194 protein-coding genes and 1 pseudogene (2 of these 195 cut by a window edge) are annotated in these 230686 nt (G+C 73.6%); 88 read left to right on the top strand and 107 right to left on the bottom strand.

Translation table 11 applies throughout. The features are described from left to right. From IE180_RS08595 to IE180_RS08585, 3 genes are all read right to left on the bottom strand, one after another. A protein-coding gene (locus tag IE180_RS08595; protein ID WP_190156175.1) for a nucleotide triphosphate diphosphatase NUDT15 crosses the window boundary here: on the bottom strand, positions 1-512 show its 5' portion. 40 nt of this gene lie to the left of the window's left edge; 512 of the gene's 552 nt are visible here — the first part of the coding sequence; the start codon lies at positions 510-512; its stop codon lies off the left edge, out of view. A gap of 267 nt (positions 513-779) precedes the next feature. After that, positions 780-1736: a universal stress protein gene (locus IE180_RS08590; RefSeq protein WP_190156174.1), complete on the bottom strand. Its 957-nt coding sequence runs from the start codon at positions 1734-1736 to the stop codon at positions 780-782. A gap of 92 nt (positions 1737-1828) precedes the next feature. Continuing rightward, positions 1829-2227: a DUF5997 family protein gene (locus IE180_RS08585; protein ID WP_190156173.1), complete on the bottom strand. Its 399-nt coding sequence runs from the start codon at positions 2225-2227 to the stop codon at positions 1829-1831. A gap of 64 nt (positions 2228-2291) precedes the next feature. Here IE180_RS08585 and IE180_RS08580 point away from each other — a divergent pair, with 64 nt between their 5' ends. Then, positions 2292-3098 carry a LysR family substrate-binding domain-containing protein gene (locus IE180_RS08580; RefSeq protein ID WP_190156172.1) on the top strand — a complete coding sequence of 269 codons (807 nt, stop codon included), beginning with the start codon at positions 2292-2294 and terminating at the stop codon, positions 3096-3098. A gap of 173 nt (positions 3099-3271) precedes the next feature. Next, positions 3272-3856 carry a Type-2Aa cytolytic delta-endotoxin gene (locus IE180_RS08575; RefSeq protein ID WP_190156171.1) on the top strand — a complete coding sequence of 195 codons (585 nt, stop codon included), beginning with the start codon at positions 3272-3274 and terminating at the stop codon, positions 3854-3856. 60 nt (positions 3857-3916) lie between these two features. Here the strand turns inward: IE180_RS08575 and IE180_RS08570 are convergent, their stop codons facing one another. The 5 genes from IE180_RS08570 to IE180_RS08550 form a co-directional block, all read right to left on the bottom strand. Beyond that, on the bottom strand, positions 3917-5578 hold the full coding sequence (locus tag IE180_RS08570; RefSeq protein WP_190156170.1) for an FAD-dependent oxidoreductase: 1662 nt from the start codon (positions 5576-5578) through the stop codon (positions 3917-3919). A 34-nt stretch (positions 5579-5612) separates the two neighbouring features. Next, a complete protein-coding gene (locus IE180_RS08565; protein ID WP_190156169.1) occupies positions 5613-6515 on the bottom strand; it encodes an AurF N-oxygenase family protein in 903 nt (300 codons plus the stop codon). Positions 6516-6716: 201 nt separating this feature from the next. Beyond that, positions 6717-8495, bottom strand: a complete 1779-nt coding sequence (locus IE180_RS08560; RefSeq protein WP_190156168.1) for a S8 family serine peptidase — start codon at positions 8493-8495, stop codon at positions 6717-6719. Positions 8496-8709: 214 nt separating this feature from the next. Further along, positions 8710-9474 (bottom strand): alpha/beta hydrolase, encoded by a 765-nt coding sequence (locus IE180_RS08555; protein WP_229860378.1) that lies wholly within the window; start codon positions 9472-9474, stop codon positions 8710-8712. Between the two features lie 194 nt (positions 9475-9668). Continuing rightward, entirely contained in the window at positions 9669-12647 is a 2979-nt protein-coding gene (locus tag IE180_RS08550; protein ID WP_190156167.1) for a carbohydrate binding domain-containing protein, read from the bottom strand. 204 nt (positions 12648-12851) lie between these two features. On the opposite strand from IE180_RS08550, the gene IE180_RS08545 reads away from it, so the two are divergent. Further along, entirely contained in the window at positions 12852-13220 is a 369-nt protein-coding gene (locus IE180_RS08545) for a YrdB family protein (RefSeq protein WP_190156166.1), read from the top strand. Positions 13221-13238: 18 nt separating this feature from the next. Here IE180_RS08545 and IE180_RS08540 read toward each other — a convergent pair whose 3' ends face one another. Continuing rightward, positions 13239-13694 carry a MarR family winged helix-turn-helix transcriptional regulator gene (locus tag IE180_RS08540; RefSeq protein WP_190156165.1) on the bottom strand — a complete coding sequence of 152 codons (456 nt, stop codon included), beginning with the start codon at positions 13692-13694 and terminating at the stop codon, positions 13239-13241. Positions 13695-13813: 119 nt separating this feature from the next. On the opposite strand from IE180_RS08540, the gene IE180_RS08535 reads away from it, so the two are divergent. After that, positions 13814-15283: an MFS transporter gene (locus tag IE180_RS08535; RefSeq protein WP_190156164.1), complete on the top strand. Its 1470-nt coding sequence runs from the start codon at positions 13814-13816 to the stop codon at positions 15281-15283. Between the two features lie 47 nt (positions 15284-15330). Here IE180_RS08535 and IE180_RS08530 read toward each other — a convergent pair whose 3' ends face one another. The 9 genes from IE180_RS08530 to IE180_RS08490 form a co-directional block, all read right to left on the bottom strand. Continuing rightward, positions 15331-16287: an SMP-30/gluconolactonase/LRE family protein gene (locus IE180_RS08530; RefSeq protein ID WP_190156163.1), complete on the bottom strand. Its 957-nt coding sequence runs from the start codon at positions 16285-16287 to the stop codon at positions 15331-15333. 113 nt (positions 16288-16400) lie between these two features. Then, positions 16401-17219, bottom strand: a complete 819-nt coding sequence (locus IE180_RS08525; RefSeq protein ID WP_190156162.1) for a VOC family protein — start codon at positions 17217-17219, stop codon at positions 16401-16403. 141 nt (positions 17220-17360) lie between these two features. Then, positions 17361-20087, bottom strand: coding sequence for a fumarate reductase/succinate dehydrogenase flavoprotein subunit (locus IE180_RS08520; RefSeq protein ID WP_190156161.1), 2727 nt, complete (start codon positions 20085-20087; stop codon positions 17361-17363). A 24-nt stretch (positions 20088-20111) separates the two neighbouring features. Further along, complete coding sequence (locus IE180_RS08515) at positions 20112-20870, bottom strand: ABC transporter ATP-binding protein (protein ID WP_190156160.1); 759 nt, start codon at positions 20868-20870, stop codon at positions 20112-20114. Further along, a complete protein-coding gene (locus IE180_RS08510; RefSeq protein WP_229860377.1) occupies positions 20867-21823 on the bottom strand; it encodes an ABC transporter permease in 957 nt (318 codons plus the stop codon). Before IE180_RS08510 ends, IE180_RS08515 begins: the two co-directional genes overlap by 4 nt. Next, positions 21820-23154 (bottom strand): ABC transporter substrate-binding protein, encoded by a 1335-nt coding sequence (locus IE180_RS08505; protein WP_373302706.1) that lies wholly within the window; start codon positions 23152-23154, stop codon positions 21820-21822. The genes IE180_RS08510 and IE180_RS08505 overlap by 4 nt, the downstream gene beginning before the upstream one ends. Before the next feature lie 20 nt (positions 23155-23174). After that, positions 23175-23402, bottom strand: coding sequence for a 4Fe-4S dicluster domain-containing protein (locus IE180_RS08500; protein ID WP_190156158.1), 228 nt, complete (start codon positions 23400-23402; stop codon positions 23175-23177). A gap of 40 nt (positions 23403-23442) precedes the next feature. Then, positions 23443-24210, bottom strand: a complete 768-nt coding sequence (locus IE180_RS08495; RefSeq protein WP_190156157.1) for a GntR family transcriptional regulator — start codon at positions 24208-24210, stop codon at positions 23443-23445. 167 nt (positions 24211-24377) lie between these two features. Continuing rightward, entirely contained in the window at positions 24378-25310 is a 933-nt protein-coding gene (locus tag IE180_RS08490) for a MerR family transcriptional regulator (RefSeq protein ID WP_229860376.1), read from the bottom strand. A gap of 139 nt (positions 25311-25449) precedes the next feature. Here IE180_RS08490 and IE180_RS08485 point away from each other — a divergent pair, with 139 nt between their 5' ends. After that, positions 25450-26949, top strand: a complete 1500-nt coding sequence (locus IE180_RS08485) for a dienelactone hydrolase family protein (protein WP_190156155.1) — start codon at positions 25450-25452, stop codon at positions 26947-26949. Positions 26950-27073: 124 nt separating this feature from the next. On the opposite strand, the gene IE180_RS08480 is transcribed toward IE180_RS08485, so the two are convergent. The 5 genes from IE180_RS08480 to IE180_RS08460 are packed head-to-tail and all read right to left on the bottom strand — an operon-like array spanning position 27074 to position 32307. Next, complete coding sequence (locus IE180_RS08480; RefSeq protein WP_373302705.1) at positions 27074-27856, bottom strand: ABC transporter ATP-binding protein; 783 nt, start codon at positions 27854-27856, stop codon at positions 27074-27076. A gap of 5 nt (positions 27857-27861) precedes the next feature. Continuing rightward, positions 27862-28848, bottom strand: coding sequence for an ABC transporter ATP-binding protein (locus IE180_RS08475; protein WP_190156154.1), 987 nt, complete (start codon positions 28846-28848; stop codon positions 27862-27864). 5 nt (positions 28849-28853) lie between these two features. Then, entirely contained in the window at positions 28854-29723 is an 870-nt protein-coding gene (locus IE180_RS08470) for an ABC transporter permease (protein ID WP_190156153.1), read from the bottom strand. After that, complete coding sequence (locus tag IE180_RS08465; protein ID WP_190156152.1) at positions 29720-30673, bottom strand: ABC transporter permease; 954 nt, start codon at positions 30671-30673, stop codon at positions 29720-29722. The genes IE180_RS08470 and IE180_RS08465 overlap by 4 nt, the downstream gene beginning before the upstream one ends. Next, the gene (locus IE180_RS08460) at positions 30670-32307 is read right to left on the bottom strand and encodes an ABC transporter substrate-binding protein (protein WP_190156151.1); all 1638 of its coding nucleotides are present in this window, start codon (positions 32305-32307) and stop codon (positions 30670-30672) included. The genes IE180_RS08465 and IE180_RS08460 overlap by 4 nt, the downstream gene beginning before the upstream one ends. Positions 32308-32449: 142 nt before the next feature. On the opposite strand from IE180_RS08460, the gene IE180_RS08455 reads away from it, so the two are divergent. Continuing rightward, positions 32450-33505, top strand: coding sequence for a LacI family DNA-binding transcriptional regulator (locus tag IE180_RS08455; protein ID WP_190156150.1), 1056 nt, complete (start codon positions 32450-32452; stop codon positions 33503-33505). A gap of 9 nt (positions 33506-33514) precedes the next feature. On the opposite strand, the gene IE180_RS08450 is transcribed toward IE180_RS08455, so the two are convergent. Continuing rightward, a complete protein-coding gene (locus IE180_RS08450) occupies positions 33515-35149 on the bottom strand; it encodes an amidohydrolase (protein WP_190156149.1) in 1635 nt (544 codons plus the stop codon). 92 nt (positions 35150-35241) lie between these two features. Here IE180_RS08450 and IE180_RS08445 point away from each other — a divergent pair, with 92 nt between their 5' ends. The 4 genes from IE180_RS08445 to surE all read left to right on the top strand — a co-directional run bounded on the left by IE180_RS08445 (position 35242) and on the right by surE (position 39121). Then, positions 35242-35955: a TetR/AcrR family transcriptional regulator gene (locus IE180_RS08445; protein WP_190156148.1), complete on the top strand. Its 714-nt coding sequence runs from the start codon at positions 35242-35244 to the stop codon at positions 35953-35955. Positions 35956-36066: 111 nt separating this feature from the next. Further along, positions 36067-37458: an NAD(P)/FAD-dependent oxidoreductase gene (locus IE180_RS08440; protein WP_190156147.1), complete on the top strand. Its 1392-nt coding sequence runs from the start codon at positions 36067-36069 to the stop codon at positions 37456-37458. A gap of 70 nt (positions 37459-37528) precedes the next feature. Next, on the top strand, positions 37529-37930 hold the full coding sequence (locus IE180_RS08435; protein WP_190156146.1) for an MFS transporter: 402 nt from the start codon (positions 37529-37531) through the stop codon (positions 37928-37930). Positions 37931-38047: 117 nt separating this feature from the next. Beyond that, the gene (gene surE, locus IE180_RS08430; protein ID WP_190156145.1) at positions 38048-39121 is read left to right on the top strand and encodes a 5'/3'-nucleotidase SurE; all 1074 of its coding nucleotides are present in this window, start codon (positions 38048-38050) and stop codon (positions 39119-39121) included. Between the two features lie 9 nt (positions 39122-39130). Here surE and IE180_RS08425 read toward each other — a convergent pair whose 3' ends face one another. Next, positions 39131-39544: a MarR family winged helix-turn-helix transcriptional regulator gene (locus tag IE180_RS08425; RefSeq protein WP_229860374.1), complete on the bottom strand. Its 414-nt coding sequence runs from the start codon at positions 39542-39544 to the stop codon at positions 39131-39133. Positions 39545-39750: 206 nt separating this feature from the next. On the opposite strand from IE180_RS08425, the gene IE180_RS08420 reads away from it, so the two are divergent. From IE180_RS08420 to IE180_RS08405, 4 genes are all read left to right on the top strand, one after another. After that, a complete protein-coding gene (locus IE180_RS08420) occupies positions 39751-40662 on the top strand; it encodes an SDR family oxidoreductase (protein ID WP_190156144.1) in 912 nt (303 codons plus the stop codon). 1 nt (position 40663) lies between these two features. Further along, entirely contained in the window at positions 40664-41569 is a 906-nt protein-coding gene (locus IE180_RS08415; protein ID WP_190156143.1) for an amidohydrolase family protein, read from the top strand. Beyond that, a complete protein-coding gene (locus tag IE180_RS08410) occupies positions 41563-43110 on the top strand; it encodes an acyl-CoA synthetase (RefSeq protein WP_190156142.1) in 1548 nt (515 codons plus the stop codon). The genes IE180_RS08415 and IE180_RS08410 overlap by 7 nt, the downstream gene beginning before the upstream one ends. 69 nt (positions 43111-43179) lie before the next feature. Beyond that, positions 43180-43638 (top strand): MaoC family dehydratase, encoded by a 459-nt coding sequence (locus IE180_RS08405; RefSeq protein WP_190156141.1) that lies wholly within the window; start codon positions 43180-43182, stop codon positions 43636-43638. Between the two features lie 167 nt (positions 43639-43805). Here the strand turns inward: IE180_RS08405 and IE180_RS08400 are convergent, their stop codons facing one another. The 8 genes from IE180_RS08400 to IE180_RS08365 all read right to left on the bottom strand — a co-directional run bounded on the left by IE180_RS08400 (position 43806) and on the right by IE180_RS08365 (position 51909). After that, on the bottom strand, positions 43806-44834 hold the full coding sequence (locus tag IE180_RS08400) for an aldo/keto reductase (RefSeq protein ID WP_229860373.1): 1029 nt from the start codon (positions 44832-44834) through the stop codon (positions 43806-43808). Continuing rightward, positions 44831-45805, bottom strand: a complete 975-nt coding sequence (locus IE180_RS08395; protein WP_190156140.1) for a Gfo/Idh/MocA family oxidoreductase — start codon at positions 45803-45805, stop codon at positions 44831-44833. The genes IE180_RS08400 and IE180_RS08395 overlap by 4 nt, the downstream gene beginning before the upstream one ends. Before the next feature lies 1 nt (position 45806). After that, the gene (gene ligA, locus IE180_RS08390) at positions 45807-47111 is read right to left on the bottom strand and encodes a protocatechuate 4,5-dioxygenase subunit alpha (protein WP_190156139.1); all 1305 of its coding nucleotides are present in this window, start codon (positions 47109-47111) and stop codon (positions 45807-45809) included. 24 nt (positions 47112-47135) lie between these two features. Further along, a complete protein-coding gene (locus IE180_RS08385; protein ID WP_190156138.1) occupies positions 47136-48053 on the bottom strand; it encodes an amidohydrolase family protein in 918 nt (305 codons plus the stop codon). Between the two features lie 2 nt (positions 48054-48055). Further along, positions 48056-48745 carry a 4-carboxy-4-hydroxy-2-oxoadipate aldolase/oxaloacetate decarboxylase gene (gene ligK / locus IE180_RS08380; RefSeq protein ID WP_190156137.1) on the bottom strand — a complete coding sequence of 230 codons (690 nt, stop codon included), beginning with the start codon at positions 48743-48745 and terminating at the stop codon, positions 48056-48058. A gap of 17 nt (positions 48746-48762) precedes the next feature. Next, the gene (locus IE180_RS08375) at positions 48763-49788 is read right to left on the bottom strand and encodes an amidohydrolase family protein (RefSeq protein ID WP_190156136.1); all 1026 of its coding nucleotides are present in this window, start codon (positions 49786-49788) and stop codon (positions 48763-48765) included. A gap of 27 nt (positions 49789-49815) precedes the next feature. Continuing rightward, positions 49816-51027, bottom strand: coding sequence for a 4-hydroxybenzoate 3-monooxygenase (locus tag IE180_RS08370; protein WP_190156135.1), 1212 nt, complete (start codon positions 51025-51027; stop codon positions 49816-49818). Positions 51028-51141: 114 nt separating this feature from the next. After that, entirely contained in the window at positions 51142-51909 is a 768-nt protein-coding gene (locus IE180_RS08365) for an IclR family transcriptional regulator (RefSeq protein WP_190156134.1), read from the bottom strand. Positions 51910-51984: 75 nt separating this feature from the next. On the opposite strand from IE180_RS08365, the gene IE180_RS08360 reads away from it, so the two are divergent. Continuing rightward, on the top strand, positions 51985-52704 hold the full coding sequence (locus IE180_RS08360; protein WP_190156133.1) for a substrate-binding domain-containing protein: 720 nt from the start codon (positions 51985-51987) through the stop codon (positions 52702-52704). Here the strand turns inward: IE180_RS08360 and IE180_RS08355 are convergent. Beyond that, positions 52691-54028: a hypothetical protein gene (locus IE180_RS08355; RefSeq protein WP_190156132.1), complete on the bottom strand. Its 1338-nt coding sequence runs from the start codon at positions 54026-54028 to the stop codon at positions 52691-52693. The genes IE180_RS08360 and IE180_RS08355 overlap by 14 nt on opposite strands. A gap of 662 nt (positions 54029-54690) precedes the next feature. Here IE180_RS08355 and IE180_RS08350 point away from each other — a divergent pair. The 3 genes from IE180_RS08350 to IE180_RS08340 all read left to right on the top strand — a co-directional run bounded on the left by IE180_RS08350 (position 54691) and on the right by IE180_RS08340 (position 57441). Next, the gene (locus tag IE180_RS08350) at positions 54691-56109 is read left to right on the top strand and encodes a polysaccharide lyase 6 family protein (protein WP_190156131.1); all 1419 of its coding nucleotides are present in this window, start codon (positions 54691-54693) and stop codon (positions 56107-56109) included. A 58-nt stretch (positions 56110-56167) separates the two neighbouring features. Next, on the top strand, positions 56168-56563 hold the full coding sequence (locus tag IE180_RS08345; RefSeq protein WP_190156130.1) for a hypothetical protein: 396 nt from the start codon (positions 56168-56170) through the stop codon (positions 56561-56563). 167 nt (positions 56564-56730) lie between these two features. Beyond that, positions 56731-57441: a hypothetical protein gene (locus tag IE180_RS08340; RefSeq protein ID WP_190156129.1), complete on the top strand. Its 711-nt coding sequence runs from the start codon at positions 56731-56733 to the stop codon at positions 57439-57441. An 18-nt stretch (positions 57442-57459) separates the two neighbouring features. Here the strand turns inward: IE180_RS08340 and IE180_RS08335 are convergent, their stop codons facing one another. The 4 genes from IE180_RS08335 to IE180_RS08320 all read right to left on the bottom strand — a co-directional run bounded on the left by IE180_RS08335 (position 57460) and on the right by IE180_RS08320 (position 62256). Further along, positions 57460-58866, bottom strand: coding sequence for a GH1 family beta-glucosidase (locus tag IE180_RS08335; protein ID WP_190156128.1), 1407 nt, complete (start codon positions 58864-58866; stop codon positions 57460-57462). Between the two features lie 58 nt (positions 58867-58924). After that, positions 58925-59791, bottom strand: coding sequence for a carbohydrate ABC transporter permease (locus IE180_RS08330; protein ID WP_190156127.1), 867 nt, complete (start codon positions 59789-59791; stop codon positions 58925-58927). Continuing rightward, positions 59788-60750, bottom strand: a complete 963-nt coding sequence (locus IE180_RS08325; protein ID WP_190156126.1) for a carbohydrate ABC transporter permease — start codon at positions 60748-60750, stop codon at positions 59788-59790. Before IE180_RS08325 ends, IE180_RS08330 begins: the two co-directional genes overlap by 4 nt. A gap of 201 nt (positions 60751-60951) precedes the next feature. Beyond that, positions 60952-62256 (bottom strand): ABC transporter substrate-binding protein, encoded by a 1305-nt coding sequence (locus IE180_RS08320; protein ID WP_190156125.1) that lies wholly within the window; start codon positions 62254-62256, stop codon positions 60952-60954. Positions 62257-62513: 257 nt separating this feature from the next. Between IE180_RS08320 and IE180_RS08315 the strand changes: the two genes are divergently transcribed. Next, complete coding sequence (locus tag IE180_RS08315) at positions 62514-65282, top strand: glycosyl hydrolase (protein WP_190156124.1); 2769 nt, start codon at positions 62514-62516, stop codon at positions 65280-65282. A gap of 291 nt (positions 65283-65573) precedes the next feature. Beyond that, positions 65574-66386: a dienelactone hydrolase family protein gene (locus tag IE180_RS08310; RefSeq protein WP_190156123.1), complete on the top strand. Its 813-nt coding sequence runs from the start codon at positions 65574-65576 to the stop codon at positions 66384-66386. A gap of 89 nt (positions 66387-66475) precedes the next feature. Here IE180_RS08310 and IE180_RS08305 read toward each other — a convergent pair whose 3' ends face one another. After that, complete coding sequence (locus IE180_RS08305) at positions 66476-67501, bottom strand: LacI family DNA-binding transcriptional regulator (protein ID WP_190156122.1); 1026 nt, start codon at positions 67499-67501, stop codon at positions 66476-66478. Between the two features lie 204 nt (positions 67502-67705). Here IE180_RS08305 and IE180_RS08300 point away from each other — a divergent pair, with 204 nt between their 5' ends. After that, on the top strand, positions 67706-72463 hold the full coding sequence (locus tag IE180_RS08300) for an HAD family hydrolase (protein WP_190156121.1): 4758 nt from the start codon (positions 67706-67708) through the stop codon (positions 72461-72463). 58 nt (positions 72464-72521) lie between these two features. Here IE180_RS08300 and IE180_RS08295 read toward each other — a convergent pair whose 3' ends face one another. The 4 genes from IE180_RS08295 to IE180_RS08280 form a co-directional block, all read right to left on the bottom strand. After that, positions 72522-72914, bottom strand: coding sequence for a VOC family protein (locus IE180_RS08295; protein ID WP_229860372.1), 393 nt, complete (start codon positions 72912-72914; stop codon positions 72522-72524). Continuing rightward, entirely contained in the window at positions 72911-73312 is a 402-nt protein-coding gene (locus tag IE180_RS08290; RefSeq protein WP_190156120.1) for a VOC family protein, read from the bottom strand. The genes IE180_RS08295 and IE180_RS08290 overlap by 4 nt, the downstream gene beginning before the upstream one ends. Positions 73313-73492: 180 nt before the next feature. Continuing rightward, entirely contained in the window at positions 73493-74320 is an 828-nt protein-coding gene (locus IE180_RS08285) for a CbtA family protein (protein WP_190156119.1), read from the bottom strand. Positions 74321-74334: 14 nt separating this feature from the next. Then, the gene (locus tag IE180_RS08280) at positions 74335-74562 is read right to left on the bottom strand and encodes a CbtB domain-containing protein (protein ID WP_190156118.1); all 228 of its coding nucleotides are present in this window, start codon (positions 74560-74562) and stop codon (positions 74335-74337) included. Between the two features lie 306 nt (positions 74563-74868). On the opposite strand from IE180_RS08280, the gene IE180_RS08275 reads away from it, so the two are divergent. Further along, positions 74869-75444 (top strand): histidine phosphatase family protein, encoded by a 576-nt coding sequence (locus tag IE180_RS08275; protein ID WP_190156117.1) that lies wholly within the window; start codon positions 74869-74871, stop codon positions 75442-75444. Positions 75445-75501: 57 nt separating this feature from the next. Here the strand turns inward: IE180_RS08275 and IE180_RS08270 are convergent, their stop codons facing one another. From IE180_RS08270 to IE180_RS08245, 6 genes are all read right to left on the bottom strand, one after another. Further along, on the bottom strand, positions 75502-76590 hold the full coding sequence (locus IE180_RS08270) for a FecCD family ABC transporter permease (protein ID WP_190156116.1): 1089 nt from the start codon (positions 76588-76590) through the stop codon (positions 75502-75504). Next, on the bottom strand, positions 76587-77624 hold the full coding sequence (locus IE180_RS08265) for a FecCD family ABC transporter permease (protein ID WP_190156115.1): 1038 nt from the start codon (positions 77622-77624) through the stop codon (positions 76587-76589). Before IE180_RS08265 ends, IE180_RS08270 begins: the two co-directional genes overlap by 4 nt. A gap of 15 nt (positions 77625-77639) precedes the next feature. Further along, positions 77640-78692 (bottom strand): iron-siderophore ABC transporter substrate-binding protein, encoded by a 1053-nt coding sequence (locus IE180_RS08260; protein ID WP_190156114.1) that lies wholly within the window; start codon positions 78690-78692, stop codon positions 77640-77642. Positions 78693-78908: 216 nt separating this feature from the next. Next, complete coding sequence (locus tag IE180_RS08255) at positions 78909-79640, bottom strand: hypothetical protein (protein ID WP_190156113.1); 732 nt, start codon at positions 79638-79640, stop codon at positions 78909-78911. A 145-nt stretch (positions 79641-79785) separates the two neighbouring features. After that, positions 79786-80388, bottom strand: coding sequence for a LamG domain-containing protein (locus tag IE180_RS08250; protein ID WP_190156361.1), 603 nt, complete (start codon positions 80386-80388; stop codon positions 79786-79788). Positions 80389-80665: 277 nt separating this feature from the next. Continuing rightward, positions 80666-81967: a hypothetical protein gene (locus tag IE180_RS08245; RefSeq protein WP_190156112.1), complete on the bottom strand. Its 1302-nt coding sequence runs from the start codon at positions 81965-81967 to the stop codon at positions 80666-80668. Between the two features lie 192 nt (positions 81968-82159). Here IE180_RS08245 and IE180_RS08240 point away from each other — a divergent pair, with 192 nt between their 5' ends. Beyond that, positions 82160-82720, top strand: a complete 561-nt coding sequence (locus IE180_RS08240; RefSeq protein ID WP_190156111.1) for a L,D-transpeptidase — start codon at positions 82160-82162, stop codon at positions 82718-82720. Here the strand turns inward: IE180_RS08240 and coaD are convergent. Then, positions 82710-83189, bottom strand: coding sequence for a pantetheine-phosphate adenylyltransferase (gene coaD, locus IE180_RS08235; protein ID WP_190156110.1), 480 nt, complete (start codon positions 83187-83189; stop codon positions 82710-82712). The two genes, IE180_RS08240 and coaD, sit on opposite strands and share 11 nt — an antisense overlap. A 287-nt stretch (positions 83190-83476) precedes the next feature. Between coaD and IE180_RS08230 the strand changes: the two genes are divergently transcribed. Both IE180_RS08230 and IE180_RS08225 read left to right on the top strand, forming a co-directional pair. After that, positions 83477-83851, top strand: coding sequence for a VOC family protein (locus IE180_RS08230; RefSeq protein WP_190156109.1), 375 nt, complete (start codon positions 83477-83479; stop codon positions 83849-83851). Between the two features lie 96 nt (positions 83852-83947). After that, positions 83948-84955 (top strand): aminoglycoside phosphotransferase family protein, encoded by a 1008-nt coding sequence (locus tag IE180_RS08225; protein ID WP_190156108.1) that lies wholly within the window; start codon positions 83948-83950, stop codon positions 84953-84955. 27 nt (positions 84956-84982) lie between these two features. Here IE180_RS08225 and IE180_RS08220 read toward each other — a convergent pair whose 3' ends face one another. From IE180_RS08220 to IE180_RS08205, 4 genes are all read right to left on the bottom strand, one after another. Continuing rightward, positions 84983-85486: a DUF6328 family protein gene (locus IE180_RS08220; RefSeq protein ID WP_190156107.1), complete on the bottom strand. Its 504-nt coding sequence runs from the start codon at positions 85484-85486 to the stop codon at positions 84983-84985. 37 nt (positions 85487-85523) lie between these two features. Then, positions 85524-86801, bottom strand: coding sequence for a sugar ABC transporter permease (locus tag IE180_RS08215; RefSeq protein WP_190156106.1), 1278 nt, complete (start codon positions 86799-86801; stop codon positions 85524-85526). After that, positions 86798-87577: an ATP-binding cassette domain-containing protein gene (locus tag IE180_RS08210; RefSeq protein WP_229860371.1), complete on the bottom strand. Its 780-nt coding sequence runs from the start codon at positions 87575-87577 to the stop codon at positions 86798-86800. The genes IE180_RS08215 and IE180_RS08210 overlap by 4 nt, the downstream gene beginning before the upstream one ends. A 70-nt stretch (positions 87578-87647) precedes the next feature. Further along, entirely contained in the window at positions 87648-88733 is a 1086-nt protein-coding gene (locus IE180_RS08205; RefSeq protein ID WP_190156105.1) for a substrate-binding domain-containing protein, read from the bottom strand. Positions 88734-89176: 443 nt separating this feature from the next. Between IE180_RS08205 and IE180_RS08200 the strand changes: the two genes are divergently transcribed. After that, on the top strand, positions 89177-89629 hold the full coding sequence (locus IE180_RS08200; RefSeq protein WP_190156104.1) for an SRPBCC family protein: 453 nt from the start codon (positions 89177-89179) through the stop codon (positions 89627-89629). Here IE180_RS08200 and IE180_RS08195 read toward each other — a convergent pair. The 10 genes from IE180_RS08195 to IE180_RS08150 all read right to left on the bottom strand — a co-directional run bounded on the left by IE180_RS08195 (position 89595) and on the right by IE180_RS08150 (position 100139). Beyond that, positions 89595-90077: an Lrp/AsnC family transcriptional regulator gene (locus tag IE180_RS08195; protein WP_190156359.1), complete on the bottom strand. Its 483-nt coding sequence runs from the start codon at positions 90075-90077 to the stop codon at positions 89595-89597. The two genes, IE180_RS08200 and IE180_RS08195, sit on opposite strands and share 35 nt — an antisense overlap. A gap of 55 nt (positions 90078-90132) precedes the next feature. Next, positions 90133-91215: a tryptophan--tRNA ligase gene (gene trpS / locus IE180_RS08190; protein WP_190156103.1), complete on the bottom strand. Its 1083-nt coding sequence runs from the start codon at positions 91213-91215 to the stop codon at positions 90133-90135. Between the two features lie 221 nt (positions 91216-91436). Further along, entirely contained in the window at positions 91437-92681 is a 1245-nt protein-coding gene (locus IE180_RS08185; RefSeq protein WP_190156102.1) for a cytochrome P450 family protein, read from the bottom strand. Continuing rightward, positions 92678-93907: a cytochrome P450 gene (locus IE180_RS08180; RefSeq protein ID WP_190156101.1), complete on the bottom strand. Its 1230-nt coding sequence runs from the start codon at positions 93905-93907 to the stop codon at positions 92678-92680. The genes IE180_RS08185 and IE180_RS08180 overlap by 4 nt, the downstream gene beginning before the upstream one ends. Next, positions 93904-94530, bottom strand: coding sequence for a GTP-binding protein (locus IE180_RS08175; protein ID WP_093872476.1), 627 nt, complete (start codon positions 94528-94530; stop codon positions 93904-93906). Before IE180_RS08175 ends, IE180_RS08180 begins: the two co-directional genes overlap by 4 nt. Further along, positions 94511-94864, bottom strand: a complete 354-nt coding sequence (locus IE180_RS08170; RefSeq protein ID WP_030690507.1) for a DUF742 domain-containing protein — start codon at positions 94862-94864, stop codon at positions 94511-94513. The genes IE180_RS08175 and IE180_RS08170 overlap by 20 nt, the downstream gene beginning before the upstream one ends. Further along, complete coding sequence (locus tag IE180_RS08165) at positions 94861-95262, bottom strand: roadblock/LC7 domain-containing protein (protein ID WP_190156100.1); 402 nt, start codon at positions 95260-95262, stop codon at positions 94861-94863. Before IE180_RS08165 ends, IE180_RS08170 begins: the two co-directional genes overlap by 4 nt. Continuing rightward, positions 95259-97022 (bottom strand): sensor histidine kinase, encoded by a 1764-nt coding sequence (locus tag IE180_RS08160; RefSeq protein WP_190156099.1) that lies wholly within the window; start codon positions 97020-97022, stop codon positions 95259-95261. Before IE180_RS08160 ends, IE180_RS08165 begins: the two co-directional genes overlap by 4 nt. A 135-nt stretch (positions 97023-97157) precedes the next feature. Then, positions 97158-99047 carry a serine/threonine-protein kinase gene (locus IE180_RS08155; RefSeq protein ID WP_190156098.1) on the bottom strand — a complete coding sequence of 630 codons (1890 nt, stop codon included), beginning with the start codon at positions 99045-99047 and terminating at the stop codon, positions 97158-97160. Between the two features lie 45 nt (positions 99048-99092). Beyond that, a complete protein-coding gene (locus IE180_RS08150; RefSeq protein ID WP_190156097.1) occupies positions 99093-100139 on the bottom strand; it encodes a hypothetical protein in 1047 nt (348 codons plus the stop codon). Positions 100140-100367: 228 nt separating this feature from the next. On the opposite strand from IE180_RS08150, the gene IE180_RS08145 reads away from it, so the two are divergent. The 4 genes from IE180_RS08145 to IE180_RS08135 all read left to right on the top strand — a co-directional run bounded on the left by IE180_RS08145 (position 100368) and on the right by IE180_RS08135 (position 104045). Continuing rightward, on the top strand, positions 100368-100529 hold the full coding sequence (locus IE180_RS08145; RefSeq protein ID WP_190156096.1) for a hypothetical protein: 162 nt from the start codon (positions 100368-100370) through the stop codon (positions 100527-100529). Between the two features lie 53 nt (positions 100530-100582). Further along, positions 100583-103432, top strand: a complete 2850-nt coding sequence (gene lanL / locus IE180_RS08140; protein WP_190156095.1) for a class IV lanthionine synthetase LanL — start codon at positions 100583-100585, stop codon at positions 103430-103432. Positions 103433-103496: 64 nt separating this feature from the next. Next, positions 103497-103622 carry a hypothetical protein gene (locus IE180_RS37115; protein WP_255325155.1) on the top strand — a complete coding sequence of 42 codons (126 nt, stop codon included), beginning with the start codon at positions 103497-103499 and terminating at the stop codon, positions 103620-103622. 75 nt (positions 103623-103697) lie between these two features. Next, a complete protein-coding gene (locus tag IE180_RS08135) occupies positions 103698-104045 on the top strand; it encodes a DUF190 domain-containing protein (RefSeq protein WP_190156094.1) in 348 nt (115 codons plus the stop codon). A 135-nt stretch (positions 104046-104180) separates the two neighbouring features. Here the strand turns inward: IE180_RS08135 and IE180_RS08130 are convergent, their stop codons facing one another. The 4 genes from IE180_RS08130 to IE180_RS08115 all read right to left on the bottom strand — a co-directional run bounded on the left by IE180_RS08130 (position 104181) and on the right by IE180_RS08115 (position 109697). Beyond that, the gene (locus IE180_RS08130) at positions 104181-104477 is read right to left on the bottom strand and encodes a DUF3303 family protein (RefSeq protein WP_190156093.1); all 297 of its coding nucleotides are present in this window, start codon (positions 104475-104477) and stop codon (positions 104181-104183) included. Positions 104478-104711: 234 nt separating this feature from the next. Further along, on the bottom strand, positions 104712-105905 hold the full coding sequence (locus tag IE180_RS08125; RefSeq protein WP_229860370.1) for a nitric oxide synthase oxygenase: 1194 nt from the start codon (positions 105903-105905) through the stop codon (positions 104712-104714). Positions 105906-106059: 154 nt separating this feature from the next. Beyond that, a complete protein-coding gene (locus IE180_RS08120) occupies positions 106060-107622 on the bottom strand; it encodes a mucoidy inhibitor MuiA family protein (RefSeq protein WP_190156091.1) in 1563 nt (520 codons plus the stop codon). 8 nt (positions 107623-107630) lie between these two features. Then, on the bottom strand, positions 107631-109697 hold the full coding sequence (locus tag IE180_RS08115) for a DUF4139 domain-containing protein (RefSeq protein ID WP_190156090.1): 2067 nt from the start codon (positions 109695-109697) through the stop codon (positions 107631-107633). A gap of 191 nt (positions 109698-109888) precedes the next feature. Here IE180_RS08115 and IE180_RS08110 point away from each other — a divergent pair, with 191 nt between their 5' ends. Then, positions 109889-111418, top strand: a complete 1530-nt coding sequence (locus IE180_RS08110) for a TerD family protein (protein ID WP_229860369.1) — start codon at positions 109889-109891, stop codon at positions 111416-111418. 56 nt (positions 111419-111474) lie between these two features. On the opposite strand, the gene IE180_RS08105 is transcribed toward IE180_RS08110, so the two are convergent. After that, a complete protein-coding gene (locus IE180_RS08105) occupies positions 111475-113715 on the bottom strand; it encodes an alpha-N-acetylglucosaminidase (protein ID WP_190156088.1) in 2241 nt (746 codons plus the stop codon). 467 nt (positions 113716-114182) lie between these two features. Here IE180_RS08105 and IE180_RS08100 point away from each other — a divergent pair, with 467 nt between their 5' ends. Beyond that, entirely contained in the window at positions 114183-114830 is a 648-nt protein-coding gene (locus tag IE180_RS08100; protein ID WP_190156087.1) for an alpha/beta fold hydrolase, read from the top strand. A 37-nt stretch (positions 114831-114867) separates the two neighbouring features. On the opposite strand, the gene IE180_RS08095 is transcribed toward IE180_RS08100, so the two are convergent. Both IE180_RS08095 and IE180_RS08090 read right to left on the bottom strand, forming a co-directional pair. Continuing rightward, the gene (locus tag IE180_RS08095) at positions 114868-115572 is read right to left on the bottom strand and encodes an adenosylcobinamide amidohydrolase (protein WP_190156086.1); all 705 of its coding nucleotides are present in this window, start codon (positions 115570-115572) and stop codon (positions 114868-114870) included. Positions 115573-115907: 335 nt separating this feature from the next. Beyond that, entirely contained in the window at positions 115908-117566 is a 1659-nt protein-coding gene (locus tag IE180_RS08090; RefSeq protein WP_190156085.1) for an FAD-dependent oxidoreductase, read from the bottom strand. Positions 117567-117798: 232 nt separating this feature from the next. Between IE180_RS08090 and IE180_RS08085 the strand changes: the two genes are divergently transcribed. The 7 genes from IE180_RS08085 (at position 117799) to IE180_RS08055 (ending at position 123137) form a co-directional block, all read left to right on the top strand. Continuing rightward, positions 117799-118920 (top strand): SchA/CurD-like domain-containing protein, encoded by a 1122-nt coding sequence (locus IE180_RS08085; protein WP_190156084.1) that lies wholly within the window; start codon positions 117799-117801, stop codon positions 118918-118920. Positions 118921-119035: 115 nt separating this feature from the next. Further along, positions 119036-119491: a cupin domain-containing protein gene (locus IE180_RS08080; RefSeq protein WP_190156083.1), complete on the top strand. Its 456-nt coding sequence runs from the start codon at positions 119036-119038 to the stop codon at positions 119489-119491. Then, the gene (locus IE180_RS08075; RefSeq protein ID WP_190156082.1) at positions 119488-120756 is read left to right on the top strand and encodes a beta-ketoacyl-[acyl-carrier-protein] synthase family protein; all 1269 of its coding nucleotides are present in this window, start codon (positions 119488-119490) and stop codon (positions 120754-120756) included. The genes IE180_RS08080 and IE180_RS08075 overlap by 4 nt, the downstream gene beginning before the upstream one ends. Beyond that, positions 120753-122003 (top strand): ketosynthase chain-length factor, encoded by a 1251-nt coding sequence (locus tag IE180_RS08070; protein WP_190156081.1) that lies wholly within the window; start codon positions 120753-120755, stop codon positions 122001-122003. Before IE180_RS08075 ends, IE180_RS08070 begins: the two co-directional genes overlap by 4 nt. A gap of 26 nt (positions 122004-122029) precedes the next feature. Continuing rightward, positions 122030-122287 carry an acyl carrier protein gene (locus tag IE180_RS08065; protein WP_190156080.1) on the top strand — a complete coding sequence of 86 codons (258 nt, stop codon included), beginning with the start codon at positions 122030-122032 and terminating at the stop codon, positions 122285-122287. 1 nt (position 122288) lies between these two features. Continuing rightward, complete coding sequence (locus IE180_RS08060) at positions 122289-122768, top strand: SRPBCC family protein (RefSeq protein WP_190156079.1); 480 nt, start codon at positions 122289-122291, stop codon at positions 122766-122768. Positions 122769-122804: 36 nt separating this feature from the next. Next, the gene (locus tag IE180_RS08055) at positions 122805-123137 is read left to right on the top strand and encodes a TcmI family type II polyketide cyclase (protein WP_030690533.1); all 333 of its coding nucleotides are present in this window, start codon (positions 122805-122807) and stop codon (positions 123135-123137) included. Positions 123138-123216: 79 nt separating this feature from the next. Here the strand turns inward: IE180_RS08055 and IE180_RS08050 are convergent, their stop codons facing one another. Both IE180_RS08050 and IE180_RS08045 read right to left on the bottom strand, forming a co-directional pair. After that, on the bottom strand, positions 123217-124245 hold the full coding sequence (locus tag IE180_RS08050; RefSeq protein WP_190156078.1) for a methyltransferase: 1029 nt from the start codon (positions 124243-124245) through the stop codon (positions 123217-123219). A 52-nt stretch (positions 124246-124297) separates the two neighbouring features. Beyond that, the gene (locus IE180_RS08045; RefSeq protein ID WP_190156077.1) at positions 124298-125362 is read right to left on the bottom strand and encodes a right-handed parallel beta-helix repeat-containing protein; all 1065 of its coding nucleotides are present in this window, start codon (positions 125360-125362) and stop codon (positions 124298-124300) included. Positions 125363-125684: 322 nt separating this feature from the next. On the opposite strand from IE180_RS08045, the gene IE180_RS08040 reads away from it, so the two are divergent. From IE180_RS08040 to IE180_RS08015, 6 genes are all read left to right on the top strand, one after another. Next, complete coding sequence (locus tag IE180_RS08040) at positions 125685-126263, top strand: sortase (protein WP_190156076.1); 579 nt, start codon at positions 125685-125687, stop codon at positions 126261-126263. 363 nt (positions 126264-126626) lie between these two features. Then, entirely contained in the window at positions 126627-128165 is a 1539-nt protein-coding gene (locus tag IE180_RS08035) for a sensor histidine kinase (protein WP_190156075.1), read from the top strand. A 1-nt stretch (position 128166) separates the two neighbouring features. After that, on the top strand, positions 128167-128574 hold the full coding sequence (locus IE180_RS08030) for a roadblock/LC7 domain-containing protein (RefSeq protein ID WP_229860368.1): 408 nt from the start codon (positions 128167-128169) through the stop codon (positions 128572-128574). Further along, positions 128571-128927: a DUF742 domain-containing protein gene (locus tag IE180_RS08025; RefSeq protein ID WP_190156074.1), complete on the top strand. Its 357-nt coding sequence runs from the start codon at positions 128571-128573 to the stop codon at positions 128925-128927. Before IE180_RS08030 ends, IE180_RS08025 begins: the two co-directional genes overlap by 4 nt. Next, a complete protein-coding gene (locus IE180_RS08020; protein ID WP_190156073.1) occupies positions 128908-129531 on the top strand; it encodes a GTP-binding protein in 624 nt (207 codons plus the stop codon). Before IE180_RS08025 ends, IE180_RS08020 begins: the two co-directional genes overlap by 20 nt. After that, positions 129528-130973 (top strand): cytochrome P450, encoded by a 1446-nt coding sequence (locus IE180_RS08015; RefSeq protein ID WP_190156072.1) that lies wholly within the window; start codon positions 129528-129530, stop codon positions 130971-130973. The genes IE180_RS08020 and IE180_RS08015 overlap by 4 nt, the downstream gene beginning before the upstream one ends. A gap of 22 nt (positions 130974-130995) precedes the next feature. Here IE180_RS08015 and IE180_RS08010 read toward each other — a convergent pair whose 3' ends face one another. Next, a complete protein-coding gene (locus IE180_RS08010; RefSeq protein WP_190156071.1) occupies positions 130996-132030 on the bottom strand; it encodes a terpene synthase family protein in 1035 nt (344 codons plus the stop codon). Positions 132031-132216: 186 nt separating this feature from the next. Further along, positions 132217-133278: a PucR family transcriptional regulator gene (locus tag IE180_RS08005; RefSeq protein ID WP_190156070.1), complete on the bottom strand. Its 1062-nt coding sequence runs from the start codon at positions 133276-133278 to the stop codon at positions 132217-132219. Positions 133279-133494: 216 nt separating this feature from the next. Here IE180_RS08005 and IE180_RS08000 point away from each other — a divergent pair, with 216 nt between their 5' ends. From IE180_RS08000 to IE180_RS07990, 3 genes are all read left to right on the top strand, one after another. Further along, on the top strand, positions 133495-135531 hold the full coding sequence (locus tag IE180_RS08000; protein WP_190156069.1) for a flotillin family protein: 2037 nt from the start codon (positions 133495-133497) through the stop codon (positions 135529-135531). 99 nt (positions 135532-135630) lie between these two features. After that, positions 135631-140454, top strand: a complete 4824-nt coding sequence (locus IE180_RS07995) for a DNA repair ATPase (RefSeq protein ID WP_190156068.1) — start codon at positions 135631-135633, stop codon at positions 140452-140454. A gap of 10 nt (positions 140455-140464) precedes the next feature. After that, the gene (locus tag IE180_RS07990; RefSeq protein WP_190156067.1) at positions 140465-140689 is read left to right on the top strand and encodes a hypothetical protein; all 225 of its coding nucleotides are present in this window, start codon (positions 140465-140467) and stop codon (positions 140687-140689) included. 46 nt (positions 140690-140735) lie between these two features. Here IE180_RS07990 and IE180_RS07985 read toward each other — a convergent pair whose 3' ends face one another. Together IE180_RS07985 and IE180_RS07980 are read right to left on the bottom strand one after the other, a co-directional pair. Further along, on the bottom strand, positions 140736-141536 hold the full coding sequence (locus IE180_RS07985; RefSeq protein ID WP_190156066.1) for a crotonase/enoyl-CoA hydratase family protein: 801 nt from the start codon (positions 141534-141536) through the stop codon (positions 140736-140738). A 59-nt stretch (positions 141537-141595) separates the two neighbouring features. After that, entirely contained in the window at positions 141596-142522 is a 927-nt protein-coding gene (locus tag IE180_RS07980) for a LysR family transcriptional regulator (protein WP_190156065.1), read from the bottom strand. A 92-nt stretch (positions 142523-142614) separates the two neighbouring features. On the opposite strand from IE180_RS07980, the gene IE180_RS07975 reads away from it, so the two are divergent. Next, a complete protein-coding gene (locus IE180_RS07975; RefSeq protein WP_190156064.1) occupies positions 142615-144066 on the top strand; it encodes an MFS transporter in 1452 nt (483 codons plus the stop codon). A 206-nt stretch (positions 144067-144272) separates the two neighbouring features. Beyond that, positions 144273-145541, top strand: a complete 1269-nt coding sequence (locus IE180_RS07970; protein ID WP_190156063.1) for a serine hydrolase domain-containing protein — start codon at positions 144273-144275, stop codon at positions 145539-145541. A 381-nt stretch (positions 145542-145922) separates the two neighbouring features. On the opposite strand, the gene IE180_RS07965 is transcribed toward IE180_RS07970, so the two are convergent. Continuing rightward, positions 145923-146477 carry a helix-turn-helix domain-containing protein gene (locus tag IE180_RS07965; protein ID WP_190156062.1) on the bottom strand — a complete coding sequence of 185 codons (555 nt, stop codon included), beginning with the start codon at positions 146475-146477 and terminating at the stop codon, positions 145923-145925. 173 nt (positions 146478-146650) lie between these two features. Between IE180_RS07965 and IE180_RS07960 the strand changes: the two genes are divergently transcribed. Next, positions 146651-147775: an arylsulfotransferase family protein gene (locus IE180_RS07960; RefSeq protein ID WP_190156061.1), complete on the top strand. Its 1125-nt coding sequence runs from the start codon at positions 146651-146653 to the stop codon at positions 147773-147775. Then, positions 147772-149175 (top strand): uracil-xanthine permease family protein, encoded by a 1404-nt coding sequence (locus IE180_RS07955; protein WP_190156060.1) that lies wholly within the window; start codon positions 147772-147774, stop codon positions 149173-149175. Before IE180_RS07960 ends, IE180_RS07955 begins: the two co-directional genes overlap by 4 nt. 17 nt (positions 149176-149192) lie before the next feature. On the opposite strand, the gene IE180_RS07950 is transcribed toward IE180_RS07955, so the two are convergent. Both IE180_RS07950 and IE180_RS07945 read right to left on the bottom strand, forming a co-directional pair. Then, a complete protein-coding gene (locus IE180_RS07950) occupies positions 149193-149477 on the bottom strand; it encodes a transposase (protein WP_190156059.1) in 285 nt (94 codons plus the stop codon). Positions 149478-149586: 109 nt separating this feature from the next. Then, positions 149587-150153, bottom strand: coding sequence for a hypothetical protein (locus IE180_RS07945; protein WP_190156058.1), 567 nt, complete (start codon positions 150151-150153; stop codon positions 149587-149589). A gap of 183 nt (positions 150154-150336) precedes the next feature. On the opposite strand from IE180_RS07945, the gene ppnP reads away from it, so the two are divergent. After that, complete coding sequence (ppnP, locus tag IE180_RS07940) at positions 150337-150618, top strand: pyrimidine/purine nucleoside phosphorylase (RefSeq protein ID WP_190156057.1); 282 nt, start codon at positions 150337-150339, stop codon at positions 150616-150618. A gap of 37 nt (positions 150619-150655) precedes the next feature. On the opposite strand, the gene IE180_RS07935 is transcribed toward ppnP, so the two are convergent. Together IE180_RS07935 and IE180_RS07930 are read right to left on the bottom strand one after the other, a co-directional pair. Further along, positions 150656-151624 (bottom strand): hypothetical protein, encoded by a 969-nt coding sequence (locus IE180_RS07935; RefSeq protein ID WP_190156056.1) that lies wholly within the window; start codon positions 151622-151624, stop codon positions 150656-150658. Positions 151625-151745: 121 nt separating this feature from the next. Next, positions 151746-160325 carry a golvesin C-terminal-like domain-containing protein gene (locus IE180_RS07930; RefSeq protein WP_190156055.1) on the bottom strand — a complete coding sequence of 2860 codons (8580 nt, stop codon included), beginning with the start codon at positions 160323-160325 and terminating at the stop codon, positions 151746-151748. A 167-nt stretch (positions 160326-160492) separates the two neighbouring features. On the opposite strand from IE180_RS07930, the gene IE180_RS07925 reads away from it, so the two are divergent. Next, on the top strand, positions 160493-160636 hold the full coding sequence (locus IE180_RS07925) for a hypothetical protein (protein ID WP_190156054.1): 144 nt from the start codon (positions 160493-160495) through the stop codon (positions 160634-160636). A gap of 392 nt (positions 160637-161028) precedes the next feature. Continuing rightward, positions 161029-161300 (top strand): annotated as a pseudogene (locus tag IE180_RS36260) (IS701 family transposase); the annotation flags it as partial. A 62-nt stretch (positions 161301-161362) separates the two neighbouring features. Here the strand turns inward: IE180_RS36260 and IE180_RS07915 are convergent. Together IE180_RS07915 and IE180_RS07910 are read right to left on the bottom strand one after the other, a co-directional pair. Further along, on the bottom strand, positions 161363-162217 hold the full coding sequence (locus IE180_RS07915) for a DUF1684 domain-containing protein (RefSeq protein ID WP_190156052.1): 855 nt from the start codon (positions 162215-162217) through the stop codon (positions 161363-161365). A 404-nt stretch (positions 162218-162621) separates the two neighbouring features. Further along, a complete protein-coding gene (locus tag IE180_RS07910; RefSeq protein ID WP_190156051.1) occupies positions 162622-163062 on the bottom strand; it encodes a VOC family protein in 441 nt (146 codons plus the stop codon). A 276-nt stretch (positions 163063-163338) separates the two neighbouring features. On the opposite strand from IE180_RS07910, the gene IE180_RS07905 reads away from it, so the two are divergent. Further along, entirely contained in the window at positions 163339-166173 is a 2835-nt protein-coding gene (locus IE180_RS07905) for an AfsR/SARP family transcriptional regulator (RefSeq protein WP_190156050.1), read from the top strand. A gap of 196 nt (positions 166174-166369) precedes the next feature. Here IE180_RS07905 and xdhC read toward each other — a convergent pair whose 3' ends face one another. Genes xdhC through IE180_RS07890 form a run of 3 tightly spaced genes read right to left on the bottom strand, consistent with a single transcriptional unit; the run spans position 166370 to position 171016 of the window. After that, positions 166370-167179: a xanthine dehydrogenase accessory protein XdhC gene (gene xdhC, locus IE180_RS07900; protein WP_190156049.1), complete on the bottom strand. Its 810-nt coding sequence runs from the start codon at positions 167177-167179 to the stop codon at positions 166370-166372. Between the two features lies 1 nt (position 167180). Then, on the bottom strand, positions 167181-169556 hold the full coding sequence (gene xdhB, locus IE180_RS07895; protein ID WP_190156048.1) for a xanthine dehydrogenase molybdopterin binding subunit: 2376 nt from the start codon (positions 169554-169556) through the stop codon (positions 167181-167183). After that, the gene (locus IE180_RS07890; protein WP_190156047.1) at positions 169553-171016 is read right to left on the bottom strand and encodes a xanthine dehydrogenase small subunit; all 1464 of its coding nucleotides are present in this window, start codon (positions 171014-171016) and stop codon (positions 169553-169555) included. The genes xdhB and IE180_RS07890 overlap by 4 nt, the downstream gene beginning before the upstream one ends. 744 nt (positions 171017-171760) lie before the next feature. Here IE180_RS07890 and IE180_RS07885 point away from each other — a divergent pair. Together IE180_RS07885 and IE180_RS07880 are read left to right on the top strand one after the other, a co-directional pair. Further along, positions 171761-172951 (top strand): cytochrome P450, encoded by a 1191-nt coding sequence (locus tag IE180_RS07885; protein WP_190156046.1) that lies wholly within the window; start codon positions 171761-171763, stop codon positions 172949-172951. A gap of 360 nt (positions 172952-173311) precedes the next feature. Then, complete coding sequence (locus IE180_RS07880; RefSeq protein ID WP_190156045.1) at positions 173312-174259, top strand: nucleoside hydrolase; 948 nt, start codon at positions 173312-173314, stop codon at positions 174257-174259. Between the two features lie 50 nt (positions 174260-174309). Here the strand turns inward: IE180_RS07880 and IE180_RS07875 are convergent, their stop codons facing one another. After that, entirely contained in the window at positions 174310-177675 is a 3366-nt protein-coding gene (locus IE180_RS07875; protein ID WP_373302693.1) for a S8 family peptidase, read from the bottom strand. A gap of 787 nt (positions 177676-178462) precedes the next feature. Here IE180_RS07875 and IE180_RS07870 point away from each other — a divergent pair. After that, entirely contained in the window at positions 178463-179674 is a 1212-nt protein-coding gene (locus IE180_RS07870; RefSeq protein WP_190156044.1) for a glycosyltransferase, read from the top strand. Between the two features lie 107 nt (positions 179675-179781). On the opposite strand, the gene IE180_RS07865 is transcribed toward IE180_RS07870, so the two are convergent. The 5 genes from IE180_RS07865 to IE180_RS07845 form a co-directional block, all read right to left on the bottom strand. After that, a complete protein-coding gene (locus IE180_RS07865) occupies positions 179782-180855 on the bottom strand; it encodes an acyl-CoA dehydrogenase family protein (protein WP_190156043.1) in 1074 nt (357 codons plus the stop codon). Next, positions 180852-181445, bottom strand: a complete 594-nt coding sequence (locus IE180_RS07860; protein ID WP_190156042.1) for an MFS transporter — start codon at positions 181443-181445, stop codon at positions 180852-180854. Before IE180_RS07860 ends, IE180_RS07865 begins: the two co-directional genes overlap by 4 nt. A 217-nt stretch (positions 181446-181662) precedes the next feature. Then, entirely contained in the window at positions 181663-182697 is a 1035-nt protein-coding gene (locus IE180_RS07855; RefSeq protein ID WP_190156357.1) for an acyl-CoA dehydrogenase family protein, read from the bottom strand. Beyond that, positions 182697-183866 (bottom strand): acyl-CoA dehydrogenase family protein, encoded by a 1170-nt coding sequence (locus IE180_RS07850; RefSeq protein WP_190156041.1) that lies wholly within the window; start codon positions 183864-183866, stop codon positions 182697-182699. The genes IE180_RS07855 and IE180_RS07850 overlap by 1 nt, the downstream gene beginning before the upstream one ends. Beyond that, positions 183866-184726, bottom strand: coding sequence for an enoyl-CoA hydratase (locus IE180_RS07845; RefSeq protein WP_190156040.1), 861 nt, complete (start codon positions 184724-184726; stop codon positions 183866-183868). The genes IE180_RS07850 and IE180_RS07845 overlap by 1 nt, the downstream gene beginning before the upstream one ends. A 45-nt stretch (positions 184727-184771) precedes the next feature. Here IE180_RS07845 and IE180_RS07840 point away from each other — a divergent pair, with 45 nt between their 5' ends. From IE180_RS07840 to IE180_RS07825, 4 genes are read left to right on the top strand one after another with little or no spacing between them, the layout of a single operon-like run. Further along, positions 184772-185938: an acyl-CoA dehydrogenase family protein gene (locus IE180_RS07840; RefSeq protein WP_190156039.1), complete on the top strand. Its 1167-nt coding sequence runs from the start codon at positions 184772-184774 to the stop codon at positions 185936-185938. Continuing rightward, on the top strand, positions 185935-186723 hold the full coding sequence (locus IE180_RS07835) for an SDR family oxidoreductase (protein ID WP_190156038.1): 789 nt from the start codon (positions 185935-185937) through the stop codon (positions 186721-186723). Before IE180_RS07840 ends, IE180_RS07835 begins: the two co-directional genes overlap by 4 nt. Beyond that, complete coding sequence (locus tag IE180_RS07830; protein WP_190156037.1) at positions 186720-187325, top strand: TetR/AcrR family transcriptional regulator; 606 nt, start codon at positions 186720-186722, stop codon at positions 187323-187325. The genes IE180_RS07835 and IE180_RS07830 overlap by 4 nt, the downstream gene beginning before the upstream one ends. A 20-nt stretch (positions 187326-187345) precedes the next feature. Beyond that, a complete protein-coding gene (locus tag IE180_RS07825) occupies positions 187346-188503 on the top strand; it encodes an acetyl-CoA C-acetyltransferase (protein WP_190156036.1) in 1158 nt (385 codons plus the stop codon). Between the two features lie 69 nt (positions 188504-188572). Here the strand turns inward: IE180_RS07825 and IE180_RS07820 are convergent, their stop codons facing one another. From IE180_RS07820 to IE180_RS07800, 5 genes are all read right to left on the bottom strand, one after another. After that, the gene (locus IE180_RS07820; protein ID WP_190156035.1) at positions 188573-188791 is read right to left on the bottom strand and encodes a hypothetical protein; all 219 of its coding nucleotides are present in this window, start codon (positions 188789-188791) and stop codon (positions 188573-188575) included. Positions 188792-188883: 92 nt separating this feature from the next. Beyond that, on the bottom strand, positions 188884-189948 hold the full coding sequence (locus IE180_RS07815) for an NAD(P)H-dependent flavin oxidoreductase (RefSeq protein WP_190156034.1): 1065 nt from the start codon (positions 189946-189948) through the stop codon (positions 188884-188886). Further along, on the bottom strand, positions 189945-190718 hold the full coding sequence (locus IE180_RS07810; RefSeq protein ID WP_190156033.1) for a CoA-transferase subunit beta: 774 nt from the start codon (positions 190716-190718) through the stop codon (positions 189945-189947). The genes IE180_RS07815 and IE180_RS07810 overlap by 4 nt, the downstream gene beginning before the upstream one ends. Next, complete coding sequence (locus IE180_RS07805; protein ID WP_190156356.1) at positions 190715-191563, bottom strand: CoA transferase subunit A; 849 nt, start codon at positions 191561-191563, stop codon at positions 190715-190717. The genes IE180_RS07810 and IE180_RS07805 overlap by 4 nt, the downstream gene beginning before the upstream one ends. Before the next feature lie 14 nt (positions 191564-191577). Further along, positions 191578-192351 carry an enoyl-CoA hydratase family protein gene (locus IE180_RS07800; protein WP_190156032.1) on the bottom strand — a complete coding sequence of 258 codons (774 nt, stop codon included), beginning with the start codon at positions 192349-192351 and terminating at the stop codon, positions 191578-191580. A gap of 78 nt (positions 192352-192429) precedes the next feature. On the opposite strand from IE180_RS07800, the gene IE180_RS07795 reads away from it, so the two are divergent. The 10 genes from IE180_RS07795 (at position 192430) to IE180_RS07750 (ending at position 201825) form a co-directional block, all read left to right on the top strand. Further along, the gene (locus tag IE180_RS07795; protein ID WP_190156031.1) at positions 192430-193206 is read left to right on the top strand and encodes an SDR family oxidoreductase; all 777 of its coding nucleotides are present in this window, start codon (positions 192430-192432) and stop codon (positions 193204-193206) included. A gap of 32 nt (positions 193207-193238) precedes the next feature. After that, complete coding sequence (locus IE180_RS07790) at positions 193239-194150, top strand: SDR family oxidoreductase (RefSeq protein WP_190156030.1); 912 nt, start codon at positions 193239-193241, stop codon at positions 194148-194150. Positions 194151-195090: 940 nt separating this feature from the next. Further along, positions 195091-195873 carry a 2-keto-4-pentenoate hydratase gene (locus IE180_RS07785; RefSeq protein ID WP_190156029.1) on the top strand — a complete coding sequence of 261 codons (783 nt, stop codon included), beginning with the start codon at positions 195091-195093 and terminating at the stop codon, positions 195871-195873. Between the two features lie 7 nt (positions 195874-195880). Then, the gene (locus IE180_RS07780) at positions 195881-196792 is read left to right on the top strand and encodes an acetaldehyde dehydrogenase (acetylating) (protein WP_229860366.1); all 912 of its coding nucleotides are present in this window, start codon (positions 195881-195883) and stop codon (positions 196790-196792) included. A gap of 11 nt (positions 196793-196803) precedes the next feature. Then, on the top strand, positions 196804-197826 hold the full coding sequence (gene dmpG / locus IE180_RS07775; RefSeq protein WP_190156028.1) for a 4-hydroxy-2-oxovalerate aldolase: 1023 nt from the start codon (positions 196804-196806) through the stop codon (positions 197824-197826). A 31-nt stretch (positions 197827-197857) separates the two neighbouring features. After that, entirely contained in the window at positions 197858-199012 is a 1155-nt protein-coding gene (locus IE180_RS07770) for a 3-ketosteroid-9-alpha-monooxygenase, oxygenase component (RefSeq protein WP_190156027.1), read from the top strand. Position 199013: 1 nt separating this feature from the next. Beyond that, positions 199014-199421 carry a hypothetical protein gene (locus tag IE180_RS36255; protein WP_229860365.1) on the top strand — a complete coding sequence of 136 codons (408 nt, stop codon included), beginning with the start codon at positions 199014-199016 and terminating at the stop codon, positions 199419-199421. Further along, positions 199414-200460, top strand: a complete 1047-nt coding sequence (locus IE180_RS07760; protein ID WP_190156026.1) for a ferredoxin--NADP reductase — start codon at positions 199414-199416, stop codon at positions 200458-200460. Before IE180_RS36255 ends, IE180_RS07760 begins: the two co-directional genes overlap by 8 nt. 13 nt (positions 200461-200473) lie before the next feature. Next, on the top strand, positions 200474-201250 hold the full coding sequence (locus IE180_RS07755) for an SDR family oxidoreductase (protein ID WP_190156025.1): 777 nt from the start codon (positions 200474-200476) through the stop codon (positions 201248-201250). 128 nt (positions 201251-201378) lie between these two features. Further along, positions 201379-201825 (top strand): SRPBCC family protein, encoded by a 447-nt coding sequence (locus tag IE180_RS07750; RefSeq protein ID WP_190156024.1) that lies wholly within the window; start codon positions 201379-201381, stop codon positions 201823-201825. Here the strand turns inward: IE180_RS07750 and IE180_RS07745 are convergent. After that, positions 201809-202687, bottom strand: coding sequence for an IclR family transcriptional regulator (locus IE180_RS07745; RefSeq protein WP_229860364.1), 879 nt, complete (start codon positions 202685-202687; stop codon positions 201809-201811). The genes IE180_RS07750 and IE180_RS07745 overlap by 17 nt on opposite strands. Before the next feature lie 181 nt (positions 202688-202868). On the opposite strand from IE180_RS07745, the gene hsaA (IE180_RS07740) reads away from it, so the two are divergent. From hsaA (IE180_RS07740) to lipP1, 10 genes are all read left to right on the top strand, one after another. Continuing rightward, a complete protein-coding gene (gene hsaA, locus IE180_RS07740; protein ID WP_190156022.1) occupies positions 202869-204038 on the top strand; it encodes a 3-hydroxy-9,10-secoandrosta-1,3,5(10)-triene-9,17-dione monooxygenase oxygenase subunit in 1170 nt (389 codons plus the stop codon). A 117-nt stretch (positions 204039-204155) separates the two neighbouring features. After that, positions 204156-205322 (top strand): 3-hydroxy-9,10-secoandrosta-1,3,5(10)-triene-9,17-dione monooxygenase oxygenase subunit, encoded by a 1167-nt coding sequence (hsaA, locus tag IE180_RS07735; RefSeq protein WP_190156021.1) that lies wholly within the window; start codon positions 204156-204158, stop codon positions 205320-205322. Positions 205323-205334: 12 nt separating this feature from the next. After that, on the top strand, positions 205335-206207 hold the full coding sequence (hsaD, locus tag IE180_RS07730) for a 4,5:9,10-diseco-3-hydroxy-5,9,17-trioxoandrosta-1(10),2-diene-4-oate hydrolase (protein WP_190156020.1): 873 nt from the start codon (positions 205335-205337) through the stop codon (positions 206205-206207). 97 nt (positions 206208-206304) lie between these two features. After that, complete coding sequence (locus IE180_RS07725) at positions 206305-207198, top strand: VOC family protein (protein ID WP_190156019.1); 894 nt, start codon at positions 206305-206307, stop codon at positions 207196-207198. Continuing rightward, on the top strand, positions 207186-207674 hold the full coding sequence (locus IE180_RS07720) for a flavin reductase family protein (RefSeq protein ID WP_190156018.1): 489 nt from the start codon (positions 207186-207188) through the stop codon (positions 207672-207674). Before IE180_RS07725 ends, IE180_RS07720 begins: the two co-directional genes overlap by 13 nt. Continuing rightward, on the top strand, positions 207674-208543 hold the full coding sequence (locus tag IE180_RS07715; protein WP_190156017.1) for a MaoC/PaaZ C-terminal domain-containing protein: 870 nt from the start codon (positions 207674-207676) through the stop codon (positions 208541-208543). Before IE180_RS07720 ends, IE180_RS07715 begins: the two co-directional genes overlap by 1 nt. Positions 208544-208623: 80 nt before the next feature. Further along, positions 208624-210303 carry an FAD-dependent oxidoreductase gene (locus IE180_RS07710; protein ID WP_190156016.1) on the top strand — a complete coding sequence of 560 codons (1680 nt, stop codon included), beginning with the start codon at positions 208624-208626 and terminating at the stop codon, positions 210301-210303. 8 nt (positions 210304-210311) lie between these two features. After that, complete coding sequence (locus tag IE180_RS07705; RefSeq protein ID WP_190156015.1) at positions 210312-211082, top strand: glucose 1-dehydrogenase; 771 nt, start codon at positions 210312-210314, stop codon at positions 211080-211082. Next, positions 211082-211846 (top strand): glucose 1-dehydrogenase, encoded by a 765-nt coding sequence (locus IE180_RS07700; RefSeq protein ID WP_190156014.1) that lies wholly within the window; start codon positions 211082-211084, stop codon positions 211844-211846. The genes IE180_RS07705 and IE180_RS07700 overlap by 1 nt, the downstream gene beginning before the upstream one ends. A 28-nt stretch (positions 211847-211874) precedes the next feature. Next, positions 211875-212789 carry a LipP1 family hormone-sensitive lipase gene (lipP1, locus tag IE180_RS07695; RefSeq protein ID WP_229860363.1) on the top strand — a complete coding sequence of 305 codons (915 nt, stop codon included), beginning with the start codon at positions 211875-211877 and terminating at the stop codon, positions 212787-212789. Between the two features lie 90 nt (positions 212790-212879). Here lipP1 and IE180_RS37110 read toward each other — a convergent pair whose 3' ends face one another. The 4 genes from IE180_RS37110 to IE180_RS07675 form a co-directional block, all read right to left on the bottom strand. Beyond that, a complete protein-coding gene (locus IE180_RS37110) occupies positions 212880-214493 on the bottom strand; it encodes a flavin-containing monooxygenase (protein WP_190156013.1) in 1614 nt (537 codons plus the stop codon). Between the two features lie 13 nt (positions 214494-214506). After that, the gene (locus tag IE180_RS07685; RefSeq protein ID WP_190156012.1) at positions 214507-216057 is read right to left on the bottom strand and encodes a FadD3 family acyl-CoA ligase; all 1551 of its coding nucleotides are present in this window, start codon (positions 216055-216057) and stop codon (positions 214507-214509) included. A gap of 230 nt (positions 216058-216287) precedes the next feature. Beyond that, the gene (locus tag IE180_RS07680; RefSeq protein WP_190156011.1) at positions 216288-216932 is read right to left on the bottom strand and encodes an L-threonylcarbamoyladenylate synthase; all 645 of its coding nucleotides are present in this window, start codon (positions 216930-216932) and stop codon (positions 216288-216290) included. An 8-nt stretch (positions 216933-216940) separates the two neighbouring features. Beyond that, complete coding sequence (locus IE180_RS07675; RefSeq protein WP_190156010.1) at positions 216941-217561, bottom strand: carbonic anhydrase; 621 nt, start codon at positions 217559-217561, stop codon at positions 216941-216943. Positions 217562-217828: 267 nt separating this feature from the next. On the opposite strand from IE180_RS07675, the gene IE180_RS07670 reads away from it, so the two are divergent. The 3 genes from IE180_RS07670 (at position 217829) to IE180_RS07660 (ending at position 221864) form a co-directional block, all read left to right on the top strand. Next, positions 217829-218809 carry a LysR family transcriptional regulator gene (locus tag IE180_RS07670; RefSeq protein WP_190156009.1) on the top strand — a complete coding sequence of 327 codons (981 nt, stop codon included), beginning with the start codon at positions 217829-217831 and terminating at the stop codon, positions 218807-218809. 145 nt (positions 218810-218954) lie between these two features. Beyond that, positions 218955-220556, top strand: a complete 1602-nt coding sequence (locus tag IE180_RS07665) for a M4 family metallopeptidase (protein WP_190156008.1) — start codon at positions 218955-218957, stop codon at positions 220554-220556. Positions 220557-220694: 138 nt separating this feature from the next. Next, positions 220695-221864, top strand: a complete 1170-nt coding sequence (locus IE180_RS07660) for an esterase-like activity of phytase family protein (RefSeq protein WP_190156007.1) — start codon at positions 220695-220697, stop codon at positions 221862-221864. Positions 221865-221898: 34 nt separating this feature from the next. On the opposite strand, the gene IE180_RS07655 is transcribed toward IE180_RS07660, so the two are convergent. The 3 genes from IE180_RS07655 to IE180_RS07645 form a co-directional block, all read right to left on the bottom strand. Beyond that, the gene (locus IE180_RS07655; protein ID WP_190156006.1) at positions 221899-223698 is read right to left on the bottom strand and encodes an ATP-binding SpoIIE family protein phosphatase; all 1800 of its coding nucleotides are present in this window, start codon (positions 223696-223698) and stop codon (positions 221899-221901) included. A gap of 205 nt (positions 223699-223903) precedes the next feature. Beyond that, the gene (locus IE180_RS07650; protein WP_190156005.1) at positions 223904-227278 is read right to left on the bottom strand and encodes a pyruvate carboxylase; all 3375 of its coding nucleotides are present in this window, start codon (positions 227276-227278) and stop codon (positions 223904-223906) included. Positions 227279-227364: 86 nt separating this feature from the next. Further along, on the bottom strand, positions 227365-227853 hold the full coding sequence (locus IE180_RS07645; RefSeq protein ID WP_190156004.1) for an Lrp/AsnC family transcriptional regulator: 489 nt from the start codon (positions 227851-227853) through the stop codon (positions 227365-227367). Positions 227854-228011: 158 nt separating this feature from the next. On the opposite strand from IE180_RS07645, the gene IE180_RS07640 reads away from it, so the two are divergent. After that, positions 228012-229085 (top strand): DMT family transporter, encoded by a 1074-nt coding sequence (locus tag IE180_RS07640; protein WP_229860361.1) that lies wholly within the window; start codon positions 228012-228014, stop codon positions 229083-229085. Further along, the gene (locus IE180_RS07635; protein ID WP_190156003.1) at positions 229078-230265 is read left to right on the top strand and encodes an amino acid aminotransferase; all 1188 of its coding nucleotides are present in this window, start codon (positions 229078-229080) and stop codon (positions 230263-230265) included. The genes IE180_RS07640 and IE180_RS07635 overlap by 8 nt, the downstream gene beginning before the upstream one ends. 31 nt (positions 230266-230296) lie before the next feature. On the opposite strand, the gene IE180_RS07630 is transcribed toward IE180_RS07635, so the two are convergent. Further along, positions 230297-230686: the end of a sensor histidine kinase gene (locus IE180_RS07630; protein ID WP_190156002.1), read on the bottom strand. 699 nt of this gene lie beyond the right edge of the window; the window shows 390 of its 1089 coding nt (coding positions 700-1089); its start codon lies beyond the right edge, outside the window; its stop codon occupies positions 230297-230299.

Below are 230686 nucleotides of genomic sequence, written 5' to 3'. Positions count from 1 at the left end.
CCGGTGCGGCTCCGGTCGGGCAACCGGCCCAGGGCGTAGCGGTGGAACGGACCGTCGGGGATCGGGAGTCCCGGCCGCCACGTCCGCAGCACCTGCGCCGACGGCAGGAACAGGGCCTCCGGCAGGTCGTCCGGGTCCGTCCACTCCCAGCGTTCGATCTTGTCCGGCTCCGCCACCGCCGGTACGCCCCGGAAGCCGCGCACGGCCGTCGCCGCGGTCAACCGCGTCAGCTGGGCCGAGGTGACGGAGTCCAGGATCAGGCCGAGGACCTCCACGTCGGCGGCGTCCGCCACCAGCGTCGTCTCCTCGGCCAGCTCGCGGACGGCGGCGGCCTCGATCGACTCGCCCGGCTCGACCATGCCGCCCGGCAGCTCCCACACCCCGGAGCGGTGCAGGCCGAGCAGGACGCGGCCGGAATCGTCGGTCACCACGACCCCCGCCCCGAGCGAGGCCCGGGCGGGCGGCGGCTGGACGTTGCGGGCGGCGGTGGCGGCGTGGTCTGCGGTCGTCATGGGTCCTGTCTATCAGCCGCCTCCGACACCCCTCAGCCGCCTCCGGAGCGTAATAAAAACCGCGAAACCCTTGAAACGGGCGAAAAAGGGAGGAGACTCGTCCTTACACCGGACAACGGGAGAGAGCCGCACCCGCCGACGGAGACGTCCGAAGGCCCGCGTGACTCCCCACCAGTATCTGGCCAGGCCCCCGGCGGGGCCCATCGGGCACGGAGTGGCCGGCGACGGCCGACGCCCACGCGCACCGATCAGGACCGCCGGGGACTGTCACGCCCGGGCCCCCGCGGGCTCCGGCGGCACCACCGCCACCGGACAGTGCGCGTGGTGCAGCACGGCATGGGCCACGGAACCGAGGAGCAGCGAGCCGAAGCGGTGCCGGTGGTGCCGCCCCACCACCACGAGACCCGCGTCCCGCGACCCGTCCACGAGCCGGCCCGCCGCGTCCCCCGGCACCACCACCGGGACCACCTCCACCCCCGGCCACCGCGCCGCGAACGGCCGCAGCCGCTCCTCCTGCTCCCGCTCCACCTCCCGCACCAGCCCCTCCGCCTCCGCGACCTCGTCCGCGACGGGCAGCGGCGGCACCTGGAGCGCGGGAGAAGGCGCCGGAAGGACCGCGCCCCGCGGCAGGGGCAGCCGGAACGCCGTCACCGCCTCCAGCGGCACGCCCCGGTGGTGAGCCGCCTCGAAGGCGAAGCCCACCGCCCCGTCCGGAGTCTCCTCCGCGTGCAGTCCCAGCAGCACCCGCCCCGCCTCCGCCCCGTCCGTGAGCGCGGCGGCGCGCGCCTCGTGCGGGACGACCACCAGCGGGCAGGGCGCCGTCATGGCCAGCGTCCGGCTGGTCGAGCCCAGGAGCAGGCTCGCGAAGCCGCCGTGCCCCCGGGAGCCGGTCACGAGCAGCCGCGCCCCCCGGGCGGCCGCCGGCAGGGCGTCCGTCACGGACCCGTCCAGCGAGTCGTACCGCACCGGTACGCGGTGCCCCCGCTCCTCGACCACCGTCCGTACGGCCCGTGCGACGGTGTCGGGCAGCTCCGGCGCCGTCCCCAGGGAGGCGATGCGGGCCGCGCCGAGCTGGAGCGCGTCGGAGCGCACGTGGGCCACCACCAGCGGCACGCCCAGGCCCTCCGCGGCGCTCAGCGCCCACTCCAGGGCCCGGAGGCTGTGTTCGGACCCGTCCACGCCGACGACGACCGGCGGCTCGTGCGCGGTGCTGGTGTCAGTCATGGGGGAATGCCTCCCTCACCCGGGAAAACGCCACGCCGGTCCGTGCCGAAGGGCTTCGGCACGGACCGGCGTGGCGACCGTGGGGAGGAGGGTCAGGCGCCCTGCTGCCGGCGCGCCCGCTCCTCGTTGCGCTCCTTGATGCGGACGGTCTCCTTGCGGACCTCCGCCTGGACGGCCCGCTCCTTCTGGAGCCACTCCGGGGACTCCTGCTTGAGCGCGTCGATCTGCTCGGTGGTCAGCGGCTCGGTGATGCCGCCGCGCGCGAGACCGGCGATGGAGACGCCCAGCTTCGACGCGACCACCGGGCGGGGGTGCGGACCGTTCTTGCGCAGCTCCTGGAGCCAGGCCGGCGGGTTGGCCTGGAGCTCGTTCAGCTCGGTGCGCGAGACGACACCCTCCTGGAACTCTGCGGGGGTGGCCTCGAGGTACACACCCAGCTTCTTCGCCGCGGTCGCGGGCTTCATCGTCTGGGTGTTCTGGTGCGACGTCATGGTGTCAAGGGTATCGAGCATGCGGGCGAGCTCCGACCACAGCGGCTACCGGTAACCTGGCGGGGTGACAGGCACGGACGCTTCCTCCCCTTCCTCCGCTCCTCCTTCCTCCTCCTTCCGGCTCGCCTACGTGCCGGGAGCGACACCCGCGAAGTGGGTGCGGATCTGGAACGAGCGCCTGCCCGACGTACCCCTGGCGCTCCTCTCCGTGACCCCGGCCGAGGCCTTCGACGCGCTCCGGGAGGGCACGGCGGACGCGGGCCTCGTCCGGCTGCCCGTCGACCGGGACGACCTCAGCGCGATCCCGCTCTACACGGAGACGACGGTCGTCGTCGTCCCCAAGGACCACCTGTTCGCGGCCGTGGAGGAGGTGTCGGCCGAGGACCTCGCCGACGAGCTCGTCCTGCACCCCCTCGACGACACCCTCGGCTGGGAGCGGCCGCCCGGCCGTCCCGCCGTGGAGCGCCCGGCGACGACGGCCGACGCGATCGAACTGGTCGCCGCGGGCGTCGGCGTGCTCGCCGTCCCGCAGTCGCTGGCCCGGCTGCACCACCGCAAGGACCTCACCTACCGGACCCTCGTCGGCGTCCCCCAGTCGCGGGTGGCCCTGTCGTGGCCGACGGCGGACGAGGCGCCCGACCTGGTGGAGGAGTTCATCGGCATCGTGCGCGGCCGCACGGTGAACAGCACCCGGGGCCGCCGTGCCGAGGAGAAGAAGGGCCAGAAGCAGCCCAGGCAGCAGAAGGCCGCCAAGCCGGCGAAGGGCGGGAAGCCGGGCGGCGGTTCCCGCACCGCCGGTCGCCCCCCGGCCTCCCGCAAGGGCGGCGGAGGCACCGGCCGGAGCGGGAAGCCGCGCCGCGGCCGCGGCTGAACGGCCCGCCGCGCCCGCACTGCCGGTGCGGTGGACGTCCGCCGCACCCGAACGGTCCGTACGCCGGACCCCCGTCGCGCCCGGACCGTCCGCACGGCGGACACCCGGCGCCCGGTCTCCGGCACCTCGGCATACTGACCCCTCCTGATCACCGAGATCATCCAGGAGGAGCTTTGGCCGCCAGTTTCAGGACCGTCGTCGAGGTGGCACCGGACCACCTCGCGCAGGCCCGGTCCATCGACCGGGTGTTCCAGGAGGCGATCGCCCCGGCGACCGTCAACTTCGACTTCGAGGCGATCCACCGAGCGGCTTCGGCCGTCCCGGGCAGCGACGTGGTGAAGATGGTCCGGGGCTGGGGGCTCCAGGAGCACGCCCCCGTCCTCGTCATGGTCCTCTCCCTCAAGGAGGCCGTCCGCCAGGCGCTGCCCCCGGAGTGCGCGGAGGCCGGCTTCTGGGCCACGGTCGAGCGGGAGCTCGTCCGGGCCTTCACCGGGCTCGCCGCACAGGAGGGGCGGCCCGGACTCTCCTTCTACGAGGAGTCCGGGGAACGCACCCGCTTCTACCGGGACCTGTTCTTCGCCCTCCAGGACGAGGAGACCGGGGAGCACATGTACGCCCTGGCCTTCTGCGTCGACGTGACCGTCGAGCTGTCGAAGGCCGAGACCCTCGCGCTCGACCTGACCGACGTCGTGCCCTTCGCGGTGCGGCTCAACGCGATCGTGCTCCGCCAGGCGCTGGGCGCCCCGGTCTCCGTCTGACCCGGAGGCCCCGCTCCGCACCGGCCCGCCGTCCCGGGCCGGCTCTCGTGGAGGGACCGTTCAGCCCGGCAGGCGCACGCGCCTGCCCCGCGCCGCCGCGACGAGCTCCGGCACCGTGGCGAGCTTGACCCGTGGCCGTCCCGCGTCCCGGCCCCGCGCCCGCTCGGCCCGGTCGATGGAGGCGAGCCCGCGCGCGTCGACGAGTCCCCGTCCGCTGCGGCTCCGCGCGAGAAGGCGGAACTCCCGGGAGGTGCCGGTCGGCTTCGGCAGCGCCCCGGCGACCGCGTCCGCGAGCAGCGTCCCCACCGTCTCCTCCGCGCAGGCCCGGTTGGCCCCGATGCCCCCGGAGGGCCCGCGCTTGATCCAGCCGACGACGTAGCCGCCGGGCAGCCCCACGATCCGGCCGCCCTCGTGCGGCACGGTGCCGGTCGTCTCGTCGAAGGGCAGTCCCGCGAGCGGCACGCCCCGGTAGCCGATGGCCCGGACGAGGAGCCCCGCCCCGATCTCCGTGCCGGACGGGTCCCCGTCCTCCGTCACCCGGACCGCCCGCACGCCGTCGGTGCCGAGGGCCTCGACCGGGGCGGAGTGGAAACGCAGCACGATCCGGCGCCGGTCCCGCGCCGGGGCCCGCGTCCAGTCCACCGCCGTCCGGTCGACGCCCTTCAGGAGCGCGGCCTTCGTGCCGGGCGCGGCCGCGTCGATCGCCGCGCCGGTGCGCGGGTCGTGGTCGTCGACGACCAGGTCGACTCCGGGCAGGTGCTTCAGGGCGAGCAGTTCGGAGGTGGTGTACGCGGCGTGCTCGGGGCCCCGGCGGCCCAGGAGCACCACTTCGCGGACCCGGCCGTCCCGCAGGGCGGCCAGCGCGTGGTCGGCGATGTCCGTACGGGCGAGGGCGTCGGGGTCCGTGACGAGGACCCGGGCGACGTCGAGCGCCACGTTTCCGTTGCCCACCACGACGACCCGCTCGGTGGAGGGCCGGACGGCGTCCGCGCCGGTCTCCGGGTGCGCGTTGTACCAGGAGACGACGGAGGTCGCCGAGACGCTGCCCGGCAGGTCCTCGCCGGGGATGCCGAGCCGCCGGTCGGAGGGCGCGCCCACCGCGTAGATCACCGCGTCGTGGTGCGCGGCGAGTTCCTCGGGGGTGACGTCCGTGCCGATCCGGACGCCCAGCCGCATGCGGACCCGGGGGTGGGAGTGGAAGCGGGCGAAGGTCTCCCCGGCTCCCTTGGTCGCCGGGTGGTCCGGTGCCACGCCGTACCGGACGAGACCGCCGGCGACCGGCAGCCGGTCGATCAGCGTCACCTCGGCGTTGGTGTGCAGGAGGAGGTCCTCGGCGGCGTACATGCCGGCCGGTCCCGTGCCGACGATCGCGACGCGGATCGGGGCGAAGTCGGCGGGGATCGAGCGGTCGAAGACCGGCTCGCCCCAGCGGTGGAAGGTCGGGGAGGCGAGGACCGGAGCGGGCTCGCGCTCCGCGTAGTAGGCGGCGTTGATCCCCTCGTACTCCCGCAGCCGCTCGGTGAGCCGGTCGGCCGGGAAGATCGCGTCGACGGGGCAGGCGTCGGCGCAGGCGCCGCAGTCGATGCAGCTCTTCGGGTCGATGTAGAGCATCTCCGTGGTGCCGAAGTCCGGCTCGTCCGGCGTCGGATGGATGCAGTTGACCGGGCAGACGGCGACGCAGGTGGCGTCGTTGCAGCAGGTCTGGGTGATGGCGTAGGTCATGTCGTCGGCTCAGCTCGGATCCGGGGGAGAGGGGTCAGATGAGGTTCGCGCGCTTGTAGAAGAAGAGCGCGGGCCGGGTCAGCAGGCGGGCCGAGGCCAGGAACTCCATGAGGCCCGCGCAGCTGGCGCGCATCTGCGCCTTGTAGTGCTCGTTGGCGGCGGCCTCGCGCCGGGCGCGGACCGGGTCGAGGCCGGCCTTCGCGTAGACGTCGGGGCTGACCAGGCTGGTGACGATGTAGTACGCGGCGACGGCGACGACCAGGGCGTGGAAGTTCCGGCGGGCCCGGCCGGCGCGGGCCAGGCGGCGCCGCGTCTCGTCCCGGGCGAACTTCATGTGCCGGGACTCCTCGACGACGTGGATGTTGTTGATCGTGCGGACGAAGGGGACGACCCGTTCGTCGCGCATCCAGTCGCGCTGCATGACGTCGAGGACCTCCTCGGCGACGAGGATGCCGGCGTAGGCGGCCTCGCCGAAGCCGACGGTCTTGAAGGCCCTGCCGAGTTCGAGCACCGCCCGACGGGGCCGGTAGGCGGGGGCGCCGAGCTTCTGGGCGCCCCGGGCGAACATGATGGAGTGGCGGCATTCGTCGGCGATCTCGGTGAGGGCCCACTGGAACCGGGGGTCGGTGGGGTCCTTGGCGTACATGTCGCGCAGCACCATCTGCTGGAGGATCATCTCGAACCAGATGCCGGTGCTGGCCACCGAGGCGGACTCCTGGCGGGTCAGCTCCTTGCGCTGGTCCTCCGTCATCTCGTTCCAGTAGGCGGTCCCGTAGAGGCTGTTCCACTCCGGGCTCTGGCCGTGGAAGTCCTTGTCGAGGGGGGTGTCCCAGTCGACCTCGGTGGCGGGGTCGTAGGAGAGCTTCGCGGCCGACAGGAGCAGCCGCGCGGCGACGTCGTGGTCTTCGTTGTCGGGACGGACGGTGCTGCTGGCCATGGTGCGGCTCCTCGGGGTCGCTCGGCGGCTCGGGCTCTTGTTAGACGTCGCGTCTAGCAAGCTTGTTAGACGGAACGTATAGCAAGGGGCCGGGGGAGGCCTACCCCCCGGTGCGGACTTTCTTCCCGCGGGAGTTACCGCGGGTACGCAAAAGGGGCCGGAGCCCTCGTGGCTCCGGCCCCGTTCCCGGGTCGGCAGGGACTAGAAGGTCAGGTTCCAGGCGTCGATCCGGCCCGTGTCCGCGCTCGCGTTGTCACTGACGCGGAGCTTCCAGACGCCGTTCGCCACCTCGGAGGAGGCGTCGACGGTGTACGTCTGGGCGATGTTGTCGGTGCCGCTGCCGGTCCGGTTGTGCAGGTTGTAGACCGAGCCGTCGGGAGCGACCAGGTCGACCTTGAGGTCACCGATGTAGGTGTGCTTGATGTCCACGCCCACCTTGAGGGTCGCCGGCGCGTTGCCGGTGACGCCGCTGACCGTGAGGGGGCTCTCGACCGTGGAGTTGTCCGCGATCGCGTAGTCCGTGAGGTTCTCGAAGTACTTCCCGGCCGGCGGCGGGGTCGAGGCGCCGACGGCCTTCAGGGCGTCCACCCGGCCCTCGCCGAAGAAGCTGTTCTTCGCCGTGGTGCCGGTGCAGCGGGCGTCCGCCGGGCAGGCCAGGTCGGTGGCCTGCTCGCCGAGCTTCGCCCGGATGTCCGCCGGGGTGTACGCCGGATTGGCACTGGCCAGCAGCGCGGCCACGCCCGCCACGTGCGGGGAGGCCATCGAGGTGCCGCTCAGCGAGGCGTACTTGCCGCCGGGGACGGTGCTGTAGACGGACTCGCCGGGGGCCGAGACCTCGATGACGTCACGGCCGTAGTTGGAGAACGAGGCCTTGGAGGTGCCGCTGGTGCCGTTCGCCGCGACGGTGACCACGCCCGGCAGCTCGGCCGGGATGTCGAGGCAGTCGTTGGTGAGGGTCCGGTTCACCGGCGTCGAGTCGTTCGGGCTCGACGAGTCGGTGGTCTTGTTGGCCAGGTCGACGTTGGAGTTGCCGGCCGCCGCGACCTGGAGGGACCCCTTGCTCTCGGCGTACGCCTGGGCGCGGCCCACGCCCTCCAGGATGGCCGCCTGGTCGAGGTCGTTCGGGCAGTTGAACTGCCACGGGTCCGTGTAATAGCTGTTGTTGGTGACCTTGAAGCCGTGGTCACCGGCCCACATGAGGCCGCAGACGGTGTTCTCCGCGAAGAACAGCGTGGTGCCGGGCTCGGCGATGCGCACCGAGGAGATCTTCACGCCCGGCGCGACGCCGATGGCGCCCTTGCCGTTCTTGGCGGCCGCGACCGTGCCGGCCACGTGGGTGCCGTGCTGGTCGACGTCGCGCCAGGCGCCGACGCGGGTGTCCGGCTTGCCGTACGCGCAGGAGACCGAGTCGGCGGCGTTGAAGTTCGGCGCCAGGTCCTGGTGCTGGTCGTCCACGCCGGTGTCCAGGATGCCGACCTTGACCGTGGCGGAGCCCGGGTTGACGGCCCAGGCCTGGTCGGCCTTGATCTGGGTCATGTCCGAGCGGACCGGCTCCGTCGTGGGCGCCGCGGCCTGCGCCGGGTTGGCCGGCAGCGCCGGGTTGTAGGCGTCGGCGGGGACGTCGGAGGTACGGGTCGCGCCGACCTTCTGGACGCCGGAGACGCCGCGCATCGTGGCGGCGAAGGAGGCGGAGGCCGAGTGCGCGACGATCACGCCGATCGCGTCGTACGAGGCGAAGACCGAGCCGCCGTTGCTCGCGACGGCGGCGCGGACGGCGGTGGTGTCGCCCGGGGTCGTGATGACCAGGTAGGCGCGGGTGCCGGCGACCCAGGCGGCGGGCGCCGCGGCGATCGCGGGGGCGGCGGCGGGGCCGGCCGCACGGGCCTCGAGGGGCTCGTTGTCCAGCGGGGCGGCCTGCGCGAGGCCGGCGGTCGTGCCGAGCGCCAGGGACGTGCCGAGCACGAGGGCCGAGAGTCTCATGCGGCCGGATATGTGGGAAAACAATGCGTCCTCCGATGACCCGATGGCGCGGGTGGCACCGACCGGGCCCTGTGATGTGTGGGGTGGACGCAAGATCGCAGACGAACGGGGCGGAAGGAAGTCTTCTGTCCGACAAGCCCGTTCGCGTAACAAAATCTTGACCTGAACATGGCGGCGAGGGGCGGTTTTCCGTCGTGCCGCCCCTCACCGCGCCTTATCGCGGTCGGCGGCCGGAGTGCTGCTCGGTGATTCCGGCGGCGCGGGCCAGTGCGCGGGCGGTCCGCGACCCCGCCTCGACGGCATGGGCGGCGGTGCTGGGCAGACAGCGGCGGTGCTCGGGGACGAACTCGGTCATGATGACGCCGGCGTGATCGGTCGCGACCTCGTCGAGCGACACGGGCCACCCCCGTTCCTCGAGGGCCGTGCGCAACTCGCGCGAACGCTCCACGTCCACCACCGGATCGGCGGTGCCGTGCACCAGCCACACCGGTACGGGCGGCACCGGGCTCCCGCTCCGGCGGAGGTCGTCGATCGGGACGGTGCCGGTGGTCGGCGCGGCCGATCCGTACGCACCGGCGATCCCCACGACGGCCTGCGGCCTCCAGTCGCCGAACGCGCCGGGATTCAGGGCGACGCCCATCGCGGCCTTGCCGCCCAGCGACCAGCCGGCGAGCGCGATCCGCCGGGGGTCCCCTCCGAGGTCGGCCACCTTCCGCCGTGCGAAGTCGGCCGACTCCCTCAGGTGCGTTCGTCCTCCGTCCGGAGCGTCGGGACGCCAGTCCGGCACCAGGACGATGACGCCCAGCTCCGCCGCGGCACGGGCGACCGGCGCGAGGACGTCCCGTTCGTCGGGGCCCCGGCCGTGCCAGAGCAGCACCGCGGGCGCGGGCTCCGGCGCGCCCGCGGGCAGATGGACGTCCATGAGCCTGCCGCCGGCCCCGTACCTGAGCCCCGTCCTGACGACGACCCCTGCGGTCACCGCGCCCCCCGACCTGTCGCACCACGAACGACGTCACGCTATCAACGCGCGGAACCGCGGGCGGCGGCCCGGGCCTCGACCGCCCCCGCTCGCCGTGGCCGCCGACCGGTCCCGCCCCGCGACCGCGACGGCCGCGGGGCGGGGGAGCCGTCCGGAGCGGCGCCCGCACGGTGCGGACGCGCTTCCGCACGGGGTCACTTCAGGTACGGGCCGGCCGTGCCGATCCTGCCGGGGCCGTTCAGGACGTACACCCGGAGGTTGCCCTTGCCGGGCGCGGCGACCGAGAGGCTGCCGTTCGTGACGGTGCGGACGTCACCGGTCACGGCGTCGGTGTAGGTGCCGTTCGGGACTCCGGAGAAGGCGGCGGCGCCCGAGACCGTGACGAGCGCGAAGCTGTCCGTCGAGCCGCTCGTGTAGCGGCGCTTGAACGCCATGCCGCCCGAGACGCCCTCGGTGGAGTACTGGCCCGTCTGCAGCGCGGGGATCGCCCGCCGGATCTGGTTGAGCCGCTGCACGTGCCGGACCAGGGGCTGCTGGAGCGTGGTCGCGACGGGGCCGGAGGCCGAGGAGACCTGGGAGAAGTCGGAGGCCGTGACGGAGCCGGCGACGTGGTCGCCGTAGTAGGCGCGGCCGGTGGTCGCCAGCGGGCAGGTCGGCCCGCAGTCGATCTTCTTCCCCTTCTGGAACTCGATCTCCGAGCCGTAGTAGAGCGTGGGGATGCCGCGGAAGGTCCACATCAGGGACATGTTCTCGGCCCAGGCGTCGGTGCCGCCCGCGTACCGCTCGGAGGACTTGTTCGGCCCGTAGTCGTGGCTGTCGACGTAGACGACGTTGTAGGTGGCGTCGTTGTAGCTGTCGTCCGAGTCCTTGCCGTTGGAGAAGGCGTTCTGCGCGTCGCCGAAGTTCATGTGCATGCGCATGTCGATGACGTTCATGCCGGAGAAGCGGCTGTGGTCGGGCGTGTGGTAGCTGTTCCCGTCCAGGAAGGCGTTGGTGGAGGTGGGCTGGTTGCCGGTGCCCTGCTGCTGCTCGTAGTCGTACATCTCGAGCGCCGCCCTGGCGTCGTCCGCGTCGTACTCCTTGCGCTCCTTCCAGGTGTAGAACTGCGCGGAGTGGTTCACCGAGCCGCGGTTCCACTTGTCGTTGACGAAGGCCGCGACCTCGCCGAAGACGAAGAAGTTCTGTGCTGCCCGGGCGCCGTGCTGCTGGGCCACCCGCTCCTGGATGGCGGGGAGGAAGCGACGGTTCCAGGTCGTGCGCGGGATGTGCACGGCCGTGTCGACGCGGAAGCCGTCGACGCCCATGTCGATGTACTTGTCGTACGCGCCGATCAGGTAGTCCTGGACGGCCGGGTTCTCGGTGTTGAAGTCGGCCAGGTCCTCGTGCAGCCAGCAGGAACGCGAGTCCTCGCCCTCCCAGTTGCCGATCCAGCACTGGTGGTAGAGCTCCTTCGGGAACATGCCCGAGGTCGGGCTCGGCCACTGGCAGTTGTAGACCGTGTAGCCCTCGGCGCTCCTGCCGCCGGTCGGCCTGCCCCAGTTGACGCAGGTGTTGCCGGTGGGTTCGGCCGTCGACCACAGGTCGCCGTTGTAGTACGACTTGCCGCTCTTCGCGTCGACGGTCAGGCCGTCGTACTCGAAGCCGGGCTGCTTCTCGTCGTAGTACCAGCTCCACTGGCTGTCCCGCACGCCGTAGACGGTCGGGACGAAGAGGCCCTTGGCGCCCCAGCGGGAGGAGTGGTTGTAGACCACGTCCTGGTAGATCTTCATGCCCTTGGCGTGGGCCGCGTCGATCAGGTCCTGGTAGGAGGCGCCGGCGGACTCCAGGCGCGGGTCGACCTTGTAGAAGTCCCAGCCGTGGTAGCCGTGGTAGTCGTAGTCCGAGCGGTTGAGGACCACGGGCGTGATCCACACCGCCGAGAACCCGAGGCCCTTGACGTAGTCCAGCTTCTGGATGAGGCCCTTGAAGTCGCCGCGGAACATGGGGTCGTCGTTGGCCGCGTTGCCCGACTTGACGTGCTGGCTGCCGCCCCGGTCGTTCGACGGGTCGCCGTCGTTGAAGCGGGCGGTGAGGACGAAGTAGATCGGGTCCTTGCGCGGATCGGTGCCGAGCGGTTCGCCGGTCGCGGGCGTGGCCGGCCTGTCGCCGGTGGTGGCGGTCGCGGGGGCCGAGGCGGCGGAGACGTTCCCGGCGGCGTCCACGGCCCTCACCGTGTAGGCGTACGCGGTCCGTTCGGCGAGGCCGGTGTCGGAGTACACGGTGGAACCGACGTCGGTCACGACCGTGCCGCCGGTGCCGCCGGTGCGGGTCACCTGGTACGTGGTGACGCCCCGGTCGTCGGTGGCCGGGTCCCAGGTGAGCAGTACGGAGACGCCGTCGGCGGTGGCGGTCACCCGGGCCGGGGCCGTCGGGGCCCGGGTGTCGGGCGGGACGGCGGCACAGGGGTCGGCCGCGTTCGGCGTCACCACCCGGTTCCGCACGGTGGAGACCCCCGTGCCGAGGGCGTAGTCGGAGCCGCCGTTGTTGTCCCAGGTGCCGTTGCCGTTGTTGAAGGCGGCCTTGAAGGAGGCGGCCGTGCCGAGGTCGATCTCCCGCTTCCACCAGCCGGTGCACGCGGCCTGCATGCCGACGCCGGGGACGGCGGTCCAGGCGCCGCCCGCGGGCTGGTAGTGGATGTTGGCGGTGGACCAGCCGAGCGACTCGGTGGAGTAGTAGACCGTCGCCTTCGCGGCGGGGGCGGGAGCGGTGTCCGCGCAGGGGTCGGAGTGGGCGACGACCCCGTCCTTGACGGTGATGTTCCCCGTCCCCAGGGCGTAGTTCGCGCCGCCGTTGTTGTCCCAGGTGCCGTTGCCGTCGTTGAAGGCGGCCCTGAATCCGGAGGCGTCGCCGAGACTGACGGTCTTCTTCGCCCAGTCCGTGCAGGCGGGCTCCATGGCGACGCCGGGGACCGTGGTCCAGGAGCCGCCGTCGGGGGCGTAGTGCAGGTTGTAGGCGGCCCAGTTCTTCGTCCTGGTCCAGTAGAAGACCGTCGCGGTGTTCTCCGCGACGGCCGAGGCGGGGGCGGTGCGGGGCGAGGGGGCGTCGGGCGGGGCGGCGAGCAGGCCGAGCAGGCCGGCGGCCACGGCCAGGACGGCCACCGGGCGCGCCGGCAGCGGAAGGCGGATGCGGCTCATCGATTCTCCAGACGGAGGCGTGGTCCGTACGGGCCGGTGGGAGGAGTGGGGATCGGCACCGCTGGAAACACGGTCGGAAAGTTTCTGAAACTCCTTGCGTCGGCGGGAAGTTACCGCCGCCGGGCCCCCTGGGTAAAGACTTCTGACCGAAGCGGCGCCCACGCTCGGCGCGGTCGCCCCCGTGAACGACGTCGAAAGGCCCCGATGAAACTGCCCGCGCCCCTGCACGTGCTGAACGAAGGGCTGGCGTTCCTGCTCGAACTCGCCGCCCTGGCCGTACTGGCCCTGTGGGGATGGGAGGGTGCGGAGGGCGTGGCGCTCCGGCTGCTGCTCGCGGTCGCCGCGCCCGCCGTCGCGGCCGTGGTCTGGGGGCTGTTCGCCGCGCCCAGGGCGCGGATACCGGTGCCGCTCCCGGGCGTCCTGCTCGTGAAGGCCCTGGTGTTCGGCGCGGCGGCGGTCGCGCTCCAGGCCCTCGACCGGCCGGTGTGGGCCCTCTCCTTCGCCGCGGTGGCGCTCGTCAACACCGCCCTGGCGACGGCGGACCGGCGGGCCGCGATGCGGCGGGGCGCCTGAGGAGCCCCGGGGAGGGCGTCACGGACGCGGCCAGGGGCGTCCTTCGAGCCGCTCGATGTCCCGGTTGAAGCGTTCGAGGTAGGCGGCGAAGCGGGCCACGTCCTCGGGGGGCCACTCCTCCATCACCCGCTCCAGGCCCTCCACGTTCGAGGCCCTGTCGGCGTCCAGGCGGCGCTCGCCCTCCTCCGTGATGCGGAACTTGCGGGCGATGCCGCCCTCCGGGTCCGGGATGCGTTCCACGACCCCGGCGCGCAGCATCGCGGCGGTCTGCCGGTTGAGGGTGGAGGCGTCGAGGCCGAAGGCCTCGCTGAGCTGTCCGATGGACATCGGCCCGTGCATCCGGATGCGGGTGAGGAGGACGTACGCGCTGCGGTCGAGATGGCCGCCGGCCGCCCGTGAGCGGGGCCCGTACAGGTGGGCGTGCCGTCCCAGCAGCATGCTCTCGAACTCGACCAGGTGGGTGGGCTTGTCCATGGGGACATTCTCTCTCGTCCCGCAGGCATGTGCAGCATACATAACTTGTGTATGCAGCAATTGATGTGCATCATGCATACACCTGATCCCGAAAACCGAAGAAAGCACGAGGGAGAACCGTGGACGGCTCCAAGCCCGAGGCCCGCCCCGGCGGCGTCGTCGGCGTCCTCGCCCTGGCCGGCATCGTCGCCGCGCTCATGCAGACCCTGGTGGTGCCCCTCATCGGCGACCTCCCCGGGCTGCTCGGCACCACGGCCTCCGACGCCTCCTGGGTGATCACCGCCACCCTCCTCGCCGGAGCCGTCGCCACCCCCGTGGCCGGCCGGCTCGGCGACACCCTCGGCAAGCGGCGCGTCCTGCTCGCCTCCGTGGTCCCGCTCGTCGCCGGCTCGGTCGTCTGCGCGCTCGCCTCCTCCGTCGTCCCGATGATCGTCGGACGCGGACTCCAGGGCCTCGGCATGGGCGTCGTCCCCCTCGGCATCAGCCTGCTCCGCGACATCCTGCCGCCCGAGAGGCTCGGCGGCTCCATCGCCCTGATGAGCGCCTCCATGGGCGTCGGCGGCGCCCTCGGCCTGCCCTTCTCCGCCGCCGTCGCCGAGAACGCCAGCTGGCGCGTGCTCTTCTGGGTCGCCGCCGGACTGAGCGTCCTGGTCGGCGCCCTGATCTGGCGCGTCGCCCCCGCCGGACGGCGCGCCGCGGCCCCCGGTCGCTTCGACCTCCCGGGCGCCCTCGGCCTCGGCGTCGGCCTCGTCGCCCTGCTGCTCGCCGTCTCCAAGGGCGCGACCTGGGGCTGGGGCAGCGGCACCACCCTCGGCCTGTTCGCCGTCGCGGCCGTCGTCCTGCTCGCCTGGGGCGCCTGGGAGCTGCGCACCTCCGACCCGCTCGTCGACCTGCGCGTCACCGCCCGCCCGGTCGTCCTGATGACCAACGCCGCGTCGGTCCTGGTCGGCTTCGCCATGTACGCGCAGTCGCTGGTCGTCCCCCAGCTGTTCCAACTGCCGGAGGCGACCGGGTACGGCCTCGGGCAGTCGATGATGGCCATGGGGCTCTGGATGGCCCCGGCGGGCCTCATGATGATGATCCTGGCACCCCTCGGCGCCAAGCTCTCCGCCGCCCGCGGCCCCAAGGTCACGCTCTCGGCCGGCGCGCTCGTCATCTCCGCCGGATACGGCTCCTCCCTCGCCCTGATGGGCTCCACCTGGGGCCTGCTCGCCGTGACCCTCATCTGCAACACCGGCGTCGGACTCGCCTACGGGGCCATGCCGGCGCTCATCATGGGCGCGGTGCCGCAGGAGGAGACCGCCTCGGCCAACAGCTTCAACACGCTGATGCGTTCCCTCGGCACCTCCGCCTCGGCCGCCGTCATCGGCGTCGTCCTCGCCCAGCTGACCACCACCCTCGGCGGCCGCGTGCTGCCCTCCGAGGACGGCTTCCGGGTCGCGATGCTGATCGGCTGCGGCGTCGGCCTCGCGGCGGCGGTCGTCGCCGCGCTGATCCCCGCCGGGCTCGCCGCGCCGGCCGCCGAAGACGCCCCCGGCGCCGGGTCGGGCGCCGGCCCGCGCGCGGCCTCACGTGCCGGCACCGCCTGAGGCCCTGTCGCCCGCACGGGGCGAACCGGCGTTCGACAGGCCGTGCGTCAGGCCGCCGGCCCCGCCCAGGGCCGGTGGCCGGGGCCGGTCGGGTGGGTGCCGGTGTTGCTCATGACGACCGAGTACAGGCTGGTCTGGGCGGCGATGAAGAGGCGGTTGCGCTTGGCGCCGCCCCAGGAGATGTTGGCGACGGGCTCCGGGACGTTCAGCCGTCCGATCAGGGTGCCGTCCGGGTCGTAGCAGTGCACGCCGTCGCTCATCGCGGCGGCCCAGAGGCGGCCGTCCGCGTCGAAGCGGAGGTTGTCGAAGCGGGCCTTCCCGCGGGCCGAGGCGTCGGCGAAGACCTTGCCGTCGGAGAGCGTGCCGTCCTCGCGCACGTCGAAGACCCGGATGAGGCCCGCCCGTGTGTCGGAGACGAACAGCCGCTTCTCGTCGTGGGAGAAGACCAGCCCGTTGGGCGCGGCGAACTCGTCGGAGACGAGCCGGACTTCGCCGCTGTCCGGATCGATGCGGTAGACGTTGTTGGAGCCGATCTCGCTCTCCGCGCGGTGGCCCTCGTAGTCACTGGTGATGCCGAAGTCCGGGTCGGAGAACCAGATCGAGCCGTCGGACCTCACCGCCGCGTCGTTCGGACTGTTCAGACGCCTGCCCTGCCACCGGTCCGCGAGCACGGTGACCGTGCCGTCGTGCTCGGTGCGCGTCACGCGGCGGTTGCCCTGCTCGCAGGAGATCAGCCGGCCCTGACGGTCCAGGGTGTTGCCGTTGGTGTGCCCGGCCGCGCGGCGGAAGACGGCGACGGCGCCCGTCTCCTCGTCCCAGCGCAGCATCCGGTCGTTCGGGATGTCGCTCCAGACCAGCTGCCGCCAGGCGGGCAGGTAGATCGGCCCCTCGGCCCAGCGGCAGCCCGTGTGGAGGACCTCCAGCGCGTCGTCCCCGTACATGCACCGTCCCGTGAGGAACCGCTCGTCGAACATCTCGTACAACTCGGGGCGCTCGCCGCTCATGGGCCCTTCCCTTCCTGCATCCCTCGTGCATGCCGAATCTGATCCTGCGTGAAACGAAGACTGCAGGATCATCTACGGTGTTCACAAGGAACTTTCGAACGGAGAGCTGTGGATCACACGGCTCCGACTTCTGCCTCCTCCTCTTCGTCCGTCTCCTCCGCCTCCAGCGTGAACAAGGCCCCGTCCGGGTCCCGGACCGTCACCCGACGCTCCTCGTCGCCGTCCGACGACCGCGCGTCGGCCCACTCGCTCCCCGGCACCAGCTCCCCGCCGTGCGCCACGACCGCCTCGCGGGCCGCCGCCAGATCGCGCACCCGGAACCGGACCAGCCAGCGAGGCCTCGACTGCGGCCGGGGCGAGGCGGATTCGACCGGGCCGCTGTCGAGCCGGGCGACGGCCTCGCCGTCCCGACGCAGCACCACCCGGTCGTGCTCGTACGACACCTCGCAGCAACCGGGGCTTCCGTCCGCCCAGCGGAGCACCCCGCCGTAGAACACGGCGGCGTCGAACGCGTCACGGGTGTGCAGCTCCACCCAGGCCGGGGCCCGCCGCTCGCCGATGTGCCAGCGCGAGACCAGCCGCCCCTCCCAGACGCCGAACACGGCGCCCTCCAGGTCCGACGCGATCGCCGCGCGGCCCCGCGGCGGATACGCCATCGGCCCCACGCCGACCGTGCCGCCGCGCTCCCGGATCCGAGCCACCGCCGCGTCGGCGTCGTCGACGGAGAAGAACACCGTCCAGGCCACCGGCACCCCCGGCTCCGCGGCCACCGCCGCGATCCCGGCCACCGGCACCCCGTCCCGCTCGCCCACCACGTGCACGTCGTCGCCGAGCGCGCCCCGACGGAACGTCCACCCGAGCACCGCCCCGTAGAAGCGCTTCGACGCCTCCAGATCGCGTGCGGACAGATGCAGCCAGCACGGTGCTCCCATCCCCACCCCGGTCGTCGGCCCCGACACCGGCACCACCTCCTCGTCGTCCTGAGTCCGTGCGCCCCTTCCCCGCCCGACTGCCCCGCAAGCGCGCACTCACCCGCGTGCCGCCGATGACCGCGCCCGGGTACCCCGAACGGGTCAGCGGGCCGCGCGGGAGGCGTACGCGCGGACGTCGGCGTCCGCGTCGTCGGCCGCCCCGGCGAGCGCGGCACGCGCCGCCGGTTCGGCCCGGTGGGCGAGGAGCGACAGGACGGCGGCCTTGCGCACGTCCGCGTTCGGATCGGCGAGCGCCCCCGCGAGCGCCGGGACGGCGAGACCGGGCGCCGCCGCCCGGAGCGCGGTCGCCGCCCCGGACCGCACCTGCCAGGCCCGGTCGCCGAGCGCCGCCCCCGCCCCCGCCGCGTACGCCGACGGGCAGCCGGTGCCCGCCAGGGCGGCCAGGGCGGCGCCCCTGACCAGCGGATCGGAGTCGTCGAGCAGCGGCGCCAGCGGCTCCGGCGCCGGGTTCCGCACGGCCGCGAGCCCACGGGCCACCGCGACCCGGACCTCGCGCGCCGGGTCGCCCGCCGCCCGCGCGAGCTCCCCGGCCGCGTCCACCGACACCAGCGCCCGCACGGCCTGGACGCGCACCTCCACGGAGGAGTCGGCGAGCGCGCCCGCGTACAGCCCGGCGTCCCCGAGCCGCAGCGCCCGCAGGACATCGAGCGCGGCGGCCCGCACCGCCGGATCGGGCACGCCCAGGGCCTCCCGGAGGCCCGCCGCGAGGGCCGGCCCGGCGGGCAGCACCTCGACCAGCTCCCGCAGCGCCGCCGCGGCCGCGGCCCGGACCGGTGCCGCCCCGTCCCGGAGCCGGGCGGCGAGCACCGGACCGGCCCCGGCCGGCGCGGTCTCCCCGAGCGCGGTGACCGCGGCGGCCCGCACCGCCGGATCGGCGTCGGCCAGGTAGGGCCCGAGCGCGTCCAGGTCGGGGGAGTCCTCGACGAGCGAGAGCAGCGCCAGCAGCCGGGGGTGGGGCGGCGCGGGCGCGGGAACCCCGGCCGGCGGCGCGTCGACAGCGGCCGGACGGGCAGCCGGGGCCGCGTCCCGCGCCCCGGCCGTGGCCACCGGCACGAGCGCCACCTCGCCGAGGAGCCGCTCGGGACCACCGGGCGGCGAGAACTCCGGCACCGGCACGACGTACGGCTCGACCGGCCGTGCCGTGAACTCCATCGCCCCGGAAGGCGACCTGCGCAGGTCCAGGTGGTGCAGCCAGCCCGTGTCGTCGCGCTCGGGATGGTCGAGCCGCTCGTGGTAGAGGCCCCACCGCGACTCCGTCCGGGCGAGCGAGGCCCGCGCCGCCATCTCGGCGCAGTCCCGGATGAACGACACCTCCGCGCAGCGCATGAGCTCGTGCGCCGTGCGCGCGCCCATCCCGGCGATCTCCGTCGCCATCCGGTCGAAGGCCTCCACGGCCAGGGAGAGCTTCGCCCCCGTCTTCGGCGGCGCCACGTAGTCGTTGACGAGCCGGCGCAGCTTGTACTCGACCTGGGGCTGCGGCGGACCGTCCGGGTTCCGCAGCGGCCGGTAGACGAGCTCATGGGCGGCCGCGAGCTGCTCCCGGTCCAGCTCGCCCTCGTACGCCCGGTACCGGGAGGCGTCCTCGCCCGCCAGGTCGCCGAAGACGAACGCGCCGATCATGTAGTTGTGCGGTACGGAGGCCAGGTCCCCGGCGGCGTACAGCCGGGGCACGGTCGTGCGGGCGTGAGCGTCCACCCGCACCCCGGAGGCCGAGTGCCCGCCGCACAGACCGATCTCCGAGATGTGCATCTCGATGTCGTGGGTCCGGTAGTCGTGCCCCCGGTTCTCGTGGAAGGTGCCCCGGGTGGGCCGCTCCGTGGTGTGCAGGATCGACTCCACGGCGCCGATGGTCTCCTCGGGGAGATGGCTCAGCTTCAGGTACACCGGCCCCCGGTCCGAGGCCAGTTCGGCCGCGAACTCGGCCATCATCTGCCCCGACCAGTAGTCCGACTCGACGAACCGCTCGCCGTGCCGGTTCACCTGGTACCCGCCGAAGGGGTTGGCGACGTAGGCGCAGGCCGGCCCGTTGTAGTCCTTGATCAACGGGTTGATCTGGAAGCACTCGATCCCGGTGAGCGCCGCGCCCGCGTGGTACGCCATGGCGTAGCCGTCACCGGCGTTCGTCGGGTTCTCGTACGTCCCGTACAGATACCCCGAGGCGGGCAGGCCGAGCCGCCCGCAGGGGCCGGTGGCCAGGATCACCGCCCCCGCGCGGACGATCACGAACTCCCCGGTGCGGGTGTGGAACCCGGCCGCGCCGACGGCCCGGCCGTCGTCCGGGTGGGTGAGCACCCGGACCGGCATGACCCGGTTCTCGATCCGGATCCGCTCCCGCATCTCGCGCCGCCGCAGCTGCCGGTAGAGGACCTTCTTCACGTCCTTGCCCTCGGGCATCGGCAGCACGTACGAGCCGGACCGGTGCACCTGGCGGACCGCGTACTCCCCGTGCTCGTCCTTCTCGAACTTCACCCCGTACGACTCCAGGCGCCGGACCATCGCGAAGCCGCGGGTCGCCGTCTGGCGGACGGTGGACTGGTCGACGAGGCCGTCGTTCGCCCGGGTGATCTCGGCGACGTAGTCGTCGGGCTCGGCCCGGCCGGGCACGACGGCGTTGTTGACGCCGTCCATGCCCATGGCCAGGGCACCGGAGTGACGGACGTGCGCCTTCTCCAGGAGCAGGACGTCCGCCCCGCGCTCGGCGGCGGTCAGCGCCGCCATCGTGCCGGCGGTGCCGCCGCCGATCACGAGGACGTCGCAGGAGAGTTCGGTCGCGTCGGCGAGATCGGGGACGGTCAGGGGGGTGTCCATGGGAGTGGCCTTTCGGAGGGGCTTTCAGAGCGAGTCGAGGACGCGGCGGCGCAGCGCCGCCGTGGCGGGCGCCTCCCGGGCGTCCCGGGCGCGCGGATGCGGCACGTCCAGGACCTCGCCGGACCCGAACAGGAGGACCCGGTCGCCGAGATGGAGCGCCTCGTCCACGTCATGGGTGACGAAGACGACGGTCGCGCCGGTGCCGCGCAGGATCTCCACGAGCAGGTCCTGCATCCCGGCACGGGTCGTCGCGTCGAGCGCGCCGAACGGCTCGTCCATCAGGACGGCGCGGGGCCGCCCGGCGAGCGCCCGGGCCAGCTGGACGCGCTGCCGCTGCCCGCCGGACAGCCGGCCCGGCAGCCCGTGCGCGTGCCCGGCGAGCCCGACCCGCTCCAGCCACTCCTCCGCCGACCGGCGACGCTCGGCGCGCGGGACGCGGCGGATCGCGAGCGGCAGCTCCACGTTGGCCCGGACCGACCGCCAGGGCAGCAGGGCGTCGTGCTGGAAGACGAAGGCCCGGTCGACGCCGGGCCGCCGGACCGGTTCCCCGTCCTGGGTGACCCGCCCCTCCAGCGGGGGCAGCAGCCCGGCGAGCGTCCGCAGCAGGGTCGTCTTCCCGCAGCCGGAGGGGCCGACCACGGTGAGGAGCTCACCGGGCGCGATCCGCACCCCGACGGGACCGGACACGGCGGCACCGCCCGGGTGGCCGAGCCGGACGCCGTGCAGGGCGAGTTCCGCACCGGTCGGCACGGCGGTGAGGGCGTGCGTGCTCGGGGTGGTCATGTGACCGGCTCCTTGTCGGGTACGGGCGGGGCGACGGAGGAACGGGCGGCGGAGGCCGCCGGGGCGTCCGGGACGGGGCCCGTGAGGGGCCCGGGACCCGTGGGGCCCTCCGGGGCCGCCGTGTCCGTGCGGGGCGCGGGCGCCGGCGCGGAGCCCGACGGACGGGCCGGACCGGCCGCGCCGCCCTCCCCGGCACCCGGCAGCCAGGCGGTGACCCGGCGGCCGAGCGCCTCGACCGCCGTGGAGGTGAGCCGGCCCAGGACGCCGATGGTGGCCATGCCGACGAAGACCCCCGGATAGTCGACGACCGTGTAGTCCTGCCAGGTGCGGTAGCCCACCCCGTACTCGCCGGAGATCATCTCCGCCGAGATCACACAGATCCACGCGACGCCGATGCCCACCGAGAGACCGCCGAAGACGCCCGGCAGGGCACCCGGCAGCACCACCGAGAACAACACCCGGAACCTGCCCCCGCCCAGGGTGAGCACGGCCTCCTCCCATGCCGGGTCCAGGGCCCGCACCGCGTGCCGCGTCGACACCAGGACGGGGAAGAACGCGGCGGCGCAGGTGATGAACACGATGCCCTGCTCGTTGGTGGGCAGCAGCAGGATCGCGACCGGCACCAGGGCGATGGCCGGCACCGGCCGCACCACCTCCACCAGCGGACCCAGGACGTCCGCGGCCCACCGCGACCGGGCGACGGCCGTCCCGGCGGCCACCCCGAGGACGGCCGCGAGCAGGAAGCCCAGCGCGATCCGGCGCAGGCTGTGGCCGAGGTCCTGCCAGTACGTCTCCGTCCCGATCCGGTCGGCGAGCGCGGAGGCCACCTCGACGACCGTGGGGAACTGCTCGAACCGCAGCCACAGGTCGACGTCCAGGGAGGTCAGCAGCTGCCAGACGCCGAGCGCCACGAGCGGCGAGGCCACCCGGACCAGACGGCGGCCCCAGCTCATGACGCGAGCCTCACGGCGTCCGCGTACCCGACGGCCCGGGAGCCGGCGTGCCCCGTGACGTACCGCTCCGCGCCCTCCCGGGTCACGAAGGCGCGCCACTGCCCGCCGTCCCGGACCCACACCGCGCGGTCCGCGAACCAGAGCGTCCCGGTCACCGCGTCCGGCACGTACGCGGCCCGGACCGCCGCGCCCTTGACGGCCTTGAGGAGCGCCCCCGGACTGTCGAAGGTACGGGTCGACCCCTGCCCCTTCAGCCAGAGTTCGGACCGGGCGGCGCCCGCCTTCGGGTACGGGGCGCCCGGCACCGCCCGCCGCAGCGGGGCCGCGTCGACGAAGGCGTCCACGTCGACGTCCTTCACCAGGCCGGCCTCCGCCAGGACCGGCACGTCCTCCTTGAGCGCGGCGACCAGCTCCGGGCGGAGCGCCGGGTCGAAGGTGGCGATGCCCTGGGCGCCGTTGTAGAGGTAGACCACCTCGGCGGGCAGCCCGGTCTCCTTCGCGACCGACTCGGCGGACGCCACCGGACGGCGGCGCAACTCGTCCGTGGCCCGCCGCTGCGCGCGCAGGAACGCGTCGAGGACCCCCGGCCGCTCCTTGGCGAACCGCTCGCGGACGGTGACCCCGTGGAAGGTCGGCAGGTTCAGCTCGGCCCCGTCGTACAGCGCCGTCGCCCGCCCCTGGAAGGCGAGCAGACCGGGCCAGGCGACGAACTGGGAGAGCGCGTCGGCGGTGCCCGCCGCCAGGGCCGAAGCACCCACGCTCGGCTGCTGGTTGACCTTGTCGACGTCCTTCGCCGGGTCGAGCCCGGCCCGCCGCAGGGCCCGGACGAGCGTGCCGTCGGCAGCCGAACCGACGCTCGTGGACACCTTGCGGCCCTTGAGGTCCTTCAACGTCCGCAACGGCGAACCGGGGGCCGTGACCACGGTGTTGAGTCCGCCGCGCAGGTTGTACCCGGTCACCGCGACGAGCCGCGTCGGCTCCTTGAGCTGCTTGCCGCGCGCCGCGTTGATCAGCAGCGGGAAGTCGCCCATCGAACCGATGTCGATCTTCCCCGCCGTCATCTGGGCGGTGATCGGGGCACCGGTCGCGTAGTCCTGCCAGACGACCCGGTAGGTGACGCCGTCCTTCCCGCCGCGCGCCGCGAGCTCCTCCTCGAAGTAGCCCAGGGAGCGCAGCAGCGTGCCGGCGGTGACGGTGTTGATGGTCTTCGACTGGTAGCCGACGGTCACCGTGACCGTCTTCCCGTCCGCCGCGGCGCCGGCCCCGCCGCCGCAGGCGGTGGCGAGCGGAAGGAGCAGGGCGAGCGGGAGGGCCGGGGCGAGTCTTCTCACGGGCATGGGAGTTCGGCCTTTCACCGGAGCAGGTAGGGCATGTCGACGGTCACCGCGCCGGTGGGACAGCGGGCCGCGCACGGGCCGCAGTACCAGCACTCGTCCACGTGCATGTAGGCCTTGCCGTCCTCCTCGCGGATCGCGAGCGAGTCGAGCGGACACATGTCGACGCACAGCGTGCAGCCGTCGATGCACTTCGACTCGTCGATGGTGACGGGCACGTCACCGCGCTGGGGGACCACAGGCATGGCTGTCTCCGGGAAAGGGGCGTACGGGGAAGCGGGGAGGTCAGAGGGAGCGGCGGAGCACGCCGCTCATGGTGATGCGGTCGCCGCGGAACCGGATGAACTCCAGGTCCACCGGCCGCCCGTCGGGCAGACGGGTCAGCCGCTCCAGCATCAGGACGGCGGCGCCGCGCGGCGCCTGGAGGACGGCGGCGGAGTGCGCGTCGGCGTTGACGGCCTCCAGGGTGATCTCGGCGTGCCCGAGCGGCCCGCCGGTCGACTGCTCCAGGAGCCGGAACACGTCCGTGTTCTCCAGGTCGCAGCCGAGGAGCTCGCCCCCGATGTCCATCGGGAGGTACGACAGGTCGAGCGAGAGCGGCAGTCCGTTCAGACGGCGCAGCCGCTCGACGCAGAGCACGTCCGCGTGCTCGGGCAGGCCCAGCCGGTGCGCCACCGGCCCCGGGGCCCCGACCGGGCCCACGGTCCGGACCTCGTTGGTGACCGTGCCGTGCTCGTGCAGGGTCTCGGCGAGGCCCTGGAGCCGGTCGAGGCCGTGCGGGTACTTCTCGCAGACCACCACCGTCCCGACCCCCGGCTGCCGGTCGACCAACTGCTCGCCGCGTAGCAGGTCGAGCGCCTGCCGGACGGTGTTGCGGCTGGCCCGGTAGTCGGCCGCGAGGGCGTCCTCCAGGGGGAGGACGCCGCCGGGGAAGCCGCCCGCCAGGATCTGGTGGCGCAGCAGGTCGGCGAGCTGCCGTGCCCGGTCCGCGCGCAGTCGCCGACGGCGGGCGGCTGCGACGGGGCGGGCGGCGGGAGCGGGTTCGGCGGGCATGGCACGGAACGTAGCGGCGGATCGGCCCCGATGGTGTTGCCGCAGTATTGCGCCACCTGACAGCCCCTCCGCACCTCTCTGACCTGCGGCGAAGCAGGGGAGTCGGCGAGATCCGCCACCCCGGTGCCCAGCCCGTGGACAGCGGACCGCCCACCATGTGGGAGGGGTCAGGCGGCCGGCCCGTGGACCTCGCCGCGCAGGGCCGTCGAGAGGTGGTGGTGCAGCATGCCGAGGACCGGCTCGTCCGGGGCGAACAGACCGGCGGCCAGCTTCCAGTACCGGGGGAGCACGGGGCCGTCGTCCAGGGCGAGCAGCCCGACGAGCCGGCGCCGGAAGTCCGGCGTGTCCCGCTCCCCGCGCGCCCGGGCGTAGGCGGAGACGAAACAGTCCAGGGCCCCGCCGTCCTGCGGCGCCCGCCCGGCCCGCACCTCGGCCGCGGCGAGCCCGTACGCCTCGGCGAGGCCCTCGTAGAGCACCACCGGACGGTACTCGCCGTCCGGGAGCGGCGGCGCGGGCCGGAACTCCGGCCGTTCGAGGCGCGGGTCGGTGACGAGCGCGTGCAGCCGCGCGAACGCCCACACCTGATCGGGACCCGGATCCTCCGGCGGCCGCGGCACCACCGCGTCGAGGACCGTGGCCACCAGCCGCCCCGGCAGCCGCACCGGCAGGGCCCGCCGCCAGAACCGGACCAGGGCGTCCGTGTCAGGTGGGGCGGGCAGCGCGCCGAGCAGCCGCAGCCGCTCCGCGCGCTCCCCGGCGGCGCACTCCTGGAGCAGCCGCAGCGACGCCTCCTTCCACCGCAGCGCCACCAGTTGGGAGCCCACGTCCCGCAACCGCCCCGCGACGGCCTCCTCGAGGGCCGCGTCGGCTCCGTCCCCGTCGAGCACCCGTTCCACCTCGGGCACCGGCAGGTCGAGGGCGCGCAGCGACCGGATGAACCGCAGCCGGTCGAGCGCCTCGGCCCCGTACCTGCGATGACCCCCGGAGCTGCGGCCCGCCTCGGGCAGCAGACCGCGATCGGAGTAGAACCGCACGGTCTTGACGGTGACGTCCGCCCGCGCGGCCAGCTCACCGATGCTCCACAGGCCGTCGGACGACACGGGGCGAACCTCCTCCAGCGGGATCCGGTGATCTCCGGGCCCGTCCATTCTGCCGCGCGACCGGCGGACTTGAATCTCCCGCAGGGGGAGTTCCTAGCGTGACCGCGAGACACCCCCGAGAAACGACGAGGAGACGGTCATGACGGCGTTCGTGCTGGTGTCGGACACCTTCACCGGCGGCTGGGTGTGGGAGGAGACCGCCGCCCGGCTGCGGGAGGCGGGAGCGGAGGCGTACCCGGTGACCCTGACCGGGACGGGGGACCGGCGCGCCGAGGCCGGCCCCGGGACCGGCCTGGAGACGCACGTCGAGGAGCTCGTCCAACTGCTCGACGGGATCACGGCGCCCGAGGTGGTCCTCGTCGGACACGGCTACGGCCTGCGTCCGGTGTTCGGCGCCGCCGACCGGCGGGCCGGGCGGGTCGCCCGGATCGTCTCCGTGGACACGGAACCCCCGCGTGCCGGCGAGCCCGCCGTGCGTTCCGTACCCGACCCCGGGGTCCGGGAACTGCTCGCCGGGCACCCCGAAGCGGCGGTCCCGCCGCCCGCCCCGGGCACCTGGTCGCGGTGGGGCAGCGTCGAGGGGATCCCCGCCGACGCCCTCGCCCGGCTGGAGCGCGAGGCCGCGCCCCAGCCGGGCCGCACGCTCACCGAGCCGCTCCGCCTGACCGGCGCCACGGACACCCTGCCGTCCACCGGCGTCCTGTGCACCGCGAACGGGCAGAGCATCGCCCTGGTCGAGATGGCGGTGGCCTCAGGGCCGCCCCAGTTCCGGGTGCTGACCGAGGACCGGTTCCGCTTCCTCGAACTCGCCACCGGCCACTGGCCGATGCTCTCCGCGCCCGGGGAACTGGCCGGGGCGCTGCTCCGCGCGGCCGCCGGCGAGGGCCACCGGGTGACGGCGCCCGAGAACGGCCACGAACAGCCGTCCCACCTCCGGCCCTTCCTCGTCGACGTGCCCGAGCGGCCGCGCGAGCGACTGGGACGGGCCGACCTCCACCTCCCGGACGCCGAAGGACCCCGCCCGGCGGTCGTCTTCGTCCACGGCGGCCCCATCGAGCCCGACCGGCGGCCCACCCCGCGGGACACGCCGTTCTTCCTGGGGTACGGCCGCTACGCGGCGGGCGCGGGCGTCGTCGGCGTCACCGTGGACCTCCGGCTCCACGGCCTCGTCGACTACCCGCGGGCCGCCCGGGACCTCGCCGACGCCGTCGAGGGGGTCCGTGCCGATCCGCGCGTCGACGCGGACCGGATCGCGCTCTGGTTCTTCTCCACCGGCGGCCTTCTCGCGGCGGACTGGCTGGCCGCGCCCCCGCCGTGGCTGCGGTGCGTGGCGGCGAACTACCCCGCCCTGGCGCCGCTGCCCGGCTGGGAGGCGGTGGAGTCCCGCTTCCGTCCCGTGGACACCGTGGGCACGGCGGACGGGCCGCCGGTCGTCCTGGCCCGCGCCGGCCTGGAGCACGAGGTCTTCGCGGCGACCGTCGAGGAGTTCCTCGCCGCCGCCGGGAAGCGCGGGGCCGACGTCGAGGTCATCGACGCGCCGCACGCGCACCACGGCTTCGAGATCGTCGATCCCACCGACGAGTCCCGGGCGGTCCTGGAGCGCTCGATGCGCGCCGTCCTCGCCCGGCTGGAGGCCTGACCGGCGCGCGCCCGGCCGGCGGCTCGGCCGCGACCGGCCCCGGGGTGCCCGATGTCGGTCCGGGGGAGGGGACGGTCGTGCCGGCGGGCCCGCACGGGGGACGGTCCCGCCGGCACGCCCCCCGTCACCGCCCCGCCGCCCGCCACCCGCGCCGGGGGACGGAGTCCAGCAGGAGCCGGGTGTACGGGTCTTCCGGTGCGTCGAGGACGCGCGCCGTCGGGCCCGTCTCCACGACCCGCCCGGACCTCAGCACCAGGACCTCGTCCGCGACGTGCCGGACCACGGCCAGGTCGTGGGTGACGAACAGATAGCCGATGCCCGACTCGCGGCGGATCGCGCCGAGGAGTTCGAGGATCTGCGCCTGGATCGACACGTCGAGCGCGGCGACCGCCTCGTCGAGGACGAGGACCCCGGGCTCCACGGCGAGGGCGCGCGCGATCGCCACGCGCTGGCGCTGGCCGCCGGAGAGGCCCCGGGGGAGGGCCGCGGCCTCGCGCGCGCCGAGGCCCACCTGGTCGAGGAGCTCGGCGACCCGGGCCCGGCGCCCGTCCCGGTCGAGGCCCGTGTGGAGGCGCAGGACCTCGTCCAGGCAGTCCGAGACGGTCACCCGGGGATCGAGCGAGAGGTACGGGTCCTGGAAGACCATCTGGATCTCCCGGGCCCTGGCGAGCCGCTCCGCCCTGCCCCGGGGCAGGGCGGAGCGGTCCCGGCCGCCGAGGCGGACCGTGCCGCCGTCCGGGCGTTCCAGACCCACGAGCATCCGGACCGTGGTCGTCTTGCCGCTGCCGGACTCCCCGACGAGGGCGAGGCAGGACCCGGGTGCGAGCGCGAAGGACACGCCGTCGACGGCCGTGTGGTCCCCGTACCGCTTGCGCAGTCCGTCGACGACCAGGCCCTCCTGGGGCAGGACGGTCACAGCGTGATCCCTTCTTCGGCACGGTGGCAGGCGGCGAGCCCGTCCCCGTGGCGTACGAGCGCGGGCGTCTCCCCGGCGCAGCGCGCCAGCGCGTGGGCGCAGCGCGCGGCGAAGGAGCAGCCGGGCGGCGCCTCCGCGAGGGAGACGGGCCGCCCCGGGACGGGCCGGGGAGCCGGCGCGCCCGGTTCGATGCGCGGGGTGCAGGCGAGCAGGCCCGCCGTGTACGGGTGGCGCGGCGCGTCGAACAGCTCGTCCGTCGACCGGGTCTCCACGATCCGGCCCGCGTACATGACGTACACCCGGTCGCAGACGGCGGCGGCCAGTTCGAGGTCGTGCGTGACGAACAGCATGCCCGTGCCCCGCTCGGCCCGCAGCCGGGCCAGGATCGAGATGACCTCGGCCTGGGTGGTGACGTCGAGCGCGGTCGTCGGCTCGTCGGCGACGAGGAGGGCCGGCTCGCTCGCCAGGGCCGCCGCGATGACGACCCGCTGGAGCATGCCGCCGGAGAACTGGTGCGGGCGGCGGCGCAGGGCGCCGCGCGGGTCGCGGATGCCGACCGCGTCGAGGAGTTCCTCGGCGCGGGCGGTCGCCTCGGCGGCCGGCGTCCCGGCCGCGCGCAGTCCCTCGGTGAGGAAGTCGCCCACCCGCCGCAGCGGGTTGACGGAGGCGCGCGGGTCCTGGAAGACCATGGAGACCCGCCGGGCGCGCAGCGCGGTCAGTTCCGCGCGGTTCATCGCGAGGACGTTCCGCCCGGCGACCCGGACCTCCCCGTCGGTGCGGGCGCCCGCGGGCAGCAGCCCCAGGACGCTGCGGCAGGCCACGGACTTGCCGGAGCCGGACTCGCCGACCAGTCCGACCGTCTCCCCGGGCCGCACCGTCAGGCTCACCCCGTCCAGGATGGGCCGGGCGGCCCGGTCGCCGGCCAGGCGGACGCCGAGGCCCTCGATCTCCAGGACCGGCGCGGTCCCGCCGTGTTCGCGCATGCCGTTCACCGTTCCCGCTTCGCGATCCGGTCGGCGAGCCCCTCGCCGACGATGCCGAACGCCACCACGGCGAGCACGATGCACGCGGAGGGCGCGAGGGCCGGCAGCATGGCCCCCTGCAGGACGGCCGCCTGCCCCTCGTTGATCATGGCGCCCCAGTCGGCGGCCGGCGGCTGCACCCCGAAGCCGAGGAACGACAGGGCCGCCAGGTCCATCAGGGCGTACCCGAAGTTCATCGCGGACTGGGCGAAGACCGTCGGCGCGACGTTGGGCAGCAGGTGGCGCACGCAGACGGTCCAGCCGGACCAGCCCTGCACCCGGTACGCCTCGATGTACGGCCGGGCCTTCTCCTGCCGCGCGATGCCCCGGACCAGCCGGCCCACGTACGGGGTGTAGGCGACGGACATGGCGATCACGGGCGCGGTGAGTCCCTCGCCGACGACCGACACGAGCAGGATCGCGAGCAGCAGGCCGGGGATCGAGAAGACGAGGTCCATGGACCGGGAGAGCAGCGTGTCCACCCAGCCGCCGCGCCAGGCCGCCACCACGCCGAGGAGGGTGCCGAGCAGGGTGGAGACGCCGACGACGAGCAGCGGCCCGAGCAGCCCGGTGCGGGCGCCGGTGAGCAGCCGGGACAGGACGTCCCGCCCCGACTGGTCCGTGCCGAGCAGATGGTCGCCGGTGGTGCCGACGAGACTCGCCGACAGGTCGAGCGACTCGGGGTCGTACGGGGTGAGGACGGGCGCGAGGAGGGCGACCAGGACGAGCGCGGCGAGCACCGCGACCGAGACCGCGAAGAGCGGCCCCTGGCCGAAGGGGCGCAGGGCGCGCAGCCCGGGCCTGCGGTACGGCACCGCGGAGGTGGTGGAGGTCATGAGGAGCCTTCCCCGAGGGAGAGACGGGGGTCGATGAGCGGGGCGAGCAGGTCGACGACGAGGTTGACGAGGACGAAGGCCGCGACGCTGAGCAGCGTGATCGCCTGCACGACCGCGAAGTCCTTCGCGGTGACGGACTGCACGAGCAGCGAGCCGAGCCCGGGGACGTCGAAGGCGGTCTCGACGATCGAGGTGCTGATGAGGAGGCCGGCGAGCATCGTGCCGCCGACGGTGACGACGGGCCCGAGCGCGTTGCGCAGCACGTGCCGGCGGACCACGGACCGGCCCGCGACGCCCCGGGCCCGCGCCACCTCGACGTGCTCGCGCCCCAGTTCGTCGAGCATCGCCGAGCGGGTCACCCGGGCGAGGAGCCCCGCGAAGGACAGCGCCAGGGCGACGGACGGCAGCGTCAGCTGGTACAGCCGCTCGGAGAGGCCCGCCGGGGTGCCGCCGCCCGGCCCCGGGAACCAGCCGAGCCGGACGGAGAAGAGCGAGACGAGCGCGATGGCCGTCACGAACGAGGGCGTGGCGGTGGCGACGCCGGTGCCGATGAGCACCACCCGGTCCGGGAGGCCGGGGCGCAGGGCGGCGAGGATGCCGGCGGCCACCCCGAGCACCGCGACGAGCACGGCGGCGCAGCCGACGAGCAGGGCGGTGCCGGTGAGGCGCGAACCGATCAGAGAGGCCACGTCCTGGTGGTACTGGGTCGAGCGGCCGAAGTCGCCGCTCAGCACGGACCCGAGCCACTTCGCGTACTGGGCGACCAGCGGGTCGTCGAGGTGGTGCTCCGCCCGCAGGGCCGCCACGGCCGAGGGGGTCGCGGGGCGGCCGTGCAGCAGGAACGACACCGGGTCGCCGGGGGCCAGGTGGACGGAGCCGAAGACCACGAGGGAGGTCACGAACAGCACCGCCACCAGGCCGAGGAGCCGTCCGACGAGGTAGCGCGTCATCGCTTGGAGGCCCCGATCGTCGCGGCCCACGGGAAGTAGAGCTGGGCGATGCCGGTCGGCGCGCCGGTGATCCGCTTGCCGAGGAAGACCGAGTAGGGCGCCTCGTAGACGGGGATGACCGGCAGCTCGTCGAGCGCGATCTTCTGGAGCCTGGCGGTGAGTCCGGCGCGCTTGACCGGGTCCGGCTCGGAGTTCGCCCGGTCGAAGGCGACGTCGAACTCGGCGTTCGACCAGCGGCCGTAGTTCCCGAAGTCGCCGGTGCGCAGGTACTGGTAGAACTCCAGCGGGTCGGGCGTGTTGTCGTAGCCGTTGGTGATGACGAGGTCGAGGCCCTCGCGCGCGTCCGGGTCGACGAAGATGCTGCTGTACGCGTCGGGCGAGACCGGCTTCAGCACGACGTCGAGCCCGATCTGTCGGCCCGCGGCCTGGACGGCGTTGGCGACGACGCTGATCTCGGGCGCCATGCTGCTGGTGGCGACGGTGACCCTGCGGCCCTTCGCGTGGGCCTCCTCGACGAGCTTCTTCGCGCCCTCGACGTCGTACGCGGGTTCGGGCAGCGTGTCGAAGAGCTCCGCCGTCCTGTCCGGGGCCAGCGCCCAGGCGCCGCGCGCGGCGGGGGCCTTGGCGGGGACGCCGACGCCGCCGGCCGCGGCCTTGACGATGTTCTTCCGGTCGAGGGCCATCGACAGGGCCTTGCGGACCTTGAGGTTGGAGAGCGTGCCGTGGAAGTCGAGGACCGCGAGGTTCGCGGCGGCGGTGTTGGGGCCGAAGAGGAGCGTGCCCCTGCTGCTCGCGCCGAGCTGGGCGAAGGAGGAGGACGGGACCATGTAGCCGCCGTCGGCGGTGCCGGACAGGAAGGCGTTGGAGCGGGCCGCGGCGTCCTCGACGAAGGTGAACTTCACCTTGTCGGACTTGGGGGAGAGCGTCTTGTCCCAGTAGGCCGCGTTCTTCCTGAGGGTGATGCTGTCGCCCTGGACCCAGCTGTCGAGGGCGTACGGACCGGTGCAGTTCAGCTTCCCCCTGGGGGTGCCGTAGTCCTTGCCCTGCTTCGCCAGTGAGGCGGCGCTGACGACGGTGCCGGGGGAGGCGGCCATCATCTCGTGGAAGAGGACGTCGGCCTTGCCGAGGCGGATGGTCACCTCCAGGGGGCCGGTCTTCTCGATGGAGTCGACGGTCTTGAAGGAGGAGCCCCACGGGGATCCGGTCTTCGGATCCATCTGGCGCTTGAGGGAGGCGACGACGTCGTCGGCGGTCAGGGTGGTGCCGTCGTGGAACTTCACCCCCGGGCGCAGGGTGTAGACGAGGGTGCGCGGGTCCGGCTGGGACCACTTCACGGCGAGGCCGGGGACGATCTTCATGTCGGGCGTGACCCGCAGCAGCTGCTCGCAGACGTTGGCGAGGACGGTGTTCGGCGGGTAGTCGTACGCGAGGGCGTAGTCGAGGGTGTACGGCTCGGCGTACAGGGACCAGGTGAAGGAGTTCAGCGGGCCCTGCGCGGGCGGGGAGGTCGGGGTGACCTTGAAGTGAGTGCCGCCGCCGGCCACGGGCGGCTTCGTGGCGCCGGAGCAGCCGGCGGTGGTGGCCGCTATCGCGGCGGTACAGACGAGAAGCGCGATGGCTCTGGGCATGCGCATGGGGACCCACCCCTTTACGGGTGTAGTGACGGGCTCGGGGGGATGGAGCGAGTATTGGTGCGGGAACGTTCCCGCACAAGACCTGCAGACGACTTTGCGGGAACGGTTTTGCAGAGGTCGCGAGGGTGGCAGCATCACCCCCATGACCGAAGCTTCACGGCACGGCGGGCAGCCCTCGCCGCCCACCCCGCGCGTTCGCCTCGTCGACGTGGCCCGCGAGGCGGGCCTGTCCAAGACGACCGTCTCCGCGGCGCTCAACGGCACCGGCAGACTCTCCCCCGAGGTACGGGAGAGGGCCCGCGAGACCGCGCGCAGAATGGGCTACCGGCCCAACGCCACCGCGCGCCATCTGCGCGCGGGGCGGGCCAGGCTGATCGGATACGTGGTCGGCGAGTTCGCCGCCACCCCCTGGACCTTCCTCGAGTCGCCGTACTTCGCCCGGCTGACCGGCGCCACCGCGGCCACCGCGCTGCGCCGCGGCTACGCCGTGGTGCTGCTGCCCGCCGGCTCGCTGCAGAGCGAGTGGGCCGACCTGTCCCTCGACGCGGTGGTCGTCGCCGACCCCGTCGCCGACGACCCGGTCGTCGAGGGCCTGCTCGCCGCCGGCGTCCCCGTCTTCACGGACCGTTCCGTCGAGGGGACGCCGGGGGCCTACTGGGTGGACGTCGACGCGGGCGGCGCCGTCCGCGAGGCCCTCGACCACCTCCGGGAGCAGGGGGCCCGGCGGCCCGTCCTCGTCGTGCCGGACAGCACCACCCGCTTCCACACGGAGGTGTCCGCCGCCCACCGGGAGTGGTGCGCCGCCCACGGCCTGCCGGAACGGACGGTGCGCGTCGGGGAGGCCGGCAACGGACCGGTGGTGCGCGGCGTCGAGACCGCCCTGACCGCCGACGGGCCGGAGCGCCCCGACGCCCTCCTGGTCGTGGCCGAGGCGAGCCCGCCCCTCGTCCTGGAGGCGGCGCGCCGTCACGGCTACGGGGTCCCGGACGACCTGCTGGTCGTCCTGGTCAGCGAGGACGCCACGGCCCTCCACACCGACCCTCCGGTCAGCACGCTGAGCCTGCGGCCCGAGGCGGTCGCGGAGGCAGGCGTCGAACACCTCGTCGCGGTGCTGGAACACGGCCGACGGGAACCCGCCGGGACGCTCGTGCCGACGCGGCTGGACGTCCGGGCGTCCTCGGTGAGGCCCCGGAGGTAGAGCCGCCGGTCAGACCGAGTGGACCAGCCGTCCGCCGACGTACGTCCGCTCCACCCGGGCCTCGGCGATCTCCTCCGGCGGCCCGGTGAGGACGTCCCGGTCCAGGACGACCAGGTCGGCGAGGTGGCCGGGGCGCAGGCTGCCGGTGTCGTCGAGGCCGTTCACGTGCGCGGTGCCCGCCGTGTAGGCGGCGAGCGCCGTGGGGAGGTCGAGGCGCTGCTCGGCGTAGAAGACCCGGTCGTCGGCGGCCCCGGGCTCGCGGCGGTTGACGGCGACGTGGATGCCCGCGATCGGGTCCGGGCTGCTGACCGGCCAGTCGCTGCCGGCCGCGAGGGTGGCCCCGGCCCGCACCAGATCGCCGAACGGGTACTGCCAGGCGGCGCGTTCGGGGCCCAGGAACGGGATGGTCAGCTCGTCCATCTGCGGCTCGTGCGCCGCCCACAGCGGCTGGATGTTGGCGATGGCGCCGAGCGCCGCGAACCGGGCCAGGTCGTCGGGGTGGACGACCTGGAGGTGCGCGAGGTGGTGCCGGTTGCCGCGCCGCCCGTTCGCGGCGATCGCGGCCTCCAGCGCGTCCAGGGCCTCGCGCACGGCCCGGTCGCCCAGGGCGTGGAAGTGGACCTGGAAGTCGAGGGCGTCGAGCTCGGTCACGTACCCGCGCAGCGCCTCCGGATCCACGAAGCTCAGTCCGCTGTTGGCGGTGGCGCAGCCGCAGCCGTCCAGGTACGGGGCGGTCATGGCGGCGGTGAAGTTCTCCGCGATGCCGTCCTGCATGATCTTCACCGAGCCGGCCCGGAACCGTCCGAGGCTGAACTTCTCGCGGCGGGCGACCAGTTCGGGGATCTGCTCGGAGCCCCGCTCCCGGTCCCACCAGAGCGCCCCGGTCACCCGGGCGGTCAGCGAACCGTCGCCGGCGGCCGTCAGATACGCCTCCGAGGGGTCGGTCATCCCGCCGAAGGAGCCGAGCAGCGCGTCCTGCCAGGCCGTGATGCCCAGCGAGTGCAGCAGCTTCTGGGCGCGCAGCAGACCGGCGAGGCGGTCCTCGGCGGTGGCCGCCGGCACCAGTCCGGCGACGAGCCCGATCGCGCCCTCCTGGAGCATGCCGCTGGGGGAGCCGTCCGCCTCCCGCTCGATCCGCCCGTCGGCGGGATCGGGGGTGGCGGCGGTGAGCCCCGCGAGTTCGAGGGCGCGGGAGTTGGCCCAGGCGCCGTGGTGGTCCCGGTTCGACAGCAGGACCGGCCGGTCGGGAACGACGGAGTCGAGCAGCTGCCGGGTGGGCAGTCCGCCCTCGAAGCTCTCCATCGACCAGCCGCCGCCGGTGATCCAGGGGCGCTCCGGATGGGCGTCGGCGTACTCCCTGACCCGCGTCAGGTAGTCGGCGACGCCGACCGTGCCGGTGAGGTCGCACTCGGCCAGCTCCTTGCCGCCGGAGACGGCGTGGACGTGGGCGTCCTGGAAGCCGGGGAGCAGCAGCTTCCCCGTCAGGTCGACGACCTCCGTGCCGGGCCCGACGAGGTCCCGCACCTCGTCGTGGCCGACCGCCGCGATCCGCTCGCCGACGACGGCGAGCGAGGTCGCCCGGGTGCGGGCCGGGTCCGCCGTGAAGACGGGCCCGTTGGTGAAGACCAGATCGGCCGTGGGCATGGGCGCTCCAGAACATGTGGTGTCGGTTGGTGGGCGCCATGCAAGCGGGCGGGCCGTTTACACGTCAATGGTGTTGACGTAAGGTTCCGGCCATGTCCGAACGCGTGGTCCCCGAGGGCAGGCGGCAGCGCCGGCGCCCCACCAAGCAGGGCGCCGTCCTCTCGGAGCGGCTCATCGTCGAGACCGCGCTGCGCCTGATCGCCCAGCACGGAGCGGAGGCCCTGTCGGTACGGAGGCTGGGCGCCGCGCTCGGCGCCGACCCCACCGCCCTGTACCGCTACTTCCGGAACACCGACGCCCTGCTCCTCGCCGTCGCCGACGAGATCATCGGCCGCGCGCAGGAGGGTTGGGCGGCCACCGGCGACTGGCGGACGGACCTCCGCGAGCTGGGCCTCCGGATCCACGGCTGCTACCAGGCCTACCCGCAGGCGGCCGCCCTCGCGGCCCACCGCACCACCGGCCGGCCGTACGAGACCCGGGCCGTCGAGCGGATCCTCGGCGTCCTGCGCTCGGCCGGCTTCCCGGACCCCCTCGCCGTGCGGATCTACCACGCCTTCGTCGACCAGGCCCTCGCCTTCGCGGCCCAGGACGCCGCCGCGCTCGCCCTGCCGCCCGCCGCCCGGGAGAAGGAGGCGGAGGTCTGGCACGCGGTCTACGGCAGGCTGTCGCCCGAGACCCACCCGAACGTCGCCGCGACCCTCCCCCTGCTCGCCGCCGACATGCGCGACAGCGGCTATCCGTTCGCCCTGGAACTCATGCTCGCCGCGGTGGCGGCGCTGCGGCCGGAGCCGAGCCCGGAAGGCTGACGTCGGCGCTTACGTCAACACCATTGACCTTGTTCCTCACGGCGGAGTCTCATGGCGGCACTTCGGAGGCCGCCCGCGCTCGGGCGCCTCCGCGACCCCGAAGGAACACCCATGGACCACCTCAGCGCGCTCCGGGATGTCGACCACACGCCGTTCTGGCTCGACGACCCCCGCCGGCCGCAGCCCGCCCCCGCCCTCGTCGGCGGCACCACCTGCGACCTCCTCGTGGTCGGCGGCGGCTACACCGGCCTGTGGACCGCACTCGTCGCCAAGGAGCGCGACCCCTCCGCCGACGTCGTGCTGGTCGAGGCCGACGAGGTCGGCGGCGCGGCCTCCGGCCGCAACGGCGGCTTCTGCGAGTCGAGCCTCACCCACGGCCTCGCGAACGGCCTCCAGCGCTGGCCCGAGGAGATCGGCCTCCTGGAGCGCCTCGGCCGAGAGAACCTCCAGGCCATCGAGGACGCCATCGAGCGCTACGGCATCGACTGCGACTGGGAGCGCACCGGTTCCCTCGTCGTCGCCACCGAGCGGTACCAGCTCGACGGCCTCGCGGAGGAGGCCGGGGCCGCCGCCCGCTACGGAGGCAAGCCCCTCCTCCTCGACGCCGAGGAGGTCCGCGCCGAGGTCGACTCCCCGACCTTCCTCGGCGGCCTGTGGAACCAGGACGACGTCGCCATGGTCAACCCGGCCCGGCTCGCCTGGGGACTCAAGCAGGCCTGCCTCGACCTCGGCGTCCGCATCCACGAACACACCCCCGCGACCTCCCTCGGCGAGCACGGCGCCGTCGTCGCCGTCGGCACCCCCTACGGCCGGATCACCGCCCGTCGCGTCGCGCTCGCCACCAACGCCTACCCGTCGCTGCTCCGGCGCCACCGCCCGTACACCGTCCCCGTGTACGACTACGCGCTCATGACCGAGCCGCTCACCGAGGAGCAGCTCGCCTCCGTCGGGTGGACGCGCCGCCAGGGCTTCGCGGACTGCGCCAACCAGTTCCACTACGTCCGGCTCTCCGCCGACAACCGCATCCTCTGGGGCGGTTACGACGCCGTCTACCACGGCGGCCCGGTCCGCGCCGAGCACGACCGCAGGCCGGAGACGTACGCGAAGCTCGCGGAACATTTCTTCACAACGTTTCCGCAGCTGGAAGGGGTTCGGTTCAGTCACGCCTGGGGCGGGGCCATTGACACCAGCACTCGCTTCTGCGTTTTCTTTGACACGTGTCACCACGGCAAGGTCGCCCACGCCGCCGGCTACACCGGTCTCGGTGTCGGCGCCACCCGCTTCGGCGCCGAGGTGATGCTCGACCTGCTGGCCGGCGAGTCCACCGAACGCACCGGCCTGGAACTCGTACGCCGCAAGCCCCTGCCGTTCCCGCCCGAGCCCGTCCGCTCCATCGGCATCAACATCACCAGGTGGTCCATGGCGCGCGCCGACCTCAACGAGGGGCGGCGCAACCTCTGGCTCCGCACCCTCGACCGCTTCGGCCTCGGCTTCGACAGCTGACCCCGCACCACCGCACGTCCCCGCTCACGCACGACCCGCCCCCCGAGGGGCCGTGGCCGAGGAGAACGACATGAACGCATCCGAAGTCCGCCCGGCCGGCCCGGCGGAGTCGGAGCCGCAGTCCGGCGTTCCGACCGCCGCCCTGTCCGTCCCCGGCGACATCGCCGTGGGCTACCTCGTGCTCGGCGCCGTCATCGCCGGCGCGGCCGTCCTCCTCACCGCCGTGGTCCGCGAGCGACGCCGGCCGAAGGCCGAACCGGTGCCGCCCGGAAGGCGGTCGGCCGCCTTCACCGACACCCTCAGGTCGGCCGACTTCCGCTGGGTCTTCATCGGCCGCTTCCCGCAGATCCTCGCGCCGTTCCTCGCCGCCCTGCTCGTCGGCGCGATCGGTTACGACGGGCCGTACGTCACGGCCGCCCTGATCACGTTGCTCGGCGCGGCCGCGGTGATCCCGGTCACGTCGGTGCGCTGAGGCGGCGGCCCCGCACCATCCTCCCCGGACTCGCGGCCCCACCGGAGCCGCGACGCCGGGCGGCGCCACCTGACCGGGCGCCGCCCGGCACTCTCTCCCACCGAAGGGAAAGCGCCCATGTCGTCGATGTCGTCGACCTCCCGCAGACTCGGACTCGCGACCGTGGGGGCCGCGCTGATCGCCGCGGCCGGAGTGACCGCGTACGCGACCGCTCCCCCGTCAGCCCCGCCCCGCCCGCTCGCCGGAATGCGGATCCTGATCGCCAACGACGATTCGATGCAGGCGGCGAAGGCGAGCAACTCGGACGGTCTCGGCCTGTACGAGCTGCGCCGCGCGATGTGCGCCGCCGGGGCCGACGTCGTGGTCATGGCTCCGTGGCAGGTCCAGTCCGGGAAGGGCACCGCCGTCAGCAACGGCGGCGTCCTCACCGCCCAGCGCCGGACCGCCCTGCCCGCCGGCTACGAGCACGACTGCGTCCAGGCGCCGTCCGGCGGCGCGGTCTACGGCGTGTGCCTCGCCGACGGCCCCTGCACCGAGGACTCGCCGTCCGCGACCCCCGCCGACACCGTCAAGCTCGCCCTCCGCGCGGGCCTCAAGGCCAAGGCCGGCTGGGACTCCGCTCCCGACCTCGTCCTCACCGGCATCAACTCCGGCCCCAACGTCTCCGCGCAGGTCAACGACTCCGGTACGGTCGGCGCCGCCGTCGCCGCGATCGACGAGGACGTCCCCGCGATCGCCTTCTCCTCGGCCGGCGACGAGACGAACACGTTCTTCCCGCGCGTCAACTACCGCGCGAACGCCGAGTTCGGCGCCCGCTTCGTGGCGGGACTCAAGCAGCGCGGACTGCTCACCGACGACTTCGTGCTCAAGGTCGACTACCCCGACGTCAGCACCGGGACGCCCGCCAAGGCCCCCGCCTGGACGAGCGTCGGCCACGGCGCCGTCATCTGGCACGCGTACGAGCGGACCGGGGAGGACTCCTTCGAGATCGGACTCGGGTTCTGCGAGGAGACGCCGGGCGAGCCCTGCACCGAGACCGAGAAGGACGCCGACTCCGCGGCCCTGTTCCGGGACGGCCGCATCGCGATCGCCCCGGTGGCCGCCGACCGCACCTACGGAGCGAGGGAAGCGCACCCCGAGACGCTGCGGAAGATCCGCCGGTACGTCGAGCGCGACGCCCCTCGCGGCTGACCCCGTCCCCTAGGACAGGGACCGCCACGCCCCGATCAGCGCCTCCCTGAGCACGTCGATCTCCTCGGCACTCAGACCTGCGACCATGCGCTCTTCCAGCGCGCGGGCCGGCTCGGCGTACTCGGCGAGCAGTCGCCGTCCCGGGTCGGCGATCAGGATGAGGCGTTCGCGACGGTTGGCGGGGTTGGGCTCGCGGCGGATCAGGCCCCGGCCCTCCAGGGCGCGCACCATGTCGGCCATCGACTGGGCGGTGACGAAGGAGTCGCGGGCGAGCTGGGCGGCGGAGATGCCGTCGTGCCGCTCCAGCACCGTCAGGGCGGTGTACTGCAGGGCCGTGATGCCGGCGGGCTTGACCAGCTCCTCCAGGCGGGCCCGCACCGCCAGCTCCGTCCTCTTGAGCAGGTAGAGCAGTGAGGTGCTCACGTTCGTCCTCCCGTGGTGGGTGCGCCCGGGGTGGTCGTGCCGCTCCCGGACCGGCTGCCGCCGGGGTGACGGCACCCCTCACCCTAAAACATTGACAGGAATCCTGTTGATACCCAGACTGGCGTTCATCAGGATTCCTGTCGATCCCGGCTCGTGCCGGGACTTCGGCATACCCCCTTCCACCCCCTTTACGAGAGGCACCTCTCATGGATCTTCACGGCAAGGTCGCTGTCGTCACCGGCAGCGGACGCGGTCTCGGACTGGCCTACGCACGGGCTCTCGCCGCGGCCGGCGCCGCCGTCGTGGTCAACGACGTCGACCAGGCCGTCGTCGACGACGCCGTCGCCGCCATCACGGCCGAGGGGGGCCGGGCGGCCGGCGTCGTCGCGGCGGTGGGGGACAGCGCGGCCGCGCAGGAGCTGGTGGACGCGGCTGTGCGGGAGTTCGGACGCCTGGACGTGCTCGTCACCAACGCCGGCATCCTGCGCGACCGCGTGCTGTGGAAGATGACCGACGAGGACTTCGACGACGTGGTCCGCGTCCACCTGCGCGGCACCTTCACCTGCGCCCGCGCCGCCGCCGTCCGCATGCGCGAGCAGGGCACCGGTGGCCGACTGGTCCTCATCTCCTCCCCGGCCGGCCAGCGCGGCAACTTCGGCCAGACCAACTACGCGGCCGCCAAGGCGGGCATCGTCGCCATGGCCCGCACCTGGGCCATGGAGCTGGGCCGCGCCGGCATCACCGTCAACGCCGTCGTCCCGGTCGCCGCCACCGAGATGACCAAGACCATCCCGGCCTTCGCCCCGGTCATCGAGGAGTCCGAGCGCACGGGCGAGCCGCTGCCGGACTGGCTGCGCAAGGACGAGGGCCTCGGCACCGTCGAGGACGTCGCCGCCCTGATCACCTTCCTGGCCTCGGACGACTCCGACGGAGTGACCGGTCAGGCCATCGGCATCGGCGGCGACCGGCTCGCCCTGTGGGCCCACCCCAAGGAGAAGTCCGTCGCCTTCGCCGACGGCGGCTGGACGGGCGACGCCATCGCCGCCGAGTGGCCGGGCGGCGTCGGGGCCGAGCCCGAGACCTACGGCATCCCCGCGCCCCAGGCCCCGGTGGCGTGACATGAGCGACCTCGCGCTCGACCTCGACCAGCTCACGGCCATCGATGTCCACACGCACGCGGAGATCTCCAAGGACGGCCACGGGGCGCTGAGCCCGGAGCTCTTCGGAGCCTCCGAGGAGTACTTCAAGGCCCATGGCCACCGGCAGCCGACCATCGACGAGATGGCCGACCACTACCGGGAGCGCCGCATGGCGGCCGTGGTGTTCACCGTCGACGCCGAGCACGCCACGGGCCACCCGCGGATCTCCAACGAGGAGATCGCGGAGAGCTGCGCCGCCCACGCCGACACGCTCATCCCCTTCGCGAGCATCGACCCGCACAAAGGACGCGCGGGCGTCCGGGAGGCCCGGCGCCTGGTCGAGGAGTACGGCGTCCGCGGCTTCAAGTTCCACCCGAGCATCCAGGCGTTCGCCCCGAACGACCCGCTCGCCTACCCCCTGTACGAGGCCATCGAGGAGCTGGGCGTTCCCGCGCTCTTCCACACCGGCCAGACCGGCATCGGCGCCGGCGTCCCGGGCGGCGGCGGCATCCGGCTGAAGTACTCGAACCCGATGCTGGTCGACGACGTGGCCGTCGACTTCCCCGAGCTGCGGATCATCCTGGCCCACCCGTCCTTCCCCTGGCAGGACGAGGCCCTGGCGGTCGCCACCCACAAGCCGCACGTCTACATCGACCTGTCCGGCTGGTCCCCGAAGTACTTCCCTCCGCAGCTCGTCCGGTACGCCAACACCCTGCTCAAGGACAAGGTGCTCTTCGGCTCCGACTACCCCGTCATCACCCCCGACCGGTGGCTCGCCGACTTCGAGAAGCTCGACATCAAGCCCGAGGTCCGGCCGAAGATCCTCAAGGGGAACGCCGCCTACGTGCTGGGCCTGACGGCGGACCGAAAGGGACAACCATGTTGAACCAAGGCATCGGCTCCTGGCCCGCGCGCCGGGCCCGCAGGACGCCCGACCGGGTCGCCGTGGTCCACGAGGACCGCACCCAGACCTACCGCGAGCTGAACGAGCGCGTGCTGCGCCTCGCCCACGCCCTGCGGGCACTCGGCGTGGCAGGGGGGGACCGGGTCGCGTACCTCGGCCCCAACCACCCGGCGTTCCTGGAGACCCTGTTCGCCGCCGGGGCGCTGGGGGCGGTCTTCGTCCCCCTCAACACCCGGCTCGCGGCGCCGGAGCTGGCCCACAACCTGGCCGACTCGGGCAGCACCGTCCTCGTCCACGCGCCCGAGCAGGCCGCGGCGGCCCGTGCCGCGGCGGCCGAGGCGGAGGTACCGCACCGGATCGCCCTCGCCGGCCCCGACGAGGACGGTGGCCTCGGCTACGAGGAACTGCTCGCCGGCGCCGGGACCGACCCGCTGGACGAGGCCGTGGCGCCCGAGGACCCGTGCATGATCATGTACACCTCCGGGACCACGGGCCGCCCCAAGGGCGCCGTCCTCTCCCACGCCAACATCACCTGGAACAGCGTCAACGTCCTCGTCGACACCGACCTGTCCGGCGACGAGGTCACCCTCGTCGTCGCCCCGCTGTTCCACACCGGCGGCCTCAACATGACCTGCCTGCCGACCCTCCTCAAGGGCGGCCGCGTGGTCCTCCTCGGAGCCTTCGACGCCGAACGCGTCCTGCAGCTCGTCGAGGACCTGGGGGTGACGTACATGTTCGGCGTCCCCACCATGTACGACGCCATCGCCGCCCGGCCCCGTTGGGCGACGGCCGACCTGTCGAGCCTGCGCACCCTCAACTGCGGCGGCGCCCCCGTGCCCGCCCGCACCATCGCCACGTACCTCGACCGCGGCCTGGCCTTCAGCCAGGGCTACGGCATGACCGAGGCGTCCCCCGGCGTCCTGTTCCTGGACCGGGAGAAGGCCTCGGAGAAGGCGGGCTCCGCCGGGGTGCCGCACTTCTTCACCGACACCCGCGTCGTCGGACCCGACGGCCGCGAGGCGGGCCCGGAGGAGCGCGGCGAGGTCCTCGTCCACGGCCCCAACGTCATGACCGGCTACTGGGGACGGCCCGAGGACACCGAGGCCGCCTTCACCGACGGCCGCTGGCTGCGGACCGGTGACATCGCCCGGACCGACGCCGAGGGCTTCGCCTACATCGTCGACCGGGCCAAGGACATGTTCGTCTCGGGCGGTGAGAACGTCTACCCGGCCGAGGTGGAGGACGCGGTCCTCAACCACCCCGCCGTCGCCGAATGCGCGGTCATCGGTGTGCCGGACCCGGTCTGGGGCGAGGTCGGCCGCGCCGTCGTCGTCCTCCGGCCCGGAGCCGATGCCGACCAGGACGACATCCTCGGCCACCTCAAGGGCCGGCTCGCCAAGTACAAGATCCCCAAGTCGCTCGTCGTGACCCGGGCGCTGCCCCGCACACCCTCCGGGAAGATCATCAAGCCCGCCGTACGCGAGGCCTACGCCACCGGTCCCACCGAGCGCCCCCCCGCGTGACGGACGGGGGAGCAGCGCTCCCGAGAGCGCTGCGCCCCCCGTCGCCCCCTGCCAACGAAAGGAACGTCCATGTCCACCACCGCCAACGGCCTCGACGAACTCAAGTCCCTCAGCGGAGCCGACCTCGGCCGCACGCGATGGCTCGAGATCACCCAGGACCGGGTGAACACCTTCGCCGACGCCACCGACGACCACCAGTGGATCCACACCGACCCGAAGAAGGCCGAGGACGGCCCCTTCGGCGGCCCGATCGCCCACGGCTACCTCACGCTCTCCCTCATGATCCCGCTCTTCGGAGAGCTGCTCAGCATCGCCGGCACCAAGATGAGCGTCAACTACGGCCTGGAGAAGGTCCGCTTCCCCAGCCCCGTCCCCGTCGGCGCGAAGATCCGCCTCCACGGCGTCGTCGGCACGGTGGAGGAGGTCAAGGGCAACGGCGTGCAGATGCCCCTGACGTTCACCGTCGAGGTCGACGGCCAGGACAAGCCGGCCTGCGTCGCCGAGGCCGTGTACCGCCACTACGCCTGACAGGACCACCCATCGGGCCCGCACGGGGGGAGGCCTCCGCTTACCGCACGGGCGGAGGCCGACCGCGGGCCGCCGGGGCGGGCGGGGCGACGAAGACCCCGCCCGCCGGACGACACGTGACAGGGGCGGTACCGACCACGAGGTCGGTACCGCCCCTGTCACGTGTGTCAGCCCGCTCGGCCGCAGCGCTCGGTGTCGATCTCGGCGAGCGTGGAATCGTCGTAGCGTGCCCCGTGGACGGTCGTGGCGTTCAGCACCCGGTCCGCCGCGTCGAGAGCCTCGCCGGGTACGTCGAGGTCGCGTACGGACAGGTTCTCCCGCAGATGGGGGACCGACCGCGTGCCGGGGATCGCGATGACGTGGGAGCCCCGGGAGACGACCCAGGCGAGGGCCAGTCGCGCGAGGCCGAGGCCGGCGTCGTCGGCGATCCCCTCCAACTCCCGCCGCAGCGCCAGGTTGGCGGGGTAGTGGCCGGCGTCGAAGCGGGGCATGCCCCGGCGGATGTCCCCGGCGGGAAGACCACCGGGGTCCGGGGGCGCCGAGGTGAGGAAGCCACGCGCCAGCGGGCTGAAGGCCACCAGGGCGACGCCGAGCTCACGGGCCGTCGCCAGAGTGCCCTGCTCCGGGTTGCGCGACCAGAGGCTGTACTCGTTCTGCAGGGCGGCGATCGGGTGCACGGCGTGCGCCCGGCGCAGCGTCGCCGCGGAGACCTCCGAGAGGCCGAGCGCGCGCACCTTCCCCGCCGCGACGAGCTCGGCCATCGCCCCGACGCTCTCCTCCACCGGGACCCGCCGGTCGACCCGGTGCAGGTAGTAGAGGTCGATGACGTCGGTGCGCAGCCGGGCCAGCGCCTCGTCCACGGTGCGCCGGAGGGTCTCCGGCCGTCCGTCGACGACGCGCCGGCCGTCGACCCCGGTCATCCCGCACTTGCTGGCCAGCACGATCCGGTCCCGGTGCGGGGCCAGGACCCGGCCGACCAGCTCCTCGTTCGCGCCGAAGCCGTAGAGGGCGGCGGTGTCGAAGAGCGTGACGCCCTCCTCCAGCGCCGTCAGCAGCACCTTCTCGGCGGCCTCCTGCGTCGGCGGGACACCGTACGCGTGGCTCAGGTTCATGCAGCCCAGACCGATGGCCGGGACCTCGAACGGACCGACCCGGCGCGGGGCGAGCCCCGCGCCGGGTCGCGAAGTGGCGGTCACGAGCCCGCGACGGCGTTCAGCTGCTGCTCCAGCGCCGCCAGGGTCCGGTAGCAGGCCAGCACCTGGGCGATGGAGGAGTTCGGCTCGCGGCCCTCGCGGATGGCGGCGACGAACTCGCGGTCCTGGAGCTCGATGCCGTCCATCGACACGTCGACGCCGCTGACGTCGATCGGCTCCTCCTTGCCGGTGAACAGGTCGTCGTACCGGGCGATGTACGTGCCGGTGTCGCCGATGTAGCGGAAGAACGTGCCGAGCGGCCCGTCGTTGTTGAACGACAGCGACAGGGTGCAGATGGCGCCGTTCTCCGCCCGCAGCTGGATCGACATGTCCATCGCGATGCCCAGCTCGGGGTGGAGGGGGCCCTGCACGGCGTTGGCCTGCACGATGGGCGAACCTGCCTGGTACGCGAACAGGTCGACCGTGTGCGCGGCGTGGTGCCACAGCAGGTGGTCGGTCCAGGAGCGCGGCTGGCCGAGCGCGTTGAGGTTCTTCCGGCGGAAGAAGTACGTCTGCACGTCCATCTGCTGGATGCCGAACTCGCCGGCCTCGATCCGCTGCCTCACCCACTGGTGGCTCGGGTTGAACCGGCGGGTGTGGCCCACCATCGCCACCAGGCCCGTGCGCTCCGCCGCGGCCCGGCACGCCTCGGCGTCCGCGAGCGAGTCGGCGAGCGGGATCTCGACCTGGACGTGCTTGCCCGCTTCGAGGCACGCCAGCGTCTGCGAGGCGTGCAGCTGCGTGGGGGTGGCGAGGACGACGGCGTCGATGTCGTCCATCGCGAGCACCTCGTCCAGGGAGGCGACGGCGCGCCCGACGCCCTGCTCGGCGGCGAACTTCTGGGCGCGTTCGAGGCGGCTGCTCACCACGGCGGCCACCTCGACGCCCTCGATGCGCTTCAGCGCGGCCGCGTGCTTGGCTCCGAAGGCGCCGCCGCCGGCCAGGGCGATCCGTAGGGTCCGGTCGTCAGTCATGTCACTCCTTCACGGCGGGCTCTCCGGCCCGGGGGTGGTTTTCCAGGATCAGGTGTCCGACGGCGGTGTTGGACGCCGGCACATGGTAGAAGCGGTGCTTGACCTCGACCTCGCCGGAGCCGTCGACATCGCTCATCGCGCCGCGGGCGATCAGCCACATGACCAGCTCGATGCCCTCGGAGCCGGCCTCCTCGACGTACTCCAGGTGCGGCACCTGCGCGAGGCCGGCGGGGTCCTCGACCAGCCGGTCCAGGAAGGCGTTGTCCCACTCCCGGTTGATGAGGCCGGCGCGCGGGCCCTGGAGCTGGTGGCTCATGCCGCCGGTGCCCCACACCTGCACCTTGAGCGGGCGGTCGTACGACTCGACGGCCTTGCGCAGGGCCCGGCCGAGCTTGAAGCAGCGGGCCCCGGAGGGAACCGGGTACTGCACCACGTTGACGTGGAAGGGGATGACCTTGCACGGCCACTTCTCGACGTCGCCGAACATCAGCGACAGCGGGACGGTCAGACCGTGGTCGATGGCCATCTCGTTGACGAGCGTCAGGTCGAAGTCGTCCCGGATCAGCGAGTGCGCGATGTGCGCCGCCAGGTCGGGGTCGCCCTCGATGCCGGGCACGGGGCGCGGCCCGTACCCCTCGTCGGCGATGGGGTAGGAGGCGCCGGTGCCGAGCACGAAGGTCGGGATCATCGACTGGTCGAAGGCGCTGGCGTGGTCGTTGTAGACCAGGAGGACGACGTCGGGGACGTTCTCCTTCTCCCACGCCTTGGAGTACTCGTACCCCGCGAAGAGCGGCTGCCAGTACGGCTCCTCGGTCTTGCCGTGGTCGAGCGCCGCGCCGATCGCCGGCACGTGCGAGGTGAAGACGGCACCGGTGATCCCGGCGTGTTCGGCGGGGGCCGCCGGGGCGTGGGCCGCTTCGAGGACGGCGTGGTCGATCCGGTTCCCCTCGACCGAGCGGCCGCCGCCGACCATCATCGCGCGGTACTCCTCCTCGGTCATGCCGGTCATCGAGCCCGCCATCTGCTGGAACGAGAAGCCCAGCGTGGCACCCCACTTGGCGAGGAAGTAGATGTTCCCGCCCTCGCGCATCGCCGCGTTCAGGTCGCGGTCGAGCAGCGCCTGCTTCTGCTCCTCCCGCAGCGGCCAGGCGTCCAGGTAGGCGCGTTCGTCGGCGAGGTAGCTCGCGCGGTTCTCCGCCGTCATCAGCGACATGCAGAACTGGTTGAGGTGGTAGCCCTTGGCCGACTGCTCGGAGTCGAAGACGGTCGTCCCCGGCACCAGCTTGTAGGTCTTGTCCAGCGACATGCTGGGACTCCAATCGGGGGAGGGTCAGTCGGCGTCGGGCCAGTACAGGCGCATCGGGTTGTCGACGAGCAGCTTCTGGCGGAGCTCCGGCGTCGGCGCGATGTGCGGAAGGAAGTCGACGAGCAGGCCGTCGTCGGGCATGTGGTCGGTGAGGTTGGGATGCGGCCAGTCGGTGCCCCACAGGACCCGGTCGGGGAACTCCTCGACGACGCGCCGGGCGAACGGGACGACGTCCCGGTAGGCCTGCTGCTCCCCGTCGAGGGCCGGCGGGCCGCTCACCGAGAGGCGTTCCGGGCACGTCACCTTGCACCAGATGTCCGGCCGGGCCCGCATGAAGTTCAGGAACGTCTCGAAGTCGGGCCCTTCCGGGTCCTTCGCGGTGTCCGGCCGCCCCATGTGGTCGATGACGAGCGGCACCGGGATCGAGAGGAAGAACTCCCGCAGGCCGGCGAGGTCGGCCGCCTCGAAGTAGACGACGACGTGCCAGCCGTACGGCGCGATCTTCTCGGCGATGTCCAGCAGGTCCTGCCGCGGCGCCGCGTCCACGAGGCGTGTGACGAAGTTGAACCGCACCCCGCGGACACCCGCCTCGTGCAGCTCCCGCACCTGGGCGTCGGTGATGTCGGGGCGCAGCGTCGCCACGCCCCGGGCCAGTCCGCCGGAGGCCCGCAGGGCGTCGACCATGGCGGTGTTGTCGGCGCCGTGACAGGTCGCCTGCACGACGACGTTCCGGGCGAAGCCGAGGTGGTCGCGGAGCGCGAAGAGCTGGTCCTTGGACGCGTCGCAGGGCGTGTACTTGCGCTCGGGCGCGTACGGGAACTCGGCGCCCGGTCCGAAGACGTGGCAGTGCGCGTCCACGGCGCCGGAGGGGAGCCGGAACTGCGGCCTGCTCGGACCGGCGTACCAGTCCAGCCAGCCCGGGGTCTTCTCGAAGGTCGTCATCCTCAGTCCTCGTACCGCAGGCCGAGCTCGGCCAGCGGGCCGCGCATGTCGTACATGTCCAGGCCCAGCCGGCCCGCGCGGAACTGCGCTCGCTTGCCTTCCTCGTTCGCCTCGCGGGCGGCGGAGGCGGCGGCCACCTCGGCGGCCCGCTCGCGCGGCACCACGACGACGCCGTCGGCGTCGGCGACGATCACGTCACCGGGGCGCACGAGGGCGTTGCCGCAGACCACGGGCACGTTCACGGAGCCGAGGGTGGCCTTGACGGTGCCCTTGGCGTTGATCGCGCGGGAGAAGACGGGGAAGTCCATCCGCTCCAGGTCGGTGACGTCGCGGACGCCTCCGTCGATGATCAGGCCCCGGCAGCCGCGGGCGCGGAACGACGTGGCGAGCAGCTCGCCGAAGAAGCCGTCCTCGCTCTCCGTCGTGCAGGCCGCGACGACGACGTCGCCGTCCTGGATCTGCTCGGCGGCGACGTGGAGCATCCAGTTGTCGCCGGGCTGGAGCAGCGCGGTCACGGCCGTGCCGCACATCCGGGCCTGCGGGTAGGCGGGGCGCAGGTAGGGGCGCATCAGCCCCACCCGGCCCATGGCCTCGTGGATCGTGGCGACGCCGTACTTCGCCAGCTCCGCGACGGCCTCCGGGTCGGCCCGGTCGACCTTCGTGCGGACGACGCCGAGTTCGGTGTGTTCCATGGGTGCTTCTCCTGGGGTCAGCGGCCGGCCGCGGCGAGGCGGGCGGCGAGTCGGGGGTGGACGCGCAGGGCGTTGCCGGAGTACACGGCGGCGCGCTCCTCGTCGGAGAGGTGCGGGGTGGCGTCGACGTACCGCTTCGTGTCGTCGAAGTGATGACCGCTGTGCGGGTCGATGTCGCGGACCGCGCCGATCATCTCGCTGGCGAAGAGCACGGACCGGCTGGGCACGACCCGCGTCAGCAGGTCGATGCCGGGCTGGTGGTAGACGCAGGTGTCGAAGAAGACGTTGTCGAGCAGGGTCTCGGGGTCCGGCCGGCCGAGCGCCATGGCGAGGCCGCGGAACCGGCCCCAGTGGTACGGGACGGCGCCGCCGCCGTGCGGGATCACGAACCGCAGCGTCGGGAAGTCCGTGAAGAGGTCGCCCTGGAGCAGCTGCATGAACGCCGTGGTGTCGGCGTTGAGGTAGTGGGCGCCGGTGGTGTGGAACGCCGGGTTGCACGAGGTGCTGACGTGGATCATCGCGGGGATGCCGTACGCGGCCATCTCCTCGTAGACCGGGTACCAGCTCCGGTCCGTCAGCGGCGGCGCGGTCCACCTGCCGCCCGACGGGTCGGGGTTGAGGTTGATCGTGACCGCCCCGAGCTCCTCGACCACGCGGCGCAGCTCGGGCAGGCAGGTCGCGGGGGCGACGCCCGGCGACTGCGGCAGCATCGCGCCCATCGCGAAGCGGTCGGGGTAGAGCGTGCTGACGCGGTGGACCAGGTCGTTGCAGATCCGTGCCCACACCGAGGAGACCTCGAAGTCACCGATGTGGTGGGCCATGAAACTGGCACGCGGGGAGAAGATCGTCAGGTCGCTGCCGCGCTCGTTCATGAGCCGCAGCTGGTTGCCCTCGATCGCCTGTCGCAGGTCGTCGTCGGTGATGACCAGCTCGTCGGGGTCCGGGACGGGGCCGCGGCCCTCGGCCGCCGCGATCTGACGGTCGCGCCACCGGCCCAACTGCGGCGGCGCGGTGGTGAAGTGACCGTGGCAGTCGATGATCATGGATGTGCTCCTGGGAGTCGTCGGTCGTCAGCCCTGGGCGCTGACGGGCCAGCCGGTGTACTGCTCGGAGAGGTAGGTGCGTCCGGCACGCGTTCCCACCACGTTGTCGAGCTCGCCGAGCCGGCGGCGCCGGTCGAACGGCGAGGCGCCGGGCGGCGTGTGCAGCAGCTCGGTCAGCCAGTGGGAGAAGTTCTGCGCCCGCCAGATCCGCTGCAGGGCCTGCGGCTGGTAGTCGTCGAGCGCGGCCTCGCCCCCGTCGCCGAGCGCCCGCAGGAGGACGTCGGCGAGCACCTTCACGTCGTGCAGGGCGAGGTTGAGCCCGCGGGCGCCGGTCGGCGGCACCGTGTGCGCCGCGTCTCCCGCGAGCACCATCGAGCCCCAGCGCATCGGCTCCTGCACGAACGAGCGGAACCGCAGCACCGCCTTCTCGAGCACCGGTCCCTCGGCGAGGCGGAAGCCGTCCTCGCCGGCCACCCGGGCCTGGAGCGTCTCCCAGATCCGGTCGTCCGACCACGCGTCGACGGACTCGTCGGGGTCGCACTGGAAGTACATCCGCTGCACGGTCTCGGTCCGCTGGCTGATCAGCGCGAACCCGTGGTCGGAGTGGGCGTAGACCAGCTCGGGGGCGCTGCGCGGGGCCTCGGCCATGATGCCGAACCAGGCGAAGGGGTACTCCTTGCCGTACCGCACCCGCCGGTCCTCGGGGATCAGGTTGCGGCACATGCTGCGGGAGCCGTCGGCGCCGACCACGTAGCGCGCGCGGATCTCGTGGCGGGAGCCGTCGGCGGCGGTGTAGCGGACCCGCGGGGCGGCGGTGGTGACGTCGAGGACTTCGGTGTCCTCGACGCCGAAGTGGACCGTGCCGCCGTCCCGGTCCCGCGCGTCGGCCAGGTCGATGAAGACATCGGTCTGCGGATAGAGCCACACCGACTCGCCCACCAGCGCCTTGAAGTGGATCCGGTGCGCCCGGCCGCCGAACCGGATCTCGGTGCCTTCGTGCTCGTGGCCCTCGCGCAGGATCCGGTCGGAGACGCCGGTCTCGACCAGGTCCCGGGCGACGTCCGCCTCCAGGATGCCGGCTCGCTGCGTCGTCTCGATCTCGTGCCGGGTGCGGGTGTCGAGCACGATCGTCTCGACGCCCACCCGTCCGAGCCGGTGGGCCAGCATCAGGCCGGCGGGGCCGGCGCCGACTACGGCGACGGGCACCGAGGTGGCGGTGTCGACGGGGGCATCGGCCATGGCATCTCCTGCGGGGGTGCGAACGTTCGGGGTGACCCGAACGTTGACACCCGGAGCGGCGACCGGTCGCCGGCGTTTCCGTCAGGCGGAAGTGCCTCGGAAGTTCCCCGGAGGTCAGAGCGCCGTGCGGGCTCGCCGGCCGAGCTCCTCGGAGATTCCGTGGACGGCCCTGAGCAGCGGTTCACGCAGCCCCCGCGCACGGCTCGCGCTGCGCGCCGCGACGACGATCCCCAGAGCCGCGCTGACGGGTCCGGCCCGGCCGATCCGTACGGGCGCGGCCACCGCGACCGTTTCCTCCGAGAGCTGGCGGTCACTGACGAAGACCTGCTCGCGGCGGATGCGGTCCAGCTGCGTACGCAGCGTCTTCGGGTCGGTGACGGTGTGCGGGGTCCACGCCCGCAGCGGCGATCCGAGGACCTCCTCCTGGATGTCCCGCGACGCGTGCGCCAGCAGCACCCGGCCCATTCCGGTGGAACCGATGGGGAACCGGGTCCCGACCATCGTCAGCAGCTGCACCGACCGGTGCCCGGCGATCCGCTCGACGAACACCAGCTCGGTGCCCTCGCGCACCGCGAGCTGGATGTTCTCGTGCGTCACCTCGTAGAGGTCCTGCATGAACGGCAGGGCCACGTCGCGCAGGATCTGCGTACGGGGGCATCCCGAGGCGATCTCCCAGAGCCGCAACCCGACGTGCCACGACCCGTCCTCCGCACGTTCCAGAGCTCCCCACGCCGCCAGTTCCGCCACCACACGGTGCGCGGTGCTGAGCGCCAACCCCGTGCGCTGGGCGACGTCCGACAGGGTCTGCGACGGGTGTTCGCGGTCGAAGGCCGACAGGACCAGAAGGACCTTTCCCGCCGCGGTGCTCTGGGTCGTGCTCACACGATCAGTCTCGCAGACCCGCGTTGAGGCGTCCGACCGCGGCCCGTACCATCTGCCGCACACCAAGGAGAAGACGTGAACCGAGAGATCTCAGGGCTGTCCTCGATGGCGACCCGCCCCGTACTCGCCGAACTCACCGAGCACATCCGGCTCACCCATGGGATCCCGGTGCGCTTCGATTCCGCGGGCGGCGTCGAGATCGCGAGGCGGGTGCGGGACGGCGCCGAGTCCGACGTGCTCGTGCTGGCCGACGGCGCGCTGGCCGGGCTGACCGAGCAGGGACACGTCCTCGGCGACACGGTGCGTCCCCTGTGGGTCTCGGAGGTCGTCGCCGCCGTGCCCGAGGGAACACCGGTCCCTCCGCTGCGCTCGGAATCCGATCTGCGAGCCGCACTGCGGTCGGCGAAGAGCATCGCCCACTCCACGGGCCCCAGCGGTACGGCCCTCGTCGATCTGATCGCCCGGCTGGACCTCGCCGACGAGCTGCGGGACCGGCTCGTCCAGGCGTCACCGGGCGTGCCCGCCGGCAGCCTGCTGTCCTCCGGCCGGGCAGATCTGGCCTTTCAGCAGCACAGCGAGCTGATGGACCTGCCGGGCGTCGTCGTCGCCGGCCCGCTGCCGGGCGACACCGCGATCGCCTCGACGTTCAGCGGAGGCGTACTGGCCGTCTCCTCCCAGCCGGCCCGGGCCCGCGAAGTCCTCGACCTCCTCGGTTCCGACGAGGCGTCGAAGGCAGCCCGCGCCAGGGGCATGCGGGCTGCCGGGGGCACGTCCGACTCCGTCACGCGTGCGTGAAGACCCCGACCATCCGGGTGTCCGGGTTGCTGCTCATCCCGACGATCGCGCCGCCGTCGGCACGGTTGACGCGCGCGTGCGCGCCCGCGTAGCCCTCGTCCGTGAGGAAGAACCCCAGCGCCGCGATCCAGTCGTCCACGGCCCCGGTCACCGGGTCGTACACGGGCTCGGGACGCGGCACGACCCGCTCCTGCGCCACGTAGCCGCCGCGCTCCACCGCGAGGTCCAGGGCCTTGCGCCACTCGGCGTCGGTGCACTCCCAGCCGACGAACGCGTCCAGGCCGCCGTACCCGGCCCCGGGCTTGAGGATGAGCCGCTCCCGCCGCTCCCGGCAGAGCTCGACCAGCTCGGCGGGACCGGAGGGGCGCAGCGCCCGGCTCCACGGCAGGACCCGTTCGACCAGGGCCCGCTCGCCGGCGTCGAAGGCGCCCTCCGACCGCGGGTCGGAGAGGAGGGCGAGGGCGCTCTTGTGGGAGTAGAGGCCGCTCTCCAGCGACGTGAACAGCACGGTCCTGCCCGCCTCGTGGGCGCGGAAGAACGGCTCCGCCACGCCCGGCCCCTCGGGGTCGTCGAGCAGCTGGCTCGCCGCGAAGTTCCGCAGCACCAGGTCGAGCGGGGTGCCGTCCAGGGTGAGCTTCCCGTCGGCACGCGCGCGTACGTCGCCGATCTCGCCGATCCTCAGGTCGAGTCCCTGCTCGGCCATCGCCTCCTGGGTGGCGCGCATCAGCCGTCCGTACGGGCCGACGCCGCCGCGCCCCTCGATCAGACCGATCACCGGTTCCGACGAGCCGGACAGGGCGGGGCGGGCGCGGTCGCGCAGGACGGCGGCCACCCGCTCGGCGATATCCACGTGGCCGAGACCGTGCTCGCCCGCGAAGGCGGCGAACTCGGGGACCCGCAGCAACGCCTGGTCGAAGACGTCCATGTCGAGACCGCCGACCTCGCTGCCGAGGTTGAACTCCAGGAGCTTGAACGAGGTGCCGTCGTGGTAGGCGTCGGCGCGTCCCAGTTTGGCGGGCACGCCCGACCCGGCCCGGCGGAGCAGGGCCACGAGCGCCGGTCCGAGCCCGATCTCCGCCGCGTACCGCTCGACGTCCCCGCCGAACAGGCGCTCCGGGAGCGACAGGAGGAGGTCGAACAGGCCCTCCAGGTCCCGCGCGAACGCGGCCGTCTCCGAGGCCCGGACGAACCAGGGCCGTGGCAGCAGGTGGGCCCGCCAGGCCTCCTCGAAGGCCGGTGGCAGTTCGGCCCGCGCGACGGCCGTCGCCAGCCCTCCGTCGCCGTGCAGGCACTCGTCCACGTACATCCGGCTCAGGTCGGTCATCGGTGTCGCTCGCTTCTTCTGAAGAGATCGGGTACGGGCTCCGAGCGGCCAGCACGTTACCTCAGCAACCGATCCGCGCCCCGTGAGCGCACGGCGGTCCGTCGATCCGCCGGTGGAGGCGGAGAAACCGGCCGGGGCGTTCCCGGGGAGCGCCACCGCCGCGTCCACCGCCTGCGCGCCGTCGTCCGGCCGACGGCGGCCGGTTGCCGCGTTCCGGCGGCGCGGCCGCCCCGACGGCCCTCCTCACCGATCCGTCGGGTCCCCGGGCGTTAGCGGAACGTGAGCGAGACGTGAGCGGCGCGCGGCAGGCTGGTGCGTGTCGGCAGGCCGGGGAGGGACGACCACCCGTCCGGCATGCCCGCCGGTGCGTTCCGGGGAGCCGAGCGGAACGAGCGGGACCGGGGCGGGCGCCGTGGCGGCCGTCGTCCTGACGGGGGCCGTCGTGGGGGCGGCGCCGGGAAGGACGGGGGCAGGGCCGCCGCGCAGACGGCGACCGAACCGGCTCCGACCGGTCGGGGCCCGGGACGGGCCGTGGGGGCCCGCCCCGGGCCCCCACGCGTCGAAGCCCCCTCGGGGGTCCGGCCGACGGGACCGGGCCGACACCGGCGCGTCCCCGGTGACGGGGCACAGGACGACGACTTCCCCTACTACCAGGAGACATCATGCGACGACGTACCTTCCTCAAGGGCTCGCTGCTGGGCACGGCGGCCGCCGCCGTCCCGCTCGACACCCTGCTCGCCACGAGCGCCTCGGCGGCCGACCCGGCGCCCGTCACCTCCCTGAGCGCGCTGCAGAGCGCGATCGACCGGGCGGTCCCCGGCGACCGGATCGTCGTCGCCGACGGCACGTACACGGTCCCCTCGGGCGGCGCCATCGACGTCTCCGGACGCAGCGGCATCACGATCGTCTCGCAGACCCGCGGCGGCGCCGTCCTGCGCGGCGAGCGCAGCTTCGTCCTCGACGGCGCCAGCGCCGTGACCATCAGCGGCTTCGCGCTCCGGCAGAGCGGCACCCTGGAGATCCCGGCCGGCAGCACGGGCATCCGGCTGACCCGCAACGACATCCGGTTCGCGGACGTGGACGGCCTCGACTGGGTCCTCGTGGAGGGCGACGACGCCAAGATCGACCGGAACCACTTCCACGAGCGCACGACCCAGGGCATCTTCCTCGTCGTCGACGGCCCCGGCACGACCGCCGTGGCCCAGCGCCTCCACGTCTTCAAGAACCACTTCTCCGACCACGGCTACACCGGCACCAACGGCGGCGAGTCGATCCGGCTCGGCGTCAGCAGCCGGGCGCTGTCCACCGCGGACGCGATCGTGGAGTACAACCTGTTCGAGCGGTGCGACGGCGACCCCGAGGCCATCTCGGTGAAGTCCTCCGGCAACACGATCCGGTACAACACGATCCGCGCCAGCCAGGGCGGCATCGTGCTCCGCCACGGCAACGGCTCCACCGTCGAGGGCAACTGGCTCCTCGGCGGCAAGGAGGGCATCCGCCTCTACGGAAACGACCACCTCGTCGTGAACAACCACCTCGCCGGCCTCACCGGCCGGGCCCTGGTCATCGGCAGCGGCACCACGCGCGACCACCACGAGGGCGAGACCACCGAGGAGCGGCGCGGCAACGACGCCTGCGACCGTGCGGTGATCGTGCACAACACCCTGCGCGGCAACAAGAGTTCCCTCTCGGGCGAGACCCGCGCCTACGAGCCGCGTGACGCGGTCGTCGCCGACAACCTCATCGTCGGGGACAGCGGCAGCCTCGTCGCGCTGGGCGCGAACACCGGCTTCGTCTGGCAGGGCAACATCCTCTGGGGCGCGGCCTCCGACGGCACCCTCCCCAACGCCGGCTACACCCGCGTCGACCCCCGCCTGACGCAGTCCCCGGACGGCGTCTTCCGCCTCTCGGCGGGCAGCCCCGCGATCGGAGCCGCGACCCTCACCACGGTGGCGGTCCCCGAGGACATCGACGGCCACGCCCGCGGCACGGCGCGCGACGTCGGCTCCGACGAGTACTCGACCCTGGCGCCGGTCCGCCGCCCCCTCACCCCGACGGACGTGGGCCCGAACGCCTCCTGAGCCCGCCGGGGCGGCGGGAGCCCTTCCCTCCGCCCGCCCGCCGTGAGATCGTCCGCGGGTGAGGGACGTCGCCGGTGGAGAAACGGATTCAGGACGACCCGACGACGGTGTCGCGTCCGCCCTGCGGTTCGCGACGGAACTCGTCGCCTGGGTGGCCACGCCCTGGGCGCTGGCCGGACACTCGTGGCCGCTCGCCGTCCTGTCCGTGGTGGTCCTGATCGGTCTCCCGACCCTTTTCTCCACCCCGGGGGACAAGGCCCAGGTGATCGTCGCGGTGCCGGGGCGGGTCACGATCCTGCTGGTGCTGCTCCAGCTGGCCGCCGCCGTGGTCTCCTCGTGGCTCGCCTGGCCCGCCTGGGCGGCGGTGACCGTGACCGCGCTGGCCGCCGCGACCGTCGTCACGGAGCGCCGCCGCTGGAGCCGGCTGCTCTCCGCGGACCGACGCGCCGCCTGAAGGGCTCGTCCGTCGCTCTCCACGCCCTCCGAGCGGGCTTCCGCCGAACGGATCGCGCTCCGACCGAGGTGCGCACCCCGTACGGGGCCGGGTGACCAGGAGGGTGCGGGCCTCGTATGATCGCCAAGATCATGATCGACTTCGCGATTTCTCGGGGGAGCGTACACGTGACCAGGTGGAGGACAGCCGTCGCCGCGGTCGTTCTGGCGGCGGCGGCGACGGGCTGCGGCACCGGCGAGCCGTCCGACGCGGCGCGGTCGGCGGACAGGTCCCCGGCGGAGGCGTCCGCCGGGGGCACCGGCCGGGCGAAGGCGGAGGAGCTCGCCGCGGACCCCGGCACCCGCTACACCACCGTCGCCGTGCCGACCATGGAGGAGCTCGTCTGCGACGAGGGCGACGGCGGCTTCCGCTTCGGCAGCGACCTCGACATGAGGGTCACCGGCGACGACGGTCTGAAGGAGATCGAGGACGGCGGCGGGGACGTCGCCGACGAGGTGTCCTGCTTCGGCAGCCCGCGCAACGTCCTCCGCAAGGGCACCATGTCCGCCTCGGCTCCCGTCTTCACCGCCCGGACCGACCTGTACGAGGACGTGAAGGACCCCACCGCCGCGCTGAACCGCATCTTCGACGCCTCCACGAGGCTGGCGACGGGCTACGGCCGGAACTTCCACGGCGCCACGAAGACCGTCACCAGCGGCACCCTCGTCGTGAAGTGCCGGCAGAACGTCACCGACACCTTCCCGATGACGACCTGCTTCTGGGCGAACTACGGGGCGGCCGGAGTCCTGGACTTCTTCCCCTTCGACGACCAGTACGTCCCGATCGAGTCGGCCGCGGCGCGCACGCAGGAATTCGTCGCCGGCGCCCTGAAGGAGTAGGACCCGCCCGGGGCGGTCTCAGGACTCCGCGAGACCGCCCCGGGCGATGACCTCCGCGTACCAGCGGGCGCTGTCCTTCGGGGTCCGCCGCTGCGTCGCGAAGTCCACGTGGACGATGCCGAACCGCTTGCTGTAGCCGTACGCCCACTCGAAGTTGTCGAGCAGCGACCACAGGAAGTAGCCGCGCACGTCGGCGCCGTCCGCGAGCGCCCGGTGCACCGCCGCCAGGTGAGCGTGCAGGTACGCCACCCGTTCCGGGTCCTTCACGTTCCCCGAGGGGTCGGCGTAGTCGTCGTACGCGGCGCCGTTCTCGGTGATGACCAGCGGAACGCCGGGCAGTTCGTCCCGCAGCCGGATCAGGAGTTCGTGCAGTCCGTCCGCGTCCACCGGCCAGTCCATGGCCGTGCGCGGCCCGGGCGCCGGCTCGAACCGCACGTGCCGCTCGGCGCCCGCCCACGGCGACGGCGACTCGGAGGTGCCGGCCGCGACGACGGCCGGCGAGTAGTAGTTGATGCCCAGCGAGTCGAGCGGCGCGGCCGCCGTCGCCAGGTCGCCGTCCCGGACGAACGACCAGTCCGTGACGGCCGCCGTGTCATGGACCAGGTCCTCGGGCAGCCGGCCGTGGAAGACCGGGTCGAGGAAGATCCGGTTGCCGACGGCGTCGATCCGCCGGGCCGCGTCCAGGTCCTCCGGATCCTGCGAACGCGCCCGTACCGCATGGAGGTTGAGGGTCAGGGACACCTCCGCCGAACCGGGCAGCACACCGCGCAGCGCCCGGGCCGCGAGGCCGTGCGCCAGGTTCAGGTGGTGCGCCGCGCGCAACGCGGCGACGTCGCTGGTCCGGCCCGGGGCGTGCACGCCGTTCCCGTAACCGAGGAAGGCCGCGCACCAGGGCTCGTTGAGCGTGGTCCAGGTGGCGACCCGGTCGCCGAGCGCGTCCCCCATGACGTGCGCGTACTCGGCGAACCGGTACGCGGTCTCCCGGTGCGGCCAGCCGCCGGCGGCGGTCTCCAGCTCCTGCGGGAGGTCCCAGTGGTAGAGCGTCGCCACCGGCCGGATCCCGGCCTCCAGGAGCGCGTCGGTGAGCCGCCGGTAGAAGTCCAGCCCCTTGCGGACGGCCGGTCCGCGCCCGGTGGGCTGGACCCGCGACCAGGAGATCGAGAAGCGGTAGTCGGTCACGCCGAGCCGCCGCATCAGGGCGACGTCCTCGTCGACCCGGTGGTAGTGGTCGGCGGCGATGTCACCGGTGTCGCCGTTGCGCACCTTGCCGGGCGTACGGCTGAAGGCGTCCCAGATGGAGGGGCCGCGGCCGTCCTCGGCGGCGGCCCCCTCGATCTGGTACGCGGCGGTGGCCGTGCCCCAGCGGAAGCCCTCCGGGAAGCGGAGCGGGGCCATGAGCCCGGAGCGGGTGTCGAGCGCGGTCATGATGGGTCAACTCCCTTGAAGGAAAGTCTTGTCGGCGGAGGACGGGAAGCGACGGGTGTCAGCCCTTGACCGCGCCCTGCATGATGCCGCCGACGATCTGCCGGCCGAGGAGGCCGAAGACGAGCAGCACCGGCAGGGTGCCCAGCAGGGTGCCCGCCATGATCACGGACTGGTCGTGGACGTAGCCGCCGCCGAGCTGGCGCAGTGCGACCTGGACGGTGGGCTCGGAGGAGGAGAGCGCGACGACGGGCCAGAAGAAGTCGTTCCACGCGGCCATGAAGGTCAGCAGGCCGAGCACGGCCATGCCGGGCCGGGCGATCGGCACCACGATCGACCAGAAGGTCCTGGCGGTGGACGCGCCGTCGACCCGGGCCGCCTCGATCAGCTCGTCCGGCAGCGACTGCACCAGGTACTGCCGCATGAAGAACACCCCGAACGCCGAGACCAGGCCGGGCAGCACCACCGACTGGAGCTGGTTCACCCACCCGAGTTCGGCGATCAGCATGAACAGCGGGATCACCCCCAGCTGCGGCGGGATCATCATGGTGCCCACGGTGACCGCGAGCAGCGCGCCCCGGCCCCGGAAGCGGAGCTTCGCGAAGGCGAAACCGGCCAGCGTGCAGCACAGGACCGTACCGAGGGTGACCGAACCGGAGACGAGGAGCGAGTTCAGCAGCGCCCTGCCGATGTCGGCCTCCTCGAGGACCGCCTCGAAGTTGCGCATCAGGTGCGGGCCGGGCAGCAGGGCCGGCGGGACCTTCGCCAGGTCGGCGTTGGAACGGCTCGCGGCGACGACCGTCCAGTAGAACGGGAAGGCGGAGAACAGCACGGCGACGACGAGGACCGCGTAGGCGAGCGGCCCGGCGTGCAGGGTGCGCCCCGCCCGGGAGGGGCCGCTGCGAACCGGAGGTGCGAGCGCGGTCATCGGCCGGCCTCCTTGCGGGAACGGCGGCGCGCGATCAGGGCGTTGAGCCCGACGAGCACCAGGATCAGCAGGAACATCACCCAGGCGACGGCCGCGGCCCGCCCCAGGTGGAAGAAGCCCCACCCCTGCTCGTACAGGTAGAGGCCGAGCGTCTGGTACTGGTGCGAGATGCCGCCCGAGACCGACCCCTCCAGGAGCAGCGGCTCGCCGAACAGCTGGGTCGCGCCGATCGTGGAGACGACGACGGTGAAGAGGATGGTGGGCCGCAGCCCCGGCAGCGTGACGTGGAAGAACTGGCGCCACCGCGAGGCGCCGTCCATCGCGGCCGCCTCGTACAGCTCGACCGGTACGGACTGCATGCCGGCCAGGTAGATCAGCGTGTTGTAGCCGGTCCAGCGCCAGATGACGACCGTGGACACCGCGATCTGCGAGGCGACCGTGCCGTTCTGCCAGTCGACGGGGTCGATGCCGACGAGGCCGAGCACGTAGTTGATCAGCCCGAAGTCGCGGCCGAAGAGCTGGGCGAAGACGAGGGTGGCGGCGGCGACCGAGGTCGCGTACGGCAGCAGGACCGCCGTGCGCAGGAAGGTGCGGCCGCGCATCCGGTGGTTCAGCAGGTGGGCGAGCCCGAGGGCCATGACCAGCTGCGGCACGGTGGAGAGCACGCCGATGGTGAAGGTGTTGCGCAGCGACACCCAGAAGTACGCGTCGCGGAGGAGCGCGGTGTAGTTGCCGAGGCCGCGCCACTCCATGTCGCCGGGTGTCTGGAGCTCCACCCGGTAGAGGGAGACGAAGGCGGTGTAGAGCAGCGGGAAGAGGCCGAAGGCGACGAACAGGGTGAAGAACGGGGCGAGGTAGGCGTACGGCGAGACCGTCCGCCAGGCCCGCCGGGCGGCCCCCGGCGGGGCCGGAGGGACGGTGCGCGGCACGGCCGGTGCCGGGGGTGCGGTGAGGGTCACGAGGCGGCCCTTCGATGGGGGCGGGGCGGAAAGGGGGGCGGGGTGGCGCCGGAGGGGCACGCGCGGCGAGCAGGGGCGGCGGGCGACGGGCGGGCGCGGCGGGCAGCGGGTGCGCGGGGCGCCCGGCGGGCGTGCCCGGCGCCCGGCGGGCGTGCCCGGCGCCCGGGCGGGCGCGCACGGCGTCCGGTGGCCGGTTCCGCGTCAGTCGATGGTGTTCTCGACGCCCTTCCTGGCGTTCGACCAGGCCTCCTCGGGCGAGGTGCCCTTGCGCTCGACCTCGCTCAGCGCGTTGGTGATCTGCTGCGCGATGTTCTGGTCGTGCACGCCGAGGACCTGGACCGGGGCCGCCTTCGCCGCGTCGCCGAAGATCTTTCCGATCGGGGCGCCGGAGAAGAACGGGTCCTTCGCGCCGGCGACCTCGTCGATCGCGCCGGTGGCGGAGGGGAAGTTGCCCTGCTTCTCGAAGAGCCGGGTCTGCTGCTCGGGCGCGGTGAGCCACTCGATCAGCTCGTACGCCTCCTTCTTGTGCTTCGCCGCCCTGGGCACGGTGAGGTAGGAGCCGCCCCAGTTGCCCGCGCCGCCGGGGAGCGCGGCGACGTCCCACCTGCCCTTGCCGGCCTCACCGGCCTGGCCCTTGATGTACCCGAGCATCCAGGCGGGGCAGGGGAGCGTGGCGAAGGAGCCGGCGGCGAAGGCCTGGTTCCACTGGGGGGACCACTGGTCGAGCTTGGCGCTCAGTCCGCCCCGCGCGGCCTCGACGGCGTGGTCCCAGGCGGTGCGCAGAGCGGGGTTGTCCTCCCAGATCAGCTTTCCGGATGCGTCGTAGTACCGCTCCTTCTCCTGCCCGATCATGATCGAGTACAGGCTGCCGACGCTGTCGATCCACGCGCTCCTGCCGGGAGCCTTCGCCTTGTACCGCTTGCCGAGCTCCAGGTAGCCGTCCCAGGTGGCCCACTTCTTCGCCAGTTCCTCGCGGTCGGTGGGCAGTCCGGCCTGCTCGAACAGGTCCTTCCGGTAGCACATGGCCTCCGGGCCGACGTCCGTGCCGAGGCCGAGGACCTCGCCGCCCTTGCCGGTGGCGGCGGCCCACTTGGCCGGGGCGAACCGGTTCTCGAGCGCCTCCGCCCCGTACTTCCTGAGGTCCTCGAAGCGCTCGGCCTGCTGCTGGGTGACGGAGGCGATCCGGCCGACCTCGATGCCCTGCACGTCGGCGAGGCCACCGCCGCCGGCGAGCCGGGTCTGGAGGGACTTCCAGTAGTCGGCCTCGTCCTCGGTGTCCGTCTGCTTGACGGTGACGCCGGGGTGGAGCCTCTCGTACTCCGCGTACAGGCCGGCCTCCTTGTACCCGAAGGAGCCGAACAGGTCCACGGTGACCGTGACCTCGCCCCCGGCGCCGTCCCCGGACGCGCCGTCCGTCGAACTTCCGCAGGCGGCGAGCAGGGCCCCGGTGAGCACGACCGCCCCCAGGCGGACGGCGGTTCTTCTGGCGGCTCGGGCGATGGGCATGGGAAGCCTCCTTGGCTCCGGAACGAGCGAGAGCGTCTGAGAGCGCTCTCAAGCCTGCGGGGGGAGCGTGCCCGGGGAGAGGGTTGCCCGTCAAGACTCGAAGGCACATCGGACGGTGTGCGAGCTCAACTCCCTTTTGTGTTCAATCCATTGACACGGTCGTTTCGCAGGTTCTACGTTTCCGACGCTCTGAGAGCGCTCTCACACCTCTCCCCGTGCACGCCCCCATCCGCCGCGACGACATGAGGTGCCCCTCCATGCCAGCCCCCCGCAGCAGGCCGGCCGCAGCGCTGGTCCTGGTCTCCGCCCTCGCCGCCCTGGGACTCGGCCCCGCCGCCGGTCCCGCGGCGGCGGCCACCGTCCCCGCGGGCGCCGGAAGCTACTCCGACACCCGCCCCGCCGGCACGTCCGGCCCCACCACCGGCACCGGCGCCCCGGTCACCCCCAAGGTCACCCCGGCCGCCCAGGGCAAGCCGGTCCCCACCAACGACTGGTGGTCCTCCCTCGCCTTCCAGCGGTACGGGGACAACCCGTACTCCACCCCCATGTACGGCCATCCGCTCACCTACCAGGCCGTCGCCGGCGGCCTGGAGATCGGCTACCCCACGAACCCCGCCGTCGTCGGCGACGGACGGCAGTACGAGTTCGCCCACAAGCGCGACCTCACCCTCGGCCTCACCGGCCTCAACTCGCCCGACACCAAGGCCGACGCCTGGTCCGACTGGACCGTCACCCCCTACTGGTCCGACGGCGCCCGCACCCTGCGCACCACCATCGGCCACGGCCTGCCCTTCGTGTACGCCGAGGGCAGCGGCGGCGACGCCCGGATCACCACCGCCGAGCCGCCCGCCGTCTTCGCCGACCAGGGCAACGTCCTCGGCATCACGGTCGCGGGCCACCACTACGCCCTCTTCGCTCCCACCGGCACCGACTGGAACGTCTCCGGCACGACCGTCACCGCCGGCCTCGGCGGCAAGGACTACTTCTCCGTCGCCGTCCTGCCCTCCACCGACGCCCTCGCGACCTACCGGAAGTACGCGTACAGCTTCGTCACCGGCTCCACGGTGAACTGGAGCTACGACGCGGGCGCCGTCCGCGCCACCTACACCCTCACCACCGAGGCGAAGGAGGGCACCGAACGGGGCACCCTCCAGGCGCTCTACCGCCACCAGTGGCTGCACACCGCCGACCCGCTCACCCCGTACGCGTACGTCTCGCCCCGCGGCACCATGAAGGTCCGCGAGTCCGCCTCCTTCACGACCTCCCAGCGGGCCGCCGCCACCCTCCCCGCACTCCCCGGCGCCGGCGTGGACCCCGCCCGGCTGCGCGGCCACCTGAACGAGGTCGCGAACTCCGCCGACCCCTTCTCCGGCGCCGTCGACACGTACTGGACCGGCAAGGCGCTCGGCAGACTCGCCCAACTGGTCCCGCTCGCCGACCAGATCGGCGAGGGAGCGATCCGCGACAAGCTCCTCGGGCTGATCAAGGGCCGCCTCCAGGACTGGTTCACGGCCGGCGGCGCCAACGAGTTCTCGTACGACCGGACCTGGAAGACCCTCATCGGTTACCCGGCCTCCTACGGCAGCGACACCGAACTCAACGACCACCACTTCCACTACGGCTACTACGTGTACGCGGCCGCGATCGTCGCCCAGTACGACCCCGCCTGGGCCGCCGACTCCGCGTGGGGAGCCATGGTCGGGACCCTGATCCGGGACACCGCCGACCCCAGCCGCACCGACAGCGCCTTCCCCTTCCTCCGCGGCTTCGACGTCTACGCCGGACACAGCTGGGCCAGCGGCCACCAGGGCTTCGCCGCGGGCAACAACCAGGAGTCCTCCTCCGAGTCGACGAACCTCAGCGCCGCGCTCGTCCTCTGGGGCTCGGCCACCGGCGACACCCGGCTCCGCGACCTCGGCACCTATCTGCTGACGACCGAGGGCGAGGCCGTCGCGCAGTACTGGTTCGACGCCGACCAGCAGGTCTTCCCGGCCGCCTTCCCGCACGACACCGTCGGCATGGTCTGGGGCAGCGGCGCCGCCCACTCCACCTGGTGGACCGCGAACCCGGAGGAGATCCACGGCATCAACGCCCTTCCGGTGACAGGCGGTTCGCTCCACCTCGGCGGGCACAAGGACGCCGTGCAGCGCAACATCGCCGAGATGGAACGCGAGAACGGCGGCCCCGCCGTCGAATGGCGCGACATCCTCTGGGAGTTCCAGTCCCTGGCCGACCCCGGTGCCGCCAAGTCCAAGTGGGACGAGGGCAACGCCGGATACACCCCGGAGGCGGGGGAGTCCAAGGCCCACACCTACCACTGGCTCACGGCGCTCGACACCCTCGGCGCGCCCGACGCGACGGTCACCGGCTCCCTTCCCACCTCCGCCGTCTTCGTCAAGGGCACCACCCGCACCTACGTGGCCCACAACCACGGCACGACCGCCCGCACGGTCACCTTCTCCGACGGCGCGTCCCTCTCCGTACCCGCTCGTTCCACCGCGACCGGCACCGGCACGGGCGGCTCCGACCCGGGCCCGGAGCCCTCCACGGGCGACACCTTCCAGCTCCGCACCGGAGGCGCCCTCACCACGGCCACCGGGACCACGACGGGCAGCGACACCATCGCCTCCGCGCAGGGCGCCAACCACGACGGCACCCCGTACCGGCCCCTCGTCTACGAGGCCAGGGGCGTCAACGGCACGCTCCGGAGCGGGGGCACGACCGCCTTCCGCCTCCAGGTGGACGCCGGCACGACGGTCGGCCTCGGCCAGCAGGCCCGCGTCAGCTACGACCTCACCGGCGACGGCACCTTCGACCGGACGGAGACGTACCAGTACTTCGCGACGGACCCGGTCGCCGGCTGGGAGGAGTACGACCGGTCCCGCGGCCTGAAGTCCGCCACCGGCACGCTCGGGGACCTGCGCGGCGGCACGGTCCGGCTGGAGGTCTGGAGCGCGATCGGGAACGGCGACTCGCGGCTCCGGACGGGCACGGACGGATCCGTCCTCGTCATCCCGTACGACTGACCGCCGCGCCGCGCCGCGCCCCGCCGCGCCCCGCTCGGCGGGAGGGGGGCGGGGCCGCCCCGCCCCGCCCGGTGGTCGTGCTGTCGCCCCCGCACGCCCATCCCCTAGGGTGAGGGGATGACTACCGGGACGGCATCGCGCCACACACGGATCGGTGACCCGGTGCTCTCCTGAGCGCCGCACGGGCCGAGGGGGGCCCGCTGCCCGATCGAGGAGCCCGCGCCGCCGCCCGGGCCCCGCCTCCGTCGTGTCGATCACAGGTCCGGCACATCGACCACGACAGGAGCGTCCATGCCCATCAAGACATTGCAGATCCCCACCCCGGACGGCCGGGCCGAGGCCTTCGCCGCCGTCCCCGACCACGGCGAGCGGCACCCGGGGGTGCTGATGTACGCCGACGGCTTCGGCATCCGGCCCGCACTCCGGGAGACGGCCCGTGAACTGGCCGGGCACGGCTACTACGTGCTCGTTCCCCACCTCTTCTACCGGCACGGCCCGGTGCCGGTCGTCGAGCTTCCGGAGCACATCGGAGAAGAGGTCCGACCCGCGATCTTCGCCCGGCTGATGCCCCTGATCCAGGCGCACACCCCCGAACGCGTCCTGCGCGACGCCGACGCCTACCTCGGGTTCCTCACCGCCCAGCCCGAGGTCGACGCCGGTCCGGTCGCGGTGACCGGCTACTGCATCGGCGGCCTCCTGGCGATGCGCACCGCCGCGGCCCACCCCGGCCGGGTGGCCGCCGTCGCCGCGTTCCACGCCCCCGTGGGCGCCGACGGGCCCGACCTCTTCGCCGGGCTCACCGCCCAGGTCCACCTCGGCCACGCCGAAGGCGACATGACGCCCGGGGCCCTCGCCGAACTCAACCGGTCCCTGGACGCCGCGGGCGTCGACCACACCTCGGAGATCTACCCCGGCACCAGCCACGGCTTCACCATGTCCGACACCGACGCCTTCAGCGCCTCCGGACTGAAGCTCCACTGGGACCGCCTGCTCCCCCTCCTGGACCGCACCCTGGGCGGCGGCCGGGCCTCCGGCCCGGCAACCACGTCCGGAGCGCGGGCCCGTGCCGCCCGGGTCCGCACCCCCGTCGGGGACGACCGCTGACCCCTGCGGTCGCAGGGCCGCCCCCGCCTCGGCGGGGGCGGCCGTCCTCCGTTCCGTCGCCGCGGTGACCGGCCGCCGCCCGCGCGCCGTCAGGCGGAGGCGCGCCGGACCAGCGAGGTCGGGGTGATCACGGACGCCGGGACCCCGGACCCGCTACCGTCGAGCAGCCGCATGAGCAGCTTCACCATCAGCCGGCCCATCCCCTCGATGTCCTGGTGCACGGTGGTGAGGGCCGGGACGGTCCGGTCGACCACCGAGGCCATGTCGTCGAAGCCGACCACCGCCACGTCCTCCGGAACCCGCGCCCCGCGCTCCCGCAGGGTCCGCAACGCCCCCGAGGCCATCAGGTCGTTGGCGACGAAGACGCCGTCGACGTCGGGCCGCCGGTCGAGGAGCTCCGCCATCGCGCGGGCCCCGCTCTCCTCCGTGAAGTCGCCCCGGCGGAGCAGCGAGGGATCGGCGTCGAGGAGGACGTCCCGATATCCGTGGATCCGGTCGATCGCGGACGTCTGGTCGGGGGGACCGGAGATGTGCGCGATGTTCCGCCGCCCGAGCCCCACCAGATGCCGCACCGCCTCCCTGGCGCCGCCGCGGTTGTCGCAGTCGACGAAGGGCACCGACGGGTCGGTTCCCGGAGCGGGCCGCCCGCCGAAGACCACCGGGATCCGGGCCCGCTCGATCACGGACGGCAGGGCGTCGTCGCTGTGGAGCGAGAACGCCAGCGCGCCGTCGACGTGCCCGCCGCCGAGGTAGCGGGAGATCCGCTCGTGGTCCCCGGGCCCCTCCACCCACAGGAGCACCAACTGGGCGTCGTGGGCCGTCAGTTCCCGGCTGATTCCGCGTACCTGCTGCTCGAAGAACGGGTCCGAGAAGATCCGGAACTCGGGCTCGGCGATGATCACGGCCACGGCGCCGTTGCGCCGGGTGACCAGGGTGCGGGCCGCGTGGTTCGGCACGTATCCGAGCTCCTCGACGGCCCGGAGCACCTTCTCCACCAGGGGAGCGCGCACGCCCGCGCCGCCGTTGACGACCCGGGAGGCCGTGGCGCGGGAGACCCCGGCGCGGTCGGCGACGGCTTCCAGCGTGGGACGGGGCCCCGTGCTCTGCTCGGGCAAGACGTGCGCTCCTCTGCTGCGTCGGCTGTACGGGGCGCGCGACGGACGCGTCCGACGGGTGGCGGGCGGCCCCGCGCGGACCAGGATATCCGCGGCCGCCCCCTTTTGAGAGCGCTCCCAGGACCCCGAGAACCTCGTCGCCACGCTTTCGGGCCGGGACCGGCGGCCCGGGCGGTGTCAGTGGGGCGTGCGACGATCCTCGGCATGATCGTCTCGCTGGAAGCCCTGGTGCCCACCACCGGTACGCACGTGTCGACCACCTACGTCGACTGGGTCGCCGCCCACGACCCCGGCGCGGTCGAGGCCGCCCGCGGCCTGGTCCGGGACATGGGTGCCGAGGTCAGCCGGTCCTGGACGAAGCCCGGCGCCGTGGTCGACGCGATGGCGCGGCGGGCGCGACAGCTGCCGCCGGCGCACCTGCCGTGGTTCTGGGACACCGTGGGGCACCGGCTGATCGGGTACGGGAGCCGGCCGGGCGGGCGGGCCTACGCCGCGGCGCGCGCGGCCGAGGCCCGGCACGGGCTCCCGGTGGACCCCGCCTACCGCCGGGCCAACGGACTGCTGTTCGCCGGGGGCGGCGCCATGCCCGCCAAGGAGTTCGGCGCCCACCAGCGCTTCCTGGCCGAGACGCTGGAGCCCGCGGCGGCGCACACGGCCCTGGAGGCGTTCCTCACCGCCTGGGCGGCCTCGCCCGCAGACCTGCCGGCGGACCTGGTGCGCCGGGTCCGGGCCTCCGCCAGGACGGCCGGCCTCGGGGACGCGGAGGTCGCCCGGACGGTGGGCACGATCCTCTCGGCCACCCGGAAGAAGGCCGTCCCGGACGCCCTGCTGACGGCGGCCGAGCCGATCCTGACGGCCCATCCGCCGACGGACGCGATCGCGGCCGGCCTCCTGGAGGTCTTCCCCGACGGGGTCACCGACGGCGGCGCGTGGCTGCGGCTGCTGATCGGCTGCGGCGCGACGGAGGCGATGGAGACCGGACGGGTCGTGCCGGAGGGCGGGCTCCACCACTGGCTCGGTACCTTCGTCCGCATGTACCAGTACGCCCTGCAGTCCGGCGGCGGCGTCGCACGACAGCCGCTGCCCGCGGAACTCCTCGACCTCATCGGCCGCTTGGGGCCCCGGCTGCGTGCCGGGGGCGTGCCGGTGACGCTGCACACCACCCGCCACCACTACCAGGGCTTCGACGCGGACGTCCTCGACGCCTGCCTGGCGGCCGGGGCCGCGGTCGTCGACCCGGGCCCGGACGTCCGGATGCGCTTCTGGGGCGAGAGGTCCCGGCGCGACCTCGCCGCGCTGGCCGCCGACCCCGTGTTCGGCCCCCGTCTGGAAGGGACCGTGCACGCCGACCTGTTGCCCAGCCGGCCCACGGGGCGCCCCCGGCAGGCCGGTTCGGCGGTGACGCTGCTCCCGGGCAACGAGGGCATCGCCCAGGAGGTGGCCGGACGGGTCGGCAGGCTCGTCGACACCGTCGGGAGCGGCGGCACGGCGGGCGCCGAGGAGTCCGTGGCCGAGTTGGAGATCCTCCTCGACCGGCCGACGGTGACGGCGCTCGACGGTGTCGCCGACGCCCTCGGCGCGACGAGCGCGGCGGGCGCGCTGCACCGCTCGCTGACGGCCGGCCTTCCGGAGGAACTGGCCTGGCCCGCCCTGGAGTCGGTGTACGCGGAGTTCGCCGCGGAGCGGCCCGGGGGCGAAGCCGGCACCGGGCCCGTCCCAGGAGTCACCGGAGTCGCCGGGGTGACCTGCACCTGGCCGGTGCTCACCGTGTTCGGGGCCGACCGGGCGGTCGCCGTCGATCCGGACGGCGTCCGGGGCTCCTGCCGGTTCGCGGTGCCGGAGGAAGCGACGATGCACGCCGTGCACCACGTCGGCGGATCCTTCCTCGTGAGCTGGACGGTCAAGCCGAACCCTTCCTTCTGCGACACCGCGTACTGGGCGGACCGGCCGGAGGCGCCGTTCGCGCCGGACGAGCAGGGCGGTCTGGTGCCGTTCGGCGGGAAGCTCGACGGGGCCTACGGCTTCCAGTTCGAGACCGCCGACGGAGGAGGCCGGCACGGCGGCCTGCGCGCGCTGCGACCGGGCGGCACCGAGGGCATCGACGGGAACGAGCTGCAGCTCGGCGACGGCTCCCGGATCTGGACCAACGGCGTGTACGAGAGGCGCCCGTGGGAGCCGGCGGACCCGGTCACCGGAGAGCCGGGGGGCGGCGCCGACGTGCCCGACTTCCCCGGCCGCCCCGCGAGCGCGGACCCGGCGGCGGAACCGTCCGAGGCGGGCATGGCCCTGGCCGTCGAGGCGCTCCACCTCGCCCCGCTGCCCGCCGGACTGACCGACTCCCCGCTCGGCAGCAGGGACGGCCTCGTCGGCACCCGGATCCTGTTCCGCACCCCGCACCGCGACCCCGCGCCCGACCGCTATCTGGTGCAGAGCATCGACGGGCGCGCGGCCCGGTTCGCCGTCGACCGGCAGGGGCAGAGGCCCTGGGCCCTGTGGGCGCCGCCGGAGGGCGCGGTGGAGGACGTGGTCCTCGCCGAGGCCGAGACGCGGACGGGCGTGCGCGCGTACACCGCCGACGGCGTCCTGCTGTGGGAGCTCGACGGGCACCCCTCGCCCCGGCACCCCCGGGTGAAGCCGGCCCGGCGCGTCACCCCGTCCACGGGCGTGGCCCTGCCCCCGGCCTTCTGGTACCTGCTCCGGACCCGGGACGCCGCCGGGTCGCGGGCGCTGCGGGCCGTGCGCCGGAAGACGGCGGACACCCTGCTCACGGCCGCGTCCGACGGCACGGCGGTCCTCCGCGCGGCCGTGGCACGGGAACTGCCGGACGTCACCGACCCCGTCCTGGTCGAAGCCGTCGTCGCGGTGGCCGAGCGGGCCGCCCGGGTGGAGGAACGGCGGCGCGCCCTGCACCGGCGCGTCACCCTCCTCGCCGAGGCGCCGCCCGTGCGGCTCGGCCGGTCCGCGCCGGACACCGAACTCGTCCCCGCGCTGTACGGCCTCGTCGACACCGGCGAGCCCGACCCGTGGCGGCGGACCCCCGACGTGGCGCTGCCGGCGACGCTGACCGCACTCGCCGCCGACGGCGCCTGCCTGGCCGGGACCCTCGCCGAGGAGGTGCGCCGGCTCTCGCCGCCCGCCCCGCCGCACGACTGGTCACAGCTCCTCGGCGCGATCGACGCCGTCGCCTGGCGGGCGGCGGTGGCCCCGACCCCGGACGCGGAGCGGACCGCCCTCCTCGCGCTCCTGGACACCTGGGCCGACCAGCCGTTCGCCCGCGCCGGCAGCCGCTGGTGGGTCGGGAGCACCCAGGGCCCCGGCCCCGTGGACCTCGTGCGGGCGGGCGGCACGGCCGTCGCGTCCGCCGGTGTGAGGGACCGGGACACGGAGCACTGGTTCGTGGCACCCGTCGCCGAGGACCCGCACGCCGACCCGGTCCCCGGCGCGGCCCCGAGCGCACGGCACGTGCGCGTGGAGCGGGACGACGCCGGGCGGCTGCGCGCCCTCGTGGCCGCCGTCGGCACCCACGGTCCGCTCGCGGTCCCGGAGTCGGCGGCCGCCCGCTTCGCCGAACTCACCGGCGTCCGCAGGCCCGTGGCCCGTCTCGTCGTCGCCGGACTCGTCGGCCGGGCCGACCGCGACGAGCACCGCGCCCTGGTGCGCAAGGCCCCCTACAAGGCGACCGCGCTGACGGCCGAGTCGTACGCACGGCTGCGCGCCCGACTCGGCGACGCGGGCCGGAGGGCCGTCCTGGCCGCCGCCCTGCCCGACGACCCGACCGAACTGTGGCGGCCGGGCGGCATCGAGGCGGCCGTGGAGCGGATGGCCGGCGTGTGGCGGGAGCTCCTCGGGGCGCGGCCCGCCGTGCACGACGAGACGGCCGACGCGCTGGAGGCCGACCTGGGCCTCGACGAGGTGTGGGCCCGGCGCCTCGCCGGCGGCTACGACGCGGCCGAGGACGCGACCGTGCCCGCGGCCGGCTGGGAACTGGCGGCGGCCCCGCGCGGCACGGGGGTGGAGGTCAGGGCCGTACCGCCGGCCGGGCCCGAACTGCCCTACCGGACCCCGGTGGGCCTCGCGCTCACGGAGATCGCGAGCGCCCTCGTATGGGCGTGGACGGACCGGCCCGTCGGCGACCCGGCGCTGGCCGGCGCACCGGCCCTGTACGAGCGGCTGCGCGCCGAGCTGGACCGCCCGGAACTGCTGCTCGCCCTCTCCGGCGCCCGGATCGAGGACACGCCGGAGCGGATCGCCGAGCGGTTCGGGCCCCGTGTCCTCCCCGTGGCCGGGTGCACGGAGGACCGGCCCGACCCGGTGACCGCCTACGACTCGGGCCCCCTCGTGGTGTGCGCCCCCGGCGGAACCGCCTTCCTGCGCCCCGCGGCGGTCGCCGACCCCGCGACGTGGCGGGAGCTCCGCGGGATCACCGACCTCGCCGGGGAACTGGACCGGACGGCACCGCTCCTCGCCGGCGGCGGACTCGCCCGCATGATGCGCCGCGCCGGATCCGGAGCCGTACCGACCGGGGCGTACGAGGCCGATCCGCGCCGCTCCTGCCCGGAACTCGTCGCCCGGGCGACGGCGAAGCTCGGCGTGGGCCCGGACGCGGCGGCCCTGTACCTCCAGTTGGCGACCCTCGCCGCGCCCACCGACCGGAACGTACGGCGGTGGAACGGCTGGTCGACCAAGCGGCACGCGGAGGTCCGGGCGGAACTCCTCGCCACCGGCGCGGTCCTGGAGGCCAAGCGGGCACGGGCCGGGCGCACCCTGTTCCTGCCCGGCGACTGGACCGAACTCAAGGCCCCGCACCTGCCGCTGGAGACCGTGAAGCTGACGAGCCACCTGGTACGGCCGCTGTGGGCCGACCGGATCCGCTCCCCGTTCGTCCGGGTGCTGCCGACGGCACCCCTGCACGAGATGTTCGAGGAGGCCTGGGAACGGGTGTCCGGCCCGGTCCTGTCCTGAGAGGCCGGACAGGGCCGGGCCGTGGGCCCTCAGCGGGCGGGGGCGGCCCGGTGAGGGGTCACCCGCCGGGGCCGACGTATTCGTACACGCCCCCGTGCGGGTGCCGCAGCACCGCCCGCCGGCCGTTGGGGGTGGCCTGTGGCGGCACCACGACGGTGGCACCGCCCGCCACCCCTTCGGCGACGGCGGCGGCCAGGTCCGCGACCGCCAGGGTCGCGTTCACCCCGGCGACCCTCTGCACCGCTTCGTCCGGGCCGCTGAACAGCAGGAAGGGCCCGACGGCCGCGAGGCGCACCCCGGCGAAGCCGAACCGGTCGGCCGTTCGACCGGTCAGCCGCTCGTAGAACGGGACGGCCGCTTCCAGGTCGTCGACGCGCTGTCGCGCGATCACGGAGACGACCGCGGAACCGGTCAAGGAGTCGGTCACGGAGTCGGTCACGGGGCCGGTCACGAGGACTTCACCCCGGCGCGCTGACGCAGCGAGATCCGGTTGCCGTCCGGGTCCACGGCCTCGATGCGGATCCCGAACCCGTAGTCGTCCGGCTCGGCCCGGTCGAAGGTCACGCCGCGGTCGCGCAGCACCTCGAAGTCCGCCCGCAGGTCGTCCGATTCGAGGAACAGCGGACCGGGCGCGGTGCCCGGCCGCGCTCCGGCCGGCTGCCCCGCCGACGGGCCGTGCGGCCAGAGGACGATCTCGGTGGCGCCGCCGGGGACGCCGACGGTGAGGAAGCGTCCCTCGGCGCCGGAGTGATCGACGCGCTTCTCCAGGCCCAGCTGTTCTGTGTAAAAGCGCAGCGCGCGTTCCTGGTCGGTGACGTAGAGCGTCACGTACATGATGTTCGACAACATGATGATGTCCTTCCGTTCCCGGGTCCTGTCTCCCTGACGGAGCCCGGCGGGAGGATGTGACGGACGGACGGTCCGCGGATCCGACGGGGCGTTCCCGCGGGCATGGACGGCCGGCGGAACGACGACGCCGCCCCGCCCACCGAAGGGTGGACGGGGCGGCGTCGTGGAACGGTTCGCCGGTCAGCCGGCGGCGGGGGCTCCGAGCCGGCCCTCCTGGTCGGCGGCCGCCCGGGGAGCCAGCGTCTTCTGCGCGAGGACGCCGAAGACGATCCCGAACACCGCCCACAGCACCGCCTGGATCGCCAGGGAGGCGAGCCTGAACTCCCAGAGCAGCCCGGCCGGGAAGCCCGTCGCGACGGCGTCCTCGTTGTCCGGCAGGACGGCGAAGGCGACCGCCGTCACGACGACGAAGCCGGCGCCGGCCGCCAGGGTGGCGTTCCAGTTCCCCAGGCGCGGCGCGAGCCGCCGCCCGGCGATCAGGGCGGCGATCCCGAGGAGCACGCTGAGCAGGATCATCAGGAAGAACAAGGTGGTGCGCTTCCCGATGGTGTCCGGATTGCCGACGGCCGGAGGGGTCGCCGGGTACTTGAGGAACGGCACCAGGTAGACGGTGGTGAACGCGGCGGCGGCCGTGAGCGCCGCCGTCGCCCGGGGGCTGAAGCGGCCGACGCGGCCCAGCGCGAAGGAGAACGCCAGGGACGCGATGCCGCCGAGCGCCACGCCGTAGACGAGGACGCCGGTCGCGAGGCCGAAGGTCGACTGGGCGGAGCGGCTGACCCCCTCCTCCTCTTCCCCGGCGGCCTCCACGGCGACGGTGCCGCCGCCGTGGTCCGCGTGGGAGCCGTGGCCGGCCGGAGCTTCCCCGGCGGCCTTGGCCTCCTCCACGGCGATCGCGCCGCTCACGGGCGGCTCGCCCACCACATAGGCCACGGCGAAGGCGAACAGCCCTGCGACCAGGCCCGCGAGCATGCCGCGGACCAGCAGGGATCGGACGGTCGAGGCATGCATGTGCCGGTCGCCCCTCAGTGGCAGGGGAAGCCGAGCAGGTGGCGCCCGTCGTGCACCCACTCGTGCACGTCGGTGCCCGCGAACACGGAGGTGGCGCCCTGCTCGGCGCCGACGAAGTACAGGGCGATCAGGGCGAGGAGCCCGACGAAGAAGGCCCAGGGGAGCACGGCGCGCACGGGCAGCGGAGCCGGTACGGCGACGGAAGGGGCGGAAACGGCAGCGGAGACGACGGCCTCGGCCATGATGAAACCTCCTACGGGAACTCGCGTCCCAGACGGTGGTGCAGGACGACGGTCCACGGGTCTGACTCGCCGTGACGTCACCCCGGGGGGACGCCGCGACTCACAGTGGCGCGACCGTGCCGGATTCTCACCGGGCTTCCGTCTCGCCGTCGTCACGTTGTTCAAATGTCGCCCGACCGTACCGCGCGGGGGAGCCGCCGCCAAGGGTGTGAGGCCTGGATCACCCTCGTACGCCCCCGGGTAGAGTCCCGCGCACCACACCGGCCATCACGGCCCCCGTCGTCCCGCCCATCGCAAAGGATCCCGATGACAGTCCGGTTGACGCTGATCTCGCCCGCGACGGGCGAAGCGCTCCGCGCGGTGCGGTTCGACGACGACGGCCCCCTCGACCCGGCGGGCATCGCCCGCGCCGAGGCCGTCGCCTCCGCCGTCGACCCGTCCCCGCGCGCGTACGCCTCCCCGTCCCGGCGCTGCCGTGACACGGCGCGAGCCCTCGGCCTGTCCGCGGAGCCCCTCGACGAACTCGCCGGCTGCGCCATGGGCCGGTGGCGCGGGAAGACCCTGGAGGCCGTGGCCGCCGCCGAGGAGGCCGGGGTCGCCGCCTGGCTGTCCGACCCCGCGGCGACCCCGCACGGCGGGGAGTCCCTGCGGGACCTGCGGGTCAGGGTCGGCCTCTGGCTCGACGGCCTCCGGGACGGCTCCGGCCGCGTCACCGCGGTCGCCGAACCGGACGTGATCCGCGCCGCGACGGTCCACGCCCTCGCGGCACCGGACGCGGCGGCCTGGCGCCTGGACGTCCGCCCCCTGACCGCCGTCCACCTCAGCGGCCGTGCCGGGCGCTGGAACCTGCGCCCGGGCGAGCCGCTCGCCCCCGGGCGGTAGACGGCCCGTCAGGCGGGCGCGCGGTCAGGGGGACCGGCCGGGGCCGGCCCGGCCGGGTCAGGCCGGGCGCTTCCACTCCCGCAGCAGGAGGTGACCGAGGTACGCCCCTCCGACGGCCATCGTGTACAGGCCGACCGGCAGGTTGTCGAAGAGCGGCAGCTGCTGGGCGGCGAGGTCGGCGAGGACCAGCAGCAGGGCACCGAGCAGGGTCGACATGACCAGGTGGGGGCCGCCGCCCCGGGTGACCCGCTTGGCGATCTGCGGAGCCGTCAGGGAGACGAAGGCGATCGGTCCGGCGACGCTGACCGCCCCGGCGGAGAGGACGATCGACAACGAGACCGCCGCGGTCGCCGTGCGGGCCGGACGGGCGCCCAGGCCGGTCGCGAGGTCGTCGCCCATCTCGCCGATGCCCAGCGGCCGGGCGAGGAGCGCGGCGAGCGGCAGGCAGACGAGCAGCACCAGCCAGATCGTCCGGGCGTCCTCCCAGGAGCGGGCGGCCAGGCTTCCGTTGATGTAGGCGGTCAGCGCGCTCGCCTTGTCCCGCTCGACGGCGTAGACCACGTACTGGGTGAGGGCCGTCGACATCGCGGCCACGCCGATGCCGGCCACCACCAGGCGCCCCGGATCGCGGAATCCCGAGCCCGTGGAGAAGTAGACGACCGCCATGGCGATCACGGCACCGAGCAGCGCGCCGACGGGCACCGGTACGAGGTCGGGGAAGAACAGCGCGGCGGCCGCCGCGCCCGCACCGGAACCGGCGCCGAGCCCGATGACGTCGGGGCTGCCCAGTGGATTGCGGGTGACCGACTGGAAGAGGGCCCCGGACAGGCCGAAGGCCGCGCCGGTGGCGACGGCGACGACGAGCCGCGGGCCGCGCAGCCGGTTCAGCACGAAGGCGTTCTTGCCCCGGGCCTCGCCGGCCAGCGCCGACGGAAGGTCGGTCAGGTCGATGCCGAGACGGCCCAGGGAAAGGGTCGCCACGGCCGCCCCGAGGAGCAGCAGCAGCGTCACCGCGGCGGCGATCGCGGTGCGGCGCCGTACGGGAACGGCGACCCACGGGCCGATCCGCAGCAGGCCACGGCCGGCGGGCCGCACGGGCCGCGGCGCCGTCATGGCCGCGGTCTCGATCCGCTCGGCGGTCCTCATGCCGCTCCTCTCATACGACGGACGGCGAACAGCAGCGCGGGAGCGCCCACGAAGGCGGTGACGACGCCGACCATGAGTTCCTGCGGGCGGAGCAGCACCCGGCCGATGACGTCGGCGAACAGCAGCAGGGCGGGTCCCGCGAGCGAGGTGAAGAGGATCTGCAGACGGAAGTCGGCGCCCACGAGCACCCGGACGAGGTGCGGGACGGCGAGCCCGACGAAGGCGATGGGGCCGACGGCGGCCGTCGCGGCGGCGCTGAGCAGCGTCGCCGCGAGGAGGCCGGTGCCCTTGACGCGGACGGGGCTGATGCCGAGGGAGGCGGCTTTGTCGTCGCCCATCGCCATGGCGTTGAGCCCCGGCGCGAGGAGCACGGCGAGGACGAGGCCGACGGCGGCGAACGGCAGGACGGCCCAGAGGGCGTCGAAGCCGCGCCCGCCGAGCGAGCCCACCACCCAGTAGCGGTAGGTGTCGAAGACCTGCGGCCGGGACAGCGCGACGGCCTGGACGAACGCGGCGAGGACGGCGGAGAGCACCGCACCGGCGAGCACCAGGCGCACCGGCCCGCCGCCACCGCCGGCCGTGCCGACGAGGTGGACGACCACACCGGTCGCCAGGGCACCGGCGAGGGCCCACCAGATGGTCTCGTGCTGCCCGGAGGCGCCCAGGAACGCGGTCGCGGCGACGACGGCGGCGGACGCGCCCGCGTTGATGCCGAGAAGTCCCGGCTCGGCGAGCGGATTGCGGGTGATGCCCTGCATCAGCGTGCCGGCGACACCGAGGCAGAGTCCGGCGAGCAGACCGAGCGCGGTGCGCGGGTAACGGCTCTCGACGACGGTGCGGAGGTAACCGTCGCCGCCACCGGTGACGACCCGGAGGACGTCGGCGGCGGAGGTCGGCTTGCTGCCGAACATCACGCTGGCGAGGACCGCCAGGGCGAGCAGCACCAGGCACAGGGTGGCGGCTGAGAAGTGCCGGGCGGGGCCCCGCCGACGTACGGCGGCGGGGCCCCGGCCGATCCGGGAGGGAGTGGTCACGCCGGAGGCCCGCCGCTACTTCCCGGCCTTGGCGACGGCCTTGTCGATCATCGGGAGGTACCGCTCGATGCTGTACGGCACCGTCAGCGGGTTGATCATCGACGAGGCGGTGACGAAGGGCTGGTCGTCGCTGTACACGAGGGCGCCCTTCTTGACCGCGGGGATGGCCGCGTACAGCGGCTGCGCCTCGATCTCCTTGCGGGACTTGTCGTCCGTGTAGAAGGTGAAGGCGATGTCGCTCTTGGAGAGCTTGTTGGCGTTCTCCAGGCCGATGAGGGCGGAGTCGGTGCCCTCGGTCTCCTTGAAGGTGTTCACGACCGGGTCGACCTTGAGGCCCAGCTTGGAGACCATCGCGACGCGCTGCTCCTCGGGCTTGAAGACGCCGAGGGTGCCGGGGCCGGTGTTGTAGATGTACGAGAACGTGACGTTCTTGTACTTCGGGCGCGTGGCGGCGGCGTCGGCGAGCTGCTTGTCGATCTCGGCGGTGAGCTCCTTGGCCTTCTCCGGCTGCCCGAGGGCCTTCGCGACGATCTCGATCTGCTGGTCCCAGTCGGTGCTCCACGCCTTGTCGGGGTAGGCGACGGTCGGCGCGATGTCCTTGAGGAGGTCGTACTGCTTCTGCGTGATGCCCGACCAGGGGGCGAGGATGACGTCGGGCTCCAGCTCGGTGATGGCCTCGATGTCGAGTTCCTCGCCGCCGTCGAACTGCTTCGGCAGCGTGGCGCCGGCCTTCTTCACGGCGTCGTGGATCCAGGGCAGGTAGCCGGTCTTGTCGCTGCCCCACGGGTAGCTCTCGATGCCGACGGGAACGTCGCCGAGGGCGATGGCGGTCTCGGCGGAGCCCTGGCCGAGGGTGACGACGCGCTTCGGCTTCTCCTTGATGACGGCCTCGCCGAGCGCGCTCTTGATGGTGACGGGGAACGCCCCCGCCGGAGCCTCGGCCGCCGCGTCCTTCGCGTCGTCCTTTTTGTCGTCCGAGCCGCACCCGGTCACCATGAGGCCGAGCGAGACCGCGGCGGCGCCCGCCACGAGAACGCGGCGGCGGAAGGGGGTGAACACAGAAGGCATGGCGGATCCTTGTCTCCGGGCAGAGGTGTGCTGACGCCCCGCCCGACGCCCCTCCAGGCACGGGAATGCCGAGGCAGCGGCCATCGCGAGGCGCTTGTTAGGTGAGCCTAACCTATCCCCGTTCGGCGTGGAGTGCCAGGTCCCGTTCGGCGGGGAGGGCCGGGCCCCGCCGAGGAGCGCCGGGTCCCGGCCGCCCTGCCGCCGCGTGAAGCGCCGTCAGGCGGACGCCTCCCACGCCGTCGTCAGACCGTCCAGCCACGCCGGCGGCAACTCGGCGGCGTCCCACTCCTCGTGCAGATCCGCCGGGGACGTGGCGAGCCGTTCCAGGACGGCGACGCTGGTGGGGGAGTGGATCAGGGAGTACCGCCCGTGGATCGCGATCGCGCTGCCCGGTCCGTACTCGGCGTACAACCGCTCCAGGCGCGCCCGGTGCGCCGAGGTGAACTCGGTGAGCCGGCCCGCGTATCCCGCCCGCTGACGCGAGCTCATCGTGCCGAGGAGAGCCCGCAGCACCTGTTCGGTGACCTCCGGGTCGAGGTCGGAGACGTCCGCGAAGGAGAGGTAGAGCGGGGTCACCGCCACCTTGGTCCGCTCCAGCTCCGTCCGCCCCACGGGCGGACGGTCGTCCGGAGAGGCGGCCGACGGATCCGAGGCGACGGCGTGCCTCAGCGCCCGCTCGGCGACGGCGCCCAGTTCCCCGGTGACGGCCCTCGCCCCGTCGAGCCAGCCGGAGGCGTACGCCTCGCCCTTCCCCTCGGGCGCGCTCCGCCCGGCCGCGCCGACCTCCTCGTACGCGAGGGCCAGTGCGCCCGCCTCGACGAACCCGATCAGCTCCTCCGCGTCGCCGGACCAGACACCGGCCCGGGCGAGCAGCTGGAGCAGTGTCCTCTTCGCATTGAGGACACTGGCCTCGTCCAGCTGCTGCCGTCCTTCTCCGGCGGTGCTCACAGGGTCCTCCTCGTCGTAGGGACGGCGCGGTGCTTCGGCCACACGGAACGCTCCGTTCGAGCCTACGCAACACCCGTCGCCCCGACGCACCCTTCCCGCCCGCGCCGCGCCCGCGTCGACGGCGGGGGAGACCGGGCGCGAACGTTCAGCGCCGGTACACGCGCAACTCCGCCACCTCGTACGACATCTCCGACACGTCCGGGTCGGGCGCCGGGTGGTACCGGCCCGCGCAGACCGACAGGTTCACGATGAGATGGGCCCGCCAGGAACGTCCCACTCCCCGGCGGTCGGCGAAGACGCGGGCGCCGTTGACCCACCACACGACCGATCGCGCCCCGAACTCGACCCGGAGGTCCACCCACGCCCCGGGCCGGACGGCCGGGTCCCGGAAGTAGAGGTACCGGCCCCGCACCCGGTTCGACAGCTCCAGGAGGTCCGGGTTGTCGGGGTGGTACTCGAAGACGTCGATCTCCTGGCCGCCGTCGAGCCAGGTCCAGATCGCCGGCCAGGCGCCCGTCTCCCCGGGCAGGCGCACCCGGGCCTCCAGGACGTCGCCCGCCCGCACCTGGAAGTCCTCCGCGCTGCCCTCCGTCGTGAGCAGCCCGGCGTCCCAGAAGCCGTCGCTCCTGCGGGTGGCCCGGAACCTCCCCGTCCGGCTGTACGAGGGGTCCTCCACCAGGTGATCGAGCTTGTTGTCGCCGGGGTTCGTCGGCCCGCCGTCGGGATAGGCCCACGAGCGGCCCGCCACCCACTGCTCGGCGGAGGAGAAGTCCGCGTCGAGGACGAGTTCGCCGGCCGGCGGCGCGGAGCCGCCCCCACCGGAATGCTCGCCGCCCCGCCGGAACCGGTCGAAGAAGTCCTTCAGCACGGCGTCCCTCCTCTCGCGCGGACCCCGTCGGTCCACGGGCAATCTGCCCCACCTTGCCCGGTGCACGCCTGGGGAGCGGACGATTGGCGACAAGTCGTCACCGATCGCGCCGGACCGGGCAGCGCCGCCCGCGACACGACACGCCGGTGACGTCCGGTCAGGGGAGCTGGTCGTTCCAGCGGTGGCGGTCCGGCTGGACGTGCACCGTCATGGAGGTCTCCCGTTCTCCCCAGTCCATGTCCGACTCGCCGATCACCCAGGCCATCGCCTGATAGGCGCTCGGACGCGAGGTCTTCCGGGGGCAGGCGTCGAGCGGTGTGACGGCGGACCGGCCGGCCGGGACGGTCAGGCGCACCCCGGTGCCCCAGGGCGCGGGACAGGGCGTCACGACACGGCTCCGCACCCAGGACAGGCGCGCGCGTACGGTCACGGCGCGACTGCCCGGGTTGTCGATCCGCACGGCGAACCGCAGGGTGTCACCGCCGTCGAGGACCTGGCTGCAGGCGCTCCACGCCGCGTGCTCCACCGCCCGCACCTTGCCGCAGCGGTAGTCGCCCGTCATCGGCCCGGGGGCCGCCGTGCCGGTGACCGCCGGCGGCCCGACCGGCCCCCCGGGTGCGCCGGCGCCGGGCCCCGCCGCGTCACCGCCCGGCGGGCGGAAGACCGCCCAGGCCGCCACGACCGCCCCCAGCACGACCAGGCCCACGACCGCCCGCCGCCCGACCCGGCGCCGCCCGGGCCCGGGACCCCCGACGCGTACGGTGCCCGGGTGCGGGTGCGGGTGCGGGTGCGGGTGCGGGGCCGTGGCTCGGCGCGGGTGCCGGTCCGAGGTCCGGCCCGAGTGCCGGTCCTCGTGCCGCCCCGGGGGCCGCTCCTCGTGTCGCCCCTCGCCCCGGACCCCGTACGGACTCGGCGCCGCCACCCGTTCCGACGCCGAGTCCGCGGTCGGGGGATCCGCCCCGGGAGCGGTCGGAGCGGTCGGAGCGGCCGATCCATTCGGACCGGTCAGGGCGTTCGGACCGGTCAGGGCGTTCGGACCCGGCCGCCCGTCCGGCGGTTCCGTCGGATCGGCGGGCGACGCGCCTCCGGCACCGCTCGACGGCGCCGGAGGCGCCTTCGTCCCCCGCACGGCGGCCCTGCGCCTGCGTGCCTCGGCCCGCGCCTCCTCCAGCAGCCGCGTCCACCGCTCCCCCTCCTCGTCCCCGACGCCGAAGAACTCGGCCAGCGCCGCCAGCACCTCCGCGTCCGGCAACGCGGTGGCCTCCGGGTCCTTGTAGCGGTTGAAACTGGAATCGCTCAGCCCCCGCAAGCCCCGGCCGGCGAAACGGGACTTGAGACGGGCCTCGATCCGCTCCTGCGCCAGACAACCCGACCGCGTCCACGCCGCACCGATCCGGCGGGCGAGTTCCGCGCGGGCCGTGCCGCCCCCCGTCGCGTCGAACGCCTCACCCATCGTCATCCCTCCGCCCTCCCACGACCGAACGAAACCGCAGGTCAGAGAAGTGGGTCAGCCCCGGGACCGGGGTGAAACGACGCCGGGTGAGCCGACCCGGCGAAGGTGCTGCCGCCCCCGCCGGGCCCCCGGGATCCTGATTCCGCCGAGCCGCTCGACGGCCCGGCACTCCCACCGTCTGACAGGAGAAGAACGATCATGCTTCGTTCCAGGACACGCGCTCTCGCCCTCGCCTCGACCGTCCTCGCCCTCGCCCTGGTCGCCCCCGCGGGCACCGTCGCCACCGCCGCGCCCCAGGCCCGGGAGGCCCGCGGCCCGGTGACGCTGGTCTTCGACAAGAACCCGAAGCACCCCACGTACTCCAAGCTCACCGCGTACCTCGGCAAGCGGGTGCTCGGCCAGTGGCGCGCCGGCTCGGGCACGACCACCGACGAGTGCCGGGTCGGCCGCCGCAACAGCGGCGGATGGCTGCCGAACGGCACGTACGCCCTCTCCTCCCGTACGCGGACCTACAACGGCGCCGCGATCAAGGGGTACGCGATCCGCCTCGCCGACAAGAAGTGCAAGGGAGGCAAGGGCGTCAACCGGGACGAGCTCTTCATCCACAGCCGCATGACCGTGAACGGCGCCTCGCAGTGGCGCGGCGACCGGGACTACAAGTCCCTCGGCTGCGTGAAGCTGCACCCGAACCACATCAAGGCCCTGTTCAGGACCCTCGACGCGTACGGAGAGGCGAAGACCCTCAAGGTCATCGCCTGACCTGCCTCCCCTCCGCGTCCCGAGAACGCCCGCCCCCGGCCGGCGCGCTCGGGACGCGGCCCTGCCGGCTCATCGCGGTGACGAGGGTGGAGGAGACGTGGGCCAGGGCGGGGTCGGCGGCGAGGAAGAACGTTTCCACCCCCGCCAACTCGTGGTTCATGCGGGCCATCGGCATCTCGTAGTCCAGGTCGGACACGCCGCGGACCCCGCGGACGACGACGTCGATTCCGGCTTCGCGGCAGTAGTCGACCAGCAGGCCGCCGGTGTGGGAGTCGACCGTGACGTTGCTCAAGCCGGTTGCTGCCGCGCGGAGCCGGTCCAGCCGTTCCCCGAGGGGGAGGCGGCCGGTCTTGTTCGCGTTGAACATCACGCACACGACGACCTCGTCGAACAGGAGGGCAGCGCGCCGGAGTACGTCCTCGTGCCCTTGGGTGACCGGGTCGAAGGATCCAGGGAAGAGGGCTCGCATGATCGGGAAGAGTAACAAGCGGCCGCCCCGGTGGTGAAGCCTCCGCTCCGGAACTTCCGCCCACCGGGCCGTGCCGGCCCGCCTTGTCCCGGCACGGCTGATCAAGTAGCGTCGTCCCCCGTGAACACCGGACCGGCTCCACGCCATGCACGGACGGGCGATCCGGTGGAAGGCTGATCGCTCGACGGGTGCGCGACAGGCACCCCGAAGGTCCCGCACGAGGGCCTCCCAGTGCGCCAGCACTGCGAACCCCCTCCACGTGCCGGATCAACAGCGAGGTCATCCACATGGCAGTCACGTTCAACCACACCATCATCGCGGCCAAGAACCGCGATGAATCCGCGCGGTTCTTCCGCGAGTTGCTGGAACTCCCCGAGGCACCGTCCTGGGGGCCCTTCCTCAACATCCAGCTCACCGACGGCGTCCTGCTCCAGTTCGCCGAGCCCCCGGTGGACATCCAGATGCAGCACTACGCGTTCCTGGTCGACGACGAACTGTTCGACCGGGCGTACCAGCGCCTGTGCGAGCGCGACATCGCACACTGGGCCGACCCGCAGATGCGGCGCCCCGGTGAGACCAACACCGAACACGGCGGCCGCGGGGTCTACTTCAAGGACCCGTCCGGGCACGCGATCGAACTGATCACGCGCCCGTACCTGTAGTCCGGTGGTTCGGTGGTCCGGCAGTCCGGTGGTCCGCTTTCGCGCGGGGCCCGATATTCGGGTGCGCCGGGCCCGCCCCGGTGGTGCAATCGCCCGATGGGACGAGCGACATCCATGACGGTCGACCGCGGGCGGTTCGCCGACGCGGTCACCCCGTGGGAGGAAGAGGCCTGGCGGGCGGAAGCCCTCGGGTGGTCGGAGCGGGAGCTCGGACGGCACGGGCTGGAGGAGGCGGGGCCCCGTGAGGTCAGGGTCCGGCCCTGGTCGGTCCTCGTGCGGTTCCGGACCGGAGCCGGCGAGCGCGACGCGGTGTGGTTCAAGGCGAGCGCCCCCGACGCCGCCTTCGAGGCCGCCCTCGGCGGAGCGCTCGCCGACTGGGTGCCCGAACACGTCGTGACACCGCTCGCGGTCGACGCCGGGCGCGGCTGGTCGCTCCTCCCCGACGGCGGGCCCCTCTTCCGGAGCGTCCTCGACGCCGGCGACGCCGGGCCGGAGTCCTGGGCGCGGGCGCTCGGGCAGTACGCGCGGATGCAGCGGGCGCTGACCCCGTACGCGGACCGGATGACGGCCCTCGGCGTGCCCGACGGCCGCACCGCTCAGCTGCCGGAGATCTTCGACGGCCTCGTCGAGGGCAACGCCACCCTGACCCCCGACGCCCGCCGTGCCCTCGGGGACCGGCGCCCCCTGCTCCTCGACTGGTGCGCCGAACTCGACGCGTACGGGATCCCGGACTCGCTCGACCACTGCGACCTGCACGACGCCCAGCTCCTCGCCCCCGCCGCCGACCGCTTCACCTTCTTCGACTGGGGCGACGCCAACGTCGCCCATCCCTTCGGCAGCCTGCTCGTCCCCGTCGGCGCCGTCCGGGAGCGCCACGGCCCCGAACACGTGGACCGGCTGCGCGACGCCTATCTGGAGCCCTGGACCGACCTGGGCCCCTCCCTGCCGGAACTCCGCCGCGCCGCGGCGCTCGCCACGAGGCTCGCCGCGCTGGGCCGGGCGGTCTCCTGGTTCCGTCTCTTCCCGGGCACGCCGACCACGGGATGCGCGGAGGCGAGCGCTCACTGGGTGAACGAGCTCTTCGCCGAAGCGGTGGTCCTCTGACCCGGCGGCTCCGGACCGGCCCGGTTCTCAGTCCCCCTCGGTGTGGTGGACACGGGTCCACAGGGGCAGGGCGAACCAGCAGAGCAGGTACCAGGCGAGGACGCCGGCGACGAGCCAGGGCACGTACGTGTCGTGCGTGACCACGCGCAGGACGAGGAAGAGGGCCGAGGTCAGGGTCGCCAGGAGCAGGACGAGGCCGGTGGAGGTGAGGCGGGAGGCCCAGACGACCGCCTGGGGCTTGACCCGGCGTCCCGACACGATCCGGTGGAAGGCGACGGGGCCGATGAGCGCGCCCGTGGCCAGCGACCCCAGCACGACCGTGATGACGTAGATCGTCTTGTCGGTCTGCTCCAGCCCCTGGAAGTGCGGGGTGAAGGCCACGGTGAGGAGGAAGCCGAGGAGGATCTGCACTCCGGTCTGTGCCACCCGGATCTCCTGCATGAGTTCCGTCCAGCGCCGGTCGGCCCGTTCCTCCTCGGTCTCGTCGCGGCCGTGGCGACGCTCGTCCCGCAGGTTCGGCTCCGCCTCCATGAGGTCTTCTGTCTCCTTCTCCCGGGGAGCCCGGTGGTCATGCGCGGCCCGCGGCCTTCTGGCTCCGGCGGGACAGCGAGTCGACGACGACGGCGGCCAGCAGCACCGATCCGGTGATCATGAACTGGACGGCGTTGCTGACTCCCATGATGTTCATGCCCGACTGGATGGATCCGATGACCAGCGCGCCGAGCAGCGCGGACCAGACCGAGCCGCGCCCGCCGAACAGGCTCGTGCCGCCGATGACGGCCGCGGCGATGACGTTCATCAGCAGGTTGCCGCCGCCGGAGGTCTGGCTCGCGGACTGGATCTGCCCGGCCAGGAAGATGCCGCCGATCGCCGCCATGGTCCCGGAGATCGAGAAGACGCTCATCCGGACGAACGGCACGCTGATGCCGGCCCGGCGCGCGCCCTCGATGTTCCCGCCGACGGCGAAGATCCGCCGCCCGTAGGTCGTACGGCGCAGCACGAAGTCCAGGACCACCAGCAGGATCAGGAAGATGAGGAGCGCGAGCGGAAGCCCCTGGTACCGGTTGAGGATGTACGCCGTGACGAACGCGATCGCGGCGATCACGGCCGTACGGAGCACGATCTCGGCGACGGGCCGGAACGGCACCCGGGCGGCCCGGCGGCGTCGGGCGTCCAGGAGCGAGGCCGCGAGGAAGAGCCCGACCCCCACGGCCGCGGTCACATAGGCCGCGGCGGGGCTGTGGAAGATCGTCGAGTAGAGCTTGGAGACGATGCTCTCGCTCGGGATGTTGACCGTGCCGCTGCTGCCCAGGATCTGGAGCATCAGGCCGTTCCAGGCGAGGTTGCCCGCGAGGGTGACCACGAACGCCGGCACGCCGACCTTCGCGAAGAAGAAGCCGTGGATGAGCCCGACGGCCGCTCCGCCCGCGATGGCGACGAGGAGCGCCAGCCACTCGTTCATGCCGTTCAGGACGTTGAGCACGGCGAAGATGGCGGCGCACAGGCCGCTGACGGAGCCGACGGAGAGGTCGATCTCGCCGAGCAGCAGGACGAAGACGATGCCGACGGCGATCATGCCGGTGCCGACGATCTGCTGACTGAGGTCGGAGAGGTTCTGGGCCGAGAGGAAGGTGCTGTCGAGGCTGCCGAACACCGTCCAGATGATGATCACGGCGATGACGACGGGCAGCGACCCCAGCTCTCCGCTGCGGACCTTGCGGCGGAACTCCCCGAGGTACCCCTTCAGGCCCTCCTCGCGGACGAGCAGCCGGGTGTCGACCGCCGGCACGGACTCGGGCGCCGGTTCCTGGGCGGCGGAGTCGCCGGGGGCGTGGTCCCGTCTCATCGCTCCTCCTCCCGCTTGCGGGCCTGGCGGCGGGTGACGGCGCTGTCGGTGGCCCCGGTGATGGCGGAGATGATCTCCTCGGTGGTCGTGGAGCGCTTGTCGAAGAGACCGTTGTTCCGGCCGAGGCGCATGACGGCGATGCGGTCGGCGACCGCCATCACGTCCACCATGTTGTGGCTGATCAGAATGGTGCCGAGACCGTGTTCGCGGAGCCGCTCGACCAGGTCGAGCACCTCGGCGGTCTGCTCCACGCCCAGGGCGGCGGTGGGTTCGTCCAGGATGACGATCCGCGGGTCGCCGATCAGGGAGCGGGCGATCGCGACGGTCTGGCGCTGGCCGCCCGAGAGGGAGGCGACCGGGATCCGGACGCTGGGGATGCGGATGGAGAGCGTGTCGAGCAGTTCGCGCGAGCGCTGCTCCATCCGCACCTCGTCCAGGACGCCGAAGCGGCGCAGTTCGCGGCCGAGGAAGAGGTTGCCGACCACGTCGAGGTTGTCGCACAGGGCGAGGTCCTGGTAGACGGTGGCGATGCCGAGGTGCTGGGCGTCGTGGGGCCGGCTGATGGAGACCGGCCGGCCCTCCCACTCGATGACGCCCTCGTCGGGCGGGTTCACCCCGGCGATCGACTTGACGGCGGTGGACTTGCCGGCGCCGTTGTCGCCGACGAGGGCGACGACCTCGCCGGCGTGGACCTCGAGGTCGAAGTCCTTCAACGCCTGGACCGCGCCGAACCGTTTGGAGATCCCCCGCAGGGTGAGCACGGCTGGCTCCGGCAAGGGAACCGCCTCCTCCGCTCGCGCGAACCGCTCCGCGGCTGTTCGAGACCGGTCGTTCGGGACCGGCGTCTTATTCGAGACCGGCGTCCTTGCAGGCCGCCGCATAGGTCGGAGTGCAGATCTCCTTGACCGTGTAGAGGCCGTCCTTGACGACGGTGTCCTTGATGTTGTCCTTGTTCACCACGACCGGGCCGAGCAGCCGGGCCGCGACCTTGCGCTCACCGTCGCTGGTGACGGTGGTGGGAACCAGGTCGGACGGCAGCTTCTTGCCCTCCGCCAGGTTGACGGCCATGGTGGCCGCGATGTCGGCCTCCGGCTTGTACGGCTTCTCGACCGTGATCGTCTGGGTGCCGATCAGGAGCCGCTGGATCGCGTCGAGTTGGGCGTCCTGGCCGGTCAGCGGCACGTTGATGCCGGCCGCCTTGAGGGCGGTGGCGATGCCGGCCGCCAGTCCGTCGTTGGCCGAGTAGACACCGACGATCTTGTCCTTGCCGAGGGAGCTGATGGCGCCGGACATCTGCTGGTTGGCGTTGTTCGGGTCCCAGTTGGGGGTGTCGTACTCCTTGCCGATCTTCACCTTGCCGTCGAGGACGGAGTGCGCTCCGGCCTTGAACTCGGCGGCGTTCGGGTCCGTCGGCGACCCGTTGTGCATCACGATCTCGCCGCTCTTGGCCTTGTCGCCGAGCGCGGCGAGGAGGGCCTTGCCCTGCAGCTCGCCCACCTTGTGGTTGTCGTACGAGACGTAGGCGTCGACGGGGCCCTGTGCGAGGCGGTCGTACGCCACGACCTTGACGCCCGCGTCATGGGCCTTCTGCACGGAGGACTGGATGGACTTGGCGTCCACGGCGTCGAGGATGAGGACCTTGTCGCCCTTGGCGAGCGCGGTGTTGACCTGCTGTTGCTGGGTGGTGGCGCTCTCGGCCGCGTTGTAGTAGTCGATCTGGGCGTCGGGTGCGAGTTCCTTGATCTTCTGCTCGATGTAGGGCCGGTCGAACTTCTCGTACCGGGTGGTCTTGCTCTCCGGCAGCAGCAGACCGATCTTGACGTCCTGCTTCTCGCTCCCCGTGCCCAGGGCCGTCGCGCTGGTCGCCACCACTCCGAGGGAGAGGGCGGCGGCTCCGGCCAGGGCTATCGCGCTCCGCAAAGTACGGGTCATGGAAGGCTCCTTTCGTACGCCCCCTCTCCCTCATCTCGTGAGTGCGGGAACGAGGATGCACTTATCGCCTATACATCGACATTAGCGGCAACCCGGGGACCGGCAAGCGGGTGAGTCGCCCTCCGTGGCGACCGGGGGTGACGGCACGGTCACCTTAGGTCGGAACGGTGCCCGGGCCGGTCGTCGTGCCGGTGGCGCGCAGCGCCACCGCGCGGGTGCGCGACCTCCCGGAGCGGCCCGTTTGCCGCCATGCTTCCGCCGGAGCCGGAGCCGGAGCCGGAGCCGGAGCCGGAGCCGGAGCCCGGCACGACCACCGCTCCTCGGCTGCCGGACCGAGGCTGGCGGGGCGCCGCCGGGAGTGGGACGATTCGTACGAAGCGACTACGGTTCCGCGTCGGCGCACCGGCTCCCGGCGGGGACCCCCGTCGAACGGAGAAGGCGCCATGCCCGTCATCACCGAAACCATCGACATCTCCCGCAGGCCCGCGGAGGTCTTCTCCTACGTGACCGAGCCGACGCACCTGCCCGAGTGGCAGGAGAGCGCGCTCTCGGTCCGCAAGATCGGCGACGCCCCCATGGCGGTCGGCTCCAAGGCCGCCGTCACCCGCCGGATCGGCAAGCGGGAGTTCACCTCGGTCATGCAGGTCATCGAGTGGGAGCCGCCGAGGCACTGGCACGTGCACGGCATCGACGGCCCCGTGCGCGGTGACGTCCAGGGCACCGTCGAACCGCTGGACGACGGCGAGCACTGCCGCCTGACCCTCTCCCTCGACTTCGAGGGACACGGCGTCGGCAAGGCCCTGGTCCCCCTCGTCGTCCGCCCCCAGGCGAGGAGGGAGACGCCGAAGGACGAACTGACCCTCAAGAGCATCCTGGAGAGCGACGCGACCGACTGACGGCGGGTCCTCGGTCCGTGGGGACCGGCCGTTCGAAGAAGGTCTCCAGGGACACCGTCGCCTGCGTGCCGCTCACGCCCTCGATCGCGTACAGCCGGCGCAGCACGTCCTGGAGCTGCACCGTGGTCGCGGTGCGCACCTTCACCAGGACCGAGGCGCTCCCGGCGATGACGTGGGCCTCCTGGATCTCGGGGATCGCGGCGAACGCCGCCGCCGAGTCCCCGATCCAGGAGGACGAGTCGACCATGACGAAGGCGAGCACGTCCTGCCCGAGCGCGGCGGGATCGACGTCCACGGTGGTGCGGCGGATGACGCCGCGCTCCCGCAGCTTCCGCACCCGCTCGTGCGCGGCGCCGGCCGACAGACCGACCGCCTTGCCCAGCACCGCGTACGCCTGTGTGGCGTCCCGCTGCAGCTCGGCGAGCAGCGCCCGGTCGATGGCGTCCACGGTCCCCTCCGTCATTCCCGGCTCCCCTCCGTCGTTCCCATGCCGGAAACATACGTCAGTAGTGACTGTTCATCGCCGTGCGCACCTCGGCGAGGGTCCCGTCGGCGACCGACCGGGCCCGTTCGTTGCCCTCGCGCAGGACCCGGCGCAGGTACGCGCGGTCCCGGGCGTACTCCGCGCGGCGGGACCGGATCGGCGCCAGGTACTCGTTGACCGACTCCGTCACGGTCCGCTTCAGCGCGGCGGCGCCCGCGGAACCGATGTCGGCGGCGACCTCCTCCGGGGTGCGGCCCTGGCAGAGGGCCGCGAGCAGGAGGAGGGACGCCACCTCGGGCCGGCCTGTCGGATCGTAGGAGACGTGACGCTCGGAGTCGGTCTTCGCGCCCTTGATCAGCCGGGCCGTCTCGTCGGCGTCGGCGGCGAGCGCGATGGCGTTGCCCCGGCTCTTGCTCATCTTGGAGCCGTCCGTTCCGAGCAGCAGCGGGGCGTCGGACAGCAGGGCGTCGGGCTCGGGGAAGACGGCGCCGTAGCGGTCGTTGAAGCGGCGGGCGACGGTCCGGGTGATCTCCAGGTGCGGCAGCTGGTCCTGGCCGACGGGGACGAGGTTCGCCTTGCAGAACAGGATGTCGGCGGCCTGGTGGACGGGATAGGTGAACATCAGGCCGCTGACGGCGGACTGACGGGAGTGGGCGATCTCGTCCTTGACGGTGGGGTTGCGGTTCAGCTCGGCCACCGACACGAGGCTGAGGAAGGGCAGCAGCAGCTGGTTCAGGGCGGGGACGGCGCTGTGGGTGAAGACCGTGCTGCGCTCCGGGTCCACACCGATCGCGAGGTGGTCGAGCACCAGCTCCTCGACGTGCCGGGTGAGGTCGTCCGCCACGTCGCGGTCGGTCAGGACCTGGTAGTCCGCGATGATCACGAACAGCTCCACCCCCAGGTCCTGGAGCCGGACCCGGTTGTGCAGGGTGCCGAAGTAGTGTCCCAGGTGCAGCCGCCCGGTGGGGCGGTCGCCGGTCAGGACGCGGAAGCGCCCCGGGTTCTCACGGATCCGCCGCTCCAGGACCGCGCTGCGGGTCCGTGCGGCGGACGTGCCGAGGGCGTCGTCGGTGGCGGGGGAGGTGGGGGCGAGGACGGTCATGGCGTCTCCTGGTGTGGGTCGGTGGCGCCGTCGGGACGACAGGACCCATGAGCCGGGAAACGCAAAAGGGCCGTTCGTCCGAACGGCCCGGTCGTGCGCGAGGGGTGGCCGCTCCTAGGAGGAGCGCCACCAGCTGAGGCACGACGACAGATGCATGGAGCCATGGTAGCGCCCCGCGGCCGGTACCGCGGGGCGTTTCGGCCAGGACCCGCCGGGAGCCGTCAGGACAGCAGGACCGGGAGGGCGAAGAGGTCGTTCTGGGTGACGACCGGCTTGTTGCGGAGCTCCTCGCGCGGCACCGCGAGGCGCAGCTCCGGGAAGCGCCCGTACAGGGCGGGGAGCGCCACCGACGCCTCCAGCCGGGAGAGCGCCGCCCCCGGACACACGTGCGGGCCGTGGCCGAAGGAGATGTGCCGGTTCGGCGTCCGCGTCACGTCGAACTCGCCCGCCGTCGGCCCGTGCTGCTCCTCGTCCCGGCCGATCGCGCCGAACGACACGATCAGCGCCTCGCCCTTCGGCAGGACCCGGTCACCGACCTCGATGTCCTCGGTGGCGAAGCGGATCAGCACGTGCGAGGTGGGCGTCGACCAGCGCAGGGTCTCCTCGATCACGTTCTCCCACGGCACCTCGCCCTTGAGCACCAGGGCCCGCTGCTCGGGGTGGGTCTCCAGGGCGACCACGGCGTTCACGATCAGGCTGATCGTCGTCTCGTGCCCGGCCGCCACCATCAGCTGGAGGGTGTTGGTGATCTCCTCCGTGGTCAGCCGGTCACCGCCCTCCGACGCCTCGATCAGCGCGCTCGTCAGGTCGTCGCCCGGATTCTCCGCCTTGCCCGCCACGATCCCCGCGAACAGCGTGCCCAGGTCCGCCATCATCTGCGGAACCTCCTCGGGCGGCGTCTGCGTCGAGAAGAACTTGTCGAACAGCGCCTTCATCCGCGGGTGGTCGGCCGGGTCGACGCCCATCAGCTCGCCCACCACGTTCATCGGCAGCGGGTACGCGAACTCCGCCTTCAGGTCCACGACCTCCCCGGCCGGCCGCTCGGCCAGCCGGTCGAGCATCCCCCCGGTGAGCGTCTCGATGCCCGACCGCAGCCGCTCCACCCGACGCGCCGTCAGCGCCTGCGCGACCAGCGAGCGCAGCCTCCGGTGCTCCTCGCCGTCGACGGTCAGCATCGACCGGCCGGGGTTGGCGAGACCGATCAGCGGCCAGTCCAGGGGTATCTCGCCGCGCTGCCACGCACCCCAGACGTCGATGTCCTTGACGAGGCGGGCGTCGGTGAGCAGCTTGCGCGCCTCGGCGTGCCGGGTGACGGCCCAGCAGGGCACCCCGCCGGGCAGGACGACACGGGCCAGCGGGCCGGCGGCACGCAGCCGGGCGCTCTCGCCGTCGAGGTCGGTGACGAAGGGGTCCAGCTCGATCACATCGGTGCCGGACGCGGCGGTGTGGTCGTACGGGCAGCTCATCCGAGGGCTCCAAGGGCGGGGGTCGGGGTGTACGTCACGGGGAGCGCGGTCAGACCGCGCAGCCAGGGGGAGGGGCGGCGGGCGAGGGCGCCCTCGGCGACCGCGAGGTCCACGTCCGGCAGCCGGTCGAGCAGCACCTCGATCCCCGTCCGGGCGATCGTCTCGGCGACCTCCTGCGCGGAGAACGGGCAGCGGTGCTCGCCGTGACCGAAGGAGAGGTGGGCGTTGTTGCCGCCGGTGAACGCGCCGGAGTCGGTGCGCACGTGCGGATCGGAGTTGGCCGCGGCCAGACCGAGCAGCAGCAGGTCGCCGCGGCCGATCCGCCGTCCGCCGAGGTGGGTGTCGCGCGAGGCCCACCGCCCGGCGACGTTCTGCGTCGGGGTGTCCTCCCACAGCACCTCGTTCATCGCCTCGCCGACGCTGTGCCGGCCGCCGGCGAGCGAGGCCGCGAACCGGTCGTCGGTGAGCATCAGGCGCAGCGAGTTGCCGATCCAGTCGGCGGTCGGCTGGTGGCCCGCGGCCATCATCACCATGAGGTCCTGGGCGATCTCCTCGACGGTGAAACCGGCGGTGTTGGCGAGCATCCGGGAGGCGACGTCGTCCCCCGGCGCCTCGGCCTTGGCGGCGAGCAGCGCGAACATCGACTCGGCCAGGTGGCGCTGGCCCTCCAGCGCGCCCTCCTGACCGTTGATCATGTCGTTCATGGCGGTGACGAGGCCGGGGCCCTGCTCGTCGGCGAAGCCGTAGCAGCTGGCGAGGACCCGCACCGGCAGGAGCATCGCGTACTCGGCGATGATGTCGCAGGAGCCCTTGCCGCACAGCCCGTCGATGAGCTCGTCGGCGAAGCGCTCGGCCCGCTCCCGCAGGACGAACGGGTCGATCGCCTCCAGGGCGTCGGAGATCACCCCGGCCCGCTCGCGGTGCCGCTCGCCGACGGTGTAGAGGACGGACGGCTGCTTGCGGCCGATCATCGGCAGCAGCGGCCAGTCCGCCGGAATGGCGTCCCACTGGTTCCACAGCTCGGAGTCGCGGGAGAAGAGGACCGGGTCGCTGGTGACCTGGTGCAGCTCGCGGTAGCCGAGGACCAGCCAGGCGGGCACGTCCCCGTCGAGCAGGACGGGGGCGACGGCCCCGTGCTCGCGTCGTATCTGCCGGTACAGCTCGGTGGGGTCGGTCTGGAACCGGGGGCCGCTCAGCGGGACCGGCTGGGGCTCGGGGAGGGTCACGGGGTGGGCTCCGGGATCGGGTGGGGGGTCGGCCGCGAGGCCGCGACGACGGTCCGCAGGTGCTCCACGAGCGAGATCAGCACCTGCTTGCTGGACTCGCGCGACCGGGCGTCGCAGAAGACCAGCGGCACCTCGTCGGCGAGGTCGAGGGCCTCGCGGATCTGGGCGGGGGTGTGGGCGGGGCCGCCGAAGTCGTTGCAGGCGACGACGAACGGCGTGCCGTGGTGCTCCAGGCGGTCGATCGCGTACCAGGAGTCGGCCAGGCGCCGCGTGTCGACCAGGACGACCGCGCCGAGCGTCCCGGAGAACAGCCGGTCCCACAGGAACCAGAAGCGCTCCTGGCCGGGCGCCCCGAACAGGTACAGGACGTTGTGCGCGTCCAGCGAGATCCGGCCGAAGTCGAAGGCGACGGTGGTGGCCGTCTTCGCGGCGACGCCGACGGTGTCGTCGACGCCCTCGCCGGCCTGGGTCATGGTCTCCTCGGTGTTCAGCGGACGGATCTCGCTGACCGAGCGGACCAGGGTGGTCTTGCCGACTCCGAAACCGCCGACGACGACGATCTTCAGTCCGTTGTCGGCGGTGCTGTGCAGGGTCCGGCGCTGTTCAGAGGTTACGGAGTCCAACGAGCACCTGCTCCAGGATGTCGTGATCGGGAAGGCGGTACGAGGCGCGGGGGTGCCGCGCGCTGATCCGGCCGGTGTCGTGCAGGTCGGCGAGGAGGATCCGCGTGATCGACACCGGCAGGCCGAGCCCCGCCGCCACCTCCACCACCGCCGTGGGGAAGCGGCACATGCGCAGGATGGCGGCGTGCTCGGACTGCATGCCGGCGACCGGGTCGCTCTCGGAGACCACGAGGGTCACCAGGTCGAAGGCGTCGGACCCGGCGCGGCTGCGTCCGCCGGTCAGGGTGTAGAGCCGGTCGGGAGAGTCGTCCCGGCCCGGCCTGCCGCGGCTCATCCCCGGGGCCTCGCGACCAGGTACTCGCCCAACTGCTCCACCAGCTCGGACATGTTGTGGCCCACCAGTCCGGCGTCGGCGTCCTCGTCGGCCACCAGCGCGAGGTGGGCGCCCTCGCCCGCCTCCACGATGAACAGGATGCCGCCGTAGAACTCGGCCATCGCGGAGCGGACCCCGCCCGTGCCGTCGCCGAACTCCACGGAGGCGCCGTGCGACAGGCTCTGGATGCCGGCGGAGATCGCGGCGAGCTGGTCGGCCTGGTCGACGGAGAGCTCGGGGGTGCGGCAGAGCTTGAGGCCGTCACGGGAGAGCACCAGGGCGTGACGGGTGCCCGGGGTGCGTTCCAGCAGGCCCTCCAGGAGCCAGCTGAGCTTCTCGTCGGTGGTGGTGCCGGTCATGACGGGGTGCCTTCCGGGTGCGGGGAGTTCGAGGACGGCGGCGGGGTCCGCGGTGCGGACGGCCGGCCGTCGGCGGGATCGGACGGTACGACGGGGGCGGGCGCGTCGGCGACGCGCCGGTCGGCGGGACGTCCGGCGGCGGCGGGCCCGGCGCCGGCTTCGGGAGCGGGGTGCGCGGCGGCGGCCTCGACCGCGGGTCCTTCGGCGACAAGGCCTTCGGCGGCAAGGGCTTCGGCGGTGGGCCCGCCCGCCGGGCTCTCCGCGACGGGGTGCCCGTCGGTCGTCGCCCGCGGCTCGCCCGACGGGGCGCCGGTGCCGCGGACCGCCTGACGGAAGGTGCCGAAGCGCGTGGCGGCCCCGGCCGCGGCGCCGGTGCGCGGACCCGCCGCGCGCGGCTTCGCGGAGGCCTCGGGGCCCTCGGGGTGCGCGGCGGCCATCGCCCGGCCGCGACGGCGCCGCGGCAGGCCGCTCTCGCCGAACCGGGGGTGCTCGCCGGTGCTCTCGGCCGCGCTGTCGTGGGTGGTCCCGGGCTCGGGGGCGGGCGCGTCGGGGGCCGGGACCGGCGCCGTCAGTCCGCGGCCCGTCACGGGCGGCAGGACGGCGGCGGGCGCGGCCGGCGCCTCGACGGGGGCGTGGCTGATCAGTTCCTGGGGCAGCATCAGCAGGGCGCCGGTGCCCCCGCGCGCCGAGGGACGGAACGACACGGTCAGACCGTGCTTCCGGGCCAGCCGGCCGACGACCGCCAGGCCGAGCCGGGTGCCGGAGAGACCGGCCAGGTCCTGCGCGGCCGAGCCGACCGCGGCCTCCGCGCGGCGCAGCTGCACGTCGCTCATCACCAGACCGCTGTCCTCCACGGCGATGATGACCCCGGCCGGGACCTCCTCGACGTAGACGTGGACCTCGGCGGTGGGCGGCGAGAAGTTCGCGGCGTTGTCCATCAGTTCGGCCAGGGCGTGCATGACGCCCTCGGCCGCGTGCCCGGCGACGGCCACGTCGCTGCTGGAGTGCAGCCGCACCCGCTGGTAGCCGCCGATCCGCCCCATGGCGCCGCGGAGGATCGACTCCATGACGATGGGGCGGGCCCAGCGGCGGCCGGACCGGGCGCCGGTCAGCACGGCGACGGAGTCGGCGAGCCGTCCGGCCTGCGCGGTGCGGTGGTCGAGGTGGAGCAGATCGGTCAGGACGTCCTCGTCGGCGTGCCGGTGCTCCATCTCCCGCAGGTCGGCGAGCATGCTCGTGGCCAGGGCCTGCATGCGGCCGGCCGCGTTGGCGGCGGCGGCCATGGCGGCGGACCTGCCGGACTCGGCGCGGCGCAGCTCGGCTTCGAGCCGCCGCACGTCGGCGGTCCGCGCCGCGGTCAGCTCGGCGGTGCGGGCCGTGTGGGCGCGGACCAGTTCCTCGGTCCGCGCCCGGTGGGCCGCCTCAGAGGCGGCGGCCTCCGCCTCGTACCGCTCCTTCGACGCCGCCGCCTCGCGCGCGGAGTCGGCCGCGTGCCGGGCGGCCCGGGCCTCCTGGGCGGCGAGTTCGGAGGCGAGGGACTCGACCCGCCGGCTCAGGGAGCGGGAGGTCCGCCCGTACCAGGTGACCGCGAAGGCCGCGGCCGCGAGGAGCAGGACGCCGCCGCCGGCGAACCAGCCGAGTGCGGGACGGATCTCGGCCGGCGCCGCGGCGGTCGCCGCGACGGCGAGCGCACCACCCGCGGCGGCTGTCAGCAACGAGGCGAGCAGGGCAGGGCGGAAGGGGGTGGACGGCGCCGACATCAACCAGACTCTCGAGAACAGGCACGCGGGGGGTGGGGAGTCGTAACGACGGCACTATAGATCCGATCTTGATCGGTTTGGAACCTCCCTTGATCGGATCGGTATTCAGATCGCGGAATGCGCCATCAAAAGTGATCAGTTCGACGACGCGGAAGGAGCCGCGTTGCGCCACACCGTCAGATCGAGCGTCATGTAGGTGCTCGGCGAGTCCTCCGGGGAGAAGGCCTTGACGGTGAGCAGGCCGAGGTGGCCCGTGCCCGTCGTGATGCAGACCTGACGGCCCGGTGAGAGCTTGTTCACATAGATGTTCTGGGTGAAACGGGTCTCCGCGCGGCACGCTTCGAGGGAGCCCTCCTGACCCGGGTCGAGCAGGACCAGATTGCCGCCGCTGCTCTCGGCGTCGAGGTAGCCGCCCGTGTCGTAGGAGAGTTCGTAGTTGTTGTCCTCCCCGGCCTGCGGGCGCACGTTCTCGTCCCCGAGGGTCAGGTGGTACCCGGCCGTGAGGTCGATGTCCTTGTACGTGGCCGCCTGCGGGGCGGGAGCCGTCGAGGGCTTCGGGGCCGAACTCCCCGTCCCCGTCCCCGTCCCGGTCCCCGTGCCCGTGCCCGTTCCGGTCCCCGTGCCCCCGGAGCTCCCCGTGTTCGCCGAGCCCTTCCCGCCGGACTTCCCGCCGGCGCTCGAGGACGCCGGCCCGTCCTTGTCCTTCAGCACGACGTAGGCGGTCGCGCCGCCCGCGACCGCGAAGGCGAGGACGGCGGCCAGGGCGATGACGAGGCCGCGCCCGCCGCCCTTCTTCTCCTGCCGGGGCGGCTGCGGCGGCTGATGGCCCGTCGGCCCCGGCCAGGGCTGCTGCGGATACGCGGGAGCGCCGGGGCCCTGCGTCGGCGCGTACGCGAAGGCGGGCGCCGGAGCGGGGGCGACCGGACCCGACGGAGCGACGGGGCCGACCGGGACGCCGGAGACGGTGCTCGGCGGCGGGCCGTAGCCCGGCGGCGGGGTCGACGGCGCGGAGGGCACGGCCGGCGCCGTCGGCGAGTACGCCACCGGCGGCGCGGACGGCGCGGACGGCGCGACGGTCGGCGGCGGGGGCGTCTGCGGGGGAGCGGGCGCCGCCGCCCGGGCCGCGATCTCGGCGGAGACCGCGCCCGGCAGCCAGTCCTCGGGCCGGCGCAGCACCGTCGCCGCGTTCGCGGCCTGGCAGAGCCGGATGATCTCGGAGAGCGTCGGCCGGTCCTCGGGCTCCTTCGCGAGGCAGCGCGTGACCAGTTCGGTGAGCCGCTCCGGCACGGCGCCCAGGTCCGGCTCCTCGTGCACGATCCGGTACAGCACCCCGTGCCCGGTCCCCTCCCCGAAGGCCGGGACGCCCGTCGCCGCGTACGCCGCGACCTGACCGAGCGCGAACACGTCCGTGGCCGGGGTGACCGGCCGGCCCGCCGCCTGCTCGGGCGCCATGAACGACGGCGTCCCTATGGTGACCCCACTGCCCGTCAGGGAGGTCGCGTCGGCGGCGTACGCGATGCCGAAGTCGATGACGCGGGGCCCGTCGGCGGCGAGCAGCACGTTCGAGGGCTTCAGGTCGCGGTGCACGATGCCCGCGCCGTGGATCACGTGCAGGGCCTCGGCGATGCCCGCGACGAGCAGCAGCACCGTCTCCACGGGCAGCGCGCCGTGCGCCACGACCGCGTCGGCGAGCGACGGCCCCGGCACGTACGCGGTGGCCAGCCAGGGCTGCGCGCCCTCGGGGTCCGCGTCGATGACGGGGGCGGTGAACAGCCCCTGGACGCGCTGCGCCGAGCGCACCTCCTGGGCGAACCGGCGGCGGAACTCCGCGTCCTCGCCGAACTCGGGACGGATCAGCTTGATCGCCACGGGCCGGCCGCCGGGCGTGTACGACAAATACACCTTGCCCATGCCGCCGGCGCCGAGCCGGGCGGCGAGCCGGTACCCCGCGACCGTCGTCGGGTCGTCCGCCGCCAGCGGCTGGAACACTTCGGAACCGCCCCGACCCGTTTGCTGACCGCCCATGAACCCATGTCTCCCCACGCAGAACACCGTTTTCCGGAGGGCACCCTACCGGTGGGACGCGCCCTCGGCCGCCTCCGTGGTGACCTCCGCGTCCGTCAGCCCGGCGCGCTCCGCGAGCACACCGCCCTGGAAGCGGCTCTCCGCCCCCAACTCCTCCAACAGATCGGCGATGTGACGGCGACAGGTCCGCAGCGACATCCCCATGCGCCGGGCGATCACCTCGTCCTTCGCGCCCTCCGCGAGCAGCCCCACGAGGGCCCGCCGCAGACTGGGACCGACCTCCTTGTACGCCGCCTCGCTGGTGCCCCGGAAGGGGACCGCTCCGGACCAGTGCTGCTCGAACACCCGGCAGAGGTACGCCACCACGTCGGGGTCCCGGACCAGGACCGCCCCCTCGCCCGCGCCGCCGTCGGCGCGCCGGGGCAGGAAGGCCACGGCCCGGTCGAAGACCACGGCCCGGTCGGGGAGTTCGGCCGCGGTGCGGTACTCGGCACCGGCCTCGGTGAGCCGCTCCACGTACCCCTGGGTGGACAGGCTGGTCCGCGCCGAGTGCTGGTACAGCGTGCGCATCCGCACGCCCCGGCGGAGCATCGCCACGTCCCGCTCGACGGCGTCCCCGAGGCGGTGCGCGGCCCGCCCGCCGCCCGGCTGGATGCTGAACACCTCCTCCCGGCAGCGCGCCGACTCCTCGGTCAGCATCGCGGAGGCGGACGCCATGTCGGGCAGCACGTCGAAGCCCTCCCGGCGGCCCTGTTCGCGCCGGGCGGCGCGGTAGCGCGGCATCAGGGAGTGCAGGTCGTCACGGAGCGACTGGGCGCGCGCGGCGGCCCGTGCGAGTTCCGCCTCCAGCGGCCCGACGACCTCCGCCGCCGCGGCGTCCGGGTTCACCGGGATCAGCTCCCCGGGCCGGCCGGGCGCCGGACGCAGAAGACGGAGCCGCTCCAGGGTGCGGCAGGCCGCCCCGACCTCGTCCCGGCTCAGCCCGAGGGCCGGAAGCCCGTCCGCAAGCCCGTCCGGCGCGCGGCTCGGGAGGCTGCCGCGCTCCAGTGCGTACGCGAAGACGGCGACGGCCCCGGCGTCCAGTCGAGGCATTCCGTCCACATCCACCCCAGTAGTCACACGTTTCCCCCGTGATGCGGCCCTGCTACTTCCGTGCCATGCAGGGTATTGCCAGGTCATGGCGCTGGACCAAGCGGGCTCGCCGGGGTGGACTGGGGGTGTCCGGCCGAGGGAAACCCCACCAGGCCGACCTACGGCGTGAACCCGCCGGACGCGGAGCTTCCCGCCCCGCCACCCCTCTCCCGAACCAGGAGCCGCACCATGTCCGTCGCCGCCCGCTGCTTCCTCCTCCTCGCCGTCCTGCTCGCCGGCGGAGTCACCGCCGCCACGGCCGACGGCGCACCGGAGACGACGACGCGGACGGTCGCCGGGAGCCCCATGGACACCAGCTGGGGCGACGAGCACGACCGGCCCGTGCAGTAGGAACCGCCCGGACCCCCTGCTCGCCACCCCTGCGAAACACGAGGACGAAGAGCGTGCCGTCACCCACCGCGCATTCCCCGTCCGGCCCCGGCCCCCGGCGGTCGCGCGCCGAAAGCCCCGCCGACCGGGCCCTGTTGCCCGACCTCGTGCGCGCCGTGATCGCCCGGCACGCGCCCGGCCCGACAGGACCGGCGCGGGCGGACTGGAGCGTCGAACCCGGCGAGTTCTGGTGCCACGTCGTGCCCGCCGGCGCCGCCGGGCGGGCCCAGGGCTGGAAGCTCCACGTCACGGCCACCCCGCTCTCGGCGCCCCTGGTCCTCGCCCGGTCCGCCGAGGTCCTCGTGGCCCACCGCGCGGCCTTCAAGTTCGCCGGAACCCCGGCCGGGGTCGCCGCGCTGGTGTCCGGGCGCTTCGCGCGCGGCGGGAGCGGCAAGTTCCTGACCGTGTACCCGGCCGACGACGAGCAGTTCCGGCGGCTCGCCGAGGAACTCCACCGGGCCACCGAGGGACTGCCGGGCCCCGCCGTGCTCTCCGACCGGCGCTACCGCCCCGGCAGCCAGGTCTTCTACCGGTACGGCGTGTTCAAGGGCGTCCGGGAACTGACGGCCGACGGCTCCTTCGCCGCCCGCCTCACCGACCCCGACGGCCGGCCGGTCGCCGACGAGCGCAACGCCTGGTTCAGCCCGCCCGCCTGGGCCGGAGACCCGTTCCCCGACCGCCCCGTCGCGCCCGCGCGCAGCACGGCCACCGCCAGGCCCGTCCTGCTCGGCGACCGCTTCCTCGTACGGGGCGCGATCCAGCACTCCAACAAGGGAGGGGTGTTCCGGGCCGAGGACACCCGCACCGGCGCCCAGGTCGTCGTCAAGCAGGCCCGGCCCCACGTCGGCGCCGGACTCGAAGGCCTGGACGTCCGGGACCTGCTGCGCCGCGAGGCCGCGCTGCTCGAACGGTTCGGACGGAAGCGCCCCGACCGGGTCCCCGGGCTCGTCGAGCTGTTCGAACAGCAGGGCAGCGTGTTCCTCGCCACCGAGTCGGTCCCGGGCGCGACCCTGCGGCGCACCGTCGCCGAGCACCTGGCACGGCACGGCGACGCCTGCCCCGACGACCGCACGGCCGACTCCCGGGTCCGGCAGCTCGTCGAACTCGTCGCCACCGCCCACGAACTGGGCGTCACCCTGCACGACTTCAACCCCAACAACGTCATGGTCGCCCCCGACGGCCGGCTCGTCCTCATCGACCTGGAGATGGCCGCCCCGGAAGGGGAGCGGTGGGTGCTCGGCGCCACCCCCGGCTACACCGCCCCCGAACTGCGCGCCCTCGACCAGGTGGCCCCCGCCCTGCCGCCGGGTGCCGACCTGTACGCCCTCGGCGCCACCGTCCTGCACACCCTGAGCGGCGCCGATCCGGTCTTCGCGGAGGACCTCCCGCGAGAGGCCGCCCGGCCGGACGAGCGACGCCTCGCGGACCTCGTGGACCTCCTGGCCCGCGACCACGCACGCGTACGGCGCTTCTCGCCGCTGATCCTGGGGCTGACCCGGGACGCGCCCGAAGACCGCTGGACGCTCGACCGGGCCCGGGAGTTCCTGGACGGAAGCCGTGCGGGCGCGACGGCGCCGCCGACCGTCGGCCCGCCGCCGGGGGCACGCCCGGACGCGGCGGCCACGCGCGCACGCCTCCTGCGCGACGGCATCGCCCACCTGCTGGCCACGATGCGCCCGGACGACCCCGAACGGCTGTGGGCCTCGGACTCGTTCGGGGAGACCTGCGACCCGGTGGCCCTGCAGCACGGCTCGGCCGGCGGCGTCGCCCTGCTGGCCCGGGCCCTCGGCCACTGGGACGCCGGGCTCCGCCTGCCGGAGACCGCCGCCGGACCGGCCGTGACCCGCGAGGCGCTCGCCGAAGGCCTCCGTTCCGCCGCCCGCTGGACCGCGAAGCGACAGGAGACGTTGCCGAGCGACCCGCCGGGGCTGCACTTCGGCCGCTCGGGCACCGCCTGGGCCCTGCTCGACGCCGCGCGGGCCCTGGACGACCCCGCCCTGGCGGACCGGGCCGTCGCGCTCGCCCTCGGCCTGCCGGTCCACGGGCCCAACCCGGACGTCTGCCACGGCATCGCCGGCTCGGGCCTGACCCAACTGCACTTCTGGCGCACCACCGGGGACCCGCGGTTCCTGGACCGCGCCGCCGAGGCCGCGAACGGACTGCTCGACGCGGCGCGCCGCACCCCGGAGGGGGTCTTCTGGCCGGTGCCGGAGGACTTCGGTTCCGCACTCGCCGGCGCCTGGCACTACGGCTTCGCGCACGGCGTGGCCGGGGTCGGCACCTTCCTCCTGCTCGCGGCGCGGGCCACCGGCGACGAACGGTTCCTCGCCGCGGCCACCGAGGCGGGGGCCACCCTCGCGACCGCCGCCCGCGGCGGACCGGCGGGCGCGCTCTGGCCCGTCGACCGGGCCCGCCACCTCTCCGACTCCCCGGAGCTCGCCCGGCACTGGTGCAGCGGCTCCTCCGGCGTCGGCACCTTCCTGGTCCGGCTCCGGTCGGCGACCGGCGGGGACGACGAGCTCGTACGCGACCTGGTGGACGGCGCCGCCCGCGCCGTCCGGGCGGGCCGGGTGACCGACTCGCCGGCCACCTGCCACGGGCTCGCGGGCAACGCCGAGTTCCTCCTCGACGCCGCCGTACACACGGGCGACGAGAGTCACCGCGCCGCCGCGGAGCTCCTCGTCGAACACCTCGCCGCACAGGCCGTGCTCCGCGACGGGCGGCTCCTGGTGCCCGACGAGAACCGCAGGACCGTCCTCGCAGAGTACGCCACCGGCCTCGCCGGAAGCCTGTCCCTGCTGCTGCGCCTGCGGTGCGGAGGCCCGCGCGCCTGGCTGCCCGAGGACGGGCCGGCCCACCCCTGAGTGTCCGGCGGCCCCAGGCCGCCGGCGTACCACCGAACATCCGCATCATTCGAAGGAGACCGTCATGACCGAGTACGACATCGACGCCCTGCAGGTCCTGCCCGAGGAGGTCCGCACCGAGGACGCCCGTGGCGAGGAGCACGCCGCCGCGCTGATCACCGCCTGCCGCTGGCTCACGAGCGGCTGCTGACCGACTCCGACCGGGGGAGGGGGCCGGCACCCCGGCCGGCCCCCTCCCTCCCGGAGACGACCGTAGACTCGAACCATGACCAGGCTGACGGGCAGGGCCCTGCGGGTGACGGTCTTCGTGGGGGAGACCGACCTGTGGCACCACAAGCCGCTCTACACCCAGATCGTCGCCCGCGCCCGCGAGGCGGGCCTCGCGGGCGCGAGCGTCTTCCGCGGCATCGAGGGCTTCGGCGCCTCCTCGCTGATCCACACCCAGCGGCTGCTCTCGCTGAGCGAGGACCTCCCCGTCGCCGTGGTCATCGTCGACACCGAGGAGAAGATCCGCGCCTTCCTGCCCCGGCTCGACGACATGGTCGACGAGGGCCTGGTGATCCTCGACGACTGCGAGGTCATCCGTCACGTCGGCCGCGACAGGACCGCCTGAGGGACCGACAGGTGGCCGGCCGCCGGGCCGGAGACGCGGCACGGGCAGATGCGCGCCGGACCACGACGGCAGCCCCCGGCGTGCGCCACCGCCGGCACCTGCTCCGCCGGTCCTTCCCGATCCGGGAGAGGCCCCTCACGAGGGGGTGATCGCCGAGAGGCCCTTGCGGAGGTCCTCCGGGTCCATGACCGGTGAGTAGTGGACCTTGGCACCCATCTCCATGAAGAAGGGCTCCGAGATCTTCGGCAGCCGGGAGGGGTCGTCCAGGTCGAAGAACATGTACCCGGTCCGACAGCCGTCCTCGACGGTGAAGTACGCCGCCTCGGGACGGAGTTCCTCGAGCGCGCCCTCCACGGTCTTGAGCAGATTGCCCTGCCTGATCGCCTCGTTGGAGGTCGCGGTGTCCATCTGGACCTTCATCAGCATGCGCATGGCACGGCCTTTCCCGACCGGGCGGGCGCTCCGTTCGGGACGCCCGGGGCCCCGGACGTGCTCAGTACCAGCCTCCTCCTTCCCCTCCGCGGGGACCACTCGACCGGAACGGCGGCCTGCGCTCCACCACCCCGCTCCACACCCCCGTCCCCCGTCCCCTCGTGAGGACGGCCCGCACCCGCGCCGGCCCCTCCCCGATCCCTCCCGTACGCGCCGCCCGACGCGCGGCCGCCCTCACCGCTCCCGGGCGAGGAAGGCGGGGCGCAGGGACGCGTCCACCGGGTCGTAGTACCGGTGGAAGACCGGAGTCGTGGAGCCGGACACGGGCGGGACGATCCAGCTCCAGTCGGCGGGCGTGGGCCTGCCGTGCCGGCTCTCCCGCGCGACGTGACGCAGGAACCGCTCGGACTCGGTGTGGTGGTCCGCCATCGTCACCCCGGCCTCCTGGAAGGAGTGCAGCACCGCCACGTTGAGCTCCACGAGCGCCCGGTCCCGCCACAGCGTGCGCTCCGAGGAGCGGTCGAGGCCCAGGCGGTCGGCGACCGTCGGCAGGAGGTCGTAGCGCTCGGTGTCGGCGAGGTTGCGGGCGCCTATCTCCGTCCCCATGTACCAGCCGTTGAACGGCGCCGCCGGATAGCGCACCCCGCCGACCTCCAGCGTCATGTCGCTGATCGCCGGCACCGCGTACCAGCGCAGCCCCAGCTCCGCCAGCCACGCGTGGTCCGGATGCCGGAGCGGCACCTCCAGGACGCAGTCCTCCGGCAGCTCGTACCACTCCGGTCGCGCGCCCGGACGCTCCTCCACCATCAACGGAAGCACCTGGAAGGCCCCTTCCTCGCGCTTCCACCCCAGCTCGCGGGCGCGGGCCGTCGGCGAGGCGCCGCGCGGGTCGCCGATCCAGCGGCCCCCGGGAGTGCTGTGCCCGGCATAGCGCACCAGTTGGTCGTTGACGATCCGCGGTGCGGGGCGCCCCGGCCGGTCGGGTGCGAACACCGAGATCACCGGGCGGATCCGGCCGCCGTTCCCGGCGGTCCGCAGGTGGTCGAAGCAGGCGGCGGCGATGCCGTCGGCCGAGGTGACGTGCCGGAGGTCGCGCACCACGAGGCTGCGCCAGTAGAGCCTGCCGATGCAGCGGGCCGCGTTGCGCCACGCGACGCGGGCGCCGAAGGAGAGCTCGGCCGGAGTGTGCTCGTACGTGCCGGTCCGGTCGATCTCGGCCAGGACCTCGCGGACCCGGCGCTCCACGTCCCCGGCCCCGGGCTGCTCGTGGTGGAACTGCCGGACGAAACTCTCCGCCTCCCGGCGGTCCGTCACGCGCGGTGTCCGCGCGTGCGGTGGGGGCTGCGGCGCGTCGGACGGGGACGCGGACGTGAACGGACAGGTGCTGACGGCGGCGGCCTTGCGACGGCGGCCCAGGCTGAAGACCAAGGTGTTCCCTCCTGCGCCCATGACTACCGCACGCGTTCGCGCGGTTGTGGAGAGTGGGCGGAGTTCGGGAGGCGAAGGGCGCCGGGCTGATAGGGTGCCCGCCGCCGGGAGCCCGGGGACGGCCGACGGCGCGGTGCGGACCGGCGGCCCCGGCTCAGATCCCCCCGACCTTGGCCGCCGCCGAGAGCTCGTACACCAGCGTGACCGTCCGTCGGCCGCCGGGCGGCAGGGCGACGTCCCAGCGCACGATGCCCTCGGCGTCCACCGCGTCCGGGGCGGGGGAGCACGCCTCCTTGCGCAGGCGCACCTCCACCGCCGAGACCTCGGAGACGGGAATCCGCTCGCGGAGGACGACCACCCGGTCGCCCCGCTCCCCGGGCGGCGAGAACCGGGACAGGTGCAGCCGGACCGTGCGGGTGATCACGGTCCGCTGGGTGAGACCCGTGGTGTCGCGGGACTCCTCGGCGTGCCGGACCACCCGGTGGTCGTCACGGCTGCCGAAGGCGAGCTCGACGGCGGCGCCGGGAGCCGTGAAGTCCAGCGTGCCGCGGCCGGTGAACCCGCTGTCCCGGACGAGGTCCACGGGGCCGGCGAGCAGCGCGTGCCCGGACAGGTTGTCGAACCGCACCACCTGCGTGACCAGCGGGGAAAGCTCCGGTGCGCAGGCGTACTCGCTGCCGGCGGCCGTCGTGAACGCCGAGAGCGGCACCCGGTGGGCACGGCCGTCGCTCGGCACGGAGACGGGCGCGGGGGAGCGCAGCACCCGCGCCTCACCGCCGTCGTCCACGCCCGGCAGACCGAGCACCGGGGCCGGTCCGAGCGTCGGGATCTCCTCCTCGCGCACCTCGACGTCGATCGTGCGGCGTTCCGCCGGCGTCCGGTCCTCGAGCGTCAACCGGTCCTCGACCAGCCGCGGCGGCTCGCCGGCCAGGGCCGACCTCGCGGTCGACAGCGTCAGCCGCACGTCCGACCAGTCCTCGCCGGTGCGCTGCCAGACCACCGCGTCGGTCTCCAGCGTCAGGGACTCTCCGTCGAGCACGGCCCGGTAGGCCGGCCGCCACAGCGCGCACGGGGTGAGGTGGCTCAGCCGCAGCCGCGCGGGCCCCGCGGCCGTGGCCTCCACGGTCAGCTCGACATGGGCGACGAGCTCGGCCGGCTCCTCCTCGGCGAGCTCCATGACCCGGCGGACCTCGGAGAGTTCGGCGCGCAGCGCGGTCAGGCGCGCCTCCGCGGCGCGGAGCTCCTCGCCGTACGTGTCGCGCTCGGCGTCCACCCGGTCCAGTTCGCGGCTCCAGCGGGGCCCTTCGGACTCCCCGTGACCGGCGCCCTCGCCGATCTCCCGCAGCAGGTCGGCGGCGAGCCGTCCCAGCAGGTCGAGGCGGGCCCGCAACCGGTCGCGGCGCTGCTCCAGGGAGCGGCGCTCCTCTTCGAGGGCGTGGGCCCGGTGGCGGAGCGCGGAGTCGCCCCCGGCGGGCGGCACCGGCCCGCGCGGCGTCCAGTCGCGGACGAGCCGCACGTCGAGGACGGTGGCCGGAGGCCCGGAGGCCAGCTCGGCGTGCAGGGTGCGGTCGACGGCGAGCGCGCTGACCGGCCCGAGGCGCAGGCGCTGCACGCCGGCCTCCAGGTCGAGCACGGCGGTGCGCTCGACGTGCGCGCGGTCCTCCAGGCAGGTGACGGCGGTGACGGGCAGGGCGATCGGCCCGGTTTCCGTGGACATGGTGGGTGTCAGCTCCTGCGGTTGCCGTCGACCAGGGCCTTGCCGGCCGGTATGCGGATCTCGTAGCCGCCGTCGAGCACGGCGGTGCCGCCGGCGGGCAGCTCCACCCGCCAGACGCGGGTGCCCGGGGCGTGCCGCTCCGGCGCGGCGCCGTCCTCGGGCGCCGTCCAGTCGGCGCGTTCCTCGATGCGGACGTCCGGCTCGGAGGAGACCGGCACCCGCTCGTGGACCTCCACGGTGACCGGCCCCGCGAGGCGGTTGGCCAGTTCCACGTGGACGCGGTGGTCGAGCACGGTCACGTTGTTGCGCAGGCCCGCCGTCGACTCCTTCAGATGGGTGCGCCGGGTGACGCGGACGCCCTCGGCGGGACCGAGGCCCAGTCGGCGGACGCCGCCGGGCGCGAGCGTGGGCAGGGCTGCGGTCAGCAGGAAGTCGTCGTCGACGGTGACCTCCACCGGGCCGGCGAGCAACGCCTGGTCGGTGGCGTTGGAGACCGCGAGCGTCGCGTACACCGTCTGCTCCACGGACGGCACGCACAGGTGCTCGGCGCGCAGACCGACCGGGATCTCGCCGACGGTGACGGTGTGCCAGGTGCCGTCGGAGGGCACGTCGGCGCGGGCGGCCGCGTCGAAGCGGTGGTCGAACGAGCCCGCCGACTCCCGGGGGCGCACCGCGTGCTCGGGCAGCGGCAGCGCGGCGACCGCCTCGGCGCGGCGGCGGTACTCGGCCGCCACCGCGTCGGAGGAGGAACCGGGGAACAGCCGGCCGCGGCGACCCACCGGCTCCTCGGGGCCGGACAGCACCAGGGCGGCGTAGTCGAGTTCGGCGCCGCTCGGCCGCGGAGGGCCCACCGGCGGCGGTGGCGGCGGGGCCGCCGAGCCCGGAGCACGGGGCGCGGGGGCCCCGACGAAGGCCGCGTCACCGGCGCGCGGCCGGCCGCCCGGCGCCTGCGGGGCCGCCGGCGGCGCGATGCCGTACGCCTCCGGAGCGGAGCCGTACGCGCCGCCGGGCCGCGGCGGCCCGGCGAACGACGGAGGCGCGATCGGCGCCGGTGCCGGAACCGGCTCGGGAGCCGCCACGGGAAGGGGGACGGCGCCGCCCCCGGCCGCGGAGCCCGGCGCGCCGCCCCCCACCGCGAAGCCGCCGCGGAAAGGCGCCGGGCCCGCCGCCTCGTACCCGGTGAACAGGTCGGCGAGCCCCGCCGGGGGTTCGCGCCAGCCGGACGGCGCGGGCGCGGACTGGCGGCGCCCGATCCGGATCGAGCGGAGCGCCGGCAGGTCGGTGCGGCGCCCCAGGTCCGCCGTGGCCAGGGCGAGGCGCACCCCGGTCCAGTCCTCGCCGGTGCGCTGCGCGACCGAGGCGCGCAGCACCAGCCGGCCGCCGCCGTCGCCCTGACGGTGGGCGAGGCGGTACGTCGGCACCCAGACGGCACCCGGCACTCCGTACTCCAGCTCCAGTTCCACCTCCTCCTCGGCGCCGTGGAGGGTCAGCACGGCGCAGACGGAGGTCTCGACGTGCGCCGACGGCGCGTCGGTGGAGGCGCGGTCGAGCCTGTCGCAGGCGACTTCGAGCTCGTGCTCGGCGAGCCGGAGCGCCTCGTCCAGCTCGACGAGCCGGGCGTGCAGCCCCGTCAACCGCTCGTCGACGAAGTCGGCCAGCTCCAGCCACGCGTCGACCGGGGTGCGTCGGTGCGGGTCGTCGCGCTTGCGGCCGGGCGGGACCGGACGCAGGCCGCCGACCTCCTCGATCAGGGCCCGGTGCCGGTCGCGGCGCGCCGCCGCCGCCGCGTGCGCCTCGTGCAGCCGCTCGACCTCGCGCCGCAGGCCCTCGGGAGCGCCGCCGTCACCCGGTTCCGCCTCGACCTCCACCCGCGCCTCGGTGACCCGGGCCCCGGAGACGCCCAGGACCCGGGCCCGCAGCGAACCCGGGTCCAGCGCGCGCGGCAGCCCCGTCACCCGCACCCGGCCGTCCGGGGGCACGACGCCCCGGGCCAGGCGCCGGCAGAGCGCGCCCCGCGCGTACACCACGACCGAGTCGAGGCTCGACCCCCACCCCGGTACCGCACCGACCGTCATGCGTCCCCCTGTGTCCCGTCCGTGTCGGGGGAAGCCTACGCCGGACCGGTCCGGTGGTCCCGGGGGCCCGGGGCACCACGGGACACCACGGGGCCGGGACCTTGTCCCGGGAGCGCCGACGGCTGCAAGATCTTCCTCGTGGGGGGTTCGGGTGGGGATACGGCGAGGAAAGGCCGGACGTCGTGGGGCGGATGACCAAGGGGAGCAACGGATTCGTTCCGTCGGTGCCGTTGAGGATCGCCGTGCGCGGTGGCGTGGACGCCATGGCGCTGCTGCTCGGCGAGACCGGAAAGGTCCGGGGCGACGCGGACGTCGTCTTCCACGGCGCCCCGGTGCACCCCTCCGGGGCCGTCCGGCTGACGGAGGCGGTGCCGGGGGCGGCGCAGCCCGGTGCGGCGTGGCTGGAGGTCGGCCTCACCGCGGTGGAGGAGCAGATCACCCGTGTCCTCGTGGTCGGTTCGACGGAGCGCGGCGCGATGCGCGACGCCGCCGGACTGTCGGTGGAGGCCTTCGCTCCCGACGGCACCTCGGTGGCGCGGTACGACGTCACGGACGCCGCCGGGGAGACGGCGATGGTGCTGGCCGAGCTCTACCGGCGAGCGGGGGGCTGGAAGTTCCGCGCCGTGGGCCAGGGATGGACGAGCGGTCTCGCCGGTCTGGCCACGGACCACGGCGTGGACGTGGCCGACGGGGGAGGGAACGGAGCGTCGCCCGGCGGTGGCGTGCCGGCGCAGGCCGTGGTTCCTCCCGCGCCCGTGCCCGGTTTCGCGCCTCCGCCGGCCGCAGCGGCTCCGGCGCAGGTCCCGGGCTTCGCGCCTCCGGCCGCCGTCGCGCCCCCGGCACCCGCGCCGGGCTTCGCGCCCCCCTCGGCGGGGCAGGCTCCCGCGCCCGGTTTCGCACCCCCGCCCGTGGCGGTCGCCCCGGTGGCGGTCCCTCCCGCCGCCGTCCCTCCCGCGGCGGCCCCGCCCATGACCCCCCTCCCTCCCGGTGGCGCCGACCGGTGGACGTACGGGCCCGTCTTCGAGCCGTACACGGAGACGGGCCGCGACAACGACGTGATCACCGTGGGCGGGCTCCCGCCGGGGCCGGTCGTGGTCCAGCTCGACGTCAGGGGCGACGGTTACACGGGACTCTGGGTGCTCGACCGGCGCAACAAGGAGGAGGACAACCTCGTCAACAGCACGGAGGAGGACTTCCGGGGCCGTCTGCTGGCCACGGTCCCGGAGAACGGGACCCTGCGTCTGAAGCTGCAGGCCGAGGGGCCCTGGCAGGTCCAGGTGTCACCGTTGGCGGCGGCCCGTCGCCTGACGGAGGAGGAGGCGGAGTTCCGCGGCCCCGACGTACTGCTGCACACGGGGGGCGTGGCCGACCTGGCCGTCCACTACCGCGGCGACGACAACCTGATCGTCCACGTCTACGAACTCGCGGGGCACGACGACCACACGACCCTGCCCCGGTACGACAACGCGGTGAACGAGATCGGCAAGCGACGCGAGACCGTTCCGCTTCCCGAGGGGCCGCTCATCGTCCACTTCGAGATGGCGGACGGCCCGTGGCGGGCGCGGCTGAAGCGTCTGCAGCCGCCGACCCGGCCCCTGCCCCCGGCCCCGCCGGGCGCGGCCGCGCCCGGCCCGTTCGCCGCCCCCGGCGGACCGGCCTGGCCGGACGAGCGGGACGAGACCGTCCCGCGGAAGAGCTGGTTCCCACGCGGCCGGGGCTGACCGCCGGGACACCGGCGGCCGGGCCCGCCCCACGGTGGGCCCGGCCGCGCGCCCCGTCACGGCCCGGCGGCGGTCGCCGCGGCCAGGGCCTCGCCGACCTCGCCCGCCAGGGCCACCGGATCACCGGCCGGCGACGTCGGGTAGACCTGCCGGCCGTGGGCCCAGGCGTCGTCCCTGGCGAACCAGTCGACGGCGACCGGCGCCGCGCCCCGCACGAGCGCCGCGTCGAGGCTCGCGAAGTAGTCCGCCCAGCGCGGCCCGTACACGTCCTGGACGAGACCGTCCCACTCGCGGTTGGCGTAGTCGTGCAGGCCGCCGTTCTCGCTCGGCCCCCGGTCGGCCCAGGTGGTGAGGATCGAGCGGGCGTCGTACTCCAGCCGGTCGCTCTCCTCCGCGTCGGCCCCCCAGGAGCGGGCGTCGGCGAGCCACGGGCCCAGCAGGAAGCGGCGGTCGGAGGCGACGAGCCGTCCGAGCAGCTCCTCCGCGGCGTTCCACTCGCGCACCAGCGCCCGGAAGCCCTCCAGGTCCTTCGCCTCGTACGCGGCCCTGATCCGCGGCAGCAGGAGACGTCCGCGATTGGTGAGCGCCTGGCGCGCCACGTCCACCAGGTCGAAGCGGTACGCGTCCGAGCGCCGCAGCGCCGGGGCCACCTCCAGCAGCTCCGACAGGGCGCGCTCCACCGTGCCGGCGTCGTACCGCATGGCGGTCGGGCTCCAGCGCGCCGCCTTGACCGCCGTCAGGCTCGGCCGCGCGGCGAAGAGGCTGTCCTGCGGCTCGCTCCACGTGCCGGCGGCGCCGCTGTACGGGCCGAGGCGCAGCTGCTCCCACGCGGCGGCCGCGTGCGGGTCGGCGCCGCCGTAGCGCCGGGCGGCGTACGCGGCGAACCAGGCCCGCTGGTCGACCGGTCCCGGCTCCCAGGCGAGTTCGGTGAGCAGGTCGAACGAGGCGGGGTTCCCCCCGGTGCCCTCCGGGAGGTAGGCGATGCCGCGCAGGGCGCTGTCCGGCCGGTTCAGCCACGCGTGGAAACGGTCCGTCCAGACACCGGTGTTGGCGCCCATGCTGGTGTGCCCGCCGAAGTTGGCGATCGAGCCGAACGCGTAGGGCGCACCGCCCCACTGCGTCTCGCGGTCGAGTCCCTCGTAACGGTCGGAGAGCCCGTCGACGATCAGCACCCGGCTGCGGTCCACTCCGCTCAGGAGCGTCGCGGAGGGGTTGTTCTGCCAGCCGAGCATGACCCAGGTGGCCCCGGGGCGCGCGGCCTCCAGGGCCCGCTGAACGGCCCGCGCCGCCCGCGCGACGTCGACCGGTCCGGGGGTGCCGCCCTCGTGCAGCAGGTCCATCTTGAACATGTCGGCGTCACCGAACCGGTCCCGCTGCACCCGGTAGTAGGCGGCGGCCAGCTCGGCGAAGACGGGACCGGTCGGATCCAGCCAGTCGGGCCGGGCGAACCCGACCCACCGGCCCTGCGGGACGGTGACCGCGCCCGGGTTCCGGGCGGCGAAGTCCGGCGGCACCGTGCCGAAGAAGCCCGGCAGGACGGGCTTCATCCCCAAGGCGCGCAGGTGCTGCGCGATCCGGCTCCCCAGCGCCGCCCGGGCCTCGATCAGCCGCTCCGACACCGGCCCGCCGAAGCCCGACATGTTCTGCAGCAGCCACCAGGCCTGGTGCGCGGGGCCGGGAATCCATTCGCGCAGCTCCGCCGCGTCGTAGCCGAACTCCTGGAGGGCCCGGTAGTACGCATACTCGGCCCCGGTGGGCACGAAGACCTCGTTCACGCCGTGCAGCGCCATCAGGTCGATGTCGTGTTGGTACGAGGCGAAGTCGCGGTACGCGCCGGAGTAGCCCTCGTCGGTGTCGTTCAGGGCGTAACGGTGCGGCACGTTCGCCGACCGGGTGATCGTGCCGGGCACCGCGGGGAGCGTGACCGGCAGTCGGCCGACGCTGTCGCCCGGCCACCCGATGTCGACCCCCGCGACCCGCTCCAGGTACCAGCCCACACCGGTCAGCAGCGTGGCCGGCGAGGTGCCCCGCACCTGGATCGCCCCCGCCCCGCCGGAGACCGAGAAGTAGTCCCCGGAGTCCGGTTCCTCCACGGGGATCAGGGTGAACTGCGCGGCCCGGGACGGCAGCAGGCGCTTCAGCCCCGCCCGGGCCGGGGCCGGGTCGAAGAGGGGCACGGCGGCGGAGGCGGAGGCGCCGTCCGACGGAGTCGGCACGCCGGGCGCGGCGGCGGTCACGGCGGCGAGCACCGCGACGACGAGGGCGTTGCGGCAACGACGGATCAGGCGGCTGCCCATCTGGCTCCCTGCTCGAACGGGACGGCGGCAGGGGCCTGTCTCCGACCGGCCCCGGGACGATCACTCTCCGACGCCCCGCGCCCTCGGCCGCGCAAGCGGAGCCGGAGGACCGACGGCGCTCATCCTTGCGGGTGCGCGCGTTCGATTCGGGGGTACGAACCGGGCCGGGTCCCGCGGGGCGGGCCGCCCGGGGCGTCCGCGGCGGACGGTCCGTCGACGGGGGCGGACGGTCCGCCGACGGGGGGCGGACGGTCCGTCGACGGGGGCGGACGGTCCGTCGAAGGGGGCGCGGTGTATCTGACGACCAGTGGGGCCTGGCAGACTTCGGCCCTCAGACGGCAAGCGACTCCTGGAGGCCCCATGGCGCAGCGGCCCGGTCACAAGGCCCGCACGGCCCGCACGAGCGGGTACGTCCCCCGGCCCTCACACCGGCGCCCTCGGGCCTGTCCGGACGGGACGGCGACGCGATGAACCCGTGCCCGACCCGGCGCGCCGATCCGACCGCGCTGGTCGTCCGCAGCGCGCCCGCCGTGCCCGCCGCCGCCGTGCTGCTGCTCCACGGCGGTCGTGCCGACGGCCCCGAGCCGCCGCCCGCGCTCAACCTGCCGGCCCTGCGCATGCGCCCCTTCGCCACCGCCGTGACCCGGGCCGTCCGGGGGCGGGACGTGCTGATCGCCGAGGTGCGCTACCGCCACCGCGGCTGGAACGGCGCCCGGGCCGACGCCGCCCGGGACGCCGAGGCGGCCCTGGGACGGATCAGGGAGCAGGCCGGGCCCGTGCCCGTCGTGCTCCTCGGCCACTCCATGGGCGCCCGGGCCGCCCTCCGCGCGGCGGGCGACCCCGCCGTGCGCGGGGTCGTCGCGCTCGCGCCGTGGTGCCCCGCCGACGAGCCCGTGGACCACCTCGGCGGCCGGCGCCTCTACCTGCTCCACGACGAGACCGACCGGGTCACCTCAGCCCGTCAGTCCTGGGAGTTCGTCCGCCGGGCCCGGGAGGCGGGCGCCGACGCGGCGGGCATCCCCATGCCGACCGGCGGGCACGCCATGATCCGGGGCGCCGACCTCTGGCACCGGCGCGCGGCCGAACTCACCGCGGCGCTGCTCTCGCACGGCTGAGAACGGCCGGGGACGGCCGGGGGCGCGTGCGCCCCGGTCAGCGGATGCCGGCCGGGGGCGCGAGCAGCCCCGCACAGGCCGTCCGCGTCGCCGCGTGCACGGCGCGGGCGAGCCGCGCCCCCCACACCGACCGGGGCCCGGCGAACGACTCGACGGAGCTCCCGGCGCCGACGGCCGGCGAGGGCGCGGCCACGCAGACCGCGTCCGTCGGCGTGCCGGAGGCGTCGGCGCCCAGTTCGACCAGGGCCTGCACCTTGGCCTCGGTGGCGGTGGCGACCGCGTTCACGAGCGCGGCGTCCGTGAGCGGCACCGGCAGGGACACGATGATGTTGATCGTGCCGGGGCGCGGCGCCGCCACCCCGCCGGCTCCCGGGACCGCGGCCCAGCCCCGTACCCCGATCCCGGCGGTGACCAGGGCCTGCGCGCCGCCGTCCACGGCGTGCCGCCGGTCCGCGACCGACGCCGCGGTCATGAGCCCCACGCCCGCGCCTTCGAGGCCGGCCCCGGAGGCCAGGTCACGGAGGTGGGCGACGGGGTCGAGCCGGGCGTAGCCGGGCGGGACCTGGGCGTTGACGACCCACTGGCGCTCGCCGATGCCTCCGCCGAGGACGGCGCTCGACACCATGCGGACGCCCGGGCCCGGGGCCCACACGAGGAGCGGCCACTCCCGGCCCTGTTCTCCGTGAGAGAGGAGCGCGGCGTCGGCGAGCGACGGGCCGGTGAGAAGGGTTCGCGGAAGCACCCCACACCCTAACGCGCGGCCCGGGACCGGCCGGATCGGCCCGCCTCCGGCACCGGCATCGAAACCGCCTCCGGCACCGCTCCCGACACCGGCATCGAAACCGCTCCCGACACCGGCATCGAAACCGCTCCCGACACCGTCCCCGAAACCGACGTCGCCGCCGCCCCCCAAACCGCCCCCTGCACCGCCCCCGCCCCCGACACCGGCGTCGCCACCGCCCCGCCCGTCGGCGTCGCCCCCGCCCCCGACGCCGACGGGCGGGGCGGTCCGCTCCCGGGGGAACGCGGACCGCCCCGCCCGTCCAGGTGGGCGCCGCGGCGGTGCGGGCCGGCCCGTCAGTCCAGGGCCAGTACGGCCGTGAGGGCCGCCCGCACGGCCGACTCCGGGTCCTCCGACGTCCCTTCGGACCGCCAGGCGACGAATCCGTCCGGGCGGACCAGCACCGCGCCGTTCACGGTGACGCCGTGGGCCTCCGCCCAGTCCTCGCCGTCCACGGCCGAGAGCTCCGCGTCCGGTCCGCCGCCGATCCGGTACGAGTCGAGGGGCACCCCCAGGCGCTCGGCGACGCGCGCCGCCGCCGTGTGCCAGCCGCCGATGGCCCCCGCCGAACTCAACAGCACGAAGGACCGCTCGTACAGGTCCAGGGTGGAGATCCGCTCTCCGGCGCGGTCCAGCCAGAGGTGCGGCGCTCGGCTGCCGGCCTCGCCCGTCAGCCGCAGCCCGTCCGGGACGATCGGCACCGCCGGGTCCGCGCCCAGGACCGCGCCGCGCGGGTAGCGGTAGCCCAGCGCGACGTTGAGGATGCCGCCGCGCCTCCCGCCCGGGCCGCCCGCCCCCGGCTCGGGGCTGTACCCCGGGTGGCTGTGCTCGACCGAGCGCGACGAGGCGCGGGCACTGGTCGCCTCCGCGACCGGTCGGCGCTCCGCGTCGTAGGACGCGAGCAGACCGGGGCCGGCCCAGCCGCCCAGTACCGCGGCGAGCTTCCAGGCGAGGTTGTGCGCGTCCTGGATGCCGGTGTTGGAGCCGAAGGCCCCCGTGGGCGGCATCTCGTGGGCCGAGTCGCCGGCGAGGAACACCCGCCCGTCCGCGTACCGTTCGGCGATCCGCTCGGCCGCGTGCCAGGGTGCCCGCCCCGTGACCTCCACGTGCAGGTCCGGCACGCCCACGGCGCGCCGGATGTGTTCCCTGCACCGCTCGTCGGTGAACTCCTCCAGGGTTTCGCCGAGTTCGGGGTGCCAGGGGGCGTGGAAGACCCACCGCTCGGCGTTGTCCACCGGGAGGAGCGCCCCGTCCCCCTCCGGGCTGGTGAGGTAGCAGACGATGAAGCGGCGGTCGCCGACGACGGCCGCGAGGTCGCGCGACTCGAACGTGATGCTCACGTTGTGGAACAGGTCGCCCGGCCCGGTCTGACCGATGCCGAGCTGCTCGCGGATCGGGCTGCGCGGGCCGTCCGCCGCGACGAGGTAGTCCGCCCGGATGGTGGTGTGCTCGCCGGTCTCCCGGCTCTTGACCCGTGCCGTCACCCCTTCGGCGTCCTGCTCGAACGACATCAGCTCGGTCGAGTACCGCAGGTCCCCGCCCAGCTCCCGCGCGCTCTGCAGGAGCACCGGTTCGAGGTCGTTCTGGCTGCACAGGCACCATTCGGCCGGGCTGAACCGGGCCAGGCCGCCGCCCGGGTCGATGTGCCGGAACAGCCACTCGCCGGCATCGCCCACCAGGGTCGGCGTCTGCAGGATCCCGTTGTTCGCCGACAGGGTCTTCGCCGCCTCGTGGATGCGCTCCCGGACACCGGCGGCGCGGAAGACCTCCATGGTGCGCACGTTGTTACCGCGTCCGCGGGGGTGGATCGAGGTGCCCGCATGACGCTCGACGAGCGTGTGCGGCACGCCGAGACGTCCCAGGAAGAGCGAGGTGGACAGGCCCACCAGGGAGCCGCCCACGATGAGGACGGGCGTGCGGTGTCCGATCTCACCGGTCGCTTCGCTTCGGTTCATCGATGGCCTCCAGCGTCACCGGTGACGCGGGTCGGGGATGGGATGCAGATGCCTGCCCGGCCGAGCCGGGGACCGTGCGCGCGGGCCACCCGAATGACGCGCGGTTCACTCATCCGCCCCGTGGGGCTCGCGTGGATGTCGGGGCCGCGTGAAGGTTCGGTACATGACGACCCCGGCCTTCCCGGTCAGGCGGTCCCTTCCCGCTCTCGCAGACGAGAAAGAGGTGCGCCGGATGACCACCACGGCACGCATATCGCAGTCGGTGTTCGACGGGTCCAGGCTGCGGGTGATCCTGCTGCTCGACCTGTACGACGGAGCCCAGCAGCAGTTCCTCGAGGCGTACGAGGTCATGCGCAAGCAGGTGGCCGGCGTCCCCGGCCACATCAGCGACCAGCTGTGCCAGTCCATCGAGAACCCCTCGCAGTGGCTGATCACCAGTGAGTGGGAGAGCGCCCCGCCCTTCCTCGCCTGGGTGAACAGCGAGGAACACGTCGAGATGGTCAAGCCGATGCACAGCTGCGTCCGGGACACCCGGTCCATGCGCTACAGCATCCTCCGGGAGACCGGCGCGCAGCGGCCGCTCACCCCCGAGACCGTGTCGGGCGAGCAGGTGGCGGCCCGCGTGGGCGACGGCGTGACCCGCCACGCGCTCACCTTCACCGTCAAGCCCGGCTCCGAGTCGAAGGTCGCGGAGCTCCTGGCCGGCTACGAGTCCCCCGAGGCCCAGGTCGACGAGAACACGCGGCTGCGCCGCACCTCGCTGTTCATGCACGGCAACCGCGTCGTGCGGGCCGTCGAGGTGGAGGGCGACCTCCTGTCCGCGCTGCGGCACGTCGCCCGACAGCCCGGGGTCCGGGCCGTCGAGGAGGCCATCAACCCCTACCTGGAGCAGGACCGGGACCTCACCGACCCCGAGTCGGCCCGCGTCTTCTTCACCCGGGCGGCCCTCCCGGCCGTGCACCACGTGGTCTCCGCCCGCCCCGAGCCGGCCGGCCTGCGCCGCCACGCCCTGTACTACCCCGCGAAGGAGGGCCGCGGTTCGGACCTGGCGCGGCTGCTCGCCCAGCAGGACGCGGAGGCGGCCGTCGACCCCGACAGCCCCGTGTACGGCAGCACCGTCTTCCAGCGCGACGACGTCGTGGTGCGCCTCGTCGACGTCGAGGGCGACCTCGACCTCGACCCCGCCGCCGCCCTCGGCGTCAAGGGCGAGCGGAAGGCCAAGGTGCTTGAACGTCTCCTCGACGGCGCAGCGATCGGCGTCGAGGGACCCCTGGACAGCGAGCGCAACCTCAACCGGCTCCTGTCGCACGCCGACATGCTGCCCGTCACCGACCGTCGCGCGGCCGACTCCTGAGGGAACGGTCCCGGGCTCCCCGGCCCCCACCGTGGGCCCCGCCCCTGGCCCCCCACGGTGGGTCCCGCGCCCGACCGTGCGTCACCCGTCATCGCCACACCCGGAGGTATCAACCATGCTCCAGCAGCGTCCGCGCATCGTGAACCTGAGCGACACGGAACCCAACCGCAGACGCGGAGGGGACCTGCGGGCCATGCTCACGCCCGCCACCGTCGGCTCCACCAGCGGCTTCATGGGGCTGGCCATCATCCAGCCGGGCGACCGCATCGGCGAGCACTACCACCCGTACTCCGAGGAGTTCGTGTACGTCGTCCAGGGACTGCTCGAAGTGGACCTGGACGGCGAGACGCACACGCTCCTGCCGGACCAGGGCCTGCTGATCCCCGTCGACGTCCGGCACCGGTTCCGCAACGTCGGCGACGTGGAGGCCCGCATGGTCTTCCACCTGGGCCCCCTCGCCCCGCACCCGAGCCTCGGCCACGTCGACACCGAGGACACCGGCGCGACGGAACCGCACTCCTGCGACGGCGACCATGGCCGGGCGCTCGAGCGGGAGGGGGCCCTCGAGTGACCCGGCGCGTGGCCGTCACCGGCATCGGCGTGGTCGCACCGGGCGGCGCCGGCACGGCGGCGTTCTGGGACCTCCTCTCCCAGGGGCGGACCGCGACCCGGGGCATCACCCTCTTCGACCCCGTCGGCCTGCGCTCCCGCATCGCCGCCGAGTGCGACTTCGACCCGTACGCCCACGGTCTGCCTCCCGAACTGAGCGAGCACAACGACCGGTACGTCCAGTTCGCCGCCGTCGCCGCGGGGGAGGCCGTACGCGACTCCGGGCTCGACACCGCCGCCGAGAACCCCTGGCGCGTCGGCGTCAGCCTCGGCAGCGCCGTGGGCGGCACCACCCGCCTGGAGCACGACTACGTCCTGGTCAGCGAGGGCGGACGACGGTGGGACGTGGACCACCGCGCCGCCGACCCGAAGCTGCACCTGGCGTTCGCGCCCAGCACGCTCGCCGCGGTGGTCGCCGAACGGTTCGGGGCCCGGGGGCCGGTGCAGACCGTCTCCACCGGCTGCACCTCCGGCCTCGACGCCGTCGGCTACGCCTTCCACACCATCGAGGAGGGCCGGGCGGACGTCGTCATAGCAGGGGCGTCGGACTCGCCGATCTCCCCGATCACCATGGCCTGCTTCGACGCCATCAAGGCGACGTCGCCCGACAACGACGACCCCGAGCACGCCTCCAAGCCCTTCGACGACCGCCGCAACGGCTTCGTCATGGGCGAGGGCGCGGCGGTCCTCGTCCTGGAGGAGTACGAACACGCCAGGGCCCGCGACGCGCACATCTACTGCGAGATCAGCGGCTACGCCACCTACGGCAACGCCTACCACATGACCGGACTGACCGGCGAGGGACTGGAGATGGCCCGGGCGATCGACACCGCGCTCGACCAGGCCAGGCTCGACCCCACGGCGATCGACTACGTCAACGCACACGGTTCGGGCACCCGCCAGAACGACCGGCACGAGACCGCCGCCGTCAAGCGCTCCCTGGGCCACCACGCCTACGACACGCCCATGAGCTCCATCAAATCCATGGTGGGCCACTCGCTCGGGGCGATCGGCGCGATAGAGGTCGCCGCCTGCGTGCTCGCCCTGAAGCACCAGGTGGTGCCCCCGACCGCCAACTACGAGATCCCCGACCCCGAGTGCGACCTGGACTACGTGCCGCGCACCGCCCGCCCCCGGAAGCTGAGGAACGTGCTCTCCGTCGGCAGCGGCTTCGGCGGCTTCCAGTCCGCCGTGCTCCTGACAGGGCCGGGCGGGAGGACACCATGAGCACACAGCGGCCACGGCGGGCGGTCGTCACCGGCATCGGTGTGATCGCCCCCAACGGACTGCGCACCGACGCGTACTGGAAGTCCGTCCGGGAAGGCCTCGGCGTTCTCGGCCGGATCACCCGCGAGGGCTGCGAGCACCTGCCCCTCAAGGTCGCGGGCCAGGTCGAGGGCTTCGACGCCTCGGCCCTCATCGACGAACGCTTCCTCGTCCAGACCGACCGGTTCACCCACTACGCCATGGCGGCCGCCGCGCTCGCCCTCGACGACGCCGGCCTGGCCCACGAGGGCGGCGTCGAGGACCCCTTCTCCGTCGGCGTCGTCACCGCCGCCGGGTCGGGCGGCGGCGAGTTCGGCCAGCGCGAGCTGCAGAAGCTGTGGGGTCAGGGCTCCAAGTTCGTCGGCCCGTACCAGTCCATCGCCTGGTTCTACGCCGCGAGCACCGGCCAGATCTCCATCCGGCACGGCTTCAAGGGCCCGTGCGGGGTGGTCGCGAGCGACGAGGCGGGCGGCCTCGACGCCCTCGCCCACGCCGCCCGCGCCGTGCGGAGGGGGACCGGCGCGATGGTCGCCGGCGCCGCGGAGGCCCCCCTCGCCCCGTACTCGATGGTGTGCCAGCTCGGCTACCCGGAGCTGAGCACCGTCGACGACCCGGACCGCGCCTACCGGCCCTTCACGGCCAAGGCCTGCGGCTTCGTCCCCGCCGAGGGCGGTGCCATGCTCCTCGTCGAGGACGAGGCCCGCGCCCTCGACCGGGGCGCGACCGTACGGGCCACCGTCGCCGGCCACGGCGCCACCTTCACCGGCGCCTCCCGCTGGAAGGAGTCCAGGGAGGGGCTCGCCCAGGCCGTCCGGGTCGCCCTCGACGAGGCCGGCTGCGCCCCGGAGGAGATCGACGTCGTCTTCCCCGACGCCCTCGGCGTACCGGAGGCGGACCGCGCCGAGGCCCTGGCGCTCGCCGACGTGCTGGGCGCGCACGCCACGCGCGTCCCGGTGACGGCACCCAAGACCGGCTACGGCCGGGCCTACTGCGGGGCGTCCGTACTGGACACCGCGGCCGCCGTGCTCGCCATGGAACACGGCCTCGTGCCCCCCACCCCCCACGTGTACGACATCGACTGCGACCTCGACGTGGTGATGTCCCGCGCTCGGCCCGCCGAGCTGCGCACGGCCCTCGTCCTCAGCAGGGGACTCATGGGATCCAACGCGGCGCTCGTCGTGCGCCGCGGTGGCGGACTCGCCCGGTAGGACCGGGCGGGGAAGGAGAAACACACATGATCACCACTGGACTCACCTTCGTCGAACTGGCCGCGCTGATGAAGCAGTCGGCCGGCGTCACCGTCGACCCCGCAGAGCTCGAAGAGGCCCCCGAGGCCCCCTTCAGCGGTCTCGGCGTCGACTCGCTCGGCCTCCTCGGCATCGTCGGCGAGCTGGAGAACCGGCACGGCGTGGCGCTGCCCCCCGACGCCGAGCGCTGCAAGACGCCGGCGGAGTTCGTCGCCCTCGTCAACAACACCCTCGCAGGAGTCTGACGTGTCCGGACACACCGACAACAGCATCACCATCGACGCCCCCCTCGACCTCGTCTGGGACATCACCAACGACCTCGAGAACTGGCCCCGGCTCTTCAGCGAGTACGCCTCCGTCGAGGTCCTGAAGCGTGAGGGCGACACGACCACCTTCCGCCTGACCATGCACCCCGACGAGAACGGGAAGGTCTGGAGCTGGGTGTCGGAGCGCACCACGGACCGCGAGAACCGGAGGGTCCGGGCGCGCCGCGTCGAGACCGGGCCGTTCGCGCACATGGACATCGCCTGGGAGTACGAGGAGCTGCCCGGCGGCGTCCAGATGCGGTGGGTCCAGGACTTCGCGATGAAGCCCGACGCCCCCGTCGACGACGCGTGGATGACGGACAACATCAACCGCAACTCCCGCACCCAGATGGCCCTCATCCGGGACCGCATCGTGCAGGCCGCGCGCGAGCGGCGGAGCGCGCCGGTCACCCCCGCCTGACGGACACCGGACGGGACCGTCCGAGGAAGGAAAACGATGCACCACGCACTGATCGTCGCCCGCATGGCGCCCGGCTCGGCGCCCGCGATCGCGGACGTGTTCGCCGACTCCGACCGCGGCGAGCTGCCGCACCTGGTGGGGGTCGCCCGTCGCAGCCTGTTCCAGTTCGGCGACGTCTACCTGCACCTCATCGAGTCCGAGCAGGACCCGGCGCCGAACGTCGCCAGGCTGGCCGGACACCCCGAGTTCCGCGGCGTCAGCGAGCGTCTGTCGGCGTACGTCAGCGCGTACGACCCGACGACCTGGCGCAGCCCCAAGGACGCCATGGCGCACTGCTTCTACCGCTGGGAGCGGGACGCCGGCTCCTGAGCCGGGAACCCGGTGAAACCCGAGGCCGCCCGCCCCGCGTCAGACGCGGAGCGGGCGGCCTCGGGTCGTCCCGGCCCGGTCAGGCCGGGACGGTGCACTCGAAGGCGTGGAGGTACGCGTTGACCGGACGGATCTCGCCGATGACGAGCCCGGCGTCCGTGAGCCGCTCCACCATGCTCTGCCGGGTGTGCTTCGCGCCGCCGACGTTGAGCAGCAGGAGCAGGTCCATGGCCGTCGTGAACCTCATCGACGGGGTGTCGTCCACGAGGTTCTCGATGACGACGACGCGGGCTCCGGGCCGCGCCGCCTTCCGGACGTTCGCCAGCAGCCTGCGGGTGCTGTCGTCGTCCCACTCCAGGATGTTCTTGATGACGTAGACGTCGGCCTGGACGGGGACGTCCTCGCGGCAGTCGCCGGGCTGGATCCGGACCCGGGGGGCGAGCGAGCCGCCCTCCCGCAGCCGGGGATCGGCGTTGCCGACCACCGCCGGCAGGTCGAGGAGCGTGCCGTGCAGCGCGGGGTGCTTCTCCAGGAGGCTCGCCAGGACGTGGCCCTGGCCGCCGCCGATGTCCGCGACGGAGGCGGCCCCGCGCAGGTCGAGCAGTTCGGCGACGTCCTCGGCCGACTGCCTGCTCGACGTCGTCATGGCCCGGTTGAACACGTGCGCGGACTCGGGGGCCTCCTCGTTGAGGTACGAGAAGAACTCCCGCTCGTACACGTCCTCGAAGACGTTCCGGCCGGAGCGCACCGCCTCGTCGAGCTTGGGCCAGACGTCCCAGGTCCAGGGCTCGGTGCACCACAGCGCGATGTAGCGCAGGCTGTGCGGGTCGTCCTCGCGCAGCAGACGGGACATCTCGGTGTGCGCGAAGGCGCCGTCGGGCTGTTCGGTGAACACGCCCTGGCAGGACAGGGCGCGCAGCAGCCGCCGCAGGGTCCGCGGTTCGGTCTTCACCTCGGCCGCGAGGTCCTCGACGGTCATGGGCGTGTCGCCCAGGGCGTCGGCCACGCCCAGACGGGCGGCCGCGCGCACGGCGGCGGCGCACGCCGCGCCGAAGACGAGTTCTCTCAGCCGCATGGGCGGCGGGGGAGCGGGATCGACGGTCGTCATCTGTTTCGCCTTGCCTTTGCTGTCGTGCCGTACGGGTGGGGGAGGGGGAGGGTCAGCACATGCCCGCGGGTTCGGAGACGCCGCAGGTGTTGCCGCGGAAGGTGTAGGTCGTGCCGACGTCGCGGTTCGCCAGGTCGGCGGTGCCGTTGCGCAGCGCCACGTTGTCGCGGATCTCGATCCGCTCGTTGGGGACGCCCACGAAGCTCTTGAAGAGCACGATGCCGCCGGACAGCGGCGAGCCGCCCACGTTGTCCTCGACCCTGTTGTGCGCGACGACGGTGTCCTCGGCGCCGGTGAGCACGATGCCCGAGCCCTGCAGGGCGGGCAGGCGCGGGGTCTTCGGACACAGCTTGTTGTTCTCGTGGATGTGGTTCCGGCGCACGGTCATCGCCCCGGCGCGCGGCGTGGACTCGTCGCCCACGACGAACACGGCGGCGCAGTTGCCGGTCGCCTCGTTGTGGTCGACGGTCAGGTTCCGCAGTCGTCGCACGGTGATGCCGATCCGGTTGCCGGACACGCGGTTGCCGCTGACGACGGTGCCGTGGGTGTCGGTGGCCCCTCCCTCCTCGGTGACGGTGTTGGCCAGGAAGAGTCCGGCGTCCCCGTTGTTCCGGGCGACGTTGTGCCGCAGCACGCCGCGGACGGAACGCTCCTGGGCGATGCCCCAGGTGCCGTTGGACTCGGCGGTGACCCCCTGGACGCGCAGGCGGTCGGTCCACTTGGCCCACAGGCCGTTCTTGGCGAAGCCCCGGAGGGTCAGCGAGCGCACGGTCACGCCCTGGACGGGGCGGGCCTCGGTGCCGGTGACGCAGATGCCGTTGCCCGCCCGGGAGCAGGCGTCGGTGCCCGGCGTGCCCGCGGGCACGACGACGGTGGGGAGGACGCCCGAGCCGCGGAGCGTCAGGTGCGGAGTGGTGATGCGGACGCTCTCGCGGTACGTGCCCGGGGCGAGGAGGACCGTGTCGCCGGGGCGCGCGGAGTCCACGGCCTTCTGGATCGATTCGCCCGGCTTCACCCGGTGCACCGACCGGCTGTCGGCCGACGGAGCGGCGGCGCCGAGCCCCGAGGCCGTGAGGGCCGCGGTGCACGCCAGGAGGGCGATCTGTCGTTTCGTCATATCGCGAAGTTATGAGTGGGCGTTCCGGCCCGCCACCGCTGATCCCCCGGCCGGGACGGGCCCGGCGGAGGGTCCCGGCGGACGGGCGTGCCGGCACTGGGCCGTTCGCGTGCGGCGCGGGATCACCCGGGGGGCGGTACTCCCACCCCGGTGACCTGCTGCGACGGGTGCGGCCTGCGCCGGTCGTGAGCCCGACCGGAGGGCGGCCGAACGCGCTCCCCGCGTTGCGGGGGCCGCGCGCCGGCCTTTGCCTCGTGCAGGGAGCACAGCACAGGTGCCGCGCGAAGGAGCCGGCCGGAAAGCTCCACCGAAGGAGAGAAGCATGCGTCGCGCACGTACCGGTCTGCAGGTCGGCCTGATCGTCGGCGCCGTCGTCCTGTCCGCCCCGACGGCATTCGCCGCGCCCGGGGGATCCGACGTCCGCATCACCCCCCTGAACGCCTCGCCCGGCACCACCGTCACCGTCTCCACCGCCGCCTGCGGCAAGGAGACCTACGGCAAGGGGGAGTCGGAGGCGGGCGGCCGGTTCCACCTCCTGCCGGGCGCTCGGCCGGGTGTCCTGGAGGGCCGGTTCGTCGTCCCGGAGGGCGCGGCCTCCGGGACGGACACGGTCACCCTGAAGTGCCCGCCCCGGGTCAAGCAGACCGTCACCTACAGCATCTCCCACCGGCCCCGCGGCGGCGTCGAGGCCGGCTTCGGCTGGGCGGCCGGAGTGGCCGGCCCCGCCGGGAGGACCGTGGCGGCGCCCGCCGGGAAGGCCGTGGCGGCCCCCGTCGAGAAGGCCGCGACGGACTCCACGAGCACTCCGCTCGTCCTGGGCGGCGTCCTGCTGGCCGGTGCGGTGGCGGCCGGGGCGGTCCGGCTGCGCCGGCGCGAGAGGGGGGCCCGTACCTCCGCCTGACCGTCGGGGCACCGTCCTCGGCAGGGAGTGGCCGCCACCCGGACGTCCGGGTGGCGGCCACTCCCTTGTGTCGCGGAAGCCAGAACCTGATCGGTTTATTGCATTTTCAATGCGACGCTTGGTCGTTTTTATCTGCATGGAATGACCGGTGGAGGCTGTCCTTCCAGCAAGGTCACATGGCGAACCCGAACTGACTATGCTCCCCGATGTGTTGCGGAGCGCTCACAGCGAGTCATGAACGCTGCGAGCGCACGGACGGAGCGCGGCCGCGAGAAAAGCGGCCATCGACGCGATCTCGAAGCGACCCGCCGGCGCATCGCATCACCTCAGTCCGTTCATTTCAGACGGTTTAGGGACCCCCTGATGGTTCGTGCAGGTTCAATTTCCAGACCCCGGCCGACCGCCGTCGCCCGGGTATGGCTCCTCCCTCCCGGAGTTCTGGCCGCGGCCTCCGCCATAGCGCTGCTGCTCTGTCCCGCGCCGATACGGACACCGGTCGCCTGGTGCGGACTCGTCGCGGTCCTCCTGACGGTCCTCACCTCCGCCGTCGCCGCGCGCCGAACCCGCGCGGCCGAAGCGGACCGCCACACCCGGGCGATCGCCGAGACGGCGGAGCGGCACGCCCAGCGCGAGGCCGAGCTGCTCGGACGCCTGGCCGACCAGCGGGCCACCGTCGCCTGGCTCGCCGAGGAGCTCCTGCCCGCGACCGTCGCCCGTCTGCAGAAGGGCGACCCCTCCTCGGAGATCCTGGGAGCCATCACCTTCGGGAAGCACCTCGACCCCGACTACACCGAGGCGCTCAAGGAGGCCATGCGGACCTTCCTGGAGGCCGTGGAGGCCGAGGAGCACACCCGGGACGCCTCCCAGCGGGCCCTGGTGGCGGTCGCGCGCCGGGTCCAGGCGATCGTGCACCAGCTCGCCAAGGACCTCCACGCCATGCAGATCCTGCACGGCACGGACCTCGTGGTCTCCCGCGGCCTGCAGAACGTCGACCACCGCAACGCCCTGATCGGCCGCCTCGCGGCCAGCATCGCGGTCCTCGGCGACGCCCGGCCCGGCCGCCAGTGGTCGAAGGCGATCCCGCTCTACGACGTCCTGCGCGGGGCCATGTCGCGCATCGTCGACTACCCCCGGGTGAAGCTGCAGTCGGTGACCGAGGTGGCGGTGATCGGCCCCGGCGCCGAGCCGCTGATGCACCTGCTGGCCGAACTCCTCGACAACGCCACGACGTTCTCGCCGCCGCACACCCCCGTGGAGGTGACCGCGAGCGAGGTGCCCTCCGGCATCGCCATCGAGATCGAGGACCGCGGCGTCGGACTCACCGAAGAGGTCCGGCAGCGCGTCGAGCGCGTCATGGCGCAGTCGCAGACCGGAATCAACCTGTCGGGCCTGGGCGAACTCACCCAGCTCGGCCTCCCGGTCGTCAGCCGACTGGCCCGCGAGCACGGCTGCGAGGTCGACCTGCGCACCTCCGCCTACGGAGGCGTACGGGCCGTGGTCCTCGTCCCCCGCCGTCTGATCACCACGGTCCCGCAGTCCGCCCTGCGGATCCCGGACCTCGCCCGGAGGCGTGCGGGCGGCGGCCCCGTCCTGCCCCGGCCGGCCCCGGCGCCCGACGCCACCACGGGATCCGGCGGGGTCAGGAAGACCGCCAACGGACTCCCGCAACGACGACGGGAGTCTCCCGTGCTCCCGCAGCGACGACGCGAGTCGCCCGTCCCCACCCCGGTCGTCCAGACGGGGCCCGCGCCCGCCGATCCGGCGCCCTCCCGGGCCACCTCCGCCGGCGCCCGCCAGCCGGGCCTGATGTGGGAGGCGTTCAACGGCGACAAGAGAGGCGACAAGAGAGCGGTCGCCGAACCTTCCCCTTCTCCCAGCGAACCGTCAGATGAGGACGAGTAACATGCAGCCACTGCCGAACATGGACTGGATGCTCACGGAGCTCGTGAGCAGCGTCCCGTACGTGCGACACGTGGTCGTCCTGTCGTCGGACGGCCTGTGCATCGGGCAGGCGAACACGGCCCCCGACACCGCCGACGCGATCGCCGCCGCCTGCTCCGGCATCCAGAGCCTGGCGCGGGCCATCTCCCAGATGTTCCCGCAGGGGGACGGATCGACGCGGATGGTCGGCATCGAGGCCGACGGCGGCTACTTCTCCCTGATGGCGGCCGGCCCCGGGGCCTATCTCGCGGTCCTCGCCGACCAGGAGGTGGACGCCGGACTCCTCGGCGACCGCATGCGGACGCTGGTGATCCGGATCGGCCAGCACATGACCAGCCCTCCCCGTGAGGACGTCGGGCAGGCGATGTGACGTCGGAGAACCAGGACCCCTGGAATGAAGGCACACCCGTCCCGCTCTACGTCATTACCGGTGGCCCGGACTCCGCGGCCGAGAGCTTCAACCTGGTCACCCTCATCGCGACGAGGGCCGAGCCCGACCCCGCCATGCAGCCCGAGCACGCGGCCATCCTCACCCTGTGCTCGTACCCGCTCTCGGTGGCCGAGGTCTCCGCACACCTCAGCCTCCCCTTCAGCGTCGTCACCGTGCTGCTCTCCAAACTCGTGGAAGAGGAGCGGGTCGAGGCCATCGCGCCCGTCCCCGTGGCGGCCTACCCCGAACGCGGCCTACTGGAGGCGGTGATCCATGGACTACGCAAACTCTGACGTACTCGATGCGGGCCGACGCGACACCGACCTGCTCCTGCCCCACGGCGCCAGGGGGGTCAAGGTCGTCGTCGTCGGCGGCTTCGGCGTCGGCAAGACCACCATGGTCGGGGCGGTGAGCGAGATCCCGCCCCTGACCACCGAGGAGACCATGACGCAGGCGGGCGTCGGGATCGACGACAACCCCGGCGCCAAGGACAAGAAGACCACGACCGTCGCGATGGACTTCGGACGGATCAGCATCAACGAGGAGCTGATCCTCTACCTGTTCGGCACCCCCGGACAGGAACGCTTCTGGTTCCTGTGGAACGGCATCTTCGAAGGCGCGCTCGGCGCGGTGGTCCTCGTCGACACCCGCAGGATCGAGGTCTCCTTCGAGGTCATCACCCGGCTCGAGGACCGCCGCGTCCCGTTCGTCGTGGCCGTCAACACCTTCCCGGAGGCCCCGAAGTACCCCGTAGCAGACCTCCGCACCGCTCTGGCCCTCAGTGAGACCGTGCCCATCGTCACCTGTGACGCACGGGACCGGGCGTCCTGCCGCGACGCCCTGCTCTCGCTGATGGGCTACCTGTGCACCCTCGCCGCCGCCCAGGAGACCGCATGACCGTCCCGCCCACCGAACACGCCCCCGCACAGCCGGGGGCCGTCCCGCCCCCGGGCTGCCCGGCCCACATCGCCGACGGCCCCGGCGGGGCCACCCGGCTCTACGGCCCCGCCGCGGAGACGGACCCCATGGGCCTGTACGAGGAGCTGCGCGCCGCCCACGGCCCGGTGGCGCCCGTCCTGCTCGACGGCGACGTGCGCGCCTGGCTCGTCCTGGGGTACCTGGAGAACCGCGACGTGGCCAGCCGCCCGACCCAGTTCTCCCGGGACCCCCGCGTCTGGCACGGCTGGCGCAGCGGGGAGATCGACCCCGCCACCTCCCCGCTCATCCCGATGATCGGCTGGCGCCCCGACTGCGTCTGCGCGGACGGCGAGGAGCACCAGCGGCTGCGCGGCGCGGTCACGGCCGGCCTCAACCAGTTCGACCACCGGGGCGTCCGGCGTCACATCACCCGCTTCGCCCACCAGGTGATCGACACCTTCTGCGAGAGCGGCGAGGCGGAGCTGGTGGAGCAGTTCACCGAGGCCGTGCCCATGCTCACGCTCAGCCATCTCCTCGGGATGTCCGACGAGTCCGCCCCCAAGCTCGTGCACGCCGCCCGTGACCTCTTCAAGGCCACCGAGACCTCGCTCGCCAGCAACGCCTACGTGCTCGAATGCCTCGAACAGCTCGTCGCCGAGAAGCACGTCCGGCCCGGGCACGACATCGCCTCCGCGCTCCTCGCCCACCCCGCGGGCCTCACGGACGAGGAGGTCAAGCACCACCTGCGGCTCATCCTGCTCGCCGGTTACGAGACGACCGCGAACCTCATGTCGAACGTCATGCGCATGGTCGTCACCGACCCCCGGTTCCGCGGTTCGCTCGCGGGCGGCCAGATGACGCTGCCCGAGGCGGTGGAACAGGTCCTCTGGGACGAGCCGCCGCTCATGGTGTGCCCGGGCCGCTGGGCCAACGGGGACACCACCCTCGGCGGGCAGCAGATCAAGGCGGGGGACATGCTCCTCCTCGGTCTGGCCGCGGGCAACGTCGACCAGGCGATCCGCCCGGACTCCGAGACCCCCGTGCACCACAACCGCGCCCACCTGTCCTTCAGCGCCGGCACGCACGAGTGCCCGGGCCAGGACATCGGCCGCATCATCGCCGACGCGGGCATCGACATCCTGCTCACCCGGCTGCCCGACATCGCGCTGGCCGTCCCCGAGGAGAGCCTCACCTGGCGCTCCTCCACCTGGGCCCGGCACCTCACGGCCCTCCCCGTGACCTTCGCCCCGCGTCCGCCCCGGTCCGACGACCTCCCGGCCCCGCTCCCGGCCCCGCCGCCCCAGAGCAACGGCAGGCCCGTGCCGCCCCCGTGGCCGGCGCCCGCGCCCGGGACGGCGCCGCGGCCCGAGCCCCGCGCCTCCTGGCTGACGCGCGTCAGGCGCCTCCTGCGCAGGAGGTAGACCCGCGCCGGCACCACCCCCGCTACGCCTCCGGGAACGGGACGTCCCCGGAGGCGTAGCGGGGGGCTCCGGTGTACCAGGCGTGGAGACCGGAGAGGAAACCGCAGGCGCCCTCGATCCAGGTCTCCAGCTCGGCCCGCTCGTCGCGGTCGAGACCGGCGTTCCGGACGAGCGCCGGCAGTTCGCTCCGCCGAAGGTGCTCGAAGTCCCGCAGCCGGGCGTTCACCAGGTTCAGGGCGGCGGGCACGGCGTCGTGGAGGGCGATGCCCAGGGAGGTCCCGACGACCAGGACCAGGTTGTTGACGTCCTTCTCCTCGTGCACCTCCCTTTCGTAGGACGCGATGTCGTTCGCGAGGCCCATGAAGTCCATGAAGGCGTCGAGCAGGGCACGGACGGTCCGGGTGTTCCGTATCTGCTCGGGTATGCGCGCGCCGGTGGCCAGTTCGACGGAGTAGGGCGCGGTGTAGGCGGCGAAGCTCTCCCGGCGGAACGGGGCGTAATCGATCAGGTGGGGAACGCGGCCGCTGCGGCTGTTGGCCAGCTCCTCGACCCCCGCGTCGACGTACCGCGCCAGGGCCCGGTTGAACTCCACCCGCCAGTGCGCCAGCCTCGGCGGGAAGAGCTGCTGCTGCAGATCGGCGATCCCCCGCTCGACGGCGTTCGTCGGCTCGGGCAGCCGGGCACCGTGCTCGGGCCGCAGGAAGGCGTGCAGCCGGGCGGTGAAGGCCCGGGCCCCGGGGAGGTCGCCGGTCTGCTTGAAGGCGGAGGCGAAGTAGTCGTCCCAGGCGAGGGCCCAGACGTTGAACCGGTGGTTGAGCCGCAGGGCCTCGAACGAGGCGTCGGGAAGGGTCCAGGCGGTCAGCTGGTCGACGGTCATGGCGTGGAACTTCGACCGCGTCCAGATCGCGGTGCGCGCCCGGGGCCACCGGCCGCCGTCCAGCATCCCCATGCCGCGCGCCCAGGACTCGCTCTCCTCGTGCAGGACGGGGAGATACGGATTCACCCGCAGGGCGTAGGGCATCCACAACTGCGGCAGCTCGACGGCACGCACGGTCATGGGACCGACCTCCTTCTCACTCCGGCCCGCATCGCTGTGCCGCGAGGCCGGCAGATGCCCGGTCCACGGCCTTGCAAACCTGCCCACCGGAGACGACCGGAAACCGTTCAACTAACTGAGATCGGCGATCAGTTCGGGTTCACTCGCGAAACGGAACGGACCTGCCGGTGACCGGTGCCCGACGCGTCACAGCGGCTGGTCGGGCCAGTTGAGCAGCCGGGCGCCGATGACGGCCGTCTGGAGGGTGTAGCGCTGGACGGGATCGCCGGGATCCGCGCCGGTCAGGCGGTGGATGCGGTCGAGCCGGTACGTCATGGCCCGCACGCTGAGACTGAGGCTGCGGGCCGCCTGGGCGGTGACGCAGCCGGTGTCGAAGTACGCCGTGAGCGTCTCCAGGAGGGGCTTGGCGCCGCCCCGGGCCTGGCGGAGCGGACCGAGGACGGTGCCCACGAGCTCGGCCATGGCCTGCCGGTCACGGGTGAGCACGGGGTAGACGAGGAGGTCGGCGGCGTACAGGACCGGGTCGGTGAGGTCCATGCGGGCCGCGAGGGCGAGGGCGTTGAGGGCCTCCTCGTAGGAGTGGACGACGCCGCCCGCGCCCGGATGCGCGCGGCCGATCGCCACCTGGCCGCCGTCGGTCGCCGCGTACGCCTGCTTGGCGAAGTGGGCGAGCACCTCGGGCTCGTCGGCCGGGGCGACGCAGATCAGCCGTCCGTCCTTGGTGGTGAGCAGGATGCGGCGGTTGCCGAAGCGGGCGACGAGCGAGGACTCGACGGCACGGGTCACCGCGTAGCCGTCGCTGTACGGCTCCGGGCCCTGGGCGACGGCGACGGCGTGGGCGTGGGAGAGGAGCAGCCCGAAGCGCTCGGCCCGCTCCACCAGCCGGCCCAGCCCGCTCCGGCCGTGGAGCAGGTCGTCGATGAACTCCCGCCGCGCCGCCTCCTCCTGGCGCACCGCCAGGAGCTGGGCCCGCTCGTGCCCCTCGGCGAAGGCGTCCACGGCCTGCTCGACGGCGCTCAGGAGGTGCTCGGCGGCGGCCTGCGGCAGGCCGGGGCGCACCCGCCGGGCGGTGGAGAGGTGGGCCCGGACGAGGGCCCGCAGCCCGATGCCGGCCTCCGCGGCCCGCTCCCCGAGCGCGCCCAGGGCCTCGCGCTCCTCCCGGGTCAGCCTGCGGCGGGTCGCGCACACCCCCGCCAGGATCTCGGCGCACCCCTCCAGGTACTCCTCGCCCGGCTCCTTCTCGGTCATGATCCCCCCGTTCCTGACGCGCCTCCGACGAGTTCCCGACGCGCGGTGATCAAGGGTGACACGTCCCTTCCCGGGGTGTGCGACCGGCATCGAGGAGACGCCGAAGACTGCCGGATCACGGCAATGCCGGACGGGTGGTCAGGCCTCAGGATGGCCCCACGGGAAGGCATGGGCGTCGGCCCGGTGCCGGGAGACAGAAAGCGGACGGGGTTTCTCATGGATGTCGTCACCGGGGGCACCGGCGCGCTGATCGCCGTCGTCCTGCTCATCGCCGCCGCCCTGCTCCTCGTGGCCGGCCGGCTGTTCCGCAAGGTGGAGCAGGGCAAGGCGCTGATCGTCTCGAAGACGCGCAAGGTCGACGTCACCTTCACGGGGCAGATCGTCCTGCCCGTCCTGCACAAGGCCGAGGTCATGGACATCTCGGTGAAGACCTTCGAGATCTCCCGGATGGGCCGGGACGGACTGATCTGCCGGGACAACATCCGCGCCGACATCCGGATCTCGTTCTTCGTCCGGGTCAACAAGACCGTCGAGGACGTCATCAAGGTCGCGCAGGCCATCGGCACCGCCCGGGCCAGCCACCAGGAGACCCTGGAGGAGCTGTTCCACGCCAAGTTCTCCGAGGCCGTCAAGACCGTCGGCAAGCAGCTCGACTTCACCGACCTCTACACCAAGCGCGAGGAACTGCGGTTCCGGATCATCGAACTCATCGGCATCGACCTCAACGGCTACCACCTGGAGGACGCCGCCATCGACCACGTGGAGCAGACGCCGCTGGGCCAGCTCGACCCCGGCAACATCCTCGACGCGCAGGGCATCCGCAAGATCACCGAGCTGACGGCCGTGGAGAACATCCGGACCAACGAGTACCGGCAGAACGAGCAGAAGGAGATCACCCGGCAGAACGTCGACGCCCGCGAGGCCATCCTGGAGCTGGAGCGGCGTCAGGCCGACGCGGAGATCAAGCAGCGGAGGGAGATCGACACCTCGCGGGCACGCGAGGAGGCCGAGACCGCGCGCGTGGTGGAGGAGGAGCGGCTGCGGGCGCAGAGCGCCTTCCTCAGGACCGAGGAACAGCTCGGCGTCCAGCGCGAGAACCAGGCCCGCGAGGTGGCCGTCGCGCAGAAGAACCGCGAGCGGGTCATCGCCGTCGAGAACGAGCGGATCGAGAAGGACCGCCTCCTGGAGGTCATCGCCCGCGACCGGGAGACCCAGCTGACCCGCATCGCGGCCGACAAGGAGGTCGAGACCGAACGCCGCGAGATCGCCGAAGTGGTCCGGGAACGGGTCGCGGTGGACCGCACCGTCGCCGAGCAGGAGGAGTCCATCAAGCGGCTGCGCGTGGTGGAGGAGGCCGAGCGGACCCGGCAGGCCGTCGTCATCGCCGCCGAGGCGGAGGCGCAGGAGAAGCTGGTCAAGGACATCAAGGCTGCGGAGGCGGCCGAGCAGGCCGCCGTCCACCGGGCCGCGGAGGAGCTCACCCTGGCGGAGGCCCGGACCAAGGCGGCCGACCTGGACGCCCGTGCCAGGATCCGCCTCGCCGAGGGAATCCAGGCCGAGGCCGCCGCCGAGGGCCTCGCGGCCGTGCGGGTGCGGGACGTGGAGGCCGACGTCGTCGAGAAGTCCGGCCGCGCCGAGGCGGAGGCCACCGAGGCCCGGCTGCGCGCCGAGGCGGCCGGTGTCCGCGAGAAGGCGCTCGCCGAGGCGGCCGGCACGCGGGAGAAGGCGCTGGCCGAGGCCACGGCGATCGGCGAGAAGCTGAAGGCCGAGGCGGCCGGCCTGACCGAGAAGGCGGCGGCGATGGCCGCGCTGGACGAGGCCTCGCGCACCCACGAGGAGTACCGGCTGCGCCTGGCAGCCGAGAAGGAGATCCGGCTCGCCGGACTCGACGTCCAGCGGCAGGTCGCCGAGGCGCAGGCCACCGTCCTCGCGGCCGGTCTGGAGCACGCCGACATCGACATCGTCGGCGGGGATGCGGTCTTCTTCGACCGCCTGGTGCAGTCGATCGCGCTCGGGAAGTCCGTGGACGGGTTCGTGGACCACAGCCGGACCGCGCAGGCGCTCGCCGGGCCGTGGCTGGACGGATCGGGTTCCTTCACGGAGGACCTGACCAAGGTGCTGGGCTCGCTGTCCACGGCCGACGTGCAGAACCTCAGCGTGTCCGCGCTGCTGGCGAAGGTCGTGAAGTCCGGGGTCCTGGACGCGGCGGCCCCGACCGGCACCGAGGCGCTGAACGGCGCCGCCAGGAACTGACCGCCCACGGGGGAGCGGTCACAGCGGGTCCGGCGCCGGCAAACGGGGGAGTTGGCGGCACCGGACCCGTACTCACCACCGTACAAGGAGCGGGACGAGATGGGTGCCGGAATCGACGAGGACACGTACACGGTCTTGCGCGACCGGCTCGCGGCACGGGCCGCCGAGCTGGCCAGGCGCGCCGGAGCCCTCGACGAGCAGCGGATCGCGGCCTTCGGCTCCGGTGAGCTCGCGCTCACCGGCACCCGCAGCGTCGACACCGAGCGCGCCTGCGTGCCCCAGGACCTCGTCGCCGTCGGCGACGTCCTGCTCCTCGGCCGGCGGCCCTCCGGCACGGGCCCCTCCGAGGTCTCGGTCGCCGACGTGCTCACCCTCCACGACCGCGAGCTGAACGCGCTGCCCGCGCACGCGGTGCCCGGACTCCTCGACGACCCCGCCTTCGTACGGGAGTTCTCCGCGCTGCACCGCTACTACCGGGGCGCGCGCCTGATCCGGCTGCGACGCGTCGAGGGCCGGCTCCTCGCCGTCTTCCGGACGGGGGAGCAGAACGACGACCTGCGGGTCCTGCGCTGGTCCGTCGGGCCCGCCGGGGAGGTGCGGTTCCTCGACGCCCGGGGCGAACGCGACCACGTCCTCCCTCCCCCCGACGACCTCACATGGGTGGAGACGACCCGCGACGACCACGTACCCGGCCGGCACCCGCACATCTCGCTCGGCGGCCGCCTGTTCGTCTCCACGGTCGGCGGGATGCTGACGGTCAGGACCGACGACGACACCGACACGGCCGGGGGCCTCCACACGGAGCCGGTCGACGAGCCGCTGCAGTCCCTCGCCGACGCCGAGGTGGCCTACGCCGTCGTGGGCGCGCTGATCCTGGTCCGCGTCCGCCCCTACAAGGAGGACGTCCGCCGGCACCTCGTCCTCAACACCCTGACCGGCTCCGTCGTCAGGCTCGACGCCATCGGACAGGCGTGCCTGCGGCTGCCCGGGGACGAGGGGATCGTGTTCCCCGGCGGCTACTGCCTCGCCTCCGGCGCCGTGAGGACCTTCGACACCGACACGGCGGGACAGACCTTCGACCGGACGGTCCGCTCGCCCGACGGGGAGCACCTCCTCTTCGTCTTCCGCGCCCCCACGGAGGGCCGGACCCTCCTCCTCCCGTACGCCACCATCGGCAAGGAGTTCGCGACCCCGCTCCTCTGCCGCGGACACGCCCTGCTCGACGACGGGACGATGGCCGTGCTCCGCGGCGGGACCGGCGAGCCGGGCCGTGCCCACCCGGTGCAGATCTGGCGCACGCCGTTCGTCTCCGACACCCACCGGCGCCCCGCGGGGACCGGCCCCCTGACCCGCATCGGCAACGCCGACCTCGTCCGGGGGATCGCCGACTGCCTCTCGATCGCACGGCAGGCCACCGAACTCACCCCCACCGCCGAGGTGTACGAGGCGCTCGTCGCCGCCTGCGGGCGCGCGGGCGACGTCCACCACTGGCTGGGCGACCCGGACACCGGCGACCTGGGCACACCCCTGGCCGAGGTGCGGGCCGCCGCCGCGCGGGTCCTCGACGAGTTCGGCACCGTCACGGCGCTCACCCGGCAGGCGGCCGAGGCCCTCGCCGAGGCCGCCCGGGGGATCGGCCGCCTCGTCCGGCGCGTCCGGGGCGAGGCGCCCGCCACCGCCGGGGAGTGGATCGCCCGCATCACCGAACTCCGCACGGCACGAGGGCACCTGGTGACCCTCAGGGACATGCGGTACGCCGACACGGCGGCCGTCGACGCCCTGGCCGCGGACGTCGAGGCCGACGTCGTCTCCGCCGCCCGGCGGGCCGTCGCGTTCCTGCGGGGCGAGGACGCCTTCACCGCCCACCACGCCGAGGCGGAACGCCTCGCCACCGAGGCCGGGGGGCTCGCCACCGTCGCCGAGACCGGCCCGGCCGGCGAACGGATCGACGCCCGCGTCCACGAGCTGCGCACCCTCGGCGAGGTCATCGCCGGCCTCGACGTCGGCGACGCGGCCGTCCGCGCCTCGATCCTGGCGCGCGTCGCGGACGTCCTGGGCACGCTCAACCGCGCCCGGGCCCGTCTCGCCGCCCGCCGCGCCGAACTCCTGGACCAGGAGGGCCGGGCCGAGTTCGCCGCCGAACTCGCCCTGCTCGGCCAGGCCGTCACCGGCGCCCTGGCCGCCGCCGACACCCCCGACCGCTGCGACGAACAGCTCGGCCGGCTCCTGCTCCAGCTGGAGAACCTGGAATCCCGCTTCACCGGGCACGACGGCTTCCTCGCCGCCGTCGCCGAACGGCGCACCGAGATCCACGACGCCTTCACCGCACGCGGACAGTCCCTCCAGGACGCCCGTGCCCGCCGTGCCGCGCGCCTCGCCGGCTCGGCCGGCCGGGTCCTGGAAGCCGTCGCCCGGCGGGCGACGGGTCTGGCCGACCCGGACGAGGTGCACACCTACTTCGCCTCCGACCCCATGGTCGCCCGGGTCCGGCGCATCGGCGACGAACTGCGGGAGCTAGGCGACCCCGCCCGGGCGGAGGAACTGGAGAGCCGCCTCGGCGCCGCCCGACAGGAGGCGGGGCGGGCACTGCGGGACCGCGTCGAACTGTTCTCCGACGGCGGCGACACGATCCGCCTCGGCCGGCACCGCTTCGCCGTCACCCGGCAGGCCCCCGAGCTGACCCTCGTACCGCACGAGGACGGGGACGCGGGCGGGGACGGGGGCACCCTCGTCCTCGCCCTGACCGGAACCGACTACCGCGAACCCGTCACCGACCCGGCCCTCACCGCCACCCGTCACCTCTGGGACCGGACCCTGCCCTCCGAATCGCCCGAGGTCTACCGGGCCGAGCACCTGGCCGCACGCCTCCTGGCCGAGCACGGCACGGACCGCCTCGCCGGAGCGGACCTCGGCGCACTCGCCCGGCAGACGGCCGGGACCGCCTACGACGAGGGCCACGAGCGCGGCGTCCACGACCACGACGCGGCACTGATCCTGGAAGCGGTGCTGAAGCTGGACCAGGGCGCCGGACCGCTGCGCCACGCCGGGGCGGCGCGCGCGACCGCCCAGCTCTTCTGGGCGTCCGCCCCCGCCGAGGCCCGCGAGCAGTGGACCCACCAGGCGGTCGCGCTGACCCGGGCCCGTGACCTCTTCGGCACCGACGCGGCCCTCGACGGACTGAGGGAGGAGCTCTCCGAAGCGACCGGGGACCCGGCGGCGGCCGCCTACCTGACCGACGAACTCGCCTCCGGTCCGGCGGGCTTCGCCGTCTCCGGCGCGGCGCGCGCCCTCCTCGCCGCGTTCCACCGCACCGTCGGCCCCTCCGCCTACGACGACGCCCTCGCCGCCCTCACCGAGCCGGACGCACGACGCCGGCTCGTCGAGGCCTGGCTCACCTCGTACGCGTCGGCGTCCGGGGAACCGTACGACCCGGGCGTGCTCGCCGAGGCCGTCGCCGTCGAACTGTGCCCCGGGCTCGACCGCTACGAGGTCGACGCCCCGACCACGGCCACGATCACCGGACTCCTCGGCGACCACCCCCGGATGCGGGCGGGCTCGCTGGAGCTGCGGCTCGACGAGTTCCTCGCCCGGACGCGACGGTTCGCCGCCGTCGACGCGCCGGCCTTCCGCGCCCACCGGCGGAGACGGGCGGAACTCCTCGCCGCCGAGCGCGCCCGGCTCCGCCTGGACGCGTACCGGCCCCGGGTCGTGTCGTCCTTCGTCCGCAACCGGCTCGTCGACGAGGTCTACCTCCCGCTCCTCGGCGACAACCTCGCCAAGCAGCTCGGCGCCGCCGGAACCGCGGGACGCGGCGACTCCCACGGCCTGCTGCTGCTCCTCTCCCCGCCCGGCTACGGCAAGACCACCCTCGTCGAGTACGTCGCCGAACGCCTCGGCCTGCTGCTCGTCAAGGTCGACGGGCCCGCCCTCGGCCGGCGGACGACCTCCCTCGACCCCGCCGCGGCACCCGACGCCACCGCCCGCCGGGAACTGGAGAAGATCGCCTTCGCCCTGGCCGCCGCCCACAACGTCCTGCTGTACGTCGACGACATCCAGCACACCTCGCCCGAGTTCCTGCAGAAGTTCCTCCCCCTCTGCGACGCCACCCGGACCCTGGACGGCCACGACCTGCGCGGAAAGCGCTTCGCCGTCTGCATGGCCGGAAACCCCTACACCGAGTCCGGGCGGGCCTTCCGCGTGCCGGACATGCTCGCCAGCCGGGCCGACGTGTGGAACCTCGGCGACGTGCTGACCGGCAGGGAGGAGGCCTTCGCGTTCAGCTTCGTCGAGAACGCCCTCACCTCCCATCCGCTCCTCGCCCCGCTCGCCGGCCGTGACCGCGCCGACCTGGAACTCCTCACCCGGCTGGCCGCCGGAGACCCGGCCGCACGCCGCGACCGGCTCGTCCACCCCTACGCCCCGGCCGAACTCGACCAGGTCCTCGCCGTCCTCCGCCACCTCCTCACCGCCCGGGAGACCGTCCTCGCCGTCAACGAGGCGTACATCGCCTCCGCCGCCACCCCCGACGAGGCCCGCACCGGACCGCCGTTCCGGCTCCAGGGGTCGTACCGCACGATGAACAAGATCGCGGCCCGCGTCTCGCCCGCCATGGACGACGCCGAACTCGCCGCCCTGATCGACGACCACTACACCGCCGAGGCCCAGACCCTGACCACCGAAGCCGAGGCCAACCTCCTCGAACTCGCGGCCCTGCGCGGCACCCTCACCCCGGCACAGTCCGCACGCCGCACGGAACTGAACGCCGCCCGCGTGCCCGGGGAATCCGGCGACGCCCCCCTGGCCCGCGCGGTCGCCGCCCTCGGTCTGCTCGCCGACCGCATCACGGCCGTCGAGGCGGCGATCACCCGCGCGGCGAACGGGCCCCACCCACCCCGGAACACCGCCGGAACCGGCGGAGAATGAGAGGGACGGCATGGCCGAACCGGTCCACGCGGCGATCGGGCAGAAGCCGATCCGCTGCCAGGTGTGCGACAACGACACCTTCCGGGAGCGGGAGGTGAAGCTGAACAGCACGGGCATGGAGTTCTTCAACATGGCCTGGGCGAACGAGTCGGCGACCGGACTGATCTGCTGGTCCTGCGGCTACGTCCACCTCTTCGTCAACCGGGACATCAGGCTCTACCGGATGCGCGAATGACACCGGACCCCGGCGGAACCGGCGCCTCCGCCACGGCCCGGACGGCTCAGGAGCCGAAGGAGCCGTGCCGTCCCGCCCCGGCCGTGAAGCGCGCGGCGCCGCCGAGGGCCTCGCCGGCCGACAGGGGAACCATGCCGTGCCGCAGTTCGGCGGCCAGCGCCTCGGACTCGGGCAGACCGTGCTGCTCCCGGACGGACAGGCGGTCGTGGCGCAGGCACAGCTGGGGGAACGCGGCGATCTCCCGGGCGAGTTCCTCCGCCGCGGCCCGGGCCCGGCCCGGCGGTACGAGACGGTTCGCGAGCCCGATCCCGTAGGCCTCGGCGGCCGGGACCGGCCGGCCGGTCAGGATCAGGTCCATGGCGCGGCTCTCGCCGATCAGCCGGGGCAGCCGGACCGTGCCGCCGTCGATCAGGGGCACCCCCCACCGGCGGCAGAACACCCCGAGGACCGCGTCCTCCTCGACCACCCGCAGATCGCACCAGAGGGCCAGTTCGAGCCCACCGGCCACCGCGTGGCCGCTGACGGCCGCGATGACCGGCTTCGTCAGGCGCAGCCGGGTCGGCCCCATCGGACCGTCGCCGTCGGGCGCCACCCGGTTCCCGCGCCCGGTGCCGACGGCCTTGAGGTCGGCGCCCGCGCAGAACGTGCCGCCCTCGCCCCACAGCACCGCGACCGAGGCCTCCTCGTCGGCCTCGAACGCCCGGAAGGCGTCGGCCAGTCGCCGCGCCGTCGGCCCGTCCACGGCGTTGCGGGCGGTGGGCCGGGACAGGACCACCGTGGTCACGGGCCCGTCGCGCTCGACGCGGACGGAGTCCCGCCCCGCCGGTGTCGCTGATGCATCGGTCATGGGGGCATTCTCACGTGGCCGTGGCCCGACGACCAGACGGGGGAGCGGGGCGTACGGGATCAGCCGGACCGGCCGAGCAGCAGGTCCCGTACGCAGCCGCGCAGCCAGGCGTGCGCCGGGTCGGCGTCGTGGCGCGGATGCCAGGCGAGACCGACCCGCAGGGGCGGCAGGTCGAGGGGGACGTCGAAGGTGACCAGGCCGAGGGCCGTGGCCAGCGAGCGGCTCCGCGCGCCGATCAGGCCGACGAGGTCGGTGTCGCGGAGGACGAACAGCGACGCCGGGTACGTGCCGACGCTCGCGACCACCCGCCGCCGCAGACCGTGTTCGGCCAGCGCGGTGTCGACGGGGCCCCGCAGCCGTCCCCGGCGCGAGACGACCAGGTGGTCCGCGTCCGTCGCGAACCTCCGCCGGGTCAGGCGACCCCGGAGGAGCGGGTGCCCCGGCCGGACGACCGCGAGCATGCGGTCGTCGATGACGTGTTCGGTGTGCACCTCGGGGTGGACGGTGTCGATGACGCCGATCTCCAGGTCGGCGACGCCCTCCCGCAGCGCCGGCGCGTCGACGTGGCTCTCGTTCAGGAACCGCAGCCGTACCCGCGGGGCCTCGCGGGCGGCACGCGCGAGCAGGTCGGGGCCGAGCAGGGCGGGGTGGGAGTCCTGGCCGAGCACCGTGAACGTGCGCGCGACGGCGCGGAGATCGGTGGGGCCGGAGGCCGCGAACAGCGCCCTGGCCCGCTCCACGACCGCGCCGACCTCCGCCCGTACGGACAGCGCGTACGGCGTCGGCACCATCGCGCGCCCGGCGCGGACCAGGATCGGATCGCCGAGCGCCTTGCGGATCCGGCCCAGGGTGCGGCTGGTGGCCGGCTCGGACAGGTGCAGCCGCCGGGCCGCTCCCCGCACGCTCTGTTCCTCCAGGAGGACGTCGAGGGCGAGGAGGAGGTTCAGGTCGAGACCGGTGGCGTTCACGGATTGCGTCACACGCACTCACCCCTTGCGAAAGATGCACTGGAAGTAATCGACGGGCCGAGCCTACGGTGGGCGCACACCCCCTCACCACGACGCTCCCCGGAGGAGCCATGTCTTCCGCTGCCCTCTCACCGCCCCCCTCCGTCACGTCCGGCACCACGCCGAGCCCGCTCAGACGGTCGACCCTGCTCGTCCTGTGCGCCTGCGTCCTGGTGGCCCAGAGCATGGTCGCCGCCATCAACCTCCTCATCCCCCAACTGGCCGCCTCCTCGCTCCACCCGTCCCCCACCGAGCTGCTGTGGACGGTGGACGCGTACGTCATCGTCTTCGCCGGACTGCTCATCCCCGCCGGAGCACTGGGGGACCGCAGGGGCCGCAAGGGCGTGCTGCTCGCGGGTCTCGCGCTGTTCGCCGCCGGAGCGGCGCTGAGCGCCCTGGCCGCGTCGCCCGCGCTGCTGATCGCCGGCCGCGGGGTGTCCGGCGCCGGGGCCGCCTGCATCACGCCCGCGACCCTGTCGGTCCTCGTGCAGCTCGCCGGACCGGCGGGCCGGGCCGGGGCCCTGGCCTCCTGGACCCTCGCCATCGGCCTGGGCGGCCTCGCGGGCAACGTCGCCGGGGGAGCGGTCGGCCAGTTCCTCTCCTGGCGCGCGCTGTTCTGGCTGATGGTCCCCTCGGCCGCGCTGCTCACCTGGGCCGTCGCGGTCGCCGTGCCGCGCACCGACCGCTCCCGGCACGGGCGCCCCGACCCACGCGGCACCCTCGTGCTCGTCGCGGCCCTGGTCGCCCTCCTCGCGGGCATCATCGAAGGCCCGGCACACGGCTGGACCTCGCCCCGCATCCTCCTCCTCTTCGCGCTGAGCGCGGCCCTGACCGGGCTGTTCACCTGGTACGCGCTCCGCTCGCCGGCCGCGCTCTTCGACCCGAGGCTCTTCCGCTCCCGGCGGCTGCGGGCCGCCGCCCTGGGCACGGCCACCGGCTTCTTCGGCCTCTTCTCGCTGTTCTACGCCAACTCGCAGTACCTGCAGTACGTGAAGGGGTACGGCCCCGCCCTCACCGGACTCGCCATCGTCCCGCTCACCCTCGGCATGGCCCTCTTCCCCAAGGTCGCGGCCCGCTGGCAGGTCGCCTCCGGCCCGCGCCCCGCCGTCGCCACCGGCCTGTCCCTGATCGGCGCCGGACTCCTCGGGGCCTCCACCGCCGACGCGGCCACGCCGTACGGGCTGTACGCCTGCTGGCTGCTCGTCATCTCCGCGGGAACCGGTCTGTGCATGCCGGTCCTGACCGTCGGCGTCGTCTCCTCCCTCCCCGCCCACCAGGCCGGCCTCGGCTCCGGCCTCGGCACCTCGGCCCGGGAGATCGGCGCCGCCCTCGGCGTGGCCGTCACCGGCACCGTGCTCGCCGCACACGGCACCGGCGCGGGCCCGGCGTCCTTCGCCGACGCGATGAGCCCGGCGCTGCGCCTGGTGGGCACGGTCGTCCTGGTGGCCACGGGCCTGGTCACCCTCGGATACCGGACCGCGGCCGGGCGGCGACCCGGCGCCGGGAACGCGCCGACCCCCTGAGGACGGACGCCGGGCCGTCCCGGGCGCGCGTGTGGGCCGGATGGCGCAGGCCGCGCGCGGGGGAGCCGGGTCCGCGAGACGGTGGCCTGACCCTGGGGCAGGGCGGTCCGGTGGCCGGCCGGGGCCCGGACGGGCCGGTCGTCCGGCCGGAGCCGGGCCGCGGGCACCGGGCGGCCCTCCCCGTCCCGCAGCCGAGGAGGCAACGCATGCCCCGACGTGTCCGCGCCGCGCACGACGGCCGGAACTCCACGATCCCCGCCCGTGCCCGTACCGGATCCCGCCCCAGGCGCGGATTCGGGGCGGCCGTCGGGGCGGCGGTGGCGGCCGCCGTCCTGAGCGGCGCCGCGGCCGCGCCGGTCGCCGCCGTCCCGGCGCCGCACGGCCCCCACCACGGCGACCCGGCCCTCCAGCGGGCCCTCGCCGACCTGGTGGCGGCGCCCGGCGGCCCGCCCGGGGCCATCGCGATCCTGACCCGTGACGGCGTCCGGCAGGTCTACCGGGCCGGCACGGCCGAGGTGGGCACGCGGCGACCGCCCCGGCCCGACGACCACATGCGCATCGCCAGCGTGGCCAAGGCCTTCAGCGGCGCGGTCGCGCTGGGCCTCGTGGACCGGCGGGCCCTGCGACTGGACGACACGATCGGCGAGCGCCTGCCCCACCTGCCCGAGGCCTGGCACGCGGTGACGCTCCGTCAACTCCTCCAGCACACCAGTGGACTTCCGGACTTCAGCAGGAGCAAGGCGTTCCAGGACATCGTCCGCGCCGACCCCCGCCACCACTTCGACTCCCGACGCCTCCTCGACTTCGTGGCCGACCGCCCCCTGGCGTTCCCGCCGGGCAACCGCTACGCCTATTCCAACTCGGACAACATCGCGGTCGCCCTGATGGCCGAGCAGGCCACCGGACGCCCGTACGAGTCGCTGCTGCGACAGCTCGTGTACCGCCCGCTCGGCCTGACGGAGACCAGCCTCCCGCAGGGCTACCTGCTTCCCCGCCCCTTCCTGCACGGCTACCTCACCGCCCCCGGCGAGGCGCCCGAGGACGTCAGCGAGGCGGTCAGCGCCTCCGGCGCCTGGGCGTCGGGCGGCATCGTCTCCACCCCCGCGGACCTGAGCGGGTTCATCGGCGGCTACGCCGGACCGGAGCTGCTGAGCCCCATGACCCGCCGCGCCCAGCAGGACTTCCTCCCCGGCGGGGCCTCCGAACCGGCGGGCCCCGGCGCCAACGCGGCGGGCCTGGGCCTCTTCCGGTACACCACCCGCTGCGGCACCGTCCTCGGCCACACCGGCAACACCCCCGGCTACACGCAGTTCGCCGCCGCCACGCGGGACGGCCGGCGCACGGTGACGGTCTCCGTCACCAGCCAGGTCACGACGGACCCGGCCCTGCTGGCCCGACTGCGCGCGACCGAGGAGCGGTTCGTCTGCGCCCTGCTCGACGACCGGGGCCCGGGCCCCGGGGGGCACAGGCCGTAAGACCTGATCGGGCCTGGTCCGGCTCGGCTCGGTCCGGGCCGGCCCTACGGCCTGGCACGGCCCGGCCTGATCCGAAAGACGGGTCCCGGACCCGGTCGGTGCCCGCGGGGTGCGTACCCCAGGTGCGTCACCACCGGACGCCACGACAGGCGCCGAGGCGCCCGCCGGTCCCGGCGGGCGCCGGACACTTTCCTCCCCGGCTCCCCGGCTCCCCGGCTCCCCGGCTCCCCGGACGGTACGGACGGCACGGACGGCACGTACGGGGAGCCCACGGAGATCGAGGGCCGCTACGAGGCCGTCATCGCGTCGCGCGCGCCGAGCGGGCCGGATCGCGCCCGGCCGGCTGCCGGGAGTGCTCCACCGTCCGTGCCGTCCGTGCCGTCAGGCCTCCCACACCTCCAGGTGGTCGCCGACCGCGACGGCCAGCACCCGTGAGCCCGGTTCGGTGGTGCGCCAGCGGTGCCGCACCCCGCCGGACAGGAGCAGCGTGTCCCCGCGGCCCAGCCGGTGGACGCGGCCGTCGGCCTCCACCTCCACCGCGCCGTCCGCCACGTACAGCAACTCGTCGTTCCGGTGCCGGAACTCGCGGTCCGCCTCGTGCGCGCCGACGAACTCCAGGGCGTGCAGCTGATGACGGCCGCGCACCACGGGCCGGACGCGCGCCTCCCGGTCGAGGCCGCTGTCGTCGTCCGCGCGCACCACGTCGACCCTCCGGGTCTCGTCGGAGGCCGCGAGCAGCTGCACCGCCGTGGTTCCGAGGGCGTCGGCGATCCGCTGCAGCGACCGCATGCTGGGGCGCGCCCGGTCGTTCTCGATCTGGCTGAGGAACGGCGAGGAGAGCCCGCTGCTCCGCGCCACCTCGGCGAGCGTCAGGTCGAGCGCCCGTCGCCGACGGCGCACGGCGGCGCCCACCCGCGGTGTGTTCGCGGCCTCCATGGATGTCCCGTCCTTCCCCGGCGGCACCCGGTGGCGCCTGACGGCACCCTACGCGGCGCGGCCGCGGGACCCGCAGACGGTTTCGTACTCCCGACACACGCCCGTCACACAACGCGCCTACCGTCAAAGTCGGTTGTTCTCATCAAAGAAAGTTTGAAGCGAGGAGCTCCGACGTGCCCACGATCGACCAGAACTCACGCCGCCGACGTCCCACCGGCCTCATCGCCCTCGACGAGACGGCCGCGTCCGAGGGCTACACCCTCTACGCGCCGCTCACCGGCACCGGGCAGGTGTACCTCGTCGACCTCCAGGGCCGCACCGTCCACCGCTGGGACCTCCCCCACCGCCCCGGCCGCCACGCCCGGCTCCTCGCCGACGGCACCCTCGCCTACAACGGCGTGCTCCCGGGAGAGCGGGCCCTCTTCCCGATGTGGCACAAGTACCGGGGCGGCGTCATGCTCCACGCCGCACCCGACGGGACCGTGCTGCGGGAGCACCGCGACCCCCTCCAGCACCACGACGCCCACCACCTCGACGACGGCCGCATCCTCTACACCGCCCTCGAACCCCTCACCGGCGCCGACGCCGCCGCGGTACGGGGCGGAGTGCCCGGCTCCGAAGCCACGGGCGGCGTGATCTGGGCCGACACCGTCAAGGAGGTCGGTCCGGACGGCGAACTCCTGTGGTCCTGGCGCGCCGCCGACCACCTCGACCGCGACTCCTACCCGCTGCACGAGGCCTACGCCCGCGAGCACTGGCCGCTGATCAACAGCGTCACGCCCCTGCGGGACGGCAACGTCCTGGCCAGCCTGCGCAGCGTCTCGGCCGTCGTCGTCATCAGCCGCGCCACCGGCGAGATCCTCTGGCGGAGCCGCCCCGGCACCGTCAGCCAGCAGCACGCCCCCACCGAACTCGACGACGGCCGGTTCCTCGTCTTCGACAACGGCGTCTTCCGGCCCGGCCACGACGTCCCCCACTCCCGCGTCATCGAGATCGACCGGGCGTCCGGCGACATCGCGTGGGAGTACCACGACCCCGCCCGCGAGTTCTTCTTCGCGCCCTTCATGGGCTCCGCGCAGCGCCTGCCGAACGGCAACACGCTCGTCACCGACTCCCCGTCGGGCCGCCTGTTCGAGGTGACGAAGGACGGCTACCTGTGCTGGGAGTACGTCGTCCCGTACTTCGCCGGGTACGAGGAGAGCGAGGTCCGCGGCCTCTTCCCGTCGCAGCCGAACGCCGTCTTCCGCGCCTACCGCTACACCCCGGCCGAGATCCCGTGGCTGGGGACGACGGCATGACGGCCACGCCCCTCCCGGCTCCCGCCGCCCCTCCGGCCGAGGCCGTCGACGCGCGCGTCCCGTGGCGGCGCCTCGTACCGCTGGCGGCCCAGCACGTCCTGGCGATGATCGCCGCCCCGGTCTCCACCGTCTTCCTCGTCGCCGGCACCCTGAAGATGCCGTCCGGTGCGACGGCTTCGCTGCTCAGCACCGTCCTGCTGCTGTGCGGTGCCGGAGCCCTGCTCCAGTCCCTCGGGGTGGGGCGGATCGGCGGCCGCCTGCCGTTCGTCATGCTGCCCGGCGGCGCCGCGACCGCGCTGTTCCTCCAGATCGCCCAGGAACACGGGCCGGCCACCGCCACCGGTGCCGTCCTCCTCGCGGCCGCCCTGCTGCTCGCCGTGCTTCCCCTGTACGCCCGTGTCGTACGGTTCTTCCCCCCGCTGGTCATGGGCGTGACCGTGCTGCTCATCGGGGTCGCGATGATCCGGGTCGCCGCCCGGCTCGTCACCGGCCCGGACGGCACGGGGGAGCCGCGCGCGGTGCTCCTGGCCGCCCTCACCGTGGCGGCGACCGTCGCCGCGTACGTGTTCCTGCGCGGCGTCTGGCGGCAGACGTCCGTCCTCATCGGCATGGCGGCGGGAACCGTCCTCGGGGTGGGGACGGGGCTCGGATCCTTCGCGCCCGCGGCCGGGGGCGGCTTCGCGCCGCCCGTCCTCCTGCCCTTCGGCACGCCGAGGTTCGACCTGGTCGCCGCGCTGCCGCTGCTCGTCTTCAGCCTCACCACGCTCGCCGAGATCACCGGGCAGACCGTGCTCAACAGCGAGACCGTCGGCCGGAGGCCCGTTCCCGAGCGCGACGTCCCCCGCGTCGCCCGCGCCGACGCCCTGGTGTCCCTGGCCGGCGCGCTCTTCGGCACCTCCCTCATGGTCACCAGCGCCGAGAACATCGGCATCGGCCGGCTCACCGGGGTCCGCAGCCGCTTCGTGACCGCCGGCGCCGGAGCGCTCCTGGTCCTCCTCGGTCTGGCCGCGCCCGTCTCCCGGGCACTGGCCGGCATGCCCGAGGCCGTCGTGGGCGGCTCCGCCCTCGTCGTCTACGCCGTGATCGCCGTCATGGGCGTCGAGATGCTCCGCAGGGCCGATCTGTCCGGGACCGGGACGGGCTCGCTGACGGCCGCGCTCGCGCTCACCGCGGGACTGCTGCCGCTGCTCAGCCCCGGCCTGTACGCGGGGTTCCCCGGCTGGGCCCGCACGATCCTCGGCAGCGGCGTGGTCGCCGGCACCCTGACGGCGGTCCTCCTCACCGCGCTGCTCGGCCGGCTCGGCCGGGGGAGCGACGCTCCCTCCCCGCCGGCCGGCCCGCCCCCACGGACCGGCCGGGACGCGCCGGACCGAGCGGGGGGCCGCCCGAGTCCCGTCTAGGAGTCGTCGTCAAAGCGTCAGGCCCACATCAGGATCGACGCGAGGGTGACGGCTGCCTCGTGGGACTGAGCGGTCTTGTCGTGGCGGGTGGCTGTGCCCCGCCCCTGTTTGCGGCGGTCGAAGCACCGTTCCACGACGTTGCGGTGCTTGTGGACCTGCTTGTCGAAGGCCGGAGGGCGGCCGCCGAGGTTTCCCTTGCGGGTCCGGTCGCGGGTCCGGTCGTGGACCTGGTCGGCCCGTTCGGGGATGGTGCGCGGCCGACCGCAGCCGGCTGGGCGGGAACGGTGCGGGCCGGCCGCCACCACGTCACTCTGCCGTCCAGGTCGGTGAGGGCCGCCCGGCCGGGGTGAGGGAGACGGCCACGCGGCGGCGGGTTTTCGCGTCGCGCGCCCGTCCCACGGCGGTCCGCGGTCAGGCGCGGATGCAGGTGAACGTGTTCATGTTGTCGCCCTCGATGTGCCGGATGCGCAGGGTGTTGCCCGCATAGTCCACGCTGAGCGTTTCGCCGCTGCTGCTGGAGGAGCCGGGCGGTTGCCAGGGGAGGGACACGGAGAGGGAGTCGCCGATGGCGGCGGGCACGTTCGTGGCCGCAGCCTCCTCCAGGTCGCCCGGATTCTCGATGCTGCCCAGATGTTCCGGCACCTGCAAGGACAGCCGGCCGCCGGACAGGGACCAGGTGCCCTTCGTGCTCTGGCCGCCCGATTCCAGGCTCCAGACGCCGTCGTCGATGACCGCGGTGAAAGCGGCCGGGTCCTCGTTGCCTATCTCCGAGGTGACCGACCACCTGCCGCGCATGAAGGCGGCGAAGGCTCGGCCGGTCACCGTCGGCTGCCCGTCGCCGCCGGTGATCCCGTTCGCGCCGTCGGTGCCGCTCCCGCCCTTGCAGGCGGCGATCAAGGACGCTCCGACCCCGAGGGCCAGGTAACGCATGGCGGTCCGGCGGCCCACGACGCGGGTCACCGTTCGGACGTCACGCATACTCATGTTTTCCCCGTTCATGCCGATCACGGCTACCGTCGATCAAGATCAACGGGAAGAGTACAGCGCCGCGTCGGACCATCGGTGACGGGTACGCCTCCGCGTCGTCAGGGTTTCCCTGCCCGTGGCCGGTACGCGGGGAACCGGCCGCCCGTCACGCCCGATCTCCCACGAGGACGCCCCGTGTTCACGGTCAACGAGTACTTCGACGGCTCGGTGAAGTCGATCGCCTTCACGCAGGAGGAGGGCCCGGCGACCATCGGCGTCATGGCCCCGGGCGAGTACGAGTTCGGCACCGGCGCTCCGGAGACCATGCACGTGGTCAGCGGCGCCCTGACGGTCAGGCTGCCCGGCGCCGACGCGTGGAGCACCTTCGCCGCCGGGGACCGCTTCGAGGTCCCCGGGGACAGCAGGTTCCGGCTGACGGTCGCGGTGGAGACCGCCTGCCTCCGCGCATACCGCTGAGCCGCGAGCACCGCTGAGCGACGGCCCGCCCGACGGGTCAGAACAGCGAGTTGTCCCCCCGCAGCCGGCGTCGCAGGAACGTGGCGAAGGTCTGGTCCTCCAGGCAGGTGAGGGACGAGGCGTCCGGCTCGATGTAGGCGACGCGCCACTCCTCGGGGGCACCCTTGGCGGTGAGCCAGCCGAACGCCCGGCCCCCGACCTCTCCCCACTGCAGGAACAGGCCGTCCTCGTCCAGCCGGCGCAGTCCCGCGGTCCCCGGACCGCCCGAGACGGGGAAGATCCGTACGCCGGCGACGACGCCGCCGGGGAACTCCCTCATGATCGCCAGGTAGTCCTCCGGGAGCGCGCCGAACGACTCGCCCACCTGGTCGAGCAGCTCCTCCGCGTACTGCCGGACGCCGGGAACGCCGATGCTCCGCACGCGGGTGACGATCTCCTCGACCGCCCCGATGTCACGGTTCGCCAGCACCATGGCCGTCGCACGCTTGTCGTCGGCGACCTTCCAGAAAGAGCCCGCCTCGTACTCCTGGTACGTCTCGAAAGCGGGTGTTCCCTCGGAGCGTCCCGTGACGGCCCGCGCGACGAACTCCGAGGCGGAGAAGGGAAGGTCCAGCCAGAACTGGAAGTCGGTGTCCGTGAGGACGGTCGTCCAGTCCGCGGTGTCGGCGGCGGTGGTGTCCCACAGCAGCACGCCGTCGTTGGCGGTGCGCCCCCAGGGCACCATGCCGTGGGGCCGCGGGTGCAGCGGCAACCAGAGCTCCTGCTCGCGGCTTTCCAGGGCCTCCCTCATGTCCGCGATGCGCAGCGCGGTGTCCCGCGTGAAGTCCTCCAGGGAGCGCACCGGGACCTCGGTCCCGCCGAGCAGCACGGAAGCCGCGATCACCCCCTGCGGCAGGGCCTGGACCAGCAGCTCGAAGTCCTCGGGGACGATCCGGCCGTACCCCTCTCCCTCCGGCCGCACCGGGGCGTCGAGACCCAGCAGCCGGACGACGTCGAGATGATTCATGTGTTCCTTCCTTGACGGCAACGGCGGTGGGGCGGCGGCCGCGACGCCGCTCACCCCACCGCCTCTTCTGCGCCGTTTCAGCCCCTCGGGGGCCTCACGGCTTCAGTGGTTCCGGGGCCCGTCAGTCGTGGACTCCGGAGGGTATCAGCCGGGAAAACGCCCCCGATGAACTCGAGACGTACATGTGCACGCCGATCGGGTTCACATAGCCCGGGGCGTACACCGGGATGGACTGGTAGTAGACCTTCTCGCCGAGCTTGAGACGCCTTTCGATCTCGTACTCGACGGTCCGCATGCCCTCCTTCTGGTTCTGGTACATGGTCGTCGGGACGATGTTCTCCCGGTAGTGGCTGCCACCGAACTCACGGGCGATGAGGTGGGCCCGGTTCCAGTCGTCGGCCTCGTCCTGGAGGTCCCAGCCGCGCGGGTTCTGTGGCCCCGTGTTGTCGAGGCCGGCCGGCTGGGAGGGGTCCAGACAGGCGAATCCGCCGGTGGCGCGGCCCTGCGTGTCCACCGGGGTGTTCCACACGAGGCTCGGTCCGGACGAGTTCTGGCACTTCCGGCTCTCCTCACCGGCGCCGTCGATCGCCTTGCGCTGGGGGGAGTTGTCCTCCTCGGCCGAGGTCGCCAGGCGCGCGAACAACCGGACCAGGTCGGAGACCGCCTTCCCGGTGTGGAAGCCCTGCGGGCCACTGCCGGGCGGCGTGGGAGCCGCTCCTGGCGAGGGGGACGGCGTGGGCGCCGTGCTGGTCCCGCTGGAGGCGCTGGACGAGGTCGCCTCTTCCGCGGTCGGAATCATCTGGCTGATCGCCGTTGCCGCGTCCGAGAGGTTCTTCTGTCCTTCGGGCGTGGCCGCGTACAGGGCCGTGACCAGAGCCGCACCGGCCCACCAGATGGCCGGGATCGCGAAGGCGAAGTGGCCGTCCAGCTCGACGAAGCTGGTGGGGTTGCCGCCGGCGAACGCGTAGCGGTTGCCGGTGAACGGGTCCGCGCCGAGGTTCATGTCGGCCAGGGCGCCGTTGTACATGTCCCGGGTGGTGAAGCGGTTGAGCCCCGGGCTGTAGTCCCGGAAGCCCATGTCGTACGTGCCCGACTGGGCGTCCCAGCGCTTCGCGTTGAAGCGGTAGGGGTTGTACTCCTGCTTCGTCGGATCCGTGGCGTCCGGCTTGTCGATGCCCGTGAACTCCGACCGGTCGTCGGAGCCGTAGGCGGTGTAGCCGTACGTCGCCTTGGTGTCGCCGTTCCTGTCGGTCAGCGTCTCGACGTCACTGTGCGAGTTGTAGCCGTAGAAGCCGTCCTCGCCGGTGCCGTCGGTGTTGTGCTTGACCTGGGACAGCCGCTCGCCCCAGGGGCTGTACTGGTACGACTTGGTGAGCTGTCCGGCGACCTCTTCGCTCAGCACCTCGCTGGACAGGCCGAGGTAGTGGAAGTCGGTCTTCTTGCCGTCGGCCGTCTTCGAGGCGGTGCGGTCGAGCGGGTCGAAGGTGTACGTCGTCGACTTCATCACGCCGGTTCCGTCCCGCTTCTGGGACTCCACGACGTGGTCGAAGCCGTCGTACACGCTCCTCTCGATGACCTGGCCGCCCGAGGTGACGGACTCCTGCCGTCCGAAGGGGTCGTAGTTGTAGGTGGCCGCCGAGCCCCCGGTGGTGGCCCGGAGCAGGCGGTTGCGGTCGTACTCGTAGGCGGTGGTGACGTTCTTGACCGTTTGCGAGATGACGTTGGCGTTGTCGTCGTGGACGTACTTCTCGGTGCCCGCGCCGGTGCCGGTCTTGACCGACTCGGTGAGGCGGCCCGCCGGGTCGTAGGTGTAGTCGGTGGTCGAGTCGAGGTACGCCGCGTGATCGTCGGCGTTCATCTTCTTCGCGACGTCCCGCGCCTTGTTGCCGTTCAGGTCGTAGGCGTAGGTGTGCGAGGAGACGAGCGTCCCGGAGCCCTTCTTCTCCGTGGTCGACCTCAGATCACCGCCGAGGAGGTAGGTGTGGTCGACGGTGTTGCCGTTGGCCTTGGTCTCCTTGAGCCGCTGGCCGCGGTCGTTGAACGTGAACGACGTGACCTTCGGCGACGCGTCCGTGGCGGACTTGCCGACCGAGATCGACTTGACCAGCTCGCGCAGGTCGTAGGTGTACTTCGAGAACTGGTCGGGGTGCGTGACCGTGTCGGCCTGACCGTTGGCGTCGTACGTGTACGACGTGACCTTCTTCTCCTGGCCCGCGAGGGCCTCGGTCACCTTCTGGACCTTGTTCAGGCCGGTGTAGGCGATCGTGTAGGCGTCGATGCCGGCGCCGGAGGAGGTGTCGTCGATCGACGTCACGTTGCCGTTGACGTCGTAGCCGTAGGTGAAGGTCCGCTTCTCGGTGTCCGTCTCGCCGGACGTGTCCCGGACCAGCTTGACCGCGTCGGCGACGGCGGTGCCCGAAGTGCCCTGCTCGAGCTTGATCTTGGCGTCGTTGCCCTGCTTCAGGCTGTAGGAGCCGAGCGTCACCCAGGTGCCGGTGCCGGCCGTCTGGTCCTTGTCGACCGACGGGTGGGTCGTCGTCCCCTGGGACAGCGTGTACTTCGCCGCCGTGGCCGCGCCCGTGACCCGCGGGTACTTCACGTACGCGGTGTACGTGCCGTCCTTCGGGATGTTGAGCGTCCAGGTGAAGGCGTCGGTGCCCGCACCGGACGCGTGGGTGCGGTGGTCGTAGCCCTGCTGACCGGCGAGGTCGCCGGCCGCCCAGGTGCCGGTGGCGGAGGTGTGCTGGGTGTCGGAGTTGTCGACGAGCACGACCGACCTGCCGACCGGCACGCCGTCGTCCGACTTGGACTTCAGCTTGCCGTCGGGGTAGTACGACTGCGTCATGGTGCGGTCCGAGGAACCGCCCGCCGACGTGAGGGTACGGGCCTTCTGCAGCCCGAGCTCGGTGTAGTCGTACGTCGTGGTGATGTCCCACGGGTCGGTGGACTTTTTCGTCCAGCCGTTGTCGTAGTACTCCATGACGCTGTCGTTGCGCACCGTCTGGCCCTGCGACGGCGGCAGCGACTGCCGCTCCACCCGGCCCACCGCGTCGTACACGGTCTGCGTGTAGACGTTCGGGTCGTTGTGCTCGGGGCTGTTCGGGTCGTAGGGCTGGTACTGCTTGACCGGACGGTTCAGCGCGTCGTACTCGGTGCGCGAGGCGAAGTCGTCCGCGGTGGCCGTCGCGGTGCCCTTCGGCGTGATCACCTTGGTGGTGTTGCCGGTCTGGTCGTACTCGTACCTGGTGACGCGGAACGTGGTCCCGTCGTAGGGGACCTTGACCTCGGTCTGCTTGCCCCGCTCGTCGTAGGTGTAGGTCGTGGTGCTGTTCCCGGGGTCCGTGGACGTGAGGACCAGGGAGTCCTTGTCGTAGGTGCGCGAACTGACCTTGCCCGCCGGGTCCGTGGAGCTGATGAGCCGGTGGTTCAGGTCGTACGCCATCGTGGACGTGTAGTCCGTGGTGTCCGGGGTGGCGTTCTTCTTCGGGTCGACGACCTTGACGGCGTTGCCGACGTTGTCGAACTCGTAGGAGATCTTGTCACCGGCCGCGTTGACCGCCGAGGTGAGCTGGTAGATCTCGTCGTAGTGGTTGGTGGTGACGTAGTCGGTGGCGTCCGACGTCGTCAGCGAGCCCTTCGGCTCGGTGACGGTCCGCAGGTTGCCGACCTTGTCGTAGGTGTAGGACGTCTTCCGTTCGGGCGACGTCGGCGTGTCCTTCGGGGCCGTGGCCGAGACGAGCTGGTCCGCGACGTCGTAGACGGCGGTCGAGACCGCCCCGTTCGGCGCCGTCGACGTGGTGACGTTGTCGTTGGCGTCGTAGACCGGTGCGGGGGTGGTGATGAACACTCCCGCGTCCTGGTCCTTCGGGACCGTGTTCTCCTTCGGACGTCCGAAGGCGTCGTAGGTCTGCGTGGTCTTCTTGCCGAGCGCGTCGGTGACCTCGGTGACCTGGCCGCGCACGTCGTAGACGAAGGACGTCGTCTTCCCCAGGGCGTCGGTGATCTTCGCCGGGTAACCCGTGGGGCCGAAGTCGCTCGTCGTCGACGGGTTGCCGTTGGGGTCGGTGGCCTTGGTGAGCTGGCCGTAGGAGTTGTACTCGTACGAGGTGGTGTAGTCACCGGCCGTGGTGGTGGCGACGCCCTTCGGGTCGGTGACCGTCTTCAGGTTGCCGAAGGAGTCGTACCCGAACTGCCACGTGCGGCCCTCCGGAGAGGTCTTGGTGGCGAGGTCGACGGAGTAGCCGTCCAGACGGGTCAGGTACGTGTAGCGGGCCGAGTTCGCCGGGTACGTGCCCGGGGCGCAGTCGCCCGGGGGCGGGACGCCGGACTTGTTGCTCTCCGCGTCGCGCTTCCAGAGCGGGTAGCCCGTCTTCTGGTCGTAACAGTAGGCGGTCTTGGCCCCGTTGGCCTCCTCCAGGTACGTGACGTTGTTGTCCGCGTCCCAGCTCAGCTTCGTGGTCTGGGACTTGGCGTTCGTCGTCTGGACCGAGCGGCCGAAGTCGTCCGACACGTAGTCGGTGGCGTGCGACTCCGAGTCGGTCACCTTGGTGTCGACGAACTTGGGGTTCCCGGCGTCGACCGCGTAGCCGAAGGTGGTGACACCCTTCAGACGCTCGGTGATCGTCTTGGTCCACCAGTGGTACTTCGGGTCGTCACCGGCCTGCGGCGAGAAGTACGTCATGGTGGTGGCGTTGCCGCGCGGGTCGGTGATCTTGACCAGCTTGACGTTCTTGTTGCCCTGGGTGGCGTCGTACTCGAAGCCGAAGACCTTCGGCTGGCTGGAACCGGCACCGTCGGTGAGCTTGGTGAGCAGGCCCTTGTCGGAGTACTCGAAGGTGAACGTGCGACCCGAGATCTCCGTCATCGACTTGATGTGGTCGATGATCTTCGGGTTGTTGCCGTCGGCCTTGGAGTAGTACTCGACCGTCAGCGACTGGCGGCCTGCCGGGTCGGTGATGTACTTGAGGAACTTGGTCGGCTTGTTGTTCGACTTCCGCTCTTCGTACGTGTACGTCTGGGTGTTGCCGTTCTTCTCGACCAGCGACGTCAGGTAGCCGTCGCAGCCGAACAGGAAGCGGCTGCCGTCAGGACGGGTCATCGTCCAGGCGTCCGGGACCGGGTCCTTCAGCGGGGTGCAGTCCAGACCCGCCTTGGCGGCCAGCTTGTAGTGGACGCCGGCCGGCGCCTTCCAGGAGCTCGTGGCCGAGTCCCAGCGGAAGACGTGGGTGGTGCCGTCGCCGTCGGGAAGACGGATCTCGGTCGGGTTCGGCTTGGGATGGAACTCCAGCGGCGCGCCGAGCCGGATCGGGCCCGACGCCTGGAAGGACCAGCCGGAGCCGGAGACCGTGTCGGAGGTGTCCTGGCTGTTGTACGCGAAGCGGGCGAAGGTCGTGACGCCGCGGCCCGGGTTGGTGAACGCGTTGTACTGCCAGACGCTGTTGCCGGACGCCAGGTTGTTCATGACCGTCGAACCGGCGCCGGTGTTCTTGCCCGTGTAGGAGTAGAACTTCTCCATGCCGAGCTGGTTGGAGGTGGGGTCCTCCACCGCCACGTTCTGCGCGAGACCCGGGATGCCGGAGGTGCCGGAGGTCCAGGTGCCGGTGGTCTTGTTGTAGACGTCCCAGGTCAGGACGTAGTCGGTGCGCTTGTTGCCGTTGTCCGAGTTGATCGGGGTCTTGACCTGCGCCTGGAGGCCGACCGAGGCGCCCGGGGCGACGTTCGACGGAAGCGCCGTCCGGACCTGGTTGCCGCCGGTGGTGACGTCCGTGCCGTCGGGCAGCGTCCACTTGTAGGTCAGGACGTTGTCGGCCGAGGTCCACGTCGACGCGGTGGTGTTGGTGAGGGTGAAGTCGACCGTGTAGTCGCTGTTCGGGGTCATGCGCGCCGGGGTCTGCGGCGCGTAGTACGTCGAGTCGGTGGTGGAGTCGATGTACGTGACCACGATCCTGGGCGCGAGCCTGGGTTCGGTGCCCTCGGAGGACAGGAACAGGGTGCGCTCCTGTGAGGCGGCCTCGTCGGCCGTCTTCAGGACGACGCCCTTCTGGGAGGCCGGGGTGCTCACCCAGGACTGCGCCAGCGAGGTGACGTTCCAGTCGTGGCGCGCCGGGTCGTTGGTCATCGCGCCGGTGTCGGAGACGGAGGCGCCGAAGTCGCCGCCCGCCGTCGTCCAGTTCGTGGCCGTGTCCGCCTTGATCCAGGTGGCGGTGGCCTCGTCGAAGTCGCGCGTCAGCGGCCGCAGTTCGTAGACCGCGCCGGTGGTGTCCTGGGCGGTCTGCGTGGACCACAGACGCACGTTGGCGTCCAGGACCCGGGCCGTGGCCGGGATGCCGAGCGCCGGGAACTTCAGCAGGGCGCGGGTGTCGCCGTAGGTGGCGGAGTTGTTGCCGACGCTCAGCCAGTTCTTCGGGCCGCCGTCGTCGAGGGTGTCGTGCGCGGTGGTCGTCCGGAGCGAGGACAGGGTGGTGTCCTGCGTGGCGGGGAACACCTTCGTCGTGCGGCCGGCCTTGGGCAGGCGTACGAGCTGGGTGGGGGCGGCGACGACCTGCCCGTCCTTCGTCCTGACCGCGACCATGTAGTAGTACGCGCGGCCGAACGGATCGGCGTCGTCGGCCTTCGTCGGCGTCGCGGAGGTGTCCGTGAACGACGTCGTGCCGGGCGCGACCGGCGCGACGAGCGTGGCGGCCGAGGGGGTGAAGGCCTGGCTGACGGAGCGGTGGACCTGGTACTCGACGAGGTCGTCGCCGGTGGCGACGGGGTCCTTGTCCTGGTACGTGGACCAGTTCAGCTCGGCGCCGGTGTCGTGGATCGTGGTCGGGGCGGAGAGGTCGACGCCCTGACGGCCGAAGGTGAGGACGAGGCGAGGGTAGTGGGCGGTCTCGCCGCCGTATCCGAACTCGCTGCCCTCGTAGCGCGGACCGCCCTTGGGGCCGTTCGCGGACTCGTCACCGGCCTTGATCACGAAACCGTTGTTGACGTTCGTGCCGTCGATCCAGGACTGCACGGTCTTGGTGACGGGGAAGGTGTGCCAGGCGTTCAGCTCACCGGGCTGCTTGGTGACCACACCGCCCTTGGTGAACCGCACCGCGTCGGCGATGACGGACGTGGCCGTCGACGCCGGGCCGTCACCGAGAACGATCTTGCCGAGCGTGCCCGCCTTGAACGGGTGCGCGCCCAGCGTCTTCCACACACCGGTCGTGCCGGCCTGCTGGTTGACGCTGTAAGCCTTCGAACCGCCGTCGTAGGTGACGGTGTACGGGACGTTCGTGGCACGGTCCGGGGCCGGGACGTAGTGCGTCTCGACCTGGTACGTGCCGTCCTCGGGAAGACTCGGCTGCCACGTGTACGTGTCACCCGCGACCGAATCCTTGTTGTACATGTACGTCTGGTTCACCGCGTACTGCGTGTACGCCGTGTTCCCCGACGCCGGCCAGGCACCCACGGCCGCCGTACGGCCCGCCTCGCCGTTGTCCACCACGACCGCCGTACCCGACAGCTCACCGGTGAGCGCGTTGGCACTGTTCCAGGTCGCCGTGGACTCGGTCCACGCCTGGGTGGCGCGGTGCGCCTCCAGCTGGACCTCGGTGTCACCGGTCGTGTGGGTCTGGTCGAAGTACATCTTCAGATCGGCGGAATCGAGCTTCGTGCCCGCCGGGATGCTGCTGACCGGGAACCGGATCAGGGCGCGCGACGCACCCGTGGAGGTATTGCCGACCGACAGGCGCCAGTTGTCGTCGTAGTTCGTCGTCGGACCGTCCGACGAGATCATCACGTCCTGCGCCGTCGTGGGCGTCGGCGCGATCGAGATCGTCGGGTCGATGGTGACCGGGTACTGCCGCTCGGGCGCGGCCAGCCACTTCGCGTCCGGCGTGACGGTGAGCTCCCAGCCCTGGCCGGCCCGCGTCAGCTTCTGCCGCACGGCCGAGCTGTAGCCGGAACCGTACGGTGCCCTGGCGTCCTTCCGCGCGTCCGTCATGAACGCCGCGGGGATGACCAGGACCGGGTCCGCGCCCTCACCGTAGAAGGAGACCGAGCCGTCCTTGTTCTGCCTCGGCGACAGCCCGCCCGCGTCGAGGGTGAACGTGAAGGACACCGGACCGGACGGCTTCGCGCCCAGGACGATGTTCTCCTTCACCCGGCCGGGCCCCACCACGTACGACAGGTCCGCACCGGACACCGCGTCCTTGTACGTGACCGTGTCGCCCTCGGCGACCGGCGCGAGCTTCCCCGCACCCTTCAGTCCGAGCGTCACCGTGTGACCGGCGGCCTGGAAACGCAGCAACCGCTCCGCATCCGAACCGAACCAACTGCTCGCCGCGTTCGTCGTGTTGGAGAAGGCGAAACCCTCGGCACCGGACGGCACGACCGTCGGGTCGACGTCCTTCCAGGACGTGCCCGCCCGGTACCCGGTCGGCACGGCCGACACCTCGGCCTGCACCCGGCCGTCGGACAGCTGCCAGTACCGGGCGTTCGCCGTCCGCCTCCCGGTCAGCTCGGCGACACGCTTCGCCTTCGGCGCGGCCTTGCCCTTCGGCAACTTCTCCCGGCTCGGCAGGACCGGATCACCGCCGGTCTGCGGAATCTCGGCCCCGTCGCCGTCCTCGGAATCCGAGAACCAGCCGTCGAAGAAGCCGCCTTTACCCTCTCTTTCCCCGTCTGAAACCGGCGCTGCGTAAGCAGCCTGTGGCAACATGGTTCCGGCCATTGCCGAAACCACGAGGCAGGCTATTGCCCGCCCGTATTTCACTTTCACGCCATCCCCTTCATCGGCGCCCGTCCCGCACGGGGCGGGACAGGCGCACCGACACGCCGGCGCGGGGCACTCCGTCGCCGGTCGCGATCGTTCCGAGCTCGACCGGGGTACCTCAGGGCATGACGAATCAGGTCGCCTTCCGGGCAGGGGAAGGCGACCTCGCCAGAGGTGCGCCGATCATGACGGGGGGATTCTTCAACATGAAGTTGATGCCACGTCAACTGGACGCGCATTTAGAACATTTCACCGCGCGGGCAAATTGAGAAAGACTGATCGAAAAGGTCATCTCAGGGCCCCGTGTGCAGCTGAGGACGAACACGGCACTCAACAAAGGCCACTCCGGCCGTCCATCGTGATGATGGATGCCGAAGCCGCCCATCGGCAGCTCGCGCGTGCGGCTGGGACCTGGGACGAAGTGCGGCTGATCGCGGACGGCTTCGAGCGCGTGTACGTCGAGTCGGCGTGGTGCGGCGGGCCGCGCGCCGGCCTCGGCGACGTCGACGGCGAACCGCACCACTTCCAGGGCGACGACCGGCGTCCGACCAGGTGGGGCCACCGTCGATCATCGGGTGCTGTGTGGACAACCGATGATCGCGCGGCGACCTCGGACGCCGGCGTAGTGTCCACGCGCCGGCAGGAAGCGTTCGACGGCCTGATGAGTGGATCGCGGGCCGGTCCGCCCGAGTCGAACCCCAACTCCGGAGGCGGCGGTTGGCCTCCGGGCTGACGTCGGACCTGCCGCGCGAGAACGGTTGGACCTGGCCGAACACGTCGGTGACGCCACTCCGGACGGCGTGCTGCACCTGCTCCACCGTGCGAAATGGGACACCGACGCGACCCGGGACGACATACGTGCCTGCCCACGTGGTCGAGCACCTGCACGACACAGAGGCCGTGCTCGCGGTTGAGGAGGCGGGCGATCTCAGAAGCCCGGGAGAGGTCGAGCGGGCGTCATCGAGGCGGTGAGGGATCTTCTCGTGCAGCCGGCCCTAGGACCGCCTTTCGGACCGGCCCCGAGCGAGACGCTCGTGGGGGATCCTCTCCCCGGCCTCGACCGCGACGGGCAGCCGGTTCTCGGCCGGCGGCAGCGGGCAGGTCGCGAAGTCGGTGTAGGCGCAGGGCAGGTTGGTCGCGCGGTTGAAGTCGAGCACGACCGAGCCGTCGGGCCCCGGGGCCGCCACCGTCAGGTCGCGGTTGGCCGCGTACGTGGTGACGCCCGAGGTCCCGTCGGTGAACAGCACCGTGAGGGTGCCCGGCGCGTGCCCGTTGAAGGCCGTCAGGCTCAACTCCTCTCCGTCCAGACGGAAGACGACGCGGCCGGGGGCGTCGTACACGTGCCGGAGCCCTTCGACGGAGGCGCCGACCGTGGTCGGTCGCGGCTCGTCGAAGGCCTCGTACCGGCCCTCGACCACCCAGCGCGGATCGGGCTCGTACGCGGGCGTGCCGGCGAAGGCGACCCGCAGCGGGTGGCCGGGGTGGCGCGGCCGGACCACGTCGTGGCCACCGCGCTTGGCGACCTCGATCACGGCGTCGCCCCAGACGGCGTCGACGCCGCCGCGCTCCGGGATGACGCCGAAGAGGTGGCGGCCCCGCACCACCGAGCCGTCGACGACGAGTTCGGTGCCCTCGTCGAGTTCCACGACGACGCCTTCGGGCCCTGTCGCCCAGGTCCCGGGCACGCCGGGGAACGCCTGGGGCTCGTCGGAGAGCCAGTGGAGGCCGGTGATCGCGAGGAAGCCGTGTTCCGAGGCGAGCCGGGCGTCCTTGTCCCGGTGCCAGGCCTCCCACTCCTCGGCGAAGGCCTCCGGATCGTATGCGGACGCGGACGTGTCACGGACGCTCATGCTTCTCCTCCTGCGGTGGGGGACGGGGTGGTGGGCGCGGTCGCGTGTCCGTCGCCGGGGCCGCGCCGGGCCCGAGGGCGTCGGCGGGGACGGGCGGAGGGAACGGAGCGCGGGGCAGGACGAGGCCGTCAGCAGGCGCCCGGGAGCCGTCGGGGCGAGCGCGTCGGTGTCCGGACGCCGGGTCGGGGCCTCGGTGTCAGCGGAAACACGCCATGGTCGTGACGCGCACGTAGTCCACGTGCCGGCGCGTCACGAGAAGGCTCATGGGTTCAGGAAAACACAACTCCGTCGCGCGGCGCCAGTGATGAGCGCCCGCATCCGACGGTGCGGGCACGGCGGACGGCGTCGGCCCGGATCCGGGCCGACGCCGTCCGCCGTGCCGGAGCCGAGGCGTCCGATGTGCTTCAGGCGAGCTGCTCGGCCAGTCCGACGAGGATGCCCTCGGGGCCGCGGAGGTAGCAGAGCCGGTAGACGTCCTCGTACCGGACCACCTCGCCGACGAGTTCGCCGCCGTGGGCGCGCAGGCGGGTGACGGTGTCGTCGATGTCGTCGACGGCGAACATGACGCGCCGGATGCCCAGCGTGTTCGCCGGCGCGTCCCGCGTCCCGGCGTCGACCGCTTCCGGCGCGTGGAACTTCGCCAGCTCGATCCGGCCGTGACCGTCCGGGGTCCGCAGCATGGCGATCTCCTGCCGGGAACCGTCGATCCCGATGACACGGTCCACCCACTGTCCCTCGACGGGCATCCTGCCTTCCGGTTCCATGCCGAGCTCGACGAAGAACGCCACGACGGCGTCGAGGTCCTCGACCACGATGAGGACGTTGTCCATCCGCTGGATCGTCATGCTGGGTCTCCTGGCATCTCGTGACACACGGACAAGGTCGTACGGTGGCGGCGGGCGGAACCCGCGGACTCGCCCCGCCGGACGATCGTCGCCGTCGAGCGGCGCCGGACGGGCAGGCGCGCCGCCGGACCGCCCGACTCCCCATGTGCGAAAAGACGTTCCGGATGTGAACGCGTGTCTGGTTCGCCTGGGGCGTGGGGTGTGGCGTACAACCGGTGACCACCCCGTCCACCGACGTACGCGGTCATCCGATCCACCCAGCCTGGAGTCACACAGATGCGTTTCGGTCTGCTCGGCCCCCTCACGGCGCAGGACGCCGCCGGCCCTCTCGTCATAGGCAGCGCGAAGGTCCGGCTCCTCCTCGGCATCCTGCTCCTGAAACGCGGCCAGGTGGTCTCCTCCGACGAGCTCAAGGCCGCCCTGTGGGGCACGGACCTGCCCGCCACGGCCTCCAGCTCCCTGCACAACCACGTGACGCGCCTGCGCAGGGCCCTCGGCCCCGAGGGCGCCGGCCGCCTCCGCTCGGTGCCGCCCGGATACCTCCTGGACGTGGACCGCGGCGCCCTCGACAGCGACCGGCACGAGGACCTCCTCGCCGCCGCCCGCAGCGCACGCCTCCGCGAGGACTGGGAGACCGTGCGACGGGCGTGCGCGACGGCGCTCGGGCTCTGGCGGGGAAGCCCCCTCGCGGACCTGCCCGGCCTCGGCGACGACCTGCCGTACGGCCCCGGCCTCCAGGCCCTCGACGAGGCGAGGCTCGTCGCCCTGGAGTGGCGCTGCGAGGCCGACCTGCGGCTCGGCCGGTACGACGGCCTGGCCGCGGAACTGTACGCGCTCACCGAACAGCACCCCCTGCGCGAGGGGTTCCACCGCCACCTCATGGTGGCCCTGCACCGCACCGACCGCCAGGCGGAGGCCCTGGCGGTCTTCCACCGGCTCCGCAAGATCCTGGCGGACGAGCTGGGCGTCTCGCCCGGCCGCGCCGTGCAGGAGGCGCTGACGGACATCCTGCGGGGCCACACCGAGATCCCGCGACGGACCCCGGCGTCCCCGCCCGGCGCCGCACCGGCGCCCGGGAACGGCCCCGCGACGCCCGCCGGACCCCATATCCCGGCCCAGCTCCCTCCGGTCTCGCGCTACTTCTCGGGGCGACGGACGGCCCTCGCGCGGCTCGACGGCCTCCTCGAGGACGCCCGGGGGCACGCGGGCACGGGCCCGATCGTCATCTCCGGCCCCGGCGGCGTCGGCAAGACGACCCTCGCGGTCCACTGGGCACACCGCGTCCGCGCGGAGTTCCCCGACGGCCAGCTCCATCTGAACCTGCGCGGCTTCGCCCCGGACGGATCCGCCGTCACACCGGACAGCGCCCTGCGCGGCCTCCTGGAAGGCCTGGGCGTGCCGCACGCACGCGTCCCCGCCTCCCGGGAGGCCAGGACCGCCCTCTACCGCACGCTGACGGACGGCCGCCGCTACCTGATCCTGCTGGACAACGCCCGCGACGCCGAGCACGTGCGGCCGCTGCTCACCGGGTCCGCGACCAGCCTCACCGTCGTGACCAGCAGGGACCAGCTCCTCGGCCTCGTCGCCGTCGAGGACGCCCAGCCCGTGGCACTCGACGTGCTGTCGCGCGACGAGGCGCGGGAACTCCTCACGGCGCGCGTCGGACGCGCCCGCGTCACGGCCGACCCCCGAGCCGTCGACGAGGTCGTCGAACTGACCGCGCGCCTCCCCCTGGCCCTGGCCGTCGTGGGAGCCCGGGCGGCGGTCACCCCCGCCCTCGGCATGACCCGGCTCGTCGAACGACTGCGCCGCGCCCGCGGCCTCGACGCCTTCACCGGCAGCGACGCCCGCAGCGACGTCCGGGCGGTGCTCTCCTGGTCGTACGAGACGCTGAGCACCGACGCCGCACGCCTCTTCCGGCTGCTCGCCGTCCACCCCGGGCCCGGGATCACCGCCGCCGTGGCGGGCAGCCTCTCGGCGCTCCCGGCGTCCCGGGTGCACGCCCTGCTGACCGAGCTGGCCGAGGCCAACCTCGTCGCCGAGGGCGAGGACGGCAGATACGCCTTCCACGACCTCCTGCGCGCCTACGCGGTGGAACTCGGCGAACAGGCCGACCCCGGCACGAGCCGCGGAACCGCCCTGAGGCGCGTGACCGAGCACTACCTCCACACCGCGCAGCGGGGCGCGCTGCTCATGGACCCCCAGCTGGCGCCCGTGGACCCGCCCCTGGCGGCGGCGGGACGGGGCGTGCGTCCCGAGCGCCTCGCGGACGTCGGAGAGGCCCGGGAGTGGTTCACCGGCGAACACGCGGCCCTCGTGGAGACCGTCGTCCGGGCCGGTGCGGCCGGCCTCGACCTGGAGTGCTGGCAGCTGGCCTACGTGCTGAAGACGTACCTCAACTGGGGCGGCCACTGGGCGGACGCGGCGGCCGTCCAGACGGCCGCGCTGGAGGCGGCGGAGCGCATGGACGACCCGGCCGCCCGGGCACGGGCCCACCGGAGTCTGGCCGCGGCCCTGCGCTGGGGCTCCCGGGACGCCGAGGCCGGGGCGCATCTGGACCGGGCCCTCGAACTGTTCACCGCCGAGGGGAACCTGCTCGGCCAGGCCGACGTCCACCTCGACCTCGCGGGCCGCCACGAACAGCAGGACCGTCCCGAGGAGGCGCTGCACCACAACGAGCGGGCCCTCGGGCTCTTCCGGGAGGCCGGCCACCGGAGCGGAGAGGCCAAGGCCCTCAACAACGTGGGCTATTTCCACGCGCTCCTCGGCGACCACGCCGAGGCGCTGGCCATGTGCGACGCGGCCCGCCGGGTCTTCGAGGAGCTCGGGGACCGGCGCAGCCTGGCCCTCACCTGGGACAGCCTGGGCGTCGTGCACCAGGAGACGGGTGACCTGGAGCGGGCGGCGCACTGCTTCCGGCTCGCGGCGGAGGGCCTGCGCGAGGTCGGCTCGCCGTACCACGAGGCCGTCTCGCTCGACCACCTCGGCGACGCCGAGTCGGCGGCCGGGCGGCCGGAGCGCGCCGGGGAGGCGTGGCAGCGGGCCTGGGAACTGCTCGACGGGCTCCGGCACGACGACGCGGAGGCGGTCCGGCTCAAGCTGAGGCGGTGACCGGCGGAGCGCAGCGCGGTGCCGTCGGGATCCAGCGGCCGCCGACCGCCCCGATCCGGGCCGTCACCGGGCAGTGCTCGATCCCCCGCCGCGTCCCCGCCCCGTCACGTGCCGCTTCCCCACGCGTGCCGCCGCCCCCTCGCCGGGGCCCGTCCGCACGAGCCCGTCACCTTCGCGACGGGCTCGTGCGGGGGCCTCAGGACTTCTCGGCCTCGAAGGCGCGCAGCAGATCCGCGGCGACGCTCACGGCGATCGTCGCGGGTTCCTTCCCGGTGACGTCGGCGAGACCGATCGGGGTCTTGATCCGGTCGATGACGGCCTCGTCGTGGCCGCCCTCGGTGGCGAGGCGCTTGCGGAACCGCCCCCATTTGGCGGCCGATCCGATCAGCCCGATGGAGCCGAGGTGCGTCGTGCGCAGGGCGGCGTCGCACAGGGCGGCGTCCTCGGCGTGGTCGTGGGTCATGATCAGGACGTGGGTGCCGTGCGGGAGTTCCTCGAGGACCTCCTCGGGCAGCAGCGGCGTGTGGTGCACGCGCACCCGCGCCACGGCGTCCGCGAGCACGTCGAGCCGCCCCTCGGCGAGGGTGTCGGCGCGCGTGTCGACCAGATGGAGGTCGAGGTCCTGGCGGGCCAGGATGCGCGCCAGTTCGAGTCCGACGTGCCCGACCCCGAAGATCGCCACCGCCCGTACCACCGGCAGCGGTTCGAGCAGCACCGACACCGTGCCGCCGCAGCACTGCACGCCGTGCTGGTTGGTCACCTTGTCGTTCAGCGCGAAATCGAGCAGTTCCGGCTCCGGCCCGGCCGCCTCGATCATCTCCCGGGCCCGGTCGACGGCGACGGCCTCCACGTTGCCGCCGCCGATCGAGCCCCAGGTCTCGGTCCGGCCGACCACGAGCTTCGCGCCGGCGTCGCGCGGTGCATGACCGCGCACGGTCGCGACGGTCACGAGAACGCCGGGCTCCCGGCGTTCCCGCAACCGCGCGACCGCGGCGAACCACGTCATGTCAGGCACCGCTCAACGCTTCCACGACTTCGGCGCGGACGGGGGAGGCACCGGCCCGCCGGGCCGCCTCGATCGCCCAGTACACCGCCTCCGGCGTCGCCGGCGAGGCCAGTTCGACACTGACGCCGGCCGGCCCGAACGCGGCGGCGGCCTGCCGCAGCGCCTCCCGCACCGAGAAGGCCAGCATCAGCGGGGGCTCGCCCACCGCCTTGGAGCCGTAGACCGCGCCCTCCTCACCGGCGTTCTCCAGGAGCGTGACGTGGAACTCCTCGGGCATCTCCGAGAAGCTCGGCAGCTTGTAGGTGCTCGCCGCCTGCGTCAGCAGCCTGCCCCGGTTCGGGCCGTCACCGGCGTCCCAGCGCAGGTCCTCCAGGGTCAGCCACCCCGCGCCCTGCACGAAACCGCCCTCGACCTGACCGATGTCGATCATCGGGGACAGGCTGTCGCCGACGTCGTGCACGATGTCCACCCGCCGGATGCGGTACGCGCCGGTGAACCCGTCCACCTCCACCTCGGCCGCGGCGGCGCCGTGGGCGAAGTACTTGAACGGCGAGCCGTGGAACGTCTTCGCGTCCCAGTGCAGCCCCTCGGTCCGGTAGAAACCGGCCGCCGACAGCTGCACCCGCTGGAAGTACGCGGTGCGCACCAGCTCGTCCCAGGCCAGCTCCCGGTCGCTGCCCAGGGCGCGCGCGACGCCCTCGACGATCCGTACGTCCGAGGCGTTCGAACCGAGCCGGGTGGCGGCCACCTGCAGCAGCCGTCCGCGCAGCTGCTCGCAGGCGTTCTTCACCGCCGCGCCGTTGAGGTCCGTCCCCGCGCTGGCGGCGGTGGCGGAGGTGTTGGGCACCTTGTCGGTACGCGTCGGGGCGAGGCGCACCTTGTGCAGCGGGACGCCCAGCGTGGTCGCGGCCACCTGGAGCATCTTGGTGTGCAGCCCCTGGCCCATCTCGGTGCCGCCGTGGTTGATCAGGACGGAGCCGTCCTTGTAGACCAGCACCAGCGCGCCGCCCTGGTTGAAGGCGGTCAGGTTGAAGGAGATGCCGAACTTCAGGCCGGTGAGCGCCAGGGCCCGCTTGGTGTGCGGGTGCGCGGCGTTGAAGGCGGCGATCTCGCGCCGGCGGGCGGCGATCCCGCCGTTCTCCTTGACCTGCTCCCAGACGGCGGAGATCCGCTCCGGCTGGACGACCGGCTGACCGTACGGCGTGGTCTGCCCCCGCCCGTAGAAGTTGCGCTCCCGCAGTTCCGCCGGGTCCAGGCCGAGCAGCGGCGCGCACCGGCCCATGATGTCCTCGATCACCAGCATGCCCTGGGGGCCGCCGAAGCCGCGGAAGGCGGTGTTGGAGACCTTGTTGGTCCTGGCGATGCGGCCGGTGACGCGGGCGTTGGGGATCCAGTACGTGTTGTCGATGTGGCACAGCGCGCGGGCCACCACCGGCTCGGACAGGTCCAGGCTCCAGCCGCCGTCCGCCGTGAGGGTGGCGTCGAGGGCCTGGATCCGGCCGTCGGCGTCGAAGCCGATCCGCCACTGGGCGTGGAAGCCGTGCCGCTTGCCGGACATGGTCAGGTCCTGGGTCCGGTTGAGCCGCACCCGGACCGGCCGCCCGGTCAGCCTGGCACCGAGCGCGGCGACGGCCGCGAAGCCGTGCGGCTGCATCTCCTTGCCGCCGAAGCCGCCGCCCATCCGCAGGCACTGCACGGTCACCTCGTGACTGCGCAGACCGAGCACGTGGGCGACGATCTCCTGGGTCTCGGAGGGGTGCTGGGTGCTGCTCTGCACGAACACCTGCTCGGCCTCGTCGACGTAGGCCAGTGCCGCGTGCGTCTCCAGGTAGAAGTGTTCCTGGTCGGAGAAGTGCAGCTCCCCGGTGAACACGTGCGCGGAGTCGGCGAAGCCGGCGTCGACGTCGCCCGTCGCCATCACGGGTCGGGCGCCGTGGAAGCTGCCGGCCGCGATCGCCTCCGGCAGCGTGATCAGGGAGGGCAGTTCGTCGAGTTCCACCTCGACGGCCGCCGCGCCGAGCCGGGCCGCCTCCAGCGTCTCGCCGAGCACCCAGGCGACCGCGTGCCCGTGGAACATGACCACGTCGGGGAAGAGCGGCTCGTCGTGCTTCATCCCGGCGTCGTTGACGCCGGGCACGTCGGCACCGGTCAGCACCCGGACCACACCGGGCACGGCGAGCGCCGGCTCGGTGCGCAGCGCGGTGATCCGGCCGTGGGCCTTCATGACCTGTACCGGGTGGGCGTGCAGCACGTCCTTGGTGCGGTGGATCAGGTCGTCGGTGTAGAGCGCGGTGCCGGTGACGTGCTGGACCGCGCTCTCGTGCGGCAGGGGAAGGCCGACGACGGACTTCTCGGGGCGTTCGGACAACTGGCTCATGACGACACCGCCTCGGTGGTTCGCGTGTACAGCTTCAGCAGGCTCCGGCCGAGCATCGCGGAGCGGTAGGCGGCGCTGGCCCGGTGGTCGTCCATCGGCGTGCCCTCGTCCCGCAGCACCGGCGCCACGGCCTCGACGGTCTCCGCCGTCCACGGCCTGCCCTCCAGGGCCGCCTCGGTGGCGAGGGCGCGGATCGGGGTGGCGGCGACGCCGCCCAGGCCGATGCGCGCCTTGCGGACGACCCCGTCCCGGACGTCGAGCGCGAAGGCGACGGCCACGCTGGAGATGTCGTCGAAGCGCCGCTTGGCGATCTTGTGGAAGGCCGTGACCGGCGACAGGGGCAGCGGGATCCGCACCGAGCGGATCAGCTCGTCGGCCCGGCGCACGCTCTGCCGGTAGCCGGTGAAGTACTCGGCGAGGGGGACCTCGCGCTCGCCGTCGGCGTCGGCGAGGACCACCGACGCCTCCAGCGCGAGCAGTGCCGGCGGGCTGTCGCCGATGGGGGACCCGGTGCCCAGATTGCCGCCGAGGGTCGCGCCGTTGCGGATGAGGCGGGAGGCGAACTGGGGGAACAGCTCCGCGAGCAGCGGGACTTCGCCGCCGAGGCGGCGCTCGATCTCGGTGAGGGTCAGCGCCGCGCCGATCTCGATGGCGTCGGACCCGACGCGCAGCTCCCGCAGTTCGGGGAGCCGGTCGACGGCGACCACGCAACCGGCGCGCCGGGAACGGATGTTGACCTCCACGCCCCAGTCGGTGGAGCCGGCCACGACCACCGCGTCGGGCCGCTCGCGCAGCAGCCGCAGGGTCTCGGGCAGGGTGCCCTTCCGCAGGAACGCGCTGTCGTCCCGGACGTACGCGGTGGCGACCGGCGCGGGCGGGGCCTGTTCGCGGCGCCGCGCGAGGGGGTCCTCGTCGGTGGGCGTGCCGACGGCGAACGCGGCGTCGCGGATCGGGCGGTAGCCCGTACAACGGCACAGGTTCCCGCTCAGCGCGTGCAGGTCGAAACCGTTGGGGCCGTGCTCGGCGCCGGATCCGCCTTCCGCGTCCGCGTGCGCGCAGCGGTCGGGACGGTAGTACTCGGCCGCCATGCTGCAGACGAACCCCGGTGTGCAGTAGCCGCATTGGGAGCCGCCGCGGACCGCCATCTCCTCCTGGACGGGGTGCAGGACGGGCGGCGTGCCGGGCGCGCCGGCGGTGGCGAGGCCCTCGGAGGTGACGACCTCCTGGCCGTCGAGCGCGGCGACCGGGACAAGGCAGGCGTTGACCGCCACCCAGTCGGTGGGCTTGTCCACCCCGGGGCGGGCCACCAGGATCGAACAGGCGCCGCATTCCCCCTCGGCGCAGCCCTCCTTGGTGCCGGTGAGTCCCCGCTCGCGCAGGAAGTCCAGCACCGTGGTGTGGGCCGGGGCCGGTGCGATCGGTGCTTCTTCTCCGTTGACGGTGATGCGCGCCGCTACCATGACGGGCCCTCGATTCCGTGCGCGATGGGTCGATTCCTCATGTTCGCCAATGTCGGGCAGCTTTCTGTGTTCGGACGCGCCACGTCAGGGAAGCGGGCGCGGAACGGCACGCGGCGGCGGCGTGCCGGGAAAGGGTGAAGGGAAGGCGGAGACGTGCCGCGAGCGGGCACGGGAGGAACGGCGTCGTCAGCAGCCGTGGGCGATGCGACCCGGGACCCAGACCGTGGTGTGGGCGAGGCGGCTCAGGTCGGAGCTGGTGTTCATCCGCGATCGCCTCCTCTTGATCGTCATGGGTCGATGCTGAGCGCAAATTAATGCCCGGCGCTCACCGAGGTCAAGAGCCGTCCGAGCCGCGTACGTCTGTGAACCGGATGGCTCTCGACCGAAACACCGGTGGGACGGTTCCGCGGGCCGTTCCGAGGGTGTGCCGTGCGGCGCTGCAGCTGTCCCGCCTCGTCGTCGTCCCGGTGCTCGTCCCGTTCCCGTTCGGAGCCCCCGGCCCGCTGATCGCGCGGAGGGAGGCCCCGGAGCCGGCCGCCGTCGTCGGGGCGGAGGCCCGGGCCTGTCTTCCGGATCAGACCCAGGGCGGATCCCCACCCTGCACCGTTGCATTCAGGTGCAGGGTCATTGCATCAATTTAGCCTTGTTGAGCTGGAGTTGTTGATTATCGATCGTTGACGAAAATGTGAACGCAACATAGCTTCGGGTGCATCGCCCACTGATGCCGCGAGATCGGGGAATGCCATGACCGAGTCCGTCCACACCGTCACGACGCTGCCGACCGAGCGTCCGCCCGGCTGCCCCTTCGACCCGCCGGCGGAGCTGATCGAGGCCCGTGGGCACGGCCCGATCAGCCGCTGCACCCACCCCGGCGGGAAACCCGGCTGGCTGATCACCGGATACGACCTCGTCCGGTCGGTCCTGGCCGACCCGCGGTTCAGCTCGCGCAAGGACCTCCTGAACGTGGTCGACTTCGAGCTCCCCCCGGCGCCGCCCGGCGAGTTCCTCCTCATGGACGAGCCGGAGCACAGCCGCTACCGGAAGCCGCTCGTGGGCAAGTTCACCGCACGGCGGATGCGTCTGCTCACCGAGCGGATCGAGCAGATCACCGCCGACCGTCTGGACGCGATGGAGGCGGCCGGCCCCTCGGCGGACCTGGTGACCGCGTTCGCCAAGCCCATCCCCACCATCGTGATCTGCGAGATCCTGGGCGTGCCGTACGAGGACCGGGCGTCCTTCCAGGAGCAGATCGACAAGTTCATGGGCGGGGAGGTCGGCGACGAGGAGCTGATCGCGGCCTACACCGCCACCCAGGAGTACCTGGCGCGGCTGGTGGCCGCCAAGCGCGCGAACCCCACCGACGACGTCCTCAGCGAACTCACCGACAGCGACCTGACCGACGAGGAGCTGAAGGGCATCAGCCTCATCCTCCTGGCGGCCGGCTTCGACACCACCGCCAACATGCTCTCCCTCGGCACCTTCGCGCTGCTGCGGAACCCGGAGCAGCTCGACGCGCTGCGCGCCGATCCCGCGCTCGTCGACGGGGCGGTGGAGGAACTGCTGCGCTATCTGAGCGTCGCCAAGACGTTCCACCGGACCGCGCTGGAGGACGTCGAGGTCGGCGGACAGCTCGTCGAGGCCGGCACCACGGTCGTCCTGTCGTACCACACCGCCAACCGCGACCCCGAGCGCTTCACCGACCCCCACGAGCTCGACCTCCGGCGGGAGCCCACCGCCCACCTGGCCTTCGGCCACGGCATCCACCTGTGCCTGGGCGCCCAGCTGGCCCGCGTCGAGATGAGGGTCGCGTTCGCCGCGCTGCTCGAGCGCTTCCCCACGCTGCGCCTCGCCGTCCCCGCCGAGGAGGTGGAGCTGCGCCCGGAGACCGCGGACATCTACGGCGTCAAGAGCCTTCCGGTGACCTGGGACGCCTGACCGGGGACGACCCGAGACGGCCGGGGAGGGCCGGAGACGGCCGGAGACGGCAAGGTCGGCCCGAGACGGCAAGGTCGGCCCGAGACGGCCGACCGGCCCGAGACGGCCGGGGACGGCTTGAGGTGGCCAGGGACGGCCCGAGGCGGCCGGGGACGGCCCGAGGCGGTACGGACGCCGGCGGCCCGGAGGCTCCTGTGCTCCTCCGGCCACCGGCCGGACCGCGGAAGCGCCCGCCGAAACCGGCGTCCGGACCCACCCGCAGGCCCCGTGCGCCCGGACGGGCGAGTTCCGGGCGCCGCCCCGCCCGTGGGCCGGTCCCGGGTCCTTCGTCCGCCGCACCGGATGTGGGACGGTGAGGACATGCCGGTTCCCGTGATTCTCGACTGCGACCCCGGTCACGACGACGCCTTCAACATCCTGCTGGCCGCCGCCCACCCCGCGATCGAACTGCTCGCGATCACCACGGTCGCGGGCAACCAGACCCTGGAGAAGACCACGCTCAACGCCCGCCGGGTCTGCTCCGTGGCCGGGATCCGGGGCGTGCCGATCGCGGCGGGCCGCGACCGCCCGCTGCACGCACCGCCCCGGATCGCCGAGAACATCCACGGCGACTCCGGCCTGGACGGCCCCGGCTTCGGCGAGGGAGAACCGGAGGTCCCGCAGGACCCGCGCGACGCCCTCACCCTCATCCGGGACACCCTGCTCGCGCACCCCGCGCCGGTGACGCTCGTCCCGACCGGACCGCTCACCAACATCGCGGTCTTCCTGCTCGCCCACCCCGAACTCGCCGCGCGCGTCGAGCGGATCGTGCTCATGGGCGGCTCGACGGAGCGTGGCAACACCACGCCCGCCGCCGAGTTCAACATCCTGTGCGATCCGGAAGCCGCGGACATCGTCTTCCGCAGCGGGCTGCCGGTGACGATGTTCGGCCTCAACGCGACCCACCAGGTGCGGGCCACCGCCGAGGTCGTCGCCCGGATCGCCGCGCTCGGCACCCCGCTGAGCGGGCTCTGCGTCGACCTGCTCACCTACTTCGCGTCCAGGTACCGCGAGGTGTACGGCTTCGACGCGCCCCCGCTGCACGATCCGCTCACCGTCGCCCACCTCATCGACCCGTCACTGGTCAGTCTGGTGCGGGCGGCGGTGACGGTGGAGCTGAACGGCACGCACACCCGGGGAGCGACGGTGGTCGACCTGCACGGGGTGACGGGCCGGCCCGCCGACACCGAGGTCGGCGTGGAGGTCGACACGGACGCGTTCTGGAACCTGATCGTGGAGGCCGTGCGCGTCCTCGGCCGGCCCTCGTGACGGTGGGGCGGCACCATCGGAGACGGTGCCGCCCCTTCAGCCGGACCAGGTCACTTGCCGAACCACGCGTTGTGGACGGTCAGCGTCGACGTGTTGCCCTGCTTGTCCGTGACCTCGGCGGAGAGCGAGACGCCGCCGTCCTTCGCCGGGCTCTTCACGGAGACCGCGCCGTCCACGACCTTCACGGGCCGCCAGGTCTTCCCGTCGTCGTAACTCACGGACACGGTGAGGGACTTGAGATTCGTTCCGGCGGCCGAGCCCTGCACGGTCACGGGGACCCGGACGGACCCGTGCTCCGGGAGGCGCGAGGCGAGGTCGACGGGGGCCGCGAAGCGGACCGTGGACACCGGCAGCGCCGTGGTGGCCGCGACCCGCTTCGAGCGGAACGTGAAGCCGGCCTCGATCCGCGTGGAGGCCGCGGCGGCCTTCGCCGGGCGTTCCACGGAGGTCGTCAGCCGGTACTCGGCGTCCGCGGCGTCGACCGTGAAGGGCTGCGAGCCGCTCAGCGGGTCGTCGTTCTCGGCGATCTCGACGCCGTCGCGGTACAGCGTCGACTTCGCCGAGGAGTACGGGCCCGCCCCCGGGTGTCCCTTGCCGTCGGCGAACAGCGGTACGGAGCCGACGATCCGCTCCTCGCCCGTGACCGGGTCGGGCGCGGTGCGGAAGACCCCCGCGCCCTCGCCCAGGAGCGGGCCGAAGACGCCGGTGTTGAAGGTCTCCCGGTACGTCCGGCCGGCCTCGTAGCGCTTCGGCCGGGCCATCTCGTAGGCGGCCTCCAGGGCCGGGTAGCCCCACTCGTCGAGCTCGCCCAGCTGGTTGAACCGGGTGAGCCAGGTGGCGCCGTCGGCGGTGGAGACGTAGAAGGTGCGGGTGCCCGGCGCCGCCTGCGGCGCGGAGAAGCCGTTGCCCTCCGGCGCGCCCGGCAGATGGGCGTACGGGGAGGCGAGCGCCGTCTTCCCGGCGGCGGAGGCGCCGAGGCCGACCTTGAGGGTGGCCAGCTCGCCCGCCTTCACGTGCCTGGTGTAGCCGGTCGCGACCGTGCTCGCCCTGCCGCCGAAGGCCACCGAGTACTGGCTGGTGGCGTCCTTGAGGAAGTGGGCGTCCCAGGTCTGCAGGAGGGAGCCGTCGGTGACGGCCGGACCCGCGTGGGCGGTGCGGAAGCCGGTGAAGCCCCTCAGGACCCAGCCGTTGCCGACGCGCCCGACGCCGGCGGTGGCGAGCTCGTAGTACGTCCCCGCGTAGTCCGCCCTGGTGATGCCGGGCACGGTGAGGTCCACCGGCTTGGTGGTGCGCGCGTCGACGACGACCGTGGTGTCGGCGGAGACGTCCAGCTTGGGCTGGGCGATCCAGTCGGTGCCCGCGGCGTAGTCCGACGGGTCCTGGTAGACGGCCGTGTTGAGCGTGTACGCGCCCTTGGGCACGCGGATCGTGTGGGCGCCCGGCTCGTTGTCGACGCGGGCCTGGAAGCCCGCGGCCGGCCCGCCGACACCCGTCAGGGTGTTGGCGAAGTACGAGGCGTCGGCCCCGTCGCGCCCGAGGGTGCGGACCGTCAGGTCGTACGACTCGGCCTCCCGGACGGCCACGGCGGCCGTGCGGACGGACCGGCCCGCGCCGGTGGCGGTGACGTAGCCCGAGTAGGCGCCGTCGACGTCGCCGATCCGGGTGTCGGCGACGAGACCGACCTCGGCCGTCCCGCCGGCGGGCACGGTCACCTTCGAGGCGTCGAGCGCGAAGAACCCGGCCGGGGCCGGCTTCCCCGACGGGTCGAGGACGGACACCGCCAGGTCGAGGGTGACGTCGGCGGTCCCGAGGTTGCGGTAGACGACCTTCCGGGTGACGGGCCTGTCGTCGGCGTGCGGCCACGAGGCGGTGCCGAAGTTCAGCGACGTGGGCTCGGCGACGACGCTCTGCGCGAGCGCCTCGTCGACGCGTATCCGGCCCGTGCCCTGCTGGAAGGGCGTGTAGGCCCCGCCCTCGGCGGAACCGGTCAGCACGCCCTTGAGCTCGGCGGACTTCCAGTCGGGGTGCCGCTGCTTCAGGATCGCGGCGGCGCCCGCGACGTGCGGGGTGGCCATGGAGGTGCCGTCGATCTGGAGGTATCCCGGCGCGGGGTGCGGCGTGCCGGGGCGCGTGTCGATCGCACTGCCCTGGGCGGCGGCCGCGGTGATGGCGACGCCGGGCGCGGTCACGTCCGGCTTGACGGCGCCGTCATCGACGCGCGGGCCGGTGCTGGAGAAGGGCGCGAGCCGGTCGTCCTTGTCGACGGCGCCGACGGTCAGCGCGGCGTCCGCACTGCCCGGCGAACCCAGGGACGACGCACCGGACTCCCCCTCGTTCCCCGCGGCGATCGCGAACAGGATGCCCTTCTCGGCGGACAGCCGGTCGACCGTCGCCTCCAGGGGGTCGACGCCGGGGCTGTCGGGCCCGCCGAGGCTGAGGTTGACCACGTCCGCGCCTTCGGCGGCGGCCCACTCCATGCCCGCGATGACGGCCGAGTCGTCCCCGTACCCCTCGTCGTCGAGGACCTTTCCGCTGATCACCTTGGCGCCGGGGGCGACCCCCTTGTACCGGCCGCCCGACCGGGCGCCGGTGCCGACGGCGATCGACGCGACGTGCGTGCCGTGCCCGACGCGGTCCACGGCGTCGGCGGAGGCGGAGAAGTTCTTCTCGCCGACGACCTGCGTCCTGAGGTCCTCATGGGTCCTGTCCACGCCGGTGTCGAGGACGGCGATCTTCACGCCCGTGCCGTCGAACCCGGACTCCCAGGCCTTGTCGGCGCCGATCTGCCGGACGCTGCGGTCCAGGCTCGCGCCGCGCACCCCGTCCAGCCACACCGCGGCGATGCCGGAGGCGGCGACGCGCGCGCCGGTGGCCTGGCGGTCGGTCAGCGCCTCCCACACCCGGGACACGTCCTCCGGGGACGTACGGACCGCGTCGGCGTTGATCGTCGGGAACGTGCGCCGCACCTGGGTGTCGCCGGCCGCGCGCACCCCGGCGCGTGCGGCGCCGGCGCTCCCCGCGTACCGCACGATCAGCTTGAGCCCGGCGCCGTGGCTCTCGCGCAGTCGCGGGTCGGTGAGCACGTCGAGGTCGAAGAGCCGCTGGTCGAGGCGGCCCGTGGCGATCAGACGCCGCGCGTCGGCGGGCACCACCAGGGTGTGGTCCCCGGAGCGCTCCACCTGTACGGGTATGTGCTCGCGGCCCTCGGCGGACTCGAAGCCCACCATCCGGCCCTCGGCGTCCACCACCACGCGGTCGCCCGTGACGAGCGGGATCCGCTGGGTGCCGCCGACGCGTGGGACGGTGTCGGACGTGGCCGCCGCGGTCGCGACGGTCGCCGTCGCGGGGCCGGTCATGCCTGCCACGAGGGCCACCGATGTGGCCGTCGCGATGGTGAGGGCGCGTGCTCTGTGCACCTGTGCGCGCAAGTCTCCCCCAGGAGTTCGGGATGAGGTCGGATGGTCGGTTCCGGCCAGGGGTGCCAAGGCTCCCGCCGTCGGTCAGCGCAGTATGGGAAGCGAGGCGGACGTGATCAACGACGGTCCGGGGGAGACGGGCCGGACCGTATGGATTCAGGCCATCCTGAGGTCCGTGAGTGCGACGGGGCCACGATGACGGTGTGACGGGAGCGTGACGGCGGGACGATCCTTCCGCGACGGCGGCGCGCACCGGCCCCGCGCGAACGCGGGCGCCACGGCCTTTTCGGAGGTCGTGCCCCGGGTGCCGGAGCGCGACCCTCCTCTTGGCCGTATCCGTACCCGGAGGGAACGGCTCTCCGTCCGGGCGCGGCCGGGGTGGTTTCCCGCGGTCACGGCCGGCTGCCCACCCGACTCGACTCGTGCCCGTACGGCACCCGCCGGCGGTGGTCCGGCCGTGCGGACCACCGGTACCCCGTGACGTGGACCCGGGACGGCCGGTCGTCGGGGCGCGGCACCACCAGCGGCCTGCAGCCGTGGAGGACCGGGACCGGCTGGACCACACCGAGGGCGAGGAGTCCGTTCCGGACGGCCCCCTGCGCGTCCGGCGCACGGCCGTGCGCCGGGGACCGGGCTTGTGCGGCGTCGCCGTGCACCTCCGCCGAAGGCCCGCGCGCTCGCCCCGGCGGCCACGGCGAGCGCGGACCGCGTGGTGCGGTCGCATCGGAGCCGAGGAGCAGAACGGAAAACGACCGCCGTCGGCGTCGACCGGGAGGAGGATCGCCCCATGCGCATTCTGATCATCACCGCCGGATCCCGTGGCGACGTCGCCCCCTTCACCGGCCTGGGGCGGCGTCTGCTCGACGCCGGCCACCAGGTCGCCGTCGCCGCCCACCCGACCTTCGCCGCGCTTCTCGGCGGGTGCGGCCTGGAGCACCGGATCGTGCCGGGAGACCCGCAGGGGCTGATCCAGGACTGGGCGCGGGCGGCCTCCCGGGAGGAGGCCCGGGCCTTGACCAGGGCGTACGCGGACGGGCTCGCCGACGGGGTGGCGGAGGCCGTGGAGGGCGGCGCCGACCTGCTGCTCACCCCCTTCGGCCCGGCCCCCCTGGCCCGCCTGGCCGGCGAGGCGTCCGGCGTCCCCGTCGTCGGCACCTACCTCGTACCGGCCTTCGCCACCCGGGAGTTCCCCCTGCCCCACGCCCGGAGCACCGACGACCTGGGCCCGGAGGGCAACCTCGCGGCGGGCCGGGAGGTGCTGGAGCGCGCCGGCGGAGCCTTCGCGGGAGCCGTGGCCCGGCTGCGCGACCGCCTCGGGCTGCCCGCCGGCACGCCCTCGGCACCGGGGGACATCCGGCCGGTCTTCCACGGCTACAGCCCCCTGGTGGTGCCGCGCCCCGACGACTGGCCGTCCCGGGTCCACGTCACGGGGTACTGGTGGTCCGCACGGCCGGACCACTGGCGGCCCCCGGCCGAGCTGACCGACTTCCTCCGGGCCGGCCCGCCCCCGGTGTTCATCGGCTTCGGCAGCATGGCGGCGGGGCAGGGGGAGCGGCTCGGCGAGCTGGTGGCCGCGGCCGTGCGGCGTGCCGGTGTGCGGGCGGTGGTGCAGGCGGGGTGGGCCGGGCTGAGCGGATGCGGCGACGACGTCCTCGCCGTCGGCGACGTCCCGCACGACTGGCTGTTCCCGCGCACCGCCGCCGTGGTCCACCACGCGGGCGCGGGCACCACGGCGGCCGGGCTGCGGGCCGGCGTGCCCGCCGTGACCGTCCCCGTCATGTACGACCAGCCGTTCTGGTCGGCCCGGCTGCACGCCCTGGGGGTCGCCCCGCGGCCCGTGCCGTTCGACGCCCTGACCGCCGAGGCCCTCGGCGACGCGATCACGGCCTGCCTGTCGGAGCCGTCGCACCGCCGCCGCGCGGCCGAACTCGCCCGGGGGATCGCCGCGGAGGACGGCGCCGCCGCCCTGCTCGCCCACATCGGCTCGGAAGGGGGATGACCCCCGGGCGCCCGGCCGTGTCCGCGAGGCGTCACGGGCACGGCCGGGCGGTGGCGCGGACGGCCGGACGGCCGGGCGGCCGGGCGGCGGTCGACGCGGCGACGGCCTCACGTCATCGGCAGCCCCAGATCGGCCGCCAGGCGGGCGCGGTGCCAGGCCGGCGGGCCGAAGAGCAGCGCCGCGCCGTGCGCCCGCTTGAAGTAGCGGTGGGCGGCGTGCTCCCAGGTGATGCCGATGCCGCCGTGCAGCTGGATCATCTCGCCCGCCACCGCCGAGAACGCCTCCGAGCAGGCGGACTTGGCGGCGGCCGCGCGGCGGCTGAGTTCCGGGTCGTCCGTGGCGGCGGCGAAGGAGGCGCCGAGCGCGGCCGAGCGCGCCGACTCGACCAGGACGTACGCGTCCGCGAGACGGTGCTTGACCGCCTGGAAGGAGCCGACGGGCCGGCCGAACTGGACCCGCTCCCCGGCGTAGGCGAGCGTGATCTCCAAGCAGCGCGCGGCGGCGCCGACCTGTTCGGCGGCGAGCGCCGCGCACGCCAGGTCGAGGACGTGCGCGAGCACCCGCTCGCCCCCTCCCTCCGCGCCCACGAGCCGCCCCTCCGCCGCCGTGAGCACCACCCGGGCCTGCGCCCTGCTGGAGTCCATCGTCACGGCCGCCGCACGGTCCACGCCCGCGCCGTCCACGGGCACTTCGAAGAGCGACACCCCCGCCCCCGACCGGGCCGCCACGAGCAGGACCCCGGCCTCCGCGCCGTCGAGGACGTGCTCCTTGGCCCCGGTGATCCGCCAGTTCCCGCCGGGCCCGGGGGAGGCCTCGGACCGTACGGCCGACGGGTCCCAGGAACCGCGTTCGGCCCAGGCCAGGGCCCCCACCACGGTCCCCGAGGCGAGTCCCGGCAGCAGCCGCGCGCACGCCGCCGCGTCACCGGAGGCGAGCAGCGCCCGCACCACGAGCACCGCGGAGCCGAGGTACGGCACGGGGCTCAGCTCCCGCCCCAGTTCCTCCATCACCACGTGGACCTCCCGCGCCCCGTACCCGGCGCCGCCGTACTCCTCGGGGACGGCGAGGCCCGCGACGCCGATCTGCCCGGTCAGCGGCCGCCAGGCCGCCCCGCCCGGGTGGCGTCCGAGCACGGCCCGCACGGCGGACCGCAGTTCTTCCTGTTCCTCCGTCAGCCTCATGCCTCTGCTCCTCTCGATGTCGGTCGGGTACGGGACCGCTCGGCCGCCGCCGGGTCCTCCGCCGCGAGGTCCCGGCCGCGCGTCTCGCCCGTCCGCCGGACGGCGAGCGCGGTCACGAGCCCGCAGACGACGGCGAGGACCGCGAGGGGAGCGCTCCGGGCGTCACCGGAGGAGAGCAGACCGCCGGCGGGCACCGGGGTGGCCCCGCCCCCGATCAGAGCGGCCGGCTGGTGGCCGAGCGGGGCGCCGGTGCAGCGGACGCGGGTGCCGAACATCTCCGAGAGCAGCGGACCGGGCGGCGCGCACATCGCGGGCTGCACCACCTGGCCGAGGGCCATGCCGAGGACCAGCGGCGCGGGGGAGCGCGCGTCGACCGGGGCGTGGACGGGGAAGGCGAGGAGCACGGAGCCCGCCGCACCGGCCGGCACGACGGCCCGGCGGTCGACGCGGTCGGAGACGGCCCTCGTGCCGTGGAGCAGGAAGTCGTCGTGCTCGATGACGGTGCCGAGCAGACCCGACAGCGCCGCCCTGCGCAGCAGGGCGGGGTCGGAGGGTCTTTCGGGGGCGTGCGGGGACGGTGCGGGGGACATGCTGACTCCCGGGTGCGGTAGGGAAGGGGGGAACCGGTGAGCGGACGGGGCCGGGGCCCGCTGCCCGGCCCGGGCAGCGGGCGCGGTCCGGGGTACGAGGACGCGGGCGTCGGCCGGGGCGCGAGGACGCCGTCCTCGTTCGGGTCGCGAGGACGCGGGCGCCGTCCGGGTCGCGAGGACGCGGGCGCCGTTCGGAGTACGAGGACGCCGGCGCCGGTCAGGGGGCGAGGACGCGGGCGCGGCAGGCCGAGGGAGTGCCCCAGGCGTCGCGGAGCGGACGGGCCTTGCGGATCCACAGGGCGAGGTCCAGTTCCTCCGTGTAGCCGACGGCCCCGTGGAGCTGGAGGGCGGTGCGGGCGGCGGCGTACGCGGCCTCGCCCGCCGTGACCTTCGCCGCGGCGATCTCGGCGGAGGCGTGGGCCGCCCCCTCGGCCAGGGCCAGGGCGGCCGAGTGGAGCAGCGGCTGGGCGAACTCCAGCGCGACGAGCGTGTCGGCGAGGCGGTGCTTCACCGCCTGGAAGGAGCCGATGGCGACCCCGAACTGGGTGCGCTGCTTCACGTACTCCACGGTCCGGTCGAGCAGGGCGCGGCCGAGGCCGAGGGACTGGGCGGCGGTGGCCAGGGCGGCGACCCCGGCGGCGTGCGCGGCGGCGGCGCCCACTTCCGGGCCCCGCGCCAGGACCGTTCCGCCGAGCGGGCGGGCCAGTCGGCGCGCGGGGTCGGCCGAGGGCTGCACGGGCCCGGCCGTCTCCGCCAGGCGCAGGGTGTCGCCCTCGACGACGAACACGGCGTCGGCGGCGTCCGCGTCCAGGGCGTAGGGGCCGCAGGCCGCCGGGACGCACAGGGAGACGACCGCCTTCCCCGAGGCGATCTGCGGGAGCCAGGCCGTGGCGGCTTCCTTCACGCCGGAGCCGCCGGAGCCGCCGGAGCCGCCGGAGCCGCCGGAGTCGTCCAGGCGGTCGAGGAGCGCCGCCGCGGCGACCGTCTCCACCAGCGGGCCCGGCACGGCGTGACGGCCCAGCTCGGTGAAGGCGACGGCCAGTTCGAGGGGCAGCGGGCCGAGCCCGTCGTGCCGTTCGGGGACGGCGAGGGCGAGGACCCCGGCCTCCGCCAGCCGCGACCAGAGCGTCCGGCCGGACGTGGCGTCGCCGGCCGCCCAGGCCCGGACGGCCGCGGGGGTGCCGGCCGCCGTGAGCATGCCGTCGAGGGAGCGGGCGAACTCCCGCTGCTCGTCGTCGAGGAGGAACCGCATCACCGGCGTCCCTTCGGGAGGCCGAGCAGCCGCTCGGCGATGATGTCGCGCTGGATCTCGTTGGTGCCGGCGTAGACGGGGCCGGCGAGGGAGAAGGTGTGGCCCTCGGCCCAGCCGCCGTGCGCGGGCGCCTCGTCGGCGGCGTCGGCCAGTTCGCCGTACGGTCCGAGCAGGTCGAGCGCGGTCTCGTGGAGCGCGATGTCCAGCTCGGACCAGAAGACCTTGTTGAGACTGGACTCGGCGCCGATCGAGCCCCCGGCGGCGACCCGTGACACGCCCGCGTAGGAGAACAGCCGGTAGGCGCGGGCGCCGATGACCGCGTCGGCGACCCGGTCGCGCAGCGCGGTGTCGGAGGGGTCGGCGGTCTCCCGCCACAGCGCCGTGAGCCGCTCGGCGGCGGCCGTGAACCGGCCGGGGCTGCGCAGGGTCAGCCCCCGCTCGTTGCCCGCGGTGCTCATCGCGACCCGCCAGCCCTGTCCGGGCGCGCCGATCACGTCCCCGTCGGGCACGAACACGTCGTCGAGGAAGAGTTCGGCGAAGGCGGGTTTGCCGTCGAGGCGTCCGATGGGCCGTACGGCCACCCCTTCGGCGTCCAGCGGGAACATCAGGTACGTCAGGCCCTGGTGCGGCTTCGCGGCCCCGGGGTCGCTGCGGAAGAGGCCGAAGGCGCGGTCGGCGAAGGCCGCGCGGGACGACCAGGTCTTCTGGCCGCGCAGGAGCCAGCCGCCGTCGGTCCGTTCGGCCGTGGAGCGCAGCGAGGCGAGGTCGGAGCCGGACTCCGGTTCGGACCAGGCCTGGGCCCAGATGACCTCGCCGCTCGCCATGGAGGGCAGGACGCGGGCGCGCTGCTCGTCGGTGCCGTGCTCGAAGAGGGTGGGGGCGAGGAGGTTGATGCCGTTCTGGCTGACCCGGCCGGGGGCGCCGGCCGCGTAGTACTCCTCCTCGAAGACCAGCCACCGGAGGAGCGAGGCGCCCCGGCCGCCGTACTCCTCGGGCCAGGAGACCACCGACCAGCGGTCGGCGGAGAGGGTCCGCTCCCACCGCCGGTGGGCGGCGAAGCCCTCCGCCGTCTCCAGGGAGGGGAGCGGGACGTCGGGCACGTGGGCGGCGAGCCAGGCGCGGGCCTCGGCCCGGAAGGCTTCGTCCGCCGCGGAGAAGTCGAGGTCCATCAGGCTCCCGCCGCCTTCATCCTGCGTACGTCCATGCCGCCCAGCGCGTCGGGGGCGGTCTCGGCGTTGTGCGCGTGCGCGAGGTGGTGCAGTCCGAAGACCGAGTCCATGCCGGTGTGCAGGCCCTGGAGGTCCTCGGCCTGGTTGACGGCGCGCTTGGTGAGCGCCAGGCCCATGCGGGGCATCTCGGCGATCCGGGCGGCCAGTTCCATGGTCCGCTCCGTCAGCTCCCCGGGCGGGACGACCCGGTTGACCATGCCGACCTCGTGGGCGCGCCGTGCGTCCATCCGGTCCCCGGTGTAGAGGAACTCCTTGGCGATGCGCGGGGGCATCACCCACGGGTGGGCGAAGTACTCGACGCCGGGGATGCCCATGCGGACCACGGGGTCGGCGAAGAACGCGTCCTCGGCGGCGACGATGAGGTCGCACACCCAGGCGAGCATCAGGCCGCCCGCGACGCAGGCGCCCTGCACCGACGCGATCATGGGTTTGGGCAGTTCGCGCCAGCGGCGGCACATGCCGAGGTAGACCTCGGACTCGCGGGCGAAGCGGCTCTCCGCGCCCTGCTTGTCCGAGTGGTCCCACCAGAGCCCGGCGCGCCGGTCGAACGGCAGGTGGGCGTCCCGCTCGGGGGTGCCGATGTCGTGGCCGGCGGAGAAGTGCTTCCCCGCTCCGGCGAGCACGATGACCTTGACCTCGTCGTCGTCGGCCGCGCGGTAGAAGGCGCGGTCGAGGGCGTAGGTCATCGCGGAGTTCTGGGCGTTGCGGTAATCGGGCCGGTCCATCGTGACGACGGCCACCGGGCCGAGGCGTTCGTAGCGGACCGGGTCCGTGGTGGACGCGGTGCGGGCAGCGGACATCCGCCCTCCTTCCCTAACAAGTGTTTGGTAGGTTAACGTACGGCCATGAACGACGTCGAGGAGTTCCGCAGAGAGGTCCGCGGCTGGCTGAGCGCCAACCTCACGGGCGAGTTCGCCGCCCTGCGCGGGCGCGGCGGCCCCGGACGGGAACACGAGGCACACGCCGAACGCCTCGCCTGGGAGCGGCACATGGCCGCGGCGGGATGGACCTGCGTCGGCTGGCCCGAGGAGTACGGCGGCCGGGGCGCCACCCTGGAACAGCAGGTCGCCTTCCACGAGGAGTACGCCCTCGCCGACGCCCCCGCCCGCGTCAGCCACATCGGCGAACAGCTCCTGGGACCCACCCTCATCGCCTTCGGCACCCCCGAACAGCGGAAGCGCTTCCTGCCGAAGATCGTCAGCGTCGAGGAGCAGTGGTGCCAGGGCTACTCCGAACCGGACGCCGGCTCGGACCTGGCCAACGTGCGCACCCGCGCCGAACGGGACGGCGAGGACTGGGTGGTCACCGGACAGAAGGTCTGGACCTCACTCGCGCACGAGGCCGACTGGTGCTTCGTCCTCGCCCGCACCGAACCCGGATCCACCCGCCACCACGGCCTGTCCTACCTGCTCGTCCCCCTGGACCGGCCCGGCGTCGAGATCAGGCCCATCGTCCAGCTGACCGGCACCTCCGAGTTCAACGAGGTCTTCTTCGACGGGGCCCGCACCCACGCCTCCCACGTCGTCGGCGCCCCCGGCGACGGCTGGCGGGTGGCCATGGCCACCCTCGGCTTCGAGCGGGGCGTCTCCACCCTCGGCCAGCAGGTCGGCTTCCGCCGCGAACTGGAAGCCGTCGTCGCACTGGCCAAGCGCAACGGCGCCGCCGCCGACCCGTTGATCCGCGACCGCGTCGCCCGCGCCTGGATCGGCCTGGAGACCATCCGGTTCAACGCCCTGCGCATGCTCGACGGCGTCGCCGCCGGAGCCCCCGGCCCCGAGGCCTCCATCGGGAAGATCTTCTGGGCCACCTGGCACCGGGAACTCGGCGAACTCGCCATGGACGTCTGCGGCGCCGCCGGGATGCTGGCCGACGGCGAACCGTACGACCTCACCGACTGGCAGCGGCTCTACCTCTTCTCCCGCTCCGACACCCTCTACGCCGGCTCCAACGAGATCCAGCGGAACATCATCGCCGAGCGCGTCCTCGGCCTGCCCAAGGAGGCCCGCCCATGACCGGCGCACCACCCCCCTACGTGCCGGGCCACGGCCTGCTCGCCGGACGCGGCGCCGTCGTCACCGCCGCGGCCGGCGCCGGAATCGGCGGCGCGACCGCCAGACGACTCCTGGAGGAGGGCGCGCGGGTCGTCGTCTCGGACGCCCACGCCCGCCGCCTGAAGGAGACCGAGGCCGAACTGGCCGCGGAGTTCGGCGCCGACCGCGTCGCCGCCCTGCCCTGCGACGTCACCGACGAGACCCAGGTCGCCGCCCTGTTCGACCTCGCAGCGGAACGCCACGGGCGCCTCGACGTCGTCGTCAACAACGCGGGCCTCGGCGGCACCGCCGACCTCGTCGACATGACCGACGCGCAGTGGGACGAGGTCCTCGGCGTCACCCTCGACGGCACCTTCCGCTGCACCCGCGCCGCACTGCGCCGGATGAAGGCCGGGGGCGCCGGGGGCGTCGTCGTCAACAACGCCTCGGTGATCGGCTGGCGGGCCCAGAAGGGACAGGCCCACTACGCCGCCGCCAAGGCCGGCGTGATGGCGCTCACCCGTTGCGCCGCCCTGGAGGCCGCCGAGTACGGCGTGCGCGTCAACGCCGTCTCCCCGAGCCTGGCCATGCACCCGCACCTGGTGAAGGTCACCACCCCCGAACTCCTGGAGGAACTCACCTCCCGAGAGGCCTTCGGACGCCACGCCGAACCCTGGGAGGTGGCCAACGTGATCGTCTTCCTGGCCAGCGGCTACTCCTCGTACCTGACGGGGGAGGTCCTCTCCGTCAGCAGCCAGCACCCGTGAGACCGGCGCCGGAGCGGCGCCGCGAGATCCTGGACACGGCGGCCGAGGTCTTCGCCGCCCAGGGGTACGACGCCACCACGGTCCGCCGCATCGCCGACGCGGCCGGCCTGCTCGCCGGCAGCCTCTACCACCACTTCGACTCCAAGGAGTCGATGCTCGACGAGATCCTCCGCGCCTTCCTGGACGAGCTGTGGGTCCGGTACGACGCCGTGCTCGCCGCGCTCCTCGGGCCCCGGGAGACCCTGGAGGCCCTCGTCACCGAATCGTTCCGGGAGATCGACCGGCACCGCGCCGCCGTCGCCATCTACCAGAAGGAGTCCGGGCACCTGCGGGAGCAGCCGCGCTTCGGCTATCTCGCCGGCTCCCGGCGGAGGTTCGAGGAGGCCTGGCTCAGGACCCTGGAGCGCGGCGTGGCCACCGGGGCCTTCCGCACCGACCTCGACGTCCGGCTCACCTACCGCTTCGTGCGCGACACCGTCTGGGTCGCCGCGTCCTGGTACCGGCCGGGCGGACAGCACAGCCCGGAGGAGATCGCCCGCCAGTACCTGTCGACGGTGCTGGAGGGCGTCGCCCTCCGGGACGGACACCGGACACACGAATGACACACGCACAAGGAGTGACCATGGCCGAGGCCTACATCGTCGAAGCGGTACGCACCCCGGTCGGGCGGCGGGGCGGCGGACTGTCCGCCGTCCATCCGGCCGACCTCGGGGCGCACGTCCTCAAGGCGCTGATGGAGCGCTCGGGGGCCGACCCCGCCGCCGTCGAGGACGTCGTCTTCGGCTGCCTGGACACCGTCGGCCCGCAGGCCGGCGACATAGCCCGCACCTGCTGGCTGGCCGCCGGACTGCCCGAGGAGGTGCCCGGCACGACCGTGGACCGGCAGTGCGGCTCCTCCCAGCAGGCCCTGCACTTCGCCGCCCAGGGCGTCCTGTCCGGCACCCAGGACCTGGTGGTCGCGGGCGGCGTGCAGAACATGTCGATGATCCCCATCGCCTTCGCCAGCCGTCAGGCCGCCGACCCGCTCGGCCTGACCGAGGGCCCGTACGCCGGCTCCGCGGGCTGGCGCGCCCGCTACGGCGACCGGCCCGTCAACCAGTTCCACGGCGCCGAGCTCATCGCCGCCAAGTGGGACATCTCCCGCCGGGACATGGAGGAGTTCGCCCTCCGCTCACACCAGCGGGCCGCCCGCGCCATCGACGAGGGCCGCTTCGACCGCGAGATCGTCCCCCACGGCGACGTCACCACCGACGAGGGCCCGCGCCGCGACACCACCCTGGAGAAGATGGCCGGTCTGAAGCCGCTGGTCGACGGCGGCCGGCTGACCGCCGCGGTCTCCTCTCAGGTCTCCGACGGGGCCTCGGCGATGCTGATCGCCTCGGAGCGCGCCGTACGGGAACACGGCCTCACCCCGCGCGCCCGCGTCCACCACCTGTCCGTCCGGGGCGAGGACCCGATCCGGATGCTGTCGGCCCCGATCCCGGCGACGGCGTACGCGCTGAAGAAGGCAGGGATGACGCTCGACGACATCGACCTGGTGGAGATCAACGAGGCCTTCGCCCCGGTCGTCCTCGCCTGGCTGAAGGAGACCGGCGCCGACCCGGAGAAGGTCAACGTCAACGGAGGCGCCATCGCCCTCGGCCACCCGCTCGGCGCCACCGGCACCAAGCTGACGACCACCCTCCTGCACGAACTGGAGCGCACCGGCGGCCGCTACGGCCTCCAGACGATGTGCGAGGGCGGTGGCCAGGCCAACGTGACGATCATCGAGCGTCTGTGACGCCACCGGTGAAGAGCTCGCGCCGCACGGCGTGACCGGTGCGGGGACCGCCGGGGGTCCCCGCACCGGTCACCGCGATCTCGGCGTCGACGTCGAGCGGGCGGGCGAGGTCATCGCCGGGAGCTCCCCGGTGACGGCCGCGTCGGGGACCGGCCGGCGCACCTCGCACTCGATGCCGTCCGGATCCCGGGCGCAGAGGGCCTCGGTGGAGGCGTCGCGGTGGAAGGCGGGGCTGCGCTCCAGGTCGGAGACGAAGAGGACGGCGTGGTTCAGCCGCTGGATCGGCATGGGGGTTCCGCTCGGAGGAGGTGCGGAGAAGTCGCGGTCGAGAGACGTGTCCGCCGGGGTGAAGGCACCCCGGCGGACACGCGTGCGACCGGTCAGTCCGCGAGGGGCAGGGAGCCCAGTGCCGCCCGTGCCTCGGCCATCAGCCGGTCGACGAGCTCGGCGCAGGACGGCAGGTCGTCGATCAGCCCCGCGACCTGACCGGAGGCCATCACGCCCAGATCGGTACGGCCCTCGACCATGGACGCCTTGAGCAGCATCGGGGTGTTGGCGGCCAGCAGGACCTGGCTCCACGTCAGGTCCTTGCCGTGCCTCATCGCCAGGCCGTCCCGGACCATCTGCGCCCAGCCCATGCCGGAATCGCGCCGGAAGGCCGCGGCGTGCCGGACCGCCCGCAGCAGCGAGGCGGCCCGGCCCGAGCGCTCCAGCGCGTCGACGAGCTCCGTGCGCAGCATCCGGTGCGGCAGACCGTCCACCTTCGTGGTGACCGTGACGTCCGTGACCGCCGCGGCGAGGTAGCGGGCCTTCACCGCGTCGGGGACCGTGCTGTCGGAGGTGAGCAGGAAGCGGGTGCCCATGGCGACGCCGGCCGCGCCGTACGCCAGGGCGGCGACCAGGCCGCGCCCGTCGTGGAAGCCGCCGGCCGCGACGACCGGGATGTCCACGGCGTCCACGACCTGCGGGAGCAGGACGGTGGTGGCGACGCTGCCGGTGTGGCCGCCGCCCTCCCCGCCCTGCACGATCACCGCGTCGGCGCCCCACGCGGCGACCTTCTCGGCGTGCCGCCTGGCCCCGATGGACGGGATGACGACGACGCCCGCGTCCTTGAGCCGGGCGATCAGCTCGCGGGACGGCGCGAGCGCGAACGAGGCGACCTTCACGCCCTCGTCGATGATGACCCGCACGCGCTCGCCCGCGTCCCCGGCGTCCGCCCGCAGGTTCACGCCGAAGGGCGCGTCCGTACGGGACTTCACCTCGCGCACCGCGGAGCGGAGCCGGTCGACGCCCATCGTCGCCGAGGCCAGGATCCCGAGCGCGCCGGCGTTCGCGGTGGCCGAGACCAGGCGGGGACCGGCCACCCATCCCATGCCGGTCTGCACGACGGGGTGCCGGACCCCGACGAGTTCGGTGAGCGGCGTGGCGATCGTGACGTCGCTCATGAGGGGACCTCCCGGTCGCGCAGCCCCTTCGGGTCGATCTCCCCGCGGATCAGACGGAGTTCCTCGGCGGTGGGCTCACGGGTGTACGGCACCTCGTCGGGGACGGTCAGCGCGAAGCCGGTGGCCTCCCCGACCTCCTCGACCGTGACGCCGGGGTGCAGCGAGCGCAGCCGCATGGTGCGGTCCGGGGTCTCGAAGTCGAAGACGCCCAGGTCGCTGATGACGTCCGGGAGGCGGTGGTAGCGGGTCGCCGAGGGGCCGGCCGCGGCGGCCCGGTCGTAGCCGACGCCGCAGACCATGTCGACCCGCTCGACGAAGACGCGTGTCGAGTGCTTGGGCACCCAGTAACTGGTCGGGTTGTTCAGGGTGTTGACGGGAGCGCCGCGCACGCCGAGGAGCTGGCGCCTCGGCCTCGCCCAGTCGCCGATGCAGCTGATGTTCTGGTTGCCGTACCGGTCGAGCTGGCTCGCGCCCATCATCACGTGCCGGCGCCCGGTGGCGACCATGGCCAGGTGCTGGCGGTACGGCAGCCAGCCCTCCACCACCCGCGGCGCGGCGCCCACCGCCGGGACGTCGGCGATGAGCAGCGCCTCCCCGTCGGTCAGCAGCAGGTCGGGGGCGAAGGTGAGCTTCGCGAGGCGGGCGCCGATCGTCGGGACGGTGCCCATGGGACTGGCCAGGACCTCGCCGGCGTCCCGCCAGGCCTCGGCGCAGGCGACGACGCAGTACTCGGCCCGCGTGGCCGTCGCGGGGGTGTCGGTGCCGCTCATGCTTCCTCCTCGTGGAACGCCGCGACCGCGGCCTGGTAGGCGTCCTCGTCGCCGGACAGGAACCGGGCGGTGAACTCCCGCCAGGCCTCCGGGTCCCGGGCCGCCTTCACGTAGGCGCGCTGGAAGGCCTCGTCCCGGTCGTGGTCCGGCGCGCAGGAGGTGAAGTGCGCGCCGTTCGGGGCCTCGACGACGCCGTCGACGAAGGCCCGCTTGACCAGCAGCGACTGGGGGCCCGCGTCCTTGAGCAGCTCCGAGGTCTCCACGATCCGCTCGCAGGACACGTACGCGGCGTCGGCGGCCTCGCAGAACAGGTCGTCGAAGTACGGGTCGGGTCCCAGGTACTGGCCGTTGCCGTGCGCGTCGGCACGGTTGAGGTGGACGAGCGCGGCGTCCAGCCGCAGCGCGGGGACCGCGACGAGTTCCTCGCGGTCGTCGTACGGGGACGTGACGGTCCGCAGCGACGGGTTGACGGTCATCACGTCCGAGGCGAGTCCGGCCCGGATGGGCATGAAGGGCAGCCGGTGCACGGCGGCCGTCAGGCCCCACATGAGCATGGCCTCGTCCAGTTCCACCAGCTCGAAGGCGCCGCGCTGCCGGGCCGCGCCGAAGTGCGGTTCCAGGGGCACGGAGTCGAGCGTGGCGAAGGCCGCGACCAGCTTGCGGACCTTCCCGGCCGCGGCGAGCAGCCCGACGTCCGGGCCGCCGTACGACACCACGGTCAGGTCGGTGACGTCGGACCGCAGCAGCGCCCGCACCAGCGCCATCGGCTTGCGGCGCGAGCCCCAGCCGCCGACGCCGATCGTCATCCCGCTCCGGAGCCGGCCCACGACCTCCTCGGCGGTCATCGTCTTGTCCCTGCTCACGACTGCCGCTCCTCGTCCTCGCCGAAGGTGTCGTTCTTGCCGAAGGCGTCGCGGACCCGATCGGCGACGCCGCTGAGATTGGCCTCGAAGGTGAAGCCCTGCTCGAAGCGGTAGCTGCGGTGGACGTCCACCGGGTCGATGCCGTTGATCGCGGCCTTGGCGAGCCGGACCAGCTGTCCGTCCTTGGCGGCGATCTCCCGCGCGAGTTCGAGCGCCGTGTCGAGCAGCCGCTCGCGCGGGACGACCCGCCAGACCGAGCCGTGCCGGTGCAGTTCCTCGGCGGTGACCGTGCGCGAGGTGTAGTACAAGGTCCGCATCAGCTGCTGGGGGACGAGCCGGGCCAGGTGCGTGGCGGCGCCGAGCGCGCCCCGGTCCAGCTCGGGCAGGCCGAAGGCCGCGTCCTCGGAGGCGACGATCGCGTCGGCGTTGCCGACCAGGCCGATGCCGCCGCCGAGGCAGAAGCCGTGCACGGCGGCGACCACCGGCACCGCGCAGTCGTAGACGGCGGCGAAGGCCTCGTAACAGCCGCGGTTGGCGCCCAGGAGGGCGTCGTGCCCGGCCGTGCGCCGGATCTCCTTGATGTCGACGCCCGCGTTGAAGCCGCGGCCCTCCGCGGTGAGCACGACGCAGCGCACCTCGGGATCGGCACCGGCGGCGCGCACCGCCGCGGCGAGGTCGTACCAGCCCTGTACGGGGAGGGCGTTGACCGGGGGGAAGTCGACGGTGACGACGGCGATGCCCTTGTCGGGGGCGGAGGTGGAGACACCCATGAGCAGATCAGCTACCTTTCCACCAAACGTTTGTTAGGTGGAAGATAGCAGCGGTTCGCACGCTGCGGGAGGTGTCCAATGGCAGTCACCATCGACCTGTCGGGAACCGTCGCCGTCGTCACCGGCGGCACGCGGGGCGTCGGCGCCGGAATCGTCCGCGCTCTGCTCGAAGCCGGCGCGGAGGTCGTGACCTGCGCGCGACGCGCCCCCGAAGAGCCCGTCGAAGCGGCCGGGCGCACGGCCCGCTTCCTCCCCCTCGACCTGCGCGACCCGGCCGCCGTCACGGCCTTCTTCGACCGGGTGCGGGACGACCACGGAAGACTGGACCTCCTCGTCAACAACGCCGGGGGGACCCCCTTCCGGATGCTCGGCGACGGAAGCGCCGAGCAACAGGCCCGGGTCGTCGAACTGAACCTCGTCGCCCCCCTGACCGCCTCCCTGGCCGCGTACGAGGTGATGCGCCTCCAGCGCGGAGGCGGTTCCATCATCATGATCGGCAGCGTCAGCGGCACCCGCCCCTCACCCGGCAGCGCGGCCTACGGCGCCGCCAAGGCGGGCCTCGACAGCCTCGCCCGGTCCATGGCCGTGGAATGGGCGCCGCTGGTCCGGGTCAACACGCTCGTCCCCGGCATGGTGCGCACCGAACTGTCCCACCTGCACTACGGGGACGAGGACGGCATCGCCTCCGTCGGCCGCACCGTACCGCTCGGCCGGCTCGCCGAACCCGCCGACATCGGCGCCGCCTGCGTCTTCCTCGCCTCCGGCAGGGCCGCCTACGTCACCGGCGCCAGCCTGCTCGTGCACGGGGGCGGGGAACGCCCCGCCTTCCTGGACGCGGCCACGGTCAACCACTGAACCCACCCAGCGCTCACCGAAAGGGATCCACCATGACAGGACTGTGCAACGGACGGGTCGTCATCGTCACCGGGGCCGGCCGCGGACTCGGCCGCGCGCACGCGCTCGCCTTCGCCGCCGAAGGAGCCAAGGTCGTCGTCAACGACCTCGGCGTCGGCCTCGACGGCACCGGAGGCGGCGCGGGGCCCGCCCAGCAGGTCGTCGACGAGATCACGGCGTCCGGCGGGGAGGCGGTCGCCCACGGCGGCGACATCGCCACCGCCGACGGCGCGGCCTCGCTCGTCGCCACCGCCCTGGACGCGTTCGGCCGTCTCGACACCCTCGTCAACAACGCCGGCTTCCTGCGCGACCGCATGCTGGTCAACCTCGGCGAGGACGACTGGGACGCCGTCATGCGCGTCCACCTCAAGGGCCACTTCCTGCCGCTCAAGCACGCCGCCGCGCACTGGCGGACCGAGACCAAGGCCGGACGCGAACCCGTCGCCCGCGTGATCCACACCAGCTCCGGCGCGGGCCTGCTCGGCAGCGTCGGCCAGGGCAACTACGCCGCCGCCAAGGCCGGGATCGTCGGCCTCACCCTCGTCGCCGCGGCCGAGATGGGCCGGTACGGGGTCCAGGTCAACGCGATCGCCCCCGCGGCCCGCACCCGGATGACCGAACAGGCCTTCGCCGAGACGATGGCCGCGCCTTCGGGGGCCGGGTTCGACGCGATGGCCCCGGAGAACGTCTCCCCCCTCGTCGTCTGGCTCGGCTCCGCGGCCTCGGCCGGGGTCACGGGGCGTGTCTTCGAGGCCGAGGCGGGCCGGATCACGGTCATGGAGGGCTGGCGGCCGGGCCCCACGGCCGACAAGGGGGCGCGCTGGACCCCGGCGGAGGCGGGCGAAACGACCCTGAAGCTCCTCGCGGCCGCGGAACCCCCCTGCCCGGTGTACGGCACCCGCTGACCCCACCGGGCGCCTCCGCGACGACCCCGCACCCCGGCCGGCACGCCCCCTGTCCCGGGCGCGCCCCACCGGACGCTCCCCCCACCGTGCGGGCTGCCCCCACCGTCCCCGTCGCGGGCGCGCCCACCGGGGCGGTGCCCACCCTCGCTCCCGGCCCCGTTGCGGCCTGCGCTTGCCGGGCGGTGCCCGCCCCCGCGCCCCCGTTGCGGGCTGCGTCCGCCGGACGGTGCCCGCCCCTCGCGCCCGCCGTTGTGGGCAGTCGTTCCGCTGGGGCGAAGGGGGTCCCCCCTGCTCGAGCGGAGCCGAGAGCTCGGGGGAGGGTGGGCACAACGGAACGGCGCCCCTTGCCGGCGCCCGAGGCTCCCGCGCCCGGACCCGCACCGATAGGCACGGCGCACACGGGGTGCGGGACCGGGCGCGGAACGCGGAGGCGCCGCTGGAGGGCGCCGTCCCGTGTGCCCACCCGTCCCGCCCAGCGGGACGATTGCCCACACGGAGGTGCGGGAGGAGGCACCGCCCCGTCGGGCGCGGGCCCCGCACGGCGGGTGTCGGGAGGGGCATCGCCCAGCCGCGCGCGGGCTACCGGCCCGGTGGGCACCGGTCCCTGCCGGATGCGGACCGCACCGGGGTGGGCGGGGGCACAGCCCTGCCGGGCGCGGATCCCTCGGGGCGGGCGCAGACTCGGCGGGGCACAGGACGCCGACCCGGCGGGACGCGTAGGGCACGTGGGGCACGTGGCGCCGCCCCGGCGGGGCACAGGGCGCCGGCCCCGCGGGGCACAGGGCGCCGGCCCGGCGGGACGCGTGGGGCGGGCGTCGGCCCGGCGGCGCGCCGGGCCGGTGGGGCTTTCCCGCTCACCGGGAAATGGCGCTCCCCGGCGACGACACCCCCGGCCTAGCCTCCCCGCACAGCCCCAACCGCCCCGCAGGAGGGACCCGCCATGCTCACGGACCGCCGGAGACACGAGGCGGCCGAGCTGCTCCGCTCCGCCGAACAGCACGTCGCACCGATCGCTCCGCTGACCGACGCGTTCCCCGGCATCGGCACCGTGGACGCGTACGAGATCCAGCTCGTGAACGTCCGCCACCGCCTCGCGGCCGGCGCGGAGGTGCGCGGTCACAAGGTCGGCCTGTCCTCGCCGGTCATGCAGCGGATGATGGGCGTCGACGAGCCGGACTACGGTCATCTGCTCGACGACATGGAGCTGCGGCCCCACGACCCCGTCCCCGTCGCCCGCTACTGCCACCCCCGCGTCGAGGTCGAGGTCGGCTTCGTCCTCGGCGACGACCTGCCGGGCGAGACCTGTACCCCGGCGGACGTCCTCGCCGCCACCGAACGCGTCGTGCCCGCCCTGGAGCTGATCGACAGCAGGATCCGGGACTGGCGGATCACCATCGCCGACACCATCGCGGACAACGCCTCTTCCGCCGGATACGTCGTCGGGGAGGGCCGGGACCCCCGCGAGCTCGACCTCACCTCCATCGGCGCCCGGTTGAGCAGCGGCGGCGAGCTCCTCGCCGAGGGCCGCAGCGACGCGGTGCTCGGTGACCCGGCCCGTTCCGTCGCCTGGCTCGCCCGTACCGTCGCCCGCTTCGGCGTGTCGCTGAGGAGGGGGCACGTGGTGCTGCCCGGCTCGTGCACCCGGGCCGTCGACGTGGCGGCCGGGACGGTCTTCACCGCCGAGTTCACCGGTCTCGGCTCCGTCTCCCTCTCATTCATCTGAGGTGATCATGACCATCAGGACAAAGGCGACCGCCGCCATCGTCGGTTCCGGCAACATCGGCACCGACCTGCTGTACAAGCTGCTGCGTTCCGAGCACGTCGAGCCCCGCTGGATGATCGGGGTCGACCCCGACAGCGAGGGCCTCGCCCGTGCCGCCCGCGCCGGCCTGGAGACCGGCCACGAGGGCGTCGACCGGCTGCTCGCCCGGGACGAGAGGCCCGACATCGTCTTCGAGGCCACCAGCGCCTCCGTCCACCGGGCCAACGCCCCGCGCTACGCGGAACTCGGCATCAAGGCGGTCGACCTGACCCCGGCGGCCGTCGGCCCCGCCGTCGTACCGCCCGCCAATCTCCACGAGCACCTCGACCGGCCCAACGTCAACATGATCACCTGCGGCGGACAGGCCACCATCCCCATGGTGTACGCGGTCTCGCGCGTCGTCCCCGTGCCGTACGCGGAGATCGTCGCCTCGGTGGCCTCCGTCTCGGCCGGCCCTGGAACCCGGGCGAACATCGACGAGTTCACCCGCACCACCTCGCGCGGCATCGAGACCATCGGCGGCGCCGGGCGCGGCAAGGCCATCATCATCCTCAACCCGGCCGAGCCGCCCGTCATCATGCGCGACACCGTCTTCTGCGCCGTCCCCGAGGACGCCGACCGGGACGCCATCGTGCTCTCCGTCAAGGAGGTCGCCGAGCGGGTCGCCGCCTACGTCCCCGGCTACCGGCTGCGCGCCGAGCCGCAGTTCGACGATCCCGGCCCGGAGAACGGCGGGACGGCCCGCGTCGCGATCTTCCTGGAGGTGGAGGGCGCGGGCGACTACCTGCCGCCCTACGCCGGAAACCTCGACATCATGACCGCCGCCGCCACCAAGGTCGGCGAGGAGTTCGCCAAGGCGCTCCTCGCCCCGGGCGCGTAAGGAGCACCCCCATGCCCTACTCGGACACCCTCGACATCCGCGTCACCGACTCCTCGCTGCGCGACGGCTCGCACGCCAAGCGCCACCAGTTCACCGCGGAGGACGTACGGTCGGTCGTCGCCGCCCTCGACGACGCCGGCGTCCCCGTGATCGAGGTGACGCACGGCGACGGACTCGGCGGTTCCTCCTTCAACTACGGCTTCTCCAGGACCCCCGAGCAGGAACTGATCAAGGTCGCGGTGGAGACCGCGCGGCGGGCGAGGATCGCCTTCCTCATGCTCCCCGGGCTCGGCGTCAAGGACGACATCCGGGCCGCCCACGGCAACGGCGCGGGCATCTGCCGCATCGCCACCCACTGCACCGAGGCCGACATCGCGGAGCAGCACTTCGGACTCGCCCGGGAGACGGGCCTGGAGACCGTCGGCTTCCTGATGATGGCCCATTCCACGACCCCCGAGAAGCTGGCCCGGCAGGGCAGGATCATGGCCGACGCGGGCTGCCAGTGCGTGTACGTCGTCGACTCGGCCGGCGCCATGGTCATGGACGACGTCACCGCCCGGGTCGAGGCCCTGGTCTCCGAGCTCGGCGGCGACGCCCAGGTCGGCTTCCACGGCCACGAGAACCTCTCCCTCGGAACCGGCAACTCCATCGCCGCGATCAAGGCCGGAGCCGTGCAGATCGACGGCTCCACGCGCCGGCTCGGCGCCGGCGCGGGCAACACCGCCGTCGAGGCCCTGGTCGCCGTCTGCGCCAAGATGGGCATCCGCACCGGCGTCGACGTACTGAAGATCATCGACGCGGCGGAGGACGTGGTCCGCCCCGTCATGGACGACGAGTGCCGACTCGACCGGCTCGCCCTCCTGATGGGCCACGCCGGCGTCTACTCCAGCTTCCTCAAGCACGCCTACCGGCAGGCCGAACGCTACGGCGTCTCCGGCGCCGAGATCCTCCTGCGTGCCGGCGAGCGCCGTCTGGTCGGCGGCCAGGAGGACCAGCTCATCGACATCGCCGTCGAACTCGCCGCACAGCACTGAACCGAACAGAGACAGCAACCGGAGGGACGAGATGACTGCTCTCAACGACGAGGTCCGGGTCATCGACGCGGGCAGGCCGCCGACGCGGTTCGCCCGTGGCTGGCACTGCCTCGGCCTCGCCGAAGCCTTCGAGGACGGCAAGCCGCACGAGATCGAGGCCTTCGGCACCAAGCTGGTGGTCTTCCGGGGACAGGACGACGGACGCCTGCACGTCCTGAACGCCTACTGCCCGCACATGGGCGGCAACCTCGCCCAGGGCAGCGTCAAGGGCGACGCCGTCGCCTGCCCCTTCCACGACTGGCGCTGGTCGGGCGACGGCCGCTGCGCGGGCATCCCGTACGCCCGCAGGGTCCCCCCGCGCGCCAGGACCCGGTCCTGGATCTCCCTGGAGCGGAACAAGCAGCTCTTCGTCTGGAACGACCCGGAGGGCAACCCGCCGCCGCCCGAGGTGACCGTCCCCGAGATCGCGGGCATCCACGGCCCGGACGCCGACCGGTGGAGCGACTGGACCTGGAAGACCCTCCGGGTCGAGGGCGCCAACTGCCGCGAGATCGTGGACAACGTCGTGGACATGGCGCACTTCTACTACGTCCACTACGCCTTCCCCGAGCACTTCAAGAACGTCTTCGACGGCCACGTCGCCACGCAGTACATGGAGAGCAGCCCCCGCGGGGACATGGAACTGGGCACCCTCAGCTCCGGCCGCCTCCGCTCCGACGCCTCCTACCACGGCCCCTCCTACATGATCGACCACCTCTACAGCGACGTCGGCGGCGGCGCGGAGATGGAGATCGTCCTGATCAACTGCCACTACCCGATCGACGCGAACAGCTTCCTGCTCCAGTACGGGGCCATCGTGAAGCGGCTGCCCGGGATGACGGACGAGCAGGCCGCGGAGGCCGCGCGCCTCACCGCCGAGGGGGCCACCGTCGGCTTCGAGCAGGACGTCGAGATCTGGCGGAACAAGACCCGGATCGACAACCCCCTGCTCACCGAGGAGGACGGGCCGGTCTACCAACTGCGCCGCTGGTACGAGCAGTTCTACGTCGACGTCGCCGACGTCGAGGACGAGATGACCCGCCGCTTCGAGTTCGAGATCGACACCCGACGCGCCAACACGGCATGGCGCGCCGAGGTCGAGGAGAACCTCGCGCGCCGCGCGGCGGAGACGGAAACCGGAGCCTGACGTGCGAGCGGTGGAGTGCGCGGCCTGCGGCAACCAGGTCCTGTGCGAGAAGTTCAGCGTCGCCCACACCTCCGTGCAGTGGACGGCCGACGCGGCCGTCGCCTGCGCGGAGTTCCGCGACCGGGTGCGCCCGGGCGCGACCACCGCCCGGATGCGGACCTGCCGGGCCCTGCGGGCGAGCATCGACCGCGCGGTCGAGGACGGAACCCTGACGGTCGGCACCCTGGAGCCGGGGATCCCGGAGGCCGGCCTCCCGGAGGCCGGATCCCCGGAGGCCGGATCCCCGGAGGCCGCCTCCCCGGAGGCCGGATCCTCCGATTCCGGCTCCTCGGGGGCCGGATCCTCCGAGCCAGGCCTCCCGGAGGCCGGCGCGGCAGGTACCGCGACCGCGGAGGCCGTCGATGCCTGAGCCCACGACCAGCTCCCGCACCCACCGGCTGCGCGTCGTCGAGGTCGTCGCCGAGACGGCCGACGCGCACTCCCTGGTGCTCCAGGCACCGGCGGAGAGCGCGGACCGCTTCGCGTACCGCCCCGGGCAGTTCCTCACCCTGAAGCTGCCCGGCCCCGACGGGAGACCGGCCGCCCGCTGCTACTCCCTCGCCAGCTCGCCCCACACCGGCGAGCCCCTGAAGATCACCGTCAAACGGGTCGCCGGCGGGTACGGCTCCAACTGGGTCTGCGACCGGCTGGCGGCCGGGGACGAGCTGGAGGCGCTGCCCCCGGCCGGCACCTTCACCCCGGACTCCCTCGACGACGACCTGCTGCTCGTCGCCGGAGGCAGCGGCATCACCCCGGTCCTGTCGATCGCCAAGTCGGTCCTGGCCGACGGCCGGGGCGGGCTGGTGCTGCTGTACGCCAACCGCGACGAGTCCTCGGTCGTCTTCCGCGACGAACTGCGGGCGCTGGCGCAGGAACACCCGCACCGGTTCCTCGTGCTCCACTGGCTGGAGACGCTCCAGGGCCTGCCGTCCGTGGACCGGCTGGTGCCCGTGCTCGCTCCGTACGCGGGCCGCCGGGCCTTCGTCTGCGGCCCGCAGCCGCTCATGGACGCCGCCGAGCAGGCCCTGCGCACGCTCGGCGCGCCCGGCGACCGCATCCACCGGGAGCGGTTCTTCTCCCTCGGCGCGGACGTCTTCGACACCCCCGGGGTGCCGCGGGACACCGCGGGCGAGGGCGGCGCGACCGCCGGGGTCGAGATCGACGGCGAGACGCACACGGTCGCCTGGCCACCGACCGCGCCCCTGCTCGACGCGCTCCTCGCCGCGGGCGTGGACGCCCCGTACTCCTGCCGGGAGGGCGCCTGCAGCGCCTGCACCTGCCGTGTCGTCGCGGGCGAGGTCACGATGCTCCGCAACGACGTCCTGGACGACCAGGACGTCGCCGAGGGGTACGTCCTGGCCTGCCAGGCCCTCCCCCTGACCGACCGGGTCGAGATCACCTACTCCTGACGAGGAGCCCGTCATGCCCCGAACCTGCCTGGTCACCGGAGCCGCCTCCGGCATCGGCGAGGCCACCGCCGACCTCCTGCGGAAACAGGGCCACACCGTCATCGGCGCCGACCTCGCCGACGGCGACATCCGCGCCGACCTGTCCACCGCCGAGGGCCGGGCCGAACTCGTCGCCCGGGCCCGCGAACTGACCGGCGGCCGTCTCGACGCCGTCGTCTCCTGCGCGGGCGTCGCCCACTTCGACCCCCTCACCGTCAGGGTCAACCACTTCGGTGCCGTGGCCACGCTCGACGGACTGCGTCCGCTGCTCGTGGCCGGCACCGACCCCCGGGCCGTGGTCGTCGGATCCATCGACTCCGTCCACCCGGTCGACCCCGCGATCGTGGACGCCGCGCTCGCCGGGGACGAGGAGGCTGCGGTGGCCGCCTCGCGGGCGGCCGTCGACCGGGGGGAGGGCCACCTCGTCTACTCCTCGTCCAAGGCGGCGATCTCCCGCTGGGTCCGCCGCGCGGCCCCCACCGGGGCGTGGGCCGGCGACGGCGTCCCGCTCAACGCCGTGGCCCCCGGCGTGGTCGTCACGCCCCTGACCCGGCCGCTGCTCGACGACCCCGGGACGCGGAGGCTCGTCGAGAGGAGCGTGCCGATGCCGCTGCACGGCCACGCCCGCCCCGAGCAGATCGCCCCGCTCATCGCGTGGCTTGCCTCGCCCGACAACGCCCTCGTGACGGGGCAGGTCGTCTTCGCCGACGGGGGCGCCGACGCGGTCCTGCGCGGCGACGGCACCTGGTGACGGTCCGTACGAGGACACCCGGAGAGGACCCGGAGGGGCATCCGCGCGGGTGCCCCCCCTGCGGCACCCGCGCCCCCACCCGTACCCGCACCCGCACCCACACCCGTGTCCGTCATGAGGAGACGCCCGTGAACCCCCGTACGCTCGAACGCTCCGCCGTCGTCCCGGCCGCCCCCGACGCCGTGTGGGCCGTCATCGGCGACTTCGGCGCCCTCGCCGACTGGCATCCCCACGTGCCGCCGTCCACCCTGGAGGGCGGTGGCGACCCGGCCGTCCCCGGGACCGTCAGGGTCTTCGCCGTCGACGGCGAGGCCGTCGCCCGGGAGCGCCTGCTCGACCGCGACGCGGCCGCCCGCTCGTACCGCTACGCCCTCCTCGACCCCGTCATGCTCCCGGTCCACGACTACGTGGCGACGCTCGCCGTCCGTCCGCACCCCGAAGGGTCGGAGGTCCGGTGGTCCGCCGCCTACCGGAGCACCGACGACGTGGTGCCCCGGGTGGAGTCGGCCTTCGGGGACGGCACGTACGGCACCGGCCTCGCCGCCCTGCGGGCGCGCTTCACATCCAGTCGCTGAAGCGCAGCCAGGCCATCATGTCGTCCATCGAGGGCTGCGGAAGCCCCGCGGGCCCCGCCCCGGCGGGCCGGGTCCGCTTCTCCGGCTGCCGCCCCGGTCCGAACATCGACTGCCACACCGACCGCGCGCAGCCGCGCACGGCCGGGGCCAGCCGCTCCATCTCCCGGTGGACTCCGTGGCCGCTCACCGAGATCGCGGCGACGGCCCGGCCGGCGCCGCGCAGCGGGGCGGCCACGCAGAACACCCCCCGGTACCCCTCCTCGTGGTCGAAGGCCACGCCGCGCTCCCGCGTCATCGCCAGCTCACGGCGGAAGGACTCGGGGCGGGTGAGGGTGCGCGGGGTGCGCGCCCGCAGCCCGTCCCGGATCACCCGCTCCACCGGCGCGGCGTCGCCGAAGGCCAGGATCGCCTTGCCCGAGGCCGTGCAGTACGCCGGCTGCCGCCCGCCCGTGCGCGAGGGCACGACGGAGTCGTCCGAACCGCCGATGCGCTCCAGATAGACCACCTCGGAGCCGTCGAGCACCGTCAGGTGCACCAGATGGCCGGTGGACTCGTGCAGCGCGTGCAGGTGGGGCAGGGCGGCCCGGCGGAGCCGGTTGTGGTGCGAGGCCATGGCGCCGAGCTCCAGCATGCCCATGCCGAGCCGGTAGTCGCGGCCCTCGCGCTCCAGCCAGCGCAGCTGCACCAGCTGGTCGAGGATGCGGTGCGCGGAGGAGCGGCGGATGCCCGAGCGCTGCACGACCTCGGTGAGGGTGAGCCGGGGCCCCGCGCTCTCGAAGGCGCTCAGCACCCTCGCCGCCTTCTCCAGCAGGGACAGAGGCGGCCCCCCGGCCCCGACGGGCTCGACAGCACGGGTCGTCATCGACACCTCCCACACGGACGGCACGGCCGAGCGGCCCGTGGCCGGGTCCGTAATCTCCGGTATTGCGTGGAGATTGCCAGAGGACGACGGGCGCTGGGAAGGGGGAGTTCCGTCTCGGAACAGTAACGCGTAGGTTCCTTCCCGTCACGGCACGACCGGACCGGAACGGAGAGGGGCGCCCATGCGCGACGACGACGTCCTCGCGGCGGTCCGCGCACTCGCCCCCGCCCTGCGCGAGCGCGCGGCCGAGGCGGAGGCCCTGCGCCGGCTCCCCGACGCCTCCGTCGGGGAACTGGAGGCCGCCGGCTTCTTCCGGCTGCTCCGGCCCGGGGCGTACGGCGGACTCGCCGCCGACCCCGCCGTCTTCTACGCCGCCGTGCACGAGATCGCCAAGGCCTGCGGCTCGACCGGCTGGGCGGCGTCGGTCCTCGGCGTCCACCCCTGGTACGTGGCCCAGTTCGACCCCCGGGCGCAGGAAGAGGTCTGGGGCGCGGACGAGTCCGCCCGCATCTGCTCCTCCCACGCCCCCACCGGGAAGGTCACCGCCGTCGACGGAGGCTTCCGGCTCTCCGGCCGGTGGCACTTCTCCGCGGGCTGCGACCACGCCCGCTGGGCGCTGCTCGGCGGCCTCGTCACCGACGGCGACGGCCGTCCGGTCGACGTGCTGACCCTCCTGGTGCCGAGCGCCGACTACCGCGTCGACGACGTGTGGGACACGGTCGGACTGCGCGGCAGCGGCAGCAACGACGTCCTCGTCGAGGACGCCTTCGTCCCCGCCCACCGGGCGCTCGGCTACGGCCCGGTGACCGCGCTGCGCTGCCCCGGGCACGACGTCCACCCCGAACCCCTGTACCGGCTGCCGTACGCGGCCGTCTTCACCACCGCCATCTCCACCGCGATGGTCGGCATCGCCGAGGGCGCCCACGAGGACCAGGTCACCGCCGCCCGCGAGCGCCTCGGGGCCGAGCCCGGCCGGCGGGCCGCCGAGGACCCCTTCGCCCAGGTGCGCATCGCCCGCGCCGCCGGCGAGATCGACGCCGCCCGGCTCCAGCTCGCCCGCAACATGGCGGAGCTGTACGCGGTCGCGCGCGGCGGCGCGCGGATCCCGAGGGAGCTGCGCGCCCGCACCCGCCGCGACCAGGCGCTGGCCACCGAACGCGCCGTCACCGCCGTGGACCTGCTCATGGAGAACGCCGGCCGCGGACCGCTGCGCACGGGCGACGACGTCCTGCAGCGTGCCTGGCGCGACCTGCACACCGGCCGCGGGCAGGCGGCCAACGACGTGGAACGGGCCCTGGTCCTCTACGCCCGGGACGCCCTCGGCATGGACGTCCACGACCCCATGCTCTGACCGCCGGGGCCCTCCCGCGCGAGGGTTCCCGCTCAGTGGGAGCAGCGCATTTCCCCGCCGTACGGCACGCCGTACGGTCCTGGCATTCCCCCACCACGACCCGAAAGGGGATGCCCCATGGCCGATGACGTCCTGGCAGCGATCCGTGACCTCGCCCCCGTCCTGCGCGACCGCGCGGCCGAGGCCGAGACGCTGCGACGCGTGCCCGACGCCTCCGTCGAGGAGCTGGAGGACACCGGCTTCTTCCGGCTGCTCCAGCCCAGGGCCTTCGGCGGCCGCGCGGAGGACCCGGTGGTCTTCTACACGGCGGTCAAGGAGATCGCCAAGGCGTGCGGCTCGACCGGGTGGGTCGCCTCCGTCGTCGGCGTCCACCCCTGGCACGTCGCCCTGTTCGACCCCCGCGCCCAGCAGGAGGTGTGGGGGCAGGACCCCAGGACCCGCATCGCCTCCTCGTACGCCCCCACCGGCAAGGCCACCGCCGCCGACGGCGGCTTCCGGCTCTCCGGCCGGTGGCACTTCTCCTCCGGCTGCGACCACGCCCGCTGGGCGCTCCTCGGCTGCATCGTCACCGACGGCGAGGGCAACCCGGTCGACATGCGGACCTTCCTGATCCCCCGGTCCGACTACCGCGTCGACGACGTCTGGGACACCGTCGGCCTGCGCGGCACCGGCAGCAACGACGTCGTCGTCGAGGACGTCTTCGTCCCCGACCACCGAGCCCTGAGCTTCGGCCCCGTCACCGCCCTGAAGGTGCCCGGTCACGAGGTCAACCCCGAGCCGCTGTACCGGCTGCCCTACGCCGGGGTGTTCACCACCACCATCTCCACCCCGATCGTCGGCATCGCCGAGGGCGCCTTCGTGTCGTACGCCGAGGCGACCAGGAAGCGGTTCCGCGTCTCGTACGGGCAGAAGGTCGCCGAGGACCCCTTCGCGCAGGTCCGCATCGCCCGCGCCGCCAGCGACATCGACGCGAGCTGGCTGCAGCTGACCCGCAACATGGGCGAGATGTACGCCCTCGCCGAGCGCGGCGAGGAGATCCCGATGGAGCTGCGCACCCGCACCCGCCGCGACCAGGTCCTCGCCACCGAACGCTCCGTCGCGGCGGTCGACCTGCTCATGGAGAACTCCGGCGGCAGCGCCATGCGCACCGGGCCCGGCCTCGTCCAGCGCGCCTGGCGCGACGCCCACACCGGCCGCGGCCACGCCGCCAACGACCCCGAGCGGGCCCTCGTCATGTACGGGCAGAGCGCGCTCGGCATCGACATCCACGACACCATGGCCTGAGAGGCGCCGACGATGGCAGAACTCACCCACCAGTCGACCTCCCGCACCGCCGAGGCGGCCGGGCTCACCCTCCACTACCACGAGGCCGCGCCCGCCGGCCGGGCCGCCGGGGCGCCCGTGGTGATCATGCTGCACGGCGGCGGCCCCGGCGCCTCCGCCTGGAGCAACTTCGGCCGCAACCTCCCCGTCTTCGCCGAGCACTTCCGCACCCTGCTCGTCGACCAGCCCTGCTTCGGCCGCTCGGACAAGCCGGAGCCCGACAAGGACTACTTCAGCTACAGCGCGGACGCCGTCGCCGCCCTCATGGACGAACTGGGCGTCCGGCAGGCCCACTTCATCGGCAACTCCCTCGGCGGAGGCACCGCCGTCCGGATGGCCCTGAACCACCCGGACAAGGTCGGCAAGCTCCTCCTGATGGGCCCCGGAGGCGTCTCCGTCAACCTCTTCGCCCCCGACCCGACCGAGGGCATCAAGCGGCTCTTCGAGTTCAACGCCTCGCCCGAACCCACCAAGGAGCAACTGCGCGCCTTCCTCGGCGTCATGGCGTACGACCAGTCCGTCGTCACCGACGAACTCGTCGAGGAGCGCTGGGCCTCGGCCACCGATCCCGACACCCGGCTCGGCAGCGCCCGGATGGGCGCCTCGTTCGCCAACCCCGCCTGGGCCGGGGACACGATGCTCTGGCGCGAGGCCCACCGGATCACCCACCCGGTGCTCCTCACCTGGGGCCGCGAGGACCGCGTCAACCCCCTGGACGGCGCGCTCGTCGCCCTCAAGACCATCCCCGACGCCCGTCTGCACGTCTTCCCGCACTGCGGCCACTGGGCCCAGACCGAGCAGGCCGACGAGTTCAACCGCCTGGCCGTCGACTTCTTCTCCCACTGAACCCGCCGGGCCCTCCGCGCCCGCCGCACCCACCGAACTCTCCGAACTCTCCGAACTCTCCGAACCTCCCGAACCTTCCACCGAAGAGGTGCACACCATGGACATCCGTGCTCTCGGCTACCTGCGCCTGGAGACCACCACCCTGGACGAGTGGCGCCGCTACGCGCTCGACGTCCTCGGCATGGTGGAGGCGACCGGCACCACCGAGGACACCCTCTGCCTCCGCCTGGACGACCGCGCCCACCGCATCGTCATCCGGGCGGGAGAGAGCGACAGGCTCCTCGCGGCCGGCTGGGAGGTGGCCGACGCCGCAGCCCTCGCCCGCGCCACCGGGGAACTGGAGGCGGCGGGCGTCGCCGTCAAGGCCGCCGACCCCGCCGAACTCGCCGAGCGCCGCGTCCGGGGCCTCATCCACGTGACGGACCCGGGCGGCAACCCGCTGGAGATCTACTGGGGCCAGGCGCAGGACCACACCGCCCTCGGCACCCCGTACGGCAACCGCTTCGTCACCGGCGACCTGGGCCTCGGCCACGTCGTGCTCCCCGTGCCGGACGTCGAGGCAGCGCTCGACTTCTACGAGAACCTGCTCGGCTTCCAGCTGCGCGACTCGATGAAGCTGCCGCCGCAGGCCGTCCCGACCGCCACCGAGCAGCGGGACTTCCACTGGATGCACTTCCTCAGCCCCAACCGCCGCCACCACAGCCTCGGCCTCTACCCGGGCGCGCTGCCCCCCGGCATCGTGCACTTCATGGTCGAGCTGGAGACCCTCGACGACGTGGGCCGCGGACTCGACCGCGCGCATGCCGCCGGCATCCCCATCGCGTCCAGCCTCGGACGCCACACCAACGACCGCATGGTGTCCTTCTACGCCCAGGCCCCCGGCGGCTTCCAGGTCGAGTACGGCTGGGACGGCCTCGTCGTCGACCCCGCCACCTGGGTCGCGAAGGAGATCACCGCCGACAGCTTCTGGGGCCACCAGTGGAACGGCTGATCCCGCCCTCCGAGTTCCGGGACGTCCTCGGCCGCTTCGCCAGCGGCATCACGGTGGTGGCGACGCTCGACGCCGACGGCGCGGAACCCGTCGGCTTCGCCTGCCAGTCCTTCGCCTCCCTCTCCCTCGACCCCCCGCTGGTCATGCTGGCCGTCGGCAAGAACTCCACCAGCTGGCCGAGGATCCAGCGCGCGGGCCGCTTCTGCGTCAACATCCTCGCCGAGGACCAGCAGGCCACCTGCGCCGCGCTCGGCCGCAGCGGCCCCGACAAGTTCGCCGGGGTGCCCTGGAGCGCCGGCGAGCACGGCACCGTACGCATCGACGGGGCCCTCGCCCACGTGGAGTGCGCACTCGACGCGGTCCACGAGGCCGGGGACCACCACCTGGTCACCGCACAGGTGGTGGCGCTCGACGCCGGCGAGGACGGCCGGCCGCTGCTGTTCTTCCGCAGCCGCTACGCCGTGGGGGCCTTCTGATGCCGATCGACGTCGAGAAGGCGACCTCCGCGCCGCCGGTGCGCACCGACGTCCGGTGGAACGAGCACGACGTACGGCTCTACCACCTCGCCCTCGGCGCCGGCGTCCCCGAGACCGACCCGCGCGAACTGCGCTACGCCTACGAAGGACACGAGCGGGGCCTCCAGGTCCTGCCCACCTTCGGGGTCGTCGCGGGCGGCACCGGCGGGGTCGGCTTCCAGGTCTTCGACCTGCCGGGCGTCGACATCGACCTGGCGAAGGTGCTGCACGGCGGCCAGGAGATCACCGTGCACCGCCCGCTGGCCGCCGCAGGCCGGGCGACCGCGGTCACCCGCGTCACGGCCGTGCACGACAAGGGCAGGGCCGCCGTCATCGTCCAGGAGTCCACCCTCCTCGGCGAGGACGGCGAGCCGCTGATCACCCAGCGCAACCAGATCTTCGTCCACGGGGAGGGCGGCTTCGGCGGCGACCGAGGCCCCGCGGACCGCCTCCCCGCCCCCGACCGCGAGCCCGACCTGGTGGCCGAGATCCCGACGCTCCGTCAACAGGCCCTGCTCTACCGGCTCACCGGCGACCGGAACCCGCTGCACGCCGACCCCGCCACCGCCCGGCGCGCGGGCCACGACCGGCCCGTCCTGCACGGGCTCTGCACCTTCGGGATGGCGGTCAAGGCCGTCACCGACCGTCTGCTCGACGGCGAAGCGGGCGCGGTCGCCACCTGCCGCACCCGCTTCGCCGGGGTCTTCTTCCCCGGCGAGACCCTGCGGCTGCGCGTCTGGGACACCCCCGACGGCTACCGCCTGACGGCCACGGCCGCGGACCGCGAGGACGCGCCGGTCCTCACCGACGCGCGGATCACCGCGCGATGACCCGGCGGCCGGGGCGGGGGACGGCCCGCCCCGGCCGCCGACCCACGCAGGGCCCTTCCGACACGACCAGGGAGAACCGCATGAACGACCAGTGGGACCACACCTACGACGTGGTGGTCGTCGGCTCCGGCGCCGCCGGCATGGCCGCGGCCATCACCGCCCGACTCCGCGGACTGACCGCCCTGGTGGTGGAGAAGACCGAGGTCTACGGCGGCTCGACCGCCCTGTCCGGCGGCGCGATATGGGTCCCGGACAACTTCCACCTGGACGCCGCCGGCCTCGGCGACACCCCCGAGAAGGCCCGCGCCTACCTGGACGCCACGGTCGGCGACCGGGTCCCCGCCGAGCGCAAGGACGCCTACGTCACCCACGGACCGCGGATGGTCAGGGAGTTCCACGACCGCACCGCCGTGCGGTTCGTCTACACCCCCGGCTACTCCGACTACTACCCCGAGCGGCTCGGCGGCTACCCGCAGGGCCGCTCCGTCGAACCCCAGGTCTTCGACTTCAGGAAGCTCGGCCCCGAGCAGCGCGCCACCATGCGCCGCGCCGGACTGCCCACCCACGGCCTCACCATCACCTCCCGGGACTTCCGGCACCTGAACATGGTGGCGCGCACCTGGGCCGGCCGCCGCACCGCCCTCAGGGTCGGCGCCCAGGCGGTCGGGGCGAAGCTCACCGGCAAGGAGCCGCTCTCCCTCGGGGAGGCGCTGATCGCCCGCATGCGGCACTCGCTCGACGCCCTCGGCGCCGACCTGTGGCTCTCCGCCCCGATGACCGGCCTCGTCGAGGAGGACGGCCGGGTCACCGGCGTCCGGATCGACCGGAAGGGACGCGAGCTGACGGTCCGGGCGACCGGCGGCGTCGTCCTCGCCTCCGGAGGCTTCTCCCACGACCAGCGGCTCCGCGAGAAGCACCTGCCCGCGCCCACCTCCACCGAATGGAGTTCCGCCGCCGAGGGCCAGACCGGCGACGCCCTGGAGCCGGCCACGGCCCTCGGCGCCGCGACCGACCTGATGGACAAGGTCTGGGGCGCGCCGTCGGTGGTGCCCCCCGGGGAGAAGCCGTTCTTCCTCGTCGCCGACCGCGGCGTCCCCTCCATGGTGATCGTCGACGCGGCGGGGGAGCGCTACGCCAACGAGGCCGCCCCGTACCACGAGTTCGTCGACGCCATGTACGCCCACGACAGGCCGGGGGCGAGCACCGTGCCGTCCTGGCTGATCCTCGACGCCACCGCCAGGGCCCGCTACCTCTTCATGGGCCTCTTCCCGGGGCAGGCGTTCCCCAAGCCGTGGCTGGAGAGCGGCTTCGTCAGGAAGGCCGCGACCGTCGAGGAGCTGGCCCACCGGATCGGCGTCGCCCCGGAGCGGTTGCGCGCCACCGTGGAGCGCTTCAACGGCTTCGCCCGCGCCGGCCGCGACGAGGACTTCCACCGCGGCGACAGCGTCTACGACCGCTACTACGGCGACCCCACGCTGCCCAACCCCAACCTGGCGCCGCTGGAGAAGGGCCCCTACTTCGCGATCCCCGTCCACCCCGGCGACATCGGCACCAAGGGCGGCCTGGTCACCGACGCCACCGCCCGCGTGCTGCGGGAGGACGGCACGCCCGTCGACGGCCTGTACGCCTCCGGCAACGTCTCGTCCGCCGTCATGGGCGAGACCTATCCGGGACCCGGCGCGACCATCGGCCCCGCCATGACCTTCAGCTGGCTCGCGGCCGGCCACATCGCCCGGACGCGTTCCGCCGAGGCCCGGTGAGCGGCCCCGTGACGGACCTGCGGGGCCGAACGGTGATCGTCACCGGCGGGGCGCGGGGGATCGGCGCGGAGACCGGACGGGCGGCCGTCGAGTCCGGCGCCCGGGTCGTCCTCACCGACGTACGGGAGGAGGAGGGGCGCGCCGCGGCTCGGCGGCTCGGCGACCACGCCCGGTTCGTCCGCCACGACGTCACCTCCGAGGACGACTGGCGCGAGGTCGTCGACTTCGCGGCCGCCGCCTTCGGCCGGGTGGACGGCCTCGTCAACAACGCCGGGATATCCGGGGGCTCCCACCCCCTGGAGGAGCAGACGGCCGAGGACTTCCGGCGGGTCGTCGACATCGACCTCACCGGAGTCTTCCTCGGGATGCGGGCCGTGGTCCCGGCGATGCGGGAGAGCGGCGGCGGGGCCATCGTCAACGTCTCCTCCGCGGCCGGCCTCATGGGCCTGGCCGGGACCGCCGGCTACGGCGCGGCCAAGTGGGGCGTGCGCGGGCTCACCAAGCTCGGCGCGGTGGAGCTCGCCGCCGCCCGGATCCGCGTCAACTCCGTCCACCCCGGCATGATCCACACCCCGATGACCGCCCACGTGGGCATCGAGCGGGGCGAGGGGAAGTACCCGGACACACCGATGGGACGGGTCGGCGAACCCCACGAGATCGCGCGGGCGGTCGCCTTCCTGCTCTCGGACGCCGCCTCGTACGTCACCGGCGCCGAACTGGCCGTCGACGGCGGCTGGACGGCCGGCCCGGCCCTCCGACCGATCGAGGAGAACCCCTGATGCCCGTCGACCTGACAGGAAAGGTCGCGCTGGTCACCGGCGCGGCACGCGGCATGGGCGAGGCCGAGGCCCGCCTGTTCGCCGCCCTCGGCGCGAAGGTCGTCCTCACCGACGTCCTGGAGCCGGAGGGAGGGGCGACCGCCGCCTCCCTCGGCGCCGCCGCCCGGTTCGTACGCCACGACGTGACCGACGAGCGGTCCTGGACGACCGCCGTGGCCACCGCCCTGGACGCCTTCGGCCGGCTCGACGTCCTCGTCAACAACGCCGCGATCCACTCCACCTCGCCCATCACCGAGGAGGACCCGGCCCGTCTGGAGGCGATCCTCCGCGTCAACCTGGTCGGTCCGTTCCTCGGCGTCCGCGCCGTCGCCGGAGCGATGAAGGAGGGCGGCGGCGGGTCCATCGTCAACATCTCCTCGCAGGCAGGCCTCCAGGGCATCTGGGGCCACGGCGCCTACGGGGCCGCGAAGTGGGGCCTGCGGGGCCTCACGAGAACGGCCGCCCTGGAACTCGGCCCGGACGGCATCCGGGTCAACTCCGTCCACCCCGGCGCCATCGCCACCGCCATGACCGCGCACCTGGGCACCAGGGAGCATCCGGCCGCGCCGCTCGGACGGGTGGGGGAGCCCGAGGAGGTCGCCCGCCTCGTCGCCTTCCTCGCCTCCGACGACTCCTCCTACCTGTCCGGCGCCGAACTCGCGGTGGACGGCGGCGCGTCGGCCGGCCGCATGCCCGCCCTCGCCCCGAAGGGGACGAGCGCGTGAACCCACCGACCCCGAAGGGAGCCGACACGTGAACCGGCCCGACCCCGAGGTCCAGAAGGTCATCGACCTGGCCACCGCCGGCTTCCCCCCGCTGGCCACGGAGATGACGGACATCGCCGAGGTGCGCGCCTTCTTCGCCGCCCGCCCCCGGCCCGCCGTCCCGCCGCCGCCCGTCGCCCGCGTCACGGACGAGGACGCCGACGGCGTGCCCGTACGCGTCTACGATCCGGCCGTCCACGGGACCGCCCCCGTGATCGTCTTCTGTCACGGGGGCGGCTTCGTCCTCTGCGACCTCGACAGCCACGACCCCTTCTGCCGCTCCCTCGCCCTGGCCACGGAGGCGGTCGTCGTCTCCGTCGACTACCGTCGCGCCCCCGAGCACCCCTTCCCCGCCGCCCCCGAGGACGCCTACACGGCCCTGCTGTGGACGGCGGCGGCCCACCCGGGCCGGCGGATCGCCGTCGCCGGGGACAGCGCGGGCGCCAACCTCGCCACCGTCCTCACCCTGCTCTCCCGCGACCGGGGCGGCCCCGGGATCGCCTGCCAGGCGCTCTACTACCCGATGCTCGACCCCACTCGCTCCCGCCCCTCGCACCGGGAGAACGCCCGGGGCTACTTCCTCACCGCCGACCACCTGCGCTGGTACTGGGACGGCTATCTGCAGGCCCCGGCGCACCGCACCAGCCCCTACGCGGCCCCGCTGGCGGGCGCCGACCTGTCCGGGCTCCCGCCGGCCCAGATCGTCACCGCCGGCTTCGACCCGCTGCGGGACGACGGCCTGGCGTACGCGGAGGCCCTCGCCGCCGCGGGCGTCCCCGTGGAGGCCCGCCACCACGCCGGGATGTTCCACGGCTTCCTCTCCATGGCGGGCGCCCTGCCGGCGGCGGCCGAGGCCCGCGAGAGCGCCTTCGCGGCCCTGCGCAAGGCCCTCGGGAGGCTCTAGCCCCGCGTCGACCGCGGTCCGTACGCGTGCGTGCGCCCCGTCCCCACCCGGCCGGGTGGGGACGGGGCGCACGCACGCGTACGGACCGCATCAGCCCCGTATCAGGGTGAACCCCTCGTACCCCGAGGCCGCCACGTCCGCGATGATCTCCCCGTACACCCCGAAGCCCCCGACGAACGGCATGAACACCCGGGGCTTCCCGGGGATGTTGGCCCCCAGGTACCAGGAGTTCGCCGCCGGGAACAGGGTGGCCGCCGCCCGGTCGCGGCACTGGGCCACCCACTGCTCGACGGCCTCCTCGTCCGCCTCGATCGCGCGGTAGCCGTGCTCGTCCAGATGGCGCAGGCAGTCGGCGAGCCAGTCGACGTGCTGCTCGGCGCAGAGCACGACGTTGGCCATGACGGACGGGCTGCCGGGCCCGGTGAGGTTGAACAGGTTCGGGAAGCCGTCGACGCCCAGGCCCAGATAGGTGCGGGGACCTCCGCTCCACACGTCCTTCAGCCTCCGGCCGCCCCGCCCCCGGACGTCCACCCGGTCGATCGCCCCGGTCATCGCGTCGAAACCGGTCGCGAACACGATCGCGTCCAGCTCCACCCGGCTGCCGTCGGCCAGCACGATCCCGGTGCGGTCGATCCGTTCGATCGCGTTCTCCCGCAGGCTCACGAGCCGCACGTCGTCGCGGTTGAACGTCTCGTAGTAGTGCGAGTCGGTGACGATCCTCTTGGTGCCGATCGGATGGTCCGTCGGCACGAGGAGGTCCGCGACGGCCGGGTCCTCGACGAGCGCGCGGACCTTCTCCTCCCAGAAGGCGCGGGCCTCCTCGTTGGCCGCCCGGTCGGTGAGCTGGTCGGGGAACGTCTTGGAGTACAGGACGCCGCCGAGTTCCCAGCGCTCCTCGAACGCGGCCCGCCGCTCCTCGGGGGAGACGTCGAACGTCGCCGACGGGTGCGCCGCGTGCGGCGAACCGCCGCCGCTGAGCCGCGAGAGCCGCCGCCGTTCGGCGTAGTCCGCCTTCTGCCGGCGGCGCGTCTCCTCGTCCAGGGGCGCGTTTCCCGCCGGGATGCTGAAGTTGGCGCTGCGCTGGAAGACGGTGAGGTGCGCCGCCTGCTCGGCGATCAGGGGAACGGCCTGGATGCCGGAGGAGCCGGTGCCGAGGACGCCGACGCGCAGCCCGCCGAAGTCCACGCCCTCGTGCGGCCACTCACCGGTGTGGTACGTGGCGCCCGCGAAGTCCCCGGCCCCCGGGACGTCCGGCACGTGCGTGCTGGAGAGGCAGCCGACGGCGAACACGCAGTACCGGGCCGAGACCACCTCGCCGCCGTCCGTGCGGACCGTCCAGCGCAGCGTCTCCTCGTCCAGCTCGGCGGAGGTCACCGAGGTCGCGAAGGTGTAGCTGCGGCGCAGGTCGAAGCGGTCGGCGACGTGCCGCAGATAGCGGACGATCTCCGGCTGCGCGGCGTACTTCTCGCTCCAGTCCCACTCCTGCTGGAGCTCCTCGTCGAAGGAGTACGAGTAGTCCACGGACTCCACGTCGCAGCGCGCGCCGGGGTAGCGGTTCCAGTACCAGACGCCGCCCACGTCGTCCCCGCGCTCGAAGCCGCGCACGCTGTGTCCGAGACCGCGCAGCCTGTGCACGGCGTACAGACCGGTGACGCCCGCCCCGACGACGACCACGTCGACGGACTCGGTGATGCTGTCGTTCACGTTCGTACTCTCCTCATCGAGTGGTGGTGGTGTTCGCCGCCGACCGTCGCAGCGCCTTCTTGTCGACCTTGCCCGCCGCGTTGTGCGGCAGCTCCGGCACGGAGCGGAAGGCGCGCGGGACCTTGAAGTTGGCCAGCCGCTCGCGCGTGTACGCGGTCAGCTCGGCCGCGTCGACCGGAGCCCCGCCCGCCGGTACGCAGTACGCGACGCCGACCTCCCCGAGACGTGCGTCCGGCACGCCGACGACCGCCGCGTCCCGGACGGCGGGGTGGCCGCGCAGCACCTGCTCCACCTCCGCCGGGTACACGTTGAACCCGCCCACGACGAACATGTCCTTGAGCCGGTCGGTGATCCTCAGGAACCCGCGCTCGTCGAGCACCCCGACGTCCCCCGTGTGCAGCCAGCCCTCCGCGTCCACGACCCGGGCGGTGGCCTCGGGGTCGTCGAGGTAGCCGTGCATCACGTGGTAGCCGCGGGTGAGGATCTCGCCCGGCTCCCCGGGCGGGGCGTCGACGCGCAGCTCCGTGCCCTCCAGGGCCGTCCCGGAGGTGCGGGCCAGGGTCTCCGGCGACTCGTGCGGCGGGCAGATCGCGACCACGCCCGTCGACTCGGTCAGCCCGTACGCGGTGTTGACGCTCCGCGCGCCGAGGGACGTCCTGATCTCCTCGATGAGCGTGACGGGGACGTTCGCCGCGCCCGTGACCGCCATCCGCATCGACGTCAGGTCGTACGCCCCGCGTGCGGGATGGTGGATGAGCGAGGTGAAGACCGTCGGGGCGCCGGTCAGGACGGAGATGCGCTCGTCCCGTATCCGGCCGAGCACGGCCTCGGCGTCGAAGACCCGCTCCGGGACGATCGTGGCCCCGTGCAGCAGACAGGCGAGGACGCCCGCCTTGTAGCCGAAGGTGTGGAAGAACGGATTGACGAGGAGGTGGCGGTCGCCGCGCCGGAGGGTGACCGTACGGGCCCAGGCGTCGTACACGCGCAGGTTCTGCCCGTGGGTGGCGGGGACCCCCTTGGGGCGGCCGGTGGTGCCGGAGGTGAAGAGGACGTCGGCGGTGTCGGCCGGCCGCACGGCGGCGGTACGGGCGAGCCGCTCCTCCCCGGTCACCCGGTCCGCCGCCGACAGGAAGCACGGCCAGTCCGCCGAGTGCAGGGCCACCGTCCGCTCCAGGAGCGGGAGCGCCTCCCCGGATGCCACGAGCAGCGCCCGGTAGTCCGTACCCAGGAAGTCGTGCTCGGTGAAGAGCAGCCGGGTCCGGGAACGGCGCAGGATGTCGGCGGCCTCGGCCGCCTTGTAGCGGGTGTTCACCGGGACGAGCACCCCGCCGGCCGCCACCGCGCCGAGCGCGGCCACCACCCAGCGCGCGCTGTTGGGGGCCCACACGGCGACCGAGTCGCCGGGGCGCACCCCCTGCGCGATCACCGCGCGTGCCGCCCGGTCCACCCGGTCGCGGAGCTCCGCGAACGTCCAGCGCTCCTCGCCGAAGACGAGGGCCTCCTCATCCCCGTACCGCTCCGCGGCCCAGTCCGCGAGCCCGGCGGTGGTCTGCGCGCCCCTCATGATCTGTCACGTCCTCCCTGCTGCCCCGCCCCCGGCGGGGCACGGGCGGTGGAACCACGGCGGATCGGAGCCTGGCAGGGAGGGGCGCCCCGGCGCAGGGGGAGGTTCCCGCTCACCGGGAAGGTGCGGGGGTTTCTTCCGGCTCCGGCCGTCCGCCCCCTGGAACGACGGCACCGCCGCCCCGGGAACGGGGACGGCGGTGCGGTGGTGTGCCGGTGGCGGGGGAGGGGTCAGGGCACGATCAGGTCGGGTACGACCTCCGCCAGCTCCGCGGCGGACAGGACGCCCTCCCGGACCAGGAGCGGGGCGTCGCCGGTCAGGTCGACGATCGACGACGACACCGGCCCGGCGGTCCGGCCCCCGTCGAGGTACACCGCCACGGAATCGCCCAGCATGCCGAAGGCCGCGTCGCAGTCCTCCGGCGAGGGCCGGTCGGTGAGGTTCGCGCTGGAGACGGCCATCGGGCCGGCGGCGGCCAGCAGGTCGAGCGCGAGGGGGTGGTCGGGCATCCGCACGGCCACCGTCCCGCCGGTCTCGCCCAGGTCCCAGGAGAGTGAGGGCCGGTGGCGGAGCACCAGGGTCAGACCGCCCGGCCAGAAGGCCCCGATCAGTTCCCCGGCCTTCTCCGGCAGGTCCTCGACCAGGCCGTCGAGCGCGTCCCTGGAGCCGACGAGCACGGGGGAGGGCTTGTGCCGGCCCCGTCCCTTCGCGGCCAGCAGGCCGGCGACGGCCTTCGGGTCGAAGGCGTCGGCGCCGACGCCGTAGACGGTGTCCGTCGGAAGGACGACGAGGCGTCCCTCCCCGAGGACGGCCACCGCCGCGTCGATGCCCGCCCGGCGGGCCGACGGGTCCGAGCAGTCGAACCGCTGTGCCATGGGGTCGTTCACTCCGTGCTCTCCACGCCGTGCGAGGTCACCATCCGGGCATTGCCCTCGGCGAGCTGGTAGGCCAGTCCCACGACCGCCACCTCGCCCGTCCGCACCTGCTCCGACAGGACCCGGGAACGGTCCATGAGCAGCTGCACCGTGTGCCTTATGTGCTCGTCGATGATGTCGCTGTCCTCGGTCAGACCGGCGGCGCGGGCCGCCAGGACGCTCGGCGTCACCCGCTCCACCACGTCCCGTACGAATCCGCCCGCCGGCAGTCCGTCCTCCACCGCGGCGCGGGCCGCCGCGACGGCGCCGCACGAGTCGTGTCCCAGGACGACGACCAGCCGGCAGCCGAGCACGCTCGTGGCGTACTCGACGCTGCCCAGCACCTCGGCCCCCAGCACATGGCCGGCGGTCCGTACGACGAACAGGTCGCCGAGTCCCTGGTCGAAGATGATCTCGGCCGCGAGCCGTGAGTCGGAGCACCCGAGGATGACCGCGAACGGCTCCTGTCCGGGTGCGAGCTGCGCACGGCGGGCGGCGTCCTGATTGGGGTGGTCCGGGGTCCCGGCGACGAAGCGGCGGTTGCCGGCGAGCATGGCGTCGAGAGCGACCGAAGGCGATGTGCGAGGCATGGCACCCACTGTAACGAGCCGTTCCCGGCCGGTTCCCGGCCGGTCCCCCGGAAAGCGGTGGGCGGCCCGCGGGGTCGGCGCCTCCGGGCGCGCGGTCCGGCAGGGGGACGGCGGGGCGAAACCGTGGCATGCCCACGTAGATTTTGCCCTCCCGTGGTTGCCGCCCCGGCGGCCCCGCCGGAGTCTTGGTGACCATGCCTCTCGGGCAGCTGGTTCTGCTGGTCACGGGGGGTGCTCAGGGCCCTCCGCCCTGAGCGGGGAAAGTTCATGCACCTCGAGTTCCGGCACCTCCGTGTCCTGCTCACCGTCGCCGAGGCCGGCAGCATCCGCAGGGCCGCCGCACGGCTGCAGCTCTCCCAGCCCGCCACGAGCGCTCAACTGAAGCGGATCGAACAGGAGCTCGGCGGCCCGCTCTTCATCCGCAGTGCCGAGGGCGTGAAGCCGAACGAGCACGGCCAGTACGTCCTGCGCTGCGCGCGTGACCTCGTGGTCGGCTTCGACCGGCTGCGCGAGCACGCGCGATCGGCCGCCGAGAGGGACAGCGGTACGGCCGCGCCGCTGCGGGCGGGCGGCACGGCCGGCCCCTTGGTGTCACTGCTCATATCGGCCCTTTTCGAGCTCGTGCCGGAGAGCCGACTGGCCATCGACGCCCGCCGTTCGGTGCACACCCTCGTGAAGGCGCTGAGCCAGTCGAAATGCGACATCGCGGTCTTCGGAGAGTTCCCCGGCTTCCCGCTCCCGGTCGGCGAGTCGGTCGTGACGCGCACGCTGGTGCGCGAACCGGTCTTCGTCCTGCTCGCCGACGACCACCCGCTGGCCCGCCGGGAGAGCGTCGGGCTGGGCGAACTCCGCGACGAGGAGTGGGTCATGCCGGAGGCCGACGAGAGCGGGGTGCACGCCTATCTCCACCTCACCTGCCAGTCGGCGGGATTCACCCCGCGCATCGCGCACGTGACGCCGGACCTGTCCGTGGCGCAGATCCTGGTCGCCGGCCGGCGTGCCGTCTGCGGGGTGTGGCCGAGCGCCGAGGTGCCCGCCCAGGGCACCGTGCAGCGGCCGCTCGCGGGCGTCCCGTTCCACCGGCGGCTGCAACTGGCCTGGAACCCGGAGTCGGTTCCGCCGGAGCTCGCCGACGCGGTGGCCGAACGGCTGCTCGCGCAGTACCTGTCGCTGGTGCGGCAGCGCCCGCAGTACCTGGCCTGGTGGGAGGGCGGCGGCGAGGGGTTCGCGCTCGGCGCGGACGGCTGACCGGCGGGCCCTCGTTCGGCGCCCCTATAACCCCGGGGCTATACCCCACATGGGATCACGTCAGGAACATGTCACCTGGTGAACACTTCGCGTCAACGTCCAAGGACGTCGTCACCCCCCACGACGAGCGAAGGAACACCCCGTCATGTCCCGTCCCCTCCTTGTCCTCTCCACCATGGTCGCCGCCGCCGTCATCACCACGGGCGCGGTGGCCGTACCGGCGTACTCGCAGTCCGACGCGGCGCCGCACGGGAACCCGGCCCGCGACACGGCGATATCCCGGGCCCAGGCGAACGTGACCCGGCACGCCGACGCCTTCGGCTTCGGCGCGGGTCAGGCGCTCCAGGTCAAGGACGTCGTGATCGACGCCGACGGCACCCAGCACGTCCGCTTCGACCGGACCTACCGCGGCCTCCCGGTCGTCGGCGGCGACTTCGTCGTCCACCAGAAGGCCGACGGCTCGCTCAAGGGCTCCAGCCACGCCAAGGCCCGCAAGGTGGCGCTCGCGTCCGTCACCCCCGCCGCCGACGCCAAGGGCACCGCGGCCGGCGCCCTCAAGCGCGCGCAGGGCGTCGTCAGCGACGCCAGGTCCACCCCCGAGCTGATCGTGTGGGCCGCCGACGGCACCCCCCGCCTGGCCTGGCGCACCACCGTCCAGGGCCTGGGCGACAAGGGCCAGCCGCACGGCGAGGTGTTCGTCACCGACGCCACCACCGGCGCCGCGATCGAGAACTACGACTCCGAGCACGAGTCGACCGGCACCGGCCACTCCGAGTACACCGGTGACATCACCCTCGACACCACCCAGCAGGCCAACGGCACCTTCGCGCTGATCGACCCGGTCCGCGGCCACATCACCAAGGACGCGCACAACGTCTCGTCCTCGTCCCTGAGCAGTTCCTCCGGCACCCTGTTCACCGACGCCGACAACATCTGGGGCGACGGCCGGAAGTTCTCCACCGACCGCGCCACCGCCGCCGTCGACGCGCACGCCAACACCGCGAAGACCTTCGACTACTACAAGAGCACCTTCGGCCGCAACGGCATCAAGAACGACGGCCGCGGCGCCACCGTCTTCGTCCACGTCGGCACCAACTGGGACAACGCCCAGTGGTCGGACGCCTGCTTCTGCATGATGACCGGCGACGGCGACGGCGTCACCGACCCCGAGCAGGTCGACCTCGACACCATGGGCCACGAGATGACCCACGGCGTCACCTCGGCCACCGCCAACCTGCGCTACAGCGGAGAGTCCGGCGGCCTGAACGAGGCCACCAGCGACATCCTCGGCACGATGGTCGAGTGGTACGCCAACAACCCGATCGACACCCCGGACTACCTCTTCAGCGACCAGTCCACCCCGCCGTGGCTGCGCCGCTTCGACAAGCCCTCCCTCGACGGCCGCTCCGCCGACTACTGGTCGAAGTCCGTCGGCCGGCTCGACGTGCACAACTCCTCGGGCGTCGGCAACCACTGGTTCTACCTCGCCAGCGAGGGCAGCGGCACCAAGACGATCAACGGCGTCACCTACAACAGCCCGACGTACAACGGCTCCACCGTCACGGGCATCGGCAACCAGAAGGCCTCCGCCATCTGGTACCGGGCGCTGACCGTCTACATGACCTCCACCACGGACTACAAGGGCGCCCGCGCGGCGACCCTGAGCGCGGCGAAGGACCTGTACGGCGCCACCGGCCCCGAGTACGCCACCGTGGCCGCGGCCTGGACCGGGGTCAACGTCCTCTGACCCGCCGTCATGTGACCCGATCGATCCGATCGGCCGCTCGGGCCCCGCCGCCACGGCGGGGCCCGAGCGCGTCACACCGGCAAGAGCACCCGATTGGGCGACTGCGCCGTCACACCGCGCAACGGCAAGATCATCCGCATGAGATCCCCCCTGACGCGCCGGGCGCTCGCCGCGGCCCTCCTCCTGACGTCGACGCTGGCCCCCGCCGTGGCCGCGGCCGCCCAACCCGGCGGAGAGGACCGCCCGTCGGAGCGCGCCGCCCACGCCCGTCTGCTCGGTGAGAAGATCGTCCCGCACAAGCTCGACTTCCGGGGCACCACGGTCGGCGGCCTCTCCGGAGTCGACCGCAACCGGTGCACCGGCGAGTACGTGTTCATCAGCGACGACCGCTCGTACCTGCAGCCCGCCCGCTTCTACACCGCCAGGCTGGACGTGGACGCGGACGGCGTGCACTCCGTGGACTTCACCGGCACCCACCCCTTCCTCCAGCCGGACGGCTCCGCCTACCCGTCGCCGTCCGTCGGGGACGGCAAGGCCGTCGACCCCGAGGAGATCCGGGTCGACCCGCGCGGCTGCGACTACTGGTGGGCGCAGGAGGGCGACCGGCCCAAGGCGGTCGGCGCCGGACCGGTCATCCAGCCGTCCGTCCAGTTCGCCGGTCCCACCGGCGCCCACCGGGGCCGGTTCCGCCTGCCGTCGAACTACGAGATCACCATGGACGAACGCGGGCCGCGCCGGAACCAGGCGATCGAGGCCATCACCTTCGGCTCCCACGGCCGCGTGGTGACCAGCGCGGTCGAAGGACCCCTGCTCCAGGACGGTCCCGTGCCCGACCTGGAGCACGGCGCCCTCGTCCGGGTCACGCGGCAGACGCGCGGAGGCCGGGTGCTCGGACAGTTCGCGTACCCCATCGAGAAGATCTTCGCCCCGTCCGACCCGACCAGCCCCTGGGCCCCGGACACCGGCGTCCCGTCGATCCTCGCCTTCCCCGACGACCCCGAGCGCTACCTCGTGCTCGAGCGCACCTGGGTCGCCGGGTCGGGATACAAGATCCGCCTCTACGACGCCACCACGCGCGGGGCGACCGATGTGCAGGCGGTGGAGTCCCTGGCCGGACGGCCCGTGGTGGCGATGCGCAAGACGCTCGTCGCGGACTTCCACACCCTCGGCCTCTCCACCGTCGACAACACCGAAGGCATGACCTGGGGACCGGTCCTGCCGTCCGGCGAGCGGTCGCTGATCCTGGTCAGCGACGACAACTTCGACGCGGAGGCGGTCACCCAGATCGTCGCCCTCGCCCTCCGCTGACCCCGGCACGAGCGGTGGCCGGCCCGAGCGCGCTTCAGGAGGGCATGTTCTGTTCCGCCCAGACCACCTTGCCGGTGACGGTGCGACAGGAACCCCACCTGCGGCACAGCATGTTGATGAGCTGAAGTCCCCGGCCGCCCTCGTCGCTGAGGTCCGCGTGCTGGATCTGGGGCAGGTCGGGACCGGTGTCCGAGACCTCCACGACGAGCCGCTCCCCCCGCAGCAACCGCAGCTCGCCCGGCCCGTTCCCGTACCGCAGCGCGTTGCCGACCAGCTCGGAGACGACGAGTTCGGACACGTCCGCCAGCTCCGCGAGCCCCCACGCGGCGAGCTGCCCGGTGACGAGGCCCCGGGCGACCGAGGCGGCCCGGCCGTCCTGCGGCAGTTTCCACACCCGCAGGTCCCCGGCCGGGAGCGGGGAGTCCGCCGTCACGAGGAGCACCGCCTCGTCGAAGCGGGCGGCCGCGGCCGAAGCGCACCCCACCAGACCGCCCTGCTGCAACGCCTCGGGAGTCAGGCCCAGCGCGGCCGAGCGGAGCCGGTCCAGCTGGGCGTCCACGTCCTCCTCGCGGGACTTCACCAGGCCGTCCGTGTACATGACCAGATGGGCACCCTCCGGGACGCGGAGCCGCAGCGGGTCGTACGGGATCACCCCCGCGCCCAGCGGCGCGCCGATCGGCACCGGGACGAACTCGCCGCCGCCCCGCCCGTCGAGGAGCAGCGGCGGCAGGTGCCCGGCGCTCGCCAGCGTGTACGTGGAGTCGGCGGGGTCGTAGACGGCGCAGAGACAGGTGGCGACCTGCTCGTCCTCCAGATCGCGGGTGGCCAGGTCCAGCCGGGCCAGGATCCGCTCGGGCGCCGTGTCCAGGGTCATGAGGGTGCGGGCGACGGTCCGCAGCCGCCCCATGGTGGCGGCGGCCGGCAGCCCGTGTCCCATCACGTCGCCCACCATGAGGGCTGTCCGCCCGCCGGGCAGCGCCATCACGTCGTACCAGTCCCCGCCCACGCCGTGGTGGGCCGCCGCGGGAGCGTACTCGGAGTGCACCAGCAGGCCCGGAGTCGTCGGGTTCACACGGGGCAGCAGACTGCGCTGCAAGGAGACGACGTGCTCGCGCTCGCGCCCGTACAGCCGGGCGTTGTCGATGAAGACGGCCGCCTTGGAGGCGAGCTGCTCGGCCAGCGCCAGGTCGGTCGTGGAGAACGGGGGCGTCCCGGGGGCACGGACGAAGTCGGCGCTGCCGAGCAGCAGCCCGCGGGCGACGAGGGGCACGGCCAGATAGCTGTGCACCCCGGCGTCCCGCATCTTGGCCGCCGCGCTCGCGGTGGGCGCGACGCGCAGGAAGTCGTCGTCGCGCATGCGGCTCAGCAGGACCGGCTTGCCCTGCCGGAGGCAGTACCGGTGGAGCAGGGTCTCGTGGGGCTGCTCGGTGTGGACGAAGGTCTCGCCCACCGGGGTCGGCTCCAGCGAGGAGAGCTCCTCGATGGCGCACAGCGCCGTGGCCCGCATGGGCGGGATGCCGGGCTCCGTCCACCGGGACCCCTCGTCGCCCCGCAGGACGCTCTCGAGGATGTCCACGGCCGCCCCGTCGGCGAAGCGGGGCACGGTGAACTCCGCGAGTTCCTGCGCGGTGCGCTCCAGGTCCAGGGTCGTACCGATCCTGGTGGTGGCGGAATTCAGCCAGGCGAGCCGACTGCGCATGGTGAACCGGTCGGGCGGCAGGACGCCCCTGCCCCTCCGGAACCGGACGTTCTCCCGGGCAGCGCGACGTCCCGCCGGGTCCTGCCCGGCCGAGCCGCGGCCGGGCAGGTGCCGTCCGCCGCTGCCGCCGTTCACTCTTTCGGCCCCCAACAGGACTCGACGCCGCTTTGGTGCCCAGTGTGCACCGGAAACGGCGTCCGCGCCTCCCACCCGGCGCACCCGAAGGCCGGAGGCCGGAGGCGGTACGAGAGCGGCCGGACGCCTCCCGGCGCCCCGCCCCGGCCGCCCGTCGTGCCGCCTCCCGGCGCCCCGGCCGCCCGCCGTGCCGCCGCCCGTCCCCTCAGCCGATCTCGACGAGGAGGTCGCCGCCCTCCACCTGCTGGATCCGGGTGATGGCCAGCCGGGAGACCCGGCCGCCCCTCGGAGCGGTGATCGAGGCCTCCATCTTCATCGCCTCGATCGTCGCCACCGTCGCGCCGGCCTCGACCTCGTCGCCCTCGGCGACGGCCAGCGTGACCACGCCGGCGAACGGCGCGGCGACATGGCCGGGGTCGGACCTGTCGGCCTTCTCGGTCACCGGGAGGCCGGCGGCCGCGGTCCTGTCCCGCACCTGGATCGGCCGCAGCTGGCCGTTCAGGGTGGACATCACCGTGCGCATGCCGCGCTCGTCGGCCTCGCCCACGGCCTCCAGCGCGATGAGCAGCCGCACGCCGGGGCCGAAGTCGACGGCGTACTCCTTTCCGGGGCGCAGCCCGTAGAAGAAGTCCTTGCTGTCGAGCACGCTGGTGTCGCCGTACGCCTCGCGGTGCGCCTCGTACGCCTCCGTCGGGCCGGGGAAGAGGAGGCGGTTCAGCGTGGCGCGCCGGTCCTCGGCCAGGCCGGTGCGGTCCTCCGCGGTGAGCTCCCGCATCGGCTTGGGTCCGGCGCGGCCCTCGAGGGCCTTGGTGCGGAACGGCTCGGGCCAGCCGCCGGGCGGCGTGCCCAGCTCGCCGTGGAGGAAGCCGACGACGGAGTCCGGGACGTCGTACCGGTTCGGCGCCGCCTCGAAGTCCTCGGGCGCCACCCCGGCGCCGACGAGGTGCAGCGCGAGGTCCCCCACCACCTTCGACGAGGGGGTGACCTTCACCAGCCGGCCCAGCATCCGGTCCGCGGCGGCGTACGTCGACTCGACGTCCTCGAACCGGTCGCCGAGGCCGAGCGCGACGGCCTGGGTGCGCAGGTTGGAGAGCTGCCCGCCGGGGATCTCGTGGTGGTACACGCGTCCCGTCGGCGAGTCCAGGCCCGCTTCGAAGGGGGCGTAGATCCTGCGGACGCCCTCCCAGTACGGCTCCAGGTCGCCGACCGCCTGCAGGTCGAGGCCGGTGGGCCGCTCGGAGTGGTCGGTCGCGGCGACGATCGCCGACAGCGAGGGCTGCGAGGTGGTGCCGGCCATGGAGGCCACCGCGCCGTCCACCGCGTCCGCCCCGGCCTGGACCGCCGCCAGGTACGTGGCGAGCTGGCCGCCCGCCGTGTCGTGGGTGTGGAGGTGCACCGGCAGCTCGAACTCCCGGCGCAGCGCGGAGACCAGCTTCGCCGCGGCGGGGGCGCGCAGCAGGCCGGCCATGTCCTTGACCGCGAGGACGTGCGCGCCCGCGGCGACGATCTTCTCGGCGAGCCGCAGGTAGTAGTCCAGGGTGTACAGCTTCTCCGCCGGGTCGGAGAGGTCGGAGGTGTAGCAGAGCGCGACCTCGGCGACCGCCGTCCCGGTCTCCCGCACGGCCTCGATGGCGGGCCGCATCCGGTCGACGTCGTTGAGCGCGTCGAAGATCCGGAAGATGTCGATGCCGGTGGCGGCGGCCTCCTGCACGAAGGCGTCGGTCACCTCGGTCGGGTACGGGGTGTACCCCACGGTGTTGCGGCCCCGCAGCAGCATCTGCAGGCAGATGTTCGGCACGGCCTCGCGCAGCGCGGCCAGCCGCTCCCAGGGGTCCTCGGCGAGGAAGCGCAGGGCGACGTCGTAGGTGGCGCCGCCCCAGCACTCCAGGGACAGCAGCTGCGGCAGCGTGTGCGCGACCGTCGGGGCGACGGCGAGCAGGTCCTTCGTCCGGACGCGGGTGGCGAGCAACGACTGGTGGGCGTCGCGGAAGGTGGTGTCGGTGACGCCGAGGACCGGCGACTCGCGCAGGTTCCGCGCGAAGCCCTCCGGGCCGAGTTCGGCCAGCCGCTGCCGTGAGCCGGCGGGCGGGCGGCCGGCGGGCAGCCGGGGCAGCTTGGTGACCGGGGAGACGAGCTCGGGACGGGGACCGTGCGGCTTGTTCACGGTGACGTCGGCGAGGTAGGTGAGCAGCTTGGTGCCGCGGTCGGCCGAGTGGCGGGCGGTGAGCAGGTGCGGCCGCTGCTCGATGAAGGCCGTCGTGACCCGCCCGGCCTGGAAGTCCGGGTCGTCCAGGACGGCCTGGAGGAAGGGGATGTTCGTGGACACGCCCCGGATGCGGAACTCGGCCACCGCGCGCCGGGCCCGGTCGACGGCGGCCTTGAAGTCCCTTCCCCGGCAGGTCAGTTTGACCAGCATCGAGTCGAAGTGGGCGCTGACCTCCGTACCGGCGTGGGTGGTTCCGCCGTCGAGCCGGATGCCGGAGCCCCCCGGGGAGCGGTAGGCGCTGATCATGCCGGTGTCGGGGCGGAAGCCGTTGGCCGGGTCCTCGGTGGTGATGCGGCACTGCAGGGCGGCGCCGCGCGGGACGACGGACTCCTGCGTCAGGCCGAGGTCGGCGAGGCTCTCCCCGGCGGCGATGCGCAGCTGCGACTGCACCAGGTCGACGTCGGTGATCTCCTCGGTCACCGTGTGCTCGACCTGGATGCGCGGGTTCATCTCGATGAAGACGTGGTTGCCGTCGGGGTCGAGGAGGAACTCCACGGTGCCCGCGTTCCGGTAGCCGATCCGGCGGGCGAACTTCACGGCGTCGTCGCAGATCCGCTGCCGCACCGCCGGGTCGAGGTTCGGGGCGGGCGCGAGCTCGACCACCTTCTGGTGGCGGCGCTGCAGCGAGCAGTCGCGCTCGAACAGGTGGATGACCCGGCCCTCGCCGTCGGCGAGGATCTGCACCTCGATGTGGCGCGGGTCGACGACGGCCTTCTCCAGGAAGACGGTGGCGTCGCCGAAGGCGGACTCGGCCTCGCGGGCCGCCGCCTCGATGGACTCGCGCAGCGCCGCCGGGTCCTCGACCCGCCGCATGCCGCGACCGCCGCCGCCGGCGACGGCCTTGACGAACACCGGGAAACCGATCCCCCCGGCGGCCGCCACGAGTTCGTCCACGTCGGTGGAGGGCGCCGAGGACCCGAGCACGGGCACGCCGGCCTCGCGGGCGGCGGCCACCGCGCGCGCCTTGTTCCCGGTCAGCTCCAGGGTCTGCGCGGACGGGCCCACGAACGTGATGCCCGCCTCCTCGCAGGCGCGCGCCAGTTCCGGGTTCTCGGACAGGAACCCGTAACCCGGGTAGACGGCGTCGGCACCGGCCAGGCGGGCCGCCCGGATGACCTCCGACACCGAGAGGTAGGCCCGTACCGGATGACCGGGTTCACCGATCTCGTAGGCCTCGTCGGCCTTCAGGCGGTGCAGCGAGTTGCGGTCCTCGTGGGGGAAGACGGCTACCGTGCGCGCCCCCAGTTCGTAGCCCGCGCGGAACGCGCGGATCGCGATCTCCCCGCGGTTGGCCACCAGCACCTTGCGGAACATTCTGATCCCTTCACCGTGCCCGGCTCGTCGTGGCAACGCTACGGGCTGCGCCGCGGCCCGCTGAAGATTCCGGGCGACGACATGGGTCATCGCGTCCCGGTGGTCCGTTTCGACGGGACGCCCGGCCGCGGATAGACCCGGGACTGCTTGACGCTGCCGAAGGCGAAGCTCGACTCGATCGACGCGATGCCCGGGATGGCGTGGATCCGGGTGCGGACGAGCGCCTCGTACGCCTCCAGGCTCTCGATCACCACCCTGAGCAGGTAGTCGCTGCTGCCGGCCATCAGATAGCAGTCCTGGATGTGGTCGATGAGGCCGACGTGCTGCTCGAACACGTTCACCGCCTCGGCGGTGTGCCGCTCCAGGCGGATCCGTACGAAGACGGTGATCGGCAGGCCGAAGGCGACCTGGTCGACGGTGGCCGTGTAGCCGCCGATCAGTCCCGACTCCTCGAGCCGGCGCACCCGGCGCAGACAGGGGGAGGGGGACAGCCTGATCCGGTCGGCGAGGTCCTGGTTCGACAGGCGGCCGTCCGTCTGCAGCTCATGGACGATCTGAAAGTCCACGGCGTCCATCGGCTCTCCTTTGCGGATCTTGGCAGATTCTGCCCTCACGCTATGCCTCAAGGGCATAAGTGGCAATCATCTGCCCTGTCCGAAGCCCTACGGTTGCTCCTTGGGGGCGAGCCGGGCATCGGTTCCGCCCGAACGGCTTCGAGAGGGAGGGACGGTCGGTGACCGCAACGCGATCGGCGGGGGCGAGGACGGGGGAGGCGCGGGACACGCGCACTCCGTCCGAAGGACACGAGGAGGGGCTCCGCACCGGGTCCGAAGGGCACGAGGAGGGGCTCCGCACCGGGTCCGAAGGGCACGAGGAGGGGCTCCGCACCGGCCGGCTCCGGGGGGCCTCCCCGCAGGCCGTGGGCATGCTCGCGCTGTTCCTCACCGTGGCGATCTGGGCCGCCTTCGCGCTCAGCGCCCGCGCCCTGAGCGCCTCCACTCTGCTGCCCGCCGACGCCGCCCTGCTGCGCTTCGGCGTGCCCCTGGTGGTCCTGGCGCCCGCCCTGTGGCGGCGCAGGCGCCGGCTGGCCGCCGTCCGCCCCGGCCCCGCAGCCAAGATCATCTGCGGCGCGGGGGTCCCGTTCTTCCTCGCCGCCATGTACGGCGGCTCGCTGACCTCCGCCGCGTTCGTCGGGGCGATCGTGCCCGGCATGGTCCCGCTGTTCGTCTCCGCCCTCATGGTCGCGGGCGGCAGGAGCGCCCCGCGCGGCACCCAGGCGGCCGGCCTGGCCCTCATCGTGGCCGGCGTCGCGGCCCTGGTCTGGCGTCACACCGCCGCCCTCGACGCGGACGTCCTGCTCGGCACGGGCACGCTGCTCGTCGCCAGCGGCCTGTGGGCCCTCTACACCGTCGGCCTGCGCGAGGTCGACCTCGACCCGGTCGGCTCCATCGGCCTGCTCTGCCTGCCCTCCTTCGCCGTCATCGCCCTGCTGACGCTGACCGGCGTCCTGCCCACCGGCATCGCCCACGCGGCCGGCGGCGACATCGCGCTCTTCCTCGTCGTCCAGGGCCTGGGCGTCGGCCTCTGCGCCGGGCTGACGTACGCGTTCGCCATCCGCCGCCTCGGCCCCGAGCGCAGCTCCGTCGTCGGCAGCCTCAGCCCGGTCGCCGTCGTCCTGCTCGCCGTGCCCCTCCTCGACGAGTCCCCGACCCTGCCCGTCGTGGTCGGCGTCCCCCTCATCACCCTCGGCGTCGCGCTCGCCAACGGACGCCGACGCTCCCGAACCGAGGTCTCCGCCGATGCTTGAGCTCCTTCCCGCCCCGCCCGCCGACCCGCTCTGGGACCTGACCGCCGAGTACGCCGCCGACCCGCGGCCCGAGCGCCTCGACCTCGTCCTCGGCGTCTACCGCGACCACACCGGGGTCACCCCCGTCATGGCGGCGGTCAAGGAGGCCGAGCTGCGCCTGGCGGAACGCTCCGGCTCCAAGGAGTACCTCGGCCTGTCGGGCAACACCGCCTTCAACCGCTCCATGCTCACCACCGTCCTCGGCACCGAGGCCCTCACCGCGCGGGCGACGGCCGTCCAGACCGTGGCCGGAACCGGCGCCCTGCGCCTCCTCGCCGACCTCGTACGGCAGACGCGCCCCGGCACCACCGTGTGGATCAGCGACCCCGCGTACGTCAACCACCGCCCCATCCTCGAAGGCGCGGGCCTCTCCGTCCGCACGTTCCGGTGGCTCGACCCCACGGGGCTCCTCGAAGACCTCCGCGAGGCGGGGCGCGGCGACGTCGTCCTGCTGCAGGGCTGCTGCCACAACCCCACCGGAGCGGACCCCTCCCCGGAGACCTGGGAAGAGCTCGCCGGACTCGCCGCGACGAACGGCTGGGTCCCCTTCGTCGACCTCGCCTACCACGGCCTCGGCGACGGCCTCGACGCCGACCTGCGGCCGACCCGGATGCTGGCCGAACGGCTCCCCGAGGTGCTGATCGCCGTCAGCTGCTCCAAGAACTTCGGCCTCTACAGCGACCGCACCGGCTGCGCCGTCGTCGTCGGCTCCTCGACGCGGGCGCTCCGGCACGTCGAGACCGCCCTCCAGAACGCCGCCCGCACCCTGTACTCCATGCCGCCCGACCACGGCGCCGCCGTCGTCGCCACCGTCCTGGAGGACGAGCGCCTCAAGGCACTCTGGCTCGCCGAACTCGACGCGATGCGCCACCGCATCACGGCCAACCGGACGGACCTCGTCGCCCACCTCGGCGCCCTCGGCCACGAGGAGGCGGCGAGTGCCCTCGCAGGCCAGAAGGGCATGTTCTCGATGCTGCCCCTCACCCCCGGGGGAATGCTCCGGATGCGCCGCCGGTCCGGCATCTACGGCACGACCGCCGGCCGCGTCAACATCGCGGGCGTCCCCGCGCACCGGATCCCCTTCCTGGCCCGGGGCATCGCCGACGCCCTGCGGGCCCCGGCCGCCACGGAGACCGTCTGACGTCCCCCGGGACGGCAGGGGACGGCTCCTGTCAGGACCCCTGAGCCACGCCGGGAAGCCGGACCGTGGCGACGAGGCCGCCGGCGGGGCGGGGGACGAGGTCGAGCGTCCCGTCGTGGGCGCGGACGATGCTGTGCACGATGGCCAGACCCAGCCCGACGCCGGCGTGCCCGTCGGTGCGCACCCGCTCCGTCCCGCGCCGGAAGGGCTCGGTGAGGGTCGGCACCAGGTCCGGCGGGAGCGGAGGACCCGTGTTCTCGACCCTCACCACGCTCGCCCCGTCCCGCGTTCCGGTGCGGACCGTCACGGTGCCACCGGCGGGGAGGTTGTGCACGACGGCGTTCTGGACGAGGTTCGTCACCAGCCGCAACAGGAGCTCCGCGGAGCCGCTGGTCCGAGCCGCTCCTCCGGCGACGTCGAG

The organism is Streptomyces litmocidini, from assembly GCF_014649755.1.
Taxonomy (GTDB): domain Bacteria; phylum Actinomycetota; class Actinomycetes; order Streptomycetales; family Streptomycetaceae; genus Streptomyces; species Streptomyces litmocidini.
The sequence above is the reverse complement of the archived record's forward strand: the minus strand, read 5'-3'. Positions and strand labels throughout refer to the sequence as shown.

Excerpts from the sequence above, each read along its gene's own strand:
- IE180_RS07700 (WP_190156014.1), top strand. The coding sequence starts at position 211,082 with ATGCCCGTCGACCTGACAGGAAAGGTCGCGCTGGTCACCGGCGCGGCA.
- IE180_RS08015 (WP_190156072.1), top strand. The coding sequence starts at position 129,528 with ATGACCGTCCCGCCCACCGAACACGCCCCCGCACAGCCGGGGGCCGTC.
- IE180_RS08550 (WP_190156167.1), bottom strand. The coding sequence starts at position 12,647 with ATGAGCCGCATCCGCCTTCCGCTGCCGGCGCGCCCGGTGGCCGTCCTG.
- IE180_RS08525 (WP_190156162.1), bottom strand. The coding sequence starts at position 17,219 with ATGGGAGCACCGTGCTGGCTGCATCTGTCCGCACGCGATCTGGAGGCG.
- IE180_RS08310 (WP_190156123.1), top strand. The coding sequence starts at position 65,574 with ATGCCCATCAAGACATTGCAGATCCCCACCCCGGACGGCCGGGCCGAG.
- IE180_RS08500 (WP_190156158.1), bottom strand. The coding sequence starts at position 23,402 with ATGCCTGTGGTCCCCCAGCGCGGTGACGTGCCCGTCACCATCGACGAG.
- IE180_RS07710 (WP_190156016.1), top strand. The coding sequence starts at position 208,624 with ATGAACGACCAGTGGGACCACACCTACGACGTGGTGGTCGTCGGCTCC.
- IE180_RS07990 (WP_190156067.1), top strand. The coding sequence starts at position 140,465 with ATGGCCGAACCGGTCCACGCGGCGATCGGGCAGAAGCCGATCCGCTGC.
- IE180_RS07905 (WP_190156050.1), top strand. The coding sequence starts at position 163,339 with ATGCGTTTCGGTCTGCTCGGCCCCCTCACGGCGCAGGACGCCGCCGGC.
- IE180_RS08085 (WP_190156084.1), top strand. The coding sequence starts at position 117,799 with ATGACCACCACGGCACGCATATCGCAGTCGGTGTTCGACGGGTCCAGG.
- IE180_RS08110 (WP_229860369.1), top strand. The coding sequence starts at position 109,889 with ATGACCAAGGGGAGCAACGGATTCGTTCCGTCGGTGCCGTTGAGGATC.
- IE180_RS08245 (WP_190156112.1), bottom strand. The coding sequence starts at position 81,967 with ATGACGATGGGTGAGGCGTTCGACGCGACGGGGGGCGGCACGGCCCGC.
- IE180_RS08270 (WP_190156116.1), bottom strand. The coding sequence starts at position 76,590 with ATGAGGACCGCCGAGCGGATCGAGACCGCGGCCATGACGGCGCCGCGG.
- IE180_RS08315 (WP_190156124.1), top strand. The coding sequence starts at position 62,514 with ATGCCAGCCCCCCGCAGCAGGCCGGCCGCAGCGCTGGTCCTGGTCTCC.
- IE180_RS08370 (WP_190156135.1), bottom strand. The coding sequence starts at position 51,027 with ATGGCCGATGCCCCCGTCGACACCGCCACCTCGGTGCCCGTCGCCGTA.
- IE180_RS08520 (WP_190156161.1), bottom strand. The coding sequence starts at position 20,087 with ATGGACACCCCCCTGACCGTCCCCGATCTCGCCGACGCGACCGAACTC.
- IE180_RS08495 (WP_190156157.1), bottom strand. The coding sequence starts at position 24,210 with ATGCCCGCCGAACCCGCTCCCGCCGCCCGCCCCGTCGCAGCCGCCCGC.
- IE180_RS08165 (WP_190156100.1), bottom strand. The coding sequence starts at position 95,262 with ATGACCGGCACCACCACCGACGAGAAGCTCAGCTGGCTCCTGGAGGGC.
- IE180_RS08455 (WP_190156150.1), top strand. The coding sequence starts at position 32,450 with ATGACCGAAGCTTCACGGCACGGCGGGCAGCCCTCGCCGCCCACCCCG.
- IE180_RS08415 (WP_190156143.1), top strand. The coding sequence starts at position 40,664 with ATGAGCGACCTCGCGCTCGACCTCGACCAGCTCACGGCCATCGATGTC.
- IE180_RS08225 (WP_190156108.1), top strand. The coding sequence starts at position 83,948 with ATGGGACGAGCGACATCCATGACGGTCGACCGCGGGCGGTTCGCCGAC.
- IE180_RS08545 (WP_190156166.1), top strand. The coding sequence starts at position 12,852 with ATGAAACTGCCCGCGCCCCTGCACGTGCTGAACGAAGGGCTGGCGTTC.
- IE180_RS07865 (WP_190156043.1), bottom strand. The coding sequence starts at position 180,855 with ATGAGGCTGACGGAGGAACAGGAAGAACTGCGGTCCGCCGTGCGGGCC.
- IE180_RS08105 (WP_190156088.1), bottom strand. The coding sequence starts at position 113,715 with ATGGGCAGCCGCCTGATCCGTCGTTGCCGCAACGCCCTCGTCGTCGCG.
- IE180_RS08560 (WP_190156168.1), bottom strand. The coding sequence starts at position 8,495 with ATGAGACTCTCGGCCCTCGTGCTCGGCACGTCCCTGGCGCTCGGCACG.
- IE180_RS07890 (WP_190156047.1), bottom strand. The coding sequence starts at position 171,016 with ATGGTAGCGGCGCGCATCACCGTCAACGGAGAAGAAGCACCGATCGCA.
- IE180_RS07850 (WP_190156041.1), bottom strand. The coding sequence starts at position 183,866 with ATGGACCTCGACTTCTCCGCGGCGGACGAAGCCTTCCGGGCCGAGGCC.
- IE180_RS08405 (WP_190156141.1), top strand. The coding sequence starts at position 43,180 with ATGTCCACCACCGCCAACGGCCTCGACGAACTCAAGTCCCTCAGCGGA.
- IE180_RS07845 (WP_190156040.1), bottom strand. The coding sequence starts at position 184,726 with ATGTCCGCTGCCCGCACCGCGTCCACCACGGACCCGGTCCGCTACGAA.
- IE180_RS08035 (WP_190156075.1), top strand. The coding sequence starts at position 126,627 with ATGGTTCGTGCAGGTTCAATTTCCAGACCCCGGCCGACCGCCGTCGCC.
- IE180_RS07755 (WP_190156025.1), top strand. The coding sequence starts at position 200,474 with ATGCCCCGAACCTGCCTGGTCACCGGAGCCGCCTCCGGCATCGGCGAG.
- hsaA (WP_190156021.1), top strand. The coding sequence starts at position 204,156 with ATGGCCGATGACGTCCTGGCAGCGATCCGTGACCTCGCCCCCGTCCTG.
- IE180_RS08045 (WP_190156077.1), bottom strand. The coding sequence starts at position 125,362 with ATGACGAAACGACAGATCGCCCTCCTGGCGTGCACCGCGGCCCTCACG.
- IE180_RS08275 (WP_190156117.1), top strand. The coding sequence starts at position 74,869 with ATGACAGTCCGGTTGACGCTGATCTCGCCCGCGACGGGCGAAGCGCTC.
- IE180_RS08200 (WP_190156104.1), top strand. The coding sequence starts at position 89,177 with ATGCCCGTCATCACCGAAACCATCGACATCTCCCGCAGGCCCGCGGAG.
- IE180_RS07885 (WP_190156046.1), top strand. The coding sequence starts at position 171,761 with ATGACCGAGTCCGTCCACACCGTCACGACGCTGCCGACCGAGCGTCCG.
- IE180_RS08145 (WP_190156096.1), top strand. The coding sequence starts at position 100,368 with ATGTCCGTCGCCGCCCGCTGCTTCCTCCTCCTCGCCGTCCTGCTCGCC.
- IE180_RS07650 (WP_190156005.1), bottom strand. The coding sequence starts at position 227,278 with ATGTTCCGCAAGGTGCTGGTGGCCAACCGCGGGGAGATCGCGATCCGC.
- IE180_RS08040 (WP_190156076.1), top strand. The coding sequence starts at position 125,685 with ATGCGTCGCGCACGTACCGGTCTGCAGGTCGGCCTGATCGTCGGCGCC.
- IE180_RS07975 (WP_190156064.1), top strand. The coding sequence starts at position 142,615 with ATGTCTTCCGCTGCCCTCTCACCGCCCCCCTCCGTCACGTCCGGCACC.
- IE180_RS07870 (WP_190156044.1), top strand. The coding sequence starts at position 178,463 with ATGCGCATTCTGATCATCACCGCCGGATCCCGTGGCGACGTCGCCCCC.
- IE180_RS08135 (WP_190156094.1), top strand. The coding sequence starts at position 103,698 with ATGACCAGGCTGACGGGCAGGGCCCTGCGGGTGACGGTCTTCGTGGGG.
- IE180_RS08445 (WP_190156148.1), top strand. The coding sequence starts at position 35,242 with ATGTCCGAACGCGTGGTCCCCGAGGGCAGGCGGCAGCGCCGGCGCCCC.
- IE180_RS07840 (WP_190156039.1), top strand. The coding sequence starts at position 184,772 with ATGAACGACGTCGAGGAGTTCCGCAGAGAGGTCCGCGGCTGGCTGAGC.
- IE180_RS07985 (WP_190156066.1), bottom strand. The coding sequence starts at position 141,536 with ATGACCGATGCATCAGCGACACCGGCGGGGCGGGACTCCGTCCGCGTC.
- IE180_RS07665 (WP_190156008.1), top strand. The coding sequence starts at position 218,955 with ATGTCCCGTCCCCTCCTTGTCCTCTCCACCATGGTCGCCGCCGCCGTC.
- IE180_RS07745 (WP_229860364.1), bottom strand. The coding sequence starts at position 202,687 with ATGACGACCCGTGCTGTCGAGCCCGTCGGGGCCGGGGGGCCGCCTCTG.
- IE180_RS08410 (WP_190156142.1), top strand. The coding sequence starts at position 41,563 with ATGTTGAACCAAGGCATCGGCTCCTGGCCCGCGCGCCGGGCCCGCAGG.
- IE180_RS07955 (WP_190156060.1), top strand. The coding sequence starts at position 147,772 with ATGACGGCCACGCCCCTCCCGGCTCCCGCCGCCCCTCCGGCCGAGGCC.
- IE180_RS08350 (WP_190156131.1), top strand. The coding sequence starts at position 54,691 with ATGCGACGACGTACCTTCCTCAAGGGCTCGCTGCTGGGCACGGCGGCC.
- IE180_RS08205 (WP_190156105.1), bottom strand. The coding sequence starts at position 88,733 with ATGACCCGTACTTTGCGGAGCGCGATAGCCCTGGCCGGAGCCGCCGCC.
- IE180_RS08000 (WP_190156069.1), top strand. The coding sequence starts at position 133,495 with ATGGATGTCGTCACCGGGGGCACCGGCGCGCTGATCGCCGTCGTCCTG.
- IE180_RS07725 (WP_190156019.1), top strand. The coding sequence starts at position 206,305 with ATGGACATCCGTGCTCTCGGCTACCTGCGCCTGGAGACCACCACCCTG.
- IE180_RS07815 (WP_190156034.1), bottom strand. The coding sequence starts at position 189,948 with ATGAGCGACGTCACGATCGCCACGCCGCTCACCGAACTCGTCGGGGTC.
- IE180_RS08030 (WP_229860368.1), top strand. The coding sequence starts at position 128,167 with ATGCAGCCACTGCCGAACATGGACTGGATGCTCACGGAGCTCGTGAGC.
- IE180_RS08420 (WP_190156144.1), top strand. The coding sequence starts at position 39,751 with ATGGATCTTCACGGCAAGGTCGCTGTCGTCACCGGCAGCGGACGCGGT.
- IE180_RS08010 (WP_190156071.1), bottom strand. The coding sequence starts at position 132,030 with ATGACCGTGCGTGCCGTCGAGCTGCCGCAGTTGTGGATGCCCTACGCC.
- IE180_RS08260 (WP_190156114.1), bottom strand. The coding sequence starts at position 78,692 with ATGCCTTCTGTGTTCACCCCCTTCCGCCGCCGCGTTCTCGTGGCGGGC.
- IE180_RS07965 (WP_190156062.1), bottom strand. The coding sequence starts at position 146,477 with ATGGAGGCCGCGAACACACCGCGGGTGGGCGCCGCCGTGCGCCGTCGG.
- IE180_RS07855 (WP_190156357.1), bottom strand. The coding sequence starts at position 182,697 with ATGCGGTTCCTCCTCGACGACGAGCAGCGGGAGTTCGCCCGCTCCCTC.
- IE180_RS08150 (WP_190156097.1), bottom strand. The coding sequence starts at position 100,139 with ATGCCTCGACTGGACGCCGGGGCCGTCGCCGTCTTCGCGTACGCACTG.
- IE180_RS08460 (WP_190156151.1), bottom strand. The coding sequence starts at position 32,307 with ATGCGCATGCCCAGAGCCATCGCGCTTCTCGTCTGTACCGCCGCGATA.
- IE180_RS07880 (WP_190156045.1), top strand. The coding sequence starts at position 173,312 with ATGCCGGTTCCCGTGATTCTCGACTGCGACCCCGGTCACGACGACGCC.
- IE180_RS08090 (WP_190156085.1), bottom strand. The coding sequence starts at position 117,566 with ATGAACCGAAGCGAAGCGACCGGTGAGATCGGACACCGCACGCCCGTC.
- IE180_RS08230 (WP_190156109.1), top strand. The coding sequence starts at position 83,477 with ATGGCAGTCACGTTCAACCACACCATCATCGCGGCCAAGAACCGCGAT.
- IE180_RS07910 (WP_190156051.1), bottom strand. The coding sequence starts at position 163,062 with ATGACGATCCAGCGGATGGACAACGTCCTCATCGTGGTCGAGGACCTC.
- IE180_RS07860 (WP_190156042.1), bottom strand. The coding sequence starts at position 181,445 with ATGTCCCCCGCACCGTCCCCGCACGCCCCCGAAAGACCCTCCGACCCC.
- IE180_RS08470 (WP_190156153.1), bottom strand. The coding sequence starts at position 29,723 with ATGACCTCCACCACCTCCGCGGTGCCGTACCGCAGGCCCGGGCTGCGC.
- IE180_RS08215 (WP_190156106.1), bottom strand. The coding sequence starts at position 86,801 with ATGAGACGGGACCACGCCCCCGGCGACTCCGCCGCCCAGGAACCGGCG.
- IE180_RS08540 (WP_190156165.1), bottom strand. The coding sequence starts at position 13,694 with ATGGACAAGCCCACCCACCTGGTCGAGTTCGAGAGCATGCTGCTGGGA.
- IE180_RS08050 (WP_190156078.1), bottom strand. The coding sequence starts at position 124,245 with ATGACGACCGTCGATCCCGCTCCCCCGCCGCCCATGCGGCTGAGAGAA.
- trpS (WP_190156103.1), bottom strand. The coding sequence starts at position 91,215 with ATGACCGTCCTCGCCCCCACCTCCCCCGCCACCGACGACGCCCTCGGC.
- IE180_RS08590 (WP_190156174.1), bottom strand. The coding sequence starts at position 1,736 with ATGACTGACACCAGCACCGCGCACGAGCCGCCGGTCGTCGTCGGCGTG.
- IE180_RS08435 (WP_190156146.1), top strand. The coding sequence starts at position 37,529 with ATGAACGCATCCGAAGTCCGCCCGGCCGGCCCGGCGGAGTCGGAGCCG.
- IE180_RS07915 (WP_190156052.1), bottom strand. The coding sequence starts at position 162,217 with ATGAGCGTCCGTGACACGTCCGCGTCCGCATACGATCCGGAGGCCTTC.
- IE180_RS08160 (WP_190156099.1), bottom strand. The coding sequence starts at position 97,022 with ATGTCGGCGCCGTCCACCCCCTTCCGCCCTGCCCTGCTCGCCTCGTTG.
- IE180_RS07835 (WP_190156038.1), top strand. The coding sequence starts at position 185,935 with ATGACCGGCGCACCACCCCCCTACGTGCCGGGCCACGGCCTGCTCGCC.
- IE180_RS08475 (WP_190156154.1), bottom strand. The coding sequence starts at position 28,848 with ATGCGCGAACACGGCGGGACCGCGCCGGTCCTGGAGATCGAGGGCCTC.
- IE180_RS08065 (WP_190156080.1), top strand. The coding sequence starts at position 122,030 with ATGATCACCACTGGACTCACCTTCGTCGAACTGGCCGCGCTGATGAAG.
- IE180_RS07810 (WP_190156033.1), bottom strand. The coding sequence starts at position 190,718 with ATGAGCGGCACCGACACCCCCGCGACGGCCACGCGGGCCGAGTACTGC.
- coaD (WP_190156110.1), bottom strand. The coding sequence starts at position 83,189 with ATGCGAGCCCTCTTCCCTGGATCCTTCGACCCGGTCACCCAAGGGCAC.
- IE180_RS08565 (WP_190156169.1), bottom strand. The coding sequence starts at position 6,515 with ATGGCCAGCAGCACCGTCCGTCCCGACAACGAAGACCACGACGTCGCC.
- IE180_RS07670 (WP_190156009.1), top strand. The coding sequence starts at position 217,829 with ATGCACCTCGAGTTCCGGCACCTCCGTGTCCTGCTCACCGTCGCCGAG.
- IE180_RS08355 (WP_190156132.1), bottom strand. The coding sequence starts at position 54,028 with ATGACCGACCTGAGCCGGATGTACGTGGACGAGTGCCTGCACGGCGAC.
- IE180_RS07820 (WP_190156035.1), bottom strand. The coding sequence starts at position 188,791 with ATGCCGATCCAGCGGCTGAACCACGCCGTCCTCTTCGTCTCCGACCTG.
- IE180_RS08335 (WP_190156128.1), bottom strand. The coding sequence starts at position 58,866 with ATGACCGCGCTCGACACCCGCTCCGGGCTCATGGCCCCGCTCCGCTTC.
- IE180_RS07685 (WP_190156012.1), bottom strand. The coding sequence starts at position 216,057 with ATGAGGGGCGCGCAGACCACCGCCGGGCTCGCGGACTGGGCCGCGGAG.
- IE180_RS08440 (WP_190156147.1), top strand. The coding sequence starts at position 36,067 with ATGGACCACCTCAGCGCGCTCCGGGATGTCGACCACACGCCGTTCTGG.
- IE180_RS08285 (WP_190156119.1), bottom strand. The coding sequence starts at position 74,320 with ATGCATGCCTCGACCGTCCGATCCCTGCTGGTCCGCGGCATGCTCGCG.
- IE180_RS08070 (WP_190156081.1), top strand. The coding sequence starts at position 120,753 with ATGAGCACACAGCGGCCACGGCGGGCGGTCGTCACCGGCATCGGTGTG.
- IE180_RS08120 (WP_190156091.1), bottom strand. The coding sequence starts at position 107,622 with ATGTCCACGGAAACCGGGCCGATCGCCCTGCCCGTCACCGCCGTCACC.
- IE180_RS07970 (WP_190156063.1), top strand. The coding sequence starts at position 144,273 with ATGCCCCGACGTGTCCGCGCCGCGCACGACGGCCGGAACTCCACGATC.
- IE180_RS08240 (WP_190156111.1), top strand. The coding sequence starts at position 82,160 with ATGCTTCGTTCCAGGACACGCGCTCTCGCCCTCGCCTCGACCGTCCTC.
- IE180_RS08375 (WP_190156136.1), bottom strand. The coding sequence starts at position 49,788 with ATGATCATCGACTGCCACGGTCACTTCACCACCGCGCCGCCGCAGTTG.
- IE180_RS07675 (WP_190156010.1), bottom strand. The coding sequence starts at position 217,561 with ATGCCTCGCACATCGCCTTCGGTCGCTCTCGACGCCATGCTCGCCGGC.
- IE180_RS08320 (WP_190156125.1), bottom strand. The coding sequence starts at position 62,256 with ATGCCCATCGCCCGAGCCGCCAGAAGAACCGCCGTCCGCCTGGGGGCG.
- IE180_RS07715 (WP_190156017.1), top strand. The coding sequence starts at position 207,674 with ATGCCGATCGACGTCGAGAAGGCGACCTCCGCGCCGCCGGTGCGCACC.
- IE180_RS07805 (WP_190156356.1), bottom strand. The coding sequence starts at position 191,563 with ATGACCGCCGAGGAGGTCGTGGGCCGGCTCCGGAGCGGGATGACGATC.
- IE180_RS07800 (WP_190156032.1), bottom strand. The coding sequence starts at position 192,351 with ATGGGTGTCTCCACCTCCGCCCCCGACAAGGGCATCGCCGTCGTCACC.
- IE180_RS08005 (WP_190156070.1), bottom strand. The coding sequence starts at position 133,278 with ATGACCGAGAAGGAGCCGGGCGAGGAGTACCTGGAGGGGTGCGCCGAG.
- IE180_RS08530 (WP_190156163.1), bottom strand. The coding sequence starts at position 16,287 with ATGAGCGGCGAGCGCCCCGAGTTGTACGAGATGTTCGACGAGCGGTTC.
- IE180_RS08155 (WP_190156098.1), bottom strand. The coding sequence starts at position 99,047 with ATGGGCGGTCAGCAAACGGGTCGGGGCGGTTCCGAAGTGTTCCAGCCG.
- IE180_RS08080 (WP_190156083.1), top strand. The coding sequence starts at position 119,036 with ATGCTCCAGCAGCGTCCGCGCATCGTGAACCTGAGCGACACGGAACCC.
- IE180_RS08300 (WP_190156121.1), top strand. The coding sequence starts at position 67,706 with ATGATCGTCTCGCTGGAAGCCCTGGTGCCCACCACCGGTACGCACGTG.
- IE180_RS07930 (WP_190156055.1), bottom strand. The coding sequence starts at position 160,325 with ATGGCCGGAACCATGTTGCCACAGGCTGCTTACGCAGCGCCGGTTTCA.
- IE180_RS08570 (WP_190156170.1), bottom strand. The coding sequence starts at position 5,578 with ATGACCTACGCCATCACCCAGACCTGCTGCAACGACGCCACCTGCGTC.
- IE180_RS07995 (WP_190156068.1), top strand. The coding sequence starts at position 135,631 with ATGGGTGCCGGAATCGACGAGGACACGTACACGGTCTTGCGCGACCGG.
- IE180_RS07680 (WP_190156011.1), bottom strand. The coding sequence starts at position 216,932 with ATGGCACAGCGGTTCGACTGCTCGGACCCGTCGGCCCGCCGGGCGGGC.
- IE180_RS08055 (WP_030690533.1), top strand. The coding sequence starts at position 122,805 with ATGCACCACGCACTGATCGTCGCCCGCATGGCGCCCGGCTCGGCGCCC.
- IE180_RS07790 (WP_190156030.1), top strand. The coding sequence starts at position 193,239 with ATGACAGGACTGTGCAACGGACGGGTCGTCATCGTCACCGGGGCCGGC.
- IE180_RS07935 (WP_190156056.1), bottom strand. The coding sequence starts at position 151,624 with ATGAATCATCTCGACGTCGTCCGGCTGCTGGGTCTCGACGCCCCGGTG.
- IE180_RS07770 (WP_190156027.1), top strand. The coding sequence starts at position 197,858 with ATGACTGCTCTCAACGACGAGGTCCGGGTCATCGACGCGGGCAGGCCG.
- ligA (WP_190156139.1), bottom strand. The coding sequence starts at position 47,111 with ATGTCGCTGGACAAGACCTACAAGCTGGTGCCGGGGACGACCGTCTTC.
- IE180_RS08100 (WP_190156087.1), top strand. The coding sequence starts at position 114,183 with ATGAACCCGTGCCCGACCCGGCGCGCCGATCCGACCGCGCTGGTCGTC.
- IE180_RS07635 (WP_190156003.1), top strand. The coding sequence starts at position 229,078 with ATGCTTGAGCTCCTTCCCGCCCCGCCCGCCGACCCGCTCTGGGACCTG.
- IE180_RS08485 (WP_190156155.1), top strand. The coding sequence starts at position 25,450 with ATGACGGCGTTCGTGCTGGTGTCGGACACCTTCACCGGCGGCTGGGTG.
- IE180_RS08330 (WP_190156127.1), bottom strand. The coding sequence starts at position 59,791 with ATGACCGCGCTCGCACCTCCGGTTCGCAGCGGCCCCTCCCGGGCGGGG.
- IE180_RS08585 (WP_190156173.1), bottom strand. The coding sequence starts at position 2,227 with ATGACGTCGCACCAGAACACCCAGACGATGAAGCCCGCGACCGCGGCG.
- IE180_RS07785 (WP_190156029.1), top strand. The coding sequence starts at position 195,091 with ATGCTCACGGACCGCCGGAGACACGAGGCGGCCGAGCTGCTCCGCTCC.
- IE180_RS08185 (WP_190156102.1), bottom strand. The coding sequence starts at position 92,681 with ATGAGCTGCCCGTACGACCACACCGCCGCGTCCGGCACCGATGTGATC.
- IE180_RS08280 (WP_190156118.1), bottom strand. The coding sequence starts at position 74,562 with ATGGCCGAGGCCGTCGTCTCCGCTGCCGTTTCCGCCCCTTCCGTCGCC.
- xdhB (WP_190156048.1), bottom strand. The coding sequence starts at position 169,556 with ATGAGCCAGTTGTCCGAACGCCCCGAGAAGTCCGTCGTCGGCCTTCCC.
- IE180_RS07780 (WP_229860366.1), top strand. The coding sequence starts at position 195,881 with ATGACCATCAGGACAAAGGCGACCGCCGCCATCGTCGGTTCCGGCAAC.
- IE180_RS08510 (WP_229860377.1), bottom strand. The coding sequence starts at position 21,823 with ATGAGCTGGGGCCGCCGTCTGGTCCGGGTGGCCTCGCCGCTCGTGGCG.
- IE180_RS07795 (WP_190156031.1), top strand. The coding sequence starts at position 192,430 with ATGGCAGTCACCATCGACCTGTCGGGAACCGTCGCCGTCGTCACCGGC.
- IE180_RS07645 (WP_190156004.1), bottom strand. The coding sequence starts at position 227,853 with ATGGACGCCGTGGACTTTCAGATCGTCCATGAGCTGCAGACGGACGGC.
- IE180_RS08220 (WP_190156107.1), bottom strand. The coding sequence starts at position 85,486 with ATGGAGGCGGAGCCGAACCTGCGGGACGAGCGTCGCCACGGCCGCGAC.
- IE180_RS07760 (WP_190156026.1), top strand. The coding sequence starts at position 199,414 with ATGCCTGAGCCCACGACCAGCTCCCGCACCCACCGGCTGCGCGTCGTC.
- IE180_RS07660 (WP_190156007.1), top strand. The coding sequence starts at position 220,695 with ATGAGATCCCCCCTGACGCGCCGGGCGCTCGCCGCGGCCCTCCTCCTG.
- IE180_RS08465 (WP_190156152.1), bottom strand. The coding sequence starts at position 30,673 with ATGACGCGCTACCTCGTCGGACGGCTCCTCGGCCTGGTGGCGGTGCTG.
- ligK (WP_190156137.1), bottom strand. The coding sequence starts at position 48,745 with ATGGAACACACCGAACTCGGCGTCGTCCGCACGAAGGTCGACCGGGCC.
- IE180_RS08290 (WP_190156120.1), bottom strand. The coding sequence starts at position 73,312 with ATGTTGTCGAACATCATGTACGTGACGCTCTACGTCACCGACCAGGAA.
- IE180_RS08020 (WP_190156073.1), top strand. The coding sequence starts at position 128,908 with ATGGACTACGCAAACTCTGACGTACTCGATGCGGGCCGACGCGACACC.
- IE180_RS08395 (WP_190156140.1), bottom strand. The coding sequence starts at position 45,805 with ATGACTGACGACCGGACCCTACGGATCGCCCTGGCCGGCGGCGGCGCC.
- IE180_RS08115 (WP_190156090.1), bottom strand. The coding sequence starts at position 109,697 with ATGACGGTCGGTGCGGTACCGGGGTGGGGGTCGAGCCTCGACTCGGTC.
- xdhC (WP_190156049.1), bottom strand. The coding sequence starts at position 167,179 with ATGACGTGGTTCGCCGCGGTCGCGCGGTTGCGGGAACGCCGGGAGCCC.
- IE180_RS37115 (WP_255325155.1), top strand. The coding sequence starts at position 103,497 with ATGACCGAGTACGACATCGACGCCCTGCAGGTCCTGCCCGAGGAGGTC.
- IE180_RS07825 (WP_190156036.1), top strand. The coding sequence starts at position 187,346 with ATGGCCGAGGCCTACATCGTCGAAGCGGTACGCACCCCGGTCGGGCGG.
- dmpG (WP_190156028.1), top strand. The coding sequence starts at position 196,804 with ATGCCCTACTCGGACACCCTCGACATCCGCGTCACCGACTCCTCGCTG.
- IE180_RS08170 (WP_030690507.1), bottom strand. The coding sequence starts at position 94,864 with ATGAGCCGCGGCAGGCCGGGCCGGGACGACTCTCCCGACCGGCTCTAC.
- IE180_RS08450 (WP_190156149.1), bottom strand. The coding sequence starts at position 35,149 with ATGCCCACGGCCGATCTGGTCTTCACCAACGGGCCCGTCTTCACGGCG.
- surE (WP_190156145.1), top strand. The coding sequence starts at position 38,048 with ATGTCGTCGATGTCGTCGACCTCCCGCAGACTCGGACTCGCGACCGTG.
- hsaD (WP_190156020.1), top strand. The coding sequence starts at position 205,335 with ATGGCAGAACTCACCCACCAGTCGACCTCCCGCACCGCCGAGGCGGCC.
- IE180_RS08515 (WP_190156160.1), bottom strand. The coding sequence starts at position 20,870 with ATGACCACCCCGAGCACGCACGCCCTCACCGCCGTGCCGACCGGTGCG.
- hsaA (WP_190156022.1), top strand. The coding sequence starts at position 202,869 with ATGCGCGACGACGACGTCCTCGCGGCGGTCCGCGCACTCGCCCCCGCC.
- IE180_RS08130 (WP_190156093.1), bottom strand. The coding sequence starts at position 104,477 with ATGCGCATGCTGATGAAGGTCCAGATGGACACCGCGACCTCCAACGAG.
- IE180_RS08385 (WP_190156138.1), bottom strand. The coding sequence starts at position 48,053 with ATGACGACCTTCGAGAAGACCCCGGGCTGGCTGGACTGGTACGCCGGT.
- IE180_RS07925 (WP_190156054.1), top strand. The coding sequence starts at position 160,493 with ATGACGAATCAGGTCGCCTTCCGGGCAGGGGAAGGCGACCTCGCCAGA.
- IE180_RS07945 (WP_190156058.1), bottom strand. The coding sequence starts at position 150,153 with ATGCGTGACGTCCGAACGGTGACCCGCGTCGTGGGCCGCCGGACCGCC.